Here is a 225,440-nt window from a genome sequence, read left to right as displayed (position 1 = left end):
TCACGCATCCATCGAGATTGAAAAGCCGGATGAGCAGGGCCGCGACAAGATGCGGCTGGCGATGGAGGATTGGGCCGCGCCCCTGGTCGTCACGACCAATGTGCAACTGTTCGAAAGCCTGTTCGCCGCACGGCCCTCGCGCTGCCGCAAGCTGCAGAATATCGCCGGGTCGGTAATTGTGCTGGACGAGGCGCAATGTCTGCCGCGCAAGCTGCTGATCCCGACGCTGCGGATGATCGAGGTCCTCAGCGCGCATTACGGCTGTTCGGTCGTGCTGTGCACCGCGACCCAGCCCGCCTTTGACAGCCGTCAGTTGAAGCAGGGCGGCTTGCCGCTGGAGGGGCGCGAACTGGCGCCCGATCCGGAGGGGTTGGCGCAGCGGTTGCGTCGCGCGAAGGTCGTTCGCGGCGGGCAGATGGATGATACCGCACTGATCGGCGCATTGTCTGCCACGCCGCAAGGCTTCGTCATCGTGAACAGCCGGGCACATGCGCTGGAATTGTTCAAGGCTGGCCAGGCCGCCGGGACCGAAGGGCTGATCCACTTGACCACCCGCCAATATCCCGCCCATCGCCGCGCCATTCTGGAGAATATTCGCCATCGCCTCGCGACGGGGGCCCAGTGCCGTCTGATTGCGACCAGCCTGATCGAGGCTGGGGTCGATCTGGATTTCCCTGTTGGCTGGCGCGCCGAGGCGGGGCTGGATTCCTGTGTGCAGGCTGCGGGGCGAGTGAACCGCAACGGTCTGCGTGATCCCGAGGCCAGCACCCTGACGATCTTTTCACCTGAGGGTCAGGGGGCCCCTGCCGAGGTCCGCGCGCTTGCCGATGCCATGGCGAGGACCGCCAGCCGACACGCTAACCTGCTGTCGCCCGAGGCAATTCGCGACTGGTTCGAAGATGTTTACTGGACCGTGGGTCCCGACCGGTTGGGCAAGCCCATGGCCGACCGCTTTGTCCTTGCGCAAGGTGGCACGGATTTTCCCTTCCGCACGACCGCCGCCGACTATCGGATGATTGACAGCCCGATGGTGCCGGTGATCGTTCCGGGCGATGACAAAGCGGCGGCGGCAGTGGGCCGTCTGGCTATTGCTGATGTCCCCTCAAGCCTCATCGCCCGCGATTTGCAGCCATATACCATCCAGATCCCGGTCAAGTCGCGTGCGAAGCTGGTCGAAAATGGCCATGCGAGTTACCATCATCCCAACCCGCGCGGGGATCAGTTCTGCGTGCTCGATAATCCGTCATTATATCATGAAGATAGCGGTCTGTGGTGGGAGGATGCCGATTATCTTGCCGGGGAATCCTCGCTGATTTGACTGAAAATCGCGCCCTATACGGTGTATAGGGCGCGATACTTTGGCTTTCACTACATGCTTTACACGAGAGTGTTTCTATCCACGGGCTGTTGAGGTGCGACGCCCGACCACTATGGGGGTTCGAGATCCAGCTCAAGAGCGATGCAAAACGAGCCGATCCGCAAACGAAGGGCATATGATTTACGTCTGATATTAGGCCGTCTCTTCATATCCCTTCTCCATTCCCGGGAGGTGTCCGCTCTTTACACTAGAGTGAAGTTAAGCTAGCAGATACGTTGAGAGATGTCAACGATCGCCTGCCGACTCTGATCGACTACCTTGCCTTGTGGGTGTTGCCGGGTAATCTGGCCCGGAAATCTGGAGTATTCATGTCATTTGGTATTCGCTTGCATGTCTGGGGCAGGAATGCGCTGTTCACCCGCCCCGAAATGAAGGTTGAGCGGGTTTCTTATGATGTGATGACGCCTTCGGCCGCGCGCGGAATTCTTGAGGCGATCCACTGGAAGCCTGCAATCCGTTGGGTGATCGACCGCATCCATGTGCTGGAGCCGATCCGCTTTCAGTCGATCCGCCGCAACGAGGTGGGCCACAAGGCGCCTGCGGGGACAATCAAGCGGGCGATGAAACGCGGCGATCTTGAGGGGGTGCAATTGCTTGTCGATGAGGATCGGCAACAGCGGGCTTCGACGGTGCTGGTCGCGCCGGCCTATGTTATCGAGGCCCATTTCCGCATGACGTCGAAGGCCGGGCCGGATGACAGCGACGGCAAGCATCTTGATATCTTCAATCGCCGGGCCGCGCGCGGTCAGTGCTTCGCTCAACCCTGCCTTGGCACGCGGGAATTTGCCGCACATTTCGCGCTGGTTCCGCCCGATTCGCCAATGCCCGCCCGTGATCAAAAGGCACAGACCGCTGATCTTGGCTTTGGCGCGCCGCGCGATCTGGGGTTCATGCTGTGGGATATTGACCACGCGGCGCCGGGGCGTCCCTCGATGTTCTTCCGCGCCAGCCTGCGCGACGGCGTGATGGACGTGCCGCCTCCGGGATCAGAGGAGATCCGGGGATGAGCCTGCTCGCCTCGCTGGTCCGCGCCTACGATCGGCTGAGTGACGCGCCCCCGTTCGGCTTTTCGGTCGAGAAGATCGGTTTCTGTGTGGTGCTGCGCCCTGATGGCGGGGTCGAACATGTCATCGACCTGCGCGCGGATGACAAGAAGCGCAGTCCGAGGATGATGATTGTGCCGCAGGCTGTAAAGCGCACCGTCAGCGTTGCGCCGAACTTCCTGTGGGACAAATCGGCCTATGTTCTGGGCGTGACGGCGGGTGTGGGCAAGCGCACCGCCGATGAACATGCGGCGTTTCGCGCGCGCCATGCCGAATGGTTACAGGGCACGGATGATGCGGGCCTGTCGGCTTTGGCGCAGTTTCTGGAGTCGTGGACGCCTGATGCGTTTCAACCGCCGATCTGGTCCGAGGGTTTGCCTGACCAGAACATCGTCTTTGCGCTGAGCGACGAGTATCGTGACGGCTTTCTGCATGACCGGCCTGCCGCCCGTGAATTGTGGAGCAGGATCAATGCGGAAGGCGCTTCGCAGGCGCAGATCTGCCTTGTGACTGGCAAGTCGGCGCCGGTCGCGCGGCTGCATCCGTCGATCAAGGGCGTTTGGGGCGCCCAATCGTCGGGGGCAAGTCTGGTGTCCTTCAATCTGGATGCCTTTACATCTTACGGTCACGATCAGGGCGACAACGCGCCCGTCTCGGAAGCGGCGACCTTTGCCTATACGACAGTGCTGAACCGTTATCTGGAAAAGGACAGCGGGCATCGGGTCCAGATCGGCGACGCCTCGACTGTGTTCTGGGCGGATAGCGATGATGCGAAGGCTGCCGAGGAGGCCGAGTCCTTCTTTGCGGCGTTCATTGACCCGGCGGCCGAGGACCGGCTTGCGACCTCTGACATTCGCGCGCGTCTGGACGCGATCCGGCAGGGACAGCGGTTGTCGCAGATCGCCCCGAACCTGGCCGACGGCGTCCGCTTTCATGTTCTGGGCCTCGCGCCAAATGCCGCGCGGCTGTCGGTTCGGTTTTACTGGCAGGATGATTTCGGCCAATTGACCGCGAATTATCAGCGATTCCTGTCCGACACCGCCATCGAACCACCCCCGCGCGATGGCTGGCCGCCCCTGTGGCGGTATCTGCTGGAACTGGCCTCGCAGGCTAAGCGCGAGAATGTGCCGCCGCTGGTCGCGGGCGAATGGCTGCGCGCAATACTGGCCGGCACCCCTTATCCGCTGACCCTGCTTTCAACGGCGCTTATGCGCCTGCGCGCCGATGGTCAGATCAATGCCCTGCGCGTCGCGATCCTGAAATCCGTCCTGATCCGCAATTTCAAACTGGAGGTTCCCGTGGCGCTCGACCCCGCCAATACCGACAGGGGCTATGTTCTTGGCCGCCTGTTCGCCGTCTATGAAGAGGTGCAACGTGCCGCGCTTGGCGGGATCAACGCCACCATCAAGGATAAATTCTATGGTGCGGCTTCGGCCTCGCCGCAGAAAGTTTTTCGCACGCTGGATGCAGGCTCGGCCAACCATTTTGCCAAACTGCGCAAGCAAAGCCCGGGACGCGCTGTCAATCTGGAGAAACTGCTGACCTCGATCACCGACCTGATGGAACCCGCTGCCGACCCGATTCCGGCCGCACTCGGGGCCGCCGAGCAGGCGCTGTTCGGGCTTGGCTATTACCATCAGCGCGCCGATTTCTTTCGCAAGCAGGACAAGACCAAAGATTCCGAGGATGCAGCATGACCACGCTTTCCCAACGCCATGATTTCGCGCTGATTTTCGACGTAACCAATGGCAATCCGAACGGCGATCCCGATGCCGGAAACCTGCCGCGTCTGGACCCCGAAACCAATCACGGGCTGGTCAGCGATGTCAGCCTGAAGCGCAAGATCAGGAACTACGTTGAGCTGGCGCGCGAGGGCGAGGCCGGGCATCATATCTATGTGCAGGAAGGCGCGATCCTGAATGAAAAACATCGTCAGGCCTATGTCGCCTTGCGCCCCGATGATGCGAAGGCAGCGAAGGACGCCAAGCTGAACCCCATGGATGATGCCGAGGCGCGGGCCCTGCGCGATTTCATGTGTGCGAATTTCTTCGATGTGCGGACCTTTGGCGCGGTCATGTCCACCGGCATCAATTGCGGGCAGGTCAAAGGCCCGGTGCAGATGACCTTCGCAAGCTCGGTCGAGCCGATCATGCCGGTTGAAGTCTCGATCACGCGCATGGCTGCAACGAACGAGGCCGAGCAGAAGAAGCGCGCCGAGGGTGATGAGGGCGACGTGCGCACCGACAACCGCACCATGGGCCGCAAGCATATCGTGCCTTATGGACTCTACGTCGCGCATGGCTTTATCTCGGCCAAGTTCGCCGAAAGAACCGGCTTTTCCGAGGCCGATCTGGATCTGCTGTTCGAAGCGCTGAAGAACATGTTCGAGCATGACCGCTCGGCCGCGCGGGGTGAGATGACGGCGCGCCGGCTGATCGTGTTTCGGCACGCAAATGCGCTTGGCAACGCCCCCGCCCATGCGCTGTTCGACCGGATCAGCATCGGCCGAAATGTCGATGGCGATTTCCGCCAGATCGACGACCGGGGCCTTGGCAACCTGCCCCCCGCGCGCAAATTCGGGGATTACATCGTGCGGATCGACGACGCGGGGCTGCCCGAGGGGGTCGAAATCCTCGATCTGCTGTGACTGGCGGTGGCGCAGGCGAGTCGATTCCGATCTCGGCCTTGCAGCACGCGGTCTATTGCCTGCGGCAGGCGGCGCTGATCCATCTGGAGCGGGTCTGGGCCGAAAACCGCTTTACCGCCGAAGGTGACGTGCTGCATGCCGTTGCCGACAAGGGCGGCAGCCGCAAGGCGCGCGGGATGCGCCGGGTTCTGTCGCTGCCGCTCGTGTCCGCGCGGCTGAACCTGACCGGCGTCGCCGATCTGGTCGAGTTCGCGCCGGGCCCGGATGGTGAGACCGTCTTTCCTATCGAATACAAGCGCGGCAAGCCCAAGTTGCACCGCGCCGATGAGGTCCAGCTCTGCGCGCAAGCCCTGTGTCTGGAAGAGATGACTGGCCAGCCCGTCAGGCAGGGGGCGTTGTTCTATGCCCAGACCAAACGGCGTCTGACAGTGCCCTTCGACGCCGATCTGCGCGCTTTGACAGAAAGCACGGTGGCCGAATTGGCCCTCGTGCTGGGTAGCGGCGTGACACCTGCGCCCACGCCGCATCGCAGTCGCTGCCGCGCCTGTTCGCTGGCCGAACTGTGTCGCCCGGATATGGTCGGCCGTCCGGTTCGTGCCTGGCGCGACCGGATGCTGGACAGGGCGCTGTCATGAAAAAGCTGCTGAACACGGTTTATGTCACCACCGACGGCACGGCACTTAAGAAGGACGGCGAGAACCTCGTGGCCGAGGTGGAGGGCGCCGAAAAGGCCCGCGTGCCGCTGCACATGCTGGCCTCGGTCATGGCCTTCGGGCCGATCCTGATTTCGCCGGCGCTGATCGGCATATGCGCCGAGCGCGGGATCACCATTACCCTGCTTGATCGCGTCGGCCGCTTTCAGGCGCGGATCGAGGGACCGGTTTCGGGCAATGTGTTGTTGCGGCGGGCACAGTATCGGCTGGCCGATGATGCGACAGAAATTGTCCGCAGCATCGTCCTGGGCAAGATTGCCAATCAGCGCGCCGTGATCCGCCGCAGCCTGCGCGACTATGAAAGCGATATGACCCCGGCCGCCGGCGATGCGCTGAAGGCCGCGGCCGATCGCATGGCGATGATCCTTCGCCGGGTGCAGCACGCCGATAGCAGCGTCGATCTGCTGCGTGGCTCGGAGGGCGAGGCCGCGCTGCAGTATTTCTCCGTGTTCGACCATCTGATCCGGTCACCCGACACAGAATTGCGCTGGTCCGGCCGCTCGCGCCGCCCGCCGCTGGACCCGATGAATGCCCTGTTGTCCTTTCTCTACACCCTGCTGACCCATGACTGTCGCTCCGCCTGCGAGGCGGTTGGTCTGGACCCTGCCGTCGGCTTCCTGCATCGCGACCGCCCCGGACGGCCAAGCCTCGCGCTCGATCTGATGGAGGAGTTGCGCGCGCCTCTGGCCGACCGCCTTGCCCTGTCGCTGGTCAATCGCCGGCAGTTGCGCGCCGCGGATTTCCGGCAGATGGATGGTGGCGCGGTGCTGTTGACCGACGAGGCACGGCGCACCGTCCTGACGGCCTGGCAAGAGCGAAAGAAACAGGAACGCCAGCACCCGTTCCTGCAGGAAAAGGCGCCCTTCGGACTGGTGCCTTATCTTCAGGCGCAGATACTGGCGCGGCATCTGCGCGGCGATATCGACGCCTATCCGCCCTGGTTCTGGAGCTGACATGCTGGTCCTTGTCACCTATGACGTGAACACGCAGGACGCCGCAGGTCGCAAGCGCCTGCGCCATATTGCGAGGGCCTGCAAGGATTTCGGGCAGCGCGTTCAGTTCTCGGTTTTCGAGATCGAGGTCGACCCGTCGCAATGGACCCGCCTCAAGGCGCGACTGGAGGCCATTATCCTTCCCGAGCTGGACAGCCTGCGCTATTACTACCTTGGCGCAAACTGGACCCGCCGCGTCGAGCATGTCGGCGCCAAACCCGCGACCGACCTGAATGGCCCCCTGATCATCTGAACCGCGCTCTCTGCGAACCCCAAGCGTGCCGCATTTCCCCGCAAGGTTCGCAACGCGCCAGCTGTTTGAAATCGCTGTGCTTCCGATAACTTCCCAGGCGAACAGACAGCTGCGCTGGTATATTCCTCCCATGTTCGCAACGACACAACTGTTTCCCGCCTCGAAACAAAGGGTTAGAACAACCCATGTCGCCCCCCTCGCGGGGGCGTGGATCGAAACAGCTTATCCTCGACGATGCCGAAAGCGCGATCATGTCGCCCCCCTCGCGGGGGCGTGGATCGAAACATCGCTATTCGGCGGCCATCGTCAACGAATTCGGCGTCGCCCCCCTCGCGGGGGCGTGGATCGAAACATTCCACGACCTCCATCAGCCGATAGCCCGACCATCGTCGCCCCCCTCGCGGGGGCGTGGATCGAAACATCTACCGCGCCCTCAAGGCCCGGCAGGGCGCCCGTCGCCCCCCTCGCGGGGGCGTGGATCGAAACAACGACATGCACAAATCCGAAGGTTTGCGGGCTGAGTCGCCCCCCTCGCGGGGGCGTGGATCGAAACTTGCCATCCACGGTCGCGCCGCCGTCCAGCACCAGTCGCCCCCCTCGCGGGGGCGTGGATCGAAACGCGCCCCGTCTCTGGAAAGCGCGGCACGGCCATCGTCGCCCCCCTCGCGGGGGCGTGGATCGAAACCTTGGCAATGTTCTCGCGCAGGATCGGCAGAAGCGTCGCCCCCCTCGCGGGGGCGTGGATCGAAACATGGCTGTCCCTCCCGATGTGCCCGGTGCGCCCGGTCGCCCCCCTCGCGGGGGCGTGGATCGAAACGTTCCACGGGTCCACGATGATCAGCTTGCAACCATGTCGCCCCCCTCGCGGGGGCGTGGATCGAAACATGGTTGTCCCACCCGATGTGCCCGGTGCGCCCGAGTCGCCCCCCTCGCGGGGGCGTGGATCGAAACACCAAACCACCACGGCTGAACGATCTGCGGCTTGGTCGCCCCCCTCGCGGGGGCGTGGATCGAAACCAGATTGTGCTGCGCCTCATCAAAGCGGCGATGCAGTCGCCCCCCTCGCGGGGGCGTGGATCGAAACCGTGCGTCAGGTGATCCGCGCTGTTCTCGCCCTTGTCGCCCCCCTCGCGGGGGCGTGGATCGAAACGCAGGTTGTCCCACACCGGGGCCGGCCGGAAAGGTCGTCGCCCCCCTCGCGGGGGCGTGGATCGAAACCGGCCAACCCATCAGCCATTCGACAAACAGCGGTCGCCCCCCTCGCGGGGGCGTGGATCGAAACTGCGCATAGCGAATGCCCTGCTGAGTGGCGACGAGTCGCCCCCCCTCGCGGGGGCGTGGATCGAAACCGCCAGGAAACCATCTGGTCACGGCGCTTTAGCCGTCGCCCCCCTCGCGGGGGCGTGGATCGAAACCGCTGGCCGAGGCGTCCGAGCGTTACCGGGTCGAGTCGCCCCCCTCGCGGGGGCGTGGATCGAAACATCCTGCACCTTGCCGCGCTGGCGCGCAACGCGGGTCTTCGCCATGACGCAGGCTGCTGAACAGGTCATGCAGCACCAGAACCTCAAAAGACAGCCGGTGCTCTCAGTGGCCGCCTACGGCCCGGATCGCCCCGTTGCGTCGAACGAGACACCCGAGGGCCGGGCCACAAATCGCCGGATCGACCTGCGTTTCATCATGGTCACCCGAGCACATCTACGATCATCTGGCTCGCCATCCCGGAATCGACATCCTGGCGACCGAAGAGGTCGCCGCCATGATTCCCGGTATCTCCAGCAGCGGCTTCAGCAACGTCGCGCTCGAAGGGGAGGTGCGTAAAGCCTTTGGCCTACTCCCGGGCGACAAGCTGCCGGAAGAGCTACTGGAAGCAGTCGGTGCCTCCACACTTGTCGCTGCGGCCTTCGCAGCAGGAAAAGCTGTCCGCGCCGGCCATGTCGATCCTCGCGCCCTCAGAGCCGCGATGGGCGACCTCGGCGTCGGTGTGACGACAGCGCTTGCACTCGACGCACTCCTTGGCGGAGCGTAGAGCGGGGATCATCCGTGCTCCACGCCGGTGTTCTTCTCGCACTTGCCAGATGGCACAGGTTACGGCACAAAGGTTGTCTCACTGCGAATTCGGACTGGGGTCGCTCCGGAAAAGTGTCGCAATTTCAGTGCGTTGAGCGATCGGATCCGGACCCTACCGCCGGAGCCAATAGTCCCTGATATCATTGGAGAAATTGGCGCGACACAAATTCCGCCAACAAACCACACACAGACATCCGAAGGTTGGGAAGGCTGTTTGGCTGACTGCGTGATCTTCGCGCGTATCGTAGCTATGCTTCACCATCGAAGATTCACGAAAATTATGCGAAAACAGATGCTTGACGCGCTTCGGAAGCGGCGCGCGCCGGTCGGGCTGAAACTCCACCTACGGCACCGGCACCTTCACAAGCTATTGTGTGGGCACAAGGAAGGCCAACCCACCTTCGGCCAGTTCCGGCAAGTCGGGTATGGCGTAGCGTTCGGCCTGTGTCGGTAGGTCTTCACCGACGTATACCACGTTTTGCCAATGCAACAGGATTTCCGCGCCCGTTCGGGCATAGTTGGTTTTCCTGACCGTTCATTGCCGCGCGTCGGGGTTGGGTTCGTAGCCGTCATTGCCGACGACCCGCGACAGGTAAAGACGCGACCGAACGCTGCTGTTTCATGCGGTCTAACCGCCAGACCCGCCACCGCTTGCTATGCCTGCGACGGACGGGCGCGAAAGCAAAAGCACGGCGCATTCATGCCGTCGTTGAAGTTGCAGTATTCACGCGCCGACAGTTCAGCCAGCAAACCGCACGCAGCCGTGTTTGCGAGGTTACATTCTGCGACCCATCGGCGGTAGCTTGTGCCACTTTCCGGCGGCTTGCGGGATTGCCGCCGAGCGTCAAGACGCCAAACCGACCGCCCGTTTGGAACCGACATCTTGCCGTCAGCGATGCGCCAGATAATCCGCTGAAACATAGCCCGTGACACCAGGCCTGTCTGTCAGCGCAACCCTGCACCAGACCTTGCCGTTATTGGTCATGCAATTCTGCCGGGTCAGGCGCGTACCGTCGGGCAGGCCGATTATGATTTTATGTTCAAGGCCGGGCCCTTCGCGAAGCTTCAGCAGATCGTCCGGGCCTGCGCCCCTGACCACAACACCGGAACCGACCGCGCACCCGGCGGCAACCATGACTGCGAAAAGAACGGCAAAATGAGTTCGCATTATCCAACCTGACTTGTTTTACCATCACTACGACAGCATCAGGCCAAATGACAGCAGGCATTGCCGCCGCCCGGACGCGGTCAGGATTGCGCAATGGCCCGCAGCTTTTCGACCAATGCGCCATCAAGCCGGATCCCGTCTTGCCGTGCATTGTTCAGCGACCGCATTTCCCTTTCGCCCGGCAACATCACCGGCATTTCAGCGTTCACGGGCGGCGTTTCGTGCAGGATCGACGCGAAATCCGTCATGCGATCGGCAAGCCTGGTCGCCGGCATCAGCTTTCTGGTGTCGATCAGGATGAAGGAATGGCCAAGATCCTGCGCTGAACCGGGGGCATCGACCCAGCTTTTCACATGGGTCAGATAGGCCGCATTTGCCAGAACCCCCGCAAGCAGATCCACGCAAAGCGACAGCCCGTAACCCTTGTAGCCGCCCAGAGGCAGAAGAAAGCCCCGCAGTGCCGCCGCCGGATCGGTTGTCGGCAAACCCTGGGAATCGGTCGCCCAACCCTCGGGTATCTGCTGTCCGGCGGCGGCGGCATTGCGGATCCTGGCGCGCGCGGCGACCGACATCGCCATGTCAAGGATCACCGGATCGCCACCGGGCGCCGGGAAGCCAAAGCCCAGGGGGTTATTGCCAAGCCGGGCCTGCTTGCCGCCGGTCGGTGCAATGGTCGTCGTTGCATTTGAACAGATGAAAGAGGCAAACCCCTGCTCCGCCGCCAGCCATGCATAAGGCGCCACCGGCCCAAAATGGTTCGAGCCATGAACCAGAACGCAGGCGATGCCGGTCGTTTCCGCCATGGCCATCGCGCTGTTCAGCGCCTTCATGCCAACCGCAGGACCAAGGCCGTTATCGCCATCCAGAACGGCAAGTGCCGGGGCCATCTCGGTCATATCAAATTGTGCTTTGGCGTTTATTCCGCCAATCTTCAACCGCTCGCCATAGGACAAGACGCGGCCTACGCCATGGGTATGAACGCCCATCATGTCGGCAAGCGTCAGGACCTTGGCCGCGTCACCTGCCTGCTGGTTCTCGACCCCAAGGCGAACCAGCGCGGCAGATGCCAAATTCTGCAATTCGACACCATAAATAATCGTATATTCAGCCGTTTCCATTGATCCACCTTTTGCATTTGCATGGGCACGGATCAGTCGGCAGCAACCAGCAACCACCGATCCGCGAACGAATAGATCAGAGCACTGACGATCAGCCCCATTCTCAAGCGAAGCCTATAGCATCACCAGCATCGAAATCAATTCACATTAGCTTTTTTAATTTTAAAAATGCAATTATTGATCAGCCCGTGCGCGCTGCCATGCTGATGCCATCCATCAGCCCTCTGATTCTTCGGGCCAAGCGGAATCTGGACAAGATTGCACCACGGACAAGGTAGAAAACCTGCCGAATCGGGGCCGAGATGCGCATTTCAGTCGCGGATTGCCCGCTGCTCTTTTACGGTGGAAATGACCGATCTGCGGGCTGCGCACAGCAAGGGGACGCGATGAACACCAGAAAAGCCGGCCGGCAGGGCCGCGGCAAGTCCGACCTGAAATCCAAACTTGCCGCTCAGATCGCGAATCACATCCAGGAAAGGCCGCTTTCGGCCGGCACGCATATGTCGGCCCAGATTCTTGCCGATCAGATGGGCACGTCACGCTCGCCCATTCATGCGGCCTTTCTGATCCTGGCCGAAATGGGCGTGCTGCGCCACGAAACCAATCGCGGCTTTTTCGTGACCGAGGCCGCACATGAGGCCCGGCTGTCGGAACAGTTGCCGTCCCGTGATCATCTGTCGGATGCCTATTTCGCGGTGGCCGATCAGCTGCTTGATGGCGACCTGCCAAGCACCATGTCCGAGGTGGCCTTTCGCGACCGGTTTGGTCTGACCCAGGTCGAGGCGCGGTCGCTTCTCAGCCAGATACAAAAGGAAGGCTGGATCGAGCGGCGGCCGGGATATGGCTGGGAATTTAACGAGATGCTGCGCACCCCCGACGCGCTGGCGCAAACCTATCGCATGCGTCAGGCACTGGAACCGGCCGCCCTGCTGGAACCCGGATTCAGCATCAGTGCCGAGACGCTGGACCGGCTGGCCGCGACCGAGCGGGACTTTCTCAACGGAGAAATCGAGACCGCCTCGGCGGAAAAGCTGTATCAGCGTGGTGTGACGTTCCACGAGACGCTGATGCAAGCCAGCGGCAACCGCTATATGCTGGATGCGCTGCGGCGGGTGAACCAGATCCGGCGGCTGATCGTCTATCGCTCGATGGTCGACCGGAAACGCTATTACAAGCAATCCCAGGAACATCTGGAAATCATTCAGCTGGTTCGCCGTGGCGCGATGAACGAGGCCGCCGTGTTCATGCGCCATCATCTCAGCAACGTCATGCTGAACCATGAAGAGATCGCGCCCCTGCTGCACGGCGCCGGTAACGGCTAGACCATTCTGATCCGGGCCGCCGGCCGGACAGGTCGGCGGCCCGGACCCTGTCAGTCGGCGTCAGACGCGCCCGCAGACATGCCGTTCATCCGGCGCCGCACCATGGCACCCAACAGCAGCGGCGCAAGAAAGCCTGCCAGCGCAATCACCCACAGCACGATCGCCAGGGGGCTGCCGACAAGAACCGACCAGTCACCGTCCGAGATCGTCAGGGCGCGGCGCAAGTTCACCTCCATCTGGTTGCCCAGAAGAATCCCAAGGATAACCGGCACCAGCGGCACCGACAGCTTGCGCAAGACCCAGCCCAGGGCCCCGAATGCCACCATCATCAGCATGTCATAGGTCGAATTGGTGATGCTGTAGATGCCGACGAAGGCGATCATCGCGACGACCGGCATCAATATCCGCGTCGGGATCATCAGCAGGCGGGTGAACATGCCGACCATCGGAATATTCAGCGCCAGAAGCATGAAATTCGCGATGAACAGTGCCGCAACCAGCCCCCAGACGATATCCGGGTTCTTGGCGAACAGCATCGGCCCCGGCGTGATGTTCAACGACAGCAGCACGGCCAGCAGAACCGCCGTCGTCCCCGATCCCGGCACGCCCAGGGACAGCATCGGCACCAGCGCCCCGCCCGCAGCCGCGTTGTTGCCTGCCTCGGGCGCGACCACGCCGCGCGGGTCCCCCTTGCCAAAGGTCCGACCCTGCGGGTCAACCAGCTTCTTCTCGACCGAATAGGCAAGGAATGAACCAAGCGAGGCCCCAGCGCCGGGCAGCACGCCCGCCAGAAACCCGATGGCGGTCGACCGGCCAAGCGTGGGCACACAACGCCTGACCGTTGCCAGATCAGGCACCAGCCGCCCCACCTTGACGCCCCCCGCCCCGACCTGACCGGGCGTGCCGTGATGCTCGATGAAATGGAACACCTCGCTCAGGGCGAACAGCCCGACGATGGCGATCAGGAAGTCGATGCCATCGAACAGATGAACCTCGCCAAAGGTGAACCGCTCGACCCCTGTCTGGGTGTCGATCCCGACCATGGCAAGACCCAGCCCGATACAGGCGGCAAAGACGGACTTGGCCTGATTGCCGGCCGAGATGCCCCCCAATGTCGCAAAGGCCATCGTATACAGAACGAAATATTCGGCCGGCCCGAACAGCAGCGCGATGCCGACAAGCTGCGGGGCCAGGATGACCAGGCCGCAGGTCGCGAAAAACGAACCGACAAAGGAGGCGAGGCCGGACAGGGCCAGCGCCTCGCCCGCGCGGCCGGCCCTGGTCATCGGATAGCCGTCAAGGCAGGTCATCATCGCCGGCTCGTCGCCGGGAATATTCAGCAGGATGGAACTGATCCGCCCGCCATACATCGCCCCGTAATACACCGAGGTCAGAAGGATCAGCGACGGAATGGCCGCCAGCCCCAGCGAAAAGGAAATCGGGATCAGGATCGCCACGCCATTTGACGGCCCCAGGCCGGGCAAGGCACCGATCAGCGTTCCCAGAAAGGCCCCCAGCAGGGCCAGCAACAGGTTTTGCAGCGTCAGCGCCGTCGCAAAGCCGTCGATCAGAAGCAGGGTCGTGTCCATCATGCGGCGCCCTCAAAAGCCGAACGGGCCGGTCGCCAGCGACAGCCCAAGCGCAAGATGAAAGACCGCATAGATGCCCAGTGCGGTGCATATGCCCGTCAGAACCGACATCAGCGGCGCGGTCCCCAGACGCCAGGTCAGATAAGCCGAGGCCAGCGCGGTCGCGATGATGAAGCCCAGTTCCGGCAACAGGCTGGCATAAAGGACCATGACCAGCAGCGCCGCCCCGATATCGACCAGACGCGACACCCCCGGCCATTGAGGCGCCATATCAGGCCGGACGATCATCACGATCGCTGCCAGCCCCATGGCGATGGCGATGATGATGGGAAATGTGGCGGGGCCGATCATATCGGCCATGAAACTTTCAGGGATCAGCAATGCCGCCCAGATATACAGGCCCGACAGGATCAACCCGACGAACCCCATGATGCGATCGCTCATGGCGTGGTCTCCTTGAAGATGCGATGTCCCGGCACCGGCCGGGACAGGTCGGGATGCGGCTGACCCTAGTTCATCAGCCCAAGTTCGCGGGACAGGGCCTGCGTTTCCTCGATATCGCTGGCCACCAGTGCATCGGCATCGGCGTCAAACAGCGACAGCGGCTCGATCCCGGCACTGACCAGAAGATCCCTGAACTCGTCCGAGGCCGTCATCCGCCGCACCGTATCCAGCCAGAACCCATAGGCCTCGTCCGACATGTTCCGGGGCACATAAAGCCCGCGCCAGTTCAGGCCTGTAACGTCATAGCCCTGTTCCTTTGCCGTCGGGAACTGGTCGAACGCCGCCAGCCGTTCGGGCGACAGCACCGCAATGATGCGCACATCACCGGATTCGACAAATCCCATGATCTCGGAAAAATCGCTGGATATCGCCTGCACCGAGCCTGCCAGCAGCTGTGTGATCGCCTCTCCGCCACCAGAGAAGGCGACGTATTTCATTTGCCGCAGATCCTCGATCCCGGCCACCTTGGCCAGCTTGAGGATCTTCAGGTGATCGTTGCCGCCCACCGACGATCCGCCCGAAAATGCGATGCTGCGGGGATCATCCTTCAGGCTGGCCACCAGATCGTCCAGCGTCCGAATGTCCGAGTTCGCGGCAACGGCGATGGCACCATATTCAGCGCCGAACGCGGCCAGCCAGCGCACGTCCTGCATGGTATTGCCGGGATAGGCCCCCTGGGCCAGCCGCATGGACACGCTTTTCGAAGCCGCCACGATCAGGTTGTCATCATCCGCGCGTTCATTGGCCACATGGGCATAGGCCACCCCGCCACCGCCGCCGGTCATGTTCACGACCTGGATCCGCTCCTTGACCAGTCCCAGATCGAACATGACCTTGGCCGTCGTCCGGCAGACGAAATCCCAGCCACCTCCAGGTGCGGCGCCGGCGATGCATTCGGGTTTCTTCGGCGCGAACTGCTGCGCCGAAACCGGCATGGCAAGCATGGACGCGACGGTCAGGCAGCTTAGCCCAAGAACGAAATTGCGCATGGTTTCCTCCCCTTGATCGGCGGTCGAATCGCCGTTTCTTACAAAGGGATTTGTTGCACATTGATATTTATAAATGCAATGTCAGAATTGATCTAATACGCATAAAAATGCAATTCGGCGCCCCTTGCCCCGCAAGACGCATCAGTAAGCCACCGATCTGCATGCAACTCGATCGCCATAAATTGGCGCCCCGCTCGCCCGCCAGGCCCGCCGCACCCATAAGGATTCGCGGAATGGCAGCGGATCGCATTGTTGCATTATAAAATCTGAAAACGCACAGAAACGTGCCAACCCTGCTGGTGCGCCAGGATGCTCAGACCGAGGCGACCTGCGGCAGGAACCAAGGCCCCTTCTCGGGAACGCGCCCGACGGCCAGCCTGCATCCATAGGCATGTGACAGCCGGTCATCGGTCAGCACATCCACGGGTGCGCCCTCGCCCAGCACCTGCCCTTGCCGCAACAGCAGGACGTGATCGGCAAACATCGCCGTCAGGTTCAGGTCATGCATGACCGCCACCACGCCCCCGCCCCGGCGCGCATAATCGGCAGCCAGTCGCATCACCGTCAGCTGATGGGCGATATCCAGGCTGCTGACCGGTTCGTCCAGCAGCAACCAACGGGGGCCGGCGGCCGTCACCGGCTGCCAGACCTGAGCCAGCGCCCGCGCCAGCTGCACGCGCTGCTGCTCGCCGCCCGAAAGTTCCTGATACAGCCGCCCGGCATGGGCGGGCAGGCCTACGGCCGACAGCGCCTTGCGGATCAGCAGATCGCGCGCCGGTTCGGGACCGGGATGCGTCGTCAGGCCGATGCGGATGATCTCGGAGGCGGTGAAGGGAAAGCTCAGCGTGGCCTGCTGCGGCAGAACCGCGCGCCGGGCAGCCAGTTCATGTGCTTGCAGCGTGGTGATGTCGTCGCCATTCAGGCTGACCCGGCCCTCGGCGGGGGCGATCTCGCCGGTCAGGGCGCGCAGCAGCGTGGTCTTGCCCGACCCGTTCGGTCCAATGATCGCGGTCAGCCGTCCCGCCGAGGCTGTCAGGTCCACCCCGCGCAGGATCGGCGACCGGCCAAGGCTGACCGTCATGTTTCTCGCCATCAGGCTCACAGCGCCAGCGCCCTGCGGTTCGACAGCAGCACCCACAGGAAGAACGGCCCGCCGATGATTGCGGTGACGATACCAATGGGCAACTCGGCAGGGGCGACAACGCTGCGGCTGATCATATCGGCCGCCAGCAGGACCGAGGCCCCCAGCAGCCCCGCATTCACCAGCAACCAGCGGTGATCCGGGCCTGCGATCAACCGCAACAGATGCGGCACCACGATGCCCACAAAGCCGATCCCGCCCGAGATCGCGACGGCCGCCCCGGTGGCAGCCGCCGTCACCACGATCGAGGCAAACTTGATCCGCTGCACCCGCAGACCAACATGGGCGGCGGCGGCCTCGCCCAATGCCAGGCCATTCAACCCCCGCGCCAGCCGGGGCGCCACGATCAACGCCAGCGCAATGATCGGCCCTGCCACCGCCAGCTTGGACCAGCTGGACCCGGCCAGCGATCCCAGTGACCAGAATGTCAGGCTGCGCAATTGCTGATCATCGGCGCGATAGATGATCAGCCCCGACGCCGCGCCGATCATTGCCGCCAGCGCGATCCCCGCCAGAAGCATGGTCGCGATCGAGGTCTGCCCCCGCCGCGTCGCAATGGCATAAAGCGTCAGCATGGCGACCCAACTGCCGGCAAAGGCGGCCAGTGACACCAGATGCCAGCCGATCACCGCCGTCACCGCAGCCGGCAACATGCCGCCCAGCACAATGGCCGATATGGCCCCAAGCGAGGCCCCCGCGCTGACGCCCAGCAACCCCGGATCGGCCAGCGGGTTCCGAAACAGCCCCTGCATGATCGCCCCCGACACGGCAAGCGCGGCCCCAACCAGAACGCCCGTCAGCATGCGGGGCAGCCTTATGTCGACCAGCACGACCCTGTCAGTCACCGCAATCTGCCGCCCCGACAGCCAATCCGCCAGAACGGCGGGGGCCGAAATCCCCGATGCCCCATGGCCAAGAGACAGCAGGCACAGGCCCGTCATCAGGGCCAGCAGCCAGACGGCAAGCCGCCGACCCAGATGGCGCCGGTCGCCTGCGATCCGGCCGATGGGCGCATCAACGGCAACCATCAGGGTTCACCATAGACGGCATCGTGCAGATCCAGCCCTGCCTTGCCGGTGCGCGGACCAAAGCCCAGCAGATACAGCCCGTCCATCGTGATGACCTTGCCGGCCTTTCCCGCCGGCGTGGTCGCAATGGCGGGCATGGCCAGCAATTCGGCGGCCTTTGCATCCATATCGTCGCCGGCATCGCCGCGCGTCATCGTCAGGATGATGTCTGGCGCTGCCGCCGTGATCGCCTCATCCGTCAGGGGCTTGTAGCCATCGACATCGCCAATCGCGTTCTCGGCACCGGCCATGCGGATGATCGCGTCAGCTTCGGTTCCCTTGCCCGAGGCGGTGATCCGCCCATCGGTCACGAACAGCACGAACAGGATTTTCTTCTTTGTCGGCCCGGCCTGCGCGGCAAGCGTTGCCAACTGATCCAGATCGGCGCGCAGCGCGGCAATCGGCGCTGCGGCCGCCTCGGGCACGCCAAGCGTATCGGCCACGGCCTGAACCTTGCCGATCAGCCCATCGGCATCCGTGCCACCGGCAATGGTCTCGAATGGAACGCCGGCCTCTTGCAGCACGGCGATGGCTTCGGGCGGACCGGCCCCCTCTTCCGACAGGATCAGGTCCGGCCCCACCGACAGAACGCCTTCCGGCGAGAGGGCGCGCATATAGCCGACATCGGGCAAAGCCTGCGCCTCGGCCGGGTAGCTGGAGGTGGTGTCGCGCGCGATCAGCCGATCCTGCTGCCCAAGCGCATAGATGATTTCGGTGATCGAGCCGCCGATGGCCAGAACACGCGCCGCCTGGGGATGCGGTTCGGCACCGACCGGCAGCGTCGGCAGCAGCGCCGCTACCGCCGCAGCCCAAACAACAGCGCCGCGGATCATGCCGCACCCAGACCAGGCAGATCGGCGGTCATGGTCGCCCAGGCCTTTGGATTGCCGCCCTTTTCCTCCCGCATGCCGAAGCATTGGAAGATCAGATTGCCCATCCCGTCAAAGGCCTCGACGGATATCGCCGGCCCCCGTCTGGTCGGCTTGTCGACCAGCCAGACCTCGGCAATGTGGTCGGCCCGCAGATGCAGGTTGAACCTGTCATCCAGAACGTTCAGCCAGGGGCCCATCGGCTTCAGGCTGCGGATCGGCCCGGAATGGATCTCGATGCAGCCGGCATTGCCGATGAACAGCATCACCTGATGCCCCTCTGCCAGCAGCCATTCCAGCAGGATCGGCACCGTCCCGACCGCCAGTTGCCGCGCCAGCGGTTCGCCGGCCACGCGATAGGCGCCCAGGCGGTTCATCTTCAGCCGCCGCACCAGCGTGTTGAACTGATGCGTATCGGTCATCTGCACCCATTCCTTGCGCAGCATCTCGGCCCGGTCCTCGGCGATGCGGGCGCCCTCGGGTTCGGCCCTTGGCTGAAATGTTGACAACCCCTGCTGATCGGAAAGCGCCAGATCGCGCCGCAGCGCATCCCAGGCCGCCAGATCGGAAGCCTCGCGCAGATGCACCTTGTGGATCGCATCGCCGGCCGCATCGAACACCTGAACGGACCGGCGAACACCCTTTTCGCCCGCTGTTTCCACGGCATAGGCATGAACCCAGTGACGCGGAAACATGCGCAGGTCAATCTCGCGGTCCAGCGTCATCGCGGCATGTTCGCCATCGTGAAAATCGTTATAGGTGCCGATCTTCTCGATCACGCAGGATGCGTTGCGGGTCAGCGCCATCACCTCGCCCAGTTCCGTGATCGCCGGGATCAGCCGGCCGGGCGCAGGGTCGATCCTGACCACGCCCAACCCCAGATCCGCCTCGACCAGCGCGGCCTCGGACAGGCCCAGCTGGGCGGCCAAATCATAGGGGCGCACCGTCGCCTCGCGCTTCAGTTCGCGCAGCCGTGCCGGCGTCAAATCATTCATCACATGCCTCCGTTCTGGGAAAACGACTGGCTGCTTTCACTGGCTCGTCAGTTACTTGACTTTTTTAGTATGAAATATTACCCGGCACAAGATGCCAGCCTCGGGCCAGCGCAAATGTGACATGCGCGATACGAGGTTCCGCCAATGCCCAACAAACTGCCGCTGCTTTCCCTTCTGCTTGGAACGACGATCATTGCCTGCCCGGCGCTGGCACAGGACCAGGCCGAACAGCCAACCTATGCGCTGGATACGATCGTCCTGCGCGCCGGCGTCGAGAAGGTGGCCTCATCCGTGCCGCAATCGGTCAGCGTGGTCGACGAAACCGCGCTGGAGGAGATCGCGCCGGGCAGCATCGGCGATGTGATGGCCACGGTGCCGGGGGTTGCGGGGGTGGGATCGTCCAGCTTCTTCGGGCAGGGCTTCAACATCCGCGGCTTTGGATCGTCAGGTTCCGCCGCGCATGAATCGGGGATCGTGCAATTGATCGACGGCGAAGAGAAATACTTCGAAAGCTACCGTCAGGGTGCGCTTTTCGTGGAACCCGACTTTCTGAAGCGCGTCGAGGTGCTGCGCGGTCCGGGCGCATCGACACTGTATGGATCGGGCGCACTTGGCGGGGTGATCGCGATGGAAACCATCGACGCCAGCGACCTGATCGCGCCGGGCAAGACCAGCGGCGGGCGGGTCAAGCTGGGCTATGCCTCGAACCCCGATACGGTGCTGGGCAGCGTGGCTTGGGGCTGGCGCCCGACCGATGATTTCGAGGCGGTGGCGGCCTTTGCCTATCGCAAGCTGGGCGAAAGCGAGGACAGCGACGGCAATACCATCGTGCGATCCAATTCCGATGCGCCGAACCTGTTGCTGAAGGCGCGCAAGACCCTTGGCGATCACTATGTCGAACTGTCCTATCAGCATCTGGAAGCCGAGGGCGACGATCAGGATTTCAACCAGCTGGAGGGCGCGCAGATCGGCCTGTTCGGCCCGACATTTCCGGGCTGGGGCGTGGGCGACATCCTGACCCGAGATCAGGTCGCGCGGCTTGAATGGGGCTGGGACCCCGCCGACAACCGCTATATCGACGCCAAGGTAACGCTGTCCTACACCAATACGATCAAGGATGTGCAACAGGGCAGCAACCCGGCCGAGCCGATCATGCCGACGCTTCTGGGCCGGCGGGACTATGCGCTGTGGCGGCTGAAGGCCGAGAACGTCGCCGACCTGTCCGGCGCCGGCTACAGCCATTTCCTGACCGTGGGGGCCGAGACCTTCAAGCAGGACCGCTCCAGCACGATGATCTCGTCATCCCACCCCGAAGGGTATACCCGTTCAGCCGCGATCTATGCCTGGTCGGAACTGGAATGGGGCCGCTTCACCGTCAATTCCGGGCTGCGCTATGAAAAGCAGCGGACCGAGCCGAAGGGCAGCGTCACCACCACGGATGAGCGCGTCGACGCGGAATCGGTCGAGCCGCAGATTTCCGTCATGTATCGGCTGACCGACAGCTGGTCGGCCTTTGGATCGCTGGCTTTCGTCAATCGCATGCCGACGGTGGACGAATTGTATGACGGCTTTGCCGGTGGCGCGGCCTCGCCCGATCTTGACGATGAGCAGGGCAAGAATATCGAGATTGGCGTCAGCTACCGGGCCAATGACGTCTTCCGCGCCGGTGACGAAGCGGCGATGAAGCTGACACTGTTCCGCAACCATATCTCGGACATGATCGTGCGCTCGAACCTGCCGGCGCCCTCGCCATCCTTCGTCAATATCGACCGCGCCTATCTGCGGGGCGGCGAGTTGGAGGCCAGCTATCTGACCGGCCCCTGGCAGTTCGGCGCAGCGGTTTCGGTCGTGAACGGCGAGGATCAGGACGGCACGACCCTGGACACGCTGCCCAATAACCGGCTTCAGCTGTCGGCAAGCTGGCAGGCCAGCGACGAATGGAAACTGGGCGCGCGCAGCCTGCTGGCCGACGGGCGCGACAAGCCCGATGGCAGCCATCGCGGCGGCTTCGGCGTCCATGACATCTATGCCATCTGGACCCCGCAGCAGGGGGCCTTGCAGGGCTTGCAGGTGTATATGGGCGTCGACAACGTCACCAATCGCGACTACACGCCCGCGACCTATCTGACGGGGCCTGCACCGGGGCGGAACGTCAAGCTGACGCTCAGCCGGCAGTTCTAGGCCCAGGCCGCCAGTCCCTGCCCGCACCGACCCGCAAGGCCCGGCTGATCATTCGGCCGGGCCTAAGCGTTTGCGGGCGGCGTCAATGAGAAATCGGCCGAATAGTTTTCCTGCATGAAGGTCAGGAAATTGTCCCGGAACTGCCGCGTATGGGCATGGGCCAGCCGGTCGGCGCGGTCGACATCACGGGCACGGATCGCCACTAGCATGTCCTGATGCTCGTCGGTCAGCAGATAGCTGTCCTGGCTGCGTTCGATGAAATCGAAATGCAGATGCAGCATTCGCCGGCCCTGATTCAGCAGCTTGTCATAAAAGGCCGTCAGATAGGGATTCCGCCCGGCCTCGGCGATGGCCATGTGGAACAGCTTGTTGGCCTCGGACATGCGCAGGTGATCGCCCCCCTGCACGGCGCGTTCGAACTCGGCCTGACGGGCAGCCATGGCGGCCAGATCGGCCTCGCTGCGCAATTCCGCCGCCAGCCGGGTGTTCATCCGCTGCACCACATCCAGCGCCTCGACATATTTCGGGAAATTCACCACGTCGATCGGCGCCACGATGGTCGAGCGATTGGACAGCGTCACCACCAGATCATCGCCCGCCAGCCGGATCAGCGCCTCGCGCACCGGGGAACGCGACATGCCGAATCGCTCGGCCAGGCTGGTCTCGTCCAGCAGCGCACCGGGTTCCTGGACCAGCGACAGGATCTCGTCATGCAGCGTCGTATAGACATAGCGCCAGCCAGTGCCCTTGGCGTGCCGCAGTTCAGATTCCTCGGACAATTGCCTGCTCCTGCTCGCAAAAACTGATCCCCCCAGATAGGCAAAGATCCCCCGACTTGTCGACACAAAGTTTTTATTGACGTGTCGTCATTGTGTCGGCATGTTAATTGTCATGTTGACACAGTGTCGCCAGGACCCGGTGTCAGGATGACAGATCACAACTGGGGGGTTGATCTACCAATGTCGAAATTTGTGAAATCGCTGGCCGCCATGGTCATTGCCACGGGTCTTTCCGCCGGTCTTGCCGCCGCGCAGGACAAGGGAAGCTATTGGCAGGATGTTCAGGGCAATGGTGTGCTGCGCTGTGGCGCGGCGGTGGCCCCGCCCTATGTCATGCGCGATCCGGCGACCGGCGAATACAGCGGCTTTTTTGCCGATCTGTGCCGCGAATTTGCCGCCACGCTGGAGGTGAAGCCCGAATTCGTGGACACAACCTGGGATAATATCGTCGCCGGGCTTCAGGCTGGAAAATGGGACATGTCGCTGGCCTTGAACCGCACGCCGGTGCGGGCGATGGCGGTGAACTTTTCGGTGCCGGCGATGGAATACCAGGTCTCGCTGGCCTATAACAAGGACAACCCCAAGATCCCGGCCGATCCGAAATCGGTGGCAGATGTCGATATCGCTGGCGTGACCCTGACCGTCATGTCTGGCACAGCGCATGACAAGGCGCTGTCCGCCGTGATCAAGAACGCCACGATCCTGCGCCTGCCCAGCAATGACGAAACCCGGCTGGCCGTCGTGTCCCGCCGCGCCGACATTCTGGTCGACGCATCCGACACGAACATGCTGTTCACCCAGTCAAACCCCGATTGGGCGGTGTCCTTCAACCCTGAACCCGCGCTGGCCAGGCAGGGGGTGGCCTTTGGCCTGCCGCACGGATTGTCGGCGGCCGATGTCGAGGTCGTCGACATCTTTCTTGAGGAACGCGTGGCAACCGGCGCCATCGACCTGATGATCCAGAAAGCGGTCGATACCGTGCTGGCCCAGGGCGGCAACTGACCACGCCCCTGCCCCAACCAAACTGCAAGGACTGACGGATCGCCGCATACCGGCGGCGATCCGGCCGGCATCCCCTATCCCGGAGATCGGACATGACAGCACCCATCGCGTCGGCACCGCTTCTGTGCATCCGCGACCTGCACAAAAGCTATGGCGAGCATATCAAGGTTCTTCAGGGCCTGAACATCGAGATGAAACCGGGCGAGCGCGTCGTCGTCATCGGCCCCTCGGGCGGGGGCAAGTCGACGCTGCTGCGCGTGGTCATGGGGCTGGAGCAGATCCAGGCCGGCAGCGTCAGCCTGGGCGGCAAACCCTATATCGACGCCAGGGGGCGCAAGACTGTCATCGACACCGAATTGCGCAGGAAGATCGGGATGGTGTTCCAGCATTACACCCTGTTCCCACATCTCAGCATCATGGAAAATCTGGTCCTCGCGCCCCGCAAGGTGAACGCTGAAAGCCGCGCCTCGGCCACCGAACGGGGACGCAAGATCCTTGACCGCTTTGGCCTTGCCGCCAAGGCCGATGCCTATCCCAGCCAGCTGTCGGGCGGTCAGAAACAGCGCGTGGCCATCGCCCGCGCGCTGATGCTGGACCCGCAGCTGATGCTGTTTGACGAGGTGACATCCGCCCTTGACCCCGAACTGGTGGCCGAGGTCGAGGCCGTGATCCTGCAACTGGCCGAACAGGGCATGCCGATGATGATGGTCACGCATGACATGTGGTTTGCCCGCAACGTCGCCAGCCGGGTGATCTTCTGCGCCGGCGGCGTGGTGGTCGAGGACGGCCCACCCGAACAGGTGCTGGGCCACCCGCGCGAGGAACGCACGCGCGAATTCATCAACCGCGTCTTTCACATCAAGACCTGAGGCGCGGCATGGATTACATTCTTGATCTGGGCGCCGTCACCCGCAACATGGACCAGCTGTGGCAGGGCCTCGGCGTCACGCTGCTGCTCACGCTGGCGGCCAATGCCATTGGCATCGTGGCGGGGTTCGGCCTGGCGCTGCTGGTGCTGAACCGGCTGGCCATCATCCGCATCCCGGCGATGCTGTTCGTCGAGTTCTTCCGCTGCACCCCGGCGCTGATCCAGATCGTCTGGTTCTTTTATTGCGTGCCGATGCTGTTCAACGTCTTTCTCGACCCGATCACCATGGGCATCCTTGCGCTTGGCCTGAACCTGACCGCCTTCAATGCCGAGGCCTACCGCGCCGCGATCCAGGGCGTGCCGCGCGAACATCTGGATGCGGGGATCGCGCTTGGTCTGTCGCCGGCACAGCGCATCCTGAACATCGTGCTGCCGCAGGCCTTGCGCAATTCGGTGCCGGTCCTGCTGACCAATGGCATCGGCATCTTCCAGCAAAGCGCGCTGGTCGCCATCGTCGGCGTCGCCGACCTGATGTATCAGGGCAAGACCCTGGCCACCGAAACCTATCGCCCGATCGAGACCTTCACGGTCGTCGCCCTGATCTATCTCGCCATCTCGTTCCCCGTCAGCCAGTTCGTCGGCTGGCTGGAACGCCGGCGCGGCTATGCGGTGAGGTAAGCCACCATGACCATGACGCTAGATTTCGCGATCCTACCGCGCTTTGCCGATGCGCTGGCGCTTGGGCTGTGGACCACGCTGAAACTGACGGCGCTGTGCATCATCCTGGGGGTCGGCCTCGGCTTCCTGATCGGCCTGGCGCGATCGTCGCGCAGCGCCCTGATCCGCGCCATCGCCGGCACCTTCGTCGAGTTTTTCCGCGGCACCCCGGTCCTGATCCAGCTGTTCTGGATCTTCTTCTGCCTGCCCCTGATCCTTGGGGTCGAGCTGTCGAACTTCGTCTCGGCCACCATCGCGCTGACCCTTTACATGGGCGCGATCAGCTCGGAAACCTTCCGGTCCTCGCTGAAGGCCGTGGGGGCCGAGCAGATGGATGCCTGCATTGCCCTTGGCCTGCCGCGCCGGGCGCAGATCCTGAACGTGATCCTGCCGCAGGCGGTTCTGCGCGCCATCCCGACGCTGCTGTCGAACTGCATCAGCCTGTTCAAGGAAAGCGCGCTGGTATCGGCCGTCGGCATGGCCGATCTGATGTTCATCGGCCAGAACATTTCCAACAACACCGCCCGCCCGGTCGAGGTGCTGACAGCCGTGGCGCTGATCTATTTCACCATCGCCTTCCCCCTGACCCGCGCCGTCACGCTGATCGAAAAGCGGATGCTGCGCAAGCTGGCCGCCTGAGGCCACCCGTTCAACGAAAGGAACCTGTCATGAAACTCTCTGGCGTCATGCCCGCCCTCGTCACGCCCTTCGATGCAGCAGGCAAGATCGACTTTGCCGCCTTCACGGCGCATCTGACCAATCTGCGCGCCGCTGGCGTCACGGGCTGGGTGCCCTGCGGATCCTCGGGTGAATACAACTTCATGTCCGATGACGAACGCGATCAGGTGCTGCAATTCGTCCGCGACTTCGCACAACCGGGCGAGCTGCTGATCGCCGGCACCAATGCGCCTTCGACCGCCGGTGTCATCGCCAATACACTGCGCGCCAAGGCCATGGGCTATCACGCGGCACTGCTGGCCACGCCCTTCTATACCAAACCCACACAGGCCGAGCTGATCGCCCATTTCCGCGCCGTCCTGGACGCCACCGACATGCCCATCATCCTTTACAGCTATCCCGACAAGGACGGGGTCGAACTGGGATGGGAGGTGCTGGATGCGCTGGCCGACGATCCACGCATTATCGGCATCAAGGAAAGCTCGGGTTCGCTGCAACGCGCCATCGGCATCGCCACGCGCTATGCGGGGCGCATCCAGCTGGTCTCGGGTTCGGACGATATCGCGCTGGATTTCATGATATGGGGCGCCGATTCCTGGATCTGCGGGCCGGCCAATTGCATGGCGCGCGCGGTCTGCGATCTGGACCGGACCTTCCGCACCGGCGATCTGGCCAAGGCCAAGGCGCAGATGGCCACGCTGTATACGGCGATGAACATTCTGGAATCGGGCAAATTCGTGCAAAAACTGAAATATGGCTGCGAGGTTCAGGGCACGCCGGTCGGTGACTGCCGCGCCCCGCTTGGGCCGCTGACCCAGGCCGAAAAGGCCGAGTTCCGCGCCGCCATGGAACCGATCCTGAACTGGTAGGCCTTCGCGGCCCGGAGAACCGACATGACCACCGTGATCATCGGCGCAGGCATCATCGGCACCGCCATCGCCCATGACCTGCAAAGGCGCGGCCGGCAGGTGACGCTGCTGGACCGCGCCGGCATCGGGCGTGGCGCATCCTATGGCAACATGGCCTCGATCGCGGTGACCGAATTCATGCCAGCCTCGCGCCCCTCGGTCTGGCGGCAAATTCCGGGCTGGATGCTGGACCCCGAAGGCCCGGTTCGCATCCGCCCCGGCTATATGCCCCGGCTGATCCCCTGGTTCGCCCGCTTCGTCGCCGCCTCGCGCCCCTCGCGCCTGCGCAGGCTGGAGGAACAGGGCGCCGCCCTGTGCCAGCGCGCGCTTGGCGATTGGCAGGCGCTGCTGGCGGAAACCGGGCTTCAGGACCAGATGACCGAGGAAGGCTGCCTGTCGCTTTACACCGACAAGGCAGAGTTTCACGCCGACCGCGAGCATATCGAAATCCTCGAACGTTTCGGCTTTCCCCATCAGCGCCTGACAGGGGCCGAGGCGCGCGATCTGGAACCGGAACTGTCCGACCGCATCGGGCTGGCCGTGCTGTTTGCGCAGAACCGGTCGCTGCGCGATCCCTATCGCCTGGTGACCGGCCTCGCGGATCGTTTTGCGGGCCTGGGCGGGCAGATCATCGCGGGCGAGGTCACGGGGTTCGCGCGCGGCGAGCGGATCACGGCGGTCAGGCTGTCCGATGGCCGCAGCATCCCCGCCGATCAGGTGGTGATCTGTGCCGGCGCGTATAGTGGGCGGCTGTCGAAACTGCTGGGCGAACCGATGCCCCTGGAAACGGAACGCGGCTATCACACGCAGATCATGGCGCCGGGCATCTCGATGCGCCATTCGATCATCTGGCCTGCCCGCGCCTTCATGGTCACACCCACCGCAGGCGGCATCCGCGTCGGCGGCACTGTCGAGATGGCGGGCTGGACGCCGCGCCCGACTATCGCCGCAGCAAGATCACGGTAAGGCGTGCGCAGACCGCGCTGCCAAACCTGCGCTGCGAGGATTTCACCGAATGGATGGGCCACCGTCCGGCCCTGCCCGATACGGTGCCGGTCATTTCGGCCTCGGGCCGCGTGCCGGGGGTGTTCTACGCCACCGGGCACGGTCATCTGGGCGTCACCCATGCCGCCACCACCGCGCGGCTGATGGGCGATCTGATCACTGGCGCGCCGCCCGCGCTGGACCTGCGCCCCTATAGCATCACCCGCTTCTGAAAGGACATTCCATGACCGACACGACGCTGCTGCAAGCCGGTGATCGCACCGTCCCGCCGACGGCCGACATGGTCGCCCTGAAAACCGGCCTGTTCATCGACGGCACCTATGGCCCGGCCGTCTCGGGGCTCTGCTTCGAGGTCATCGACCCGGCAAACCGCCAGCCTTTCGCGCAGGTCGCCCGCGGCGGCGCGGCAGACATTGACCGTGCCGTTGCTGCCGCCCGCCGCGCCTTTGACGATGGACCATGGCCGCGCATGACGGGTGCCGAACGCGGCGCGGTGCTGCGCCGGATGGGCGATCTGATCGCCGCGCGCCGCGACGAGTTGGCGCGGATCGAGGTGCGCGACAACGGCAAACCCCTGCCCGAGGCCAATTGGGATATCGACGACACGGCCGGGGTCTTTCACTTCTATGCCGATCTGGCCGAGGGGCTGGACGGCGCTGAACAGCCGATCCCCCTGGCCATGCCGAGCTTTACCGCCAAGGCCGTGCGCGAACCCATTGGCGTGGCGGGCGCCATCATCCCGTGGAACTTCCCCATGCTGATGGCAGCCTGGAAGGTCGCGCCCGCGCTGGCTGCCGGTTGCACCATGGTGCTGAAGCCGTCCGAGCTGACGCCGCTGACCGCGCTGGAACTGGGGGCTATCGCGGCCCAGGCCGGGCTGCCGGCGGGGGTCCTGAACATCGTCAGCGGCTTTGGCCCCGAGGCCGGCCAGCCCCTGACCGAACATCCGGGCGTGGACAAGCTGGCCTTCACCGGCTCGGTCCCGACCGGGGCGCGGATCATGGCCACGGCCGCGCGCGACATCAAGGCCGTCAGCCTGGAACTGGGGGGCAAATCGCCGCTGGTCGTCTTTGCCGATACGCCGCTGGATCAGGCCGTCGAATGGATCATGTTCGGCATCTTCTGGAACCAGGGCGAGGTCTGTTCGGCCACCTCGCGGGTGTTGGTGGAACAGTCGATCTATGAACCGCTGATGGCGCGACTGGCCGACGAGGCACGCAAGATCACCATCGGCAATGGCATGACCGATGGCGTGCTGCTTGGCCCGCTGGTCAGCGCCGAGCAGCAGCAAAAGGTACTGGCCGCCATCGAACGCGGCAAGACCGAGGCGCGGCTGGTCTGTGGCGGCGGCGTGCCCGAGGGGCTGGAGGACGGCTGTTTCGTCCAGCCCACCATCTTCGCCGACATGGCCGAGGATGCCTGGATCTGGCGCGAGGAACTCTTTGGCCCGGTGGTCTGCGTCAAGCCCTTCGCCACCGAGGCCGAGGCGATCCGCCTGGCCAATGACAGCCGCTTTGGCCTGGCCGCCGCCGTCATGTCCGCCGACGCCGCGCGCTGCGATCGCGTGGCGGCCGCCTTTCGCGCCGGCATCGTCTGGATCAATTGCAGCCAGCCCACCTTCACCGAGGCGCCCTGGGGCGGCTACAAGCAATCGGGGATCGGTCGCGAACTGGGCCGGTGGGGTCTGGATAACTATCTGGAAACCAAGCAGATCACCCGGCGCACCGCCACCGAGCCATGGGGGTGGTATCTGAAATGAACTTCACCGACAGTCTCGATATCCTGCTGGTCCATTGCCAGGGCGAAAGCGGCAATGTGCTGATCGGTGGTGCGCCCGAAATTCCGGGCGCGACCATGCTGGAGAAGATGAATCACCTGAACGAGGTCGATCCCTCGCTGCGGCTGTTCTTGACGCGCGAGCCACGCGCGCAGGTGGTCCACACGACCAACCTGCTGGTCCCGCCGACGCGGCCCGATGCGGATGCGGGGTTCATCGTGCTGCAACCGGATCGCGCCCATCCGATGTCGGGATCGAACTGTATCTGCGTGGTGACAGCGCTGCTGGAAAGCGGTCGCGTGCCGATGGTGGAACCGGAAACCGTGGTGCGGCTGGATACGGCGGCGGGGCTGATCGTCGCGCGGGCGCGTTGCGAAAACGGGCGCTGCCTGTCGGTCAGTCTGGACAATGTGCCGGCCTTCGTGGCCCGGCTTGACGCGCTGGTCCAGACACCTGACTGGGGCTCGATCAGGGCCGACATCGCCTTTGGCGGGGTGTTTTACGCCCAGATTGATGTCGATCAGATCGGCCTCGGCATCGTGCCACAACAGGCCCGCGCCCTGGCCGAGGCCGGTATGCGGATCAAGGCGCTGCTGGCCGAACAGATCGCCGTTCAGCACCCCCAGATCGCCAGCCTCAACGACATCGCCTATGTGATGTTTCGCGACTATCGCCCCGATGGCTCGGTCAACACCTGCACCACGCTGAAGCCGGGCCGCGTCGACCGCTCGCCCTGTGGCACCGGCTCGTCGGCCAATCTGGCGGTGCTGCATGCGCGCGGGCAGGTCAGGACCGGCGACAAGCGCCTGTCCCACAGCATCATCGGCGGCACGTTCACCGCCGAAATGCTGGGCGAAACCACCGTGGGCGATCACCCCGCCGTGCTGCCACGCATTACCGGGCAGGGCTATGTCTTTGGCCGCCAGCACCTGCGGCTGGATCCGGGTGACCCCTTTGCGCAGGGCTTTGCCATGTCGGACACCTGGGGTCCGCAGGTGGATCAGCTGTGATGCTGGCCGGGCAGACCATCCTTGTCACCGGCGCAACCGGGGCCATCGGTCAGGCGATCTGCCGCGCGCTGGCGGGAGACGGCGCCCGCGTCGTCATCCACTATGGCCGCAATCGGGACGCGGCTCAGGCGCTGCTGGCCGCGGTCGACGGAAACGGCTGGTGCATTGCCGCCGACCTGTCGGATCGCACCGGGCCGCAGATGCCGTGGGAACAGGCGGTGGCTGCTGCGGGTCATCTGACGGGGCTGGTCAACAATGCGGGCATCCGCCCGGAAATCGGTGTCGACGCGCCGATGACCGATTGGCAGCGGGTCTGGGAACGCGAGATGCGGGTGAATTTCCTCGCTGCCGTCGATCTGTCGAAACTGGCCATCGGGCATTTCCGCAAGGCCGGCGGCGGGCGTATCGTCAATATGGCCAGCCGGGCCGGACAGCGGGGCTATGGCTCGGACGCCATGGCCTATGGCGCCTCGAAAGCGGCGCTGATCAACCTGACCAAATCCATCGCCCAAAGCCACGGGCATGAAGGCATCACCTCGGTCGCGCTGGCGCCGGGCTGGGTGCGCACCGAAATGGCCGAGGCCTTTGTCGCCCAACATGGCGAGGCCGCAGCCCTGGCGGACATCCCCATCGCCCGCATGGCCACGCCCGAGGAAATCGCCGAAATCACCGCCTTTGCCTTCCGTCCCTCGCAAGCCTCGCTGAATGGCGCGGTGCTGGACGTGAACGGCGGCAGCTATCTGAGGTAGACCCATGCATTTGCCCCCGCATCTTCCCCGGCGCTTCATCGACCGAACCGTCGTTGTCGCCGGCGCGGCAGGCGGTATCGGCGCCGCCATTTGCAGCCGTTTCGCCGCCGAGGGCGCGCGGGTCGTCACCACTGATGTGAATGCCAAGGGCGCAGCCGAAACCGTGGCCCGCATTCTGGCGGATGGCGGCAAGGCCCGTGCGCTGGCCAGCGACATCGCCGCGCCAGAAGGATGCGCCGCGATCATCGGCGACGTCATCGCGACCGAGGGCCGCATCGACGTGCTATGCAACAATGCCGGCATCAACCGGCGCGGCGATCTGCTGTCGCTGACGCCCGAGGACTGGCGCCTGTCCTTTGCCGTCAATCTGGATGCGATGTTCCATCTGTGCCGTGCCGCCCTGCCCCATATGATTGCGGCGGGCGGCGGGGCCATCGTCAACACCGCCTCGCAATGGGGGCTGCATCCCGCACCGGGCCATATCGCCTATTATGTGACCCAGGCGGCGGTTGCCAGCTTTACCCAGAACCTCGCCCGCGACCATGCCAGCCAGCAGATCCGCGTGAATGCCGTCTGCCCTGGCGAGATACACACGCCGATGCTGGAGGCGGGCGTGAAACGCGCCGGGCGCAGCATCGCCGATCTGGACCGGCTGGTCCCGCTTGGCCGCATCGGCCGCCCGGGCGAGGTGGCCGCCCTGGTGGCTTTCCTCGCCTCGGAGGAAGCCGCCTTCATCTGCGGTTCTCTGGTTGAAATCACTGGTGCGCGGGCCGTAGCCTAAGCCAAACCCGACATCTTGCAGGAGGCAAGCATGACCCTTGATCTGACACAGAACGACATCTCGGCCGTGGTCGCCGCCGACCGCAACCATGTCTGGCACCATCTCAGCCAGCACAAGCCCTATGAAACCATGGACCCCCGCGTCTTTGTCGAGGGCAAGGGCATGCGCCTGTGGGACGCGACGGGCAAGGAATATCTGGACGGCGTCTCGGGCGGGGTCTGGACGGTCAATGTGGGCTATGGCCGCGAAAGCATCGCCAATGCGGTGCGTGATCAGCTGATCAAGCTGAACTATTACGCCGGTGCGGCGGGCACTGTTCCCGGCGCGGTATTCGCACAGCAGCTGATCGACAAGATGCCGGGGCTGAGCCGGGTCTATTATTCGAACTCGGGGTCCGAGGCGAATGAAAAGGTCTACAAGATGGTCCGCCAGATCGCCGCACGCCAGCATGGCGGACGCAAATGGAAGATCCTCTATCGCGACCGCGACTATCACGGCACCACCATCGGAACGCTGGCGACCTCGGGGCAGGATCAGCGGGCGATGCAATACGGCCCCTATCCCGATGGCTTTGTCCGGGTGCCGCATTGCCTGGAATACCGCGCGCAATGGGATGTGGCGAATTACGGCGAACGCGCTGCCGACGCCATCGAAGAGGTGATCTTGCGCGAAGGCCCCGACACCATCGGCGCGCTGGTGCTGGAACCGGTCACGGCGGGCGGCGGCGTCATCACGCCCCCCGATGGCTATTGGCCGCGCGTGCAGGAAATCTGCCGCAAATACGATATCCTTCTGCATATCGACGAGGTGGTTTGCGGCCTGGGCCGCACCGGCACCTGGTTCGGCTATCAGAATTATGGCATCCAGCCCGATTTCGTGACCATGGCCAAGGGCGTCGCCTCGGGCTATGCCGCGATTTCCTGCACCGTTACGACCGAGCGCGTCTTCGAGATGTTCAAGGATGATGCCGCCGACCCGATGGGCTATTTCCGCGACATCTCGACCTTTGGCGGCTGCACCGCCGGCCCGGTCGCGGCGATCGAGAACATGCGCATCATCGAGGATGAGGGGTTGTTGGAAAACACCCTGGCCATGGGCAACCGGCTGATGGACAACCTGACCACGCTGATGGACCGGCATGCAGTGGTGGGCGATGTGCGTGGCCGGGGCCTGTTCTGCGGCGCCGAACTGGTCGCCGATCGCAAGACCAAGGAACCGGCGGACGAGAAGAAGGTTCAGGCGGTGGTCGCAGATTGCCTGTCGCAGGGCGTGATCATCGGCGCGACCAACCGTTCGCTGCCGGGGCTGAACAACACGCTGTGCCTGTCGCCTGCGCTGATCGCACGGCCCGATGACATCGACCGCATCACCACGGCGATCGACGGGGCGCTGACACGGGTATTCGGCTAGGATCGCGCGCGCCCGCTGGCGGGCGACTTTGCATCGGGCCTTGGCGCCGGCCAAAGAGGCGGCGCCAAGGCCCAAAGGTCATCGCGGCGGGCAGCCCCGCAAGGCCCCCGCGCTAGCTTTCAAACCGGGGCGCCTGGTCTGGCCAGGTCACGGCGCGGCGATACAGGTGCCAGGTCGCGTGGCCCAGAATGGGCAGCACCACGATCAGCCCGGAAAAGAACGGGATCATTCCCAGCACCAGCAGCACAGCAACGACCAGCCCCCATACCATCGTCGCGCCGGGATTGCGCCGCGCAACCGCAAGCGAGGTCGCCAGCGCCACCGGCACGCCCACCGGCCGGTCGATCAGCATCGGAAAGGACACCAGGCTGATGCACAGCACCACGGCGGCAAAGACAAAGCCGACACCAACCCCGACAAGGATCATGGCCCAGCCTGCGCCGGTGGTCAGCGTGGCGTTCAGAAAGGCCATGATGCCATCATAGGTCTGCGGGCCCATCGTGGCCGCCCAGATCGCATGTGCGACAACCAGCCACAGCACGAAGATCGCCGCCAGCAGGCAGGCCAGCAACAGCACCGGCCCAAGCACCCGCCCCGTCAGCGTGCTGAACACCGCGCCCCAATCCGTTTCCAGACCCTGTTCGCGCCGCCGGCTCATCACGTAAAGTCCGACGGCAGCAACCGGCCCGACCAACGGAAAGCCCGCCACCAGCGGAAACAGCAGATGCACCTGCCCGACATTGAACGCCCATACCGCAAGGGCGAAACCGATCACCGGATAAAGCACCATCGCCGTGATCACATCCGAGCGCAGGGCGGCGAAATCCTCGCCCCCCTTGCGCAGCGCCGCGCGGATATCGGCCAGGCCGATCCGGTTGACGCCGGGCATGGTCATTTCATGGCTGACGACCCCGTCAACGGCCGCGCCAACGCCCCGGCCTGCGCCGGCAAGCTTCTGCACGCTCCAACTCAACGGGTTTCCAATGGTCTCTCGGGACATGACTGCATCCTCCCTTTCTGGAGGGCCCGGAGCAAGGCGAGGCATCAGCCGGAGATCCCGGCCCCCACCCGCAGACATGCCGGGCCGAACCGTCCTCTGCCCATATTTTAGCAGATATGGCGGGCGGTTGCACTCTCGGAATGGATGGCCGCGCGAGCCGTTCCAGAACATGAGCCCGTCCCTCATCATCAACCGCCCCGGCCATGCGCCGGCGGGTCTCGCATCTATCGACATCTTTGAAACCAGGGGCAGAACAGCCGGTCGACGGGGCTGGAAAGGTCAGTGAGTATCAATCTGCACAGCCGGCCGGGACAAGCCCGTCATCGCGCCCCGTCCGACGAAGCGGCGGGTGATCTGATTATCCATGCAGATGAATTCACATGCCATAAATCGCGCCTCTTGTTTCCACAAGGCGCCCATATCTCTGGCGTCGAGAGGGCGAAATCGCCTTTCGACATCAAAGGAGACACCGACATGGCCAATGAAACCGAAGCCAGAAACAAGGAAAGTCTGCGCGTCTTGCCGCAAGACGCGATGCCCAACGGGCGCTTCGACGTGATCGAACAACTCGTTACCAAAGACGCCGTCACCCGCCGCGCGGGCCTTGCGAACCTGTTCGTTGCCCGTGGCGCCTCGATCCCGGAAAAGGGCAACTTCCTGCAATGGGTAAGGGCCGGCTGGAAACCCCTTCTGGCGGCATTGAGCGATCAGAAGATGACGGTCGAGGAACTGGTCGGTGACGGCGACACCGTGATGATGCGGTTTCGGATGAACGTGCTGCATTCCGGCGAGTTCGTCGGCATGCCCGCGACGGGCCAGCGCATCGAATGGGAAGAAATCGCGGTGGCGCGTTTCAATGCGGATGGCAGGATCGCCGATCTGTGGTTCATGTGCGAGGAACTGAAGATGGCGCAGGCGCTTGGGCTTGAACTGACCGCGCAATAAGCTGCCTGCGGCTGGCACCCCGATCCTCCGGGGCACCGGACATCTAGGTCGTCTGGAACTGCTGCTGTGCCAGCCAGTCCAGAAAAGCCCGCAGCCGGCCGTTCTGCCGCCGGCTTGGCGGATAGATGGCGTGCATGGTCAGGGCGGGTCTGGTCCAGTCCGGCAGAACCGCCACAAGCTCGCCCCGGTCCAGACAAGGCTGCAAGAAGGCTCGACGACTCTGCCCGATACCCATGCCCGCCCGCATCATCGTGATCATGCTTTCGCCGTCATTGGTCTGATAGGGCCCGGCCTCGGTCTCGACCCTTTCGCCGTCTCTCTCGAAGATCAACGGCTGCGCCCGTTCCGAGGTGGCCGAGAAATAGCCGATGCTCGCATGGCCGTCCCGGCAAGATCGGATGGCTGCTGCGGCATCCCGTGCCGTTCCAGATAGGCCGGCGCGGCACAGGTGACATAGGGAAATTCTGCAAGACGGCGGGCAATCATCGACGGGTCCGTCGGGGGCCTCCGCGGATCGCGCAATGGACCCCTTCCCCGATCATGTTGGCGGTCCTGTCATTGACCCCAAGCGCGATCTGGATATCTGGATAATCGGCGGCAAATCCGGGCAGCATCGGTATCAGCAGACGATCAGCGAATGATCGCGGGGCTTCGATGCGCAGCCGGCCAGCCGGTTTCAGGCCGGATCCCCTGATTGCCCGGTCCGCATCGTCCAAATCGGCAAGAATGCCGGCGATCCGGTCATGATAGGCCAGGCCCTCGGCCGTGACCCCGATCTTGCGCGTCGTCCGCTCGACAAGCCTGACCCCCAGATATCGCTCAAGATCGGCGATCAGCTTGCTGGCCGTCGAACGGGCTATGCACAACTGATCCGCTGTCCGGGTAAAGGACGCGGTCTCGACCAGTCTGACAAAGGTTCGCATCGCCAAAAGCTGATTCATGATGGCCCCATCGTCCATGTTCGTGGAAACCATGACCCCAGGCGAAACCTTTGGCCACACCATCGGTCACCCGGACCGGGCACGGACCGACCACCCAACCCCACCCGTATCTAGCCAAGGTTCACGGCAAAGAAATCAGCCAGCCTGGCGGCCACGGCAGGCACATATTCCGGCTTGCGATGCAGGTCGATATGGCTGGCCCCGTCGATATTGGGCCGCATGCCCGGCCCGGCGGAACGCGAGGCGAAAGAGGCCACGATTTCCGCATAATGCACGGGATAATGCACGGCCATCACCTGCGAGAGCGGCGACACGACAAAGGGGCCAATGGCGGCGGCGGGCGTCAAAGACAGGCGGATATCGCCACAGCCGGGCAGTGCTGCCAGCCCCTCCAGCCGCTCGGCCGTGGTCGCCGCCTGCGGCTTTTCCAGCCAAAGCCACCTGACGACGCTGCCGCGCAAGCAAACCGGGCTGACGCCCTCGGTCTGGGGCAAGACGTTTCGGCAGTAACAGCCATCAGGGGCTGCCAGGGGGAATCCATGGCAGCTGTCCCGGTTAAGCCAACCTGCCCCATCCGTCGACATCCACCCCGACCGGCGCTGCGCAACCCAAGGTTGCTATGGACAGCCTTTCCCGGCTGAGTCACCGTTCCGTTACGCAATGCACGCAGAAAGCACTTCGCCAACAACCGGGAGAATCGCGATGAAACACCTCATGGGTCACAAGGGCTTCCACAAGGCCGGGGGCGTCATATCCGTCGGTCCAATGATCCTTGGAAACAACCGGTCCAATGACCTGTCGGGCGGGGCGGGGCACGACATCATCATCGGCCTGGGCGGCGATGACTGGCTGACGGGCGGTGCCGGGAACGATCTGCTGATCGGTGGGCGCGGCGCGGATACGGCGATCTATCTGGGTGGCATTGACGACTACGGCATCACCCGGATCGGCAATTCGGCAAATGTGGTGGTAAGATCCATGGCCACGGATGAGGGCACCGACTGGCTTCGCGGTGTCGAGGCGATCCATTTCAGCGCCGATGACTATACGCTGCATCTGGACGGCAGGAACAACGCGGTTCTTGCCGCCGACGATCAGGCCACAGCGGCCGAGAACGGCATGACCGTGATTTCCGCCGCCGATCTGCTGGCCAATGACCGCGAATTTGACGGCGATGCGATGACGGTCACGGCCGTCTCGGATGCGGCCTCTGGCGCGGTGGTGTCACTGGTCGACGGTCAGATCAGTTACGACCCCGGCAGCCTGTTCGATCATCTGGCCGAGGGCCAGACGGCCACCGATACATTCACCTATACAGTCGATGACGGCAAAGGCGGCACCGATACGGCAACCGTCACCGTGACGATCACCGGCAGCAACGATGCGCCGGTCCTGACCGCAACCACCAGCATCGAGATGGCCGAGAACGGCACCACCGTCGCCGCCGGTCTGGTGGCAAGTGATGTTGATGGCAGCACCCTGACCTATGCCATTGCGGGCGGCGCCGATGCCGCGCTGTTCCAGATCGACGCCGAAACCGGCGAGCTAAGCTTTGTCACCGCGCCGGATCATGAAAACCCGACCGATGCCGGCGGCGACAATGTCTATGACGTGACCGTCAGCGTCACCGATGATCAGGGCGCCAGCGACAGCGCCGACATCGCGGTAACCGTCACCGACCTTGACGAGGCCCCGCCGCTGGAGGCGCGGATCAACGAGTTCCACTATGACAATGCGGGCACTGACACGGGCGAGTTCATCGAGATCCGCGTGACTGCCGGCGGCGACGCATCCGGCCTGTCGGTCCAGCTGTATAACGGCAATAACGGTGCCACCTACGGCACGCTGTCCATTGCCGATGCGACCATGACCAGCGATGGCGAGTTTGATTATTACGTCTGGGATCTACCCGCGAACGGCTTGCAGAACGGCGCACCCGACGGCATGGCGCTGATCAATGGCGCAGAGGTGGTCGAGTTCCTCAGCTATGAGGGCGAAATGACCGCCACAGGTGGCGCGGCGGCCGGCATGACCTCGACCGATATCGGCGTATCCGAGGGCGGCAGCGACCCTGCCGGCCTGTCCTTGCAGCGCGGCGAAGAAGGCGGTTGGGCTGCCCCCGCCACCGAAACCAAGGGCGCGGCAAATTCCGATGATGGCGGCGGCGGCGAGGCCATGCCGGCGCTGATTTCGGCCATTCAGGGATCAACGGATGTCTCGACCCTGATCGGGCAGCGGGTCGAGGTGACGGCGGTGGTCGTCCATATCGCCGCCAATGGCTTCTATATCCAGGAAGAGGATGCCGATGCCGACCTGGACGCGCTGACATCCGAGGGGATCTTTGTCTATACCGGCGGCGGCACGGCCGTCGCGCTTGGCGATCTGGTGCAGCTTGACGGCACGGTCGATGAATATTTCGGCATGACCCAGCTGACCGGCATTTCCGAGGTGGTGACCGTCTCGACCGGCAATGAGATGCCGACGGCCGCCGTGGTCACACTGTCACCCGAAGGCTTCAATTACGAGGCTGTCGAGGGGATGCGCGTCGCCGTGGTCAGCGGCACCAGCGACCCGCTGACCGTTATCGAGAATTTCAACCTCGACCGCTATGGCGAGATCGTCATCAGCGCCGGCGCCCAATACCAGCCGACACAGCTTTACGACGCCCAGACCCAGGCCGACGAGGTTGCGGCACTGGCCCAGGACAACGCCAATAACCGCCTGATCATCGAGGATGGGATCAGCGCCCAGAACCCAGACGGCTTCCAGTTCATCCCCAATGGCAGCGATGGTGATAACGGCAATGGCTATGTCGATGCCGGCGACACCTTCGGCAATGACGGCGCGACGCTGCGCCTTGGGGCGCAGTTCAACGGCCCGGTCGAAGGGGTGATGACCTATCAGTTCGGCGATTATGCCCTGATCCCGACCGAACAGCTGCCCATCGACGAGACGACGAACAGCGGCGCGCGGCAGGACAGCCCCGATGATGTCGGCGGCGAATTGCAGGTCGCCTCGATCAACGTGCTGAACTATTTCACCACGCTGTCGGGTGGCACCGGGCCGGATGGCACCCTTGATCCACGTGGCGCCACGACCCAGGCCGATCTGCTGCGCCAGACCGAAAAGCTGGTCGCGACGATGACCGGCACCGGCGCCGAGGTCTTTGCCTTGCAGGAAATCGAGAATGGAGGCTTCGGCGAGGGTTCGGCCATCGATGCGCTGGTCGATGCGTTGAATGCCGAGGCGCAGGTGACGGGATCGGGCGCGGTCTATGCCTTTGTCGATCCAACCGGCAATGGCGGCTTTGTCGGCGATGACGCGATCATGACCGGCATCATCTATGACAGCGCGCAAGTGACGCTGATCCATACCGAATATGTCGTCTTTGACGAACCATCGGCCGAGGCCACCTATCAATTGGCCAAGGTGCTGGACGATGCCCTGCCCCAGGGCACCTATCTTGAGGACTATCAGCGCAACCGCCCCTCGGTCGCGGCCACCTTCGAGGATGCGGATGGCAACCAGTTCACGGTCGTGTCGTCGCATTTCAAATCAAAGGGCGACAGCGGCCTTGCCGCACTGGCCGATGCGGCCCAGGCTTATCTGGATTCCAATGGCGAGGCGGCGGGCTTTACGCAGGCCGATATCGACGCGCTGCGGGCCGATCCGAATTTCGATCAGGGCGATGGCCAGGCATACTGGAACGGCGTCCGCACTGACGCCGCCGGCGAATTGGCCGACTGGCTTGGGACCAGCTATGGCGGTGGCGGGATCACCGACTATATCCTGCTGGGCGACATGAATGCCTATGCCCAGGAGGACCCGGTGCAATTGCTGCGTGATCGGGGGCTGACGGATCTGATCGACCAGTTCATCGGGCAGGATCAGGCCTATAGCTATGTCTTCGACGGTCAGCGCGGCACGCTGGATCAGGGGCTTGCCTCGGCCGGTCTGGCCGACAATGTCACCGGCGCGACCGAGTGGCATGTCAATGCCGACGAACCCGATCTGCTGGGCTATAACTCAACATTCACCGATGCCGGCTTCTATAATCCCGGCCCCTATGCATCTTCGGACCATGACCCGCTGATCGTGGGGCTGACACTGGGCGATGATCAGATGGTGTGACGCGGACCCTATCAGCGGGCCGGCGGCGGTCCCTCGGATCGCCGCCCGCCTTGCACACCAGTCGCGCAAACCGCGCAAGCCGCAAGGGCACAGACCACGGGCAGTGGGGATCGCATGGCGTCGGTGATCCGACGCGGACCGAGGAACCGCCCGGCAGACCGATTATCCCAACCGATAATTCGGGCTTTCCCGCGTGATCTGCACGTCATGGACATGGCTTTCCTTCAGCCCCGCGCCGGTGATGCGGACGAACTGGCAGCCGCCGCGCATCCGATCGACCGTGGCATTGCCGGTATAGCCCATCGCCGCGCGCAACCCGCCCACAAGCTGATGGATCACCGCCGAGGCCGGACCCTTATAGGGCACCTGGCCCTCGATCCCTTCGGGAACCAGTTTGTCGGATGCCGCGTCCTTCTGGAAATAGCGGTCGGCCGAGCCGCGTGCCATGGCGCCAAGCGAGCCCATGCCGCGATAGCTTTTGAAGCTGCGGCCCTGATACAGAATCACCTCGCCGGGGGACTCGTCCGTGCCGGCGATGGCGCTGCCAACCATGGCGCAGGACGCGCCCGCGGCGATGGCCTTGGCGAAATCGCCCGAGAACTTGATGCCCCCATCCGCGATGACCGGCGTATCGCCCGCGGCAGATGCCGCATCCATGATCGCCGTCAGCTGCGGCACACCCACGCCCGCCACGATCCGCGTCGTGCAGATCGAGCCGGGGCCGATGCCCACCTTGACCGCATCCGCGCCCGCGTCGATCAGCGCGCGCGTGGCCTCGGCGGTGGCCACGTTGCCCGCGACCACCTGCACCTCGTTGGAAAAATTCTTGACCCGCTGAACCGCCATGGCGACCGAATCCGAATGACCATGTGCCGTGTCGATCACCACCATGTCCACGCCGGCCTCGATCAGTGCCTGGCTGCGTTCAAATCCCTCATTGCCAACGGTCGAGGCCGCAGCCACCCGCAGCCGCCCCAGATCATCCTTGCAGGCCAGCGGGTTCAGCACCGACATCTCGGTATCCTTCAAGGTCAGAAGGCCGGTCAGCTTGCCCTGCCCGTCGGTGATCAGCAGTTTCTCGATCCGGCGGGCTTTCATCAGGCCGATGGCCTCGGCCCGGTCGGCGGGCTCGACCAGCATGGCCAGGTTTTCGGATGACATCATCACCTTGACCGGCGTGCGGTCATCACTGGCGAAACGCATGTCGCGATTGGTCACGATACCGACGACGCGCCCTTGTTCGTCCACAACCGGGAAACCGGTGACATTGAACCGCGCCTGCAATGCCTTGGCATCGGCAAGGGTCTGGTTCGCGGTCAGCGTGATCGGGTTATACACGATGCCGCTTTCGAACCGCTTGACCCGGCGGACCTCGTCGGCCTGCTGTTCGGTGGTCAGGTTGCGGTGGATCACACCAATGCCGCCAGCCTGGGCCATGGCAATGGCCATGCGGCTTTCGGTCACGGTATCCATGGCGCTGGACAGAAGCGGTATATTCATGCGGATCGACCGCGTCGCCCGCGTGGTCACATCCGCCGTCGAGGGCATCACCCCCGAAGCTGCGGGAACCAGAAGAACATCATCGAAGGTCAGGGCCTCACGAATCTGCATGGGAGGGACTCCTTAGCATGGGATCGTTTGGCAGTTTCCCCTTTCACGCGCCGGCAGGATTGTCCAGAGCGGTCGGACAAATTCCGTGCGCCCGGACTGCGGAACCCTGCCGCCAGTCCTTCCGTTGCGCGCGATCCGCCATCGCGGCGGGGATCGCCACGTCCTTTCCACAGCCCGCAAAAGAATCGCCGATCAGACCCGTGGCCGGCCCCGCCTTGGCCCGTGGGGGACGGCATTCAGGTTAACAAATCCCTAACAAATGCTGATCCGTTGCGCCAATGTCACGCTGCCGCAAGGTCACCCGGACAAAACGCAGCGTCATGGCCCGGCCATCGTTGATTCGTGGCGCAGTCACGCTACCGTGACTCCAGATGGTCCGTGGACCGTGAGGGAGGGAATATACATGAAATTCGCAATTGCAGGCGCCGCAGCGCTGTTGATGGGTTCCACGGCCGCAATGGCTGGCGGGATCGAGCGCGCACCCCATTCACTGGGCGCATTGTTCGAGCCGGGCGAAAACTTCGTCGAATTGTCTTTCGGCCATGTCTCGCCGGACGTGACCGGCCGGGACGAGGCCCTTTTTGGCGGCTCGTCCATCGGCAATGTCGCCGATAACTACAACTTCTTCGGCCTGGCCTATAAGCGCCAGTTCAACGAGAACCTGTCGGCCGCGCTGATCATCGAACAGCCTTTTGGCGCCGACATCCTGTATCCGACGCCCGACGGGGCCGGCAATGGTTCGATCGCGCTTGGCGGTACTGCGGCGACGGTCGATTCCACCACCTTCACCGCGCTTGTGCGGTATCGCATGGATAACAATTTCGGCTTCCATGGCGGCCTGCGTGGCAGCCGTGCCGATGGCAGCGTGACGCTGCGCGGTTGCGCCTACAGCCCCGATCCGTCCTGCACCGGCGGCGTCAATGGCTATAACGTCGATCTCGATACCGATACGGCCGTGGGCTGGACCGCCGGCGTCAGCTGGGAAAAGCCGGAAATCGCGGCCCGTGTCTCGCTGACCTACAACTCGCCCATCGAGCACGAGTTCAAGACGACCGAAACCATCGCCGGCTTCCCGATCGACCCGGCCGGCACCTCGACCACCAAGGTCAAGACCCCGCGCAGCTGGAACCTGGAGTTTCAGACCGGCGTGGCCGCCGACACGCTGGTCTTTGGTTCGATCCGTTGGGTGAACTGGTCGGAATTCCGCGTCGATCCGCGCGTGTTCACCACCGCGACCGGCGGCGGGCTGGTGGAACTGGAAGACACCACCACCTATACCCTTGGCGTGGGCCGCAAATTCACCGAGAAATGGTCCGGCTCGGCCTCGTTCACCTTCGAGAAGTCGGGTGATGATCTGGTGTCGCCGCTGGCACCGACCAATGGCAAGAAGGGCATCACCCTGGCCGCGATCTATACCCAGGACAACATCAAGGTCACGACCGGCATCAACTATACGAAGCTGGGCGATGCCAGCCCCGAAACGGGCACGCCTGACACGGCCCGCGCCCAGATGGAAGACAATGACGTGCTGGGCATCGGCGTCCGGGTCGGCTTTACCTTCTGATCGCGACCAATCACGCACAATCCTGGTTCTGGCCCCGCCCTTGCAGGCGGGGCCTTTTCCTTTGCGGCCCGCGCCATTACCTATGCGCCTGCAAGACCCCGAACCGACCGATCCGACAAGAGGCCGATGATGATCTATGCCAGCGCACAGCAATGGCGCGACGCGACACAGCGGCGGGTGGTGCTGTTCGGCATGTCCGGGCTGGGCAAGACCTTTCTGTCGACCATGCTGCGCGACCAGGGGAACTGGTTCCACTACTCGGTCGATTATCGCATCGGCACCCGTTACATGGGCGAATACATCTCGGATAATTTCAAGCGCGAGGCGATGAAGGTGCCGTTCCTGCGGGAACTCTTGCTGTCCGACAGCGTCTGCATTTCCTCGAATATCACCTTTGAAAACCTGACGCCCCTGTCCACCTATCTGGGCAAGCCCGGCAGCCCCAGCCGTGGCGGGCTGCCCTTTGACGAATATTGCCTGCGCCAGAACCAGCACCGCGAAGCCGAGATCGCCGCGCTGCTGGATACGCCCCGCTTTGTCCGCCGGGCGGGCCAGATCTATGGCATCGGCGATTTCGTCTGCGATTCCGGCGGCTCGATCTGCGAGGTCGTGGACCCCGAAAACCCCGACGATCCGGTTCTGTCGGCGCTGGAACGCGACCTGCTGCTGGTCTGGATCAAGGGCAGCGATGCCCATACGGCGGAACTGGTGCGCCGCTTTGATCGGGCACCCAAGCCGATGTATTACCAGCCCGAGTTTCTGGACCGTGCCTGGATCAGCTATCGCGCCGAAAAGGGGCTGACCGAGGACGAGGTGAACCCTAACGATTTCATCCGCTGGACCTATGCCCGCGCGCTGGCCCACCGTCAGCCGCGCTATCAGGCCATGGCCCGGCGCGGTGTCACCATCACCGCGGAAGAGGTGGCGCTGGTGCGCAGCCCCACCGATTTCACCGACCTTATCGCAACCGCCATCGACCGAAAGGCAGACTGATGCCCATCACCCTGCAACCCGACCTGCCCGCCTTCCGCATCCTGTCGGATGAGGGCGTCATGGTCATGTCGCCGGGCCGGGCCGCCACCCAGGACATCCGCCCGATCCGCATTGGGCTGCTGAACCTGATGCCCAAGAAGATCCAGACCGAGAACCAGTTCGCCCGGCTGATCGGCGCCACGCCCTTGCAGATCGACTTTCAGCTGATCCGCATGTCTGATCACGAAAGCCGCAACACCGCCGCCGACCACATGGAAAGCTTCTATCGCAGCTTCCGCGAGGTCGAGGCCTCGGGCGAGAAATTCGACGGGCTGGTCATCACGGGCGCGCCCATCGAACATCTGCCCTTCGAGGACGTGACCTATTGGGACGAATTGCAGCGGGTCTTTCAGTGGACCCAGACGCATGTGCATTCGACCCTGGGCGTCTGCTGGGGCGGCATGGCGATGGCCTGGCATTTTCACGGGCTGGAAAAGCACCTGCTGGACGACAAGGCCTTTGGTTGCTTCCGCCATCACAACATGGCCCCGGCCAGCCCCTATCTGCGCGGTTTTTCCGATGACGTGCTGGTTCCGGTCAGCCGCTGGACCGAGGTGCGCCAGGATGAAATCGACGCCCGCCCCGCCCTGAACACGCTGCTGGCCAGCGAGGATGTCGGCCCCTGCCTGGTCGAGGATCCGTCGCATCGGGCGGTCTATATCTTCAACCATCTCGAATATGACAGCACGACGCTGAAGGACGAATATGACCGCGATGTCGAGGCGGGAAAGGCCATCAACGTGCCCTTGAACTATTACCCCGACGACGATCCCTCGCGCGCTCCCTCGAACCGGTGGCGCAGCCATGCACATCTGCTTTATGGCAACTGGATCAACGAGATCTACCAGACCACCTGGTATGACATGTCCAAGATCGGCAGCTGATAGCGGGCTTGCCGGAAAGGCGGCAGCGCCGCATAATCCGCCTGTTCAAGGTCGAGGTTCAACATGTCGAAGAAACCGGATATCCCCTTTGTCGGCGATATAACGGCCTATCTGAAAAAGGGCGCGCCCGCGACGATCCGCAAGCTGATCGAAACGGCGGGCAAGGATGACATTCTTGACCCCGGCCATCCCTATCCCGACGAAATGCCGGGCAAGGAATATGACGCGCGGATGAAGCAGTTGCAGCTGCAACTGGTCAGGATGATGCATGACGTCATCGACACCGGCAAACGGCTGGTCGTGTTGTTCGAGGGGCGCGATGCCGCCGGCAAGGGCGGCACAATCGAACGGGTGCGCGAAAACCTGAACCCGCGTTCCGCATATATCATCGCCCTGCCCAAGCCGACCGAGCGCGAGGCGGGTCAGTGGTATTTCCAGCGCTATGTCGACAACCTGCCCGCTGCGGGCGAGATCGCGCTGTTCGACCGCAGCTGGTATAACCGCGGCGTGGTCGAAAAGGTCTTTGGCTTTGCCGCCGAAAAGCAGCGCGAACAGTTCTTTCGCCAATTGCCCGATTTCGAACGCATGCTGGTCGATGACGGCGTCATCCTGGTCAAGCTGTGGCTGAATGTCGGCCGGGCCGAACAGCTGCGCCGGTTTCTGGCGCGCGAGAAAGACCCGCTGAAGCAATGGAAGCTCAGCTGGATCGACGTCGAGGGGCTGGCCAAATGGGACGACTATACCGACGCCATCCGCGAAACGCTGTCGCTGTCGCATTCGCCGATCGCGCCCTGGACGGTCATACGGTCTGACGACAAGCGCCGGGCGCGGATCGCCGCGATCCAGACGATCCTGAACGCCGTCCCCTACAAGGGCAAGGATCAGGACGCCATCGGTCGCGTCGATCCCAAGATCGCCGGTGGCCCCGAGATGCTGCTGACGTGATCCGCGCGACCCTGCTTCGCCTGACCCTGACCCTGGCGCTGATGCTGATGCTGGTTCTGGGCCTGCCCGCCACGGCGCAGGATCTGCCCGACTGGCAGGCCACCAGCATCAACGATTTCGCCGGGCTGCTGTCCAATGACGATACCCGCGTCATCGACCAGGCGCTGATCGCCCTGCACCGCGAAACCGGGGCGCAGGGCACCGTCGTCACCCTGACCGACCGGGCGCGCCATGGCGGGACCGATGGGCTGGAACCCTTTGCGACGCGGCTCTTCAACGATTGGGGCGTGGGCGAGGCGGACCGCAATGACGGCTTCATGCTGTTGGTCCTGCGCGACGACCGCGAGGTTCGGATCGAACTGGGCGCGGGCTATCCCCGCATCGCGAATGTCGCGGCGCAGGCCATCATCGACCGGACGATCCTGCCCCGGTTTCGCGCCGGAGAGATGTCGGCCGGCATCCGCGACGGCACGCTGGCCATCATCGACGGCATCGCCCGCCCCCATGCCGCCGGGCAGGGATATGAAGGGCCCTCGGCGCGGCGCGACCTGCTTGATTGGCTGGTGCCGATCGGGGTCTTTGGCCTGTTCGGCTTCGTCGCGATTGGCATGGCCCGGAATATCTGGCGCCGGTTCAGGCTGGGGCGCATGCCCTGCCCCCGCTGCGGCGGCAGCGGGCTGATCCAGGAATCCGAAATCATCCGGCCGTCGGATGACAAAGGCCGTGCCTCTGAGGTCATCTGGACGCGCTGTCCGCGCTGCGACTGGACCAGCCCACGCAGCGAACCCCGCAGCATCCGCAGCAGCAGCCGTTCCGGCCGGGGCGGCGGTTTCGGCGGGGGGCGTTCATCTGGCGGGGGCGCATCAGGGCGCTGGTAGCCGGGCGCCGCATCTGCAAGAACGGCCTCAACAGAAAAAAGGGGAGGATCAGCCATGGAACTGAAAAACAGCCGTGCCATCGTGACGGGCGGCGCATCGGGTCTGGGTCTGGCCACGGCCAGCCATTTCCGCAATCAGGGCGCGCAGGTGATGGTGCTGGATCGCGACGCCGCCGGGGCCGATGCGGCCCGCGCGATCGGCGCCGGTTTCGCGCAGACCGACGTGACCGACGAGGCCAGCGTTCAGGCCGCCATCGACGCGGCCGTCGCGGCCATGGGCGGCATCGACATCTGCGTCAACTGCGCGGGCATCGCCACCGGGGAAAAGACCGTGGGCCGCGACGGGCCGCATGCGCTGGACACGTTTCGCCGCACCATCGAGATCAACCTGATCGGCAGCTTCAACGTGCTGCGTCTGGCCGCCGCGCAGATGGCCGGCAATTCCGGCGCGGAAAAGGGCGTCATCGTCAACACCGCCAGCATCGCCGCCTTTGACGGGCAAAAGGGCCAGGCCGCCTATGCCGCATCCAAGGCGGGGATCGCCGGCATGACGCTGCCCATCGCCCGCGATCTGGCCGGTCAGGGTATCCGCGTCTGCGCCATCGCTCCGGGGATTTTCGGCACGCCCATGCTGCGCGGTCTGCCCCAAGAGGTGCAGGACGCGCTGGCGGCCGAGGTGACCTATCCCAAACGCCTGGGCGACCCCGAGGAATTTGCCCGCCTTGCCGGATTCATCGTCGAAAACGGCTATCTGAACGGCGAGGTGATCCGGCTGGACGGTGCGTTAAGAATGCGCTGATCGCTTGCGTGCGAGGCCGGGCCGCAATAGCGTTTCCCCACCAACAGGAGGTTACGCCCTATGCGTCTTTTCACGACTACGGCCGCCATCGCGCTGGCCGCCCCGGCCTTTGCCGCCGACCCCGAGCTGACCGTCTTTGACTGGGCCGGCTTCGAGGTCCCGGCGATTTTTCAGGGATATATCGACCAGCATGGTGACAGCCCGACCTTTGCCTTTTATGGCGACGATGACGAAGCCTTTCAGAAGCTCGCATCCGGTTTCAAGGCAGATATCGCCCATCCGTGCAGCCAGATGGTGTCGAAATACCGCGATGCCGGTCTGATCGAGCCCTGGGATACCTCGCGCATCCCCGAATTTGAAAATATCGACAAGCGGTTCCTGGAATCAGAGACCTTCGTGGATGATCAGGGCGTTTGGTATATCCCTTCTGATTGGGGTGTGACCGCCATCGCCTATTCGACCGACAAGGTGACGGACGAGGATGTCTCGACCCTTCAGGTGTTTACCGATCCGAAATTCCAGGGCCGCACGTCCCTGCCCGACAGTTCGGATGATGTCTGGGCGCTGGCCTATCTGGCCACCGGCGTAACCGACTGGACCGATGTGACCGACGAACAATTCGCCGCCGCTGCCGAATGGCTGCGCGCCGCGCATCAGAACGTCGCTGCCTATTGGGCCGACCCGGCCGAAATGAGCCAGCTGATGGGATCGGGCGCGGTGGATGTCGCCTGGTCGTGGAACGATGGCGTCGTCTATCTGCGCAATGACGGCTATCCGGTCGGCTTCCAGCGCGAGGCGACCGAGGGCTCGTCCAGCTGGTTCTGCGGTTTTATCAACCTGAAGGACGGTCCGGGGTCGGAAGACAAGGTCTATGACTTTATCAATGCCTGGCTTGCGCCCGGCTCGGCCCAGGGGCTGCTGGACAATATCGGCTATGGCCTCAGCAACACCAAGGGCATGGACCTGATCAGCGAAGAGGCCCGCGTCGAGGCCGGAATCGGCCCGATCAGCGCCCCCATTCTGGCGCAGACCCCCAATGATCCGGCTCAGCGCGAAAAGCAGCTGGCCGAGTTCGAAAAGATCAAGGCCGGCTTCTGACGACCCGAACCGATCCGCGCATTAGCGGATCAGCCGCATTGGAAACGGGGGCCCCATGGCCCCCGTTTTTGACTGTCGACCCTGCCGCCACAGCGACCAAATACATTGCTGCAACCACAGGATTTAACCTTTCTATATCCGGCAGAACGATGTTAAGATTCGTTAATGCAGCTGATCGGCGGTCGTTTTTTGCGTCGAAAAGCCACAAAAAGGCAAACTGCGCCAAGGCATCAGGAACGGCATCCGATAGTAAGGAGTATGTGCGGGAACCATCGAGGCCGATCAGATCGGGAACAACATGACAGCGCCCTCGCCTGGTAAATGGGATAGCGTCGTCAGTCGTAGATCACGCGATTCAGGCGTTTTTTGATTTTAGTTTTTTCGGTTCCGCCACAATCATGCTCGGGGTCACCCTATGTCTGTGGCGGCGGCCAGTTGCGGGTCTTGCCAAGACTGCCCTGTGGTCTTTTGGGGGGGCCAAGAATGACCCCATGGCGAAAGGCGTCTGACGCCATTGGCAAGATCCGCACTGGTCGAACTGAAACCCGGTCCTGTTTCACAACTGCCGCCCGCCACACGCGGCGCTCTGCCCCGCAGGCCGACCGCATGACCCTTGCCCCCCCTGTTTCCGCGACCTATATTGGACCTGTTCGGGGCAACCCGGACTATGGACATAAACGCGCTCGTAATAAGCGGATCGGACCCGGGGGCGGTACCCGGCGGCTCCACCAATCACCCTCGTTGGGGGAACATGGGGCCGAAACAGGATCGACGAACGTCTAAAGGGGTTTTGCTTTGTCTCGGTGAGCTACCACCGATATCGGTGCAAATTGTACAGTTGCCAACGACAACCGTGCTCCGGTCGCTCTGGCTGCGTAAGCAGTTCGAGTAACCGAAAACTAAGCCCTTGCGCCTAGCAGCGTAAGGCGGGGTTCGCAGGCACCTGGCAACAGAAGCCTGCACTTTTCCCGTTTTTCGCCCGTATTCCGATGACCGCTTTCCGCGCCATCGGCAGGACCATTCCGGTCCTGGCCATCACGCCATTCGCCCCCTTTTCTTCGCCGGCCATATCCCTATGCTGATCGCAGCGAGCGAAAGGATAGCGAAGAATGACGCGGAGCCGGATCGACTATGGCAACATGATGCACCGCGCCATGCAGGGGCTGATCGCCGATGTCCTGCGCGAGGTGCGCGATCAGGGCCTGCCGGGCGATCATCATTTCTTCATCACCTTCGACACCCGCGACGAGGGCGTCGAGATGGCCGAATGGCTGCGCGACCGCTATCCCGAGGAAATGACCATCGTTATTCAGCATTGGTTCGACAATCTGACGGTGAACGATGATGATTTCACCATTACGCTGAATTTTGGCAACTCGCCCGAGCCACTGCGCATCCCCTTCGATTCGCTGCGCACCTTTGTCGACCCCTCGGTCGAGTTCGGCCTGCGTTTTGAAACGCAGGACTATGACGACGAGGATGAAGACCAGGACGAGGACGCCGATCAGGACGAGATGTCCGATGACGAGCCGCCATCAGACACCCCAAAGGGCGGTGGCGAGGTCGTCAGCCTGGACAAGTGGCGCAAGTAGCGTCAGCCGGTTTTCCTTGGGTGACTGGACCACGAATGTCGCTGTTTCATGGCCTCTCGGCCTTTCCGATCACGCCGGCAGATGCCGATGGCCGCGTTGATGCCGCCGCATTGGGCCGGGTGCTGGCGCCGCTTGCCGATGCCCAGGTCGACTCGGTCGGGCTGTTGGGCAGCACCGGCAGCTATGCCTATCTGACCCGCGCCGAACGTCAGCGCATTCTTGATCTGGCGGTGGAAAGTCTTGCCGGGCGGGTGCCGCTGATCGTGGGTGTCGGCGCAATGCGCACGGATGATGCGGTGGCGCTGGCCGAACATGCACAGGGCGCGGGCGCCGATGGGCTGCTGCTTGCGCCGGTCAGCTATACGCCGCTGACCGATGACGAGGCGTTTCAGCATTTCGCCGCCGTCGCCGGTGCCTCCAGCCTGCCGCTGTGTATCTATAACAACCCGTCGACCACGCATTTCACCTTTTCCCTGCCGCTGCTGGCGCGCCTGGCGCAACTGCCGACCGTGGCCGCCGTCAAGATGCCGCTGCCGGCGGATGGCGATTATCACGGCGAGATCGCCCGGCTGCGTGCCGCCCTGCCCCAAGGCTTTGCCGTCGGATACAGCGGCGATTGGGGTGCGCTGCCCTCGCTGCTGGCGGGGGCTGATTGTTTTTTCAGCGTCGCAGGTGGCACGCTGCCCGGTCCCTTCCTGGCACTGGTCCGCGCCGCCATGGCCGGCGAGGCCGAGGCAGCCACCCGGATCGACGCGAAATTCGCCCCGCTCTGGGCGCTGTTCCGCGAATATGGCAGCATCCGGGTCGTTCATGCCGCTGCCCGGCTGATGGGGCTGGCCGACAGCGATCCGCAGCTGCCGGTTCTGCCGCTGTCACCGGACCAGACCGCCCGTGTCGCTGCCGCGCTGGCCACGCTTAACGATTGCTGACCGGCACCGCGCCCGCCAGGTCCGCATACCATCGCATACCGATTGCGAATCCCTGCCCCGGCGGCTAAAACGCCCGCAAATCGTGATGGAGGCGCTGCCATGACCAAGACCCGCACCGAGACCGACAGCTTTGGCCCGCTAGAGGTCGATGCCAGCAAATACTGGGGCGCGCAGACGCAGCGTTCGATCTTGAATTTCCCGATTGGCTGGGAACGCCAGCCGGTCGCCATCATCCGCGCGCTTGGCGCGATCAAGCTGGCCGCCGCGCGGATCAACAACCGCGAAGGGCTGTTGGGTGACGACATCGCCGCCGCGATGGAACAGGCCGCGACCGAGGTGTTTCAGGGCAAGTTCGACGACAATTTCCCGCTGGTCGTCTGGCAGACGGGGTCGGGCACGCAGTCGAACATGAACGCGAACGAGGTGATTTCGAACCGCGCGATCGAGATTCTGGGCGGCACCCTTGGCAGCAAGAAGCCGGTGCATCCGAATGACCATGTAAATATGGGGCAGTCCTCGAACGACACCTTCCCGACCGCCATGCATGTGGCCATCGGCATGATGGCACGCGATGTGCTGCTGCCGGGCCTGGACAAGCTGGCCACCGCGCTGGAGGCCAAGCGCGACGAGTTCAAGGACATCATCAAGATCGGCCGCACCCATACGCAGGATGCCACGCCCCTGACGCTTGGCCAGGAATTTTCCGGCTATGCCCATCAGGTCCGCATGGGGATCGAGCGGGTCAAGCTGGCCCTGCCGCAGATCTATGAACTGGCACAGGGCGGCACGGCGGTCGGCACCGGGCTGAACACCAAGAAGGGCTGGGACACGGCGATTGCGGCGGAAATCGCCAAGATCACCGACCTGCCCTTTGTCACCGCGCCGAACAAGTTCGAGGCGCTGGCGGCCCATGACGCCATGGTGTTTTTCTCGGGCGCGCTGAAAACCATCGCCGCCAGCCTGTTCAAGATCGCCAATGACCTGCGTTTGCTGGGTTCCGGCCCGCGCTCGGGTCTGGGCGAGCTGATCCTGCCGGAAAATGAACCGGGCAGCTCGATCATGCCGGGCAAGGTCAACCCGACCCAGGCCGAGGCGCTGACCATGGTTTGCGCGCATGTCATGGGCAATGACGCGGCGGTGACGATTGCCGGGTCGCAGGGGCATTTCGAACTGAACGTCTATAACCCGATGATGTCCTATAACGTGCTGCAATCCATGCAGTTGCTGGGCGATGCGGCGGGATCCTTTACCGACAATATGGTCGTGGGCACGCAGGCCAATACGGCGCGCATTGACAAGCTGATGAAAGAATCGCTGATGCTGGTGACGGCTCTGGCGCCGACCATCGGCTATGACAACGCCACCAAGGTCGCCAAGACCGCGCACAAGAACGGCACCACCCTGCGCGAGGAAGCCATCGCATTGGGCTTTGTCGACGGCGAGACCTTTGACCGCGTCGTGCGCCCGGAACTGATGGTCGGTCCCGAGGACTGATCGCCACATCCGAAAACGAACGGGGGATGCGTCACCACAGTGGCGCATCCCCTTTTTCAGTTCCGGCTCAGATCACTTGCGCAGCAGCTCTGCCAGCAGGCGGTTGGTTTCCTGAGTGTTGCGGAAGATGCCGAAGAACAGATACATCAATCCGCCCATCAGGATGGCATAAAGCCCGCCAAAGACGATCAGGGCCAGCCCGCGCCAGAACCCGCCCGGCATACCCGAGAACATCGACCCGATACCGGAAATGATGACCCCCAGGATCATCAGGATAACAAAGACCGTGATCAGGCGCTCTGCCCAGTCGATAAAGAAATCACGCATGAAATATCCCCTTGAGGTTGAGATGGCGCACGAAACGATGCGCTGTGACAATGCTGTGCAGTCTATGCAATTCTTACAATATAAAACCCATGTTGCAGCCGCCCGATGCCGGCTATGGTGCAGGAATGACCCAGATCACCAACCTCAATCGCTTTCGCAAGCAAAAGGCCCGCGATCAGGCCCGCCAGACCGGCGATGCCAATGCGGCGAAGTTTGGTCGCAGCAAGGCAGAAACGGCATCGCAGAAAGACGATCAGGACCGCGCCGCGCGGCATCTGGATGGTCACAAGCGTGACGATTGATCTGCCCCCGATGCAGGTGCCGGCCAAACGCTCGGTCACCATTGACGGTCACCGCACCAGCGTGTCGCTGGAGGATGCGTTCTGGAGGGCGCTTGGCCAGATCGCCTGCGCACGCGGCGACAAGCGCGCTGCCCTGATCGCCGCCATCGACCATGCCCGCCCGCCCGAGGTCGGCTTGGCCACTGCGCTGCGCCTGTTCGTCCTGCATGAAATCCGCGCCGGGAAGGATACCGGACAGCTTGGCCCGGCGCCGGACAAGGCCTAGGCTGGGCCAGCATCACAGCCCGAAGGTCAGCCATGCCCCGATCCGAACCCCGACATCGCGACGCCTATCCGGTTTTCGAAACCATCCAGACCCGTTGGAACGACAATGATCAATACGGGCATATCTATAACGCCACCTATTACGAGCTGTTCGACAGCGCGATGAACATCTGGATGATGGCGCGCGGCATGCTGGACCCGGCTGGTCCCGACCCGATCGCCGTGGTGGTCGAAAATGGCTGCACCTTTTTTCGCCAGGTCTCGTTTCCCGACACGATCCATATCGGGATGAGGCTGGCGCATCTGGGGAACAGCTCGCTGGAAATTGAAATGGGCATGTTCCGGGGCGAGGATCAGATCGAAAGCGCTCAGGCGCGTTTCGTTCTGGTCAGCGTCGATCCGCAAAACCGCCGGCCCACCCCCTTTCCCGATCATCAGCGCCAGGCGCTTGCAACGCTAAGGCCCTGTTAATTTTGATCAAAGATCCGGCCTCCCGTCAGCTTGACCGGCATTCCCCGCGCGCCTAACCTTCCCCTCGGGCAGGAGGAAACATGGACAGAACAAGTGCGGCGGTCAGCCTGGAACGCGAGGGCGAGATCGCCCTGATCCGCATCGACAACCCACCGGTCAACGCCGCCAGCCATGCGCTGCGCGCCGGGCTGGTCGCGGCCATTCAGGCCATCCAGACCGATCCGGGCATTCGCGCCGCAGGCCTTTATTGCGCTGGCCGCACCTTTGTTGCGGGCGCCGACATCCGCGAATTTGGCCAGCCGCCCCAGCCGCCCAGCCTGCCCGAGGTCTGCAATCTGATCGAGGCCTGCCAGATCCCGATCATCGCCGCGATCCACGGCACCGCCCTTGGTGGCGGCTGCGAAATTGCCTTGGCGGCCCATGCCCGGATCGGCATTCATGATGCCAGGATGGGCCTGCCCGAGGTCACCTTGGGCATCATGCCCGGCGCCGGCGGCACGCAGCGGGCGCCGCGGCTGATCGGCATGGCCGCAACGCTGGATCTGGCCCTGTCCGGCAAACCCGTTGCGGCGCAAAAGGCGCTGGCGCTTGGCCTTCTGGACGAGATCAGCGAAGCCGACACGCCGCGCGCCGTGGCGCTGGACGGGGCGCGGCGCGCGGCCTCGGGCCGGCTGGCGACGCGGCGAACCGGCGACCTGACGGTTCTGACCGACCAGACCGCGCTGGACGCCGCGCGGCGCCGGGTCACGGGCGCGGGCATGGCCCATCTGAACGCCCCCCGCCGCATCGTCGAAGCCGTCGCCGCCAGTCCCCTGCCCCTGACGCAGGGCCTGACGGAAGAACGCCGCCTTTATCTGGAATGCCAGAACGATCCGCAGCGCGCGGCGCTGGTTCACGCCTTTTTCGCGGAACGTGTCGTGGCGAAGTTTCCCGAACAACAGGCCAAAGCCCGGCCCCTTCGCCGGATCGGGGTGATCGGCGGCGGCACCATGGGCAGCGGCATCGCCACCGCCTGCCTGCTGGCCGGGTTTCAGGTCACGCTGGTCGAACAGACCGATCAGGCATTGGACCGCGGGCTTTCAACCGTCAGCGCCAATCTGGACGGCGCGCTGAAACGCGGCAAGCTGCGCCCGCAGGACGAACGCGAAACCCGCGCCGCCCTGACCGGCGCCACTGATCTGAACGCTCTCGCCGCAGCCGATCTGATCGTCGAGGCCGTCTTTGAACAGATCGAGATCAAGCGCGAGCTGTTCGCCCGGCTGGACCAGATTGCAGCGCCGGGTACGGTTCTGGCGACGAATACCTCTTATCTTGACGTGAACCAGATCGCGGCGGCGACATCGCGACCGCAGGACGTGATCGGCCTGCATTTCTTTTCGCCGGCCCATGTGATGCGGCTTCTGGAAATCGTTGTGGCCGACCGAACCGCGCCCGATGTCGTATCGACCGGCTTTGCACTGGCCAAAAGGCTGGGCAAGATCGGCGTGCGAGCCGGAGTTTGCGACGGGTTCATCGGCAATCGCATCATGTCGGCCTATCGCCGCGCGGCCGACAACCTGGTGCTGGACGGGGCCGCCCCCGAACAGGTGGACCATGCCATCCGCGATTTCGGCATGGCCATGGGCCCTTTCGAGATGGGCGACCTGGCCGGTCTGGATATTGGCTGGCAGAACCGCCGCCGGCTGGATCCGATCCGTCCGGCGGATGAACGCTATTCCACGCTGGCCGACCGGATGTATGACCTGGGCTGGCTGGGCCGCAAGACCGGGCGCGGCTATTACGACCACAGCGGCGAACACCCGGTGCCCAATCCCGACCTGTCCCCGCTGATCCGCGATGCGCGCGCCGCAGATGGCCGGCCGCTGCGCGAGCTGACCGACCAGCAGATCCGCGACCGCTATCTGACCGCGATGATCGCCGAGGGCGTCCGCGTCTTGCAGGACGGCATCGCCCGGCGGCCGGTCGACATAGATGCGGTCTTTCTGTTCGGCTACGGTTTTCCGCGCCATCTCGGCGGGCCGATGTGCCATGCCGACACCATCGGCGCAGCCGAACTGACCCGCCGGATCACCGAATACGCCGCCGAGGATCCGCAATTCTGGCGCATCCCGCCCCTGCTGGCCCGTCTGGCGGCCGAGGGCGGACGTCTTGCCGATCTGAACGACAAAGGCTGACCGATGGACCTGAATTTCACCCCCGAAGAACTGGCCTTTCGCGACGAGGTTCGCGCCTTTCTGCGCGAGAGCCTGCCCCTCGACATCAGCGATGCCGTCCGCAGGGGCGGCGAGTTGGGCGCCGATATTCTGTCGCGTTTTCATGCGCTGCTGAACGGGCGCGGCTGGCTGGGCTATGTCTGGCCGCGCGACCATGGCGGCACCGGCTGGAACGCGATCCAGCGCCATATCTTCGAAGAGGAAATGGCCGCCGCCGACTGCCCGCGCATCCTGCCTTTCGGCGTCAACATGCTGGGGCCCGTGCTGATCAAATTCGGGTCCGAGGCACAGAAATCCCATTACCTGCCGCGCATTCTGGACGGCACCGACTGGTGGTGTCAGGGCTATTCCGAACCGGGCGCGGGCTCGGATCTGGCCAGCCTGCGCACGCGCGCGGTTCGTGATGGCGACGATTGGGTGCTGAACGGGCAGAAAACCTGGACCACGCTTGGCCAATACGCCAACCGGATCTTCGTTCTGGCCCGCACCCGCGCTGATGGCAAGCCGCAGGAAGGCATCAGCTTCTTTCTGGTCGATCTGGACAATCCGGGCATCGAGATGCGCCCGATCCGCCTTCTGGAAGGCGGGCATGAGGTGAACGAGGTGTTCTTCACCGATGCCCGCATCCCCGCCGACGCGCTGGTGGGCGAGGAAAATCAGGGCTGGACCATCGCCAAATACCTGCTGACCCATGAGCGCACCAATATCGCCGGGGTCGGCCGCAGCTATCGCGCGCTGGCGCAGTTGAAGGATCTGGCGCGGCAGACGATGCGCGATGGTCGCCCGCTGATCGACGATCCGCTTTTCGCGGCGCGCCTGGCCGAGGTCGAGATTGATCTTGAGGCGATGAATATCCTGAACCTGCGCATGCTGGACCAGGCGCAAAAGCGCGGCCAGCCGGGGGCCGAGACCTCGATGCTGAAAATCAAGGGCAGCGTGATCCGCCAGGAAATCAGCGATCTGGCCCGCCGCGTGCTTGGCCCCGCAGCCGCGCCCTTCCCCGGATCGGCGCCGGACAACCTGGCGCTGCTGCCCGAGGATGCGGTAAATAACGCCGCCGATTATTTCAACATGCGCAAGATGTCGATATATGGTGGGTCGAACGAGATTCAGCGCAATATCCTGACCAAAGCCGTGCTGAGGTTATAGATGGATTTCGAACTTTCCGAAGATCGCCGCATGCTGAGGGAAAGCCTGAGCCGCTGGCTGGCCGACCGCTATCCCCCGGATCACCGGCTGAAGGTGGCCTATGATGCGCCCTTCCATGACCCTGCCCTGTGGTCCGAACTGGCCGATCTGGGCGTGCTGCTGGCGATGGCGACCGAGGATGCGGGCGGCTTTGGCGGGTCTGGCTTCGATATTTCCGTCATATTCGAGGCCCTTGGCGCGGCGCTGTGCCCCGAACCTGTTCTGGGCGCGCTGCTGGTTTCACGCCTGCTGGCCGCAGCCGGTCAGGATCAGTCGGGCCTGCTGGATGGATCTGTCCGGTGGGCGCTGGCCGTGGGCGAACCTGATGCGCCCTGGTCGCTGGATCGTATCGCCACGCAGGCGCGGGGCGGCCGGCTGACCGGGCGCAAGGCCTTGGTCTATGGCGGCAATGACGCGGATCGTTTTCTGGTGGTGGCGCGCGATGGCGATCGGCTGTCGGTGCATGAGATCGCCGCCAGCGATGCCGAGGTCGTGGGTTTTGGCACCATCGACGGCGGCGGCGCGGCGGATGTGATCCTGTCTGACACGCCCGCCCGGCTGGTTCTGGATGACGCCGGCAAGGCGATTCAGTCCGCGCTGGATGCCGGACGGCTGGCGCTTTGCGCCGAGGCCGTGGGCGTGATGGATGCCAGCTTCGCCGCTCTGCTGGACTATCTGCGCCAGCGCAAGCAGTTCGGTCGCGCCATCGGCGAGTTTCAGGCGCTGCAACATCGCGCCGCCGATCTGGCGGTGGAAATCGAACAGGCGCGGTCCATCACCTTGCTGGCGGCCTCGCGTCTGGATGGCGAAGGCGCGGCGCGCATGGTCAGCATGGCCAAGAACCTGATTGGCCGGGTCGGTCGTCAGGTGGCCGAGGAATGCACCCAGATGACCGGCGGCATCGGCGTCACCTGGGACTATCACCCCGCGCATCTGACCAAGCGGCTGGTGATGATCGACCATCAGCTTGGCGATACCGACTGGCATCTGCAACAGGTGATGGCAGGGATACGGGCTTAGGCCGCGGCCTTCATCGCCTCATAGGCGGCGATGGCGCGGGTCAGATCCGGGGCGATGTCAGCGGGTGGGCGAAAGCCAATCGACTTGGCCTGCGCCGATGACATCAGTTTCGCCATCATCCCCTCGGGCTTGGTCCGGTCATGCGTAAATTCGCCCCGCCAGCCCGCCAGGTCGGCAATCATCTGGTAATAGTCATCGACCGAATGATCCTGCCCGGCCCCGACATTCAGCAGCGAAGGCAGCGCCTGAAGGTCCGGCAGCCGCGTCAGGATAAAGCGCGACAGGTGGTCAACGTCCAGAAATTCGCGCCGCGCCTGACCGCTGCCCCAGATTTCCACCCGGTCGAGCCCGGCATCGCGCGCGTCGATGACCTTGGTGATCACGGCCGCGATCAGATGCGAGGCCGCGCTGCCGAAATGATCGCCCGTGCCGAACAGGTTGCAGGGGATCAGCGTGCGATAGGCCCGCCCCGGAACCTGCCGGCTGATATAGTCGCAAAGCCGCGCGCCAGTGATCTTGGACAGGGCATAGCCCTCATTCGTGGGTTCCAGCGGGGCGGCCAGCACATCGCCCTCGACCAGCGGCTGACGGTAATCGCGCGGATACATGCAAGACGACCCAAGGAACACCAGCCGCCCTACCCCCGCCCGATGCGCGCCCATGATGACGGCATCGTTCATCGCAAGGTTTTCCGACAGGAAGCCCACCGGATCGGCGATATTGGCCTGAATGCCGCCCACCCGCGCGGCGGCATGGATCACCGCATCGACGGGATTGGCGGCGAACCAATCCGCCACCGCCGCCGCATCGGTCAGCGGCAATTCCCCGCGTCCAGGGGCCAGCAATTCCAGATCAGGCGCGACCTCGTGCGCCAGCCGCCGCAACGACTGGCCCAGCATTCCCGACCCGCCGGTCAGAAGAACGCGCATCAGTCGCCCGCCCCCATCAGTCGCCGGTCTGCCGGGCGTAAACGTCTTCGTAACGGATGATGTCATCCTCGCCCAGATAGACGCCGGTTTGCACCTCGATCAGCACCATCGGCACCTTGCCGGGATTCTCCATCCGGTGAACGGCGCCGAGGGGCACATAGATCGACTGGTTCTCGGTCACCAGCGTCACCGCATTGTCGACCGTCACCTTGGCGGTGCCGCTGACCACGATCCAATGTTCCGAGCGATGCACATGGCTTTGCAGCGACAAGGCCGCGCCGGGCTTGACCACGATGCGCTTGACCTGAAAGCGGTCGTCGATGGCCAGCGTCTCGAACCAGCCCCAGGGGCGGTGATCGCGGGGGAACAGTTCCGCCTGCTTGCGGCCCTGCGCCTTCAGCGAGGACACCGCCTGTTTCACGTCCTGCGCCCGGTCCATCGGCGCCACCAGCACCGCATCCGAGGTCGCCACCACCATCATGTCGGTCAGCCCGATGCCCACGACCTGCATATCGGCACTGTCCGAGCGCAGCAGCACATTGTCGCAGTCGATGGCAGTGGCATGGCCATCCGTGACCGCGCCGCGATCCGCCGGGGCGCCGTCCTGCATTTCGCGCCAGACGGCATCCCAACCGCCCAGATCGGACCAATGGCCCGAAAAGGCCACCACCGACAGGTTCGTGGCCTTTTCCAGCACCGCATAGTCGATGGATTCGTCGCGCAAGCCCTGCCACGGACCCCGCGCCAGCCTGAGAAAACCCAGATCGGTCATCGCGCCGTCTACGGCGGCCTGAACCGGCTCGACATAATCCGCCGCATGGGCGGCAAAGGCGTCGATCATGGTCTGCGCCGCGAAAAGGAAGATCCCGGCGTTCCACAGATACCCACCCTCGGCCAACATCTCGGTGGCCCGCGCGGCATCGGGCTTTTCAACGAAACGCTTCAGCGGCAGCGGGCCGTCGCCCGTGCCATCGACCTGAAGATAGCCATAGCCGGTTTCGGGGCGGGTCGGCGTGATGCCGAAGGTCACGATCCGGCCCGCGCGGGCGGCAACCGCGCCCGCCTGCACCGCCCGGTCAAAGCCCGCACTGTCAGGGATGACGTGATCCGAGGGCGCGACCAGCAGCAATGCCTGCGGATCGTCCGCCGCCACGCGCAACGCGGCGGCCAGGATCGCAGGGGCGGTGTTGCGGCCCGCAGGCTCGATCACGATGGCGGCGGGGGCGATGCCGATCTGGTCCAGCTGCTCGGCCACGATAAAGCGGAAATCGGCATTGGTCATCACCACCGGCGCGCCGTAACCCGGACCTGACAGCCGCCTTGCGCTGGCCTGAAACAGCGATTCCGGCCCGATCAGCGGCGCGAATTGCTTGGGGAACGCCTTGCGCGAGGCCGGCCACAGCCGCGTGCCGCTGCCCCCTGCCATCAGAACCGGCGTGATCAGGCTCATTCCACTACCCCATAGGCGCGCCGCGCCAAGCGTTCGGTTTCCAGCAGCCGCACATCTTCGGCCACCATCTCGGCTACCAGCGTGGCAAAGGGCGTGGTCGCCGTCCAGCCCAATTTTTCCCGCGCCTTGGTCGGGTTGCCCAGCAACTGCTCGACCTCGGTGGGGCGGAAATAGACGGGGTCAATGCCGACAAGGCAGTGATTGGTGCCGGCCTGAAAGCCCTGTTCATCGACGCCCTCACCACGCCATTCGATCGCGATCCCGACCTCGGCAAAAGCCAGCTCGCAAAATTCGCGGACGGAGTGCATATCGCCAGTGGCCAGCACAAAATCCTCGGGCACATCATGCTGAAGGATGCGCCACATGCCCTCGACATAGTCGCGCGCATGGCCCCAATCGCGCTGCGCGTCCAGATTGCCCAGATACAGCCGCTCTTGCAGGCCCAGCTTGATGGCAGCGACGGCGCGGGTGATCTTGCGGGTCACGAAGGTCTCGCCCCGGATCGGGCTTTCATGGTTGAAGAGGATGCCGTTGCAGGCAAACATCCCATAACCCTCGCGGTAATTCACCGTGATCCAATAGGCGTAAAGCTTGGCCGCCGCATAGGGCGAGCGCGGATAGAAGGGCGTCGTCTCGCTTTGCGGGACTTCCTGCACCTTGCCGTAAAGTTCCGAGGTCGAGGCCTGATAGAAGCGCACGCGATCGGTCATGTTCAGCAGCCGGATGGCTTCCAGCAGGCGCAGCGTGCCGGTGCCGTCGGCATTGGCGGTATATTCCGGCATCTCGAAACTGACCTTGACATGGCTTTGCGCGGCCAGGTTATAGATCTCGTCGGGCTGAACCTCGGCCACGGTGCGGATCAGCGCCGTTGAATCGGTCATGTCGCCGTAATGCAGGTGGAAATTGCTGCCGGAATGTTCGTCGATCTGCAAATGGTCGATGCGGCCGGTGTTGAAGCTGGACGAGCGGCGCTTGACGCCGTGAACCTCGTATCCCTTGGACAGCAGAAGCTCGGCCAGATAGGCGCCATCCTGGCCGGTGATGCCGGTGATCAGGGCACGTTTGGTCATGGTTTGCGTCCTTTCAGAAACGGTCGGCGACGGTCTGGACGACCTCGCGCAGTCGCGCGATCTGGGGCGCGATCGGGTAATGGTGATTGCCGACGAACAGCCCGTCGCGGTCGATCTTTTCAGCCGCGATGATGGGCGAGCCGGTGCTGTGGTCAAGCTTCTCGATCACTGGGTTGTTCAGGAAATTCCCGGTGACGATGGGGCGGCATTCGATTTCGGCGGCTTGCAGGGCGGCGACCAGATCGCTGCGGCGGCCCGCCAGCCGCCCCTTCAGCACCATCGCAAAGCCAAACCACGAGGATTCCCCGGTTTCCTGCTGGATATCGAGGAAATCGAGATCGGCAAATTCGCGCTGGAAGATCTTGCCATTCTCGCGCCGGGCGGCGACGAAGCCGGGCAGTTTTGCCAGCTGAGGACGGCCCAATGCGCCCTCCATCTCTAGCGGGCGCAGGTTATAGCCGGGCAACACGAAACGGAACTGCGCCACGAAGGGATCGGGATCGACCGGCAGATGGGTGTCGGCGGGCAGGCCACGGGTCCAGCCATGGGCGCGCATCGACAGCATCGTGTCGTAAAGCTTGCGGTCATCGGTGATGACCATGCCGCCTTCCATGGTGCAGATGTGATGCGAGAAAAAGCTGCTGAAGGTGCCGAAAAAGCCAAACGCGCCGGCCATTTCGCCGTTCAGGCTGGCGCCCATGGATTCGCAATTATCCTCGATCAGCAGGATGCCGGCATCCTTGCAGATGGCGCGCAGCCGGTCGGCCTGCACCGGATTGCCCAGCAGGTTGACCGCAAAGACGGCGCGGGTGCGCGGCGTGATGGCGGCGGCCACCAGATCGGGGTCGATGTTCAGCGTGGCCTGGTCGATATCGACAAAGCGCAGGCGCATCCCGGTCTGGGTGATCGGGAAATAGGTGGTGGACCAGCTGACCGCCGGCACGATGATTTCGTCCCCCTGCTTCCAGCCGAGGTCCGGGTGCCAAAAGGCCGAGGCCACGGCCAGCAGGTTCGCGGTCGAGCCGGACGAGGCCATGACCCCGTAGCGTTTGCCGAAATGATCGGCAAAGGCCTGCTCATAGGCGCGAACCTCGTCGCCCATGGTGAAACGGCCGGATTTGATGACCCGGTCCAACGCCGCATATTCGGCGTCGTCCCAGGTCGTGCTGGCAAGTGGATAGAACAAGGGGGCACCCGGTAAATGACGTGACCTTCCGGGCATAGACCAAACCCGCGCCCACGCCAAGCCGGCGTGCATTATCCAAGTATCACCAACAGTTTAAGAAACTGTTTCGTTCGCCTTCCCCTTCATCGGGCGGCCGGCCACATAGGTTTGCGCAATCGACCGGTCATCCCCCATGATCTGAAGGATGAACAGTTCCTGCGCCAGCGTCTCGGCGCGTTCCATGCGCAGGGCCATTGCCGGCGTGGCGCGGCTGTCCAGCACCACCAGATCGGCATCGCTGCCGCGTGCCAGGGTGCCGATCTGGTCCACCATGCCAAGCGCGATGGCATTGCCTCGCGTGATCCAGTGGAACCCGGCGAAGGGGGTCAGCTTCTGCCCGTCAAGTTGCAGGATCTTGTAACCTTCGTTCAGCGTTTGCAGCATGGAATAGCTGGTGCCGCCGCCGACATCGGTGGCAATGCCGCTGACAACGCCCGAGGCGCGCAATCCAGCCTCGTCAAACAGGCCCGAGCCGAGGAACAGGTTCGAGGTCGGGCAGAAGATGGCGCGGCTGCCGGTTTCCGCCATGCGGGCGATTTCGCGCGGCTCAAGGTGGACGCAATGGCCCAGCAGCAGGTTTTCGCTGAGCAGCCCGTATTTCTCATAGATATCCAGATAGTCGCGGGCGCTTGGATAAAGCTGTTTCGCCAGCGCGATCTCGTCGCGGTTTTCCGACATATGGGTTTGAACATGACAATCGGGATGTTCCGCCACCAGCGTGCCCGCCGCATGCATCTGTTCGGGCGTCGAGGTGATGGCGAAACGGGGCGAGATGGCGTAACGCTGTCGCCCGCGCCCGTGCCATTTCTCCAGCAGGCGCTTGCTGTCATCATAGCCTTGCTGCGCCGTGTCCAGAACGGCCGGCAGGGCGTTGCGATCCATCATCACCTTGCCGGCGATCATCGCCATGTTGCGCGCCTCTGCCGCCGAAAACAGCGCCTCGGCGCTTTCGGGGTGGACGGAACAGAAGGCGGTCGCGGTGGTGGTGCCATGCGCGGCCAGCAGGTCGAGGAACCGCCCCGCCATCGCCTGCGCATGGGCCGGGTCGGCAAAGCGCGCTTCCTCGGGGAAGGTATAGGTGTTCAGCCAGTCCAGCAGCTGTGCGCCCCAGCTGGCGATCACCTGCACCTGCGGGAAATGGATGTGCGGGTCGATGAAGCCGGGCAGGATCAGGTTCGGGCGGTGGTCGATTTCCGCGAGGCCCGGTTCGCGCAAATCGGTGTAGTCACCGACGGCCCGGATGATGCCATCCTCGATCAGGATGGCGCCGTCTTCCAGATAGCGGTGGTTGTCATCGGTCACGGCCGGGTCGGCGTGAAAATCGAGGACGCGGCCCCGGATCAGCTGTCGCATGGGTATTTTTCCGAGAAAGAAGCCGTCAGTTCGACAAGAAGTTCTGCGGCGGTAAAGGCGGCGATAACGGCGGGGCGCTTGTCGCCCGTGTCATTGACGCCGATGGGGCACACAAGGCGGTCAGGATCGACGTTTTGGATGCGGGCGAAGCGGTGGAATTGCGCGCGTTTCGTGGCGCTGCCGATCATGCCGACATAGGCCAGATCGGTGCGGGTCAGGGCCTCGGCCGCCAGCAGGAAGTCCAGCGCGTGGTCATGGGTCAGGACCACGATGGCGCTGCCCGGAATGGCTGCGCGAATCTCGGCCTCGGGCAGTGGCGTCAGGCGGATCGTGGTGCCGACAGCGGCCTTGGCCAGTTCCGCAGCGCGGCTGTCGATCAGGATGGGGGTCAGCGGCAGGGGTTGCAGCGCCAGCGCAAGGGCGCGGCCGACATGGCCGGCACCGAAGATCAGCACCTGAGGGTGGGTTTCCGCGCGCGGCCCACCCCGGTCGAGTTGCAGGATGACGCGGCCACCGCAGCATTGGCCGATCTCGGGGCCGAGGGGGATGTCCATCCGGGCCTCGGCTTCGTTCTTGGCCAGCATCTGCCGGGCGCGGTCGATGGCCATATATTCCAGCTGCCCGCCGCCGATGGTGCCGGTGACCGAGGCGGGGCCGACGAACATCTCGGCCCCCGCCTCGCGCGGGGTGGAACCGCGCGCCGATATGACCCGGACGCGGATCATCCGCGCAGCCGTTCCACGGCCATCAGAACGCGCTCGGGCGTGGCGGGGGCGTCAAGCCGGGCCGGTTCGCGGTAATCGTTCATGGATGCCACGGCCATGTTGATCGCCTCGAATACGCAGATGCCCAGCATGAAGGGCGGCTCGCCCACGGCTTTGGATCGCTTGATGCTGCGCTCGGCGTTTTCGGACCAGTCGGCGAGGTTCACGTTGAAGATGCGCGGGCGGTCGCTGGCCAGCGGGATCTTGTAGGTGGATGGCGCATGGGTCTTTAGCTCGCCCTTTTCGTTCCACCAGAGTTCCTCGCAGGTCAGCCAGCCGGTGCCTTGGACAAAGGCCCCCTCGACCTGGCCCTTGTCGATAATCGGGTTCAGCGAACGGCCCACATCATGCAGCACATCGGCGCGGTCTATCACATATTCGCCGGTCAGCGTATCGACCGAGACCTCGGCCACCGCCGCGCCATAGGCGAAGTAATAGAAGGGCCGACCGCGCCCCGTGGCGCGATCCCAGTGGATTTCCGGCGTTTTGTAGAACCCCGCCGCCGACAGGTGGATGCGGGCCATATAGGCGGCCTTGATCACCTCGTCGAAGGGGATGGCCGTGTCGCCCGCCATGATATGGCCGGGGACAAAGCGCACGCGGTCGCGCGGCGCCTGCCAGCGTTCAGCGACGAAATCAATCAGCCGATCCTTGATCTGATCCGCCGCGTTCAGCGCCGCCATGCCGTTCAGGTCAGTGCCCGAGGATGCTGCCGTGGCCGAGGTATTCGGCACCTTTTCCGTCGTGGTCTTGGTGATCTTGATCCGGCTGAGGTCGCATTGGAAGGCCTCGGCCACGACCTGGGCCACCTTGGTGTTCAGCCCCTGCCCCATCTCGGTGCCGCCATGGTTCAGCGCGATCGAGCCGTCGCTGTAGATATGGATCAGCGCGCCGGCCTGATTGTACCAGGTGGCGGTGAAGCTGATACCGAACTTCACCGGCGTCAGGGCGATGCCCTTGCGGATGGTTCCGCCCTTGGCGTTCCAGTCCAGCACCGCCTGACGCCGCGCGGCATAATCGCTGCTGGCGGTCAGGTCCTCGAAGATGCGTGGCAGGATCTGGTCGGTGACCTCTTGATGATAGGGGGTCAACTGGCCGTTCTGATAGAGGTTCAACTGCCTGATTTCCAAGGGATCGCGGCCAAGGGCATAGGCGATTTCCTCGATGATGCGTTCGGCCACGATCACACCCTGCGGGCCGCCAAAGCCGCGGAAGGCGGTATTGCTGACGGTATTGGTGCGCATCGGATGGCTGCTGACGCGGACATCAGGGTAGTAATAGGCGTTATCGGCATGAAACAGCGCGCGATCCGTCACCGGGCCCGACAGGTCCGCCGAGAAGCCGCAGCGGGCATACCAATCGCCCTGGACGGCGAGAATGCGGCCCTCATCGTCAAAGCCCACCTCGTAATCGACGACGAAATCATGGCGTTTTCCGGTGGCCGACATGTCGTCATCGCGGTCGGGGCGGATTTTCACCGCGCGGTGCCATTTCTTCGCGGCAACGGCGGCGATGCAGGCGAACAGGTTCATCTGCGTTTCCTTGCCGCCGAAGCCTCCGCCCATGCGGCGGACGTTCACGACAACGGAATGCGAGGGCACGCCCAGCACATGCGCGACCATGTGCTGCACCTCGGACGGGTGCTGGGTCGAAACGTTGATGATCACGTCCTCATCCTCGCCCGGCACGGCCATGGCGATCTGGCCTTCCAGATAGAAGTGATCCTGCCCGCCGATGCCCATGCGGCCCTTGATCCGGTGCGGCGCATTGGCCATGCCCCTATCGGCATCCCCGCGGCGCAGGGTCAGGGGATCGGTGACATAGCCCATATCGGCCAATTTGGCCGCCATCGGGTCCAGCGCATGGGGCAGCGCATCATAGGTGATCTTGGCCAAAGCCGCCGCACGACGGGCCTGATCGCGGGTTTCGGCCACGACGGCAAAGATGGGCTGTCCCCAGAACTTGACCTCTGCGTCCGCGAGGATCGGATCGTCGTGATGGCCTGCGGGCGAGACATCGTTGACGCCCGGCAGGTCGGCGGCGGTCAGCACGTCGATCACCCCCGGCGCGGCGCGCACGGCGTCCAGATCCATCGCCACAATCCTGCCATGGGCGCATTTCGACAGGCCCAGATAGGCGTGGATCAGCCCGAACGGCTCGCTCAGGTCGTCGGTATATTCGGCGCGGCCGGTGACATGCTTGATGGCGCTGTCATGGGCGGTGTCCATATGCGCCAGGCCCTTGATGGTGATTTCGTCCTTCATGGTCATTCCCCCACCGCATAGTTCAGCCGCACCGGCAGCGCGAGTTCGGATTGCTCCAGCCAGAAGCGCCGGATCAGGTTCGCCGCCACCGTGCTGCGGTAATCGGCACTGGCGCGCATATCGGTCAGCGGCGTGAAGTCGGCGCGCACGGCCCGCGCCGCCGCATCGAATGCTGCCTGCCCCCAGGGCTGGCCAATCAGCGCCGCCTCGGCACCGGCGGCGCGTTTCGGCGTGCCCGCCATGCCGCCAAAGGCGATACGGGCATTCGCGATCCGGCCCCCGTCGACGGTCACGCAAATCCCCACCGCGACCGAGGAAATGTCGCTGTCCCGCCGTTTGCTGATCTTGTAGCCCGCGATCTTGGCGCCCCTGTTCAGCGGGATGATGACGCTTTCGACGAACTCGCCGGGCGCGCGATCCTGCTTTCCATAGTCGATGAAATAATCCTGCAAGGCGACCTCGCGCCGCACGTCGCCCCGGCGCAGCACGATCCGCCCGCCAAGCGCGATCAGCAAGGGCGGCGTGTCGCCGATGGGCGAGCCATTGGCGATGTTCCCGCCCACGGTGCCCATGTTGCGCACCTGCCAACCGGCGATCCGCTGCCAGTAATCCAGCGCCTCGGCCAGGTGCTGGGCGATCAGCGGCTCGGCCTCGGAATAGGTCACACCTGCGCCTATTTTCAGTTCGGTGTCAAACACTTCCACGCCCTTCATCAGATGACCGATGAAGATTGTCGGGCTGATATTGCGCAGGAATTTCGTAACCCAAAGGCCAACATCGGTCGCACCCGCCACCAGCGTCGGTTTTTCGTGTTCCAGAAGCAGTGCGGCCAGATCGTCCGTGTCCGCCGGGATGATCGCACGGTTCGCACCGCGTGCGACCTCGACCCGGCCCGCCGGGATCGCCCGCAGCTTGGCCATCACGCCCTCGCGTTCAACCGCCAGCGCATCCATCGCCTGCCCGCCCGCCGCCTGCGCGGCCAGCGCGGCCTTGATGATCGGCGCATAGCCGGTGCAGCGGCAGAGATTGCCTTGCAGCGCCACCTCGATGGCCATGGCATCGGCCTGCGGGTTGCTCATCCACAGACCATAAAGCGCCATGACAAAGCCCGGCGTGCAGAAACCGCATTGGCTGCCGTGATGCTCGACCATCGCCTGCTGCACCGGATGCAAGCCGCCATCCGGCCCGCGCAGATGTTCCACCGTCACGATATGACAGCCGTGGCAGGACGCCAGAAAGCGGATGCAGGCATTCACCGGCTCATAGACCAGACCCGAGGGCGTCAGCCGCCCGGCCAGCACCGTGCAGGCGCCGCAATCGCCCTCGGCGCAGCCTTCCTTGGTGCCGGTCATGCGCCGGTCGATGCGCAGAAAATCCAGCAGCGTGTCCGAGCCGCCGGCCTCGGTCAGCGTGATTTCCCGGTCATTCAGCAGAAAGCGCAATTCGCCCGTCATCTCGTCCTCTCACCCGTTCATGAATTTCAGCCTAGGCCGGAAATTCCCGTTGCGAAATCATCCGAGACGTTGAAGACTTTACACGATCCATTGAAAACGGCCAATCGTCATGTCCTATCTCGAAAGCCTTCGGGTCTTTGTCCGCGTCATCGAGCTTGGCTCGATCACCTCTGGCGGGCGCGATCTGCGGCTGTCGCCCGCTGTTGCCTCGAACCGGATCAAGGATCTGGAAAACCGCTTTGGCGTCAGGCTGTTGAACCGCACCACCCGCAAGCTGACCCCCACGGAAATCGGTCGGGTCTTTTATGAAAACGCCCGCCGCGTGATCGAGACGCTGGACGAGGCCGAGGCCGTGATCGGCAGTTTTTCGGGCACGCCGCAGGGGGTGATCCGGCTGACCGCGCCCTTGGGGCTGGGGCGACGGCTGATCGCACCGCTGATCCCGGTCTTTTGCCGCGACAATCCCGGTGTCGACGTGCAGCTGCGGCTGTCGGATCGCACGGTCAATATCGTCGAGGACGGGATCGACCTGGCGTTTTTTCTGGGCGAACCGCAGGATTCGGCGCTGAAATGGCGCAAGGTGGCCGATTGCCCGCGCCTGCTGGTCGCCTCGCCCGGTTATCTGGAACAGGCCGGCACGCCGCAGGAACCCGACGACCTGAAGAACCACAATTGCCTGCTGCTGCGATACCCGCGCAGCCCGGAATATTTCTGGACCCTGCAAACCGATGAAGGGCCACGCAAGATGATGGTTTCGGGCCGGTTCGACACCGATGACGGCGATGTGCTGACCACATGGGCGCTGGCCGGCGAGGGCATTGCCAACCGCCCCGGATACGAGGTGGCACATCACATCAAGGATGGGCGGTTGGTCGAGGTTCTGGCCGAAAACCGTCCGCTGGCCGCGCAATTCGGATGCCTGACGCCGCATCGTCGGTTGCAGGATCCCAAGGTGCGGATGTTCGCGGATTATGCCGCCAGAGAGTTGAAAAAGGCATTCTGATGGCCGGACATGATCATCATCATCATCACGGCGCAGACCCCGCCCCTCATGCCGAACACCAAGGTCGCCCCGCGCCAGACCCCGCCCAGGTCAACCGGCTGGCGGTGGCCGCGACGCTGCATTGCCTGACCGGCTGTGGCATCGGCGAGGTTCTGGGCATGGTCATCGGCACAGGCCTTGGCTGGGGCAATCTGCAAACGATGGGGCTGGCGATCGTGCTGGCCTTTATCTTCGGCTACGCCCTGACCATGGTGCCACTGTTGCGATCGGGGATGACCATGGGGCAGGCGCTGCGGATCGGGCTGGCCGCCGACACCGCCTCGATCACGGTGATGGAGATCGTGGACAACCTGATCATCCTCGCCGTTCCCGGCGCGATGGATGCGCATCTGGACAGCCCGCTATTCTGGGGCACGCTGGCGGTGGCGCTGATCATCGCGGCCTTTGCCGCCTATCCGGTCAATCGCTGGCTGATCGCACGGGGGCGCGGGCATGCGCTGGCCCATCAACATCACGGCCACTAGGATACCCGACGGCCGCCCCTACCCTGCCGGCGCGCGTTCGACCAGCAGCTTGTCGATGCGCCGGCCGTCCAGATCGACCACCTCGATCCGCCATCCGTCGATCACGATGCGATGGCCCACCTGCGGCAACACCCCGGCCCGGTCCAGCACCAGCCCGGCCACGGTGTCATAGTCACTGGACCGACCCAGATCCATCCCTAGGCGGGCCGCAAATTCATCCGCCGGCATCCAGCCCGCAACCAGAAAAGAGCCGTCCTCGCGTTCGACCATCTTGGGCTCGTCGCCATCGGTTTCGTCAAAGCCGCCGGCAATCGCGCCAAGGATATCCATGGCCGTGATTACCCCCTGAAACTGGCCATATTCGTCATAGACCAGCAGCATATGGCCCGGCGCCTGTTTCAGCCGGTCGATCACCTCCATGGCGGGCAGCGCCTCGGGGATGACGGGGGCAGGCGTGGCCAGATCGCGCAGGTCAAAGCCGCGTCCCGAGGGCAGATTCAGCACATCGCGGCTGTGCAGGACGCCGATGATCTCGTCCGGGGCGCCGTCCCGGACCGGCAGGCGCGACCGGCCCGAGCGACGGAACCGGGCCAGAACCTCGGCCCGGCTTTCGTCTGCCTTCGCGATTTCCAGTTCCGGGGTGGCGGTCATCAGACCGCGCGCCGTGCGGTCAGCGATGCGCATGACACCCTCGATCATCCGGGTCTCTCCGCGCTCGATCACGCCGGCGCCCTCGGCCTCGGCGATGATGGTGCGGATTTCCTCGTCGCTGACGCTGCTGTCACGCCGGCCCGACTGGCCCAGGATCGCCAGCACCACCCGCCCGGACCGGTCCAGCAGCCAGACCAGCGGCGCAGCGATGCGTGACAGCAGCACCATCGCAGGGGCCACGCGGGCGGCAATGGCATCAGCATTGGCAAGCGCGATCTGCTTGGGCACCAACTCGCCCACGATCAGCGACAGATAGGTGATGGCCACCACCACGATGCCCACGCCCAAAGGCTCGGCCAGACTGGCGCGCAGACCAGCATCCGCCAGGAACTGTCCCATCCGCAACCCAAGCGTCGCCCCCGAAAACGCGCCCGACAGCACGCCGACAAGGGTGATCCCGATCTGCACGGTCGACAGGAAGCGCCCCGGCTCCTCGGCCAGCCGCATGGCTGTGGCGGCGCCCCGGTCGCCCCGGCCGGCGCGCAGCCGCAGCCGCGCCGGGCGCGCCGAGACGACCGCCAGTTCGGACATGGCAAGGACGCCGTTCAGCAGTATCAGGCAAAGAAGAATGGCAATTTCAAAAGCCACGGCAGCCCCATCGAGAAAACAGCATTGTCAGGTCAGGCGAATGCCTGGACGATCAGCATGATCGCAGTCTTGACCATCGCATAGGCCACCGCCCCCGACAGCAGCAACGAGGCGATCCCGGCCAGCACCCCGAAAATCGTCCACAGCCCGTCGCGTTCCAGAACGCCAAGGGCGATCAGGCAGATCGCGAACGAAGGCAGCATATTGGCCAGCGGGATCGGCAGCGTCACCACCACGGCAAGAACCAGTGCAAAGGCCCCCAGAACATGTTCTGCCGTGGGGCCGACGACCCAGCCAAGACGCGGCCGCAACAGCCGTTCAACCCGCGTCAGAAATGGCAGCGCGCGCTGCACCATGGCGCGGAAGGCCGGCATGGACACGCCCTGCTGGCCGATCAGCCTGGGCAGCCAGGGAATGCGGCCCAGCATCATCTGCCCGGTCAGATACAGAAGCGGCAGCCCCAAGACGGCGGACAGGCCAGGCGGGGCGGGAAAGACATTGGGAAAGGCGAACAGAAAGATCAGCGCGGCGCGGGCGCGTCCCTCGATCAGGTGCATCAGGTCGTCGATGGTGATGTCGCTGCGCCGATCATCCTGCGCAATGGCGGCCAGAATTTGCGACAGGCGCTTGCGCGGCAATTTGCTGCCGCGCCTGCTTCGCGGGACATCATCCCCCGCCGAGGGATCACTTTCGGTCGATCCGGCGTCGACTGCATCGGTGGAAAGGCCGGGCCTTGCGCCCGCATCGTCCATCATCTGTTTTTCCGCATTTGCGACCGGCCAAAACTAGGGCCGATCGCCGCGCCGATCCAGAGCTGTTTTCAGCCCCCACGGCTTCGTGTCAGTTGGCCGCCAGCGCAGTCCCCCGCGCCGCGCGATACCAGCGGATGATGGCATCGCGTTCCTCGGGCTCCATGAAGCTGACATTGGCGGGGGGCATGGCATCGGTCACCCCGGCTTGCAGATAGATCTCGCGCGCGGCGCGGGCGATGTCGCCGGGCGTTTCCAGGAACAGGCCCTTGGGGGCATGGTAAATCCCCTCATAGAACGGTTCGCGCGAATGGCACATCGAACAGCGCCCAGTGACATAGCCGCTGACCTCGTCAAAACCTTCGGCCTGGGCAAAGCGGGCCTCCAGCGGGGTCAGGGCGCGGGCCTCGGCGGTTTCCAGCGGTTCCTGGCGCAAGCCAAGCGAGGACAGGAACATGATCATGATGAACAGGATCGCCGTCACCAGCCAGGTCCACCACAGCTCGCCCTTGCGGGCATGCATGGTGTTGAAGAAATGCCGGATCGTCACGCCCATCAGAAAGACCAGCGCCGCGATCAGCCAGTTATATTCGCTGGCGAAGGCAAGCGGGTAATGGTTCGACAGCATCAAGAAGATGACCGGCAGCGTCAGATAGTTGTTATGGGTCGACCGCAGCTTGGCGATCTTGCCGTATTTCGGATCGGCCGGACGCCCTGCCTTCAGGTCGTTCACCACGATGCGCTGGTTCGGCATGATGATGAAGAACACATTGGCCGTCATGATCGTGGCGGTGAATGCCCCCAGATGAAGCAGCGCCGCGCGGCCCGAAAACACCTGATCATAGCCCCAGCCCATCACCACCAGCGCCACGAACAGCAGCAGCATCAGCACGGTCGGCTGCTCGCCCAGCTTGGATTTGCACAGCGTGTCATAGATCAGCCAGCCGATCGCCAGCGACCCGGCCGAGATCAGAATCGCCTGAAACTGCGACAATTCCATCTTCGAGGGGTCGATCAGGAACAGCTCGGCCCCCGCCCAATAGGTGACCATCAGCAGCGCCGCACCGCTAAGCCAGGTCGAATAGCTTTCCCATTTGAACCAGGTCAGATGTTCCGGCATCCGTTCCGGCGCGACCAGATATTTGTTGATGTGGTAAAAGCCGCCGCCATGGACCTGCCATTCCTCGCCATGCGCGCCCTTGGGCAGGCCGGGCGCCTTTTGCAGCCCAAGATCCAGCGCGATGAAATAGAACGAGCTGCCGATCCAGGCCACGGCGGTGATGACATGAACCCAGCGGATCGCGAAGGCCATCCATTCCCAGATGATCGTGATGTCAGGAATCATGGATCAGCTTCCCCGATAGGTCGAATAGCCGAAGGGCGAGATCAGCAGCGGAACGTGATAGTGATCGTCCTGCGACATGCCAAAGCGGATCGGGATCACATCCAGAAAGCGCGGGCTTTCGGGCGCCACGCCGGTGGCGTCCATCCAGGCGCCGGCATGAAATTCCAGCTCATAGCTGCCGGTGGTGAAATCGGCCTCGGGCAGGATCTGGCTGTCGGTGCGGCCATCGGCATTCGTCACCAGCCGGGCCAGTTCCGTGCGACCGCCGTTTTCCAGCCGATACAGCACGATTTCCATCCCTTGTGCGGGGGTGCCCCGCGCGGTGTCCAGAACATGTGTGGTCAGATATCCGGGCATCCACTCCTCCGCCAGATTATTGCGCTTTCATTGATAACCGAAATCCCCGCGCGCGCGAGACGGCCCTTCGGCAAGGCAGTCTATAATTTTCGTTGAGAATGGGATTGCAGCAATGGCGGGCAGAGTGCCAGGTAGCACAACCGCATCCTGGCATTGACGTTGGACCGCGAACGCCGCGACGCGCCGCGATTTCCTGCTGCTGCCGGTTTCCGAAAGCTTGCCTCGCCCCCCGACCGGCAGCTACGTCATCATGACACCCCTGACGCCAATAGCCATTCCGATGCAGCTTCGCCCCGCCAGTGACGATGAACGCGACCAGATCGCACGAATCTGGCATTCCAGCGCCAGCCTGCCGGATGTCGGCCCCCCGGTCATGCCGTCATATGATCAGCTGCGCGCCCGCGTCGATGAAGAACTGGCAGGGGGATGGGTTGTAACGGTTGCGGTCGATCAGGGCGAGATCGTCGGCTTTATCGCCATGAAGCCCGACGATCGCAATCTTGCCGAGTTGTTCGTCTCCCCGCGGCAGCTGGGCAATGGCGTGGGAAAACGCCTGCTGGATCACGCCAAGACCGTCATGAGGGACGGGTTCACGCTGTTCACGACCTCCAGGAATGCCAGGGCGCGTCACTTTTATGAACGCGAAGGGCTTGTGGTCGAGCGGCAGGGTTTGCACCCCCGATCAGGCCATTCTGTCACGCATTTCCGCTGGACCCAGGGCCAGGGGCCTGAAACCGCCTGACGGTTCTGGTTTGCCGATGTGAAAATTGCCGATGTGAAAAAGGGCGGCCCCGCGGGACCGCCCTTCTTGCTTGTCATGGCTTGCGGCCTAGTGATCGGCCAGCTTGCCGGCCGCCGCCAGTTCTTCCTCGTCGACCGAGGGCGCACCGTTATAGAACCAGTTCAGGAATACCGCGCTGATCGCCGCCAGCAGGATGCCCGAATGGATCAGCGGGTGGATCCCATGAGGCAGCCACTGCTTGAAATTCGGCGCCACCAGCGGGATCATCGCCATGCCGATGGAAATTGCCACCACGAACATATTGTTGCGGTTGCCGGCGAAATCGACGCGGGACAGGATGCGCACCCCGGTTGCGGCAACCATGCCGAACATCACCAGCCCGGCCCCGCCCAGAACGGTCGTTGGCAGGCTTTCGACCAGCGCGCCCATTTTCGGGATCAGCCCCAGAACGATCATGATGATGCCCCCCGCCACGCAGACAAAGCGCGAGCGGATGCCCGTCACGCCGACAAGCCCGACATTCTGGCTGAACGAGGTATAGGGGAAGGTGTTGAAAATCCCGCCCAGCATCGTTCCCAGGCCATCGGCACGCAGGCCGGCGGCCAGCGATTGCTGGGTGATCTGACGTTTGCACATCTCGCCCAGGGCCAGGAACATCCCGGTGGATTCGATCATCACGACGATCATCACCAGCACCATGGTCAGCACCATGATCGGATCGAATGTCGGCATCCCGAAATGCAGGGGCTTGATCAGCGCGAACCAGCTTGCCTCGCCAACCTTGTCGAAATTCATCATCCCCAGCATCGCCGCGACGATCCCGCCGACGACGATCCCGACCAGGACCGAGATATTGGCCAGAAACCCGGTGGCAAGACGCGAAACCGCAAGGATCGTGCCCAGCACCAGCACCGCGATCAGGATATTGCTGCCGCTGGCATAGACCGGGTTCGGCATGCTGGCGGCCAGCTTGACCCCCTCGGGCACGCCACCTGCCGCAATGGCACCGTCCAGCCAGGCCTGCTGTGCGGGATCGACCAGCATCGGTGCGGTCGGGCCGACCTGAAGGCCGAAGATCCAGTTGATGCCGATGGGCATCAGGCTGATGCCGATGGCAAGGATGACAGTGCCCGTCACCACCGGCGGAAAAAAGCGCAGCATCCGGCTGATCGCCGGCGCCAGCAGGATGGCGATCAGCCCTGCCGCGATGATTGCGCCGAACAGGGCGCGGGCGCCCTCCTGTCCCGGCGTCTGCCCGGCAATTGCCACCATCGGGCCGACAGCGGCGAAAGTCACGCCCATCATCACCGGCAGCTTGATGCCGAAATATTGCGTCATCCCAAGGCTTTGGATCAGCGTCGCCACGCCGCAGACGAACAGGTCGGCGGAAATCAGGAACGCCACCTCTTCGGGCGACAATTGCAGTGCCCGGCCCACGATCAGCGGCACGGCGATCGCACCGGCATACATGACCAGCACATGCTGGAAGCCCAGGGTTATCAATTTGCCCGTGGGCAGCCGTTCATCCACCGGATGAACCGCTGCCCCCGCGGGCTGGTATGTGGTATCAGACATTGCGGACCTCCCTTTCCACCGATGTCACGGGGATTCTATCAGATTTCGACCTTTTGGGCCTTTCCTTCGCGGCGCGCCAGATCAACCGCAGCGGCAGCGACCGCAAGGTCCTGCAACCCGACGCCTGTGCCGTCGAAAATCGTGATCTCTGCATTCCCGCGCCCTTCGTGATCGCCGGTGATGACCCGGCCTATCGCGGTGATGTCGCTGTCGGAAATGCTTTTTGCGCCAAAGGCATGCTGAAATTCGCCAATGCTGACGGATTGGGCAATCTCGTCAGTGAACAGGCGGGCGCGGGCAACCAGCGCCGGGTCAAGTTCCTGCTTGCCCTTCGTGTCGGTGCCCATGGCCGCGATATGGGTCGGGCCCTTGACATGGCCATCCAGCAGCAGCGGCGAAAAGGCCGAGGTGATCGAGATGATCACATCAGCTTCCGCGCCAAGCCGGTCCAGCTCGACCGCCTCGAAAGGCAGGCCCAGTTCAGCCGCCGTCCCGGCCAGCCGTTCCAGCATCTCGGGATGCGGGTTCCAGCCCAGAACACGGGTGAAACGGCCGCTGGCCGCCGCCGCACGCAGCTGGAACTGCGCTTGATGGCCGGCGCCGACCATGCCCAGCACCTGCGCCCCCTCGGGAGCCAGATACTTGATCGAGATCGCGCTGGCCGCCGCCGTGCGCAGCGCCGTCAGCAGGTTCCCCCCCACGGCCGCGGCGACCCGCCCGGTATCGGCGTCGAACAGAAACACCGTCGACTGATGGTTGATCAGCCCATGCTTCTGGTTATGCGGCCAATAGCCGCCGGCCTTCAGCCCCAGATTCAGCCCGCCCCGATCAAACCCGCCCTTGAAGCCATACAGCGCCTCCTCATGCCCGATGGCCTCGCGGATGACCGGAAAATTATAGGCCTGATCCCTGGCCATCGAGGCAAAGACCGCCTCGACCGCCTGAAACGCTGCCTCGGGCGTCATCAGCCCGGCGATTTCACTTTCAGGGACGACCCACATCAATAGGCCTTCCCGCGCGCGCTGACCGGCCACAGGGTTTCGACCTTGCCGTTCCTCACGCCGACATACCAGTCATGAACATTGCAGGTCGGGTCACAATGGCCCGGCACCAGCCGCAGCTTGTCATTCACTTTCAGCGCGCCGTTCGGATCCTCGATCACGCCATGTTCATCGCTGCATTTGATGTATTTCACATCATCGCGGCCATGGATCACCGGCAGCCCGCTATCGACAGATTGCGCCTTCAGACCGGCATCGCAGATCGCCTTGTCGGCCTTGGCATGGCTCATCACGCTGGTCAGGATGAACAGCGAGTTTTCCCATTCGCCCCGGTCGATGCGCTGGCCATTCTGGTCCAGGATGCGGCCATAATCGGCATCCATGAAGGCATAGGAACCGCACTGAAGCTCGTTATAAACGCCCGAGCCGCTTTCGAAATAATAGCTGCCGGTGCCGCCACCCGAGACCAGTTCCGGGGTGATCCCCACGGCCTTCAGCGCCGCAACGGCCTCTTTCACCTGGGCAATCGCCAGATCCAGCTTGGCCTGGCGATCGGCATAGTTGTCCATGTGCTGCATCGCGCCCTGATAGGCCTGAATGCCGACGAATTTCAGGTTCGGCGCGGCCTCGACCGCCTGCGCGATATCGACCACCGCCTGCGCGGTCGTGACCCCGCAACGCCCCGCGCCGCAGTCGATTTCGACGAAAACGCCCAGATCAGAGCCGTGCTTTTGCGCAGCAGCCGACAGGTCGGCCACATTCGCCAGATCATCGACGCAGACGATGATGTTCGCACCATATTTCGGCAACCGCGCCAGACGGTCGATCTTGGCCGCGTCGCGAACCTGGTTGCTGACCAGAATGTCCTTGATGCCGCCACGGGCAAAGACCTCGGCCTCGCTGACCTTCTGGCAGCAGACGCCCACGGCACCACCCAGACGTTCCTGAAGCTTCTGCACGTCGACCGATTTGTGCATCTTGCCATGGCTGCGATGGCGCATGCCGTGCGAGGCCGCGTAATCGCCCATTTTCTTGATGTTACGCTCCAGCGCATCCAGATCGAGGATCAGACAGGGCGTCTGGATATCCTTCTCGTCCATGCCCGGCAGGGCCGGCACGTCATAGCCGACTTCCAGCCCTTCGAAATTGACGGGTGCGTTCATCGGTTCTCTCCTCAGATCCAGGGCAGCTTGTCGAGATCGACATTGCCGCCGGTGATGATGATGCCGACGCGCTTGCCGGCGAAAAACTGGGGGTTCTTCAGGATGCAGGCCAAGGGGACCGAGCTTGACGGCTCGGCCACCACGCGCAGGTGCTTCCAGATCAGCTTCATCGCATCGACGATCTCGGTTTCGGATGCGGTGAATATCTCGGTCACGTTGTTCGACACGAAATGCCAGGTCAGGTCCTTCAGCGGCACCAGAAGGCCATCGGCGATGGATTTCGGCGCGTCATCGGCGATGATGTGGCCGGCCTTGAAGCTGCGATAGGCGTCGTCCGCCGTTTCCGGTTCCGCCGCGATCACCTGCACCTCGGGCGCAAGGGTCGACAGCGTCAGGCAGGTGCCCGAGATCATCCCGCCGCCGCCAATCGGCGCCACGACCATATCCAGACCGTCCACCTGCTCGACCAGTTCCTTGGCGCAGGTGCCCTGCCCCGCAATCACGCGCGGGTCGTTATAGGGATGGACGAAATCGCCCCCCGTCGCGGCCTGCACCTTGGCAAAAGTTTCCTCGCGCGAGGTGGTCGAGGGCTCGCATTCGGTGATCACGCCGCCATAGCGGCGCACGGTGTCCTTCTTGGCCTGCGGCGCGGTGCGCGGCATGACGACGTTGCAGGGGATGCCCCGCAGCATCGCCGCATAGGACAGGCAGGATGCATGGTTACCCGAGGAATGCGTGGCCACGCCTTTCGCGGCCTGCGCCACGTCCAGACCAAAGACCGCGTTGCTGGCGCCGCGGACCTTGAAGGCCCCCGGCTCCTGAAAATTCTCGCATTTGAAGAACAGCTGCGCGCCGCTGAGATCGTTCAGGTAATCCGAAGCGCGAACCGGCGTCAGGCGGATATGCGGCTTGATGCGCTCGTGCGCGGCCAGCATGTCGTCATAGCTTGGGATAGACATGGGTGCGTCCTTCATCAGGCAGCGGCCTTCTGGGCGGTGGCGGCGCTTTGGCGGTAATGTTCCTGCGCGGCTGCGACGCCGCTGCCCAGTTTCACCGGCAGGCCCAGATCGGCCATGACCATTTCCGCCGTGGCAATGCCCGACAGCGCCATAACGTCAGTCAGGCTGCCCAGATGGCCGATGCGGAAAACCTTGCCCGCGACATCGCCCAGACCCGTGCCGAAGGCCACGCCATAGGCATTCAGCGCGTGGCTGACGATCTTGTTGGCGTCAAAACCCTCGGGCGTGCGGATGGCGCTAACGCTGTCCGAGTAGAGTTCCGGCCGCTTGGCGCAAAGCTGCATCCCCCAGGCGGCGACGGCCTGACGCACGCCCTCGGCGATGCGGTGGTGGCGGGCAAAGACATTCTCCAACCCCTCGTCCAGCAGCATGTCGCAGGCCATGTTCAGCCCGTTCAGCAGCCCGACCGGCGGGGTATAGGGGAAACCATTGGCGGCATAGCCCTTGGCCATGTCGCGAATGTCAAAGAAGGTGCGCGGAAGGCGCGCGGTCTCGACCGCAGCCAGCGCCTTGGGCGAGAAGCCGATAATGGCCAGACCGGGCGGCAGCATGAATCCCTTCTGGCTGCCGGTGACGGCGATATCGACGCCCCATTCATCCATGCGGAAATCATAGCAGCCAATCGAGCTGACCCCGTCGACCAGCAGCAGCGCCGGGTGGCCGGCCGCATCCAGCGCGCGGCGTACGGCGGCGATGTCGCTGCGGACGCCGGTGGCGGTCTCGTTATGGGTGGCCAGCACGGCCTTGATCTCGTGGCCCTTGTCGGCGGTCAGGATTTCTTCGAACTTGTCCGCCGGGACGCCCTCGCCCCATTCCTGCGTCACAACCGTCATGTCCAACCCGTGCCGCTGGCACATGTCGATCCAGCGATGGCTGAACATGCCGTTGCGAGTGGCCAGAACCTTGTCGCCCGCTGTCAGGGTATTGGTGATGGCGGTTTCCCAGCCACCCGTGCCGGTCGAGGGGAACACAAAGACCGACCCTTGGGTGGTCTTCAGCACCTTTTTCACGCCGTCCAGCGCGGGGTGCAGGATGCGGCCAAAGATCGGGCTGCGGTGGTCGATCGTGGGCATGTCCACGGCCTTGCGCAGCACCTCGGGGATATTGGTCGGGCCGGGAATGAAAACGGGATTCTGCGTGCTCATGGCGATCCTCCTTCGCGTTGAAAACAGGATAGGACGACGCAGCACAGGGTTGCAATTTTTCTGAAAAAGCTTTTCGACAGCCGGAAAATGATCCATTATCCAATATATTACAACATGTTACCGTTTTCCACTTGCCGCCCCCCATTTTCCCCATAATTTTGAGGCTGTTTCGCCGGAACGGAAGATGATGTCCCAAGCAACACGAAAACGCGGCCGCCCCAAGGGCGCGGCACAGGCCCCCGCAACCGTTCAGGCGCTGGATCGCGCGCTGGACATGCTGGATCTGCTGGCCAGGTCCAACGGCCTGACCCTGTCCGAGATCGCCGAGGCGATGGACCAGTCGCCCTCGACCGTGCATCGGCTGCTGACGACGCTGGCCGGGCGCGGCATGGCCGAAAGCGACATGGCCACGCAGGCCTGGCATATCGGGCCGGCGACCTTCCGGCTTGGCTCGGCCTTCATGCGGCGATCGGGCATCGTGGAGCGCGCCCGACCGATTCTGCGCGCGCTGATGGAAGATACCGGCGAGACGGCCAATCTGGGCATCCTGAACGGCGATGCCGTGCTGTTCGTCAGCCAGGTCGAGACGCAGGAAACCATCCGCGCCTATTTTCCGCCCGGCACTCGATCGCCTCTGCATGCCAGCGGCATCGGCAAGGCGCTGCTGGCCTTTGGCCGGCCTGCGGCCCTGCGCGCCCTGCTGGACGGGCCAGCCTTGCAGGGCTTTACCGACAGGACGCTGGTGACGCCCGATGCCCTGCGCGAGGATCTGAACCGCATCCGCCATCGCGGCTTTTCGGTGGATGACGAGGAACGCAGCCGTGGGATGCGCTGCGTGGCGGCGCCGGTCTTTGACCTGACGGGCGAGGCCGTGGCCGGCATCAGCGTCAGCGGCCCCGCCCATCGCGTCGGCGCCGAGCATATCAAGACCCTCGGCGCGGCCGTCATGGCGGCAGCCGCCGATCTGACGCAGGCATTGGGCGGCGAGCCGCCGGCCTGACGGCAAGGGGCGCTTATTCCGGCTGATTCAGGCTTTGACGCGCCAGTGCCGAAATCAGGTCTGTGCGGGTGACGATACCGACGATCCGCGCGCCATCCAGCACAGGGACGGCATCGGTGCTGCCCTCGGCCATCATCGGCAGCAGCGCCGCAACCGGCGTTTCCGGGGTGGCATGGGGGCCATTGGTCGCCATGATGTCGCGTGCCTGAACCGGGGTATCGCGGCGCAGCAACCGGTCCAGCGCGGTTCCAAAGCCGCGTTGCAGGCCAAAGGCGTCGCGATGGGCGCGGCGGATCAGGTGCAACTGAAAGATCACCCCAAGGAAGCGGTCATTGCCCTCGACCACGGGCAGCGAGGTAAAGCCGTGTTGCCGGAACTGGTCGGCCACCTGCCCCAGCCCCGCCTCGGGACCAACGGTGACCAGATCGCGCGACATGATGTCGGCGGCGACCAGCGGCCCGGTGCGGTGGCTTGCGGCCTGGATCTCGGCGGCGGCGATCAATCGGGCCAGATCCTCGACCCCAAGGTTCAGCGACTGGCGATACTGGGTCAGAATGCCGGTCAGTTCTGCCTCGCTGAGGCCAAGTCGTTCCGGCGGAGGCGCGTCGCTGGTGCCATGGGTGTTCGGCTCGTCGAACTGGCGCTGCGGATAGCGCCGCCCGGTCAGCCGGGCATAGACCACCGACACCGCCACCAGCAGCAGCGTGCCCACAGCCACCGGCGACAGCGCGAACCAGAAGCCCAACCGCTCGATCGCATCGGGGGCAAGCGCCGCCGTCATCGCCACCGCCCCCCCCGGCGGGTGCAGCGCGCGCAAGAGGATCATCACCGTGATCGCCAGCCCGACCGCAAGCGCCACCCGCAGCCCCGGCTCGTCGACCAGCGCGCAGATCGCGACGGCCACCACGGCCGAAACCGTGTTGCCGACAACCGCAGACCAGGGTTGCGCCAGGGGGCTGCTGGGCACCGCAAAGACCAGCACGGCCGTCGCCCCGAAGGGTGCGATCAGATACAGCCCCAGTTGCAGATCGACCGCAGGTGACAGCAGCGTCAGCCCGGCCACGGCCAAGCCGATCAGGGCGCCCAGCCCGGCGCGGATGGCCTCGGCCGGGTTCACCGGAGGAATGGCAGGGCCGAAGGCCCGCAGCGCCCGTTTGGCAGGCAGGATCATGGGCGCGCGCCCTTTGCATCGTCAGTTTCGCTGTTTGCCGCTTACGACGCAGGCAGCCGGGCTGGCAAGAGCCGCCGCCCGACAGCCAAAGACGCAATGGCCCGCCGGCTTGCAAACCGACGGGCCATCATCGCGGGATGACGCGCGGATTGCGCCTCAGCCTTCGGGGAAGAAGGCGAATTTCAGCACGAACAGCCCGGCCACCAGCCAGGTCGCCGGATGCACCTCGCGGGCACGGCCGGTCAGCAGCTTCAGCAACGCATAGCTGACGAAACCGAAGGCCAGACCGTTGGCGATGGAATAGGTGAAGGGCATGGTGATCGCGGTCAGCACGGCCGGCGCGCTTTCGGTCACGTCCTTGAAGTCGATCTCGGTCAGTTCGCGCATCATCAGCCCTGCAACATACAGCAGCGCCGGCGCCGTGGCATAGACCGGAACAGACCCGGCAAGCGGCGCAAAGAACATCGCCAGCAGAAACAGCCCCGCAACGATCAGCGCCGTCAGCCCGGTGCGCCCGCCCGCCGCCACGCCCGAGGCGCTTTCGACATAGGCCGTGGTGGATGAGGTGCCCAGCACCGAACCCGCAAGGATCGCCGTCGAATCCGCCATCAGCGCGCGGCTGAGGCCCTTGTTCTGATGCGCCGGCCCCTCGGTCAGCAGGCCCGCGCGCTTGGCCACGCCGATCAGCGTGCCGGTGGCGTCGAACACCTCGACCAGGACCATGACCAGCACGACATGGAAGATGCCAAAGCTCAGCGCGCCCATGACGTCCAGTTGCAGGAAGGTCGGCGCGATCGAGGGCGGGGCCGACATGATGCCGCCGAACTCGGTCACGCCCAGCAGGATCGAGGCGAAGGTGATGATCAGGATGCCGATCAGGATTGCACCCTTGACCTTCAACGCGTCAAGCGAGGCGATGATGAAGAACCCGGCGATGGTCAGCAATGTGCCGGTCGCGGTCAGATCGCCAAGCGTCACGAAGGTCGCCGGGCTGGCCACGATCAGACCCGAGGATTTCATGGCAATAATCGCAAGGAACAGCCCGATACCGGCTGCAATGGCACTGCGCATCGAGGCCGGGATGCCCGCGATCAGCCAGCGCCGGATGCCCGTGACCGACAGGAACAGGAAGATCAGGCCCGAGATGAACACCGCGCCAAGCGCCTGTTGCCAGCTGAACCCCATGGCGCCAACCACGGTAAAGGCGAAAAAGGCGTTCAGCCCCATGCCGGGCGCCATGCCGATCGGCCAGTTCGCCCAAAGCCCCATGATCGCGGACCCAAGCGCCGCCGCCAGGCAGGTCGCCACGAACACCGCATCCCGGTCCATTCCCGTGGTCGACAGGATGTCAGGGTTGACGAAGATGATATAGGCCATGGTCAGGAACGTCGTCACCCCGGCGATCACCTCGGTCCTGACGCTGGTGCCATGATCGGCCAGCTTGAAGAATCTTTCCACGTTTCTCTCTCCCTCCCGGCCCTGAAATGGCCGATGTCCTGAGATCAGGATACGGGTGGCATGCCGGGCTGAACAACGCGGCGCGCACCGGAAGTCTTTCAATGCTGCATTGAAACCGAAGGGGTGATTAGGTCGATTTTCGGGCGGACAGGACCAAGTCGACCGCCACCGCGACTGCCTTATCAATAGCCAGATCGCTGGTATCAAGCAAGATCGCGTCTGCGGCCGGTTTCAGCGGCGCGGCCTCGCGCTGGCTGTCGCGGGCATCGCGTTCCCGCAGCTGGGCCAGCATTTCGGCGGGATCGGCGCCCAGTTCCGCCGCCCGGCGGGCCGCCCGCACCTGATCCGAGGCGGTGACGAACAGCTTCAGCTGGGCATCAGGGCAGATAACCGTGCCGATATCGCGCCCGTCCAGCACCGCGCCCGGTTCACGCCGGGCGAAATCGCGCTGAAACGCGACCAGTGCCGCGCGCACCTCGGGGATGGCGGCGACCTTGCTGGCGGCCTGCCCGGCCTCGGCGCTGCGCAGGTCGTCGCGGGCCATGTCCTCGGGCGTCAGGCTGCGTGCGGCGGCAATCGGATCGCCGCCCTTTGCCCCGGTGGCGCGATACAGCAGCCCGGTATCCAGATGGTGAAAGCCAAAGCGGGCGGCCAGGGCCCGTGCAATGGTGCCCTTGCCCGAAGCGGCAGGTCCGTCGATGGCGATGGTAAAGGGCATGGCAGTCCTGTCGGGTTTGATCGGCGCGTTTGATCGCGCGGGTTGATCGGGGGTGGGGGCGCGAAAGCCCCCTTTTGCCTGCTGGCGCGGCGAAGGTCCAGCGCCCTGGCGGGGGGATGGTCGCCATGCCCGAACCGTTGCATCGGCGCAAAGCCGCGCAGATTTCGCAGCACAACTCTTGCATGAAGGGGCGGCCAGTGATTTAGCGTCGCAGATTACCTGTATTCGGGGCGCGAAACGCATGAACCGCCGAGATTTCCTGACCTCAGCGACCGCCATTTCCAGCATGGTCGCGCTGGCCCGTCCCGCATCCGCCCAGGACGGGCAGTCCGCGGATGCACCCGCCAATGCGCAGACCGATGCGCCGGCGCCGGCCGCCCCCGCGCCCTTTGGTTTCGACCATCTCGTGCAGCTTGCCCAGGACGCCGCCGGCCAGCCCTACGAGGCCCCGGCCTCGACCCTGACGGGCAGCTTCGCGGATCTGAACTATGACCAGTATCGCGGCATCCGCTTCCGCCGCGACCGCGACCCCTGGGTCGGTCATCCCGAATTTGCGCTGGACCTGCTGCCGCCGGGGCTGATCTTTCACGAACCCGTCGCGCTGCATCTGGTCGAGGACGGGCTGGCCCGCCCCCTGCCCTTCGATGCCCGCATGTTCGAGTTCGAACCGAACCTGTTCCCCGACGGTGTCGATTACGAGACGATCGGCGATATGGGCTGGTCGGGCTTTCGCGTGCGCACGCCGCTGAACCGGCCCGATGTGATGGACGAGGTCGCCGTCTTTCAGGGCGCCAGCTATTTCCGCGCCGTCGCGCGTGGCACGCAATACGGTTTGTCGGCGCGCGGGCTGGCCATCGGCACCGGCAGCCAGAAGGGCGAAGAGTTTCCGATCTTCCGCAGCTTCTGGATCGTGCGCCCCGAACCGAATGACCGGGCCATCACCGTCTATGCCCATCTGGACAGCCGTTCCATCTCGGCCGCGTTCGAATTTATCATCGAGCCGGGCGCCGAGACGGTGTTCCGCACCCGCACGGCCATGTTCCCCCGCGCCGAGATCACCGAGATCGGCATCGCGCCGCTGACCTCGATGTATTGGTTCGGCCCGGCCGACCGGGCCCAGATCGACGACTATCGCCCCGCCGTCCATGACAGCGACGGATTGCAGATGTTGACCGGCGCCGATCAGCGGATCTGGCGGGTGCTGTCGGCCCATGACCGCTTGCAGATCTCGGCCTTTCAGGACCGTGATCCCGGCGGCTTTGGCCTGGTGCAGCGGGCGCGCAACTTTGCCGAATATCAGGATTCCGAGGCACGCTATGACCTGCGCCCCTCGGCCTGGATCGAACCGAACGGGGTCTGGGGCCAGGGTGCCGTCACGCTGGTGGAAATCCCGGTCGAGAACGAGTTCAACGACAATATCGTCAGCTTCTGGCGCCCGACCGAGCCGCTGCAACCCGGTCAGCGCCACGATTTCGCCTATGACCTGGTGTTTTCCGATCTGCCGCCTGACAATGCGCCCTTGGCGCGGGTGATGGCCACGCGGTCGGGCAAGTCGATCAACGACCCCAATGCGCGCACCTATGTGGTCGACTACTCGCTGGACCTGTTCACTACCGGCGATCCCCAGCCCGAGGTTCGCGCCACCACCGGCGAGGTCCGCAATGTGCACTGGTTGCGCCTGCCCTATCAAAACCGGCTGCGGCTGGCCTTTGAATTTCTGCCCGATGGTGATCAGTTGGCCGACATCTCTGCCCGGCTGAACGGCCCCGATGGCGCGCTGTCCGAGACCTGGATCATGCGCTGGACGCAGGACTGACCGCGATGACCGCGCGCCTGGCACCCGATAGCGCCGCCGTGCCGCCGCTGGCGCCTCTGCCCATGCCGGTGCAGGATCTGCGTCGCCTGCCACAGGGCGGGCCGGGGCCGCGCCGTATGGGCGGCTGGCAGGTCGGCGCGGCGCGGATCGTGGCCTTTGGCGGTGGAGCGCTGATCGGCGTGGTCGGCGGGTTGCAGATGCGGCTGGTCTTTGGCGATCACACGACATTCCTGCAAGCCTGCCTGCTGACGCTGTTCACCATCACCTTCACCTGGGTCGGCTTTTCCTTCACCTCGATGCTGTCGGGGATCTTTGCGCGGCCGCTGACCACGCCCTCGGGCGCCAATACCGCGCGCATCGCCGTGGTCATGCCGGTCTATCACGAAGACCCGGCTGAAACCGCCGGCCGGCTGGTGGCGCTGGCGCGCGACCTGTATCGCGTGGGTCTGGGCGATCGCAGCGAGATTTTCGTGCTGTCAGACAGCCGCCGTCCCGAATCGCATCTGGCCGAGACCATGGCCATCAGCCGCCTGCGCGACCTGTCGCCGGTCCCGGTCTGGTATCGCCGCCGGACCGACAATACCGGGCGCAAGGCGGGAAACGTGGCCCAGTTCCTGCGCAACTGGGGCGGGCGCTATGATCAGATGCTGGTGCTGGACGCCGACAGTCTGGTCGGCGCCGAGACCATCGCCATCATGTCCGCCCGCATGACCGCCGACCCGAAGCTGGGGCTGATCCAGACCATGCCCATGCTGCTGGGCGGCCAGACGATCTTTGCCCGGCTGACCCAGTTCGCCGGCCGCATCTATGGCCCCGCCATCGCCCGCGGCGTCGCCGCATGGTCGGGCGATGACGGCAATTTCTGGGGCCATAACGCGCTGATCCGGGTTCAGGCCTTTGCCGAATCCTGCGGCCTGCCCGAACTGCCCGGCCGCCCGCCCTTTGGCGGCCATATCCTCAGCCATGACTTTGTCGAGGCCGCGCTGATGCGCCGCGCCGGGTGGAAGGTGCGGCTGGATCACGACCTGCGGCAAAGCTATGAGGGCTCGCCCCCTTCGCTGGTCGACAATGCCGTGCGCGAAAGGCGGTGGGCGCAGGGTAATCTGCAACATCTGAAGGTGATCTGGGCGCGGGGGCTGTCGCTGGTCAGCCGGGCGCATTTCACCATTGGCATCATGGGCTTTCTGATGTCGCCCATATGGCTGGGCATGATCCTGGTCGGGCTGGCCCTGTCGGCCAATGTGCTGCTGTCGCGGCCGGAATATTTCCCCAATTCCTATCAGCTGTTCCCCAACTGGCCGGTCTTTGATCCCCAGCGGATGCTGTGGCTGTTCGCCTGCGCCATGGGTTTCCTGCTGCTGCCGAAATTCATCGCCATCGCCCGCGCCTGCCTGCGCCCGCTTGCCGCCGAATCGGGCGGGCCGCTGCGGCTGATCATCTCGGCCCTGTTCGAGATCCTGCTGTCGGCCCTGATCGCGCCGGTGCAGATGCTGATCCAGACCCGGCAGATCTTTGACATCCTGCGCGGCCGCGACAGCGGATGGGAGGCGCAGGTCCGCGCCGGGACCATGCCGCCCTGGCATGTGGTGCTGGCCCATCACTGGATGCATATGGTCCTGGGCCTGACCACATTGGTGGTGCTGGCCTTCATGTCGCCGGGGCAATTGATCTGGCTGTCGCCGATCCTGGCCGGGCTGATCCTGTCGCCTGCCATCAGCCGCTGGTCGGCCAGCCCGGTCTTTGGCCGCATTGCCCGGATGCGCGGCCTGCTGGCCACGCCCGAGGAACTGTCGACCCCGCCGCTGATCTCGGCCGCGAATTTCCAGACCGCGCGGATCAAGCCCGAGACGGCCGATGCGCTGAGCCGCCTTGGCAGCGACGGGGCGCTGATGTCGCGCCATCTGGCCCTGCTGCCCGAGCCCAATCCCCAACGCCCCGCAGCCGAGCGCCTGCACGAAATTTCGGCCGCCGCCAAGATCGCTGCGGCGCAAAACCGCAACGAAGCGCTGACATTTTTGTCAGTATCGGAACTTGACGCCCTTATCGGTTCTTCTGTTCTGTTGAAACAATGGGCGGCGCTGTCACCATGAACCGGATCAATTGGCTGGATATGCTGCGCGGCTATGCGCTGGTCTGCATCATGCTGGATCATATGCCGGTATCGGTGCTCAGCAAGGCCACGCTGACGAATTTCGCGCTGTTCGATGCGGCCGAGCTGTTCGTTCTGCTGTCGGGCTTTCTGGTCGGGCTGGTCTGGACGCAGGTGGCGCGGCGCGATGGCGTGCGGGTGGCGCAGAAGCGGTTTCTGTGGCGGTCCTTCCAGGTCTGGCGGGCGATGGTGCTGGGCGCGGTCATCATGGCGCTGCTGTCGGCGCTGCTGCTGCATCTGGGGCTGCGGCACACGGCCATCTGGAACGAATATGCCAATATGGTGACCGAGGCGCCCGCCGTCTTTGCCGCCGCCGTTGGCGTCATGTGGATGCAGCCCAACCTGCTGGACGTGCTGGCGCTGTATGTCGTGCTGATCGCGACCGTGCCGCTGACCATGCCGGTGCTGTCACGCTGGCCGGTGCTGTTCGCGCTGGCCTCGGCCCTGCTGTGGACCGTGGCCGAGCCGCTGAACGCGATGCTGCCCAATCAGCGTCGCGAAGGCGGCTTCCTTTTCAACCCCTTCGGCTGGCAGGTTCTGTTCTTTGCCGGCGCGGCGATCGGGATGTTCCGCCAGCAGATCAGCCAGCGCCTTGCGCCCTATGCCCGCTGGATCACCGTGGCCAGCGTGATCGTGCTGGCCTATGGCCTGGCCTATGACATGCTGGCCCGGTTCGGCGCCCCCGCAAAACCCCTGCGCGACGCCATGGGCGGTCTGCTGGGCCCGATCGACAAATGGTCGCTGGATGAGGCGCGCTTCATCTCGATCATGGCGGCAAGCTGGCTGGCGGCAACGGTGCTGTCACAACCGCTGGAACGGCTGGCCGACACCACCGGCGGCCGGGCGCTGGCGCTGATCGGGCGCGGCGGGCTGTGGTCCTTTGCGGTCTGCGTCTGGCTTTCGGTTCTGGGCGATGCCGCACAAATGCTGATCCCGAACGAGGCAGCGGCAATGCGCTTCTTCGTCGATGTCGTGGTCATCCTGGCATTGTGGGCAGCTGCAGCCCTGTGGATGAACCGCGAAAGCTGGATCATCCACCTGACACGCCGGCAACGCGCCAGCTAGGCACCGCCAACCGGCCCGATCTGCCACCGCGCCCGGACCATCATCGACCCGGCTTGCCCATGCAGGCCGGGTCAATTCGTCATACCCGACCGATTTCCTTCAAATTCGACTTTTCCGCCCCGCACATTCGTGCATATCATACATAAATGGATGCGATACCTGGCCGAATAGAACTCGATATCGACTTGCTGCTGATCCCAGGCAATGCCGACGGGGTCTGGGACCAGTTCGTCACTATCATGGGCAGGCTGGGCTATCCCCATCTTTGCTATCGGCCGCGCGCGATTGCTGCCAGCCCGCAAGAGGCGCCGACCGCGGACGCCGAATGCCGGTCGAATTTTCCGGCGGTGGTGCTGGACCGGCTGCGCGGCAGGCCGGCATTGCTGGACGCCTCGCCCTGGGGCAATTGGGCCAGAGGCCAACGCGGTGCCTTGCCGTTTTCCTGGATCCAGACCGCCGAGGCCGCGCCCTATCTGACGCCGGATGGCATGGGGTTTGGGCAGTTGCTGGCCCAGCATGGGCTATTGGCGGGCCATGTCGTCAGCCTGCTGGGCGTGTCCTCGCGGATGACCGGCACGGTGGCCCTGTCGACCGGGCCGGGAACCGATCAGCGTCATGCCGATGCACTGTGGCGGCAGATGGGCACAGACATCACCAGACTGTGCGACATCATGCATCTTCGCATCGGCGCCCTGCCCCAGATGACAGGGCGCAGCGTCCTGACCCCCCGTCAGCGCGAGGTTGTCGAATGGGCGGCCTGTGGCAAAACGGTCGCCGAAATCGCAGCAATTCTTGGGGTAGAGTCCACGACGGTCGAAAAGCACCTGCGCTTGGCGCGCGAGGCGCTTGGCGCGCGCACGACGGCACAGGCGATTCTGCATGCGCATCAGCGCAACCAGATCTTCGTGACGCCGATGGGAAAAAGCGCAACCGGGTAAGGTTTGCCGCAGTTTTCAAGCAGACGCCGTTCCTGCACTATTCCCCTGTTCCGTGAGTGGTGGCGTGTTCAGACGCGCCAGGAACCGCCCGACTGGCGCGATTTTTTCCGCCTGGGCGATCCGGTGAAACCGGGGAAAGACCCGCCGTGAACGCGATTTCGATCGCGGCGGGTCCGACCGGCCCGCGCAGCGTCACATGACGACAGCCCGAATGAAAAACGCCGGCCCTCGGGACCGGCGCTTTCCAGAACATCCGAAAGGATCAGGGGATCAGTTGCCGCCCAGGGTCTTGGCGACCTCGGCTGCGAAATCCTCTTCCTTCTTCTCGATGCCGTCGCCAACCATCACGCGGGCATAGCCGGTGATCTCGACGCCGGCCTCTTTCGCGGCCTGCTCGACGGTCAGGTCGGGATTGATCACGAAGGCCTGACCCAGCAGCGTGTTCTCGGCCACGAATTTCTTCATCCGGCCGGGAATGATGTTGTTCTGGATGACGGCCTCGGGCTTCGGCTTGGCCGAGCTGGCGTTTTCTTCCAGCGCCTTGGCAGTCTGCACCTGCAATTCACGCTCCAGCGCGGCCGGGTCCATGGTGGCTTCCGACAGCGAGACCGGGTTGGTCGCGGCGATGTGCATGGCGAACTGCTTGCCGATGGCCTGGGCCTTGTCGGCGGGGCCGTTCAGCGCGACCAGCACGCCGATCTTGCCCATGCCCTCGGTTGCGGCGTTATGCACATAGGACACGACGGTGTCGCCTTCCAGAACGTGCATCCGGCGCAGGGTCATGTTCTCGCCGATGCGGGCGATGGCGTCGGTCAGCACTTCCGAGACGGGCTTGCCGTTCAGATGCGTGGCGCGCAGCACTTCGACATCGGTAGCGGTTTCCAGCGCAACTTCCGTGATATCGCGGACGAGCTGCTGGAAATCGGCGTTCTTGGCGACGAAATCGGTTTCCGAGTTGATCTCGATGGCAACACCCTTGCCACCCGAGACCTGCACGCCAACCAGCCCTTCGGCGGCGACGCGGTCGGCTTTCTTCGCGGCTTTCGCCAGGCCCTTGGTGCGCAGCCAGTCAACGGCGGCTTCCATGTCGCCATCGGTCTCGGTCAGCGCCTTCTTGGCGTCCATCATGCCTGCGCCGGTCGATTCGCGCAGCTCTTTCACCATCGCAGCGGTGATAGCCATTCTTCATCTCCTTCGGATCAATGCGTCAGGCGGGGCATATCCCCGCCTGATGTCATTTCGGTAAATCTGGCCACGCCCGGCGCGGCCCTGCCGGTTGCCCGGAAAGATCAGGCGTCGGCGTCAGCCTGCGCGTCGGCGGCGACGGCGGCTTCGTCTTCGTCCAGATCCTCGGCCGGCACATCGGCCAGCGCACCCAGGTCGACACCTGCGGCGCCCATCTGGGCCGACATGCCATCCAGAGCAGCGCGGCTGGCCAGATCGGTATACAGCGCGATGGCGCGGGCCGCGTCGTCATTGCCGGGGATGATGTAGTCCACACCATCGGGCGAGCAGTTGGTATCGACCACGGCAACGACCGGAATGCCCAGTTTCTTGGCTTCCAGAATGGCCAGATCTTCCTTGTTCACGTCGATGACGAACAGCAGGTCCGGCAGACCGCCCATTTCGCGGATCCCGCCAAGCGAGGCCTGCAATTTGGCCTGCTCGCGTTCCATCCCAAGGCGTTCTTTCTTGGTCAGGCCTTCGGCGCCCGATTCCATCGTTTCGTCGATGGCCTTCAGGCGGTTGATCGACTGGCTGACCGTTTTCCAGTTGGTCAGCGTGCCGCCCAGCCAGCGATGGTTCATGTAGAACTGGGCCGATTTCTCGGCGGCTTCGGCGACGGCCTTCTGGGCCTGACGCTTGGTGCCGACGAACAGCACGCGGCCGCCCTTGGCGACGGTGTCGCGAACGACCTGCAAGGCCTGGTCCAGCATCGGAACGGTCTGCGTCAGGTCGAGAATGTGAATGCCGTTACGCTCGCCATAGATATATTGACCCATGCGGGGGTTCCACCGCTGAGTCTGGTGACCGTAGTGAACGCCAGCTTCCAAAAGCTGACGCATGGTGAAATCGGGAAGCGCCATTCCATGTTCCTTTCCGGTTTGCGCCTTGGCAGAGGTTCTCAGGGCATGCGCCCCAACCGGTGGACCTTTTGCGGATTTCTCCCGCAAGGGCCCGCCCCTGCCTGTGAAGTGCGCTGCACATAGTCCGGGTGCAGCGCGGATGCAAGCCCTTTATGGGCTGATCGGATGGGGGACGCACATGCGCCACCCCAAGCCGGTTTCACATGAAGCTGTCGGCTTCCGCCGCCTTCTTGCGGGCCACATATTCGGCCAGTTCCTCGGCCTTGGCCGGGTCCAGATCAGGAGCCTGATATTCGCCCAGCATCTTCTTGACCTTGACGTTGGCCAGCATCGCCGTATCGCGGGCACCCTCTTCGTCCCAGGTCTCGAACGGTTTGTAGTCGAACACGCCGGTGCGCCAGAAGGCTTCCTTGAAATTGGCCTGGGTATGGGCGCTGCCCAGATAATGCCCGCCCGGACCGACCTCGCGGATCGCATCCATGGCCTGACCGTTTTCCGACATGTCCACACCCGCCGCCAGACGGTGCAGAATGCCCAGCTGATCGGCATCCATCACGTATTTCTCATAGCTGCTGACCAGCCCGCCTTCCAGCCAGCCACAGGCATGCAGCATGAAGTTCACGCCCGCCATCAGGCCGATATTCAGCGTATTCGCGGTTTCATATGCCGCCTGCGCATCGGGCAGCTTGGACCCGCAGAACGACCCGGCGCTGCGATAGGGCAGCCCCATCCGCCGCGCCAATTGCCCCGCGCCAAGCGTGATCTGCGCCGCCTCGGGCGTGCCAAAGGTGGGTGCGCCGCTGTTCATGTCGATGCTGGTCACGAAGGCGCCAAAAATCACCGGCGCGCCCTTGCGGACCAACTGGCTATAGGCCACGCCCGCCATCACCTCGGCCAGAACCTGCGTCAGCGTGCCGGCCACGCTGACCGGCGCCATGGCACCGCCAACGATGAAGGGGCTGATGATCGAGGCCTGACCGGCACGGGCGTATTCCTCTAGCGCGCCCATCATCACCCCGTCAAAGGTCAGCGGGCTGTTGATGTTGATCAGGCTGGTCATGACCGTGTTCTGATCAACGAAATCCGATCCGAACAGGATCCGCGACATCTCGACCGAATCCGCCGCCCGTTCGGGCAGCGTGACCGAGCCCATATAGGGCTTGTCCGAAAGGGTCATATGGGCGTGCAGCATGTCCAGGTGGCGCTTGTTCACCGCCACATCGGTCGGCTCGCAGACGGTGCCGCCGCTGTGATGGACCCATTTCGACATCTGGCCCAGCTTCACGAAATTGCGGAAATCGGCGATGGTGGCATAACGCCTGCCGCCATCCTGATCGCGGACGAAGGGCGGGCCATAGACCGGGGCCAGAACCAGGTTCCTGCCGCCGATTTCCACGTTCCGCTCGGGGTTGCGGGCGTGCTGCGTGAACTGGCCGGGTGCGGTCTTGCACAATTGCCGCGCAAGGCCGCGCGGGATGCGGACCCGCTCGCCATCGACATCGGCACCGGCTTCCTTCCACAGGCGCAGCGCCTCGGGGTTGTCGACGAAATTGACGCCGATTTCCTGCAAGACCGTGTCGGCATTGGCCTCGATGATCTCGATGGCCTCGTCGTTCAGGATCTCCAGATTTGGGATGTTGCGGGTGATAAAGCGCGAAAATTCGGTCCGCGTTGCGGTGCGCTCGGCCCGGCGGGCCGCCCCGCCTCCGCCCCGGCGGCTGCCGGCGCGTGCGCTTTGTTCCGTTGCATCATTCATCGCCCGGTCTCCTTCTGGTCTTGGCATCCTGTTAGGTCCAGCCTCGATCGGGCAGCCGCGCATTTGCGTCAGAAACTGGTCTCAAAACGACATGGCGCTGCAATGACCGACACATCCGGTCACGCAACCGCGCCTGTTGCGATTCCGCCAAGCGCCATGTTAGCGTTCACATATTACCTTTCACACCCTTGCATCGCCGGTACAGCGGATGCAGTTTGCCGCTGGACCCCATGCGAAAGGTGCTGCCATGACCCCGCAAGAGCAATCGCAGAAATCCCGCGCCCTGTGCGAGATCGCCCCGGTCATCCCGGTGATCGTCATCAAGGACGCGGCCAAGGCCGCTGATCTGGCCGGTGCGCTGGTCGCTGGCGGCACCCCGGTGCTGGAAATCACGCTGCGCACCTCTGCTGCGCTGGACGCCATCCGCGCCATGAGCAGCGTGAAGGGCGGCCATGTCGGTGCCGGCACCGTGCTGACCCCCGATGATGCCAGGCGCGCCAAGGATGCCGGCGCGACCTTCGCCGTCTCGCCCGGCCTGACCGACCGGCTGATCCAGGCGTGCAGCGATCTGGATCTGCCATTGCTGCCGGGCTGCGCCACCGCGTCCGAGGTGATGGCGGCGATGGATGCCGGTTACGACATGCTGAAGTTCTTCCCCGCCGAAGCCATTGGCGGGGCACCGGCGCTGAAATCGCTGGCCGGGCCCCTGCCCCGCGCCAGCTTCTGCCCCACGGGCGGCGTCTCGCCCGCCAATGCGCCGACCTATCTGGGCCTGCCCAATGTCGTCTGCGTCGGCGGCAGCTGGATCGTCACCGATGCCGATGTCGAGGCAGGAAACTGGGCCGCGATCGAGGCAAGGTCGCGTGATGCCGCCAGCCTGACGCGAAGCTGAGCGGATGGATCGCGCCCGCCGGAATGTCGCCGTCCTTGTCGCCGCGCAAGCCGTTCTGGGCGCGCAGTTGCCGGTCAATTTCATCATCGGCGGGCTGGCCGGGCAGATGCTGGCCCCCAACCCCTGCATTGCCACGCTGCCGATCTCGATGATCATTCTGGGGTCGGCACTGGCGGCGCGGCCCTTGTCGGGCTTCATGCAGCGACATGGCCGGCGCGCGGGCTTTCTGCTGGCCGTCCTTGCCGCCGCATTGGGCGCGACGATCCAGGCGGCGGGGCTGTGGGTCGGTTCGTTCTGGCTGTTCATGTCCGGCGCGCTGCTGACCGGGGTTTACATGTCGGCGCAGGGGTTCTTTCGCTTTGCCGCTACCGATACGGCGACACCCGATTTCGCCCCTCGGGCGATCAGCTGGGTCATGGCCGGGGGCCTGATCGCCGCCATAACCGGGCCGGCGCTGGTGCGCTGGACCAATGACATCACGGCAGTGCCCTTCCTGGCGACCTATGCCGCCGTGATCGGGCTGAACCTGCTGGGGCCGATCCTGTTTGCCTTTCTGGACATCCCGCGTCCCACGGCACCCGATGCCGGCGCCCCGCAGGGTCGGCCCCTGTCCGAGATCCTGCGCACGCCCACGATCATCGTGGCGATGATCTGCGCCATGGTGTCCTATGCGCTGATGAATCTGGTGATGACCTCGACCCCGCTGGCCGTGGTCGGCTGCGGTTTCACCCCGTCCAATGCCGCCGATATTGTCAGCGCGCATGTGCTGGCCATGTATGCGCCATCCTTCTTTACCGGCCCACTGATCAATCGTTTCGGGCCGGAACGGATCGTGGGCATCGGCCTTGCGATCCTTGCGGTTGCGGGTGGCGTGGCTTTGTCGGGCGTCGAGCTTGGCCATTTCTTCGCCACGCTGATCCTTTTGGGACTGGGCTGGAACTTTGGTTATATCGGCGCCACGGCCATGCTGACCCGCGCCCATAGCCCCGCCGAGCGCGGCCGGGTGCAGGGGTTCAACGACTTTTTCGTCTTTGGCGGGGTGTTTCTGGCCTCGTTGTCATCGGGCGGGTTGATGAACTGTCTGGGCGGGTCGGCGCAGGCCGGGTGGAATGCGGTGAACCTGGCGATGGCGCCGTTCTTGGTGCTGGCCGCCTGTTCGCTGATCTGGCTGGCAATGCGCAATCGGCGGGCGTGACCGCGAGGGGATGTCTGCGGGGGCTGTCTGCCCCCACACCCCCGAGGATATTTGCATGAAGAAGAAAGATCAGAGCAGCGAGCCCTGTTCGGGCTCGTCGAGTGCCTTGCGTGGTTTCGGGGCATTGTCCGGGCGCGCCGTGACGCGGCCATCGGCGAACTGGATGTCGAAACGCGGCGTCTGCGCAGCGGCTTCGGCCGAGGTGATCAGGCCCTTGGGGCCGTGGATCACGGCGAAGCCACGTTTCAGCGTTTCGGTATAGCCAAGCGTCAGACGGGTGCGGTCGAGGCGGGCCAGCGCCTCGCGCCGGGTGGCGATGGCGCGTTGCGGGGCGATGGTCAGGCGACGGGTCAGCGCCGCCAGCCGTTCGGTCTGGGTGGTGATGGCGCGGCGGGTGCTGGCGGTGATGCGGGCCAGCGAGGCATCGAGCCGTTCGCCCATCTGCACGATACGGTCGCCGCGCCGTTCCAGCCGGCGGGTGGCGGCGGTGGTCAACCGGGTTTCCAGCCGGTCGAGGCCATGGCGCTTCGCGCCCATGAAGGCGCGCAGCGTGGCGGCCGGCATGGGGCGCGATTGCAGTTGCTGGCGGCGGTGGCGGACAAGACCGCGCAGCGCCGGTTCCAGCCGGCCGGACCAGATGTCGAGGCGTTGACGCGCCGGTTCCGTCAGGGCCGAGGGTCGGCCAAGCGCGCGGGCCAGGTCTCGCAGGCGCTGACGCGGTCGGTCGATGCGCTGTCTGCTGGCGCGGGCCATGCGAGCGCCGGCTTCGGCCAGGCGCGCCGCCAGATCGGCGCGCACCGGCACCGCCATTTCTGCGGCGGCGGTCGGCGTCGGTGCGCGTTGATCCGCAGCAAAGTCGATCAGCGTGGTGTCGGTTTCATGTCCGACCGCCGAGACCAGCGGGATGGTGCTTTCAGCGGCAGCGCGAACAACGATTTCCTCGTTGAAGCCCCAGAGATCCTCAAGGCTGCCGCCACCGCGCGCCACGATCAGAAGATCGGGGCGCGGGATCGGGCCGCCTTCCGGCAGGGCGTTGAAGCCACGGATGGCGTTGGCCACCTGTGATGCCGAGGCTTCGCCCTGCACCGCGACGGGCCAGATCAGCACATGGGTCGGAAAACGGTCGCGCAGCCGGTGCAGGATGTCGCGGATCACCGCGCCCGAGGGCGAAGTGACGACGCCGATCACCCGCGGCAGGAAAGGCAGCGGTCGTTTGCGATCCGCGTCAAACAGCCCCTCGGCCGCCAGCGCCTTGCGCCGCTTTTCCAGCATGGCCATCAGCGCGCCGGCGCCCGCAGGCTCGATCTGGTCGACGATCATCTGGTATTTCGACTGGCCGGGGAAGGTGGTCAGCCGACCGGTGGCGATCACCTCCATCCCTTCTTCGGGGCGTTGGGTCAGCCGCGCGGCCTGGCCCTTCCAGGTGACGGCTGCCAGCACGGAACGGTCATCCTTCAGGTCGAAATACAGGTGGCCCGAACCGGGACGCGAGACGCGGCCGATCTCGCCGCGCACGCGGACACGGCCGAACTGGTCCTCGATGCTGCGTTTGACCGCGCCCGAGATCTCGGAAACCGTGAATTCATGGGCATTGCTGCCCGGTTCGTCTTCCAGCAGGTCCATGCGGCTTGTTCCCCTTCGCGCGCCAGACTAGAACGCCGCGAGACGATGCGAAAGGGCGGCAGATGAATATCCTGATCCTCGGTGGCGGCGGGCGTGAACATGCGCTGGCCTGGGCGGTGCGGCAGAACCCGAAATGCGACCGGCTGATCGTGGCACCGGGGAATGCCGGGATCGCCGCCATCGCGGAATGCGCCGCCATTGATCCGCTGTCGCGCGCCGAGGTGCTGGAGCTGGCACAGGAAAATGCCGTTGATCTGGTGATCGTCGGCCCCGAGGCGCCCTTGGCCGCCGGTGTATCGGACGCGCTGCGGGATGCCGGCTTTCTGGTCTTTGGCCCAAGCCAGGCCGCCGCGCAGTTGGAGGCCAGCAAGACATTCACCAAAGAGGTCTGTGATGCCTGCGGGGCGCCGACCGCTGCCTGGGCGCGCTTTACCGAGGCAGGGCCGGCACGGGATTATGTGACCGCACAGGGCGCGCCGATCGTGGTCAAGGCCGATGGTCTGGCCGCCGGCAAGGGCGTGACCGTGGCCGAGACCGTGCAACAGGCGCATCAGGCCATCGACCAGATTTTCAGTGGCGAGTTCGGCGATACCTCGGTGGTGATCGAAGAGTTCATGGCCGGCGAAGAGGCCAGTTTCTTCGTGCTGTGCGACGGCAGCGATTGCCTGCCCATCGGCACCGCGCAGGACCACAAGCGCGTGGGCGATGGCGATACCGGGCCGAATACCGGCGGCATGGGTGCATACAGCCCCGCCCCGGTGATGGACGAGACGATTCAGGCGCAGGTAATGGACCGGATCGTGCAGCCCAGCATGGCCGAGATGGCGCGGCGCGGCACGCCCTTTCAGGGGGTGCTGTTCGTCGGGTTGATGATCGCGGACGGGCAGGCGCGGCTGGTGGAATACAATGTGCGCTTTGGCGACCCGGAATGTCAGGTCTTGATGATGCGGCTTGGCGCGCAGGCGATGGACCTGATCCATGCCTGTGCCGAAGGGCGGCTGAAGGACATGACCGTCAACTGGGCCGATGATCATGCGCTGACCGTGGTGCTTGCCGCCAGGGGTTATCCTGATGACTATCAAAAAGGCAGCCAGATCAACGGGTTGGATAACCTTCCCGAGGACAGTTTCAACATGGTCTTTCATGCCGGAACCGTCGAGAAGGACGGCAAAATTCTTGCCAATGGCGGGCGGGTTCTGGCGGCCACGGGACGCGGCGCGACACTGCCCGAGGCGCATCAGCGCGCCTATGCGCTGGCCGATGCGATCGACTGGCCCGAAGGCTTTTGCCGGCGGGATATCGGCTGGCGGGCTTTGCCCAAGGCCTGACCTAGCCCATTTCCGACAGCGCATGCAGGATGCGGGCGGCCTCGCGATTGGCCCGCCGGGCCTGCAATGTCCAACCGAACAAGCGGCGCGGCAGCGTCACGGCAAGGTCAAAGGGCGCGACCAAGGCGCCTGATGCCAGGTGCGGGGCGACCAGCGCGCGATGCGCCATCAGCACGCCCGCACCGTTCAAAGCCTCGGTCACGGCCAGCGAGTAAAGCGAAAAAACCGGCCCGCGCGGGGCAAAGCCGCCGCCGGGCATCGCGCGGTCGGACCAGCGCGCCCAATCCTCGGCCCAGGCCGTGTCGGTCAGGCAGTTCACGGCACGCAGATCCTCGGGTCGGGACAGCTGCCGGGCAAGGTCAGGGGTGCAGACCGGCAGGATCTCGTCGCTGGCCAGCGCCACGGAACCCGGTGGGGCGGTATCGGCGTAGAACAGGCACAGATCGAAGGGCACCCGCTTCAGGTTCGGGGGGACCTCCATCGCGGTGACGGACAGGTCCAGGTCAGGCAGCGCCGCACGCAGGGCCGGCAGGCGCGGCCCCAGCCACAGCTGCGCCACAGCCGGCAGGGCGGCGACATGGGCGCGGCGGGGGGCGGCGTCGCGCCTCAGGTCACGCACGGCAAGACCCAAGGCGTCGAAGGCCGCGACAAATCCGGGCAGCGCCCGCTGACCCAGTGCCGTCAACCGCACCCCACGCGCGTGGCGCTGGAACAGCGGGGCGCCCAGTTCATCCTCCAGCGCCTTGATCTGGGCCGTCACCGCGCCGGAGGTGACGCGCAATTCCTCGGCAGCGGGCGCAAAGCCGCCAAGCCGGGCTGCGGCCTCGAAGGCGCGAAGCGCGTTCAGCGAGGGAAGGCGCGGGAATGGGGGGTGGACAGACACTGGAAGCCTCAGATTTTCTGACCCTAGTATTCCTGAATTCTGATTTGCCGAAAAGCCCCTGACCGCCGATCATGGGCCATCAGCAAAGAGGATTTGCCATGACCGCCCATCAGACCCGCCCCTGGCTGCCCGACGCGGCGGCGGCGCGCATCGACACCATCGCCCCCGTGCGCGAACAGGCCTCGGCCCAGGTCGCCGCCCGGATCGAGGCATTGGCCGAAACAAATCGCGATATTCACGAACGTCGCGCCTTCAACCTGAACCCGGCCACCAATGTGATGAACCCGCGGGCCGAGGCGCTGCTGGCCAGCGGTCTGGGGTCGCGCCCCTCGCTTGGCTATCCGGGCGACAAATACGAAATGGGCCTGCAAGCCATCGAGGAAATCGAGGTGATCGCCGCCGATCTGGCGGCCCAGGTCTTTGGCGCGAAACATGCCGAGATCCGCGTGGGGTCGGGGGCGTTGGCGAACCTTTATGCCTTTATGGCGACGACGAAGCCGGGCGATGCGATCATCGCGCCGCCGCCCTCCGTCGGCGGGCATGTGACCCATCATGCGGCCGGCTGCGCCGGGCTTTACGGGCTGGTCACCCATGCCGCGCCGGTCGATGCGGATGGCTATACCGTCGATCTTGAGGCGCTGCGGGCGCTGGCCCATCAGGTGCGCCCCAGGCTGATCACCATCGGCATGAGCCTGAACCTGTTCCCCCACCCCGTCCGCGAGATCAGGGCCATCGCCGATGAGGTCGGCGCGCTGGTCCTGTTCGACGCCGCCCATCAATGCGGGATGATCGCAGGTAGGGTCTTTGCCGATCCGCTGGCCGAGGGCGCACATCTGATGACGATGAGCACATATAAAAGCCTCGGCGGGCCGGCCGGCGGGCTGATCGTCACCAATGACGACGCGCTGGCCGAACGGCTGGAGGCCATCGCCTTTCCCGGTCTGACCGCGAATTTCGACGTGGCGAAATCGGCGGCGCTGGCCGTGGGCCTGCTGGACTGGCGCGATCACGGCGCGGCTTACGCGCAGGCCATGGCCGACACCGCGCTGGCGCTGGCCGAGGGGCTGGAAGCGCGCGGCCTGCCGGTGTTTCGGACGCGCAGAGGCATCACTGCCTCGCATCAGTTCGCGGTTCGGGCGGCGAATTTCGGCGGTGGTCAGGCGGCCTCGCGGCATCTGGAACGGGCGGGCTTTCTGGCCTGCGGGATCGGGCTGCCCATTGCGCCCGTGGCGGGTGATGTGAACGGGTTGCGGATCGGCACGCCGGAACTGGTGCGTTGGGGGATGACGGTGACCGATATGGACCGGCTGGCCGATCTGATCGCCCGTGCCCTGACCAGCGCCGCGCCCGAAGGGCTGGCCCCCGAGGTTGCCGCCTGGCGGCGCAGCTTTGACCGGCTGCATTACATCAACGGATGACTGACAAGCGTCTGCCCGGCAATCGGGCAGGCTGCGGCCGCATGTCGCAAGACACCCTTTTGCCCCAGCGTCGCGATTGACAGCAGGGACCCGAAACCGGGATTCTTGCCCCGCGCCACACTGTCGGCGGCGTGGAAAGGCAGGGACGGTCCCGTGCGAATTCTGAGGCCACAGGCGCATGACGATGCGCGCCCCCTGCGCGGGCTGGGGTTGCTGACCCGGCATCCGGGGCAATTGCGGCTGCGCGGTCTGGGCCGGCGCGATGCCGCCCAACTGGCCGCGCATCTGCTGCGGCTGCCGCCCGAGGATCGCCGCGCGCGTTTTCACGGCGGCATGAACGATTTCGCGGTAAACGGCTATGTCAACCGGATCGACTGGCCGCATGTCTATATCTTCGGTGCCTTCGTTGCGGGCGATCTGCGCGCCGTGGCCGAACTGGTGCCGCTATCGGGCGAAACCGCAGGCGAGGTCGCAGTCTCGGTCGAGCCGCAATATCAGCATGCAGGACTGGGAAAGCTGCTGGTTCTGGCCACCATGCTGGCCGCCCGGCGCATCGGGCTGGCCCGGATCGTGCTGGCCTATCTGTCGCGCAACACGGCCATGCAGGCACTGGCGCGCGATATGGGCGCAAGGACAATGACGCGCGGCCCGGTGATCGAGGCGACCATCACCCTGCCCGGACCGACCACGGCGAAAGCCTAATCCGCCTCTCGCGCAAAATGGCCATCACGCAGGAATGCGACGATCTGCGTCAGCACCGCCGGATTGTTCATCATGAAGGTATGGGTAACCGGCAGCACGATGTGATCGGTCATCCCCGCAACACCCGAGGCGCCGACCCCAACCTTGCCGTCATCGGGACCGGGGATCAGCGCCGAAGCCAGCGGATTGGCGGTCGCATCACCGGCGATGACGCCCAATGGAAAATCCACCGGCCCAAGGGCCAGTGGCAGCGAATCGGCGCCGGTTCCCAATTGCGCGCCCGCCGGACCGTTCAGCAGGCCATAGCCGGGAATGTCGCGCAGCCAGTCAACCAGCGGCGAGCCCTGATTTGGCGGCGCCAGCATCACCACCCGGCCCAGATTGGCGGGCCGGTGATCGCGCAGCCACAGCCGGACCAGAATGCCGCCCATGGAATGCGTGACGATATGGGCGGTCTGGCCTTCCGGGCATCGGGCCAGCCCCTGCCCGACCTCGGCCGCCAGATCCTGAACGGGCGCGCTGGTCGAGGCATAGCCGTGATTGACGATCTGATATCCCTGCCGCGACAGCGCCAGTTCCGGCACCAGCATCGACGGGCTGTGCCGCGCCAGCCCATGCAGCAACAGCACACAATCCGCCGCCGCCGCCGGCAGCGGCGCGGCCAGCAGGCCCAGCATGGCCCCCAGCCAGATTGCTGCCCTAGTGATCGGAATAAAGCCCTTCATAGATCGGGCCAAGGGTGTCGGTTTCGAACAGCGAGCTGACCGAGGTGCCGTTCCAGATGTTCAGAATCGCTTGGGCAAACATCGGCGCGGTCGGCACGATGCGAATATTGGGCGCGCTGCGAACCGCTTCGGTCGGCTGGATCGAATCGGTGATGACCAGCGATTTCATCACCGATTTCGCCACACGCTCGACCGCCGGGCCGGACAGCACGCCATGGGTGATATAGGCGTGAACCTCGGTCGCGCCATTATCCATCAGAACCTGCGCGGCCTTGACCAGCGTGCCCGCCGTATCGCAGATGTCGTCAACGATGATGCAGGCCTTGCCCGCCACATCGCCGATGATGGTCATTTCCGCCACTTCGCCGGCCTTCTCGCGGCGCTTGTCCACGATCGACAAGGGCGCACCGATCCGGGTGGCCAGTTCGCGCGCACGCGCCACGCCGCCGACATCGGGCGAGACCACCATCAGATTGTCCATCCGGCCCTTGAAATTATGCTGGATATCCAGCGCAAAAACCGGCGCGGCGTAAAGGTTATCAACCGGAATGTCGAAAAAGCCCTGAATCTGGGCGGCGTGAAGATCCATCGTCAGCACCCGGTCCACGCCCGCCTCGGTCAGCATATTGGCGACCAGCTTGGCGGTGATGGGCGTGCGGGCCTTGGCGCGGCGATCCTGCCGCGCATAGCCGAAATAGGGAATGACGGCGGTGATCCGGGCGGCCGAACTGCGCTTCAGCGCGTCGGTCATGATCAGCAGCTCCATCAGGTTGTCATTGGCCGGGTTCGAGGTCGGCTGGATGATATACATATCCTCGCCGCGGACGTTCTCGAACACTTCGACAAAGATTTCCTGATCGTTGAAGCGTTCCACCCGCGCATCGCACAGGCCCACATTCATCCCGCGATGCATCGACATGCGCCGGGCGATCGCTGTGGCCAGAGGCGGGTTGGCATTGCCGGAAATCAGCTTCGGTTCGGTCATGGCGGGCATCAGCAAGGGCCTTTTTTCGGGATTCGCGCGATTGCGAAGCCCTTAACACCCGGATAGCCTGCCCGCAAACCAAACGGAGCGGATCATGCCCCATATCGACTATTACCTCGGGACCATCAGCCCCTGGTGCTATCTCGCCGGCGACCGGTTGGAGCGGATCGCCGAGAAACACGGCGCCACGATCACCTACAAGCCCGTCGATCTGATGCAGCTGTTCGACCGCACGGGCGGCACCAAACCCGCCGACCGCCATCCCTCGCGCATGGAAATGCGGGGGCAGGAACTAACCCGCTGGTCGGCGCATCTTGACCTGCCCTTCAATCTGAAGCCGGCGCATTGGCCGGTGAACATGGCGCCCTCGTCCTATGCCGTGATTGCCGCGCAGGCCGCGGGCGGCGATGTCGGCGCGCTGGTGCAGGGCTTTCTGCGCGCGGTCTGGGCCGAGGAACGCGACATCAGCGATGATCAGGTGATCCGCGATGTGCTGGCAGCCGCCGGTTTCGATCCGGCACTGGCCGACAAGGGGCTGTTCGTCGGCGCGGAAACCTATGGCCGCAATCTGGAACAGGCGGTCGAGGCCGGGGCCTTTGGCGCGCCCTTCTATGTCGTGCGCGAGACTGATCAGCGGTTCTGGGGACAGGATCGACTGGATTTTCTGGATCGGCATCTGGCCAGCCTGTGACGGATCAATCAGTCGAGGGCCGGGCAGTGGCAGGCCATATCCATGAACGGCACTGGTCGGGCGATCCCGATCGGCCGGCGCTGGCCTTGCATTGCATGATGGGCAGCGGTCGCTATTGGGGACCGATCGCCAGGGATCTGGACGGGCGCATCGACCTGCGCGGCTTTGACATGCCGGGTCACGGGCGCAGCGATGACTGGGCCCCACAGCCGGGCGATTCCGATCTGCATACCGCCGTCACCCGCATCGCCGCTTCCATGATCGACCGCCCGCTGGACCTGATCGGCCATAGCTTCGGTGCCACCGTCGCCCTGCGCATCGCCGTGGCCGCGCCCGAGGCGATCCGCACCCTGACCCTGATCGAGCCGGTGCTTTTCGCCGCCGCCCCCATCCCCGAGGAAACCCAGCTGGGCGACCTGCTGCGCGGATTGGTGGCACAGGGCCAGACCGAACAGGCCGCCCGCGCCTTTCTGTCGATCTGGGGCGATCAGCCCTTTGACGCGCTGCCCGCCCCGATCCGACAGCAGATGACACGGCAGATCGAGCTTGTGGCCGGAACCCACGACACCTTGTTGCAGGATGGCGCGAATATCCTGCGCGAGGGCGGGCTGGAGGCGGTGGATGCGCCAGTGATGCTGATCTCGGGCGCGAAATCGCCGCCGGTCATCGCCGCAATCGCCGAGGCCCTGGCCGCCCGCTTGCCCGATGTCGGCCGCGCCACTGTGCCCGATGCGGGCCATATGCTGCCGATCACCCACCCGGCGCAGGTTGCCGGGCTGATCGGCATAAATCTGGATCGGGGCTAGGGCAGCGCAGCGGCGGCTCGGCTGTGCCTAGATGTCGACGAAATCGTCGTTATGCCGGACCGGCCCGATGGCCAGCCATTCGGCACGCACCCGCGCCACCTTGGTATCGCCCCAGGTCCGAAACACGATCCGAAAGCCTTCGGCCGTGACTTCCTCGGCAGAAATATCGGCGCGCGCGTTCTGCGAGGCGCCCATATCCCACATGTTCATGCTGACATGCACGACCGGCTCGGCCAGGAATGGCTCGTCAAAGCGGACGGTATAGCTGGCCAGCCTGGGCCCCTCGCCCGTCCACATCTCGCCATTGCTTTCAAAGGCAGAAAACACAAGGGTCGCGCCCTTGCATATCCCGACCGCCATTCCGCTGATCTTTTTCATCCCAAAACACGAATATTTCAGCACCCCCAGGACGGATTTTATGTCTTGCGGGCAAAGCATGTCCACCGCCTTTTCCGCCATCTATCCCAAAATACAGGGAAAATATGAAAATAGTCTTGCTTTGATAATATCCTCTACCACCGATCGGATATTCCAGATCCTGCCAAAGCTTATTTCCAGCCACAGGGCACGGTTCACTTCATCAGATTGGCGTTCTCGATCAGGCGGCGATGCTTGTGGGCCTGGGTCTGGACATCCTCGAACCGTTCGATCCCCTTGGCGACCAGAGCCGGGACCAGACGCAGAAAGGCCCGCGCGGTGGCCTCGGTGTCGCCCATCGCGGTGTGGCGCCGTTCGGGTGGAATGACGATCTGCAATCTTTCGCAGATCGCATCCAGTGTATGCGGCACCGATTGCCCCCAAAGCATGACCGACAGCAGCACCGTATCAAGGATCTGATTGTCGAAATGCGCGCCGGTCTCGGGCGCGGCGCGGCGCAGGAAAGCCATGTCGAAGGGCGCATTATGGGCGATCAGCGTGGCGTCCTCGGTGAAATGGCGAAAGGCCGTCAGCGCCGCCGCCGTGCCGGGCGCATCAGTGACCATGGCGTCAGTGATGCCGTGGATCTGGGTCGATCCGGGCGGAATCGGGCGGCCGGGATTGACCAGAGTGTCAAAACGCTCGCCCGTCAGCCGGCCGCCGGCGATCCGCAGCCCGGCGATCTGCACGATGCGATCGCTGGACGGGTCCAGCCCGGTGGTTTCGGTATCAAAGACCACGCAGGTCAGGTCGGTCAGCCGCGATGATGCCGCCGCCCGGCCCGCCAGTGCGAAATCATAGGTCAGCCCGCTGTCCAAGCCCGCCGCCTCGGCCGCACGCGGCAGCGGCAGAACCAGCCGGGCCGCGCCGTCCCTGCCCGGCTCGGCCCAGATGCCTGTGCCATGGCCGGCCAGAACATCGGCGCCGGAAAGCTCGGGCTGGTCGGGATCGGGGGCATGCGCCAGCCAGCTTTCCAGCAGATCCATGGGCAGGACATCGCCCTGCCAGGTCAGGATCAGCCGCAATTCGGCCGGGTCGTCGCTGCCCTCGATCACCACCCGCGGATGCTGTCCTAACTGGCGCAGCCGTGTATCCAGCAGACGCAGCAGCGCATTCACCGGCCCGGCCTCTGCCTGCATGCGGATGCGCGGCAAGCTGGCGATGCTGCCATCGTCGTCGCCATCCGGCGCCGCATCTGGCGCAAGCTTCAACCCGGTCAGCAGTTCGCTCAGCAGCGCCTGCGCGGCAGGAAGGGCCTGGGCGCTGGCCTCGGACAGGGCGCGGGTGGCAGTGGCAAGGCCATGGCCCTCGGCGCGGATCGCCTGCGCCAATGCCGGCGGGATGGGGCCGTCCAGCGCCTCTAGCATGGGCACCAGCGTAGCGGCGTGGCGGCGCAGGGATTCGATGGCAGCACGAGGCTGCGGACTGTCGGCGGGCCGATCGCGCAGGATCAGCAGGGTGCCATGTTCCACCAGCCGCATCCGCCCCGAAAGCCGTGCCCCGCCACTGGTCAGCGCGGTCAGGTCGGTCGCCTCGACCCCGCCGCCCGCCAGTCTCGCCCGCGCCGCATCCAGCGCGCCGGCGCGCAGCTGGCGATCCAGCGGCCGGTCAAGACCCAGGCCCGGCAACATGCGCGCGGCGGCGGCGTTGTAAAACACCACCCGCCCGCGATCATCGCTGATCACCGCACCGGCACCGAAATCGGACAGGATGGATTCCAGCGTCGCCTTTTCCCGCGCCTGTTCGGCCGCGTGGTCCTGCACCGCCTCGGCCAGCGCCTCGGCCGACCGCGCCCGCGCCTCGGCCGCATCCCGCGCAGCCGGGCCAAGATCGGCCAGATAGCGCGCCTGGCCCAGATCCGGCGATTGCCCGGTGCGCAGCCCCCCGGCCAATGTCTCGATCGGCCGTGCGACGTTGCGATCAAACAGGAACCAGACCCCGACAATCGCCAGCAAGGCACCAAGCCCCGCGACGAACCCTGCCAGGATCATGGGTGAAAAGGCGCGCTCGATGGTCACGCCGGCCTCGGCCAGGCGCGCGGCCTCGACCCACAGGGCGAAGGCAATCACTGACAGAACAGCGGCGGCCAGCCCCGCGAATACCAGCAGGACCCGCAGCCGGAGGGAAAGCTGCGTCAGCACGGTGCCTGCAACAGCCGCGCCATTTCAGCGCGCAGTTCCGACAGCTCGAACGGCTTGGCGATGAAGCCGTCGGCCCCAAGCGCCAGCCCCTTGCGTCGCTCCACCACCGATCCGCGCGCCGTCATCAGCAGCACCCGCGTATCCGACAGGGCCGGATCGGCCCGCATCTCCTGCACGATCTGATAGCCGGACACTTCGGGCAGCATGACATCCAGCAAAACCAGATCGGGCCGCGCTGCCCGAATTGCGGCCACCGCCCCTGCGCCGGTCGCCATGCGCGAATGGTCATGACCATCGCGCGACAACAGATAGTCCAGCGCCAATGCGATATTGTCCTCGTCCTCGATCACCATGATACGCGCCATCATCCCCCTCCTTCACAAACGAACGCATAGGCAGGATCGTCGGGGGCCGCGGCCTGCCAGTCGCCGCGGCCGGGCCGGATGCGCCGGTTCGAGCAGTCAAATTCCTGCCCCACCACCAGCATCGGGCCGCGCCGCTCGACCAGGGTGATCTGCGCCTGCGCCATGTCGCCCTCGCCTTCGCCTTCGCGGATGCTGGCAGGATCCAGCGCGGCAAAGCGCGTGGTGATCGGGAACAGATAGGTCCAGGGCGCCCAGGGCTGGCTTTCGGTGCCGGTCAGCAGGATCTGCGCGCCTTCGGGCAGCCGATCGGTCGCGCGGCCATACCAGGCATAGTCGTTCCAGATCGAATAGGTCACCATGGCCAGCCCGATCCCCGCCGGCAGCAGCCAGCGCGGCAGCACCAGCCCGGCCTTGCGCGCCGCGTGCATGGCCGCATAAAGCAGCGCCGCAGCGCCAATGCCGACGGCGATCACCCCGAGCAATTCGATTCCGATACCGCTCATCCCAGCATTCCCTTTCCCTGGCCGATGGCCGATTGCATCCCGCGCACCACGACAAAGGCATCGCGCAGATGGCTGCGCTCGAAATCGGGCAGATCCGAGGGCGACAGATAATTGTCGGGCACCCGGCCCGAGCGGATCAGATGCGCCTGATTTTCCAGCCGCAGCGTCTGGATCAGGTCATAGGCGGCGATCAGATCGCGCGCACCGCTGCCCGAGATGACGCCATTGTCCTCGGCCTCCAGCAGGCGGGCGCGGGTGTTCACCGCCGTCACCCGCCCCTGCAAGGCATAGACGCGGGCCAGATCGGCCACGGGCACCACGCCGTTATGCTTCATGTCGATATGGTGGCGATGCTCGCCCGAGCGGATGGTGGCGAAACCGCCGATCATCCCAAGCGGTGGCCGGTGTTTCAACGAGTTCGAGATCATATGCGCCACAAAGATCGAGTTCTTCGAGGCCATGTCCAGCGTCTCGGCCTGCAAGCCCTGCAACAGCGCGTCATCGCCGCCGATGGCACGCAGGTCGAACATCACCGAGGCCAGCATCTGCGCCTCGGGGCTGGGCCGTTCGATCCAGCCGCGGAAATAGCTGCGCCACACCGGGACGGGCTGCCGCCAGCGCGGGTTGGTCGCCATCATGTCGCCGGGGCAATAGACAAAGCCCGCCGTGTTCAACCCGTCGCTGACGAAGCGGGCCAATGCCTTGAACCAGGGATCGGCCGGATTGGCGCCCTCTTCCAGGATCAGGCAATTGTCCTGATCGCTGATGCCGGTCTGTTCCTGCCGGCCCTGGCTGCCGCAGGCCGCCCACAGCCAGCGCGCCGGCGCGGGGCCCAGCTGCGCCTCGGCCAGGATCAGCAGGCGTCGGGTCACGGCATCGGTGATGTCGGTGATCATGCGGGTGATCACCTCGTGGCGCTGATGCGCGGCCACCAGACTGACCAGCAGTTCCGGCACGCGAGCGGTGATGCGGGCCATGTCCTCGGCAGTTTCGGCATCGACCAGATCGCGGATCAGCACCGAGGCGCTGATCGCCTGCACGCGGGTCAGGTCGGTCTGGCTGATCATGCCGACGAAACGGCCCCGATCCACCACCGGCAAATGCCCCACGCGGCGTTCCAGCATCACGTTCAGCACGTCATAGCCCAAAGCCTGCGGCGGCAGCGTATAGGGATCGGCCGTCATCACCTGACTGACCGGCTGTCCATGATCCAACCCCGCCGCGACGACGCGATTGGACATGTCGCGAATGGTAACCAGGCCCAGCAGCCGGTCGCCCTGGGTCACGCCGATGCTGCTGACGCGGGCGTCGCGCATGATCCGCGCGGCCTCGGCCACAGAGGTTTCGGGCGGGCAGGAAATCGGCTTGCGCGTCAGCAGGTCGGATACCTTCAGCGTCGCGATCTCGGCGCCACGCGGCCGCGCGGCACGCCCCCGGTCGAAGAACCGGGCAACAGCGCGGTTCTGCGCGATCAGACCCAGCAGCGTTTCACGCGGCAGCATCCACAGGGTCGCGTCCTCGGTCACCCGCGCCGTCGTCACCGCCGATCCGCCACGCAGCAGGCCGCGTTCGCCAAAGCTGTTGCGCGGCCCCAGTTCCGATACCGAATCCCCGTTGCGATCTGTCACCGCGATCCGGCCCTGTTCGATCAGCCAGATGCCGGGCAGCGGATCGCCATATTCATAGACGACCTCGCCGGCCGGCACCTGCCTGCGGCTGAAGAAGTCGGCGACCTGCGCCAACTCGTCCCGCGACAGGCTGTCATAGGGATGGACAGAAGCGATGAAGTCGATGACGTCCGACATGTTGCCCGGATCCCGAATAAGGAAACCGCGCCCCCCTTTGCCGGGGGGCGCGGCATTGTCATCAGATCAGTGGTCGATCGCACCGCCCGCACCGCGCGGAACGCGGATGGATTCGACCAGCTCGATCACCTCGACCGGCGGCTCCTCGGTCGCGTTCGAGACGACATAGGCCACGGCGAAGTTGATCAGCGCGCCGATGGTCCCGAACGAGGCCGGCGAAATGCCGAACAGCCAGTTCGCGGCGGTATCTTCCAGCATGTTGGTGCCCGAGATGAAGAACCAGCCCTTGTAGGTGAAGATATAGATCAGCGTCGACAGGATGCCCGCCAGCATGCCCCAGATCGCGCCCTGCTTGTTGATGCGCTTGCTGAAGATGCCCATCATCAGAACCGGGAAGATCGAGCTGGCGGCAAGACCAAAGGCCAGCGCCACGGTCTGCGCCGCAAACCCTGGCGGGTTCAGGCCCAGGATCGTCGCCACAAGGATCGACACCGCCATCGAGACGCGGGCCGCGAACAGCTCGCCCTTTTCGCTGATGCCGGGGTTGATTGCGCCCTTGATCAGGTCGTGCGACACCGCCCCCGAGATGGCCAGCAACAGGCCCGCCGCCGTGGACAGCGCAGCCGCAAGACCACCCGCCGCGACGACCGCGATGACCCAGCCCGGCAGGTTGGCGATTTCCGGGTTGGCCAGCACCATGATGTCATTGTTCACGGTGGTCAGTTCGTTCCCTTGCAGGTTCTGCGCGGTGATCTGTTCCGCGATCGGTGCGCCTTCGGCACCGGCCTCGTTGTAATACTGGATCAGACCGTCGCCGTTCTTGTCCTCCCAGCCCAAGAGGCCGGTGGTCTGCCAGTTCCGCATCCATTGCAGTTCGGGCGCGTTTTCGATCTGTTCCAGCGAGACGGCAGGTTCCGAGAAGGTCGAGCCGGCCTCGGTTCCGGTCACGGCACCCGGCCACATCGTCGCGGTCAGGTTGAAGCGCGCCATCGAACCCACGGCAGGCGCAACGGTGTAGAGCAGCGCGATAAAGACCAGCGCCCAACCGGCCGAGGCCCGCGCATCCGACACTTTCGGCACGGTGAAGAAGCGGATGATGACATGGGGCAGACCCGCCGTGCCGATCATCAGCGCCAGGGTGAACAGAACCATGTCCAGCGTGGATTTGTGGTGGCCGGTATAGTTGGCAAAGCCCAGATCGGTGACGACCTGATCCAGCTTGGCCAGGAACTTGGCGCCCGATGCGTCATGGGTGCCAAACAGCCCGGTCTGCGGCAGAACATGGCCGGTCAGCTGCATCGCGATGAACATCGCCGGGATCGTATAGGCGATGATCAGCACGACATATTGGGCCACCTGCGTATAGGTGATGCCCTTCATCCCGCCCAGAACCGCATAGCAGAACACCAGCGCCGCACCGATCCACAGCCCGGTCGAGTTCGACACTTCCAGATAGCGCGAGAAGGTCACGCCCACGCCGGTCATCTGGCCAATCACATAGGTGATCGAGATGACCAGAAGGCAGATCACGCCGATGATCCGCGCGGTCTGCGAATAGAAGCGGTCGCCGATGAATTCCGGAACGGTGAACTTGCCGAATTTGCGCAGATAGGGCGCCAGCAGCAGCGCCAGCAGCACATAGCCGCCGGTCCAGCCCATCAGGTAGGTCGAGTTGTCATAGCCGGTAAAGGCGATCAGGCCGGCCATCGAAATGAAAGACGCGGCCGACATCCAATCGGCCGCGGTCGCCATGCCGTTCATGACCGGGCTGACACCCCGGTTCGCGGCATAGAACTCGGACGTCGATCCGGCGCGGGTATAAATGGCGATACCGATATACAGCGCGAAGCTGAGACCGATGACGATAAGGTTTAGCGTAAACTGATCCATCTTCGCCCCCTACTCGTCGACGCCATGTTCGCGGTCCAGGCGGTTCATCCGCGCCGCGTACCAGAAGATCAGCACGATAAAGACCAGGATCGAGCCTTGCTGGGCGAACCAGAAGCCCAGATCCGTGCCGCCGACCTTGATGCCCGATACCAGCGGCCGCAGGATGATCCCGAAGCCATAGGACACCAGCGCCCAGATGGCGAGGCAGATCCAGATGATCCGTAGATTGGCCTGCCAATAGGCATTTGATGATTGTCTGTCACTCATGTCCTAGGTTCCTCCCTGTTCAGACATGTCCCTCGCTCCGCCCTTGCATTTGTTTCGCGTCCCGGTTCCCGGCGGATGGGCCGGGACGCGATGGCCGGGGCGCGGGTCAGCCCCGGTTCATGCGATTTGCGATCAACTCGTCGACCACCTCTGGCTCGGCCAGGGTCGAGGTGTCGCCCAAGGCGCCAAAGTCATTTTCGGCAATCTTGCGCAGGATGCGGCGCATGATCTTGCCGGACCGCGTCTTGGGCATACCCGGCGCCCATTGGATCAGGTCTGGCTTGGCGATGGGCCCGATTTCCGTGCGGACCCATTTTTCCAGCTCGGCGCGCAGTTCCTCGGTCGGCTCGACACCGTTCATCAGCGTGACATAGGCATAGATGCCCTGCCCCTTGACCGGATGCGGATAGCCCACGACGGCAGCCTCGGCGACCATTTCATGCGCAACCAGCGCGCTTTCGACCTCGGCCGTGCCCATGCGGTGCCCCGAAACGTTGATCACGTCATCGACGCGGCCGGTGATCCAGTAATAGCCGTCCTCGTCCCGGCGGCAGCCGTCGCCGGTGAAGTAATAGCCGGGATATTGCTGAAAATAGGTCTCCATGAAGCGCTGATGATCGCCCCAGACGGTGCGCATCTGGCCGGGCCAGCTGTCGGCGATGCACAAGACCCCCTCGGCGGGGTTGCCGGTGACGACCTTGGCGCTTTCGGCCTCCAGCACCTCGGGCTTGACGCCAAAGAAGGGCACGGTGGCCGAACCGGCCTTGGTCTCGATGGCGCCCGGCAGGGGTGTAATCAGATGACCGCCGGTTTCGGTCTGCCACCAGGTGTCGACGATCGGGCAGCGCCCCTTGCCGACATGTTCGTTATACCAGTTCCAGGCCTCGGGGTTGATCGGCTCGCCCACGGTGCCCAGCAGGCGCAGGCTGGACAGGTCGTGCTTGTCGACAAATTCCGGTCCCTTGCCCATCAGCGCCCGGATTGCGGTGGGCGCAGTATAGAACTGGTTGACCTTGTGCTTGGCGCAGACTTCCCAGAAGCGGCCGGCATCGGGCCAGGTCGGCACGCCCTCGAACATCAGCGTGGTCGCGCCATTGGCCAGCGGCCCATAGACGATATAGCTGTGGCCCGTGACCCAGCCCACATCGGCCGTGCACCAGTAGATGTCGCCTTCCTGATAGTCGAAGGTGTATTGATGCGTCATCGCGGCAAAGACCAGATAGCCGCCGGTCGTATGGACTACGCCCTTGGGCTTGCCGGTCGAACCGCTGGTGTAAAGGATGAACAGCGGATCCTCGGCATTCATCGCCTCGGGCGCGCATTGATCGCTGGCATCGGCCATCAGTGCCTTCAGGTCGATGTCGCGGCCCTCGGTCCAGGTGGTCTGGCCGCCCGTATGCTTGACCACCAGGCACTTCACCCTGTCACTGCAATGCAAAAGCGCCGCATCGGCATTGGATTTCAGCCCGGTCTTGCGCCCGCCACGGGGCGCCTCGTCTGCGGTGATCACGATATTGGCGCCCGAATCGTTGATCCGGTTGGCCAATGCATCGGGACTGAACCCGGCGAAAACGATGGAATGGATCGCACCGATCCGGGTGCAGGCCAGCATGGCATAGGCCGCCTCGGGGATCATCGGCAGATACAGCACCACCCGGTCGCCGCGCTTGACGCCCAGATCGCGCAGCACATTGGCCATCTTGTTCACCTGCCGCGACAATTCGCGATAGGTGATGTGCTGAGCCGGATCGGCGGGATTATCGGGTTCGAAGATGATGGCGGTCTGATCGCCCCGCGTCGCCAGATGCCGGTCGATGCAATTGGCCGAGACGTTCAGCTGCCCGTCCTCGAACCATTTGATGCTGACATTGCCAAAGGTGAAATCAGTGTCCTTCACCCTGGTATAGGGCCTGATCCAGTCCAGCCGCTTGCCCTCGCGACCCCAGAACCCGCTCGGGTCGTCAATCGATTCGGCGTAAAGCCGGCGATAATCCTCCGGCCCGGCATGGGCATTCTCAAATCCTGCCGGAATAGCATGCTTTTCAATGGCTTCCGCACTCATGACATCCCCCTCCTCATGGTCTGCGCGCCGGATCCGATCCCCCGCCGGCTGGCCCGGCGGACGAACCCGGATCACGGGTTTCGAAGAATGTTAATCACAAACCACCCATTCGCGTAAATCATTTTTTTATAAGGAAAGTTTTGTAAATTTATTCACCAAGATTAGAAGATAATTGTAAATCATTCACAAGAATGAGAGCAGTACTTTGGTCCAGATACCGAAACGCCGCCGCAGTCAGACTGCGGCGGCGCGGGCCGGCGGACCGGCAGCAGGGACTGACCGGAACCTGTCAGTCGGGGTTATCCATACGCAATTGCAGCGACACCCGCCCCTTGACGGCGGTTCCCCAGTTCAGCCGGACCTGCCGCTTGGTTGCGCCAAGCGAGGTCTGAAGCCAGGGCATCTCATAGACCTGCGCCCCGCTATCCTGGGTCAGCGCCGCGGTCAGGACCACCGATTGCACCACCTTTGCCCAGCCCAGGAAGGGCAGCCCCTCGATGGCCGGCAAGGTCCAGCTGCGGCTGGCCGTGTTCTGGGTGTGGGTGACGGTCACCGGGTTTTCAACATAGGTCTTTACCCCGATCAGGCTGTTACCGGAAAAGCGGATATTCCGCATCCGGGTATAGTCCAGATCCGCGTGGGTGGTGTCGACCCGCTCGATCCGGTCGACCTTTGTATAAAGCGATTTGAACACATTGCCCGACACGTTCATCCCGTGAACGAACTGACCCGATCCGAAAGGCTTGATCACCAGCCAGGAAAACCAGGCGACGGTCTTGTCGCACAGGAAGGTGTTGTTCGAAATGGTCAGCCCGCCAAAGCTGTGGCCACCACCGACAAAGGCCGGGTCGACCGAATGTTCGTTGGTCCACTCGATCGAGGCATTGTCGACATAGTTGCCGCTGATGGTGATCATCGGGTTCACCTGGGTCAGCACCAGCCCGGCCGTGCGCAGCCCGTCCTCGGAAGCATCGCCCTGGAACCAGTGATTGCCGGTGATGATATGGCCGCCGCCATAGGTCACCATGAAATGCGCGAACCGGACAAAGCGGTTGTGGCGGATCTTGGCATCGTTGGCGTTCACATTGATCGCGATCGACTTGCGCTCATGGGCCAGCAGCGCGGTTTCGCTGGACCTGAAATCACACTGATCGACCAGCAGCCCCTGACATCCGCGCCCGATCGAGGTGATCCCGCGATCCTTGGGCGCCTCGAACATGCAGTCGCGGAACGAGAACAGCCCCCCTGTGCCCGGCAACATGACCGCGCTGCCGATGCTGTCGCAGTTGAAGACGATGCCGGAAAAACCGAACCGCTGAATCTGATTCACATCCGAGAAATCCAGCGCATAGCGATAGCGGTGGAAGGTATAGCTGCGCGTTCCAGACCCGCCATGAAGCGGCGCAGACAGGGTCAGCGTCCGCTGCGCCACATCGCGCCCGCTGACATAGACCTCGCGGCCGACGCCATTGCCCTCGATGCGGCTGCCGACCTCGATGGCGGCGACGTTGATGACATTGCTCAGCGTCTGGGAATCCGCGGTGTCATAGGTAGCCTGGCTGGTCACGATGCGGGTATTCCAGGCAGGGCCCTCGACCAGACGGATCTCGCCATTGATGATGTTGCGGCGGTTGAAAAAGTTCTGCACCCCCGGCGCGACTTCGCTGACGACGACCGGTTCGGTCAGGTCGACCCGTCGACCGCGCAGGTCCAGCGAGACATGGTCCGTAAAACCAAGCAGGGCCTGGATGGCCTTCTTCAGCCCCAATGTCTCATCCGCGAAAGCATCGGCATAGGTCGGAAAATCAAAGCTTTGCAGAAAGGAAATGCGGGCATCGGTTGGCGCGGTCAAGCGACCGACAAAGCGGATCGGCGCGTTGATCGACAGCGTGCTTCCGATGCGGAACACGCCTTCCGGCACCAGGATTTCGCGCCCCTGGCTGGCACTATCGGCGGCCAGAAACGCCGCCCGATCATCGGCAACGCCATTGCCGACGGCACCGAAATCACGCACATCGACCCAGTCGATCAGCTCGGGCAGGAAGGCCGAGGTGACATCCTCGATGCGGATGGATTCGATGCGCACCGCGCCGCCGTTCGAGCCGGTCAGATCCAGCCCGAAATGGCCATAGACCGGCTGTGCCCCCCAACTAAGATCGACGCCGTTGCGGGCACCCACGCCGACGATGGCGCTGACCTCGATGATCTGGCCATAGCCGGGCAGCGCCACTGCCTGCCCGGTTTCCGGCAGGCCGTCCACATGATTGCGCTGCCCGTCGCCTGCCCAACCGGCAATGCGCACACTGGGCCGCGCACCAGCCATCGCCTTCAGCCGGGCCGAGATGCGCAGATAGACGCCGGGGATCATCGGCGTCTCGCCCTTGAAGCGGATGCGTGTGGTGGTACTGGTCTTGATGATTTCCAGGCAGGTGCCGAAATCCTGATCGGCCGGCACGATCGCCGCGTTCGACGCACTCGCCCATGTCGCGCTGCCCGGCGTGCCGTCCCCGCTGGACCAGACTGAAAGCCCCGCCCGAAAAGCCGGAGGCATCAGTTGCAGCCCGTCCGTGATCGCAATATTCATCAACCATCTCCCGAATTCATGCCCGCCGGTGGCAGGCCGCATGACCGGGTAAAGAAATAGTTGAGAAAGTGTTAACGCCCGGTAACCCCTGCGCGCGCCGCAACATGGCGACGCGCAACAGGTGATGGCGGCAGGATCAGGCTTCGGTCTTGGCGATCAGCTCGCCCGCCAGCGCCCGCTCGATCAGGGTGCGGGTTTCGTCAATGCCATAAAGCGCGATGAAACCACCGAAACGCGGCCCCTGATCGGCACCCAGCAGCACCTGATAAAGCGCGCCGAACCAATCCCGCAACGGCTCGAACCCGTGATCCTTGCCGACGGCAAAGACCATGGATTGCAGCGCCTCGGGGTCCGCGGGCTGAGCCCATGCGGCCAGCCGGCCGGCCAGATCCTCGATGGCGCGACGCTCGATCTCGGTCGGCGCGCGGAACACCCGCTCGGGTGCGACGAAATCGTTGAAATAGCGCACGGCAAAGCCCGCCGCCTGATCCAGACCGGGATGCGTCTCGGGGCTGGCCTCGGGGGCATAGCGGCGGATAAAGCCCCACAGCCCATCCTTGTCCTTGGCCCCGGCCACCGAGGCGAGGTTCAGCAGCATCTGGAACGGCACCACCATATCCGAGGCCGGCACGTCGCCGCCATGAATGTGCCAGACCGGGTTCGCGGCCTGCTGATCGGGCGTCTGGTCGGGATAGGCGCGCAGCTGCTGGTGATATTCATCCACCGCCTTGGGGATGACATCGAAATACATCCGCTTGGCCGTCTTGGGCTTCTGATACATGAAGTAGGACAGGCTTTCGGTCGCAGCATAGGTCAGCCATTCGTCGATGGAAAGCCCGTTACCCTTTGATTTGCTGATCTTTTGCCCGTGCTGATCCAGGAACAGCTCATAGGTGAAATGTTCAGGCTTGCGCCCGCCCAGGATCTCGCAAATGCCGTCATAGATCGGCGTATTGGTGCTGTGATCCTTGCCATACATCTCGAAATCGACATCCAGCGCGGCCCAACGCGCACCGAAATCGGGCTTCCATTGCAGCTTCACATTGCCGCCGGTGACGGGCAGCGTGGTTTCCACGCCCTCCTCGTCGTCATAGGTGATGGTGCCGTTCTTGGCGTCCACATGCTTGATCGGCACATAAAGGACCCGGCCCGTCTTGGGGCTGATCGGCAGGAAGCAGCTATAGGTCTGCTGACGTTCCTCGCGCAGGGATGCCAGCATCACCTCCATGATCGCGTCATAGCGTTCGGCGGCCAGCAGCAGCGTGTCGTCGAACTGGCCGCTGCGATAGAACTCGGTCGCGCTGACGAATTCATACTGGAAGCCAAAGGTATCCAGGAACCGGCGCAGCATGGCGTTGTTATGGTCGCCAAAGCTGGGGAATTCACCGAACGGATCGGGCACCGTGGTCAGCGGCTCTTGCAAATGCTGCTTCAGCATATCCGTGTTCGGCACGTTTTCCGGCACCTTGCGCATCCCGTCCAGATCGTCCGAGAAGCAGATCAGCCGGGTCGGAATGTCGCTGATCACCTCAAAGGCGCGGCGGATCATCGTCGTCCGCGCCACCTCGCCAAAGGTGCCGATATGGGGCAGGCCCGAGGGGCCATAGCCTGTCTCGAACAGCACATACCCCTTTTCCGGCGGCGCCTTTTCATAGCGTTTCAACACCCGGCGCGCCTCTTCAAAGGGCCAGGCCTTGGAGGTCATTGCGGCATCGCGCAGGGTGGTCATGGGAAATCTCCGTCAGATCAGGTGCGGCGGGCTTATTGAAACCCCGGCGGATCGTCAATAATTTGCCCTCAAAGAACGGAGATTTCCATGACGACCGACCTGCCCTCTTTCTCGCCCTGCGATGCGCTGGTTGCCGTTATGGTCGCCACCTCTGCCTCGGATGAAACCATGCGCACATCCGAACTGGTCGCCATTCAACGGATGGTCGATCACATGCCGATCTTCGCCGAATACGATACCGACCGCATTCGCCCGGTCAGCCAGACCGTGATCAGCCTGTTCGAGGAAGAGGACGGGCTGGACGCACTGTTTGGTCTGGTGCGCGAGGCGCTGCCCGAACGGCTGTATGAAACCGCCTATGCCATGGCCTGCGATGTCGGCGCCGCCGATGGCCGGCTGTATGAAGGCGAGATCGCCATGCTGGCCGAAATCCGGCACGAGTTGAACATCTCGCGCCTGCATGCGGCGGCTATTGAACTGTCAGCGCAGGTTCGACACCGCCAGCTATAGCCGCGGGTGCGCGGCCAGGGGCAACCCAACCTTCGATAAGCTGTCTTTGCAACGATTTTGCGCGCCTGGTCCAGGTCGAGACGCCGGCGGGCAGTTCCTGCCCCTCGGTCTGCGCGCGACGTGGCAGATCGGCGCAGAGGATCGCAAAGGCAATATCCTTGCCCTCCGGCCCCGCCGCATAGCCCGCCAGATTCGAGACAAAGTTCAGCGTCCCGGTCTTGGCCTCGACCCGCGCCCGCTGGCCCGGCTGGCGCCCCAGATCATTGACCAGTGGGGCGTCCTTCATCAGCTCGCGCAGCCCGCTGCGCCCGCCATAACCGGCCATCAACATCGCCAGCCCGCGCGCGGTCACGCGGCTTTCGGCCGACAGGCCCGAGTGATCGGCAAAACGGACTTCGCCCTCGATCCCGGCAGCCTGCCACCACTCCTGCATCGCCACTGCCGAACCCGCCACCGTCGCCGCCCCGCTGGCCCGCAGCCCGGCAACCTCGGCCGTCAGATTGGTGGAATAGCGCATCATCCCCAACAGTATCTGGCGCAGCGGCGGGCTGTCGATCGCGGCAATCTCGGCGCCTTCGGGCAGGGTGTCGATCACCTCGGGCGTGGGCAGAACCAGACCCTTGGCCCGGCACAGCGTCTGGAAAACATCGCCGGCGTACAATTCGGGTCGGCGCACCGGCAACCAGCGGCTGCCCTGCCGCCCCATGGCCGCGCGCGAGATCACCCAGTTTTCTTTCCGCTCATCGGTGGAATAGGTGAAAAGCTGCGACTGCGCGCCCGCACGGGCCGTAATGGTATAGGCGCGCGGGGAATGCGCATCCGCCCGTGCCTCCAGCGACAGCTGATACTCGCCCGCCTTTTGCCGCCAGCCCAGATGGACCCTGTTGAAATTCAGGATCATCCCCGAAATCGCCGGATTATAGGACAGATGCACGGCCTGCCCCGGCTCTAACTCGTCGATGCGGGGCAAGGCCCCACCCCAGACGGCAAAGCGCGCCGGGCTTTTCTGGCCGCTGGCTGCCGTTGCCTCGGCCAGGCGCGCCAGATCATCGGTCGTCAGCACCGGATCCCCCCCGCCGGCAAGGATCAGCAGATCGCCCGACCGGATCACCCGCGTTCGAAAACGGAAATCGCCCCCCAGGCGGTCCAGCGCATAAAGCGCCGTTACCGCCTTCAACGTGCTGGCCGGCGGCAGCGGCAGATCGGCATTGCCTGTCTCGACCAGCCGGCCCGTGGCCATGTCCGCCGCCGCATATCCAACCACGCCCCGCAGATCCGAACCGGCAATCATCGCCTCGGTCGAGGGGACCGGGCGCCGGGGCGGCCGCGCGGGCAGGCCTTGCCCGGCCAGATCCTGTGCCAGCGCACCTGCGCCACGCAATCCAAGCAGGCCGGCTGACGCCGCCAGAAACTTCCGCCTGTTCAAAGCCTGCATCACGGCATGCCTCCGTCGTCTTGTATTGCTGGCGTTATAGCCCTTGGCCAGAAGGCGAAAAGCCGCAATCGCCGGATGGACCGCGCGCTGTCGCAGATATGATCAGCCTTCTCTCATTCCCCCAAGGCGTCAGCCTCGGACGGCCTGGCGGGCGGCCTTGGCCCGCAGCGCCGTCGATGACAGGTTCGACATGGGCACATTGATCATCACCCAGGCCGGCGGCTGCGCCAGCGCCAGTTCACGTGCCCGATATTCTGGCAACCGGCTGGACCACAGGATACGCGCCGCGACCGAGTTTCTTGCCGCAAGCCGCGCGCCAGGCCGGGCCAAGACGCCGATCGGCACGCGCATCGCAATCTCGCGCCAACGATCCCACTGATTGAACTGCGCCATATTGTCGGCGCCCATCAGCCAGACAAAGCGCACCAGCGGATACTGCCGCTGCAAGGCGGCAATGGTATCGGCGGTCATCCGCGTCTCAAGCACCGCTTCGATACCCGTTACCACAACGCGCGGATCCTGCATCAAGGTGCTGCCGGCGGCGATGCGGTCGGCCAAAGGTGCCGGCCCGTGCGCCTTCAGCGGGTTGCCAGGGCTGACCAGCCACCAGACGCGGTCAAGCTCGAACCGGCGCAAAGCCTCTTCTGTGATGTTGACATGCCCCTCATGCGGCGGATCAAAGGACCCGCCCAGCAACCCGATCCGCATACCGGGCTCGGCCCTGGGGAAATGATGTCTCATGACCGCCCTTTAGCCGCTATAGCCGGATGTTCCAAGCGGGGCATCTGCCGGCCCGCGGCCCCAAACCGTACCGCCAATCAACTGAAATCCGGACAGACCGCCGATGACACCCACGGCTGATCCTGCGCGGGCAGCGCAACCTTCGACCAGCCCCGGAACCCCGCCCTTGCCCGCGACATGGCGGCGACCGCGCTGGAACGGCAGCCTAAGTATCCCGCGCGCTTCCGCTGCCAGCGTCACTCTGATGCAAGCTCGCCCGCGCACGCCCGCCATTTTTCGAACGGTACAGCGCCGCATCCGCATCGGCCAGCATCTGTTCGGCCTGAGGGGTCTCGTACAAGGATGACATGGTGATGCCGATACTGGCCGAAATGCCGCATTCGGCATTATCCACGATGATGGGCCGTTCGATTTCGGCAATGATCCGTTCCGACAACCGCTCCAGCGCGGGGGCGCTGGTCATACCCGGCAGGATCAGCACGAATTCATCCCCCCCGACCCGTGCGACCGTGTCATTGTTGCGGGTTTCACTGCTGAGAACCCGCGCGACACGGCACAAAACCTGATCGCCAGCGGCGTGACCATGCTGATCATTCACCTCTTTGAAACGATCAAGATCCAAATGGGCCAAGGCAAAGCCGGCAGCCCCCGCCCCGGCAGCCCCACCCACCGGCGGATTGCCTGAATTGGCTGCTCGCAGCGCCATCGCCAGCGCCAATTCCAGCCCGCGCCGATTGTAAAGACCGGTCAGCGGATCGGAAAACGCCTGGGTTTCGGCAACTTCGCGCGCCTCTTCCAGGCGCAGGTTGAAGCGGGACAATTCGCCCATGACAGCCCGGTTCGCCTCGTGCAGGAACAGCAACTCGATCGCCAGTTCGGCGGGGGCAAAATCGCTGTCCTTCAACTCCAACTCGCGAACGGCATCGGCCAGCCCGATGCCGAAACCAAGGTTCAGCAGCAGCCGGCCCGAACCCAGGGCGACAGCGTGACCGCGCAGGGTCAGATGGGGCGGCTCGATCATTCGCAGGAATACCCGCTCGGCGGATTGTGCCGCCTGCAACAAGGTCTGGTGCTCATCCTCCTGCGCGACGGGGCGGGTAAGGACAAAGGCATCGGACATTCGCACCGCCCCGGTCCGCAATATCTTGCGCAATGTCGGCCCGGCCGAGTCAATTCCACCATCGGGTGCCACGATCAGATGCATCGGCAACAACGCGTTCAACATCGCGGGCGTCACCGAAACACTGTCGATCTGCGCCATCTCAACGGAATCGGACAGTCGGTTCAGGCGCGTGCCGGACCTGTTCACTGCACCCCTCCGCCGACTCGCTCCAATCCGCCACCCAGTTCGAATCCCCGCCCCTCGCTGAACGCCTCGTGCGAGATCTTGACCACCACCGCATTGCCATCGACCGCGATAAGCCCAAGTGCGCCATAGTCATCGGCCATGCTGCGGATGACGCCGGCGATGACGCTGCGCCATTCGCGGAAGCAATCGGGCATGACCACGCTAACCTCATCATCGGCCGGGGAATCGACCCTGATCTTCGGCATGCCCAGATCAGGGATCACCATATGTGCGCGTCCTTGCAGTTCGTCCAATGTATGCAGGAAATCTATGAAATCGCTTCCAGAAAAGCGCAGCAGCCGACGGACCGGTTCGAACCGTGCCAACCAGGCACCCAGATCTTCAAGCAGTTCCGATTCCGGCTTGTCCAGACGCAAGGCCGCATGATTGATCAGCGCATAGCTGACCGTGTCGGGATAGTGCCGCACAGTTTGAAAACCACGGGCGTCGATGCCGGAAGCATCGGCAATGTCTGCCCAGAACGCATCACCATAGGTGTCGCGCAAGAAACCTTCGATCGAACGATTGATCAGACCGTGCATCTTTCCCTCACCGGAACTGACCTTATCCCAGAAATATTAACAAATCGAAAAGAAGGGCGAGACCTGCCAAAATCGTCAGGCCTCGTCACGACCCGACGGGCGATTGACCTTAATCCTCATACGCACCAGGCCGTCCACCATGGGTCAGCAGATCGCGCGCATGCAGCACAGATTCTGGCCGAACCCCCTGACTGGCCGCGAAAGCAAGAACACGCTGATCGTCCTGAAGGATGAAATCCAGCAGGAATATGCCGAAATCCGGTCCCTCGGCAGCCTTGCGCAGATCACCGACCTGCAACCCCGAGACCGCCAGCATGGCCGCCGTCATTTCGCCATCCGCGGCGATGAAACTCAGCGCATCGGCGGCAATCGCCTGCGCCCTGGATTCCGTCAGCATATCTCTGTCCCGATCCCTACGGCCACGGTTACCTGATGATTTCGCGCATGGCGCAAAATTGCAATCATATCAGTAATTTTTGACGTTTTTTTCCAGACGCATTCATGCCTTCCAGTCAGAAATTCACGCCGGTTTGAAGATGAATCCGCTTTCCGTGAGCCCGTGGAAACCCTTTGTTAAACATTCTTTGCGATTGTCTGACGAAAGCAGAGCAAGCAGGAAACGACCCCCAAAATGACCGGACGCATCCTTATCGCAGACGGGTTGGCCACCAACAGAATCACGTTGAAGGTCAGACTTTCCGCCGCTTGCTACGACGTGCTGACGGCGACTTCGCCCCAGCAGGTCCTGGTTCTAGCCGCACAGCAGCAGCCCGATCTTGTCATCCTTGGTTCTTCGCTTTGCGGCGAGGATCCCGTGGCGCTGTGCCGAATGCTGGCCCAAAATCCTGCAACAGCGCAGATCCCGCTGTTGCTGCAATGCGAATCGAACCGCCTGATCGACGCGCTTGGCGCAGGGGCCGCCGCAGTGCTGGAACCCAGGGTCGACGAACATCTGTTGCTGGCCCGGATTCGCGGCCTGTTGCGGCAGAATGACATGCTGGCCTCGGTGGTTGGCATGGCCGAGGCGCCGGCCACCTTTGACGGCCCGATTCGCGGCGATGTCACGCTGGTTGCCGATACGCCGGGCCGGGCGCTTGGCTGGAAGCACCTTCTGTCGCAACATCTTCCCTGCCGTTTTACGGTGAACGACGCCGAACAGGCGCTGGCAGCCGTCGCACGCGAAAACGCGGCAGAGCTTTACGTCATCGCCACCGATCTCGAACATCCGGGTGAGGGGTTGCGCCTGCTGGCCGAACTCCGCTCGCGCAATGCGTCCCGTGATTCATCCTTCATCATCGCGGTGCCCGAGGGGCGCTCGGATCTTGTCACCATCGCCCTGGATCTGGGGGCGGGCGAAACCATTCCGGTATCCCTGCAATCTGAAACCATGGTCGAGGCGACGGCAATGTTGATCAAGGCGCAGATCCGGCGCAAACGACTGGCCGACCGCCGCCGCGCCGAGGCCGAGCGGCACCGTCTGTGGGCGATGACCGATCCGCTGACCGGCCTTTACAACCGGCGCTATGCCCTGCCGCGGCTGACCGCCATCGCGCAGGACGCGCAGGATCAGGGGCGAGCGTTTTCGGTTCTGGCGATGGATCTGGACCGGTTCAAGCTGATCAACGACCATTTTGGCCATGCTGCGGGCGACGCCGTCCTTGTCGAGGTCGCAACGCGGATCGGAAGGGCCGTCGCAGATCGTGGCATGACCGCCCGCGTCGGCGGCGAGGAATTTGTCGCGGTGCTGCCAATGACCGACGCGGATCAGGCGGCGCAGCTTGCCGAAATCGTCCGGCAAGAGGTCATGAGCCGGCCGATCGCCCTGCCAATGCGGGTCGGGGGCGGAGAATTGGCTGTCACGCTGTCCATCGGCATTGCCTCGGGCGGGGTGACCGGTCAGCGAATCGACCCGGCGCGCCTGGCCGAGGATGCGCTGGATCGCGCCGACCACGCCATGCTGGCTGCGAAATCACTGGGCCGGAACAGGGTGATGCGGGCCCCGGCGGTGCAGGCGGCCTAGACCCGCAGCAGGCATGAAAGGCCGATGGCCACACGCCCCGGTCCGCCGGCGGAAAGCCCGGTAAGGGCGGTAAGGACGGTTCTGGAAACGGCTTTGTTTGCTGGCGGATTGTCAGGTTCATCTTGGCATCGGAACCAGTCCGCCAAAGGCAGCCTGTCTCGGCCCTTGCCGGAACCTGACCGGCATCATGCGACAGGCACTGATCCGTCAGATCGCGGGCGGCATGTTCTGCGGCCAGCCCGTCGCCCGGTCCCAGGCCTGCCCCATGGCCAGAACCAGTGCATCCGCGCCGACAGGCCCGGCCAGCTGCATTCCCATGGGCAGCCCGGCCGCGCCAAAGCCAACCGGAACCGAAAGGCAGGGCAGGCCGGCAAGGCTGACCGGCACCACGACTTCCATCCAACGATGATAGGTGTCCAGCGCCCTGCCCCCGGCGGTAACGGGCCGGCGCAAGGTCTTGTCAAAGGGCCAGACCTGCGCCGAGGGAAGCGCGATCAGGTCTACCTGTCCGAACAGCCCTGCAAGCCGCCGATACCAGGCCGAGCGCTGTTCGCTGGCGGCATAAAGCCGGTCGGTGGTCACCTGGCGGCCGGTTTCGATTTCCCAGATCGCCTCGGGGCTAAGTTGCGCCCGTCGGGTCGGGTCGTCATAAAGCCGCCGCTTGGCGCCGGCATTCAGCACGGAACGGATCGTGACCCAGGCGTCCCAAAGCCGGTCGGCTGGAAAGGGCGCGGGCAGATCGACAATCTCTGCGCCCAGATCCTGCATTTGGTCCAGCGCGGCGCGGCAGATCTGCTGAATACCCGGCTCGCAGGGATAGGCGCCGCCCCAATCACCCAGCCAACCGATCCGCAACCCCTTCACCGGGCGGTCCAGCATGTCGGCAAAGGGCTGGTTCGGGCGGTCGAACGGCATGTCCGGGTTCGGGCCGGCGATGGTCTGCAACAGGCGGGCCAGATCCTCGACATTGCGCGCCATGGGGCCTGATGTCGCCATCGTCGCCATGAAACCGTCGCCCAGGGCCTCTCCCGGAACCAGACCCCAGCTTGGACGAAAGCCATAGACATTGCAGAATGCCGCCGGGTTGCGCAGGCTGCCCATCATATCCGAGCCGTCGCAGACCCATTGCATCCGCGCCGCAAGCGCCGCCGCAGCCCCGCCCGAGGACCCGCCTGCCGACAGCGCGGGATCATAGGGATTACCGGTGACCCCGAAGACCGGATTGAAACTATGTGAGCCAAGCCCCCATTCCGGCGTGTTGGTCTTGCCGACAAAGATCGCCCCGGCCGCCCGCATCCGCGCGGGCACCAGATCGTCCTGCTCGGCCACGAAATCCGCGAACAGGGGCGAACCCCAGGTCGTGCGCAGACCGGCGACCTGCGCCAGATCCTTGACCGCGATGGGGATGCCGTGCAGCCAGCCCCGGCGCGGGGCGCTTTCTGCGGCGCGTGCCTCGGCCAACAGTTCCTCGCGCGGGCGCAGGCTGACGATCGCGTTCAGCGCGGGGTTCGCCGCCTCGATCCGGTCGAGACAGGCGGTCATCACCTCGACGGGCGAAATATCCCGCGCCTCGATCAGCGTGGACAGGCGGGTTGCGGTCAGCTGGGTCAGGTCGGTCATGTTTGCCAGACTAACCGGCGCCGGAACCGGTGCAAGGGCTATACCGCCCCTGCCCCCTGCACGTTCTCAACGTACCACCATGACCGACACCGGCGAGTGGCGCACCACCGCATTGGCATGGCTGCTGATCAGCATCGAGCGCAGCTCGTCCGGCTTGTGGCTGCCCATGACGATCAGGTCAACGCCCAGTTTCTTGGCGCTTTTCAGAATCGTCTCGGCCACATGGCCATGACCCACATGGGTCTGTACCTTGACGCCTTTCAGCTGCTCATGGGCAAATTCGTTCAGGCTGGCCTTCATCTTTTCCAGCACCTTCTTTTCATAGCCCTTGGGCAGGAAGGTCGCGACCATCGAGCTGCCGAAATCCTGCACGATGCCAAGCAGATGGATGGTTCCGCCCTCACCCGCCTGCCGGATTGCGGCAGGCAGGGCCTTTTGCCAGCTGGCCTTCTGGTTCAGGTCGATGGGCAGCAGGACGTTCTCATGCATGGCTCAGCCCTTTCTGTTCGCGGCCGCTTGGCGCAGCACCGCCCGGCCCGATGCGCCGGCGCTGTGACCAGACCACCAATGCCAGCAGCAGCGCGACGGGAATATACAGCCAGTATTTCGACGGCGCCGAGACGGGCGAGCGGACATTCAGAATCTCCTGGTCCCAATCCAGCCCGGCCTTTTGGGCTGCGCTGTCAAAGGCCACATCGTCGATATAGACCTTGTCGCCCTCGGTCCGCAGCGCCGTGATGCCGGTATTGGTCAGCCGCTCGACCCCATCGACGCCTTCGGGGACGACAAGCAGCGCGCCGAACTCGACCGGATCGCCGACGGCGTTCAGGCCGGCCAAGCGCAATTGCAGCTCGCCACCCACGGGTGCCTCGGCCATGGCCTGTTCCAGCTGTGTTGGCGCCAGTTCTTCATAGGGCGGATAGATCATGTCCATCCAGAAACCCGGTCGGAAGATCGAAAAGGCGATCAGCAGCAGCAGCGCCGATTCCCATATCCTGCTGCGGGTCAGGAACCAGCCCTGCGTGGCTGCGGCGAACAGCAGCATCGCAAGGGTCGCTGTGATAAAGACAAAGATGCCATGTATCCAGTCGACATTGATCAGCAGCAGATCCGTGTTGAAGATGAACAGGAAAGGCAGCGCCGCCGTCCGCAGGCTGTAGAAGAAGGCCACGATCCCGGTGCGGATCGGATCGCCCCCGGACACAGCCGCAGCCGCGAACGAGGCCAGCCCGACCGGCGGCGTCACATCGGCCATGATCCCGAAATAGAACACGAACAGATGCACCGCGATCAGCGGCACGAACAGCCCGTTCTGCTGGCCAAGCGTGACGATCACCGGGGCCAGCAGCGCCGAGACGACGATATAGTTCGCCGTGGTCGGCAGCCCCATGCCCAGGATCAGCGACAGGATCGCGGTCAGGAACAGGATGGCCAGCAGATTGCCGCCCGACAGAACCTCGACCACATCGGCCAGGGCCGAGCCAACCCCGGTCTGGCTGACGGCGCCGACGATGATGCCGGCCGTCGCCGTGGCGATGCCGATGCCGATCATATTGCGCGCACCCGAGATCAGGCCGTCGATCAGATCGCCCACACCGTCGCGGAAGGCCTCGCTTGTGCTGGCACTGCCGCTGCCTGCCGCGCCGCGCAGCATCAGCATGATCGGCCGTTGGGTCAGCAGGATGAAGATCATGAAGGCCGTTGCCCAGAAGGCCGACAGACCCGGCGACAGGCGGTCGACCATCAGCGCCCAGACCAGCACCACGACCGGCAGGATGAAATGCAGCCCCGAGCGCACCGTCGGCCCCGGCAGCGGCAATGCCGTCACCGGCGCGTTGGGATCGTCCAGTGCCAGCGGCTCCTCGCGCGAGGCGATCCAAAGCAGCCCGACATAAACCACCGTCAGCAGCGCAAAGACAACCCAGATCGCGGCGCTGCCAAAGGCCGGCCGGATCCAGCCCATCAGGTAATAGGTCAGCAGCGACAGCCCGCAGATGCCCGCGATGATAAAGGCGGTCATCATCAGCCGGCGCAGCAGCGGCGGCGGTTCATAGGCGCGGGGCAGGCCCTGCATATTGGCCTTCATCGCCTCAAGATGGACGATATAGACCAGCGCGATATAGCTGATCGTCGCCGGCAGGAAGGCGTGCTTGACCACATCGAAATAGGGGATGCCCACATATTCGACCATCAGAAAGGCCGCGGCCCCCATGACCGGCGGCATGATCTGGCCGTTGACCGATGACGCGACCTCGACCGCGCCGGCCTTTTCGGAACTGAAGCCCACCCGCTTCATCAGCGGGATGGTGAAGGTGCCGGTGGTCACCACATTGGCGATCGAAGAGCCCGAGATCAGCCCGGTCATGGCGCTGCTGACAACGGCCGCCTTGGCCGGCCCGCCGCGCATATGGCCCATCAGGCTGAACGCCACCTGAATGAAGTAGTTGCCGGCGCCGGCCTTGTCCAACAGCGCGCCGAACAGCACGAACAGAAAGACGAAACTGGTCGACACGCCAAGCGCGATGCCAAAGACACCCTCGGTCGTGATCCACTGATGGTTCACCACCTCGGACAGGGTATTGCCCTTGTGCGAGATGATGCCGGGCATCATCGGGCCAAGGAAGGTGTAGGCCAGAAAGATCGTGGCCACGATCATCAGCGCCGGACCAAGGCTGCGGCGCGTCGCCTCAAGCAGCAGCATCAGCCCGATGACGGCGACAACGAAATCCTGAAGGATCGGCGCACCGATACGCGTGCTGATCGAGCTGTAGAACAGGAAGATATACAACGAGGACAGCGATGCGATGATTGCCAGCGCCCATTCCCAGGGCGGCACCCAGCTTTTCGGGCTGCCCAGCAGGATCGCGGCGATCAGCGCCAGCGCGATGATCGGGATCCACCAGCTGGGTATTCCCGGCTTCATCCCATACATGAACAGAACGGCCAGCAGCACCGGAACCGCGATGCCCAGGCCCAGTTGGAAGGGCGAGCGTTCCGCCGGATAGGCCATGAAGGCCAGGAACAGGGCGAACGCCAGGTGGATCGAGCGTGTCTCGGTGCTGTCCAGAACGCCGAAACCGAACATGAATGGCAGGGGCGAGGCGATCCACAGCTGAAACAGCGACCAGCACAGCGCGGTGATCAGGATCAGCTTGCCGACCCAGCCCGCAGGCGTTCGTGCACCGGTGTCAGAGGATGCGACAAGATCGTCCAGTTCGGATTGGGAAAGCCCGCCCGCGCCGGATGCCTCCATCTCGACTGCGGTGGCCTCGAACTGGTCATTGTCGCGCTTTGGGCTGTTATTGTTCTGATCGCTCATCTGTCCCCCCCGCTGTTGGAACCGGGAAATGAAAGGGCGGCCCCCTTAGGGACCGCCCGCGAAGATGCCGAATTACTGGATCCAGCCCTGTTCGCGATAGTATTTCTCGGCGCCCGGATGCAGCGGCGCGCTGTTGCCCTCGCCCACCATCGACTCGGGGGTCAGATTGGCGAATGCGGGGTGCAGGCCCTTGAAGCGGTCAAAATTGTCGAACACCGCCTTGACGACCTCATAGACCATGTCCTCGGGCACATCGGCCGAGGTCACGAAGGTCGCCTTGACGCCGAAGGTATTGGTATCGGCATCACTTCCGGCATACATCCCACTAGGAATGACGGCCTTGGCGTAATAGGGGTTTTCCTCGACCAGCGCATCAATCTCGGGGCCTTCGACCGGCACCAGATTGGCCTCGACCGTCGAGGTGGCTTCCTGGATCGAGCCGTTGGGATGACCGACGGTATAAATGATCGCGTCAACAGTGTTGTCGCCCAGGGCGGCGGCCTGCTCGGCCGGCTTCAACTGCGAGGCCAGGGCGAAATCACCCATGGTCCAGCCCTTCGCGCCCAGAACGACCTCCATCGTGGCCAGCTGGCCCGAACCGGGGTTACCGACATTCACGCGCTTGCCCTTCAGATCGTCGAAGGTCGCGATGTTCGCATCCTTGCGCGCCACCACGGTGAACGGCTCGGGATGGACCGAGAAGACCGCGCGCAGGTTCTCGAATTTCTTGTCGCCCTCGAATTCGGGCGAGCTGCCGTTATAGGCGTGATACTGGATGTCGGACTGAGCGACGCCCATGGTCATGTCACCCGCCTTGATGGCGTTGACATTGGCGACCGAACCGCCGGTCGATGGCGCCGTGCATTTGATGCCGGTCGTCGCGGTGTCACGGTTCACGAGGCGGCAGATCGACTGACCGACAACGTAATACACGCCCGTCTGACCGCCGGTGCCGATGGTCATGAAGCGTTCTTCCTGGGCCGAGGCCGCCGTCGCACCAAGCGCAAAGGCCGCAGTCAGAAGAACTGGTTTAAAGATCGTCATAAGCTTCTCCCACTTCTGTCGTTTATATCCCGCTGGTTCACATGCGGGTTGCCACCCACGGTAACGCAGTCGCCGAGTTTGGCAATCAGTAACAATGCCTATCAGCAATCTACGCGCCAATTCAACACACTGCATCGCGTATCTAATCTGTTTGCCGATTCGCGGCGCTGAAAAGTGGCGCGGGACGATCAGCCCAGAACCGCGCCAATCGCGCGTTCCAGCCGATCGACCAGCATGCCCATTTCGGCATCCGAAATGATGAAGGGCGGCGCCAGCAGAATGTGATCACCCTGCCTGCCGTCGATGGTTCCCGCCATCGGATAGCAGATCAGGCCCTCGGCAAAGGCCGCCGCCTTGATCTTGCCCGCCACGCCGCGCGACGGATCGAAGGGTGCCTTGCTGTCCCGATCCGCGACCAGCTCGATCCCCCGGAACAGGCCGCGCCCACGGATATCGCCCACATGGGGATGCTGCCCGAACCGGGCCTGCAAGGCGGCCTGCAAAGCCTCTCCCTTTGCCTGCACCTGCGGCAGCAACCCGCGATCCAGAATGGCACTGACAACCGCCAGCCCCGCCGCCGTGGCCACAGGATGCCCGATATAGGTGTGTCCATGCTGGAAAAACCCGCTGCCCGCCGCGATGGTGTCATAGATCGCCTTGCTGCAAAGCATCGCACCTATTGGTTGATATCCGGCCCCCAATCCCTTGGCGATGCACAAAATATCCGGGTCGACGCCGTCCTGCTCGCAGGCAAACAGCGTGCCTGTGCGCCCCATGCCGCACATCACTTCGTCCAGGATCAGCAGAATGCCGTATTCATCGCAAATCTCGCGGATCCGGCGAAAATATCCCGGCGCAGGGGGCAGCGCGCCGGCGGTCGCACCCACCACCGGCTCGGCCATGAAGGCCATGACGGTTTCGGGGCCGACCCGCTCGATCTCGTCGCGCAGGGCATTGGCGGCGCGCAGCCCGTATTCCTCGGGGCTTTCGCCATCGCGCCGGTCGCGATAGTCATAGCAGGGCGCGATATGGCTGACATCCAGCAGCAGCGGGCCGAATTGCTGGCGGCGCCATTCATTGCCGCCCGCCGACAGCGCGCCGATGGTATTGCCATGATAGCTTTGCCGCCGCGCGATCAGGCGGGCGCGCTGTGGCTGGCCCTTTTCGACCCAATATTGCCGCGCCAGCTTGATCGCGGCCTCGGTCGCCTCGGACCCGCCACTGACGAAATAGACCCGGTCCAGATCGCCCGGCGCATGGGCGATCAGCAGATCGGCCAGCGCCTCGGCCGGTTCGCTGGTCAGAAAACCGGTATGGGCAAAGGCCAGCTTGTCCAGCTGATCCTTGATCGCCTGGGTGATCTGCGGATCGCCATGGCCAAGGCAGGACACCGCAGCCCCGCCCGAGCCGTCAAGATAGCGCTTGCCATTGCTGTCGAACAGCCAGACGCCCTCGCCGCCGATGGCGGTGGGCAGATGGGCCTTGCTGTGGCGGGGAAAGACATGGGACATGGCTGGCTCTGACTGATAGGTTCGGGCCGAAAGGATGCGACGATGGCTGAAAAATTCCAACCCCTGACCGACGCGGACTGGCCCGAAGACCTGGCCGATCTGGCGGGCGGCTTTGCCACCCGGCTGAACGTCTATCGCGTGATGGCCCATCACCCTGCCCTGCTGCGGGCCTGGGCGCCGCTGCGGCAGCATGTGGTGCTTGACCGCGCGCTCAGCGATCAGCAAAGCGAGGTGGTCATCCTGCGCACCGGCCATAATCTGCGCGCGCCCTATGAATGGGGCCATCACGTCGCGCGCGGCCGGGCGGTCGGGATGGATGACGCGCGGATCGCCTCGCTTGCCGGCCCGCTGGAGGGCATCGAGGACGACGACCGCATCCTTGCACGCGCCGTGGACGAGTTGATGGATCAGGCGCGGCTGCTGCCCTCGACGCGGGCGGAACTGCTGGCTGCGGTTGGGGCCGGCGGGATGTTCGATCTGATGGCAACGGTGGGTTTCTATTCGGTGCTGGGCTTCATCGTGAACAGCACCGAGACCCCGTTGGATGCCGATATCGCGGCAGGCCTTGCCGCGCAGCCATTAAAGCACGGGTGCAGCTAGGCCAGCACCACGACAGGGCGACCGCGCAGATCCTCGACGATGATGTCGGATTCGAACAGCGCGCTCAGCCCTTCGCTGGTCATCACATCGCTGCGCGGCGCGTTGCCGACCAGGCGCCCGTCCTTCAGGCTGATGACCCAATCGGCATAGCGCGCGGCCATGGCCAGATCGTGCAGCACGACGATGATGCCACGGGCGTCCGGGCCGGGACGCGACAGGCCGTGCAGGCGGTCCATGATGTCGCGGGCATATTTCGGGTCCAGCGCGGCAAGCGGCTCGTCCAGCAGCATCCAGGGGGTCGATTGGGCATGGGCCATGGCGACAAAGGCGCGCTGACGCTGGCCGCCCGACAGCGTATCCACCCGCCGCCCCGCCAGCCCGGCCAGGTCAAAGGCATCCATCGACTGCGCCACGATCTCGCGATCGGCACGGGTTGGACGCCCCCGGTGATGCGGCCAGCGGCCAAAGGCCACCAGCTCGGCCACGGTCAGCCGCGGCAGGGCCGGCGTGCTTTGGGTCAGCAGCGCCACCATGCGGGCCCGGTCGGCGGGCCTGGCCTTGGCGATGTCGGCATTGCCCACCTGCACCGCGCCCTGATCGGGCGCCGTCAACCCGGCAAGGCAATGCAGCAGGCTGGATTTTCCCGCCCCGTTCGGCCCGATCACAGCGGTCAGCCCTGTGGCCGGGATATTCGCGTCGATTCCGTGCAGGATCGGCTGGCCGTCGCGATGCAGATGCAGATCGGTGATGCGGATCATATCGGCCGCCTTTTCAGAACCAGAGCAAGAAAGACAAGGCCGCCCAGAAATTCAACAATGACGGCCAGGGTCGATTGCAGGCCCAACAGTCGCTCGAACACGAACTGGCCCGCGACAAGGATCAGCGCGCCTGTCAGCGCCGCCACCGGGATCAGCAGCGCGTGGCGCCAGTTGGGCAGCATGGCACCGCCAAGACTGGCCGCCAGCAGGCCCAGAAAGGTGATCGGCCCGGCCAGCGCGGTCGAAATGGCGACCAGCGAGGCGACCAGCGCCAGCGCCAGCAGTACCAGGCGATCATGGTCGACGCCAAGCGCGCGCGCATGGGTGCGGCCCAGTGCCGCCACGTCCAGAACCGGCGCCAACCGCAGGCAGAACACCAGCGCCACCGCGAAAAGCGGCGCGGCAATGGCCAGTTGCACCGGATCAATCGCGTTGAAACTGGCCACGCTGCTGGCCTGGGCGATGGCAAATTCCGACGGATCCAGGATTCGCTGCATGAACCCGGTCAGCCCGCGCAGCAGGATGCCCAGAATCACCCCCGTCAGCACCAGCCGCGTCATGTCCGCCGCACCGGCCCGCAGCACTGCGCCGAACAGGATCATCGCCGCGCCCGCCAGGCATCCGGCCTCGATCAGGAATTTCGGCAGGGCCGGCAGGGCGGTATAGCCGATGCCGCCAAGCGTCAGGATCAGCGTCGTCTGGATCAGCACGAACATCGCGTCGACGCCGACGATGCCGGGCGTCAGCAGCCGGTTGCCCACGATGGTCTGGAACACCACCGTCGCCGCCCCGACCGAGGCCCCGACCAGCGCCAGCGCCGCCAGCCGCGTGCCGCGCAGCGACAGGATGAAGCCATAGGGCTGGCGCAGCCCCCAGGCCAGATACAGGGCAGAGGCCAGCAGCAGGGCCAGCAGCAACCAGATCGCTCTGCGATTAGCCATGGCTACCTGCCGTATTCGTGACTGCGGCAGCTTTCGCAGGCTTTTCCAGCCGTGGTCTGGCGTAAAGCAGCCACAGGAAAATTCCCGCGCCGATCACCGCAAAGATGGTGCCGGCCGGGATCTCATAGGGCCAACGGATCACCCGGCCGATCAGGTCCGACGCCAGAACCGCCATCGCCCCTGACAGCGCGATCACCGGCAGATTGGCGCGCAGATTGTCGCCCCGCCAGCGCGAGACGATATTGGGCACCACCAGCCCGACAAAGGGCAGCATCCCGACCGTCACCACCACCACCGCGACCGTCGCGGCGACAATTCCCAGCCCCAGCAGCAGCGTCTGCCGCAGGTTCAGCCCAAGACTGCGGGCGCGGTCCTCGCCCAGCCCCAGCAATGTGATCCGGTCCGCGCCCAGAAACAGCAGCCCCACCATCACCGCAATCAGCCACAGCAATTCATACCTGCCGCGCAGCACGCCCGAGAACTCGCCCGCCTGCCACGTGCCCAGATATTGCATCAGATCCGTGTTCCAGGCGAACCAGGTCACGCCCGCACCCAGAATGCCGGCATAGATCAACCCGACCAGCGGCAGCAGCATCGGGTCGCGCCGGGGCACCTGACGGGCCAGGATCATGAAGCCCGCGGTGCCGATCAGTGCCGCGATCGTTGCCGCGATCATCTTGGTCATCAGCGCGGCGCCCGGTGCCAGCAGCGTCACCGCCAGCAACCCCGCCATCGCCGATTCCGGCGTGCCTGTCAGGCTTGGCTCGACCAGCCGGTTCTGCACCGCAAGCTGAACCACCGCACCCGCCAGCGCCAGCCCGGCCCCCGCCAGAAGGGCGGCGGCGGTGCGCGGGATGCGGCTGACAATCAGCAGAAAGGCCGCACCATTGTCGTTCGTTCCAAGATCGGCCGCGCCGATTGCAAGGCTGGCGACGATCAGCCCGATCAGGCCGACCGCCGTGGCTATGCGAAACATGTCAGCTTTTTGCGCCCGAGAAGGCCTGATCCAGCTGATCCAGCGTCAGCATCAGCGCCTGGTAGCCGCCCCCCGCCAGATACATCGCCGCAGGGTCCAGATAGACGATCTGTCCCTTCTGGCCGGCCGTGGTCCCCGCGATCAGCGGATTGTCCAGCGTCGCCGCACCGGCCTCGCCGCCCTGCCCGACCGCAGCGCCCCGGTCGATGACAAGGATCCAGTCGGGATTGGCCTCGGCCACGAACTCGAAGGACACGGCCTCGCCATGGCTTTCGACCTCCAGCCCCGGATAGGCCTCTGGCAGGGCCAGCACCTGATGCAGCCAGCCGAAACGCGAACTGGCGCCATAGGCCGCGATCTTGCCGCCATTGGTCATCAGGATCAGCGCATCACCCTTGCCCTGCGCCGCATCGCTGGCGGCGACGATGGCGTCGTCAAGCTGGACGTTCAGGGCATCGGCCTGCTCGACCCGGTCGAAAAGCGCGCCATAGGCGCTGATCCGGGCCTTTGCATCGGGGATCATTTGCGCGCCGTCGATCGTCATGTCCAGCGTCGGCGCCAGTTTCGACAGTTGCGGCACCTGCGATTGCGACCGCCCACCGGCGATGATCAGATCCGGCGCCATGGCGGCAAGCGCTTCGTAATCAGGCTCGAACAGCGTTCCCACCGTCGGCAGACCGTCCAGCGCGCCCGCCAGATAGGCCGGCGGCGTGAAATCCGGGCGTGCCGCCAGCGCCACATCCAGCGCGCTCAGCGTGTCGATTGCCGCGAAATCCAGGGCCACCGTCGCGCCGGGCCGGGCCTCGGCCTCAACCTCGCCGGTCGCCGTCTGGATCGTCACTGTCTCGGCATGCAATGCAGCCGGCAACATCACGGCCAATGCGCAAATTATAGCCTTCATCCTGTGCTTCCTCTTTCAGAACAATCCCGGTCGGTTGTTGACAGGCGACGGGTCGCGGTGCCAATCAGATTCTGACGACTAAAAAACTCAGGATTAAGACAGATGCAAGACCAGTTCGAAAGTATCGGCCGTTTCGAGACCCCGAATGCACAGAAATACCTTGTCCAGCTGTGCAAGCATTTCGCCCACAAGATCCCGGCCGAGGTCGAGGGCGATCAGGGCCACATCACCTTTGCGATGGGCACCGCGCGGCTTTCCGCCACGGACGCCTCGCTTGACGTCGTGGTCACTGGCGCCGACGACCAAGCCGTCAACCGGTTGCAGCAGGTCATCGAGGACCATCTGAAACGCTTTGCCTTCCGCGAGGCCGAAACCAGCATGATCTGGGCGCCCGCAACCGCAGCGCAGGCGTAAGGCATGACGTCGCGCGCATGACTGTGCCAGGGCGGCCTGATAGTCAACTAAATAACTCAACAATACATCGAAAACACGAACACTGTGCCGGCGCCGCTGATCAAACATTCCTCGAATCATTCAAGAAATTCATTATATTTACATGTTTTTGAATAATTTTATTGCAACGGATGGAATTGTCTTGACCACCAGAGACAGCCGATCTGGCGCATATCAGTCACAGTTCATCCGGCCCTCAAAAAATCCTGAGTAAATTACTTGAGAATCGAAAACGCTGCGGCAATGCAGCGGAATACTGATCACTTCGAAGGTAAGACAATGCGCATTTCCGCCTCTTCCACCCTTGCCGGTGTCTCGCTTCTGGCCCTCAGCACCGCGCTTCACGCCCAGGATACGACGATCTCGCAGAACCCGGGAACCATCGTTCTGCCGGCGATCACGCTGGTTGCCGATGGGCAGGAAAACGTCGAGGCGACCGGGGGCGTCGTCGTCTCGGAAGAGGATATCGAGCTGCTGCAACCCGCCAACGTGTCGGAACTGTTCGCCCGCGATTCCTCGATCAGCGTGTCGGCTGGCGGCGGTCAGGCAAAGCGCATCCACGTGTTTGGCCTGGAACAGTCCAGCCTTGCCGTGTCCATCGACGGGGTGCCGCAGTTCAAGGATAACTGGCATCACAGCGGATCAAACGTCATTGACCCCGCCTTCCTGAAGCGGGTCGAGGTCGAGGCCGGTGCCGCCGCCGCCGATGCGGGTTTTGCCGCAGGCGCAGGTGCCGTCCGCTATGAGACCGTGGGCGCGCGCGATCTGCTGCGCGATGGCAAAACCCAGGGCGGCCGGCTTGGCCTGTCCTATGGATCGAACGGGCGCGGCCTGTCGGCCAGCGTTGCCGGCTATGGCGTGTACGAAGGCTTTGACTGGTTCGTCATGCTGCACAGCGCCACGGGCGACAATTACGAGAACGGCTCGGGCTATGAGGTCGTGGGCAGCGAGCCGGCCACCAAAGGCGCGCTGGTCAAGGCCGGCTATGAATTCGAGGGCCACCGCATCGAGGTGTCCTATGAACACAACAAGGACGATGCCGACCGCGTGACGCGGATGAACATGGACCAGAGCCTGACCAAAGAGGTCTTTCCGCTGAAGGTGACGCGCGACACGCTGACGCTGAAATATACCGAGGTCACGCCCACCGCGCTGTGGGATCCCGAGGCGCTGTTCTATGTCAGCCGCAACGAATACTGGCGCCCCAACTTCATCGTCGGCGGCTTTGGCGGCGATATGGAAATGGAGGCGCAGACCGTCGGTGGCGTGCTGAAAAACCGGTTCCAGGCCGGCCCCGGCACGATCACCGCAGGCGTCGACTTTGCCAACAGCGATTACCGCATCGACAATTACGGTGACACCGATTTCCCCGTCCACACCATCGAGACCACGCAGGTCGGCGCCTTTGTTCAGGGCCGGTTCGAATTTGCCAATGGCATCGACCTGTCCACCGGCATGCGGCTGGATCACCACCGCTTCACCGACTGGAACGGCGAACGCAAAACCGATTCCGGTGCCAGCGCCAATGCGACGATTTCCTACGAGGTCGCACCGGGCTATGAACTGTTCGCAGGTGCCTCGCATACCTGGATGGGCTATGACGTGGGCGAATACGGCTATCTGCATGCCCGCGACAGCAGCCTGACCACGGCCGAGGATTTCAAACCCGCGACCGCGCGCAATTACAAGCTGGGCGTCAACGTCACCCAGGACAACTGGACCGGCAACCTGACACTGTTTGACACCACGCTCAGCAATCTGGCCAATGCCTATTACCCGGCGCTGGACAACGCGGAAGAGTTCCGCAGCCGTGGCTTTACCATTCAGGGCAATTACAGCTGGGGCAGCGGCCGCATCGGCGCCAGCTTCACCAAGGCCAAGGTCACGGCCGATGGCGAACTGGCCCTGCCGACGGGTGGTGATGTCATGCCGATCGGCGAGGTCGCCTCGATCTATTTCGATCAGGACATCCCGCAATACGACCTGCGCGTCGGCGCCACGCTGGAAATGGCCACCCGGCTGGAAGGCGACTATATCACCGACGCCAATCTGGGCGAACATCCCGGCTATGGCGTCGTCAATGCCTATGCCGAATGGCGGCCGCAAAGCTATGACAATGTCGTGCTGCGTCTTGGCGTCGACAATTTGCTGGACAAGACCTATTATGAACGCACCAGCTATGTCCGCAACTTCGACCGCGATACCTATCCGGTTTATGCGCCGGGCCGCACCGTGACCGTCGGGCTGAACCTGGACTTCTGATGAACTGACTTTTGGCCAGTGCTGATCCCTCTGGCCTCTCGGCCCGCCCCGTCCCAGACGGGGCGGGCTTCGTTTTTTCCGGCCCCGCCATGTCTGCGACAGCAGGCCGCATGTCGCGGCGCAAGGCGGCCATTGCCCGACACCGGCTTGCCGGAAATTCACAGCCCAGACAGCCTGGATCACTGTCACTCATGAAAGGTAGGGACTTTTATGAGTGCGAATATCCATCTTCTTAGACCGCGCGACCAGCTTGACTATTATGACTAGCGCTCGGTTCTTCTGCCCGTCGCCATCTCGCCGCTAGAGGGTTGGACTCTTGCCATGGCCGGGCCGCAGCCGATCTTGCGGCCGGCCTTTCGGGTCAGGGACGCGATATAGGCCTGTTTTGGCGTGAAGAAGATCGGCGGCTTTTCTGCTGTGCCACGAAGCTCGATCCAGGTCGGAGAGCACCTGGATTTCTTCCTTGTCGAGCATGTGGCACCTGACATCCTGGTTCTTACCGAACGGGATCGGCATCTTGATGTCATGACCTGCATTTCTACCCTGGGCAACAGCGTGACGATCACCTCATCCGTCGTGACGCATAATGCGTTCGGCCGGGCCTATATGGTGCCGGTCGGTCCCGCCCACAGGTTGATCGTCAACCGAATGCTGCGCCGGATCAGGCGACGGCTGCAAAAGGCGGCGGGCCACCGGCGGCAGGCCCGCGCTGCAAACGGCGACGGGTCGTCGCGCTGTCGCGCCTGCCCGAAGGCTTGCGCTTACCCGCACATGTCCGATTTTTCCGGCAAGGCGGCTAGAACGCATTCCGTTCGTGATAGGTGCGCAAGAAGGACTGGATCCGCAAATCCTGCGGCTGGTGCAGGATCCTGTCTGGTGCGTCGACGGCGACCAGTTCGCCTGCCTCCATGAAGGCTACCTGATCGGCGACATGGGCGGCAAAGCCCATCTCATGCGTGACGACAACCATGGTCATGCCCTCGCCGGCCAGTGTTTTCATGACGGTCAGCACCTCGCCCACCAGTTCCGGGTCCAGCGCGCTGGTGGGTTCGTCAAACAGCATCAGCCGGGGCTCCATCGCGATGGCGCGGGCGATGGCGACACGCTGTTGCTGGCCGCCCGACAGGCGCGCGGGGTGGTTGGCCATCTTGTCACCCAAGCCCACTTTGCGCAGCGCATCGGCCGCCCGCGCCGAGGCGTCGGCCTTGGGCAACCCGCGCACGCGGATCAGCCCTTCGGCCACGTTTTCCTGCGCGGTCATATGCGGCCACAGGTTGAACTGCTGAAAGACCATGCCGATCCCGCGCCGCATCTCGCGCAGTTTCCGGCCCGAGCTTTTCTTGCCCGGTGCGTCATAGCCGATCAGCTGCCCGTCGATGCGGATCTCTCCGCTGTCATATTCCTCAAGGAAATTGATGCAGCGCAGCAGCGTTGACTTGCCCGAGCCGGACGGCCCGATCAGGCAGGTCACCTTGCCCGGCGGAATGGTCAGGTCGATATTCTTCAGCGCCTGAAACGGCCCGTAGAACTTGTTGACCTTGCGGATGTCGACGGCGGATGCCTGATCCATTCTCAGACCCTTTCGATCAGGTGGCGGGTGATGCGCGCCTCTAGCCGGCGGCCGACGCGCGAAATCGTCTCGACCAGCCCCCAGAAGAACAGTGCCAGCACCAGGTTGGCTTCGAGATAGCGGAAGGTTTCGGTCGACATGCGGCTGACCTGATACATCAGTTCAGGGACGGTGATGATCGACAGGATTACCGTTTCCTTGGTCAGGATGATCGAGAAATTGACCAGCGCCGGCAGGGCCGAGACCAGCCCCAAGGGCAGCAATATGCGCCGGATGATATTGGTTTCTGACATGCCGATGGCGCGCGCGGCCTCTAGCTGCCCCACCGGCACGGCGTTGAAGCCCGAGCGGAAGATTTCCGCGAAATAGGGGCTGCCATAGATGGTCAGGCCCAACAGACCCGCAGGCAGTGCGTCCAGCCGCAGCCCGACCAGCGGGCCGCCGTAATAAAGGACGAACAGTTGCACCAGAAAGGGGGTGCCCCGGATCACCTCGATATAGACCTGCAACAGCCAGCGCAGCGGACGCGGCCCGTAACGCTGCATCAGCGCGATGATCAGGCCCAGGCCCATGGCCAGAACCGTGCCCATGAGCCAACAGAAGATGGTGACGCCAAAGCCGCGCAGCAGCATCGGGCCATATTGCTGAAAGACGCTCCATTCCATCAGACGGCCGCCCTGTGTTCCAGCCAGCGGCCTATACCCGCAAGGCAGAGGTTGATGGCAAGGTAAATACAGGCGGCGGCCAGATAGACCTCTAGCGGGCGGAAGGTGGTGGCGGCCTGCGCCTGACTGGCGCGCGTGACCTCCATGATGCCGACGACCGAGACGAGGGACGAGGCTTTGACCAAGAGGATCAGTTCATTGACAAGCGCGGGCAGCGACATGACCACGGCCTGAGGCAGCACGATGCGAGTCCAGATCGTGGTGGGGGCTATGCCGATGGCGGCGGCGGCCTCGGTCTGGCCGGGGGGCAGCGCGCCGATGGCGCCGCGCCAGATCTCGGCGATATAGGCGCTGGCGCAGATGCCGACAGTGATGACGGCGGCGGCCAATGCGGGAACGTTGATACCCACGACCGGCAGCAGATAGAACATCAGCAGAAGTTGCACCAGCAGCGGCACCCCGCGCAGGAAGCTGACCCAGATCGCCGCGAACCGGCGCAGGGCGCGCGATTTCGACAGCGCGGCGGCGCAGATCAGCGCGCCGATCACCAGCCCAAGCGCGATGCCAAGGCCCGAAACCAGCAGCGTGTACCGCGCGGCCATGGCCAAGGGGCCAAAGGCGTCAAGAAAAGTCTGGATGGAAAACATGCGGACCCCGTCAGGAAGATGCGGGCGGGGCCTTCACCCCGCCCGCAACCGGATCATTCAGTGGGGACTTCGCGCGGCAGATCGGTCGCCGTTCCCAGCCATTTTTCCTGAATGGCGGCCATGCGGCCATCGTCATGCATCTTCAGGATCGCGGCATTCACGGCCTCGACCAGCGAGGCCGAATCCTCGTCCTTCTGCATGGCCCATGCGAAATATTTCGGCTCGCCAAAGGTTGCCGGATCGGTCAGGGCAAAGGTCTCGGCCCGGTTCTTCACCAGATAGGCGAGGTTGGGCGAGGAACCCGCCACCGCGTCCAGACGACCGGCGGCCAGATCGGCATAGGCTTCATCCGTGGTGCCGTATTCCTTGATGGTGATGCCGCCGATGCTGGCGCCATAAGCTTCAAGCTGCTTGAACTGGGCGGTGCCCTGCTGGACGCCGACGGTCTTGCCGGCGATATCCTCGGGCTTCATCACCGCCTCGCTGGCGGCGGCGCGGACAAGGCCCACGGTGGCGTCAGCGATGGGCAGGCCAAAGGCGTAACGCTCGATCCGTTCGGGGGTGACGGTCACGGGGGCGATGATGATGTCGAACTTGCCGACCTCCAGCCCCGGCAGCTCGGCCGGCCAGGGAATGTCCTGATAGACCGGCTCGACGCCCAATTCCTTGGCGACCTCGTCAAACAGGTCCTTGGTGATGCCCTCATAGGTGCCGTTGGTCAGCATGTCGAAGGGGGCGTAATGCATGTCGGTCGCGGTGACGATCTTGCCTGCGGCCTTGATGTCGGCAAGCTGGTCGGCAAGGACCGGCGTGGCAAGGCCCAGAATGGTCATGCCCAGAAGCGCGCCTTTCAGCGTGGTGGTCAGTTTCATCTTCTTCTCCTCGTTGGTCATTATACCGGCGTTACAGGATGCCGGGCAGGTTCAACTGGTTCTCGCGGGCGCAATCGAGGGCGATCTGATAGCCCGCATCGGCATGGCGCATGACGCCAGTGGCCGGGTCGTTCCACAAGACGCGGGCGATCCGCCGATCGGCATCTTCGGTTCCGTCACAGCAGATGACCATACCCGAATGCTGCGAAAAGCCCATGCCTACGCCGCCGCCGTGATGCAAGCTGACCCAAGTGGCACCTGACGCCGTATTCAGCAGCGCGTTCAGCAGCGGCCAGTCGCTGACCGCGTCGCTGCCATCGGCCATGGCCTCGGTCTCGCGGTTGGGGCTGGCGACGGAACCGCTGTCCAGATGGTCGCGGCCAATGACGATGGGGGCGGAAAGCTCGCCATTGCGCACCATTTCATTGAAGGCCAGACCCAGCTTGTGACGCAGGCCCAGACCCACCCAGCAGATGCGCGCAGGCAGGCCCTGAAAGCTGATGCGATCGCGCGCCATGTCCAGCCAGTTGTGCAGATGCGGATCGTCGATCAGCTCTTTCACCTTGGCATCGGTCTTGTAGATATCTTCCGGGTCGCCTGACAAAGCCGCCCAACGGAAGGGCCCGACACCCCGGCAGAACAGCGGGCGGATATAGGCGGGCACGAAACCGGGGAAGGCAAAGGCGTTTTCAAGCCCCTCTTCCAGCGCGACCTGACGGATATTGTTGCCGTAATCCAGCGTCGGCACACCCGCATTCCAGAAATCGACCATGGCGGCGACATGGTCCTTCATGCTGGCGCGGGCTGCGGCCTCGACCGCCTTGGGCTCGCTTTCCTGCTTGGCGCGCCATTCGGCCACGGTCCAGCCGATCGGCAGATATCCGTGGATCGGGTCATGGGCGCTGGTCTGGTCGGTGACGATATCGGGACGCGGACCGCCCGCCTTCATCCGGCGCACGAGTTCGGGAAAGACCTCGGCGGCATTGCCGATCAGGGCTACGGATTTCGCCTCTCCCGCCTTGGTCCAGCGCTCGATCAGCGCCAGCGCCTCGTCCAGATCATGCGTCTTTTCATCGACATAGCGGGTGCGCAGGCGGAAATCGGCGCTGGCCTCGTTGCATTCGACGGCCAGACAGCAGGCTCCGGCCATGACGGCAGCCAGGGGCTGCGCGCCACCCATGCCGCCAAGCCCGCCGGTCAGGATCCATTTGCCTTTCAGGCTGCCGCCATAATGCTGCCGCCCGGCTTCGACAAAGGTTTCATAGGTGCCCTGAACGATGCCCTGGCTGCCGATATAGATCCACGATCCGGCGGTCATCTGGCCATACATGGCCAGCCCCTTCTTATCCAATTCGTTGAAATGGTCCCAGGTCGCCCAATGCGGCACCAGGTTCGAGTTCGCGATCAGCACGCGCGGCGCGTCCTTATGGGTCTTGAACACGCCAACCGGCTTGCCCGATTGCACCAGAAGGGTCTCGTCTTCCTCCAGATCGGTCAGGCTTTTGACGATCAGGTCGTAATCCTTCCAGGTCCGCGCCGCCCGGCCGATGCCGCCATAGACCACCAGTTCATGCGGGTTCTCGGCCACGTCGGGATGCAGGTTGTTCATCAGCATCCGCATCGGCGCCTCGGTCAGCCAGCTTTTGGCCGTCAGCTTGTTGCCGGTGGCGGGATAGACGTCGCGGGTGTTCAGGCGGGGATTGTTCATCGGGATCAAACCTTCAGTTCGGCGGACAACGCCGCGAGATCGTTCAGGATGCGGGCCAGCGTAACGCGCAATTCGCGCGCCTTGGCCTCGTCATAGGCGAAAGGCGGGGTCTCGGTGGTCAGATGGCTGGATTGCGCCAGTTCCATCTGGATCACATGGACGCCCTGCCCCGGCTGGCCGTAATGCCGCGTGGTCCAGCCGCCCTTGAAGCGGCCATTCAGCACATGGCTTCGGCCCGAGGCGGCACAGGCATCAAAGGTGGCGGCCTCGATGCGCGGATCGCAGGAGGCGCCGGAATTGGTGCCGATGTTGAAATCGGGCAGGATGCCGTCAAAGAGGAACGGAATATGGCTGCGGATCGAGTGGCAATCATACAGGATCGCCACCCCATGCCGCGCCCTGACCCGGTCGATCTGCGCCTGAAGCGCCGCGTGATAGGGCGCGTAGAAGCGTGCCTTGCGCTCGGCAATGTCATCCGCGTCGGGTTCGGTGATCCAGATCGGCTGACCATCGAAATCGGTCACGGGCACCAACCCGGTGGTGTTCTGGCCGGGATAGAGGCTGGCATCGTCCAGCCCCCGGTTCGCGTCGATGACATAGCGGTGGAACGTCGCCCTGACCGTCGTAGCGCCGGGCAGCAGCCCGTCATAAAGCCGGTGGATATGCCAATCCGTATCGGCCAGCACCTGCCCGCGCGGGTTCAGCCGGGCCATGATTTCATCGGGCAGAAAGGTGCCGGTATGGGGCAGGCCCAGAATAACGGGGCTGTCGCCTTCGTGGATTTCAACCGGGCTCATGCGTGGATTTCCTGAAGCAGATCGGCGGGAACGGCGCCGGTCAGCACATCCTCGCGCACCAGCCGCGCGGCCTCGGCCAGATCGGGGGCGAGGTAACGGTCCTGCACCACCGGCGGGATCGTCTGACGCAGCTTTGTCAGCGCGGCCTGCAAGGGGGGCGAGGTCAGCAGCGGCGCGCGGAACTCGATCCCGGCACCGGCGCACATCGCCTCGATCCCGATGATCTGGGCAAGGTTCGCGTTCATCCGCAGCAAGCGCCGCGCGCCATGGGCGGCCATGCTGACATGGTCCTCCTGATTGGCGCTGGTGGGGGTGGAATCGGTCGAACAAGGATTGGCCAGATGCTTGTTTTCGCTCATCAAAGCCGCGCTGGTGACCTCGGCGATCATCAGCCCGCTATTCAGCCCCGGTTCGGGCGTCAGGAAGGGCGGCAGGTCGTGGCTCAGCGTCGGATCGACCATCAGCGCGATGCGGCGCTGCGAGATGGCGCCGATCTCGGCAATCGCCAAGGCGATCTGGTCGGCGGCGAAGGCCACCGGCTCGGCATGGAAATTCCCGCCCGAGACAATGCCGCCCTCGCCCGTCAGCACCAGCGGGTTGTCGGTGGCGGCGTTCGATTCAATCTCCAGCGTCCGCGCGGCCTGCCACAACAGGTCGATGCAGGCCCCCGTCACCTGCGGCTGGCAGCGGATGCAATAAGGGTCCTGCACGCGGCTGTCGCCCTCGCGATGGCTGTCGCGTATGGCGCTGCCCTCCATCAGCCCGCGAATGGCGCGGGCGGCGGTGATCTGGCCGCGATGGCCGCGCAACTGGTGGATCTCGTCGAAGAAAGGCGCGGTCGACCCCATGATCGCATCGGTGGACATCGACGACACGACCAGCGCAGCACGGGCCGAAGCAAAGGCCTGCCACAGCCCCACCAGCGCAAAGGCGGTGGAAACCTGCGTGCCGTTGATCAGCGCCAGCCCCTCTTTCGCGGCCAGCACAACGGGCGAAAGCCCGGCAGCGGTCAGCGCCTGAGCGGCGGGCATCTCGACGCCCTCAAAGGTCGCGCGACCCTCGCCCAGCATCGCCGCCGCCATATGCGCCAAGGGCGCCAGATCGCCCGAGGCCCCGACCGAGCCCTGCGAGGGGATCACTGGCAGAACGCCGCGCGCCAGCATCGATTCAATCAGCGCGATCACCTCGGGGCGGATGCCCGAGGCGCCACGGCCAAGTGACAGCAGTTTCAGCACCATGATCAGGCGGACGGTTTCGGGCTCCACCGGCTCGCCCACGCCGCAGCAATGGGACAGGATCAGGTTGCGTTGCAGCGTCGCTGTGTCCTTGGACGCGATCTTGATCGAGGCCAGTTTGCCGAAGCCGGTATTGACGCCATAGACCGGTTGATCGCCATTGGCGGCGGCCTCGATCCGGGCGGCGGAGGCGGCGATGCCGGGGCGGGCGCTGTCGGCCAGGCGCACGGGGCGGCCTGTCCGCCAGACGGTTTCAAGCTGCGCCAGCGTGGTGTCGCCGGGGGTAAGGATCAGTTCAGACAAATTCGCCTCCGACGATGCGGGCATGAAGGGGGTTGAAGCCGATGCGATAGGAAAGCTCGGCCAGTTCATTGATGTTCCAGATGGCCAGATCGGCGCGCTGACCCACGGCCAGCGTGCCGCGATCGGCCAGCCCAAGCGCGCGGGCGGCATGGGTGGTTACGCCCGCCAGACATTCGGCGGGCGTCATGCGAAACAGCGTCGCCCCCATGTTCATGGTCAGCAGGATCGAGGTCAGCGGCGAGGTGCCGGGGTTGCAATCTGTCGCCAGCGCCATCGGCACGCCGGCATCGCGCAGGCCCTGGATCGGGGGCAGCTTAGTCTCGCGCAGCGTATAGAAGGCGCCGGGCAGCATCACCGCAACCGTGCCCGATGCCGCCATCGCGTCGATGCCATCCTGACCCAACCATTCCAGATGATCGGCCGAGATCGCGCCATGCTGCGCCGCCATCGCCGCCCCGCCCAGATCCGACAGTTGCTCGGCATGCAGCTTGACCGGCAGGCCCAAAGTCGCGGCGTGGTCGAACACCATCGCCATCTCGTCGCGCGAAAAGGCGATGCCCTCGCAAAAGCCGTCAACTGCGTCGATCAGATCCTCGGCATGGCCCTGATCCATCCCGGCAATGACCACATCGCGCAGGTATCCGGCGCGGTCCCCTTCATATTCAGGCGGCAGCGCATGGGCGGCCAGCCAGGTGGTCTTGACCGTCACATCGCGCCGCGCCTCGATCAGGCGGGCGACGCGCAGCATCTTCAGTTCCGATGCAATATCAAGACCATAGCCAGATTTGATCTCGATCGTCGTGACACCCTCGGCCAGCAGAGCATCAACGCGGGTCAGCGCATTGGCCAGCAGCCGCGATTCGTCCGCCTCGCGCGTGGCCCGCACGCTGGAAACGATGCCGCCCCCTGCCCGCGAAATCTCTTCATAGCTGGCGCCTTCCAGCCGCATCTCGAATTCGCGGGCGCGGTCGCCGCCGAAAACGATATGGGTGTGGCAGTCGATCAGGCCCGGCGTGACCACGCGCCCCTCAAGATCCAGTTCATCGGCATGGGCGTATTGTGCCGGCACGGACCCGTCACCGATCCAGGCGATGCTGTCACCGTCCAGCACCATGCCTATGGGCGCGCTCAGGCTGAATTGCCCGGTCGCCGCGTCGAATATCGCCAGTCTGGCATTGCTGAGAAGATGCATCGCCCTTCGCTTTCTATGTCTAGACTTATTGAAGTCTTATGTATAAACTTATTCCCAGTCAACCAGCTTGTGCAGATCGAGGAACCGGATGAGCATTCTTTGGGCGGAACGGGCATTGCTGCCCGAAGGATGGGCGGATCATGTGCGGGTCGAGATCGCTGCCGATGGCCGCATCGCCAGTGCCACCCCCAACGCCACGCCCAAGGGCAGGCGCGTCCAGATGTTGCTGCCCGCCATGGCCAACGTGCATTCCCATGCCTTCCAGCGCGCCATGGCCGGCCTTTCCGAGGCACGCGGCCCCCATCCGCGCGACACGTTCTGGACCTGGCGGCAGATCATGTATCGCTTTCTCGACCATCTGACGCCCGACGACGTTCAGGCCATCGCAGCACTGGTTCAGATGGAGATGCTGGAGGCAGGCTTCGCCACCAATGTCGAATTCCACTACCTGCACCACCGGCCCGACGGCGCGGCCTATGCCAATCTGGCCGAGATGTCTGAACGCATCGCGGCGGCGGCCTCGCAGACCGGGATCGGGCTGACGCTGCTGCCGGTGCATTACCAGTTTGGCGGCGTCGACCGGCGCCCGCTTGGCCCCGGCCAGGTGCGGTTCGGCACCGATCCCGACAGCTTTGTCGGGCTGCTGGATGCCGCCGAGGCCACGTTGCGCGCCCTGCCCGCTGACGCCGCCATCGGCGTCGCGCCCCATTCCCTGCGCGCCGTCAGCCCCGAGGGTCTGGCGCTGTGCACCACCCTGCGCCCCGACCGCCCGCTGCATATGCACCTGGCCGAGCAGATCCCCGAGATCGAGGAAATCAGCGCCGCCTATGGCCGCCGTCCGGTCGAATGGCTGCTGGACAACCACGCCCCCGATGCGCGCTGGACGCTGATCCACCTGACCCATATGACCGAGGATGAAACCCGCCGCCTTGCCACCACCGGCGCTGTGGCGGGCCTGTGCCCGCTGACCGAATCGAGCCTTGGCGACGGCATTTTCAACGGCACCATCTGGCGCGATGCCGGCGGCGCGCTCGGCTTCGGCTCGGACAGCAATATCCGCATCTCGCTGATCGAGGAGCTGCGCACCCTGGAATACAGCCAGCGCCTGCGCGACACCGCCCGCGCCATTCTGGCGACGCCGGAACGCTCGACCGGGCGGGTGCTTTACGAGGCAGGTCTGCAAGGCGGTGCCGCGGCGGCGGGGCGCGATACCGGGGCGATCCGCGCAGGCCTCTGGGCCGATCTCAGCGCCGTCTCGCTGGCCAATCCGGTCATGGCCGGGCGCAAGGGCGATGAACTGTTGGACAGCCTGATCTTTGCCGGCGGTGACGGGCTTGTGCGCGATGTCTGGGCCGCCGGGCGCCATGTCGTCCAAGGTGGCCGCCACGTCGCGCGCGATGCCATTACGGCGGCCTACCTGACCTGCATCACCACACTTCAGGCGCGGATATGACCGTCCCGCCCGCCAGCCAGCCGCCCAAGGCGCAACTGATCGCAACCGAGGTCCGCCGCCGGATCATGGACCGCGAATGGCGGCAGGGCGACCGCATCCCGGACGAGGCCGATCTGGCCGTCGAGTTCGGCGTGGCGCGGGCCACGGTCAACAAGGCGCTGCAAATGCTGGCGGATGAAGGGCTGCTGGACCGCAAGCGCCGCGCCGGCACGCATGTGACCATCAACCCGGTCCGCAAGACGACATTTTCCATCCCCATCGTCAGGGAACAGGTCGAGGCCGCCGGCATGACCTATAGCCACCGGCTGATCGCCCGGCGCGACGGCCCGATCCCGCCGCAGATCGCGCTGCGCATGGGCCTGCCGCCGGGACAGGTGCTGATCCACCTGCGCGCCGTGCATTACGGCGATGGCAAGCCGTTCCAGTTCGAGGATCGCTGGATCAACCGCACCACCGTGCCGCAGGTCGAGGGTGCCGATTTCCATCACCTGAACGCGAATGAATGGCTGGTGCGTAATGCCCCCTATCTGCGTGCCGACGTGGATTTTTCGGCCGCCAATGCCGATGCCCGCGACGCGCGGATGCTTCAGGTGCGGCGCGGGCAGGCATTGCTGATCCTGCATCGCACCAGCTGGAACGATCAGGGGCCGATCACCTCGGTCAGGCTGGCATGTCATCCGGGATTCGTGATCAGCGCCGCCAATTAGGCAGGCTGATTCCCGCGCAGGTCATCGACCGGTGGCCGAAGCCATGGCACTCGGTTACCCGCAACCGGGCAAAGACAGCCATGCGACGCATCATCGTCAATACGTTCCTGACCATGGACGGGGTCATGCAGGCACCGGGCGGGCAGAACGAGGACCGCTCGGGCGAGTTTGGTTTTGGCGGCTGACTGCCACCTCTTTTCGACAAGACCGTCAGTGCCTTCATGGCCGAGGTCTTTGCCGGACCGTTCGATCTGCTTCTGAGACGGCGGACCTATGACATCTTCCCCGCACATTGACCCCGTGTTGCCGCCAATCCGCCATCGGGGATGGACGAGGCCGAGATCGCCATGGCCCGGACATTCGACACCGTGACCAAATATGTGGCCACGCACCGGCCGCAGGATCTGGGCTGGCGCGGCAGCGAATGGCTGGGCCGCGACACGGTAGAGGGCCTTGCGAAGATCAAGGCTGGGATGGTCCTGACCTGATCGTTCCGGGCAGCAGCGACTTTATCCAGACGCTGCTGACCTATGACCTGTTCGATCAGTTCAAGCTGGTCATCTGCCCGGTTGTTCTGGGCAAGGGCAACCGCCTGTTCGGTTCCGGCACGATCCCCACAACGCTGACGATACGCCAGTCGTCCCGTTCGGCAAAAGGCGTCACCTGCCTTGTGCTCGACAGTTCCGGCGGGGTCAGAGTCGGGGATTTCTCGCCGCCCGCATAAGCCCGATGGCACCTGATCCGCGGACGATGACGGATCGGTGCCAAGCCATCACCTTCAGCCAGCACCGGCGTAGCCAGCTTGATTTCGCGCTGGATGCCGGGGTGTCGCAGCGGCATCTGTCCCTTCTGGAAACCGCGCGGGCACGGCCAGGCCCTCGACGCGCCGCCGCGGGAACGCAACCTGATGCTGGTCGCCGCCGGTTCCGCGCCAGCATCCTGGCCGGGGCTGGCGGGCCGACCGGATCGCCGCTCAGGCGACCTTGGTGCTGCGCTGATCGCGGCTGCACGCGATTGCCGCCTGTTCATCCAGCCAATCGGCCAGTTCGGGCCACAGCACCGCCATCTGGCGGCTGCGGAAAAAACCCATATGGCCGACCGGCCCCAGCCCCCGCGCGACGGGATCAACCTGCCGGCGCCGGATCTGCGCGCCGGGCAGAAATTCCAGCAAGCGCCCGATGGCTTCCGGCGTGGCCCAGGGGTCATCGTCAAAGCCGCAGGCCAGGACCGGGATGCGAACGCGGGCAAACCGCGCCTCGGCCTGCAACGAGGCATCATCGAAGAAATAGCGCGGCATCGCCATCCAGCTGGACCATTCGCGCATGGCGCAGGTTGGCATATCCTCGCCCACCCCCAGCAGCCGGGCCGGAAAATAGCCGGCGATGGCGCTGGCAATCGGGGCCACCAGCCGCGACATCGCACGGATCCGCCAACGCTCGATCCGGCTTGGCACCAGCCGGTCCGCACCAAGATGCGAGGCGATCAGCGCCGCCGCACTGACCCTGTCATCGCCGCCATTCAGCCCGACCGCATGACCGCCAAGACTGTGCCCGACGATCAGGATCGGCAGATCGGGAAAGCGTTCTGCCAGCCAGTCCAGCACCAGCCGGGCATCGGTCAGCGCCCAGTCCCGCATGCCCAGATCGCGCAGCGCCGGGTCGCGCGCATCAGGGCCGACCCCCCGATAATTATAGGTCGCGACCAGAAAATCCCGCTGCGCAAGATAGCTGGCAAAGGGCCAATACATCCGCTCGGTGATCGCCGTTGCCGGCTGGATCACCACAATCGCCTTGCGCTTCGACCGCCGCCCAAACAGCGTCAGCGGAATCCGCCCGCCAGTCGCAACCGAAATCACACATCTTTCCATCCGCGCCATCCGAGATCGCTTCACAGGTCATTTCGTATGCGAATTATTTACTTTGCATACGAAATGACGTCAAGCGAGAAGGGATAGGCAACGGTCCCTCCGCCCCAGTTTCAGGCTGAACGCAGCGGATGGGCGACGCCCTCCCAGATCGCGCCGACGGGGCCGAGATCGGCCCCCAGCAACAGCAGGTCCGCCCGGCGACCGGGGGCAATGGCACCATATTCGCCCGCCGCCCCGACCACAGCCGCCGGGACCGAACTGGCCATGGCCAGCGCACGCTCGACCGGGATTCCGACCTGTTCGACCAGCACCTGCACGGCGCGAGGCAGGGTCAGATCGGCGCCGGCCAGCGTGCCATCGGGCAGGACCAGCCGTCCCCCCTCGCGCCGGATCCTGCGGCCATGCAGCTGGATTTCCTGCTGATCGGTCCCGGCCAGCGCCATGCAGTCCGAGACAAGAAAGACACCCTGCCCCCGTGCCGCCAGCGACAGCCGCATCGTTGCGGGATGCACATGGAACCCATCGGCGATCAGCCCGACCGCACAATCCGAGGCCAGCGCCGCACCCGCAAGGCCCGGTGTACGATGGCCGATCTGGCTCATGGCGTTGAACAGATGGGTCACGCAACGCGCCCCGGCCCGCATCGCCGCAATCGCCTGTTCATAGCTGCAATCGCTATGCCCCAGACTGACAACCGCACCCGCCTGTGACAGCGCGGCGATCTGCTCGGGCTGCGCGGCCTCGGGTGCCAGCGTCACCATCAGCGCGGGCAAGGCACGGGCAGCGACGCAAAGCCGGTCCAGATCCTCGGGGCCCATCGGCCGGATCAGCGCCGGATCATGGGCGCCCTGCCGGCGCGGGTCCAGATGCGGCCCCTCGATATGCAGCCCCATGAAGCCGGGGAAGCCGCGACGCGCCGCCTCGACCCCGGCTGCCAGGACCGAGGCCGTCACCTCGGGCGTGTCAGTGATCAGCGTGGGCAGGCACCCGGCGCTGCCCAGGCTGCGATGGGTGGCGCAGATCCGGGCCAGCGCAGCAGCGTCGGTCCCTGCACCGACGGCAAGACCGCCCCCGCCATTGACCTGAAGATCGACAAAACCCGGCGTGATCACACCCTCATGCCGCTGTGCGCCCGCCGGCGCGCTGGCTGCCGGGATCAGCGCCTCGATCCGCCCGTCGCGGATCACCACGCCTGTCTCGGGCCACAGGCGCGCGCCATCAAAGACCGCGCGGCCAACCAGAACGCCCTGCGTCATCACACCGTCTCCGTCACCTTGCGCAGATGCGGCGGCGTGTCGGGATCAAAGCCGCGCCGCCGGGCAAGCGCCTCGATACAGTGGTAGAAGCTGGCGATGATCAGCAGCGGATCGACCAGAGGATGCAGCGCCGGGGCGGATGACAGCCGCACCGCGCCAGCCACATCAGCCCCGGTCACGAACACATCCGCCCCCTGCGCCGCCAGCCGCTCGGCGGTTGCCGACAGCTGTGGCAAGGCGGCATCCTCGACCCCAAGGGCCAGCACCGGGAAATGCGCCTGCACAATCGCCGCAGGTCCGTGCAACACCTCGGCCGCGCTGTAGGATTCTGCATGCAAACCACTGGTTTCCTTCAGTTTAAGCGCCGCCTCATTGGCCATGGCCAGGGCCGGACCGCGCCCCAGCACAAAAACCGAGTTCGCCCGCGCCAGCCGCGCCATCAGCGGTTCCCAATCCTGTTCCAAGGCAATGGAAAGCGCGTCGGGCATGGCCGCCAACGCGTTGCGCAGGGCCTGATCCTCTTGCCATTCGGCCAGCATCGCCAACCCGGCCAGCGCCGATGTCAGGAAGGTTTTCGTCGCGGCCACGCTTTTCTCTTCGCCCGCGCCAAGGGGCAGCCGATGGGCCGCCGCCTGTGCCATGGGGCTGTCCTCGAAATTGGTGATCGCCACGGTTTCGGCGCCACCCGCCCGCGCGCCCACCATTGCCTCGACAATATCCGGGCTGCGCCCCGATTGCGAAATTCCGATGCAGGCCGCGCCGTCAAGCCGCAGCAGACGCCGATAGATCGACGAAACCGACGGCCCGATCGAGGCAACGGGCAGGCCGGCATTGATCTCGATCGCGTATTTCAGAAAGGTTGCGGCATGATCCGAGGATCCGCGCGCCAGCGTCACCACCAGGTCGATGCGCCGGGCGCGGAAGGCGCGGCCGATCTCGGACAGGGCGGGGCCGGACTCGGCCAGGAACCGGCCGGCGACGGCGGGAATTTCGGCGATCTCTCGCGCCATGTGGCTTTCGTTCATGTCGTGGTCCTTCCTTCGGGCTCCGCCCATTTCAGTTCAACGGCGAAATCATAGGCATCGCCGCGATAGATCGAGCGCGTCAGTTCCACCGCCTTGCCCGATGGCAGATGCGCCACCCGCACGATACGCAGCACCGCCGCGCCTTCGGGTATCTGCAACAGCGCCGCATCCGCACGCGAGACATTGGCGGCCGAGATGCGCTGCACTGCCCGCACCGGGCGCTTGCCCCGCGCCGCCAGCACGTCATAGAGCGAGGCCTCGACCGATTCCGGGTCAGGCAGCAGCGAGGCCGGGATCGAGGCCCGCTCGATCGCCAGCGGCACCCCTTCGACGCTGCGCACCCGTTCCAGCCGCGACACCCGCTCATCCGCGCCCAAAGCCAGCGCCATGGTTTCGTCCGGCGAGGGCGTCTCGACCCGGCGCAGGATCCACCGGCTTTCCGCGGACTGGCCGCGCCGGGCCATATCCTCGGTGAACGAGGTCAGCATCGACAGCGCCTGTTCCATCCGCCCGACCGGCGCCGACACAAAGGTGCCAGAGCCGCGGCGCTGGACCAGATAGCCGGCCCGAACCAGTTCATCTATCGCGCGACGCACGGTGACGCGCGACACCCCGCTGCGCGCGGCCAGTTCGCGTTCAGGCAGGATCGTGTCCCCAGGCTTCAGCCGGCCGCCGCCAATCGCATCGGCGATATGACGGTAAAGGCGCAGATACAGCGGCCCGACCCCGTCCGAATCGAAATCCGCCCATTCGTCGAGCCCCTCGCCTGCCGGCCGATTTTCCATCCCCACCCCACTGTCACTGCAAGATCGCAGGCCGAAATCGACCCCTGGACACAAAGATACCAAATCAATTCCAATATTGGAAGGCGCATCAGTTGCAATCAGGATTTATCCCGAATTTGTCCATTTTTCAATCGGCGCTTTACTATTGGTTCTTTTTTGGTATTGTCTAACCAAGGGAGACAGCACGAATGCCAGAATCAACCGAAACGCTGCATGCACAGGCGGTCGGCCTGCACCGCCTGCCGGGCCAGCAGGCGCTGTCGCGGCTGATCGAGGCGCAGATTGCCTCGATGGGGGCGCTGCGCCCGGCCCTGCCGCAGATCGAGGCGGCCGCGGAACGCTGTGCCGCCGCGCTGACGGCGGGCGGCAGGCTGGGCTTTGCCGGCGCCGGCTCGTCCGGGCTGATGGCGCTGGCCGAACGGATGGAAATGGGGGCGACCTTCGGCATTTCGCCAGACCGCACCGCGCTGTGTTATGCCGGCGGGGCCGAAGCGCTGTGGCAGATGCGCGGCGGGGCCGAGGATGATACGGCGCTGGCCATAACAGACCTTGAGGCGGCAGACCTGGCGGCGGGCGATGCGCTGATCGCCGTTTCGGCCTCGGGCAGCACCCCCTATACCGTCGCGATTGCGGATACGGCGCGGGACCGGGGCATCGCCGTGATCGGCATCGCCAATGTCGCAGGATCGCCGCTGCTCGACCGGTCGGACCACCCCGTCTTGCTGGAAACCGGCGCCGAAGTTCTTGCCGGCTCGACCCGGATGGCGGCGGCAACCGCGCAGAAGGTCGCGCTGAACGCAATTTCGGTTCTGATCGGCATTCGGCTTGGCCATGTCCATGATGGCCATATGGTCAATCTGGTGGCCGAGAATGCGAAACTGATGCGCCGCGCCGCCGGCATTGTCGCGACCATCGCCGGGACGGGCGCCGACGCGGCAAGCGCCGCACTGACGGCCGCGGATGGCGAGGTCAAGACCGCGATCCTGGTCGCGCGCGGCCTGACGCCACCCGATGCGCGGCGGGCCATTCTGAAGAATGGCGGGCATCTTGAAGGGCTGCTTGACGAGAACAACAACCGGACCAGCAGGTCCAGCAGAGGAGGAAGACCATGAAGAACACCGCATCACTGGGCATTTTGGCCTGGGCGGCGCTTTCAGGCGCGACCATGGCGCAGGATGTCACGCTGACCATCGAAAGCTGGCGCAATGATGACCTGACGCTGTGGCAGGACACGATCATCCCCGCCTTCGAGGCCGCCAATCCCGGCATCAAGATCCAGTTCACCCCATCCGCCCCGGCGGAATATAACGCGGTGCTGAATTCGAAACTGGATGCAGGCAGCGCGGGCGACCTGATCACCTGCCGCCCCTTCGATGCATCGCTGGCACTGTTCCAGGGCGGCAAACTGGCCGATCTGACCGATCTTGAGGCGATGGCGAATTTCTCGGACGTGGCGAAATCCGCCTGGCAGACCGATGACGGTGCCGCCACCTTCTGCGTGCCGATGGCGTCGGTGATCCACGGCTTCCTCTACAACAAGGATGCCTTCGCCGAACTGGGGCTGGAGGTCCCGGTTACCGAGGATCAGTTCTTTGCCGTTCTGGACAAGATCAAGGAAGACGGCACCTATATCCCGATGGCGATGGGCACCAATGACCAATGGGAAGCCGCGACCATGGGCTATCAGAATATCGGCCCGACCTACTGGAAGGGCGAGGAAGGCCGCCTGGCACTGATCAAGGGCGAACAGAAGCTGACCGATCCGCAATGGACGGAACCCTATGCCACCCTGGCGAAATGGGCGCCCTATCTGGGCGACGGCTACGAGGCGCAGACCTATCCCGACAGCCAGAACCTGTTCACCCTTGGCCGCGCCGCGATCTATCCGACCGGCAGCTGGGAAATCAGCGGCTTCAACACCCTGGCCGAGTTCGAGATGGGCGTATTCGCCCCGCCGGTCAAAGCAGAGGGTGACACCTGCTATATCTCGGACCATACCGACATCGCCATCGGCCTGAACGCCGCCTCGCCCAATGCCGAGGCCGGCCGGACCTTCCTGAACTGGGTCGGCTCGGAAGAGTTCGCGACGCTTTATGCCAATGCCCTGCCCGGCTTCTTCTCGCTGTCCAGTTTCGACGTCCCGATGGAAGATCCGGTGGCGCAGGAATTTGTCAGCTGGCGCGGCAAATGCGAATCGACCATCCGCTCGACCTATCAGATCCTGTCGCGCGGCACGCCCAACCTGGAAAACGAGACCTGGGGCGCATCGGTCGCCGCGATCAAGGGCAGCGAGACGCCCGAGGCGATCGGCCAGCGCCTGCAAACCGGGCTGGACAGCTGGTACAAGCCGCAGCCGTAACCGGCGGTCACGATCCTGGGCGGCGCAGCCCGCCCAGGCTTCCGACAGGAGAGCAAGATGACCAAGCCACGCATCCGATGGCATATCGGCCTGTTTCTGGCACCCGCCGTCGCCGTCTATACGGCAGTGATGATCTTTCCGCTGTTCAACACCCTGCGTCTGGCGCTGTTCAGCCGGGTCGATCAGGAACGGGTTTTCGTCGGGCTGGACAACTTCCGCACGCTGTTCCTTGACCCGCTGTGGTCGGATCAGTTCTGGAACGCCCTGGGCAATAACTTCTGGTTCTTCCTGGTTCACATGCTGGTGCAGAACCCGATCGGCATCGCGCTGGCGGCGATCCTCAGCCATCCACGGCTGCGCTTTGCGGCGCTGTATCGTTCGGCTATCTTCATTCCGACGATCCTCAGCTTCGTCATCGTCGGCTTTGCCTGGAAGCTGATCCTGTCGCCCATCTGGGGCATCGCGCCCGGCATGCTGGACGCGGTCGGGCTGAAATCGCTGTTCCAACCCTGGCTGGGTAAGGAAGAATATGCCCTGACCACGCTGGCGCTGATCTCGGTCTGGCAATTCGTGGGCATCCCGATGATGCTGATCTATGCGGCGCTGCTGTCCATCCCCGAAGAGGTGATCGAGGCCGGCGAGATCGACGGCGTCACCGGCATGGCCGCTTTCTGGAAGATCAAGCTGCCCTTGATCCTGCCTTCGATCGGGATCATCTCGATCCTGACCTTCGTTGGCAATTTCAATGCCTTCGATCTGATCTATGCATCGCAGGGCGCCTTGGCGGGGCCGAATTTCTCGACCGATATTCTGGGCACCTTCATGTATCGCACCTTCTTCGGCTTCCAGCTGCAACTGGGCGATCCGCATATGGGCTCGGCCATTGCCAGCGCGATGTTCGCGGTCATTCTGCTGGGGGTCTGCGTCTATCTGTTCGGCATTCAGACCCGCATCCGGCGCTATCAGCTTTGAAAGGGGCCGCCATGAACATCGCCCGCCACAGCCGGCTGAACACCCTTGCGATGCACGGGGCGCTGATCGTCTATACCCTGATCGCGCTGTTTCCGGTCTTTGTCATCCTGATCAACAGCTTCAAGTCCCGCCGCGCCATCTTCCGCGAGCCGTTGGCCCTGCCCGACGCCGAAAGCTTTTCGATGATCGGCTATCAGACGGTGATGAAGCAGGGCGATTTCCTGCTGTATTTCCAGAACTCGCTGATCGTCACGGTCGTGTCGCTGTTCTTCGTGCTGCTGTTTGGCGCCATGGCCGCCTTTGCGCTTTCGGAATACCGCTTCCGGGGCAATACGCTGATGGGGTTGTATCTGGCGCTTGGGATCATGATCCCGATCCGCATCGGAACAGTCGCGATCCTCGACATGATGGTCGCCACGGGGCTGGTCAACACGCTATGGGCGCTGATCCTTGTCTATACCGCGCAGGGTCTGCCGCTAGCGGTGTTCATCCTGACCGAGTTCATGCGCCAGGTGTCCGACGATCTGAAGAATGCCGGGCGCATCGACGGGCTGAGCGAGTTCACCATCTTCTTCCGGCTGGTCCTGCCGCTGGTCCGGCCGGCCATGGCGACGGTGGCCGTGTTCAACATGATCCCGATCTGGAACGACCTTTGGTTCCCGCTGATTCTGGCCCCGGCCGAGGCGACCAAGACGCTGACCCTGGGCAGCCAGGTCTTTATCGGCCAGTTCGTCACCGACTGGAACGCGGTCCTGTCGGCGCTGTCACTGGCGATCCTGCCGGTGCTGGTCCTTTACGTCATCTTCTCGCGGCAACTGATCCGCGGCATCACGTCGGGGGCGGTGAAATGACCAGGGTTCTGATCGTGGGCCTGGGAAATATGGGCATCTCGCATGCGCTGGCCCATCACAAATCGCCCCATTCCGACATCGTCGGGCTGGTCAACCGCTCGGCCGTGGATCTGCCGGATGCGTTGCGGGCCTATGATCTGTTCACCAGTTTCGAGGACGGGATGCAGACCCGCCCCGATCTGGTCGTCATCGCCACCTATAGCGACAGCCATGCCGATCTGGCGATCCGGGCGATGCGGGCCGGCGCGCATGTCTTTGTCGAAAAGCCGCTGGCCTCGAACTTGCAGGATGCACAGCGGGTCATTACCACGGCCGAGGAAACGGGGCGCAAGCTGATGGTCGGCTATATCCTGCGCCATCATCCGTCCTGGCAGCGCCTGATCGCCGAGGCCCGCGCCCTGGGGGGCCCCTATGTCTTTCGCATGAACCTGAACCAGCAAAGCACCGGGGCGGAATGGAAAACGCATAAATCGCTGATGCGCTCGACCAGTCCGCTGGTGGATTGCGGGGTCCATTATGTCGACGTGATGTGCCAGATCACCGATGCGGCGCCGATCCGCGTGAATGGCATCGGCCTGCGCCTCAGCGACGAGATCGCCCCCGACATGTATAATTACGGCCAGCTTCAGGTCAGCTTTCAGGATGGCAGCATCGGCTGGTATGAGGCAGGCTGGGGGCCGATGATGTCGGAAACCGCGCATTTCGTGAAGGATGTCGTCTCGCCCAATGGCGCCGTTTCGATCACCGATCAGGGGCCCGGTGGCTCGGCCGAGGTCGAGGGCCACACCCGCGTCGGCGGGCTGCTGGTGCACCGCCCCGGCAATGACCGCCTGATCGACCTGCCGGACGAGCCTGATCACCAGGCGCTGTGCGATGCCGAACAGGCTGCCATTCTGGATGCGATCCGAGACGATGCCGACCTGAACCGCCATATGCGCGACGCGCTGCAATCGCTGCGCATCTGCCTTGCCGCGGATGACAGCATCCGCAACCGCCGCGCGATTGATCTTTAGGAGTTGCCGATGACCGCCCTGACCCTGACCCAGATCTGCAAATCCTTCGGACCGGTCGATGTGCTGAAGAATATCGACCTTAGCGTCGAAGAAGGCGAGTTCGTCGTCTTTGTCGGCCCCTCGGGCTGCGGCAAATCCACGCTGCTGCGGGTGATCGCCGGGCTGGAGGACGCGACCTCTGGCGAGGTGCGCATCGGCGGCCAGCGGGTCAACACCACCCCGCCGGCCAAACGGGGCATCGCCATGGTGTTTCAATCCTATGCGCTTTATCCGCACCTGACCGTGCGCGGGAACATGGCGCTGGCGCTGAAACAGGAAGGCCAGTCGCGCGCCACCATCGACGCCCGCATCGCCGAGGCCAGCCGGATGTTGAACCTTGAACCCTATCTGGACCGGCGCCCGTCGGAACTGTCAGGCGGCCAGCGCCAGCGTGTCGCCATTGGCCGCGCCATCGTGCGCCAGCCGCAGCTGTTCCTGTTCGACGAGCCGCTGTCAAATCTGGATGCGGCGCTGCGCATCAATACACGGCTGGAAATCGCCAATCTGCACCGGACGCTGAAGGGGGCGATGATCTATGTCACCCATGACCAGACCGAGGCGATGACGCTGGCCGACAAGATCGTGGTGCTGCGCGATGGCCGGGTCGAACAGGTCGGCAGCCCGATGGATCTGTATAACAATCCCGCCAACCGCTTTGTCGCGGGTTTCCTGGGCGCGCCGGCGATGAATTTCATCGACGCCGCCACCGTTGGCGGCCCTGCGGGGCACAGTCTGGGTATCCGCCCCGAACATCTGCACATCGGCGCAGACGGCCCGCTTTCGGGCCAGGTCACACATGTCGAGCGCCTTGGCGGCGACACCAATGTCTTTGTCGAGGCCGGCACCGACCAGCCGCTGACCATCCGTCTGTTCGGCCAGCATGACATCGCCATCGGCAGCAGCATCGGGTTGGGCTATGACCCCCGGCAAGCGCTGCTGTTCGACGCCGAGGGCCAGCGCCGCCCGCACTAACGGGGCAGTCGGCCAATCGGGCAGTCGGACAGTCGCGGGCCGGGGTTATTTCCCCAGCACCTGCTTCATGAACCCCAGTGCCGCCGACAGGCCATCGGGCGAAATCCCGTGGCCCGTGCCCTTCATGACATGGCCATAAACCTCGAATCCGGCGGCGTTCAGCGCATCGGCGGCCAGCCCCATATCGGCAAAGGGCACCATCGGGTCCTGATCGCCATGCATCAGCAGAACGGGCGGCTTCACGCGCAGCTCGGCCGCCAGCAGCTCGGGTGCCAGCAGCCGTCCTGAACAGCCGATGATGCCGGCAACGGCGCTGTCGCGGCGCGGCAGCACATGCAGCGCCATCATGGTCCCCTGCGAAAAGCCGAACACGACCATGCGATCCGGCGCAACGCCCTCATCCGCCAGCACCTTGTCGAGGAAAGCGTTGATATCGTCGATCGACAGCGCCATCGAGGATTTCGCCTGCGCCTCGGTCGAGCCGTCCAGCCAGGGGATCGGAAACCACTGATAGCCCATCGGATTGTTCAGGCAGCGTTCGGGCGCATCGGGGGCATAGAAGGCCGTGCCGGGCAGATGCGGCGCCAGCGGATCGGCCAGACCCAGCAGATCCGTGCCGTCGGCGCCATAGCCATGCAGAAAGACCACGACCGCATCGGCCTTTTGCGGGCCGCGCCGCTGCGATTTCAATTCCCGAACCATTGCCCCTCCGGCCTGTCTAGCGGACGCCCTCGCGCCCCTTTGCCTGCCGGTAATAGGCCCACAGCCCCCGCGCCGCAACCGCACGCCAGGGCCGCCAGGCTTCGGCCAGCTCGGTCAACCGGGCGGGATTGGGGCGATCCGGCAGGTCGTAAAGCAGCCGCGCGGCCTCTTGCAGGGCCAGATCGCCGGCGGCAAAGGCATCGGCGCGGCCAAGGGCGAATTTCAGATAGATCTCGGCGGTCCAGCGACCGATGCCCGGCAGGGCGACCAGCGCCGCGATCACCTGATCGTCGGGCAGGTCGCGCAAGCCGTCCCAATCGACAGCTGCTTCGGCGATGCCGCGCAGATAGCGGATCTTGGGGCGCGACAAACCGCTGGCGCGCAACGCCTCGTCATCGGCAGCGGCAATGGCTTCTGCCCCTGTCAGCCCCGCATCCGCCATCCGTGCCGAGATCGCCGCAGCCGCATGAACCGAGATCTGCTGCGAGACAACGGCATCGCAGATCGCCGTGAAACCGTCATCCCGCCGGCGCAGGGGCAACGGCCCCAGATCCGGCAGCACACGCGCCCAGACAGGACAGAGGCTGGCCAGAAAGGCCGCCCCCTCGGCCAGATCATCCGCGGTCTCGATCAGCCTCATTCGGCAAAGCGACCTGCGCGGCCACCACGGCGGCGCGGCTGGTCAGCGGATGGCTGCCGCGCCCCTTCGACCAGGATTTGCAGCATTGGATGCGCCGATTCGCCGGCAGTCGCCACCTTGGGCGCATATTGATCCAGCAGCAGCCGCGCGGCATCGGCGGGCTGCACGCCGACGGGCAGCGACAGCGCCCAATCGACAAAGATCGAGCGGCATTCATCCGGCGTGATGCCAGGAATGCGAAGGCTTTCGTAGATCAGCCGCTTGGGGTCGGCGCCGTCAAGCGTCAGTGTCGTGTCAGTCATCACCACCCGCTTCCTGTTTCAGCCGGGTCTCCCATGCCGTCGAGATATGCCTTCGCAGCGCCTTGTCAGCCCGCAAGGCATCGCCATCGCCGATGGCATCGACGATTTCCTGATGTTCGTCCAGGGCCACCGCGCCCCGCCCCTCGGCCGACAGCGAGGTCCGCGCCATCAGCGCCATGCTGCGATGCACCAGGTCAAGCTGCTGCACCAGATAGCGGTTATGCGAGGCCAGATGAATCTGGTGATGAAACCGGCGGTTGGTGCGCGCCAGCACGCGCGGGTTGTCCAGGTTCTTGCGATCCTCGGCGACCATCTGGCCCATCACGCGCACCTCTTCGGGGGTGGCGTGGCGGGCGGCCAGCCGGGCGGCCAGCGCCTCCAGCTCGGCGCGCACGGTGTAAAGCTCGGCCAGTTGGTTGTGATCCAGCGTGGCCACGATCAGGCTGCGCCCGTCGCGGGACAGCATGGCCTGCGTTTCCAGCCGTTGCAGCGCCTCGCGGATGGGCGTGCGCGACACGCCGAATCGCTCGGCCAGTTCGGATTCGACCAGGCGATCGCCCGGCATGTAGATGCCGGCATCTATGGCCGACAGGATCATCGAGTAAGCGTCCTTCATATGCGCAGTTTCGCCGCAGCGACCGGAATTGCAAGCGCCCGTCGCGCGGGCTATGGCATGGTCATGGATTTCACCGATGTCGATGTCTGGATCTTCGATCTGGACAATACGCTTTACGATCCCTCGGCCGCGCTGTTTTCGCAGATCGAACGGCGGATGACGGATTATGTCTCGCGCCAGCTTGCCGTGACGCCGGCAGAGGCCAACCGCCTGCGCGACGATTACTGGCGGCGCTATGGCACCACGCTGGCCGGGCTGATGGCCGAGCACGGGATCGACCCGGCGCCCTATCTGGCCGATGTGCATGATATCGACTTTTCGGTTCTGCGCCCCGATCCGGCGCTGGCGCAGGCCATCCGCGCCCTGCCCGGCCGCAAGATCGTGCATACCAATGCCGATGCGCTTTACGCCAGCCGCGTGCTGGACCACCGGCAATTGCCGGTATTCGAGGCGATCTATGGCATCGAAGAAGTGGGCTTCCACCCCAAACCCGATGCCCGCGCCTATGACAGCGTGATCAAGGCCCATGCCATCGACCCGACCCGCGCCGCCTTTTTCGAGGATGACCCCCGCAATCTGGCGGTGCCGCATGATCTGGGCATGCGCACGGTGCTGGTCGGGCGTGGGCGCCATGGCCCGGACGAGCTGGCCGAGGATCATGACCACGGCCCTCATGTCCATCACCGCACCGATGATCTGACGGCGTTTCTGCGGGAACTGACATGACGGACACGGCCCATGATGTCGACATCCTGATCTCGGGCGGCGGCCCGGCGGGGCTGATCGCTGCGGCGGGTTTCGGCGCCGCAGGCCGCCGCGTGCTGTGCGTCGATCCGACCCCGCCCGTCACCGAGGAAGCAGGCGCAGGCGCAGATCTGCGCAGCACCGCCTTTCTGGGACCGTCGGCCGATTTCCTGAACCGGATCGGGCTGTGGCCGATGCTGGCGCCGCATGCCGCGCCGCTGGCCGTCATGCGCATCGTCGATGCCGGCGGCGCGCAGCCCGTGGCGCGACTGGTGCGCGATTTCGACGCCAGCGATCTGGGCGATGGCCCCTTTGGCTGGAACCTGCCCAACTGGCTGATCCGGCGCGAGGTGATGGCGCGACTGGCTGCCTTGCCCAATGTCGAGTTTCGCGCCGGCATTGGCACCGCCGGGCTGATCGCCCGCGACGATGCCGCCTTTGTCCGGCTAAGCGATGGCCAGCAGATACGCGCCCGGCTGGTCGTTGCCGCCGATGGCCGCGCCAGCCCCGTGCGCCACGCGCTTGGCATCGGCGTGCGCACCTTCCGCTATGGCCAGAAGGCACTGGCCTTTGCGGTGACGCACGAACTGCCGCATGAAAACGTCTCGACTGAGGTGCATCGCAGCGGCGGCCCCTTCACGCTGGTGCCCCTGCCGGACCGCGAGGGGCAACCCTGTTCCGCCGTGGTCTGGATGGATCGCAGTGCCGAGATTGCCCGGCTGGCCGCCCTGCCCCCCGCCGATTTCAGACACGCGCTGAACGACCGTTCCGCCGGCATTCTGGGGCATCTGACCCCGGTGACGCGGCTGACCACCTGGCCGATCATCAGCCAGATCGCCGACCGGTTCAGCGGCCCGCGCACCGCCCTTGTGGCCGAGGCCGCTCATGTCGTCCCGCCCATCGGCGCGCAGGGGTTGAACATGAGCCTTGCCGATCTGTCAGCCCTGATCGACCTGTCCGCCGACGACCCCGGCAATCGCGATGCGCTGACCGCATATGACCGCGCGCGCCGGCCCGAAGCGATGACCCGGCTGCTGGGCATCGACGCGCTGAACCGCGCCAGCATGGCCGAGGCCCGCCCGCTGCGCGACCTGCGCGCCGCAGGGCTGGGCGTGCTGCACGGCATGGCACCGCTGCGCCGCCTGCTGATGCGCAAGGGCATGGGCGGGCGCTAGTCCAGACCAAAAGGCCGCAGGAAACGCGCCCTCACGTCGATGATACAACGCTGCCGCGATGACAGCGCAACCTCATGCGGGGCAAAATCCGATTCGACGCGATCCAGCAGCGCCACGACCTGCGCCAGCAAGGCGCGGTCATCTGGCGACAGCGCCTGAGGATCGCCCGAGGTCATCGCCTCGATGAACATGACGCCGGCCTGCTTCAGAAAGATCGTCTCGGGCTGGCCGTCACGGGTGCAGACGCCATAGAAGCCCTGAAGGAAATAGTCCCAGGTCGCCTCGTCGCGCGCCGCATCGAAGGCAGCGGGCACCTGTGGCGCGGCACGCGTCAGACGTTGCCACAGATCGCCCGACAGAAACGCATCGCGCGCAGCGCCATAACGGACCTGAAAATGCCGGCGGGCACCGATCTCCTTCGTGATCCCCAGCAGCTGTATCTGACGCAGCCAATGCTGGTGATCCCTCAGGTGAAAGCGGTAGGTCCGAGGTTCCGAATGCGTCGCGACAAAGGATTGCGCCTGCCAATTGGCCTCGACCTGGTAAGAAGCATCCGGGCACAGTCGCCTGGCGATGTGAGTGTGCAGTTCAGGCACCGACATCCCCGCATGGGCGGCAAAGACGGGCTCGTCATGGAAATTGGCATATAGATAGGTCATCAGCATGACCCCTGCCTAGCATCTGCGGGCCGGATGTTGCTTCGATGTCGGTCGAACCATCAGCGCGGCCGCGATTTTTCCCCCTGGGTGATCAACCGGGCGGAATTATGGCCGGTCACAAAGCTCCACAGCCAGCTCAGTGCGACGGCCAGGCGCGACCTGGTGCCGATCAGGAAATAGATATGGGCGATGCCCCAGGCCCACCAGGCTGGCCAGCCCCTCAGCCGCAGCCTGCCATATTCGATCACCGCCGCATTGCGCCCGATGGTCGCCAGATTGCCCATCGAACGATAACGGAAGGACGCAAGCGCCGCCTTGCCCTGCAACCGCGCCTTGATCACCCGCGCAACATATTTGCCCTGTTGCTTGGCCGCAGGCGCCACGCCCGGCACCATCTGGCCTTCGCTGACCACATGGGCCGTATCGCCCAGAACGAAAATATCGGGATGGCCGGGCGCCGTCAGATCGGGGCCGACCATTGCACGGCCCGCGCGATCTGCCGCGACCCCCAGCCATTCGGCGGCGGGCGAGGCCTGCACCCCGGCGGCCCAGATCACCGTGCGTGCAGGGATGGTCTTGCCGTCCAGAACGATGCCCTCGGCGGTGATTTCGGTAACGGGCTTGCCGGTCAGCACCTGAACCCGGCCCTTTTCCAGCGCCTTGGCGGCATAGTCCGACAGCGGCTGGCTGAAACTGGGCAGGATACGCGGCCCGGCCTCGATCAGCAGGATGCGGGCCTTATTGGTGTCGATGCGGCGAAATTCGGGCGGCAGGATGCGATGGGCCAGTTCGGCCAGAATGCCGACCAACTCTACCCCCGTCGGACCGGCGCCGATGACGGCAAAGGTCAGATAGGCCTCGCGGGTGGCGGGGTCGCCGGTCAGTTCGGCACGTTCAAAGGCCAGCAGCATCCGACGACGGATGGTCGTCGCATCCTCCAGCGTTTTCAGGCCGGGCGCGTGATCGGCCCATTCATCATGCCCGAAATAGGCGTGCCGCGCCCCGGTGGCGATGATCAGAACATCATAGGGCACCCGCGCGCCGTCTTGCAGCAGAACCTCGTGCGCGTCGGCATCAATTCCGGTGACACGCGACAGAACCGTGGTCACATCCTTGCGGTCGCGGAACAGGCGGCGGATCGGCCAGGCAATTTCCGAGGTCGCCAATAGCGTGGTGGCAACCTGATATAGCAGCGGCTGGAACAGGTGGTGATTGCGCTGATCAATCAGTGTGATCCGGCAACCGGCGCCCCGCAGGTCCTTGACCAGTTGAATCCCGTCGAACACGGCACCGATAACAACGACCCTCTGATTGCTGGCTGGCTGACTATCCATCATGCATCTCCTTGCGCCAATGTTTGGGCGGGACGAGATCAGTTCAACACCAGCCGGACATTGCCCCGACGGCACTGCAACGAAAAACGGCCCCGCATCGCTGCGAGGCCGTTTCGGATTTTGTCATCTGCCTGTCAGACCGGATCAATGCGCGTGGCGGCGATCCCAGTCCGACTGCTTCGGCAGCTGCTCGAACGTGTGTTCCGGCGGCGGCGAAGGCAGGGTCCATTCCAGCGTGTCGGCATATTCGTTCCAGTAGTTGTTCTGGGTCACGCGCTTTCCGTAGAACAGCGTGTAGAAAACGATGCCGATGAAGAACAGGAACGAGCTGAACGAGATATAGGCACCGATCGAGCTGATGTTGTTCCAATACGCAAACTCGACCGGATAGTCGATATAGCGGCGCGGCATGCCCTGGCGGCCCAGGAAGTGCTGCGGGAAGAAGATCAGGTTCGAACCGATGAACATCATCCAGAAGTGAATCTTGCCGGCCCATTCGGGATATTGCCGGCCAGACATCTTGCCGATCCAGAAATAGACCCCGGCAAAGATCGCGAAGACCGCGCCAAGCGACATCACATAGTGGAAGTGCGCCACGACGTAATAGGTGTCGTGATAGACCCGGTCCAGCGGCGCCTGCGACAGCACCACGCCGGTCACGCCGCCGACGGTGAACAGGAACAGGAAGCCAAAGGCCCAAAGCATCGGGGTCTTGAACTCGACCGAGCCGCCCCACATCGTCGCGATCCAGCTGAACACCTTGATGCCGGTGGGCACTGCGATGGTCATCGTGGCCAGCATGAAATAGCTTTGCTGGGTCAGCGACATGCCCACGGTATACATGTGGTGCGCCCAGACAACGAAGCCCAGAACACCGATCGCGGCCATGGCCAGCACCATCGGCAGATAGCCGAAGATGGGCTTTTTCGAGAAGGTCGCGATGACATGGCTGATGATGCCAAAGCCCGGCAGGATGATGATGTACACTTCCGGGTGGCCAAAGAACCACAGGATATGCTGATACAGGATCGGATCGCCGCCACCCGAGGGATCAAAGAAGGTGGTGCCGAAATTGCGGTCCATCAGCAGCATGGTGATCGCGCCGGCCAGAACGGGCAGCGACAGAAGGATCAGCCAGGCGGTGATAAAGACCGACCAGGCGAACAGCGGCACCTTGAACAGGGTCATCCCCGGCGCGCGCATGTTCAGGAAGGTGGTGATGATGTTGATCGCACCCAGGATCGACGAGGCACCCGAGACGTGGACGGCGAAGATCGCCAGATCCATCGAATAGCCGCCCTCGGTCGTCGACAGCGGCGGATACAGCACCCAGCCCACGCCAGAGCCCATCTGCTGGTTGCCGCCCGGCGCCAGAAGCGAGGCCACGCCAAGGCAGACACCGACGACATACATCCAGTAGCTGAGGTTGTTCAACCGCGGGAAGCTCATGTCCGGGGCGCCGATCTGCAACGGCATGAAATAGTTGCCGAAGCCGCCGAACAGCGCCGGAATGACGACGAAGAACATCATCAGGACGCCGTGATAGGTGATCATGACGTTCCACAGATGGCCGTTGGGCGTGCAGGGCTCGGCCGCGTTCGCGATGAAGCGCGCGCCTTCCATGCACATGTACTGGACGCCGGGATGCTGCAACTCCATCCGCATATAGACGGTGAAGCTGACCGAAATCAGACCCACCAGACCGGCGGTGAACAGATACAGGATGCCGATGTCCTTGTGATTGGTGGACATGAACCAGCGGGTAAAGAACCCGCGTGTGTCGTGATGGTCGTCGTGGCCATGAGCGGCTGCGTCTGCCATGCGCGATCTCCCTCGTAAGTCGTGCGACCGGCCTTGCGGCCGGCAATATTGGGCGCCTTTGTAGACGACGCCACGAAACCCGGCAATGCGTCCTTTGCCCTAAAACGCAACGCCCCCACCAAAATATCACATTTGGCGGGGGCGATGGCAGATCTGTCAGCGACCCTTTGTCGCAGGCTGGCCACGCCGCACCAACGGTGCGCCCCTGCCGATTCGCCTCGGTGACCTATTCAGCCGGCGCGTCGGGCGAGACCGAGGCCAGATAGGCGGCCACGTCCTCTTGCCCCTTGTTCAGCTTGAAGGTCATCTTGGTCTTGGCTGCGGCATCGCCGGTCTTTGCCTCCAGCCAGTCATTCGGATTGGTGATATAGGCCACCAGATCTTCCTGGGTCCAGACCAGGTCCGGGTTCATTTCGGCGGCCTCAAGGATCCCCGCGCCATAGCTATAGCCTTCCTGCGAGGCGATCTTGCGGCCGACGACATTCCACAGGTTCGGGCCGACGCCACCACCCTTGACGATGTCGGTGCCCTCGGCGTCCTGGATCATGTGGCAGGCCTTGCACTTGCGGAATTCTTTCTCGCCATTTGCGACATCCTGCGCAAAGGCGGGGGTCGCGACGGCAAAGGCGGCCGCGATGCTGATGATGATTGGCTTCATTGCATCTCCTCGAACTGCAAACTGGCTTTTCCCCTTATAGGCCCGCAGAAACGGCAGTGCCAATGCTTTCATGGTCGAATACGGCGACCACCGCCCGGTGGCGAACTCACCTCACGGCTGGCATGTCAGAATTTCATCCGATTACCGGGTGCGATGTCGTGTAACAGGCACCGTTGCGACACGCCCGGCCAAATCATGCGCCAGGCCGGGCAGCCGTCGGGCACCAGAGACTGAGGAGACGGCACCAATCGCATTGAGGCTCGGGGGGGGGGGGCCGAAAGGCGCTGCCGACGACGCAAGCGCATGTCCAATGCGTTGGCGCCGTCTCTGACTGCAAGGTGCCCATAGGGAAAGGTGCGACCCGACCAGCCGGCCCCGGCCGACGATCGTGGCAAACGCGTTGAAAAAGCACACGAAATGCGCAATAATCGGTTGATGCTTCCCCCCCAGGATCGCAGGGGTCGCTTCATGGTTCCATGAGTGTTCTACAGGTATTCGGCGCGAAACTGCGCCGGTTGACAGCGCTACGCGGCCCCCAAACCGTCGTGGCCGGGCAGTTGGGCATTGGTCGGATCCAATTCCAGCGCTACCTGCGTTCAGAATCTTTTCCAAAGCCGAATGTGCTGCGGCGCATCTGCATTTTCTTCGGTGTCGATGCCCGTATCCTGACCGATCCCCTGACCGATGATCAGTTACATATGATCAGGCAGGCTGGAGCATTGCCGGCGCGGCGTCATCTTCCGACAAGGGAATGCAGGAAGCGGTGCGCTATGCCTGTCCCGATCAGGACTATTTTCAACCCGGCAGCGAATTGCCCGACGGGATTTATCAACGCTGGCGCGGCTCAGCCGAAGGCGCGGTCAAATCCCCGGCGCAGCGCCAGATCCAGATCGCCCATCCCGACCGGCAGGCCCAGATCGACAAGGCTGGTTACGCCATGACCGCTGATGCCGCAGGGCACGATACCGCCGTAATGGCTGAGGTCCGGTTCGACATTGATGGCGATGCCATGGAAGCTGACCCATTTGCGCAGCTTGACCCCGATGGCCGCGATCTTGTCCTCGCGCGGGGTGCCATCGAACAGGGCGGGCTTGTCGGGCCGGGCGATCCAGACGCCCACCCTGCCCTCGCGAATCTCGCCCTTCAGACCGAACTCGGCCAGCGCCGCGATCACCCAGTCTTCCAGCTTCTGCACAAAGGCACGCACGTCGCGCCCGCGCCGGTTCAGATCCAGCATGACATAGACGACCCGCTGCCCCGGCCCGTGATAGGTATATTGCCCGCCCCGCCCTACCGCATGAACCGGAAAGCGCGCCTGAAGCAGGTCTTCAGGCTTGGCACTGGTGCCCGCAGTGTAAAGCGGCGGATGCTCAACCAGCCAGACCAACTCGTCCGCCTCGCCCGAATGGATCGCTGCGACGCGCGCCTCCATGAAGGTCAGAGCCTCGTCATAATCGGTAAGTCCGGGGGCGGTGATCCAGTCGGTCATGGGGGTGATGTGGCATTGGGCGCGGCGGCGCGCAAGGTGGGAGTTGGGGCTGGGTGCAGCGGAGGGCCAGCGGCCTGCCGTGGATGGCCGCTGAGGCGCTGCGTGGGCGTGCTTTATGGTGCCAGGTGCATCTGAGGGCTGCTCGGCATCGGTGGCACCAAAGCGGCCAGCCGCCCGGACGGCAGGCCACTCGATACAGGGCGACGTAGAACGACTCTCGTGCTATGACGAAGCTTCCGAATATAGGACGACCACGGATGCCGACTCCACCACGGCAGAATCGGCACCGGTGCAGTCTGGCGCAACTGGAAATCAATGGAAGGTTGATATTGATGGAAGCGCCCTTGATGATCGCAAGGACGTTTATCTTCGGGTCACCAGCGATGAAGCGGATGCAACGGGATACGGCAACACAAGTTATGCCACACTCTTCGTCCGTTGCATGAAGAACTCGACCAACGCCTTCATTTCCTTCGACAGCTATACTTCAGATAGCCGGTCGGTGAAATATCGTTTGGACGACGAACCGATCCGAACGATATGGATGGAGCCGGTGAATGGTGGGGATGGCATAGGCATCTGGTCTGGGGCACGCGCAATACCTTTCATCAAAGATCTGCTGGACAGGCAAAAATTGGCGGTTGCGTACGAGTCTTACAGCAATGCCAACTTGGAGTTCACCTTCGACGTTTCAGGATTGCGCGCGAAGATTGGTCCGCTGACTGAAAGTTGCGAGTGGAACTCCTGATCGTTCTTGGAACTGATTACTCGTTTGATGCCGCAGGGTAAATTAGCTACTCGGCGCCCCTCAGACCTGCCCCTATATCCGTGACCAAGGTTTCCCAAAAAGAAAGAAAACGGGGGACCCGAAGGCCCCCCGTAAATCATCGCGGTGACACGGATCAGTTCCGCGCCTTATCCACCATCTTGCCCTTGGAAATCCAGGGCATCATCTCGCGCAGCTTGGCGCCGACCTGCTCGATCTGGTGCTCGTCATTGATGCGACGGGTCGCCTTGAAGCTGGGCTGACCAACAGCGTTTTCCTGCATGAAGTCGCGCACGAACTTGCCGGTCTGGATGTCGCGCAGAACCGCCTTCATCCGGGCCTTCGTCTCGTCGTAAGGCAGGATGCGCGGGCCGGAGACATATTCACCATATTCAGCGGTGTTCGAGATCGAATAGTTCATGTTGGCGATGCCGCCTTCATAGATCAGGTCGACGATCAGCTTCACCTCGTGCAGGCATTCGAAATAGGCCATTTCCGGCTCATAGCCGGCCTCGACCAGGGTTTCAAAGCCCATGCGGATCAACTCGACCAGACCGCCGCACAGAACGGCCTGCTCACCGAACAGGTCGGTCTCGCATTCCTCGCGGAAGTTCGTCTCGATGATGCCCGAGCGGCCGCCGCCGATGGCCGAACAATAGGACAGACCCAGATCCATCGCCTTGCCCGACGCATCCTGATGCACCGCCACAAGGCAGGGCACGCCGCCACCCTTGACATATTCGCCGCGCACGGTGTGGCCGGGGCCCTTGGGGGCCATCATGATCACGTCGACGCCGGGCTTGGGCTCGATCAGGCCGAAATGCACGTTCAACCCGTGGGCGAAGGCAATCGCCGCGCCTTCGCGCAGGTTGTCATGGACGTATTTCTTGTAGGTCTCGGCCTGCAATTCATCCGGCATGGTGAACATGATCAGGTCGGCCCATTTGGCGGCCTCGGCGATCTCCATCACCTTCAGGCCTTCGCCTTCGGCTTTCGCGGCCGAGGGGCTGCCCGGACGCAGCGCGACGACGACATTCTTGGCACCCGAATCGCGCAGGTTCAGCGCATGGGCATGGCCTTGGCTGCCATAGCCCAGAATGGCGACTTTCTTGTCCTTGATCAGGTTCACATCGCAATCGCGATCGTAATAGACACGCATCTCGTGGTCCTTTGCTATTCGATGAAGGGGTTCTAGCCGCCAGTCGCAATGCTGTCCTGTTCAATCGTCACGGTTTCTGGCAGAATATCGAAAAGATCATGCTGACAAGAAACATAGACCGAAAAAATCATGCCGGACCCCACGGATCGCCGAATCCTGCGCCAGCTTCTTGCCGACCCAGAGGCCCCCGCTGCCGAACTGGCGGCCCGTGCGGGCGTCACCCCGGCAAGCCTGTGGCGGCGGCTGGAAAAGCTGCGCGCAAGTGGCGTGCTGAAAGCCATCGAACAGCGCATCGACTGGCGCGCCCTTGGATGGGAGGTAGAGGTCAGTCTGCGCTTCACGCTGGACAAGACCGAACCGCGCGCCTTTGACGAATTCCTCGCCGCCGCGCGCCGCGTGCCCGAGGTAACCGAGATCCAGACCTTTCTGGGCAGCGTCGACCTGCGCCTGTCGGTCATCGCGCGGGACATGGCGCATTGGCAAAGCGTCTATCGCGAGCGCATCCTGACCCTGCCCCATGTTGCCGACAGCGACGCGCTGATGCTGGTCTCGACAATCAAGGACAGCACAGAGGTGTCGCTGTGACCCAGATCGACGAGACCGATCAGGCGATACTGCGCCATCTGGCCCGCGACGCGACGCTAAGCGCCGCCGCAATCGGGCGCAGCCTTGGCATTGCCCAACCCGCCATCTGGCGCCGCATCCGGCGGCTGACGGATGCGGGCGTGCTGGCGGGGCGGCGGGTGGTGCTGGACAATGCCGCGCTTGGCTTTGGCGTGACCGTATTTCTTGGCATCCGTCTTGCCACCAAGGGCCGCACCAGTCTGGAAGATTTCGAGCGCGCCGTGACCGCCATCCCCGAGGTTCAGGTGGTCCAGCATGTGCTGGGCCAGTTCGATTACCGCCTGCGCATCACCGCCCGCGACATATCCGATTTCGAACGCATCCTGCGCCGGCGGATCATGACGCTGCCCGGCGTGGGCCAGGTCGAGGCCAATGTCATGCTGTCCGAAGAACGAAGGCCTGGCCCGCTTGGTCAGGACAAGGCAGGCTGACCAAAACCTAACCGTTGCCTAAAGTCGCGCGGAACGGCAGAAATCGCCTATGCCCTATGACTGGCGAAATCACGACGATGGATCGGCCCAGCTTGTGCTGTGGCCCTTTCGGTCATTGCCGCGCAAGGGTTTCGTCTGGTTCATCGGCATCACCGCCACGCTGTTGCTGATGCCACTGATCGCAGTGCTGGGCAGCGCGGTGATGTGGGGCATCCTGCCTTTCATGGCGCTGGTGATCTGGGGCATCTGGCACGCGCTTCAGCGCAGCTATCGCAGCGGCGAAACGCGCGAGGTCCTGCGGATGGATCGCAACATGCTGGCGCTGACCCGCAGCGATCCGGGCAAGCCCGACCGGCATTGGAACACCAACCCCTATTGGGTCCGCCCAGTCCTGCGCAAAGGCCCGGTCGAGGATTATCTGACCCTGACCGATGGTGCGCGCGAGGTCGAGCTTGGCGCCTTCCTGACCCCCGAGGAACGCCGCATGCTGCATGACCAGCTGCTGCGGCGGCTGGCCGACCTGCGCTAGACAAGCGTAAAGCCACCCGCCACAGGCGCGATACCGATACCCTTGGCGAAACCCAAATCCGTTGACAGGGAAAGGACGCTCTTTCATAACCTTGGAATGAACCCGAACCTGTCCTTTCTCATGACCTATTACCTCGCCACATCCAGGCGCGGTGCATGAATTTGACCATTGTGCCGCCGTATGGCGGCGCAGATTTCGGCTCCTACGGCGAAAAAAGGAGCCTGACATGCAACAAGACACATTTCCGCTGACCACCGATTTCGGAACGATCCGATGCGCCCGGCCTGCGGATTCAGCGCGGATCGTCCAGATGATCGGGCAATTGGCCCTTCATCACGGCGATTCCCCGACACTGACGGTTGCGGATCTTCAACGGGATCTTTTCGCCGAAACGCCATGGATCCATGTCCTCGTCGCCGAAACCCAAGACAGGCTGATCGGCTATGCGGCGATGTGCGGATTGATCCAGCTTCACTTCGGTCTGCGCGGCATGGACCTGCACCATCTGTTCACCGATCGGGCGCATCGTGGCGGCGGTGTGGGTCGCAGCCTTGTCGATGCCTGCAAGATCAAGGCGGCCGCCCTGTCATGCCGCTATCTGACCGTCGGAACCCATCCCGACAATCACCGGGCGCAGGCCTTCTACGAATCACTGGGATTTATGCGAAGAGATGCCCACCCACCGCGATTCTCGATCCGGCTCGACCCAGAGTTCCCGGCGACGGCATGAAAAAGCGGCGCCCGGTTATCGCCGGGCGCCGCCTGTCACTGTCACATGTGATCCGCCGCCCCGATCAGGCCAGCAGCTTTTCCTTGACCAGCGGGCCGACCGCGCCGAAATCCATCTGCCCGGCATGCCGGCTGCGCAACTCGGCCATCACGCGGCCCATGTCGCGCACCGAATCCGCCCCCAGATCCTGAATCGCCTTCTGCACCGCCGCCGCCGATTCCTCGGTAGACAGCTGTTTGGGCAGAAACTCCTGGATCACGCGGATCTCGTTATGTTCCTTTTCGGCCAGTTCCATCCGGCAACCCTCTTCATAGGCGCGAGCGGATTCCTGGCGCTGCTTGACCATCTTGGACAGGATGGCGATCAGATCGGCCTCGGTCAGAACGGCCTCGTCGCCCGAGCCGGTGCGCGCGGCGATCTCGCGGTCCTTGATGGCCGCACCGATCAGTCGCAACGTCGACAGACGCTCGGAATCGCGGGCCTTCATCGCCTCTTTCGTCTCGGCCTGAAGTCGGACACGCAAATCCATGATCTTATCCTTGTTGATGCCCCGCCTGACTGGCGGAAAGACAGGCATTTAGTGAATCCGGCGCCGCAAATCAAGTTTCGCCCGCTTGACCCCAAGGCCAGCCCCCCCTATTGACGGGCGGATTTCAAGACAGGGGTGCCGCGATGGCCGACAAACCAACAGCCTGCCTGGCGCTTGCCGATGGCACCGTCTTTTATGGCCAGGGCTTCGGCGCGACCGGCGAAGTGGTCGCCGAACTGGTCTTCAACACCGCCATGACCGGCTATCAAGAGATCATGACCGATCCCTCTTATGCCAGCCAGATCGTCACCTTCACCTTCCCCCATATCGGCAATACCGGCGTCACCCCCGAGGATGACGAGGCCGCCGACCCGGTCGCCAATGGCATCGTGGTGAAATGGGACCCGACCGAGCCCTCGAACTGGCGCGCGACCAGCGATCTGGTCGACTGGATGGAACGCCGTGGCCGCATCGGCATCGGCGGCGTCGATACCCGGCGGCTGACCCGTGCGATCCGGTTGCAAGGGGCGCCGCATGTGGTGCTGGCCCATGATCCGGACGGTAATTTCGACCTGGCCCGGCTGGTGGCGCGGGCGCGCGACTGGCAGGGGCTGGTCGGGCTGGACCTGGCCAAGGGCGTCAGCTGCACGCAAAGCTATCGGTGGGATCAGGGGCTGTGGGCCTGGGGCAAGGGCTTTGACGACACGCCGCCCCCGCCGCCCGGTGGCAAGCCCTTCCGCGTCGTGGCGCTGGATTACGGCGCGAAACGCAACATCCTGCGCTCGCTGGCCTCGACCGGGGCCGAGGTGACGGTGCTGCCTGCCACGGCGACGGCAGATGAGGTGCTGGCCCATGACCCCGAGGGCGTGTTCCTGTCGAATGGCCCCGGCGATCCGGCGGCGACTGGCGAATATGCCGTGCCGATGATCCAGGCTTTGCTGGCGCGCGACCTGCCCATCTTTGGCATCTGCCTGGGTCATCAGATGCTGGCGCTGGCGCTTGGCGCAAAGACCATCAAGATGAACCACGGCCATCACGGCGCCAACCACCCGGTCAAGGATATCGAGACCGGCAAGGTCGAGATCACCTCGATGAACCACGGTTTCGCGGTGGACAGTCAGACCCTGCCCGCAGGCGTCAAGGAAACGCATGTCAGCCTGTTCGATGGCAGCAATTGCGGGCTGCGGGTCGAGGACAAGCCGATCTTTTCGGTGCAATACCACCCCGAGGCCGCACCCGGCCCGCAGGACAGTTTCTACCTGTTCGAACGCTTTGCCGAGGCGATGTCGCAGCGGCGGAAACGTTAAATTCCTGTCTTAACAGGTTTTTAACACCTGGCATGCAAGCAATGGGCGAAGCACGGGGATTCGCTCATGTCGCAACCAGTTTCCATTCCGTCCGATATGCCGGCCTCGGGGCCGGCCCAGCAGCGGCTGCCTGACAATGTCCTGCCGCTGCCGGGCATGGGACAGGCGCCTGCGGCGGATGCTGCTGGACAAGCCCCGGCACCCAATGCGATGCCGGTCCGCAATCTGCGTCCGCTTGGCCAGATCCTGCTGGAAGACGGGGCGATCACGGCAGATCTGCTGCTGAAGGCCAGTATCCTGCGCAAGCGCCAGGATGTCCGTCTGGGCGAGATTTTGCTGGCTCATGGCTGGGTCGACGAGGATGCGCTGACCCGCGCTTTGTCCCGCCAATGGCGCGCCAACACCGTCGACCTGCGGCAAACGCCGCCTGATCCGCGCCTGATCGACCTTGCCGGCGCGGAATTTTGCCTGACCAACGCCATCGTGCCCTGGCGCAGTGCCGGCGGCCTGACCTGGATCGCCACCGCGCGACCCGAGAATTTCGCCGAACTGGCGGCGCGGCTGCCAGCGACGTTCGGCCATGTGCGGATGCTGCTCTGCTCCGAGGTTCAGGCGCAAGAGGCGATTCTGGCGACCCGGCGCACCAGCCTGATTCGCGCGGCCGAACTGCGCGTGCCGGCGCGGGAAAGCTGCCGCGAACGCAGCGAGACGCGCTCGACCCTGCTGGCCATTACCGTTATCGGGCTGCTGGTTGCCGGGCTGACATTCACGCCGTTGCTGACTTTTTCGATCCTCGCGGGCTGGGCGGTCCTGACGCTGATCACCGCCATGGCGCTGAAATTCCTGTGCTTCCGGGCCGCCCTGCACGAAACGCGCGAGCAGGCGCGGGAACAGGCCGAACTGACCGCCCGGCGCACGACGCCACCCGAGATGACAGATCCGCTGCCGGTGATATCGGTGATGGTGCCACTGTTTGCGGAAAGCGACATTGCCGACAAGCTGGTGGGGCGCCTGGCGCGGCTGACCTATCCGCGCGAACTGACGGATATCCTGCTGGTGGTCGAGGAAACCGATCAGGTCACCCGCGCGGCGCTGGTCGGCGCTGGTCTGCCGCGCTGGATCCGGGTGGTGACGGTTCCCGACGGCCCGATCCGCACCAAGCCGCGGGCGCTGAACTATGCGCTGAACTTCTGCCGGGGCCGGATTGTCGGGGTCTGGGATGCCGAGGACCGGCCCGAACCGGACCAACTGCACAAGGTCGCGCGGCGCTTTCATTTCGCGCCTGATGAAGTGGCCTGCTTGCAGGGCCGGCTGGATTTCTACAATCCCCGCACCAATTGGCTGGCCCGCTGCTTCACCGTCGAATATGCCACATGGTTCCGCGCCGTTCTGCCCGGCGTCGCCCGCATGGGGCTGGTCGTGCCCCTGGGCGGCACCACCTTGTTCTTCCGTCGTGACGCGCTGGAACATGTCGGGGCCTGGGATGCCTGGAACGTGACCGAGGATGCCGATCTGGGCGTGCGCCTTGCCCGCCGGGGTTACCGGACCGAAATCATCGACACCATCACCGATGAAGAGGCGAATTGCCGCACGCTGCCCTGGATCAAGCAGCGATCGCGCTGGCTGAAAGGCTATGCCATGACATGGGGGGTGCATATGCGCGACCCGATCCGGCTTTGGGCCGAGCTGGGGCCGAAGCGTTTTATCGGCTTTCAGGTGCAGTTCCTGGGCACTTTGTCCCAATATCTGCTGGCGCCGATTCTGATCAGCTTCTGGCTGATCACCCTTGGCCTGCCGCATCCACTTTATGCGCCGCTGTCGCAGCTGTGGTCAGGCCATGCCTTCACCGTACTGGTCGTTCTGTTTGTCGGCGCAGAGCTGCTGAATATCGTCATGGGCCTGTGGGCGGTTCGTTCCGACAAGCATCGCCACCTTCGATTTTGGGTTCCCACATTGCATTTCTACCATCCGCTTGGCTGCCTGGCCGGCTGGAAGGCAATCTATGAGGTCGTGGTCAAGCCTTTCTACTGGGACAAGACCGCGCATGGCCTGTTCGACGCAACCCAGACTGCGGCAGGCACAGAAAAGGCTGCGCCCACCGCCGAGATAACGACCGGCCTGCCAGCCCCGACCCCGGCGGCATTGCTGCCAGGCAGCGTGCAGATCCCTCTGCTTGGGCAATTGGGCGAGCGTCGTTCTGGCCCCGAGGCGACGCAATCCGCCCCCATCGACGGGTCGCCACCAGCAACCGGCGCCACGGTTGACGACGCTGCCGAGCCGGATGCCGAAACCCACGTCCTCGACGCGCGGACGAACCCCACCCCTCAGCCTGCCCTGCCGTTGCACCTGAATGTCTCCTTCATTCGCAAACGCCGCGAGGCCAGCTAACCGGGACTACTGGTGGCTGTCACGGCCACAGCACCGGCAACAACGCCGATGGGCCATCGCACAGGGGCGGTCAGTCCGCCGTCAGTCAGCCGTCAGTCCGCGTCAGTCAGCCGTCTCTGATGCGCCAATCAGGGCATTGATGATCTGTTCGGCCTCGGCACTGCGTTCCGCAAGCTGGCTCGACAGTTGATCCAGGGTGGCGCATCCCGTTTCGCGCAACAACAACTCTTGCCCGCCCTCGCCGATTTCCGACATGTCCAACGATCTGTCGGTCAACAATCGTCCCGCGGCGTGAAGCCGCCACAGGAAGCGATGCGCCGAGAGAAGCCGGTCGGCCTGAGCCGGCGGGATCAGCCCTGCGCGCTTTCCAGCGCGGATCTGGGCGGCCGCCCCTCGTGCCGCATCACCCGCACGCAGCGCGAAGGACTGGGCCAGCAGCTCGATATCCTGAATCCGGCCGGGACCGATCTTGGCCTCCCATTGGCCATCGGGGGCCTTGGCCCGAAAGATCCGGTCGCGCATATCGGCCAGATCGGTCATCACCCCAGGTTGACCACCGCGATCCCGCAAAATCCGATGGCGCAGCCCTTCGACTTCGTCGGCCAGTGCGGCGCCCTCGGACCCGGATGCCGCCACCGGGCGCGCGCGGGTAAGGGCAAGGTGTTCCCAGGTCCAGGCCTCGGTCAGCTGATAATTTTCAAAGCTTTGCAGCGAGGTCGCCACCGGCCCTTGCCGCCCCGAGGGACGCAGCCGCATATCGACCTCGTACAGCCGGCCCTCTGCCGTGGGGGCCGAGACGGCGGTGATCATCGCCTGTGTCAGCCGTGCGTAATAGGCGCGGGTGGCCAGCGGTCGCGGCCCGTCCGACTGTTCGACCCCGGCCGCATCATAGATGACGATCAGGTCAAGGTCCGATCCGGTGTTCAGCTGTCGCGCGCCAAGCGATCCCATGCCCAGCACCACCGCACCGCGACCAGGCGGCGGGCCGTGGCGCCGCGAAAACTCATCTGCGGTCACCGGAAAAAGCGCGGCGATCGCGGCATCGGCCAGATCGGCATATTGGACCGCCGCCTCATCGGCGTCGATCAGCCCGCGCAGCAGATGTACCCCGATGCGGAAATGCCATTCATGCGCCCATCGCCGGGCCGCATCCAGCGCCTGTTCATAGCCGCCGCCCGGCGCGTCCAGCGCGGCGCGCAATATGCCGGCCAAGCCATCGCGCAGCCCCTCGGCACGCGGCCATGGCGCGAAGAAGCTGCCGGCAAGCACCGCATCCAGCACCGCCGGATGCCGGGTCAGATAGGTCGCAAGCCCCGGCGCCGTGCCGCAGATGTCGACGATCAGCTCGATCAGTTGTGGATTGGCCTCGAACAGCGAGAACAGCTGCACCCCGGCAGGCAGGCCCGCCAGAAAGCCGTCGAACCGGGCAAGCGCCTCGTCGGGATGGGCAGCGCGGGCCATGCGTGACAGGATCTCGGGCTGCACCCGGCGAAAGATCGCCCGCGCCCGGTCAGTGCGCAGGGCGGGATAGTCCAGCCATCGCGCGATGATCTTCTGCGCCTCTTCCGACAGGTCGGGCAGTTCGCCCGCCTCGCCAGGCGCAAAGAAGGATTCTGTCAGCTCATGCACCCGTTCCAGCCGCGCTTTCAGCCGGGCAGACCAGGCCGGCAGGTCGGCATCGCCCATCATCTGCGCAATCACCGTCAGCCCTTCGCCATCCTTGGGCAGGGTGTGGGTCTGGGCGTCGTTGACCATCTGGATGCGATGTTCGATGTCGCGATGCTGGCGGTAGTGGTCGGTCAGCTCCATTGCGACCTCGGGCGGGATCCAGCCCTTTGCGGCCAGCGCGGCCAGCCCGCCGACGGTGTCGCGCACCCGCAGATCGGGGTCGCGACCACCGGCGATCAATTGCCGGGTCTGGGTGAAAAACTCGATCTCGCGGATACCGCCGCGCCCCAGCTTCATGTTGTGGCCCGGCACCTCAAGCCGACCACCCAGCCCCTTGTGGTCGCGGATGCGCAGCCGCATGTCATGGGCATCCTGGATGGCCGCGAAATCCAGATGCTTGCGCCAGACAAAGGGCCGCAGCTCGTCCAGAAAACGTTGCCCCGCAGCCAGATCGCCGGCACAGGGCCGCGCCTTGATATAGGCGGCGCGTTCCCAGGTGCGGCCCTCGGCCTCGTAATAGGCCAGTGCCGCCGAGCCGGAAATGCAGACCGGCGTGACCGAGGCATCGGGGCGCAGCCGTAAGTCGGTGCGAAAGACATAGCCGTGTTCGGTATTGTCCGACAGCGTCGCCGCAGCCTTGCGGGTGGCGCGGATCAGGGCGGCACGGGCCTCGTGTTGGTCATCGGCGGCATAGGCATCGTCATCGTAAAGAACGATCAGGTCGATATCCGAGGAATAATTCAGTTCGCGCGCACCGCCCTTGCCCATGGCCAGCGCAAAGATGCCGCCCGCCTCGGCCCTGGCGCCGTCGCGCATCTGCGGCAGCTTGCCGCGTGCCATCTCGGCTGCGACATGGACGCGCAAGGCAAGGTCGCTGGCGCGGTCGGCCAAGTCCGACAGCGCGCCTGTCACCTGTTCCAGCCGCCAGACCCCGCCCAGATCGGCCAGCGCCGTATAAAGCGCAACCCGCCGCTTGGCCCGGCGCAACGCCACGCCCAGATCCTCGGCGCCCAGTTCCTCGAAACCGGCGGTCTCGGCGGTTACCACGTCGGGCCCGTCCAGCGCGCCGGCCAGCCATTCGGCCTCGTGCTGGATCAGGCCGGCAAGAAAGGGGCTGCATCCCGCCGCGCCCGAGGCCAGGTCGACGACAGCGCCGGGCAGGCCGGACAGCAATTGGCGCACGGAATCGGCGCGCGCCGAATCATGGGCAATGGGCAGGCGGGTGATCGAAGCAGCAAAATCCATGTCCGCAAGACTAGCCATCGCCCCAATCGCGTCAACGCCGTGCGGTTAACTGCGACAATGCTTGGCGCATCGCAGAAAGGTTGCTAGGGTTTCTTGCATGGCGTGAATCTGAGGGAAGCCGGGCGGACTCTGGCAGGGTGCATGACGAATAATCATCTCTTGTTTCATGCGGCGGGCTGCTGATGCGCCATACCCTGCCGCATGCGCCGCAGTTTTATGTGACGGCACCGCAACCCTGCCCCTATCTGCATGGCCGCGCGGAACGCAAACTGTTCACCGCCCTGCATGGCGAAAACGCGGCCGAGCTGAACAACGCCTTGTCACGCCAGGGTTTCCGCCGGTCGCAGAACGTGCTGTATCGGCCCAGCTGCGAAAGCTGCACCGCCTGCATGTCGGCACGCATCCGCGTGGCCGATTTCCGGCCCTCGCGCACGCAGCGCAAGCTGATGCGGCGCAATGCCCTGCTGCGGCGCCTGTCCACAAGTGCCTGGGCGACCGAGGAACAGTATGAACTGTTCCGCGCCTATCTGGATCAGCGCCATGCCGATGGCGGCATGGCCGATATGGATATCTTCGAATTCGCCGCGATGATCGAGGAAACCCCGGTGAAAAGCCGGGTGATGGAATATCGCGGTCCCGTTGGCGATGGCCAGCCTGGGCAGGCCGATGGCAGCGATCACCTTGCCGCCGTTTGCCTGACTGATGTGCTGGATGACGGGCTTAGCCTTGTCTACAGTTTCTACGACCCGGCCATGGCGGATGCCAGCCTTGGCAGCCATATCATCCTTGACCATATCGAACTGGCCCGCACATCGGGCCTGCCCTATGTCTATCTTGGCTATTGGGTGCCGGGCAGCCGCAAGATGGATTACAAGGCCCGGTTTTCCGCGCTGGAGATCTATAAGGGCGGGGTCTGGCAGAATATCGGCGACCCCGACAGCCACAATAACGAAACCCATCCCCTGTCCGTCGACCCCATTGTCGAACAGGTCGCGCGGATCGCACTGCCACAGTCGGAACGATAGTTGCGGACAGGCGCCGATGGGCGAAATATAGTTACAAAAAATCGTGCTCGCGCGTCATTTTCTCCAGCACGGGGCATTGACCCTGCCCGCCCTCACCAATAGTTTGCGGCAGCGCGGCGAAAATCCGCGCCTTATTTTTCACTATGGGAGTTACGGACATGTCCCGAGTCATGACGGGTGCGAAAATGGTGGTTGAAGCTCTGCGCGATCAGGGCGTCGACACTGTATTCGGCTATCCGGGCGGGGCCGTATTGCCCATCTATGACGAGCTGTTTCAGCAAAACGACATCACGCATGTGCTGGTCCGCCATGAACAGGGCGCCGTGCATATGGCCGAGGGCTATGCGCGGTCGACCGGCAAGCCGGGGGTGGTTCTGGTGACCTCGGGGCCGGGGGCGACGAATGCCGTCACCGGGCTGACGGACGCGCTGCTGGATTCGATTCCGCTGGTGGTCATCTCGGGCCAGGTGCCGACCTTCCTGATCGGGACCGATGGCTTCCAGGAGGCCGATACGGTCGGCATCACCCGCCCCTGCACCAAGCATAACTGGCTGGTGCGCGATACCGCGCAGCTGAGCCAGACGATTCACAAGGGGTTCCATGTCGCCACTTCGGGTCGCCCCGGTCCGGTGCTGATCGACATCCCCAAGGATGTGCAATTCGCCGAGGCCGAATATGTCGGCCCCAAGCAGATCGAGCCGGCGACCTATCAGCCGGTCCGCAAGGGCGACATCAACATCATCACCCAACTGGTCGAGCTGATGGAAAAGGCCGAGCGGCCGATCATCTATACCGGCGGCGGTGTGATCAACTCTGGCACCGGCGCCAGCCAGTTGCTGCGCGAACTTGTCGATGGCACGGGCTTCCCGGTCACCTCTACACTGATGGGACTGGGCGCCTATCCGGCCAGCGGCCGGAACTGGCTGGGCATGTTGGGCATGCATGGTCTGTACGAGGCCAATCTGGCGATGCATGGCTGCGATCTGATGATCAATATGGGCGCACGTTTCGACGACCGGATCACCGGGCGCGTTGCCGATTTCAGCCCCGGCTCGATCAAGGCGCATGTCGATATCGACCCCTCCAGCATCAACAAGGTGATCCATGTCGATCTGCCGATCGTCGGCGATGTCGGACATGTGCTGGAAGACATGCTGAAGGTCTGGAAGTCGCGCGGCCGCAAGGTCAACAGCGCGGCACTGGGCAAGTGGTGGGAAAAGATCGAGGGCTGGAGGTCGAAGAACTGCCTGGCCTATCGGGGCAGCGATACGATCATCAAGCCGCAGCACGCGCTGGAACGGCTGGAGGCGCTGACCAAGGGCCGCGACCGTTACATCACCACCGAAGTGGGCCAGCATCAGATGTGGGCCGCGCAATATCTGCATTTCGATCAGCCGAACCGCTGGATGACCTCGGGCGGGCTGGGCACGATGGGCTATGGCCTGCCGGCCAGCATCGGCGTGCAGATGGCCCATCCCGACGCGCTGGTGATCAACGTGGCGGGCGATGCCAGCTGGTTGATGAACATGCAGGAAATGGGTACGGCCGTGCAGTTCCGCCTGCCGGTCAAGCAGTTCATCCTGAACAATGAACGGCTTGGCATGGTGCGGCAGTGGCAGCAATTGCTGCATGGCGAGCGTTACAGCCAAAGCTGGTCGGACAGCCTGCCCGATTTCGTCAAGCTGGCCGAGGCCTTTGGCTGCGCCGGTGCTGTGGTGCGCGATCCCGCGGATCTGGATGCGGCGATCCAGCAGATGCTGGATTATGACGGGCCGTTCATTCTGGATGTGTTGGTCGAGAAGCATGAAAACTGTTTCCCGATGATCCCGTCGGGCAAGCCGCATAACGAAATGCTGCTGGGCGAGGCCGATACGGACGGGGCGATCCAGTCCGGCGGCGCGGTTCTGGTTTGAGAGTTGGGAAGCGGGGGCCTTGCCCCCGCACCCCCAGGATATTTCTGCACAGATGATAGGGGCAGAGCGATGAATGCATTGAACATCCAGAAGGGCGCGACCAGCCATTCGGCCTATGACCTGCGCGATCCTCATTCGCAGGTCGAGGAAAGCCACACGCTGGCCGTGCTGGTCGAGAACGAGCCGGGCGTCCTTGCCCGCGTGATCGGGCTGTTTGCCGGCCGCGGTTATAACATCGACAGCCTGACCGTGGCCGAGGTCGACCATACCGGGCACCGGTCACGGATCACCGTGGTCACGCGCGGCACGCCCGCCGTGATCGAACAGATCAAGGCGCAATTGGGCCGCATCGTGCCGGTGCATGAAGTTCATGACCTGACGGTCGAAGGCCCCTCGGTCGAGCGTGAACTGGGCCTTTTCAAGGTGTCAGGCAAGGGTGACAAGCGCGTCGAGGCCTTGCGGATTGCCGAGATCTTTCGCGCAAATGTCGTGGATTCGACTTTGGAAAGCTTTGTCTTCGAGATGACGGGAACGCCGGCCAAGCTGGATGCCTTTGCCGAGTTGATGCAGCCTTTGGGGTTGATCGACCTGGCGCGGACAGGCGTGGCGGCACTGGCACGCGGCGTCTGATTGGAACTTGTAACGGATGGGATCAGGCAGCCGCGCGCGTGTCGTGCGCTGCCAGCCCCTGCGCTTGTCTGCAATGAAGTCGGCCAGTGTGGATCGGTCAGTGTGGATCGGTCAGCGGCAAGCTGCCAGTCTGTGCCGGTGGCTTTGGCGGGTTTCGCTGGCGTCGCCCTGATGGTCATCGCCGATCCGCTCGCCATTTGATGTCACCAGCCGCAACGGAGGCTCCTCTGCCACGGCGGCGCGCTGTTTCAGCATCAGCGGCAGATCGACGCAATGTTCGCTGTTCAGCATCGAGACCGCACGGGCGTGGCGCAGATCACCAACCGTTTCGCATTCCAGTTCCAGCAGGTCGCCGGCGGCAGGCCAATCCGCGCCCTGAGCAAGATGCTGCGAACCGTGCAGATAGGCCAGCGCGCCCTGATCTTCACACCAGATAACGGCCTTTTGCCGTTCCGCGCTACTCCACACCACCACGCCGATCATCCGGCACTCCTATACTGGACCAGGACATGCGATGGATGCAGCGCCTGGTCATATCAAGCCTGCACAAATCATATGGACCAAAATGTATGGAAGAAAGCAGAATCTGCCCCGAGAATTACAGTTTCGTCGCGGAATCGGCCAACTGAGGCAAGAATGACGCCTGATTCAGGGTAACGAAGTCAACGCGGCGGCGGGACTTTGGTTCCCAGGTTAATTCGCGGACGTGGCAGCGCCGATCACCCGAAAGCCTGAACGCGGCAGTCACGCGCCGTCCCTAGCGCACGCGACCGCTGGTATAGTCATCGACCGCACGTTCGACCTGCGCGATGCGCGCCGCGCGCGACGGATGAGACCCCAGGATACGATCACCCGGATCCGGGATCCGCTCGAAGAAGCGGGCGCCATTGCGCGGATCATAGCCGGCATTCAACGTGATGATCGCACCCAGGTAGTCCGATTGCAGTTCCCATTCCTTCGAGAAGCTGCGGGTCGAAATCGAGGCACCGATCTGCTGGGCTGTGCGGATCACCGCGCCATCGCCGGTATAGGCACCAAGGATGCTGCCCAGAACCGCGCCGGCCGTTGCTGCGCGGCTTTTCTGGTCGAGATGGCCCAGAATGTGATGGCTGGCCTCGTGGCCGACAACAAAGGCCAGTTCGTCCGCATTGCGCGCTGCGGCGATCAGCGACAGGGTGAAACCGATGATCGGCCGCCCCGTCGCATCGACGGTCTGGAAGGCGTTGGGTTCCAGGCCCGCGCGATCGTCGACGACGAACTGGAAGTCGCAGTTGATGGGTTGGGTGCGACGCTGAAGGCATTCACGCTCGACTGCGGGTTCCATCTTGCGCATGACCGCGACAAAGGACCGCGCAGCTTCGGTCGCCGAAGCGCCGCGATCGGGCGACGGTGCCGCAACGACCGGCTTGCCAGCATCACCCGCAGGCACCGTGGTGACACCCGCATCTGGCAAGGGCGCACAAGAGGCCACCCCCAATGCCGCGCCCAGCAACGCGCATGTTAGTTTCTCGATCCGCATCGCTCTGCCCTCGTGCGTATTCCGACCAGCCGTCTCGGCGGCTTTTCGCTTACTCTAACCGCTGTGGCGGGGCAGGCAAAGCCCCCGGTTGCATCGAATTTCCCCAGTTCACGCAATTGTCGGCCCCGGTTGCGCCGGCGCCCTGAACCGGGTCAGATGCGGGCAAGGGCCAGACCACCCCCCGCGCCAAAGGAAAGGAGCGCCGCGATGTTCACCATCGAGCATGATTTCGACGCCACCGTCATCACCCTGATCGACGAGGCCGATGCCGGCACGCGGCCTTTGAACGAGGACGTCGTCATCCTTGGATTCGACGACCGCGTCGTGGTCGAGCAGATGAACCCCGAAGGAACCGAGGTTGTTCGCATCACCTTCACCATCGAGCAGTTGGAAGAATTGCGGGTTGCGCTGGACCTGCCGGAAGGGAATTACCGGCTGAGCCGCTGATCGGGCCGGCGCTTGACATGTGCACAGGAATGCACATATTGGCGATATGAGTGATATCAACGCCCCTGCCCCTGACTGCTGCCCGATCCGCGCCGAAGCCGCGCGGCGGCTGTCGGACATATTCGACGCGGATTTCTTTCGCGCCCTTTGCGAGCCGGTTCGATTGCAGCTGATCGTCAATCTGGTTCGCATGGGCCGGTCTGACGTGACCGGGTTGGCCGCCGTGATGCCTCAGGATCGCTCGGTCATTTCGCGGCATCTGAAGATGCTTGAACGCGCCGGCATCGCCAGCAGCGAACAACAGGGCCGCCATGTCTTCTACCAGGTCGACGGCCATGCAACGGTCAGCCATTTCGAAGCGATCCTGACCGAATTGCGGGGCATGGTCGCGCTGGAGGAAGCCGAGGCAAATAGCTGACCCCCTTTTTTACCTAAATACATGCACAAGGACGCAAACATGCACATGAAAGCCAAATCCCCCGCCCTTCTTGCCTTGCTTGCCGCCGCGCTTCTGGCGGCCTGTACGCCCATCGCCTCGGACCAGCAGCTGGATGGTCAGGCCTATCTGGTTCAGCCCGACGACTCTCCGCGCCTGGGTTTCAACGGCTTTACACCGGCGAATTTCTAGCGCCGTTCAGTCCAGGCGAAACTGCTTGTCGCGCGAGGCCTGCCCACGAACCAGGCTAAGCCGCGATTTCGCGATACCAAGCGCCTTGGCCAGCAGTTTCTGCACCTCGGCATTGGCTTTCCCGCCCTCGGGCGCGGCGGTGACCAGCACACGGATCGCCGCGCCATCGACAAGCACGGCATTGCGCCCCGCACGCGGCGTTACCCTGACTGCGATCACGGTTCCTGGCACGGCAAGATGGCTGAGCTCGCTCATGCATGCCATTGAACCTTGAAGGATCGGCGCCGCAACCCCTGTTCAACAGCGGCAACCACCCTTACATCTGCCGCGACTGATCAGGAGACGCGCATGGAATTTCGCAACGACCCCGCGCTGGAGTTTCTGGCCTCGCGCCGGTCGCACCCGCCCAGATTGCTGCGCCAGCCCGCGCCCAACCGCGACCAGATTACCCAGATGCTGACACTGGCCGCCCGCGCGCCAGATCATGGCAAGCTGGAACCATGGCGTTTTCTGGTGATGGAACGTGCCGCGCTGGACCATCTGGCCCCGATTCTTCGGCAAGAGGTTCTGGCGGCGGGGCAGGACGACGCGGCCGCCGAAAAGGCGGTTTCCGCCCTGGCATCGCCGGTTGTCGTGGCGGTGATCTCGGCCCCGGTCGACAGTGACAAGGTGCCGGAATGGGAACAGTTCCTGTCGGCTGGTGCCGTCTGTCTGGGGCTGGTCAATGCGGCGCTGGCATCGGGGTGGGGCGCGGCCTGGCTGACCGGGTTCGCGGCAATGAACCAGGGCTTTGCCCAGGCACATCTGGGGCTGGCAAAGGGTGAACGCATCGCCGGGCTGGTCCATATCGGCACACGCGGCGAGGTTCCCCCCGAACGCCCGCGCCCCGACATTGCCGCCAAGACCACCTATCTGGGCGACCCGGCCTGATGATGGGCTGGCGCGCGCTTGCCCTGGGCTGGGGTGATCTGTTCCGGCCCCGCATCCTGATGCTGCTGCTGGCCGGCATCGCACTGACCCTGCTGCTGTTCCTGGCGCTTCAGGCGGGGGTTTTTGCGCTGATCCGCCTGTTCACGCCGGGCAGCCTGACCCTGCCCTGGGTCGGCTGGACCATAGACATCGGAAACACGCTGTCCTGGGGATCGCTGGCATTGTTTCCGCTGATGGGATTTTTCCTGATGGCCCCGGTTGCCGCGGCCTTCGCCGGGCTATTCGCCGAACGCGTATCCCAGCAAGTCGAGACCATCCATTACCCGAATAATATCGGGCAATCATCTGATTTCATGGATGGATTGCTAGAGGCCATGGCAATTGCCGCGGCCGTGGTCGGGATTGCACTGCTGTCGCTGATCGCGACGCCCATCCTTGGGCCCTTTGCGCCACTTCTGTTTTTTGGCCTGAACGGCTGGCTGCTGGGCCGGGAGTTCTTCCAGATGGCCGCAGGCCGGCACCTGCACCGCCCGCAGGCGCGGCAACTACGCCACGAAAACGGGTTTCAGATCACCATGACCGGCGTGGTCATCGCGGTCTTGCTGACGGTTCCGGTGCTGAACATCATCGTGCCGGTTCTGGCGGCGGCGGTGTTCACGCACCTGTTCCATCTCATCCGCCAGACATCCCGCCCCATGCCTCCAGATCCTCGCGGGTGATCACGCCGCCAAGGATGATATAGGCGCAGATGGCCCACAACACGCCGGCGATCAGCGTCGCCCACAGCGCCTTGCGCCCCAGCCTTGGATTGGCTGGCGCGCCGGCATGGGTGCCCGGCACGATCCTGCCCTCGTCGGCCTGACTGCGCTGGCCGATCGGCAACAGAACGAACAGCACCAGAAACCACAAGACCGCATAAAGCACGATTCCGCCGGTCAGGTTCATCAGACCTGCTCCAACTCGATCAGGGTGCCGTTGAAATCCTTTGGATGCAGGAACAGCACGGGCTTGCCATGGGCGCCGATCTTGGGTTCGCCGGTGCCCAGCACGCGCGCGCCCTCGGCCTTCAACCGGTCGCGAGCGGTGATGATGTCATCGACCTCGAAGCACAGATGATGAATTCCGCCCGAGGGGTTCTTGTCCAGAAACCCCTGAATCGGGCTGTTCTCGCCCAGAGGATACAGCAGCTCGATCTTGGTATTGGGCAGTTCGATGAACACCACCGTCACGCCGTGATCGGGTTCGTCCTGGGGCGCGCCAACCTTGGCGCCCAGTGTGTTTTCGTATTGCGCGGCCGCCGCCTTCAGGTCGGGAACGGCGATGGCGACGTGGTTCAGGCGTCCGATCATGGTGACCTCCGGGTTTGGGCAGGTTCTAGGACGGGCAGGCCGGGATGGAAAGGGCCACAAGGTCGCAGTTAACCGGATGTTAGCGATTCGGGCCTTATCTGGTCTTGTCTGAGGAATCGGAACGGAGTCGAGGCGATGCTGACAGAAGTCGGGAATGGAACCGCGGTGATGGGCATGCAGCTATGGGCTGCCAGCCTGCCCAACAGGCCCTTGAACGGGCTGACCGTTCTGGTGGTCGAGGATTCGCGTTTTGCAAGCGAGGCCGTGCGCCTGCTGTGCCTGCGATCGGGCGCAAGGATCAGACGCGCCGATTGCCTGAAATCGGCGGCGCGGCATTTGCAGACCTATCGCCCCTCGGTGGTGATCGTCGATCTGGGCCTGCCCGATGGCGACGGGGCCGAGTTGATCGCCCGGATCGCCGCGACCCAGCCCCGCGTGCCGGTCATTCTGGGCATGTCGGGCGATCCCGACAATGAAACGCCGGCGATGGATGCGGGCGCCGATGGTTTTCTGGCCAAACCGGTGGAAAGCCTGGCGGCTTTTCAGCAGACCATTTTGGGCCACCTGCCCCCAGAAGCCCGGACCGGCGGGCTGCGCCTGCTGCCCGATGACGTGATCGCGCCTGATGCATCCGCCCTGCGCGACGATCTGGCCCATATCGCCGAGGTCATGTCGGCGGCCGAGGACACCACAGCGATCGAGTATATCGCCGGCTTCCTTGCCGGTCTGGGCCGGTCGTCGCATGACCGCGCGCTAGAGGATGCAGCCAATGCACTGGCGCGTGACCATGCCGACGGCCGGGCGCTGGCCTCGGATCTGACGCGGATCAGCGGCCTGGTACACGAGCGGCTGGCAGCCGCCGGCGGGCTGTAACAGCCGCAAGATAAACAGCGCGCGGGTCAGGCCGCGCCCCTCAGCCATCTTTGCGCCCCGGCAAGGCGGCGGCGGTCATCTGGCTAAGGCTTTGGCGCTGCTGGCCGTCAGCATCGAAATTCTGCGGCGCCAGCCAGTTCTGATAAACCTTGTCAAGCGCCGGCCATTCGCTGTCGATGATTGAGAACCAGGCCGTATCGCGGTTGCGGCCCTTGGTGATCATGTGCTGGCGAAAGACGCCCTCGAAGGTAAAGCCAAGCCGCAGGGCCGCGCGGCGCGATGGGGTGTTCAGGGCGTTGCATTTCCATTCGACGCGGCGATACCCGGCCTGAAACGCCCAGGCAATCATCAGCATCAGGGCCTCGCTGGCGGCGGCGCTGCGCTGCAAGGGCGGTGACAGCTGGATATGCCCGATCTCGATCACGCCATTTTCCGGGTCGATCCGCAGATACGAGGCAATGCCACGAATGGCATCGGCGGTCAGATCGCGGATCGCATAGAACAGCGGATCGGCCGATTGCGCCATCTTGGCCTGCCACGCACGATACGGCTCGACCTCGGCAAAGGGGCCATAGCCCAGATAGTCCCAGACCTCATCGCCGCCCTGATTCGCCTGAAACAGATCCTCGGCATGCCGGGCCGCATCAAGCCGTTCCAGCCGGACGAACCTGCCGTCGATTTCACCGGGTCCCGGCGCGGGCGGGGGGACAAAGGCGACAAGGGCATCGCCCAGGGGGCGCGATCCGGCGGTCATGGCAGAGGATCCTTTGCTACGGTGGCTCAGGCCAGCATCCCCGGATCATCGCCCATGTCCAGCCCCGGAAAGATCGTCGTTTCCAGGCTGTCGCGCCCGGTGCCGAACATCCCGCGCATGGCCCATGCGGCATAGGCCCGCACGTCGCGCGTGGGCATCAGGTCGCGTCCGGCATACAGATCCCCCTCGCCCAGCCCCGGCCAATCGCCGATGATCCGCCCGCCCCGGATCGCGCCGCCCGCCATCAGCATGGCGCCGCCGGTGCCATGATCGGTCCCCCCCGAGCCATTCTGCCGCGCGGTGCGGCCAAATTCGGTCATCGCCAGAACCGTCGTCTTGGCCCAGTTCGGCCCCAGCCCCTCGCGCAGGGTAAGGATTGCTTGCGCCAGCCGGTCCAGCGCCTTGCCGATGATCAAGGGCTGATTGGCATGGCTGTCCCAGCCCGCGATCGAGAAGCTGGCGATGCGGGTGTCGGCATTCAGCCGGCTGGCGGCAAAGCGTGCCAGCCCCGCGGCATCTGCGGCGCTGCGATCGCCCATCGCCTCGGTCGCGATCTCGGTGGCTTCGGCGGCCGCTTCGCGGAACATGGCATCGTCGTGATAGACATGATCCAGCAACAACTGCGCCTGCGCCGACAAGCGCAGCTGCGCATCGGGCGCCCAACTGCGCGCCGGCGCCTTGCCGGTCAGGATCAGCATCTCCTCGGCGCCCACCGAATAGGCCGTCTGCGATGTGACACCCGGCATGTCCTGCAACAGCCGGTTCAGCCAGCCGCCCTGTTGCAGGCGGATCGGCAGGTCGTTTCCGGTCCCGGCCTCCAGCAGATCCTGCCCGTCGAAATGGCTGCGCTTGTCGCGATAGGGGGTCGAGACGGCGGGTACGAAGCCCAGTTGACCCGCCTGCCACAGCGGAAACAGCGGCGCCAGCGCCGGATGCAGCGCAAAGAACCCGTCCAGATCCAGCGCGCCATGATCCGGCCCCACCGACAGCGTCGGCCGCAGTGCCGCCAGATCGCGGTCGCCATAGGGTTGCAGCACATCCAACCCGTCCATCGCCCCGCGCAGGATGATGACCACCAGCCGGTTCTCGCCGGGCGCCGAGGCAAAGCTGATCGTGTTCAGCAAAGGATGCGCAGCGGCCGAACAGCCGATCAGCGCAGTGGATTTCAGAAACAACCGGCGGCTTAACATCATGCGCCCCTATCGTCTGTTGAATTCATTCGATGCCAGCACGATCGCCACCCCTTCCAGCACCGATTCCGCCTTGGGCACTGCCCAGGTCAGCGCCTCGCCCGCCGTATCGCCAAGCGCCACAGCCAGAAAACCGCGCGGATCGGGCAAGGGATCGGCCAGCCGCGCCGGCATTTTCAGCGCCCATTCGATCCGTGCGGCCAGCCCCTGCGGCGTGATCCAGTCCGAGGCCGGTTCGGGCCAGCCATCCGGGCCGGTGGGCCGGTTCCAGGGCTGCCCCATCCGGGCCATGGCGCGGTGCATGTCGTTGCGGATTCTTTTCGGCTCGATCGCCAGGATCTGCTGGCCGGTCACGCCAAGCGCGCGCATCGCGGCAACCAGATAGTCAAAGGGCTGCCGCACCTTTTGCCGGAAGGTCGCGGCCAGTTCCTGATGCCCGATCAGCGCGGCATAGACGCTTGGCAGATCGCCCCGCGTCTCGCGCCACACCGCCGTCAGATCGTCGATCACAGCCTTGCGCGGCTGATCCGCCAGAAAATGTTGCGCCAGCTTGAAGGACAGATGCCGCGCCGTTGCCGGATAGCGCGCCAGATCAGTCAGGGCGGCGTGAATATCCTCGATCCGCGCCGGCCCGTCGCCGCCATAGCTGCGGCCCAGAACCACCTCGGCCCCCGGCTCGGCCTGGTTGCCGTTGAACACGCCCTCGTGCCTGCGGCGAAAGGTGAGGCCGGTCATCAGCTCGGCCAGTTGGCGCACATCGGTCTGGTCGTAATCGGCATTGACGCCCAGGGTGTGCAATTCGATCGTCTCGCGCGCCAGGTTCTCGTTCAGGCCCAGCTGACGCTGCGGATTGTTGCGCGCAACCCGCGACCCCGGCCCGACAGAGGTATCCTGATTCAGATAGCGCAGCATCATCGGATGGGTGTTGGCGGCGATCAGCATATCCTCGAACCGGCCGTTCAGATGCGGACGGATCGCCTCATCGACAAAGGCCATGGCCATCATCTGCGCCCCGCTGCCATCGGCGCGAACGGTGAAATGATCGGCCCAGAACTGCACTAGCCTTTCGCCGAACCCCGCCGGGGCGTCCAGCGCACGGGCCATCCGGCGGCGCAGGTCAACCATCGGCAAAAAGCTGAGTTCAGTCGTATATGCGCGATGCCGTTCCGTCGCGGCGGCCCCGCCTTCGGCGCGTGCCTTGGTCAGCCCGGCCAGCTTTTCGGCGCTTTCCCTGACCTGTTGCAGCGTCACCGCATCATCCGTCGTCAGCGACAGGGCGACGCTACCCAGCACCTCGGCCGCCGATTGCGGGGGTGCCATCAAGGGCGACAGGCCATAGCCCAGGCGGATTGCCGCGAGTTCCGGGAAAGACACCGACATGCAGCACCATCAACTACCAAAAACGCCGGGGAACTGGCCCCCGGCGTCTTTATGACATGGCCCCAAGGGTGAAGTCAGATCACTCTTTCGGCAGAACCCGCAGGCGCAATTCGCGCAGCTGTTCGTTGGTGGGTTCGGACGGCGCGCCCATCATCAGATCCTCGGCCCGCTGGTTCATCGGGAACATGATGACCTCGCGGATGTTCTGCTCATCGGCCAGCAGCATCACGATGCGGTCGATCCCGGCAGCGCAGCCCCCGTGCGGCGGCGCGCCATAGCGGAAGGCCTTGACCATGCCGCCAAAGCGCTTTTCGACCTCAGATGCCGGATAGCCGGCAAGTTCAAAGGCCTTGAACATGATTTCCGGCTTGTGGTTGCGGATCGCACCCGAGATCAGTTCATAGCCGTTGCAGGCCAGATCGTATTGATAGCCCTTGACCGCCAGCGGATCGCCGTTCAGCGCATCCAGGCCCCCCTGGGGCATGCTGAACGGGTTGTGGCTGAAGTCGATCTTGCCCTCATCGGTCTTCTCATACATCGGGAAATCGACGATCCAGGCGAATTTGAACTGGTTCTCGTCTGTCAGCCCAAGCTCGCGGCCGATCTCGTTGCGGGCGCGGCCGGCGACGGCTTCGAACTGCTCGGGCTTGCCGCCCAGGAAGAAGGCCGCGTCGCCCTCACCCAGACCAAGTTGCCGGCGGATCGCTTCCGTCCTCACTGCGCCGATGTTTTTAGCAATTGGACCAGCTGCCTCGAACTCCCCGAAATAGGCGTCAATCAGAAAGTTCGCACTTTTTAGATCACCATCTTTTAGCAATTTCGTGATTAGGACCAGCGCGTCATTTTCGCTCGCTTCGAGGTTTGCCTCAAGCATCTCGAGTCCTTGATCTAGGGGTATTTCCTTTCCGCCGCGAAAAATCGCCTTTGGCACAACGCCATCTAAGTATCTTTCTATCCTTGTTGCCTCGGGCTGACGCTTTCGCCAGAAGATATAGCCCATGCCCGGTAGGCCCTCGCGCTGCGCGAAGGCGTTCATGCGGTCGGCGAATTTGCGGCTGCCGCCAGTGGGCGCTGGAATGGCGCGGACCTCGGTGCCGTCCTGTTCCAGCAGTTTCGCGAAGATGCCGAAACCGCCACCACGGAAATGGTCGCTGACCACCTGCATCTCGATCGGGTTGCGCAGGTCGGGCTTGTCGCTGCCATATTTCAGCATCGACTCTGCATAGGGGATGCGCGGCCAGTTGGCATCGACCGGACGACCGCCGCCGAATTCCTCGAACAGACCCTGGATGACCGGCTGGATGGTCGAGAACACATCCTCTTGCTCGACAAAGGACATTTCCACGTCAAGCTGGTAGAAATCGGTGGGGCTGCGATCAGCGCGCGGATCCTCGTCGCGGAAACAGGGCGCGATCTGGAAATAGCGGTCGAAACCGGCAACCATGATCAGCTGCTTGAACTGCTGCGGGGCCTGCGGCAGGGCATAGAACTTGCCCGGATGCAGGCGCGAGGGCACCAGAAAGTCGCGCGCGCCCTCGGGGCTGGAGGCGGTGATGATCGGGGTCTGGAATTCGGTAAAGCCGCTGTCCCACATGCGGTTGCGCAAGCTGCGGATCACCTTGGAGCGCAGCATGATGTTATTGTGCAGCGACTCGCGCCGCAGGTCGAGGAAGCGGTAAGCCAGCCGGGTTTCCTCGGGGTAATCCAGATCGCCGAAGACCGGCAGCGGCAATTCATCGGCGGGGCCAAGCACCTCAAGATCGGTGGCATAGACCTCGATCTCGCCGGTGGGCAGCTTGGGGTTGATCAGTGATGCATCGCGCAGCTTCACCCGGCCGTCGATACGGATCACGGTTTCGGCGCGCAGCTTTTCCATCGCCTTGAAAGCGGGGCTGTCGCTGTCGGCCAGCACCTGCGTCATGCCGTAATGGTCGCGCAGATCGACGAACAGCACGCCCCCGTGGTCGCGGACCCGGTGGACCCAGCCCGACAGGCGGACGGTTTCCCCGGCATTGGCGGCGGTCAGATCGGCGCAGGTATGGCTGCGATAGGCGTGCATGGCGGACCTCTTTCGTTCAGCCCCCGCATGAACAGCGGGACGGGGGCGAAGTCAACCTGTCAGAAGGGTCGCACCACGTTGCCGGACCAGAAATAATAGCCCATGCCCACGGCAAACAGCGCATTGCCCGCCAACCCGTGCAACAGCAGGGCCGAGGGAAAGCCGTCGCGGCGATAGGCAAGCGCAAAGACCACCCCGCCCACAAAGGTCAGGACGCTGACGACAACGCTCCAATACATCAGATGCGCGAAGCTGAAGATGGCGGCATTGACGATCAGGGCCGTGCGTTCATCGGGGAACAGACTGCCGAAACGGTGAAAGAACAGCGGCCGGAAGATCAGTTCCTGTGGCAGCGCCGACAGCAGCGGATACAGCACCCAGATCACCAACAGAAAACGCAGGCGCGGGCCGGTCAGGTTCAGGATATAGTCGGGCTGGGTGGCCTGCATGATCAGCCAGCCCACCAGCGCCACCCCAAGGGTAAAGACCGCCGCAAAGCCCCATCGGATGCGGCGCCAGCCCCGAAACAGCGAATGCCAGTCAAAGCCCCCGGTGCAATACAGCAGGATCAACCCTGCCACGGTAAAGGCGAACAGCGCCGGAAACAGCATCCGCGGCGGCAGGCACAGCGCGATGGCCAGCGGCGCCCCGATATAGAGCGCCGCAAATTCGACCCACAGCCAGCGCCGTGGCCTTACCGAGACAGACGTGTCTGCAACCATCGCGCCCAATCCGCCTTTGTGCCCGCAAATGCGTTCAGATCCACATCGCCGCGAATCCCCGGAACGATGCCGGTGCCGGTATATTGCCAGAAGCTCCAGCGTTGACCGGGATAGCGTGCGCGGGGGTGATCGGCAACCGAGCGCAGCCAGAATTCAGCCTGCATCGTGCCCAGCTGGTTGTCGCGATAGAAGTCGACCGTCGTATAGATGATCGGCCGCTGACCGTAATACTGGCCCACGATCTGCATGAAGATCTCGGCCTCGCGCTTGACCTCGGCGGCGGGGGGCCGGCGCGGGCAGGTGCGCGAATTGGTCCATTCCAGGTCGATCACCGGCGGCAGCGCGCCCCGTTCGCGCGGAACGTTGCGGATGAACCAGCGGGCCTGCTCTGCCCCGGTGCGGCAGAAATAGAAATAGTGATAGGCCCCGCGCGGGATGCGGGCCGCGCCGGCCTCGCGCCAGTAACGAAGGAAATTCGGATCGCTGTGATCGCCACCCTCGGTCGCCTTGATGAAGGCAAAGCTGATGCCGGCGCCGCGCACCTGGTCCCAGTTGATGTCGCCCTGCCAGCGCGAGATGTCGATGCCATGGACCTGATGTCCATAGGGATGCCCGCTGCGCCACAGATGCGGATCGCTATCGCCCAGCTGCGGCGTATTGCCGCCCACATAGACGGCCCCGCCCCCGCCACGCGGCGGTGTGCGGCCACAGCTGACGACCATCGTCACCAGCATCATGGCCATGATCAGTTTCGCGATAAACTTCATCCCTGCCCCAAAAATCTGACTGCTCGGTTATTTTGAGTTCGTTATCGCAAAAGCGTGAGGGAAAGTCACCGTGCCGCGTTGGTCACGAGTGCGTCAGTTTGGAATCACGCTGGACTCTAAGTGCCGCAGGTCTGACCCGTCAGCAACGTATACGAAAAGCTTCCATCAGCGTTCCGGTCAGAACGATATTTCTTTGAAAAGTCAGGTCCTTCCGTCCAGATTCTGAAATAGGCCTGCGCGGTAGACATATCCGTTCTTTCAACGATCGCCTCATAAATCTGGCTCTCGCTTGCACTGCAAGCATTGGTCTCCAGGATCCAATCTACAACGGCGGGCAGATTCATTGGATCGGGTTCAGCCGTCTGAGCGAATACGGGCGATGCAGAGATGATGATGGCGGCGGCCAGATGGTATTTTGGCAGCATGTCGACAACCCTTCACAGATGATCGACTGAAGCGAGCATACCACAACATCGCCAGCTGAAAAGGCGCCTTTAGTTCCGGTCCGGCACCAGCTTGCCGGGGTTGAGGATGTTGTTGGGGTCCAGCGCCGCCTTGATCACGCCCATCACCGCCCAGGCTTCGCCATGCTGCTCGGCCATCAGCCCGCGCTTGCCGATGCCCACACCATGTTCGCCGCTGATCGTCCCGCCCACGGCCAGCGCGCGTTCCGCCATGCGCCGGGCCAGCGCCTTGGCGCGTTTCAGTTCCTCTTCATTGCCCGGCTCGACCAGCAGGGCGGAATGGAAATTGCCGTCCCCCACATGGCCAAGGATCGGCCCGACCATGCCATCGGCGGCAATATCGGCATGGGCGGCGGCAACAGCGCCGGGCAGCTCCGACATGGGCACGCAGATATCGGTGACCACCGCCGTGCTGCCCGGCCGCACCGACAGTTGCGCCGGGAAGGCCTGATGGCGCATCTTCCACAGGGCATTTCGATCCTCGGCCGTGGCGGCCCATTCGAAACCCTCGCCGCCGAAATCGTTGACCAGTTCGCCAAAGCGTTGGGCATCGCTGGCGACCGATTCCTCGCTGCCGTGGAATTCGATCATCAGATGCGGCTTTTCGGTCATGTTACGCCCGGCGTAACCGTTGAAGGCACGGACCGAGACCTCGTCGATGAACTCGATCCGGGCCATGGGAATGCCCGACTGGATCGTCGCGGTGACGCATTCGACCGCGCCGTCCAGGGTCGGAAAGGCGCAGATGGCGGCCGCGATCTTTTCAGGCTGGCCATGCAGGCGCAGCGTCAGCTCGGTGATGATCCCCAGCGTGCCCTCGGACCCGACGATCAGCGCCGTCAGGTCATAGCCGGCGCTGCTTTTGGCCGCCCGCGTGCCGGTGCGGATGATACGGCCGTCCGCCAGAACCACCTCTAGCGCCAGAACGTTGTCGCGCATGGTGCCATAGCGCACCGCCGTGGTGCCGCTGGCCCGCGTCGCGGCCATGCCGCCAAGGCTGGCATTGGCGCCGGGATCGACCGGAAAGAACAGCCCCGTGGCCCGCAATTCGGTGTTCAGCTCTTCCCGCGTCAGGCCGGGCTGGATGGTGGCCTGCATATCGCCTGCCCTGACCTCCAGCACCTTGTTCATCCGGCTCATGTCCAGTGTCAGCCCACCCTGAACCGCCAGCGCATGCCCTTCCAGCGAGGTGCCCGTGCCCCAACCGATCACCGGCACCCGATGCGCATTGCACAGCCGCAGGATGGCCGAGACCTCGGCCGTGGTTTCGGGCCATGCCACCGCATCGGGCGGCGGCGCCTGATGATAGCTTTCGGACGCGCCGTGATGATCACGGTCGGCCTGGCCAAGCGACAGGCGCTGGTCCAGCAGGGATGACAGTTCGGACAGCAGGGATTCGGGGATAGCCATGGCACAACCTCTGATAGGTGGATAACAGCTTATCCGGCCCGGCGGGGCTGGGAAAGCACCCAACCCGCTGACATAATTCCGCCACACAAGCGTCATCGGGGCGTCATCTGCGGGAACTAGCTTCCGGTCAGGCTCGTTTCAGGCCGGTGAGGCAAAGGATTGGTCGGAAATGACATCTGAACGCATTAGCCAGTTCTCGCATCCGACCGAACGGCGCAGCGGCTATCGCATCGCGCCGGGGTTGCGAGCCGAGTTGCCGGCAAGGGCCGAACGGGCCTTTGTCACCCTGGTCACCAATGCCGATTACCTGCCCGGCGCCGAGGCGCTGGTCAGATCGCTGCGCCTGTCGGGAACGGGTGCCGATATCGCCGTGATGCACCGCCATCTGCCGGCCGAGGGTCTGGCCAGGCTGCGCGCCCTTGGCGCCCGCCTGATCGAGGCCGATCTGCTGCCGACCAGCCAGGGGTTCGACATGACCCATGCCCGCGATGCGCTGCATGCCCGTGCGGCCTTTACCCGCGGCACCAAGCCCGATTTCCACACGCCACTGGACAATTTCGTCAAGCTTCGACTGTGGCAGCTTGACTATGCGCGCTGCGTCTTTATCGACGCCGATGCGATCGTGCTGCGCCCCATCGACAAGCTGTTCGACTTTCCCGAATTTTGCGCCGCCCCCAATGTCTATGAGGGGCTGGACGGCTTTCACCGCATGAACTCGGGCGTGTTCACCGCCCGCCCCGACCCGGAAACCTTTCGCCGCATGCTGGCACGGCTGGACCGGCCCGGCATGTTCTGGCCCCGCACCGACCAGACATTCCTGCAAGATTATTTCCCCGATTGGTATGGGCTGCCGATCCAGTACAACCTGCTGCAATATGTCTGGATCAACATGCCGCAGCTGTGGAACTGGGACGATATTCACGTGCTGCATTATCAATATGAAAAGCCTTGGGACGACCACGCCAAGGCCCAGGAACTCGGCCCCCTGATCGAGCTGTGGCGCCAGATCGCCGCCGGCGGCCCAGTGCCCGATCTGGCCAGTCAGCGCCGCCCCGCCGCGTGAACCGCCGCACGACATTTCCGCCGGCACGATGAAAATCGCACTGACCGGCGCCACCGGCATTCTTGGCAGTTTCATCGCCGAGACGATCACACGGTCCGGGCACAAGTTGAACCGGCTGCCGGGCTATCGGCTTGGCGACAGCCCGGATCTTGCGGGCCATGATGCGCTGATCCATGCCGCCTTTGCCCATGTCCCCGGGCGCTATCGCGGGGGCGAGGGCGATGATCCGCAGGGCTTTCGCCAGTTGAACGTGAACGGCACGGCAAAGCTGTTCCGGGCGGCCGCGGATGCCGGTGTCGGGCGCGTGGTGTTCCTGTCATCGCGCGCGGTGCATGATGGCCACCCGCCGGCCATGCGTCTGGCCGACGACCTGCCGGCCAACCCGACAACGCTTTACGGCCAGGTCAAGGCCGAAGCCGAGGCCACGCTGGCCGCCCTGCCCCTTGCCGGAACTTCGCTGCGCGCAACGGGTGTCTATGGGCCGGGCCGGGCGCATAAGTGGCGCGGGCTGTTTGCCGATTACCTTGCCGGCCGCCCCATCCCCCCACGCGTCGCGACCGAAGTGCATGTGGCCGACCTGTCGGCCGCCGTGATGCTGGCCCTGCGGCCCGATGCGCCTGCCACGCTGAATGTCAGCGACCTGGTCCTTGACCGTCGTGATCTGCTGGCTGAACTGGCCCGGCTGACTGGCAGCAGCCACCCCCTGCCCATGCGTGCCGATGCCACCACGCTGCGCGTTCCCGATTGCGCCCGGCTGCTGGCGCTTGGCTGGCGGCCCGGCGGGATGGCGCGGCTGCAAGCCAGCCTGCCAAGCATGCTGGACCCGAACGGCGATTTGTGATTCGCTGGTGCCATCAAGGGGATGGCGGCATGATCTTTGAAAGGCTGGGCTGGATCGGCAAGGGGTGGCGCTATGCCAAGGGGCGTTGCGCCCATGCGATGCAGGTGATGCGCGATCGCGGCCCCACCAATATCCAGTTCTGGCTGCTGGCGCTGCTGATCGGGATCGGCGCGGGCTTTGCCGCACTTGGTTTTCGCCTGGGGATCAGCGCGCTGCAACGCGCCATCTATGGCGCCGATGATCTGACCCTGGCCAGCGCCGGCGCGCATCTGCCCTGGTATTGGGTGCTGGTCGTGCCGATCATCGGCGGCTTTGTCGTCGGCGTGATCCTTGACCGTTTCACCCCTGACGGGCGCTGCCGCGCGGTGTCGGACGTGATCGAGGGCGCCGCGCTGGATGGCGGACGGGTCGAGGTGAAAGAGGGGCTGGCCTCGGCCGCCGCCTCGCTGATCACGCTTGGCACCGGGGGCAGTTCCGGGCGCGAGGGGCCGGTGGTGCATCTGGCCGGTGTCATCTCGACCATGGTGGCCAACCGAATCAAGGCCAGCCCGATGACGGGCCGCGACCTGTTGGGATGCGCGGTGGCAGGCGCGGTCGCGGCCAGCTTCAACGCCCCCATCGCCGGCGCGCTGTTCGCGCACGAGGTCGTGCTGCGCCATTTTGCCTTGCATGCCTTTGCCCCCATCGCCATTGCGGCAGTCGCCGGCACCGTCATCAACCGGCTGGAATTTGGCAATGTCACCGAATTCGACCTGCCCACCGGCAGCGATCTGGCTTTCTATATCGAGCTGCCGGCATTCATGCTGCTGGGCCTGCTTTGCGCGCTGGTCGCCGCCGCGCTGATGAAGGCGGTGTTCAGCGCCGATGATTTCGCCGCGCATGTCATGGGGCGGACCGGCTGGCCGCGCTGGCTGCGGCCCACCATCGCCGGCGCGGTTCTGGGACTGATCGCCATCCCCTTCCCCCATATCATCGGCGTCGGCTATGAAACCACATCGGCCGCGCTGACCGGCCGTATCGGCCTGGTCGAGGCGATGACCTTTGCCGCCGTCAAGGCCGCGGCCGTCGCCATCACCCTTGGCGGGCGCATGGGCGGCGGGATCTTTTCGCCCTCGCTGGTCATGGGCGCGCTGACCGGGCTGGCCTTCGGCATCGTCGCCACGAATTTCCTGCCCGATCTGTCTGGCGCGGAAACGCTGTATGCGCTGGCGGGCATGGGCGCAGTGGCGGCGGCGGTGCTGGGGGCGCCGATCTCGACCGCGCTGATCGTGTTCGAGATGACCGGCGACTGGCAGACCGGGATCGCGGTGATGACGGCGGTGTCGCTGTCCTCGGCCCTGGCCTCGCGGCTGGTGCATCGGTCCTTCTTCCTGACCCAGCTTGAAAATCGCGGCGTCCGCATCGCCGAGGGGCCACAGGTCTGGCTGCCTCAGAAGATGCGCATCAGCACCATCCTGCGTCCCCTGGACGCGGATAACAGCCCGCCCGTGGACCTGATCCGCAATATCGTCGCCTCGGGGCGGGCGCTGACCGAAGGGATGCGGCTGTTTCAGGCGCTGGCCGAGTTCGAACGAACCGGCGCCGCCTTCCTGCCGGTGATCCGCCCGCCAAAGGAAGCTCAGCCCGGAACCGATCCGGCCGAGCTGCCCGAGCCAGAGATCGTCGGCGTCATCTACCATGTCGATGCGTTGCGGGCGCTGAACCAGGCCCTGACCGAGGCAGCGGCCGAAGAACACAGCTAGGCACCGCCCGGCGCAGACCGGCAATGGAAAACCCCGGCCATTGCGGGCCGGGGTCAGTTCACTGTCCTGTTCTGTCTTTTCTGACGGCTCAGTTCAGCCGACGCGCCACTTCGTCGATGGCGTCGTCGATACCGGCAGAGCGCTGGCCCGATGCGACCTGCTTGCCCAGAATTTCCGAAGCGGCAGCCACGGCGGCCTGAACGGCGCGGTCGCGCACGGCACGCACCGCATCGCTTTCTGCGCCGGCGATCTGGTCCTCGGCGGCCTTCAGCCGGCGGGCGATCGACAGTTTCAGATCCTCGCGCGCCTTGGCGGCTTGGCCTTCGGCTTCGCGCTTGGCATTGGCCACGATCTCATCCGCCTGGGTTTTCACCTCGCGCTGGCGCCGCTCATAGCTGGCATAGATCTCCTGCGCCTCTTCGCGCAGGCGACGGGCCTCGTCCAGATCGGCACGGATGCCTTCGGCCCGCTTGTCCAGCATGCCGCCGATGATCGAGGGGATCTTGAAATAGATCAGGATGCCGACGAAAACCAGAAAGGCGATGGTGACGATGAAATCGGTGTTCCGCAGCGAAAAGAACGAACCCGAAGCGGCAAAAGCCGGGCTGGCCGACAAAGCCAGCGCGAATGCGGTCAGTTTCTTCATTGCTGAACCCCTTTCAGCCGGCTGTCGACGGCCCCGTCGATCTGCCCCTGGTCGGCATTGCCACCAAAGACGCGCACCAGCTCGGCCGTGACATCGCGTGCCACCGACTGAGAATCGGCCAGCGCCGATGCACGGATCTCGCCAATGCGCTTTTCCGATTCCACCGTGCGGGCGGCAATCTCGGCATCGGCATCGGCAATCGCGGCATCCAGCTGTTTCTGGATCTCGGCGCGGTTGGCGGCGACGATCTTCTGCGCCTCGCTGCGGGCCTCGGCCAGTGCCGCGTCATAGGCGGCCTCGGCATCCTTGGCCTTCTGCTTGAATTCCTCGGCCGCCATCAGATCGCCGGTGATCGCGCCCTGGCGATCCGACAGAACGGCGGCAATGCGCGGCAGCGCCACGCGCGACAGCACCCAGTACAGGACCAGCATCGTGACCACGAGCCAGAAGATCTGGTTCGGGAAGGTGCTGAAATCCAGCTGCGGCATGCCCGCACCCGAGGCGGCTTCCGCCCCATGCGCAGCTGCGTCGACAGCTTGCCCGGCGGCCTCGGCCCCGTGCTCGGCGACTTCCTCGCTATGTTCGACCGCAGTTGTGGCGGCCTCTTGCAACAGGCTGAACATGTCCTATCCCCTTGGCCTTTCAGGTCACGAAGGGGTGGTTGCGCATCCGCGCCCCCACCCCGCCGCAAGGATGGGGCTGGATCAGACCGCGAACATCAGCAGAAGCGCGACGAGGAACGCGAAGATCCCCAGAGCTTCCGCGAAGGCGATGCCGATGAACAGCGTCGCGGTCTGGCCAGCGGCGGCCGACGGGTTGCGCAGCGCGCCCGACAGGAAGTTGCCGGCGACGTGGCCCACACCGATGGCAGCAGCGCCCGAACCGATAGCGGCCAGACCGGCACCGATGTATTGACCCAGTTCTGCGATATTCCCTTCCATGAGTGTCTCTCCTTGCGGTTGGAATGGTGAATTGGTTGAAATCCCGGCTGCGGGCGGGCCTTAGTGGCCCGGATGCAGCGCGTCCTTCAGATAGACGCAGGTCAGGATGGTAAAGACATAGGCCTGGATAAAGGCGACCAGCACCTCAAGCCCATACATGGCGACCACGGCAGCGATCGACAGCGGCGAAACCAGCGCGATGGCGGCGAAACCGGCGAAAACCTTGATCACGGCGTGACCGGCCATCAGGTTGCCGGCAAGTCGGATCGAGTGGCTGACGGGGCGCACGAAATAGCTGATCACCTCGATGATGGCCAGGATCGGGCGCAGCGCCAGCGGCGCCGAAGTGACCCAGAACAGCCCCAGAAAATGGGTGCCGTTCTTGACGAAACCGATCACGGTCACGCTGATGAATACGGCCAGCGCCAGAACGCCGGTCACGGCGATATGCGAGGTGACGGTAAAGGCCTTGGGCAGCAGACCCAGCATGTTGGCAAACGCGATGAACAGGAACAGGCACATGATATACGGGAAGTATTTCAGCCCGTCCTTGCCGGTCACGTCCTCGACCATCTTGTGAACCATGCCATAGCCCAGTTCGGCGATGGACTGCACGCGGTTCGGCACGATCGCGCGGCCGCGGGTGCCGAATACGAACAACCCGACCACGCAAAGCAGGATGATGCCCATCCACAGGGTCACGTTCGTCGGCGTATACCACTGGACCGGACCGTCGCCGAACAGCGGCTTGACGATGAACTGATTCATCGGGTGGAATTCCAGGCCCGTGCCTTCTGCTTCCGTCGCCACAGTCAGTCCCTTTCGTCCTCGTCGTCATCGGCCAGATCGGCCGGCGGATTACCCGTGCCGGGCGCGCTGCCCGACTTTCGCTGCAATTCGGCCGCGGTGCGCATCATGGTTTTGACGCCGGCCGCGAGGCCGAGAAATAAGAATATGACCAGCAGGAACGGCGTGGTGCCGAACAGCTTGTCCAACCCGAAACCGACCCCGAAACCGATTCCCAGCCCCGCCACCAGCTCGATCACCATACGCCAGGCCAGATGCGCCTGATCATGGGAAGCCATTGGCTTTGGCCCGTCATCGGTCTTGGTCAGGCGTGACAGCCGCGTCTCAAGATCGCGCAACCGGGCCGCATCTTCCGCCCTTTCCGCATCACTCAAGGGCCCCTCGGCCATGTCTCACGCCCCCGTTACAGGTTGAGGGGGGTGATAGGGGCTGCACAGCCCCGAGTCAAGCAGTCCGGCAAATCATTCAATACATTGAAATCATGGCACATTATGAAAAGCGCCATATCGGAGACTGCGGCTTGCAATCGCCGGCGGCCCCGGCGATATTCAACCGCCCGGTTGACTATCATCGCTGCCATGACCCTTGAAAACGACCGCCTCGACCAGATTTTCGCCGCCCTCGCCGATCCGACACGGCGGCGGGTGCTGTCGATGCTGCTGGAAGATGACATGGCCGTCAGCGACGTGGCGGAACCCTTTCAAATGAGCCTTGCCGCCATCTCGAAACACCTCGCCACGCTTGCCGCCGCCGGTCTGATCCGGCAGGAACGCCGCGGCCGGATCACCTGGTGCAAGCTGGAGCCGGCGGGCATGCGGGCGGCCTCGGTCTGGATGCAGGGCTTCGGGCAGTTCGATCCGGTGGACCTGGACGATTTCGAACGCTTCCTTCAGGCCGAGATGTCCGATTGGAACAACAAGGGTGATGATGATGACCAACCAGCCTGACATCCTGTGCATCGGGGCGATGCTGTGGGACGTGATCGGCCGGGCGCCGCGCGCCATGCGGGCCGGCCATGATGTGCCGGGCCGCATCGCCCATATTCCCGGCGGCGTTGCGCTGAACGTGGCCGTGGCTCTGGCCCGGCGGGGGCTGCGGCCTGCCGTCCTGTCCGCCGTCGGCACCGAACCCGAGGGCGATGCACTGGTGGCCCAAAGCATCCGCCTTGGCGTGATGACCGATCATCTTCTGCGCGATCCCGAGCTGCCGACCGACTGCTATATGGCCGTCGAGGACAATGCCGGCCTGGTCGCCGCCATTGCCGACGCCCATTCGCTTGAGGCCGCGGGCGAGCGGATCCTGACACCTTTGGATGGCACGCTTGCGGGCTGGGCCGGGCCGGTGGTGCTGGACGGCAACCTGACGGAACGCCTGCTGGCCCGCATTGCCGCCGACCCGCGCCTGGCCCGCGCCGATCTGCGCGTCGTGCCCGCCAGCCCCGGCAAGGCCGAGCGTCTGACCCCGCTGATCGCCACCGGGCGCGGCTGCTTCTATCTGAACCGGCTGGAGGGCGAGATCATCGCCGGCATCCCCTGCGCCGATGCCGTCACCGCGGCCGAGGCCGTGGTGGCCCGTGGCGCGCGCCGCGTCATCGTCACCGATGGCGGCGAGCGGGTCGCCGATGCCATGGCGGGCCAGCCCACCCTGACCGCCACGCCCCCCGCCGTCCGCATCGCCCGGATCACCGGCGCGGGCGATTGCTTTCTGGCCGCGCATCTGGTGGCCGAACAGACCGGCGCCGACCGCGAGACCGCCTTGCAGGCCGCGACCCAGGCGGCTGCGGCGCATGTGGCCGGCAAGGACCTGCCCTGACACCAACACGCGATTGCCTTTCCCGCGCATGGGGCCTATCAGCCCCGCCCATACCGGTCGCAGCCTACCCGGTCATCAAAACAAGGACTGACATCATGAAAACCCTCGTCGTCTGCTCTGGCGGACTGGATTCCGTATCGCTGGCCCATATCACCGCCGCTGACGGCGCGCTAAGCCGGCTGGTCTCCTTCGATTATGGCCAGCGCCACCGCAAGGAACTGGATTTCGCCGCGCATTGCGCCCGCAGGCTGGCCGTGCCCCATCATATCATCGACATGCGCGGCATTGGGGCGGCGCTGACGGGGTCGGCGCTGACCGACGATCTGGACGTGCCCGACGGCCATTACGCCGAGGATACGATGCGCATCACCGTGGTGCCGAACCGCAATGCGATCATGCTGACCATCGCCTATGGCATCGCCGCCGCGCAGGGCGACGGCGCCGTGGCCGCCGCCGTGCATGGCGGCGACCATTTCATCTATCCCGATTGCCGCCCCGGCTTTACCGAGGCCTTCGACCGCATGCAGCGCGCGGCACTGGACGGATATGCCGAAGTGGCGCTGCTGACCCCCTTCGTGCGGCAAAGCAAGGCCGAGATCGTGCGGGCAGGCGCTGCCGTGGCCACGCCCTTTGCCCTGACCTGGTCCTGCTACAAGGGCGGCGCGCAGCATTGCGGCCGCTGCGGCACCTGCGTCGAGCGGCGCGAGGCCTTCGACCTGGCCGGCATCCCCGACCCGACCGAATATGCAGACCCGGATTTCTGGCGTCAGGCCATCGCGGCAAAGGCGCAGGCCTGATGTATCGGATCAGCAAGGAATTTCACTTCTCGGCCTCACACCGGCTGGATCACCTGCCCGAGGATCACCAATGCGCGCGGCTGCATGGCCATAACTATGTGGTGGTCGTGGAACTGGCCGCCAGCGATCTGAACGCCGATGGCTTTGTGCGGGACTATCACGAATTGTCGGCGCTGAAGGCCTATATCGACGATCATTTTGACCACCGGCACCTGAATGACGTGTTGGCCGGCCCGTCGACCGCCGAAAACCTCGCCCGGCATTTCTTTGACTGGTGCCACGCCCGCTGGCCCGAAACGGCCGCCATCCGCGTTTCGGAAACCCCAAAGACCTGGGCGGAATACCGGCCGTGACGACCCTGCGCATCGCCGAAATCTTTGGCCCGACCGTGCAGGGCGAAGGCGCACTGATTGGCCAGCCGACCGTATTCATCCGCGCAGGCGGCTGCGACTATCGCTGTTCCTGGTGCGACTCGATGCACGCCGTGGACAGCGCCTTTCGCGCCACCTGGGCACCGATGAGCCCCGCGGCGATCTGGGACCGGGTCGAGGCGCTGTCGGGCGGGCGCCCCCTGACGGTGTCGATCTCGGGCGGCAATCCGGCCATTCAGGATTTTGCGCCGGTGATCGGGCTGGGTCGGGCGCGGGGATATGGCTTTGCCTGCGAAACCCAAGGGTCCGTGGCAAGGCCTTGGTTCGCGGCGCTTGACATGCTTGTCCTCAGCCCCAAACCGCCCTCAAGCGGTGAAACCGTCGATTGGGATGCCTTCGCGGATTGCCTCAGGGCGGCGGACGGCGCGCGGGCGATCATGAAGATCGTGATCTTCGACGAGGCCGATTACACATGGGCAAGGGCGGCAGCGGCGCGGCACCCGGACCTTCCGCTTTATCTGCAACCCGGCAATCCCCAGGTCGATCCCGACCAGCCGGTCGATCTGGCCGCCGCCACCGCGCGCCTGCGCTGGCTGATCGGCAAGGTGACCGACGATGGCTGGTTCACCGCCCGCGTGCTGCCGCAGCTGCATGTGCTGGTCTGGGGCAATGAACGCGGCGTCTGAAGCCCTTGCCAGACGATGCCGGTCATGCGACCAGCCGGCAAACGCAAACGGAGCCGCATCATGACCACCGCCCCCCTCACCTTCTCGCCCGAGGTTCGCGCAGCACTGGATGCGGGCCATCCGGTCGTGGCGTTGGAATCGACGATCATCACCCATGGGATGCCCTTTCCCCAAAACCTGGACATGGCGCGCAATGTCGAGGCCACGATCCGCGAAAACGGCGCCACGCCCGCCACGATCGCCGTCATGGGCGGGCAGATCCATATCGGCCTGGACGATGCGGCTTTGCAGGCGCTGGCCCAGACCGATCCGGCGCAGGTGATGAAGCTGTCCCGCGCCGATCTGGCCGTCTGCGTCGCCAATGGCCGCACCGGCGCCACCACCGTGGCCGCAACGATGATCTGCGCCGCGCTGGCCGGCATCCGGGTCTTTGCCACCGGCGGCATCGGCGGGGTGCATCGCGGGGCCGAGACCAGCTTTGACATCAGCGCCGACTTGCAGGAACTGGCCCACAGCCCGGTGACGGTGATCGCCGCCGGGGCCAAAGCCATCCTGGACCTGCCCAAAACGCTGGAGGTGCTGGAAACACTGGGCGTTCCCGTCATCGCCTATGGGCAAGACGCCTTCCCGGCCTTCTGGTCGCGCGATTCCGGTCTGGCCGCGCCGCTGCGCATGGACAGCCCGGCCCAGATTGCCGCCGCCGCCGCCATGCGCGCCACCCTTGGCCTGCCCGGCGGTCAACTGGTCGCCAACCCGATCCCTGCGGCTGACGAAATCGCGGCCGGGATCATCAATCCGGTGATCGAACAGGCGCTGGCCGAGGCCGCGACCCAGGGCATCGCCGCCAAATCGGTGACGCCGTTTCTGCTGGGCCGCATCTTCGAGCTGACGAATGGCCGCTCGCTGGCCTCGAACATCGCCCTGGTGCTGAACAATGCGCGACTTGGCGCGCGGATCGCCGTGGCCATGGCCGAAGAACCGGCGGTTTGATGAAATTTTGATGACCGGTGCCCGCCACGCTTGACGCAGGGGGCGGGCATCCCCGAAACCTTGCGCCATGGCCAGACGCAAACGACCCGACCCGCTGAACCTGCAACCGCAGCCGCACCGCAAGCCGGGGCTGATGGCGGGGCTGCGCGCCTCGTTCCTGACCGGGCTGGTGGTGATCCTGCCCATCGCAGTGACCTTCTGGCTGATCTGGACGCTGATGGGCTGGATCGACAGCTGGGTGCTGCCGATGGTGCCGGCAGGGTGGCGGCCGGAACATTACATCGGCATCAACCTGCGCGGCGTGGGCGTCATCTTCTTCTTCGTCTTTACCGTGCTGATCGGCTGGATCGCCAAGGGCTTTCTGGGCCGCTCGCTGCTGCGCTTTGGCGAAAGGGTGGTCGACCGCATGCCCATCGTCCGCAGCGTCTATGGCGGCGTCAAGCAGATCGCCGAAACCATCGTCGCCCAGAACGAATCCCGCTTTGACCATGCCTGCCTGGTCGAATATCCGCGCAAGGGCATGTGGGGCATCGGATTTGTCGCCGGCCCCGCCAAGGGTGAGATCGCCCATGGCAGCGAACGCCCCCTGCTGGCCGTCTTTGTGCCGACCACGCCCAACCCGACCTCGGGTTTTCTGCTGTATGTGCCCGAAGATGACGTCGAATTCCTGGACATGAGCATCGAGGACGCGGCCAAGCTGATCATCTCTGCCGGCCTGGTCTATCCCTCTGCGCGCAAGGCCATCACACCCGAGAACAGCCCCGCCAAATCGACCGAATCGTGATGGTTCAGCGCATCGGCATGATCGTCCAGAAAGGCACTGGCGGCGGCCTGCCCGGCCTGTTTCATCCGGTGCAACATCCCCGGCGCCGGCATCAGCTTTGACCGCGCATTCAGGTCGTTCATCAGCACGTCATCCATGATCATGTGAACCAGCACATTCTTCATCGGGCGGTCATGCAGCCGCTCCTCGGCATAAAGGCGTTTAACGAAATTGATCGCGCGCAACTCGCTCATCAGCGAGGCGTTGAAGCTGATCTCGTTGATGCGGTCCTGGATGTCGGCGGGCGTCCGCGGAATGGCGTCGCGCATCATCGGATTGATGTTGACGATCACGATGTCACGCGGCAGCGACGCATCATACAGCGGAAACAGCGCCGGGTTGCCGGTATAGCCGCCATCCCAATAGGCCTCGCTTTTGCCGGTCGCCGGATCCTCGATCTCGACGGCGCGAAACAGCGTCGGCAGGCAGGCCGAGGCGGTCACCGCAGCAACGGACAACTGCTGCCCGCCAAAAACCCGGATCCGCCCGGTCCGCACATTGGTGGCCGACACGTAAAGCCGAGGCCCCTTGTCCGACCAGAAAACCGGGTGCGGCATCTCGGTCAGGATCGGGCGCAGCGGGTTGCTGTAGAACGGGCCGGAATCATAGGGGCTGATGATCCGGGTCAGGTTCTCCAGCCAGGCGGCGGGGGTGAACATCTCGGTCCAGCGCTGCATGCCATGCGGCATCGGCAGGACCGAGCTGATCCAGCGCACGACCCGGTTATCGCTGACATCGCTGACCTGGTTCCACAGATAGGTCAGGTTCTGCTTGGCCGCCCTGCGCCCGGCCGCCCCGCCAAGCGCCAGCCCGGCCTTCAGCGCGGCGCCATTCAAGGCCCCGGCCGAGGTGCCGCTGACCCCCTCGATCACCAGCCAGTCCTCATCCAACAGGCGATCCAGAACCCCCCAGGCAAAGGCGCCATGCGCGCCACCGCCCTGAAGGGCAAGGTTGATCCGTTTCGTCTTCAATCCAATTCCCCACGCGTTCCGGCCGATGCCGTCCAACCTGAAATCACCGCCCTGCCCTCGCTTTGATGTAAATATCCTGGGGGGAGGTCGCCTGCGACCGGGGGGCAAAGCCCCCCTCTTTCTTCAGCAATAGTCCTCGGGACCGCGCGCCTGCTCGGGACTGTAACGCGCACCATGGGCGAAGCCGGCGGGCAGGATCCGTTCGATCTCGGTCAGATCGGTGGCCGTCAACTCCAGCACGGCGCCGCGAGCATTGGCCTCCATATGCGCCGCGCTGCGCGAACCGGGCAGCGCGATCACATGGGGGGCACGGCTCAGCAACCAGGCGATGGCCAGGGCCTCGGGGCTGCGACCGGTCTCGCGGGCATAGTCGACGAACAGGCTGATCCGCGCCAGGTTGCGCGGATAGTTCACGGCGTCGAAACGCGGCATGGTTCGGCGCAGATCGCCCTTGTCGAACGCCGCCGGATCGGGCGGCGTCTTGGTCAGCATCCCGCGCCCAAGCGCCGAAAACGCCACCAGCGCGGCGCCATGCCGCGCGCAGGCCTGAACCATCCCCAGCTCCGGCAGCCGCGTCCACAGCGAATATTCCGACTGCACCGCCGCAATGGGCGCTACCGCCGCCGCGCGATCCAGCGTTGCGGGCGAGACCTCGGACAGACCGATCGCGCGGATCTTGCCCTGCTCGCGGAACCGCGCCATCTGGCCGATGACATCCTCGACCGGAACCGAGGGGTCGCGCCGGTGGATATAGTACAGATCCAGATGATCGACCTTCAGCCGCTGCAAAGATTCATCAAGACATTGCGCCAGATAGGCCGGTTCATTGTTGAAGGGCCGATCAGATTGACGGGTGATGCCCGCCTTGCTGGCCAGCACGACCTGATCGCGCCGCCCCGCCAGAAAGCGCGACAACAATTCCTCGGACCTGCCCATGCCATAGACATTCGACGTGTCGAAATGGTTCATCCCCAGATCGACGCAGCGCGCCATGCAGCGCATCGCCTCGTCGGGATCGCCCGGCGCATAGGCCCCCACGAAGTTCATCGTGCCAAGCGCCACGGCGCCGATCTGCGGGCCGTCGCGACCCAGCTGGCGTTTCTGCATCATCTGCTCTCCGTCATTGCCGCGCGATCCTGCCCGCCCGGCAGCGGAATGAAAACCCCGACCCGAACGCAGAGCCGGCCATTCACATCGTTGCCGCCATATCAGGCCGCGACGACAGGCCTAGTCCTCGGCATTGGCCTCGGCGCGGCTTTTTCCAGCGACATCCAGCGCCAGTGTGGCGGCCATGAAGGCATCCAGATCACCATCCAGAACGCCCTGAGTGTCGCTGGTTTCCTCGCCGGTGCGCAGGTCCTTCACCATCTGATAGGGTTGCAGCACATAGGACCGGATCTGGTTGCCCCAGCCCGCATCGCCCTTGGCATCATGCTGGGCGTTGATGGCGGCGTTGCGGCGGTCCAACTCGGCCTGATACAGCCGCGATTTCAGCGCAGCCATGGCGTTCGCACGGTTCTGGTGCTGCGATTTTTCCGAACTGGTCACGACAATCCCGGTCGGCAGGTGGGTGATGCGCACGGCCGAATCGGTGGTGTTCACGTGCTGCCCACCGGCCCCGGACGAACGATAGGTGTCGATGCGGATCTCGTTATCGGGAATGGTGATCTCGATATTGTCGTCCACCACCGGATAGACCCAGACCGATGAAAACGAGGTATGCCTCCGCGCCGCGCTGTCATAGGGGCTGATGCGGACCAGCCGGTGCACGCCGCTTTCCGATTTCAGCCAGCCATAGGCATTATGGCCGCTGATCTTGTAGGCCGCCGACCGGATGCCGGCCTCTTCGCCGGCGCTTTCGCTCATCAACTCGACGTCATAGCCCTTCTTCTCGGCCCAACGCACATACATCCGCGCCAGCATGCTGGCCCAGTCACAGCTTTCGGTGCCGCCCGCGCCCGCGTTGATTTCAAGGAAGGTGTCATTGCCATCGGCCTCGCCGTTCAGCAGCGCCTCCAACTCTTTCTGGGCGGCGTCGGCGGCCAGCGCCTTCAGGTTGGTCTCGGCCTCGGCCACCAGATCGGCATCGCCTTCCTCGCCGGCCAGTTCAACCATCTCGGCATTGGCATCCAGATCGGCGCTGATCCGGCGATAGGTCTCGACCGCCTCGGACAGGGCCTGACGTTCGCGCATCAGCTTTTGCGCGCGTTCGGGATCGGACCACAGATCGCCATCCTCGATCATGGCGTTCATCTCTTCCAGGCGGTGCGGTGCGGTGTCCCAATCCATCCGCTGCCCCAGCAGGGTCAGCGATTTGCGGATGGCGTCAATGGTGGCCTGGGTTTCTGCGCGCATCGGACTTCCTCGGGTATCGTCAAGGCAGCACAGATAACGCGCGCGGACGCCACGAACAAGGGTGGCACTGACTGCGCCAACCGCTGATGCACCCCGCCCCGCATTGCAGATCGGACGGCAGCGACGTCGCAAGACGATTTTCCCGCCAATTCCGCATCCATTCTATATAAAGAGATTTCGTCAGATTTCATATTGCATCGACGGGAAGTTACTGCCGCATGAATTGCACCAAACTATTGCAGATCAGCCCGTGGTGGTGCTAGCCATGGCATAACCGCTTTGCCTTGCAAGAGGAGAACGTTAATGACCAAGAACGAATATATTGCGAATATCACCGCACTCAATCGGACCTTGGCGACTTTAGAGGCCGCAACCGGGGATCTTGTCCCTCGCACCGCAGGGGCTGCCAATTGCGTGGAAGTCGAGGTCGGATTTTCTTTGGCCAGACGTGTAAAGCTGATGATCCAATACGGTGATCTTTACATTCAGGGATTCAGAAACAAGGACGGTGAATTATTCCTGTTTGCCGGATCTAAATATAATGGCAGCGGCGCCGTTGCATCCCAGTTCAACGGCAAAACCGATTACGGCAGCCTGGGTTGGTCACGACATAGCGGGAAAACCGTGACGCTTGATGATCTGGATAATGCGCTGACGACGTTCTACAATGCCAAGGCTGGCACGACGACCTTCGCCAATGTCCAGAATGCAATGCTGTGCTGCGCCCTTGGCTTTGCCGAGGCGCTGCGTTTTCAGGACGTCAGCATGGCCGTCATGAACGGCACCGAAATCGCCAGCGCCGATGTCGACTGGAGCGCGCGCACCAAGGCCAATGACTACAAGGTGCGGGTAAAGCACCGCTGACCTTGCCGCATACCTGCTGCGCGCCGAGGCTGGCAGCGACCCGACCTTATCAGAAAGAAGGCCCGATGAAGATCGTCATTCCCATCGCCCTCGCATCCCTGGTTGCGGCCTGCGTCTCGGCCACGCTGCGCCCTGCCGGCGGTGGCTGGGGCGACGCGCCTGCGGTGACCGCCGATGATTACAGCCTGCAAGACGCGGCGCAGTTCGGCCTGACCGGGCAGGAATCGCTGGACGAGGCCGCCGCGATCATCCAGTCGAGGCTGCAAAACCCGCCGAACGAGCCGGTTGAAGGCAACTACAAGGAAACCATCAACGTCTATTCGGGCGAGATCATCGGCCTGCCGCGCGGCGCGGTGGTGATGACGCGCGAGAACCTGTCGGATGACGCCGCGCGCAGCGTTCAGGATGTCATCGAGTTCAACGTCTCGAAGGAAACCCAGGCCGCCAGCGTCACAGCCTATGGCACCCGGTATCAATGCTGGCGGGTGTCCAATCCTGATCGCTGGACCAACCGCCCCTGCCCCTGAGACAGGTCGCGGCCGCTGTCCGGCCCTAGTTAATACAGCCCGCCCGAACTCAGCGTGCCGAAATCGGCCTTTTTCGGGATGACCCGCTGCTGCCCGGTCGAGGTGGTGATCGCGGTTGCTGCACCGCTGTCGGCGCTGGCCTGCCAGGGCAGCACCACGTCGCCATCGCCAAAGCCCGACACGATCAGCGGCGCGCCCCAGTTCGGATCGGCGCCCTCGCGGAAATATTCGGCGATCACGTCGGCGCCGGTGGCGTCGTCAGGCAGGCGCTGGCCGGTGATGCGGTTGATCTTGACCCAATAGCCGCCCGGAGGCACCCGGAAGTCCGACCCGCCATATTTCTTGACCGCCTCGCGCATGAAGGCGTTGAACACCGGCACGCACAGCGTCCCGCCATAGGCATCACTGCCCAGGGTGCGTGGCTGGTCATAGCCCAGATAGCAGCCGGCAACGATATTGCTGGAAAAGCCGATGAACCACACGTCCTTGGCGTCGTTGGTGGTGCCGGTCTTGCCCGCGATCGGCACCGGCAGGTTCACGCCCTTGCCCGAGCCGCGCTTGACCACGCCTTCCATCATCGAGGTCAACTGATAGGCGGTCACCGCATCCATCACCCGCTCGCGGTTATTGTCGATGACCGGGGCCTGACCGGCGGGCAGGGCCTGCTGGCCGCAGGTTTCGCAGACCCGCTTGTCGTGACGATAGATGGTGCGCCCGCGCCGGTCCTGCACGCGGTCGACCAGCGTGGGTTCGACCCGCTCGCCGCCATTGGCGAACATGGCATAGGCCGCGACCATCTTGAACAGCGTGGTTTCCTGCGCGCCAAGGCTGTTGGCCAGGAACGGATCAAGATGGTCATAGACGCCGAAACGTTCGGCATATTCGGCCACCCGGTCCATCCCGATATCCTGGGCGATGCGGATGGTCATCAGGTTTCTGGACTGTTCGATCCCGGTGCGCAGCGGCGTCGGGCCATAGAAACGCCCACCCGCATTCTTGGGCGTCCACAGCCCCTGCGGGGTGTTCACCTTGATCGCCTCGTCCACGACGATGGTGGCAGGGGTATAGTTATTGTCCAAGGCTGCGGCATAGACGAAGGGCTTGAAGCTGGACCCCGGCTGACGCATCGCCTGCGTGGCGCGGTTGAAGACCGAGGACTGATAGCTGAACCCACCCTGCATCGCCACGACGCGGCCGGTATTGACGTCCATCGCCATGAAGCCGCCCTGAACCTCGGGCACCTGCCGCAGGGTCCAGCGGATGAAGCTGCCGTCATTGTCATCGGTCATGGCGCGCACCAGCACCACATCGCCCACATCCAGCAGATCCGAGGCGACCCGTGCACGCGGCCCCAGCCCGCCCTCGGCCAGACGCTTGCGCGCCCATTGCACATCCTTGGCCGGGATCCAGTGGCCGTCTGCATCTTCCTGAATGCCCTCGATGCCGATGCGAGCATCGCTTTGGCCCAGTTCCAGCACCACGGCGGGCATCCAGTCGGGAATGTCGCGCGGCACCTCGGCTTCGAACAGCGCACCGCGCCATGCGGCCTCGTCCGCCAGCTGCTCGGCCGGGATGGTCTGGCCGGTGCCGCGCCAGACACCACGGCCACGGTCATACTGTTCCAGCGCATCGCGCAAGGCCTTGCCGGCGACGGTCTGCATCTCGGGCTCGACCGTGGCGCGGATGGCCAGGCCACCGCCGAAAAACTCCTCTTGCCCAAACTCGCGGCTCAGCTGGCGGCGGATCTCGTCGGTGAAGTAATCGCGCGGCGGCAATTGCTGCTGGAACGAGGGGAAATCGCCGTTCTGGACACTGCGCAGGGGCAGCTCGGCCTCGGCTTCATAGGTCGCCTGGTCGATATAGCCGTTCTGCCACATCTCGCGCAGGACATAGTTGCGCCGCTCGGTCACACGGTCCTTGGCGCGAACTGGGTGATAGCGACCCGGCGCCTGCGGCATGGCGGCCAGGGTCGCGGCCTCGTGCGGGGACAGTTCGGACAGGGTCTTGTTGAAATAGGTCTGGGCGGCTGCCGCGACGCCAAAGCTGTTTTGGCCCAGGAAGATCTCGTTCAGATACAGTTCAAGGATCTGGTCCTTGGTCAGCGTGTGTTCCAGCCGGGTGGCCAGGATCAGTTCCTTGACCTTGCGTTCGACGCTGCGATCGCTGGACAGCAGGAAGTTCTTCATCACCTGCTGGGTGATGGTCGAGGCCCCCCGCACGCTTTCCCCGCGCGACTGCACCGCCTGCACCGCAGCACCGATGATGCCACGGATGTCATAGCCAGGATGGTTATAGAAATTCTTGTCCTCGGCGCTGATGAAGGCCTGCTTGACCAGATCGGGGATTTCCTCGATCGGCACGAACAGGCGCCGTTCCTCGGCAAATTCGTCGATCAGGCGGCCTTCGCCGGAATAGATGCGGCTGATCGTCTTGGGCGTATACTGGGCCAGCGTTTCGTGACTGGGCAGGTCGCGCGAATAGATCCAGAAGATCCCGCCAACGGTCAGCGCCCCGAAGACAAGGGCCGTCACGACCCAAGAGAAGATGCCACCGAAGAAAGAGAGAATACCGCGGATCAAGGGCCGGACCTTTCGTGAATCGCCTGCCTCTATAGTCTGCGGGGGTTGGCGCGTCAAAACAACCTTGGGTTATCGCGGCGCGGCGCTTTCAGACACGGCCTGCCTGCTTTTCCTGCGACATCAGCGCCGCGATGGTCGCATCGGGAATGGCGGCCTCGGCATAGGTGAAGGTGCCGGTCGACAGCACCTCTGTCGCGGCGCGCATCACCGCGCCCAGGGCGGCACGCGCGAAGGAACCGCCGACGCTGACGCGGCGCACGCCCGCATCTGCCAGATCCCGCAGCGAATGGGTGGACGCTGCCAACCCCATGACGACATTGACCGGCTTGCCCACCTCGCGGCAGACGGTGCGGATCGCATCCAGATCAGGCAGGCCCGGCGCATAAAGCACGTCGGCGCCTGCCTCGGAAAAGGCTTGCAGCCGCCGGATCGTATCGGCCAGATCGGGCCGGCCGCAGATGAAATTGTCGGCCCGCGCCGTCAGCAGGATGGGGCGCCCCCTCGTGGCCTCGGCGGCGGCGGCGACCCGGTCGACCGCCAGCGCGAAATCGTGGATGGGCGCCGCGGCCTGCCCGGTCGCATCCTCGATCGAGCCGCCGACCAGCCCGGCATCGCAGGCCAGTTGCATGGTCAGGGCGCAGGTTTCGGGCGCGCGGCCAAAGCCATCCTCAAGATCGGCCGATACAGGCAGGCTGGTCGCCGCGACGATCTCGGCCGCGTTGGTCAGGATCTCGTCACGCGACAGGCCGGCGAAGGAATCCCGCCGCCCCCTGGAAAAGGCATAGCCCGCGCTGGTCGTCCCCAATGCCGCGAAGCCAAGCGAAGCCAGAAGCCGGGCCGAACCGGCATCCCACGGGTTCGGCATCACAAAGGCCGTCGCGCCCTGATGCAGCGCCCTGAAGCTTTCATATTTCGCCCATTGATCCATCACCGCCACCCGGTTCCCCCATGGTGGCGACAGGTTAGCAGATCGAAACAAAAAGGGAACGAATATCGACGGCAACGCGGCTATTGCCGCAGCAGCGCCGCCCGTGCGCCTTCGTCACGGGCCCATCCGCTGATCGCGGCGACCAGCGCGCCGACCATCTGCGATTGCCAGGCCGGATCGGTCAGATGGCTGCGGTCGGTCGGATCGGTCAGAAAGCCCAGCTCCAGCAGGACCGAGGGAATATCGGGCGATTTCAGCACCGAAAAGCGCGCCCCCTGAACCGGGCGACGATGCATGTCGATCCCCGAAAGCGCCATGCGCGAGGCCAGGAACTTGGCGAAATTCACTGACCGGGGCTGGGTTTCGGTGCGCACCATATCCATCAGCACACCCGCCAGCCCGTCATCGGTGCCCGTCAGGTCCAGCCCGGCCAGCAGGTCATCGCGGTCATGACGCTCGGCCAGAATGCGGGTGGCGGCGTCATTGGCGGCGGGATCCCACAGATAGATCGTCGCACCTGCGGCCTCGCCCGCAGGCAGGGCGTCGGCGTGAAGCGAGATGAACAGGTCAGCCCCTGCCTCGCGCGCGGCGGTCATCCGCGCCTCCAGCCCCAGAAAGCGATCATCGGCGCGGGTCAGCACCACGCCGATCCCGGCGCGTTCCAGCGCATCGCGCGCGGCAAGCGCGAAGGACAGCACGATCTTTGCCTCGGATTCCCCATCGGCCAGGGCGCCGGGGTCGATGCCGCCATGGCCGGGGTCCAGCGCCACCAGCAACCGGTCCGCCACAAGGCCATCCGGCTTGGCCGCATCGGCAGCCCCAACGCCAAGCTTCGCCGGATCGGGCAGGTTTCGCAGGGCGGCGGCGGCACTGGCGCGGGGGCGGAAATCCTCGGGCGGGACCGGCTTCAGCGCGATGGTCAGCCGGGGCTGCATCGCACGGGTCGACAGGCTGCTTTGGGTGATCGCATAGGGGCCGGGCAGTTCCGCCACGATCCGCGACCAGCCACGCTGGAATCGCCCCCACCGGATCGCGGGCACCAGGCCCGCGCCGAACAGCTGCGCGGGCTGTGCCGTGCCGAAATCCAGCCCCTTCAGGTCGACCACCAGCCGGGGCGGGCCATCCAGCAGAAAGACGCGGTAAGGCACCGGCTGATCAAGCGTCAGAACCAGTTCCATGGGCCGCGGGCGGCCACGGTCGCGCCCCTCGGCCGTCAATGCCGAGGCGCCCAGGTCCAGCCGCGCGGCATCCTGCGCCGCCGCGCCCTGCCCCGCCAGCATCGCCACCAGCAGCAGAAGCGAGGCGACCAGCCTCATCGCGCCGCCATGAAGGTTTGCAGCCGGGCCAGACCCTCGGCGATCTCGGGCGTCGAGCGGGCATAGGAAAAGCGCAGCATCCGACGGCCGCGATCGGCATCGAAATCGACACCAGGCGTGACGGCCACGCCGGCGCGGTCCAGGATCTCGGCGGCGAAGGCCACGCTGTCATCGGTATGGGCCGAGACATCAGCATAGATATAGAACGCGCCATCGGGCGGTGCGATGCGGTCGAAGCCGGCCTTGGGCAGGCCGTCCAGCATCAGCCGGCGGTTTTCGGCATAGGTGGCAAGATTGGCCTGTGCCTCGTCATGGCAATCCAGCGCGGCAAGCGCCGCGACCTGACTGGCATGGGGCGGGCAGATGAACAGGTTCTGCGCCAGCCGTTCCACCGTGCGCAGATGGGATTGCGGCACCACCATCCAGCCGACGCGCCAGCCGGTCATGCTGAAATACTTGCTGAAGGAATTGATGATGAACACGTCATCACTGATTTCCAGCGCTGAATGGGCGCGTTCCCCATAGCTGAGGCCGTGATATATCTCGTCAGAGATGACGGCCGTGCCCTGCGCCTGCGCGTGCTGGATCA

215 protein-coding genes, 1 other RNA gene, 1 pseudogene and 1 CRISPR repeat array (2 of these 218 running past the window's edge) are annotated in these 225,440 nt (G+C 64.3%); of the genes and pseudogenes, 101 read left to right on the top strand and 116 right to left on the bottom strand.

From position 1 onward, the window contains the following. The 8 genes from FNJ84_RS10295 to FNJ84_RS10260 form a co-directional block, all read left to right on the top strand. On the top strand, window positions 1-1,318 hold the 3' portion of the coding sequence (locus tag FNJ84_RS10295) for a CRISPR-associated endonuclease Cas3'' (protein ID WP_143792997.1). Its footprint begins 905 nt before the window's first position; the window shows 1,318 of its 2,223 coding nt (coding positions 906-2,223); its start codon lies off the left edge, out of view; its stop codon occupies window positions 1,316-1,318. Between the two features lie 368 nt (window positions 1,319-1,686). Further along, entirely contained in the window at window positions 1,687-2,385 is a 699-nt protein-coding gene (gene cas5c / locus FNJ84_RS10290; RefSeq protein WP_143792996.1) for a type I-C CRISPR-associated protein Cas5c, read from the top strand. Beyond that, window positions 2,382-4,118: a type I-C CRISPR-associated protein Cas8c/Csd1 gene (gene cas8c / locus FNJ84_RS10285; RefSeq protein WP_143792995.1), complete on the top strand. Its 1,737-nt coding sequence runs from the start codon at window positions 2,382-2,384 to the stop codon at window positions 4,116-4,118. The genes cas5c and cas8c overlap by 4 nt, the downstream gene beginning before the upstream one ends. Further along, window positions 4,115-5,068: a type I-C CRISPR-associated protein Cas7/Csd2 gene (cas7c, locus tag FNJ84_RS10280; protein ID WP_143792994.1), complete on the top strand. Its 954-nt coding sequence runs from the start codon at window positions 4,115-4,117 to the stop codon at window positions 5,066-5,068. Before cas8c ends, cas7c begins: the two co-directional genes overlap by 4 nt. Next, a complete protein-coding gene (cas4, locus tag FNJ84_RS10275) occupies window positions 5,065-5,703 on the top strand; it encodes a CRISPR-associated protein Cas4 (RefSeq protein WP_255471156.1) in 639 nt (212 codons plus the stop codon). The genes cas7c and cas4 overlap by 4 nt, the downstream gene beginning before the upstream one ends. After that, window positions 5,700-6,734: a type I-C CRISPR-associated endonuclease Cas1c gene (gene cas1c, locus FNJ84_RS10270; protein ID WP_143792993.1), complete on the top strand. Its 1,035-nt coding sequence runs from the start codon at window positions 5,700-5,702 to the stop codon at window positions 6,732-6,734. Before cas4 ends, cas1c begins: the two co-directional genes overlap by 4 nt. 1 nt (window position 6,735) lies before the next feature. Continuing rightward, a complete protein-coding gene (gene cas2, locus FNJ84_RS10265) occupies window positions 6,736-7,026 on the top strand; it encodes a CRISPR-associated endonuclease Cas2 (RefSeq protein WP_143792992.1) in 291 nt (96 codons plus the stop codon). 187 nt (window positions 7,027-7,213) lie between these two features. Further along, window positions 7,214-8,507: a CRISPR direct-repeat array (repeat unit 32 nt; unit sequence GTCGCCCCCCTCGCGGGGGCGTGGATCGAAAC). 275 nt (window positions 8,508-8,782) lie between these two features. After that, the gene (locus FNJ84_RS10260; RefSeq protein WP_143792991.1) at window positions 8,783-9,052 is read left to right on the top strand and encodes a hypothetical protein; all 270 of its coding nucleotides are present in this window, start codon (window positions 8,783-8,785) and stop codon (window positions 9,050-9,052) included. A 930-nt stretch (window positions 9,053-9,982) separates the two neighbouring features. Here the strand turns inward: FNJ84_RS10260 and FNJ84_RS10255 are convergent. Together FNJ84_RS10255 and FNJ84_RS10250 are read right to left on the bottom strand one after the other, a co-directional pair. Beyond that, window positions 9,983-10,261: an SH3 domain-containing protein gene (locus FNJ84_RS10255; protein WP_143792990.1), complete on the bottom strand. Its 279-nt coding sequence runs from the start codon at window positions 10,259-10,261 to the stop codon at window positions 9,983-9,985. Window positions 10,262-10,341: 80 nt separating this feature from the next. Further along, complete coding sequence (locus FNJ84_RS10250) at window positions 10,342-11,379, bottom strand: Ldh family oxidoreductase (protein ID WP_143792989.1); 1,038 nt, start codon at window positions 11,377-11,379, stop codon at window positions 10,342-10,344. A gap of 386 nt (window positions 11,380-11,765) precedes the next feature. On the opposite strand from FNJ84_RS10250, the gene FNJ84_RS10245 reads away from it, so the two are divergent. Next, window positions 11,766-12,701 carry a GntR family transcriptional regulator gene (locus tag FNJ84_RS10245; protein ID WP_185968483.1) on the top strand — a complete coding sequence of 312 codons (936 nt, stop codon included), beginning with the start codon at window positions 11,766-11,768 and terminating at the stop codon, window positions 12,699-12,701. A gap of 50 nt (window positions 12,702-12,751) precedes the next feature. Here the strand turns inward: FNJ84_RS10245 and FNJ84_RS10240 are convergent, their stop codons facing one another. From FNJ84_RS10240 to FNJ84_RS10210, 7 genes are all read right to left on the bottom strand, one after another. Then, window positions 12,752-14,290 carry a tripartite tricarboxylate transporter permease gene (locus FNJ84_RS10240; RefSeq protein ID WP_143793062.1) on the bottom strand — a complete coding sequence of 513 codons (1,539 nt, stop codon included), beginning with the start codon at window positions 14,288-14,290 and terminating at the stop codon, window positions 12,752-12,754. 12 nt (window positions 14,291-14,302) lie between these two features. Next, the gene (locus FNJ84_RS10235; RefSeq protein WP_143792987.1) at window positions 14,303-14,734 is read right to left on the bottom strand and encodes a tripartite tricarboxylate transporter TctB family protein; all 432 of its coding nucleotides are present in this window, start codon (window positions 14,732-14,734) and stop codon (window positions 14,303-14,305) included. Between the two features lie 65 nt (window positions 14,735-14,799). Continuing rightward, entirely contained in the window at window positions 14,800-15,783 is a 984-nt protein-coding gene (locus FNJ84_RS10230) for a tripartite tricarboxylate transporter substrate binding protein (RefSeq protein ID WP_143792986.1), read from the bottom strand. A gap of 313 nt (window positions 15,784-16,096) precedes the next feature. Beyond that, window positions 16,097-16,876 (bottom strand): heme ABC transporter ATP-binding protein, encoded by a 780-nt coding sequence (locus tag FNJ84_RS10225; protein WP_143792985.1) that lies wholly within the window; start codon window positions 16,874-16,876, stop codon window positions 16,097-16,099. A 5-nt stretch (window positions 16,877-16,881) separates the two neighbouring features. Continuing rightward, the gene (locus FNJ84_RS10220; protein WP_143792984.1) at window positions 16,882-17,952 is read right to left on the bottom strand and encodes an iron ABC transporter permease; all 1,071 of its coding nucleotides are present in this window, start codon (window positions 17,950-17,952) and stop codon (window positions 16,882-16,884) included. Next, window positions 17,952-18,824 carry a hemin ABC transporter substrate-binding protein gene (locus tag FNJ84_RS10215; RefSeq protein ID WP_143792983.1) on the bottom strand — a complete coding sequence of 291 codons (873 nt, stop codon included), beginning with the start codon at window positions 18,822-18,824 and terminating at the stop codon, window positions 17,952-17,954. Before FNJ84_RS10215 ends, FNJ84_RS10220 begins: the two co-directional genes overlap by 1 nt. Next, window positions 18,821-19,855: a hemin-degrading factor gene (locus FNJ84_RS10210; RefSeq protein WP_143792982.1), complete on the bottom strand. Its 1,035-nt coding sequence runs from the start codon at window positions 19,853-19,855 to the stop codon at window positions 18,821-18,823. The genes FNJ84_RS10215 and FNJ84_RS10210 overlap by 4 nt, the downstream gene beginning before the upstream one ends. Before the next feature lie 144 nt (window positions 19,856-19,999). On the opposite strand from FNJ84_RS10210, the gene FNJ84_RS10205 reads away from it, so the two are divergent. Continuing rightward, window positions 20,000-22,036 (top strand): TonB-dependent receptor domain-containing protein, encoded by a 2,037-nt coding sequence (locus tag FNJ84_RS10205; protein WP_143792981.1) that lies wholly within the window; start codon window positions 20,000-20,002, stop codon window positions 22,034-22,036. A 62-nt stretch (window positions 22,037-22,098) separates the two neighbouring features. On the opposite strand, the gene FNJ84_RS10200 is transcribed toward FNJ84_RS10205, so the two are convergent. Beyond that, the gene (locus FNJ84_RS10200; RefSeq protein WP_143792980.1) at window positions 22,099-22,815 is read right to left on the bottom strand and encodes a GntR family transcriptional regulator; all 717 of its coding nucleotides are present in this window, start codon (window positions 22,813-22,815) and stop codon (window positions 22,099-22,101) included. Window positions 22,816-22,995: 180 nt separating this feature from the next. Between FNJ84_RS10200 and FNJ84_RS10195 the strand changes: the two genes are divergently transcribed. The 11 genes and pseudogenes from FNJ84_RS10195 (at window position 22,996) to tpa (ending at window position 33,720) form a co-directional block, all read left to right on the top strand. After that, the gene (locus FNJ84_RS10195; protein WP_143792979.1) at window positions 22,996-23,817 is read left to right on the top strand and encodes an ABC transporter substrate-binding protein; all 822 of its coding nucleotides are present in this window, start codon (window positions 22,996-22,998) and stop codon (window positions 23,815-23,817) included. Window positions 23,818-23,909: 92 nt separating this feature from the next. After that, complete coding sequence (locus FNJ84_RS10190; RefSeq protein WP_143792978.1) at window positions 23,910-24,686, top strand: amino acid ABC transporter ATP-binding protein; 777 nt, start codon at window positions 23,910-23,912, stop codon at window positions 24,684-24,686. Between the two features lie 8 nt (window positions 24,687-24,694). Then, window positions 24,695-25,363 (top strand): amino acid ABC transporter permease, encoded by a 669-nt coding sequence (locus tag FNJ84_RS10185; RefSeq protein WP_143792977.1) that lies wholly within the window; start codon window positions 24,695-24,697, stop codon window positions 25,361-25,363. Between the two features lie 6 nt (window positions 25,364-25,369). Then, window positions 25,370-26,041, top strand: a complete 672-nt coding sequence (locus FNJ84_RS10180) for an amino acid ABC transporter permease (RefSeq protein ID WP_221931955.1) — start codon at window positions 25,370-25,372, stop codon at window positions 26,039-26,041. Window positions 26,042-26,070: 29 nt separating this feature from the next. Next, entirely contained in the window at window positions 26,071-26,949 is an 879-nt protein-coding gene (locus FNJ84_RS10175; RefSeq protein ID WP_143792976.1) for a dihydrodipicolinate synthase family protein, read from the top strand. 24 nt (window positions 26,950-26,973) lie between these two features. Further along, a pseudogene (locus FNJ84_RS10170) lies at window positions 26,974-28,205 on the top strand (NAD(P)/FAD-dependent oxidoreductase). 11 nt (window positions 28,206-28,216) lie between these two features. Continuing rightward, window positions 28,217-29,752 carry an aldehyde dehydrogenase family protein gene (locus FNJ84_RS10165; RefSeq protein WP_255471155.1) on the top strand — a complete coding sequence of 512 codons (1,536 nt, stop codon included), beginning with the start codon at window positions 28,217-28,219 and terminating at the stop codon, window positions 29,750-29,752. After that, on the top strand, window positions 29,749-30,780 hold the full coding sequence (locus FNJ84_RS10160; RefSeq protein WP_143792975.1) for a proline racemase family protein: 1,032 nt from the start codon (window positions 29,749-29,751) through the stop codon (window positions 30,778-30,780). Before FNJ84_RS10165 ends, FNJ84_RS10160 begins: the two co-directional genes overlap by 4 nt. Then, a complete protein-coding gene (locus FNJ84_RS10155) occupies window positions 30,780-31,529 on the top strand; it encodes an SDR family NAD(P)-dependent oxidoreductase (protein WP_221931953.1) in 750 nt (249 codons plus the stop codon). Before FNJ84_RS10160 ends, FNJ84_RS10155 begins: the two co-directional genes overlap by 1 nt. A 4-nt stretch (window positions 31,530-31,533) precedes the next feature. Then, window positions 31,534-32,310 carry an SDR family NAD(P)-dependent oxidoreductase gene (locus FNJ84_RS10150; protein ID WP_143792973.1) on the top strand — a complete coding sequence of 259 codons (777 nt, stop codon included), beginning with the start codon at window positions 31,534-31,536 and terminating at the stop codon, window positions 32,308-32,310. Between the two features lie 30 nt (window positions 32,311-32,340). Further along, window positions 32,341-33,720: a hypotaurine--pyruvate aminotransferase Tpa gene (tpa, locus tag FNJ84_RS10145; RefSeq protein ID WP_143792972.1), complete on the top strand. Its 1,380-nt coding sequence runs from the start codon at window positions 32,341-32,343 to the stop codon at window positions 33,718-33,720. Between the two features lie 112 nt (window positions 33,721-33,832). Here the strand turns inward: tpa and FNJ84_RS10140 are convergent, their stop codons facing one another. Continuing rightward, window positions 33,833-34,720, bottom strand: coding sequence for a DUF2189 domain-containing protein (locus FNJ84_RS10140; protein ID WP_143792971.1), 888 nt, complete (start codon window positions 34,718-34,720; stop codon window positions 33,833-33,835). Window positions 34,721-35,194: 474 nt separating this feature from the next. On the opposite strand from FNJ84_RS10140, the gene FNJ84_RS10135 reads away from it, so the two are divergent. Continuing rightward, window positions 35,195-35,665 carry an ester cyclase gene (locus tag FNJ84_RS10135; protein WP_143792970.1) on the top strand — a complete coding sequence of 157 codons (471 nt, stop codon included), beginning with the start codon at window positions 35,195-35,197 and terminating at the stop codon, window positions 35,663-35,665. A gap of 43 nt (window positions 35,666-35,708) precedes the next feature. Here FNJ84_RS10135 and FNJ84_RS22195 read toward each other — a convergent pair whose 3' ends face one another. The 3 genes from FNJ84_RS22195 to FNJ84_RS22550 form a co-directional block, all read right to left on the bottom strand. Next, the gene (locus FNJ84_RS22195) at window positions 35,709-35,996 is read right to left on the bottom strand and encodes a LysR substrate-binding domain-containing protein (protein ID WP_221931952.1); all 288 of its coding nucleotides are present in this window, start codon (window positions 35,994-35,996) and stop codon (window positions 35,709-35,711) included. A gap of 151 nt (window positions 35,997-36,147) precedes the next feature. Continuing rightward, on the bottom strand, window positions 36,148-36,639 hold the full coding sequence (locus FNJ84_RS22190; RefSeq protein WP_221931951.1) for a LysR family transcriptional regulator: 492 nt from the start codon (window positions 36,637-36,639) through the stop codon (window positions 36,148-36,150). Between the two features lie 77 nt (window positions 36,640-36,716). After that, the gene (locus FNJ84_RS22550; protein WP_300040221.1) at window positions 36,717-37,100 is read right to left on the bottom strand and encodes a hypothetical protein; all 384 of its coding nucleotides are present in this window, start codon (window positions 37,098-37,100) and stop codon (window positions 36,717-36,719) included. A 271-nt stretch (window positions 37,101-37,371) separates the two neighbouring features. Here FNJ84_RS22550 and FNJ84_RS10120 point away from each other — a divergent pair, with 271 nt between their 5' ends. Continuing rightward, the gene (locus FNJ84_RS10120; RefSeq protein WP_304611157.1) at window positions 37,372-40,737 is read left to right on the top strand and encodes an ExeM/NucH family extracellular endonuclease; all 3,366 of its coding nucleotides are present in this window, start codon (window positions 37,372-37,374) and stop codon (window positions 40,735-40,737) included. Window positions 40,738-40,899: 162 nt separating this feature from the next. Here the strand turns inward: FNJ84_RS10120 and guaB are convergent, their stop codons facing one another. After that, window positions 40,900-42,348: an IMP dehydrogenase gene (gene guaB / locus FNJ84_RS10115; protein ID WP_143792967.1), complete on the bottom strand. Its 1,449-nt coding sequence runs from the start codon at window positions 42,346-42,348 to the stop codon at window positions 40,900-40,902. Between the two features lie 403 nt (window positions 42,349-42,751). Here guaB and FNJ84_RS10110 point away from each other — a divergent pair, with 403 nt between their 5' ends. From FNJ84_RS10110 to fumC, 11 genes are all read left to right on the top strand, one after another. After that, window positions 42,752-43,912, top strand: a complete 1,161-nt coding sequence (locus FNJ84_RS10110; RefSeq protein ID WP_143792966.1) for an OmpP1/FadL family transporter — start codon at window positions 42,752-42,754, stop codon at window positions 43,910-43,912. A 129-nt stretch (window positions 43,913-44,041) separates the two neighbouring features. Then, entirely contained in the window at window positions 44,042-44,905 is an 864-nt protein-coding gene (locus FNJ84_RS10105; protein ID WP_143792965.1) for an ATPase, read from the top strand. Further along, window positions 44,905-45,828 carry a homoserine O-succinyltransferase gene (gene metA / locus FNJ84_RS10100; RefSeq protein ID WP_143792964.1) on the top strand — a complete coding sequence of 308 codons (924 nt, stop codon included), beginning with the start codon at window positions 44,905-44,907 and terminating at the stop codon, window positions 45,826-45,828. Before FNJ84_RS10105 ends, metA begins: the two co-directional genes overlap by 1 nt. Before the next feature lie 63 nt (window positions 45,829-45,891). Continuing rightward, window positions 45,892-46,773 carry a polyphosphate kinase 2 gene (ppk2, locus tag FNJ84_RS10095; protein ID WP_143792963.1) on the top strand — a complete coding sequence of 294 codons (882 nt, stop codon included), beginning with the start codon at window positions 45,892-45,894 and terminating at the stop codon, window positions 46,771-46,773. Continuing rightward, window positions 46,770-47,651: a YgcG family protein gene (locus tag FNJ84_RS10090; protein WP_255471154.1), complete on the top strand. Its 882-nt coding sequence runs from the start codon at window positions 46,770-46,772 to the stop codon at window positions 47,649-47,651. Before ppk2 ends, FNJ84_RS10090 begins: the two co-directional genes overlap by 4 nt. Before the next feature lie 54 nt (window positions 47,652-47,705). Beyond that, a complete protein-coding gene (locus tag FNJ84_RS10085) occupies window positions 47,706-48,449 on the top strand; it encodes an SDR family NAD(P)-dependent oxidoreductase (RefSeq protein ID WP_143792962.1) in 744 nt (247 codons plus the stop codon). A 60-nt stretch (window positions 48,450-48,509) separates the two neighbouring features. Further along, window positions 48,510-49,547, top strand: coding sequence for a PotD/PotF family extracellular solute-binding protein (locus tag FNJ84_RS10080; RefSeq protein ID WP_143792961.1), 1,038 nt, complete (start codon window positions 48,510-48,512; stop codon window positions 49,545-49,547). Between the two features lie 609 nt (window positions 49,548-50,156). Continuing rightward, window positions 50,157-50,511, top strand: a transfer-messenger RNA (tmRNA) gene (gene ssrA, locus FNJ84_RS10075). Between the two features lie 145 nt (window positions 50,512-50,656). Beyond that, window positions 50,657-51,139 carry an SspB family protein gene (locus tag FNJ84_RS10070; protein ID WP_143792960.1) on the top strand — a complete coding sequence of 161 codons (483 nt, stop codon included), beginning with the start codon at window positions 50,657-50,659 and terminating at the stop codon, window positions 51,137-51,139. A gap of 35 nt (window positions 51,140-51,174) precedes the next feature. Then, window positions 51,175-52,068, top strand: a complete 894-nt coding sequence (locus FNJ84_RS10065) for a dihydrodipicolinate synthase family protein (RefSeq protein ID WP_143792959.1) — start codon at window positions 51,175-51,177, stop codon at window positions 52,066-52,068. A gap of 99 nt (window positions 52,069-52,167) precedes the next feature. Next, the gene (gene fumC / locus FNJ84_RS10060) at window positions 52,168-53,562 is read left to right on the top strand and encodes a class II fumarate hydratase (protein WP_143792958.1); all 1,395 of its coding nucleotides are present in this window, start codon (window positions 52,168-52,170) and stop codon (window positions 53,560-53,562) included. Between the two features lie 72 nt (window positions 53,563-53,634). Here the strand turns inward: fumC and FNJ84_RS10055 are convergent, their stop codons facing one another. Then, a complete protein-coding gene (locus FNJ84_RS10055) occupies window positions 53,635-53,889 on the bottom strand; it encodes a hypothetical protein (RefSeq protein ID WP_143792957.1) in 255 nt (84 codons plus the stop codon). Between the two features lie 89 nt (window positions 53,890-53,978). On the opposite strand from FNJ84_RS10055, the gene FNJ84_RS10050 reads away from it, so the two are divergent. From FNJ84_RS10050 to FNJ84_RS10025, 6 genes are all read left to right on the top strand, one after another. Continuing rightward, window positions 53,979-54,191 (top strand): DUF4169 family protein, encoded by a 213-nt coding sequence (locus FNJ84_RS10050; protein WP_255471153.1) that lies wholly within the window; start codon window positions 53,979-53,981, stop codon window positions 54,189-54,191. 10 nt (window positions 54,192-54,201) lie between these two features. Next, a complete protein-coding gene (locus FNJ84_RS10045) occupies window positions 54,202-54,456 on the top strand; it encodes a ribbon-helix-helix domain-containing protein (RefSeq protein ID WP_185968490.1) in 255 nt (84 codons plus the stop codon). A gap of 32 nt (window positions 54,457-54,488) precedes the next feature. Continuing rightward, window positions 54,489-54,926, top strand: coding sequence for a thioesterase family protein (locus FNJ84_RS10040; protein ID WP_143792954.1), 438 nt, complete (start codon window positions 54,489-54,491; stop codon window positions 54,924-54,926). Between the two features lie 80 nt (window positions 54,927-55,006). Beyond that, entirely contained in the window at window positions 55,007-57,100 is a 2,094-nt protein-coding gene (locus tag FNJ84_RS10035) for a 3-hydroxyacyl-CoA dehydrogenase NAD-binding domain-containing protein (protein WP_143792953.1), read from the top strand. Between the two features lie 3 nt (window positions 57,101-57,103). After that, window positions 57,104-58,288, top strand: a complete 1,185-nt coding sequence (locus FNJ84_RS10030) for an acyl-CoA dehydrogenase family protein (protein WP_143792952.1) — start codon at window positions 57,104-57,106, stop codon at window positions 58,286-58,288. After that, window positions 58,289-59,347 carry an acyl-CoA dehydrogenase family protein gene (locus FNJ84_RS10025; RefSeq protein ID WP_143792951.1) on the top strand — a complete coding sequence of 353 codons (1,059 nt, stop codon included), beginning with the start codon at window positions 58,289-58,291 and terminating at the stop codon, window positions 59,345-59,347. Here the strand turns inward: FNJ84_RS10025 and FNJ84_RS10020 are convergent. The 8 genes from FNJ84_RS10020 to xdhA form a co-directional block, all read right to left on the bottom strand. Then, on the bottom strand, window positions 59,344-60,276 hold the full coding sequence (locus FNJ84_RS10020; protein ID WP_143792950.1) for an NAD-dependent epimerase/dehydratase family protein: 933 nt from the start codon (window positions 60,274-60,276) through the stop codon (window positions 59,344-59,346). The two genes, FNJ84_RS10025 and FNJ84_RS10020, sit on opposite strands and share 4 nt — an antisense overlap. A gap of 16 nt (window positions 60,277-60,292) precedes the next feature. Beyond that, entirely contained in the window at window positions 60,293-61,726 is a 1,434-nt protein-coding gene (locus tag FNJ84_RS10015; protein ID WP_143792949.1) for a mannose-1-phosphate guanylyltransferase/mannose-6-phosphate isomerase, read from the bottom strand. Continuing rightward, entirely contained in the window at window positions 61,723-62,796 is a 1,074-nt protein-coding gene (gene gmd, locus FNJ84_RS10010; protein ID WP_143792948.1) for a GDP-mannose 4,6-dehydratase, read from the bottom strand. The genes FNJ84_RS10015 and gmd overlap by 4 nt, the downstream gene beginning before the upstream one ends. A 13-nt stretch (window positions 62,797-62,809) precedes the next feature. After that, complete coding sequence (locus FNJ84_RS10005; protein ID WP_255471152.1) at window positions 62,810-63,982, bottom strand: DegT/DnrJ/EryC1/StrS aminotransferase family protein; 1,173 nt, start codon at window positions 63,980-63,982, stop codon at window positions 62,810-62,812. Between the two features lie 93 nt (window positions 63,983-64,075). Then, window positions 64,076-65,374, bottom strand: a complete 1,299-nt coding sequence (gene guaD / locus FNJ84_RS10000; RefSeq protein ID WP_143792946.1) for a guanine deaminase — start codon at window positions 65,372-65,374, stop codon at window positions 64,076-64,078. Next, window positions 65,362-66,099, bottom strand: a complete 738-nt coding sequence (xdhC, locus tag FNJ84_RS09995) for a xanthine dehydrogenase accessory protein XdhC (RefSeq protein ID WP_143792945.1) — start codon at window positions 66,097-66,099, stop codon at window positions 65,362-65,364. The genes guaD and xdhC overlap by 13 nt, the downstream gene beginning before the upstream one ends. After that, window positions 66,096-68,402 carry a xanthine dehydrogenase molybdopterin binding subunit gene (gene xdhB, locus FNJ84_RS09990; protein ID WP_143792944.1) on the bottom strand — a complete coding sequence of 769 codons (2,307 nt, stop codon included), beginning with the start codon at window positions 68,400-68,402 and terminating at the stop codon, window positions 66,096-66,098. Before xdhB ends, xdhC begins: the two co-directional genes overlap by 4 nt. Before the next feature lie 2 nt (window positions 68,403-68,404). Then, a complete protein-coding gene (xdhA, locus tag FNJ84_RS09985) occupies window positions 68,405-69,856 on the bottom strand; it encodes a xanthine dehydrogenase small subunit (RefSeq protein ID WP_143792943.1) in 1,452 nt (483 codons plus the stop codon). Window positions 69,857-69,965: 109 nt separating this feature from the next. Between xdhA and FNJ84_RS09980 the strand changes: the two genes are divergently transcribed. Further along, complete coding sequence (locus tag FNJ84_RS09980) at window positions 69,966-70,859, top strand: LysR family transcriptional regulator (protein ID WP_143792942.1); 894 nt, start codon at window positions 69,966-69,968, stop codon at window positions 70,857-70,859. Next, entirely contained in the window at window positions 70,859-71,383 is a 525-nt protein-coding gene (locus FNJ84_RS09975) for a DUF4396 domain-containing protein (protein ID WP_143792941.1), read from the top strand. The genes FNJ84_RS09980 and FNJ84_RS09975 overlap by 1 nt, the downstream gene beginning before the upstream one ends. A gap of 18 nt (window positions 71,384-71,401) precedes the next feature. On the opposite strand, the gene FNJ84_RS09970 is transcribed toward FNJ84_RS09975, so the two are convergent. The 4 genes from FNJ84_RS09970 to uraH form a co-directional block, all read right to left on the bottom strand. Continuing rightward, on the bottom strand, window positions 71,402-72,682 hold the full coding sequence (locus FNJ84_RS09970) for a hemolysin family protein (protein ID WP_143792940.1): 1,281 nt from the start codon (window positions 72,680-72,682) through the stop codon (window positions 71,402-71,404). A gap of 32 nt (window positions 72,683-72,714) precedes the next feature. Continuing rightward, on the bottom strand, window positions 72,715-73,437 hold the full coding sequence (locus tag FNJ84_RS09965) for an exopolysaccharide biosynthesis protein (protein WP_143792939.1): 723 nt from the start codon (window positions 73,435-73,437) through the stop codon (window positions 72,715-72,717). 85 nt (window positions 73,438-73,522) lie between these two features. Next, window positions 73,523-74,776, bottom strand: a complete 1,254-nt coding sequence (locus FNJ84_RS09960) for a urate hydroxylase PuuD (protein WP_185968481.1) — start codon at window positions 74,774-74,776, stop codon at window positions 73,523-73,525. A gap of 3 nt (window positions 74,777-74,779) precedes the next feature. After that, window positions 74,780-75,133 (bottom strand): hydroxyisourate hydrolase, encoded by a 354-nt coding sequence (uraH, locus tag FNJ84_RS09955; protein ID WP_143792938.1) that lies wholly within the window; start codon window positions 75,131-75,133, stop codon window positions 74,780-74,782. 280 nt (window positions 75,134-75,413) lie between these two features. On the opposite strand from uraH, the gene FNJ84_RS09950 reads away from it, so the two are divergent. Next, window positions 75,414-75,875 (top strand): GNAT family N-acetyltransferase, encoded by a 462-nt coding sequence (locus tag FNJ84_RS09950; RefSeq protein WP_185968480.1) that lies wholly within the window; start codon window positions 75,414-75,416, stop codon window positions 75,873-75,875. An 87-nt stretch (window positions 75,876-75,962) separates the two neighbouring features. Here the strand turns inward: FNJ84_RS09950 and FNJ84_RS09945 are convergent, their stop codons facing one another. Genes FNJ84_RS09945 through bhcA form a run of 5 tightly spaced genes read right to left on the bottom strand, consistent with a single transcriptional unit; the run spans window position 75,963 to window position 81,778 of the window. After that, window positions 75,963-77,450 (bottom strand): nucleobase:cation symporter-2 family protein, encoded by a 1,488-nt coding sequence (locus tag FNJ84_RS09945; protein WP_143792936.1) that lies wholly within the window; start codon window positions 77,448-77,450, stop codon window positions 75,963-75,965. Window positions 77,451-77,488: 38 nt separating this feature from the next. Then, window positions 77,489-78,451 carry an iminosuccinate reductase BhcD gene (bhcD, locus tag FNJ84_RS09940; protein WP_143792935.1) on the bottom strand — a complete coding sequence of 321 codons (963 nt, stop codon included), beginning with the start codon at window positions 78,449-78,451 and terminating at the stop codon, window positions 77,489-77,491. Then, the gene (bhcC, locus tag FNJ84_RS09935; protein ID WP_143792934.1) at window positions 78,451-79,614 is read right to left on the bottom strand and encodes a 3-hydroxy-D-aspartate aldolase BhcC; all 1,164 of its coding nucleotides are present in this window, start codon (window positions 79,612-79,614) and stop codon (window positions 78,451-78,453) included. Before bhcC ends, bhcD begins: the two co-directional genes overlap by 1 nt. An 11-nt stretch (window positions 79,615-79,625) precedes the next feature. Continuing rightward, window positions 79,626-80,588, bottom strand: coding sequence for a beta-hydroxyaspartate dehydratase BhcB (gene bhcB, locus FNJ84_RS09930; protein WP_143792933.1), 963 nt, complete (start codon window positions 80,586-80,588; stop codon window positions 79,626-79,628). After that, on the bottom strand, window positions 80,588-81,778 hold the full coding sequence (bhcA, locus tag FNJ84_RS09925; protein WP_143792932.1) for an L-aspartate--glyoxylate aminotransferase BhcA: 1,191 nt from the start codon (window positions 81,776-81,778) through the stop codon (window positions 80,588-80,590). The genes bhcB and bhcA overlap by 1 nt, the downstream gene beginning before the upstream one ends. A gap of 187 nt (window positions 81,779-81,965) precedes the next feature. Between bhcA and bhcR the strand changes: the two genes are divergently transcribed. Further along, window positions 81,966-82,778 carry an HTH-type transcriptional regulator BhcR gene (bhcR, locus tag FNJ84_RS09920; RefSeq protein ID WP_143792931.1) on the top strand — a complete coding sequence of 271 codons (813 nt, stop codon included), beginning with the start codon at window positions 81,966-81,968 and terminating at the stop codon, window positions 82,776-82,778. Between the two features lie 13 nt (window positions 82,779-82,791). Here bhcR and FNJ84_RS09915 read toward each other — a convergent pair whose 3' ends face one another. The 3 genes from FNJ84_RS09915 to FNJ84_RS09905 form a co-directional block, all read right to left on the bottom strand. After that, complete coding sequence (locus FNJ84_RS09915; RefSeq protein WP_143792930.1) at window positions 82,792-83,949, bottom strand: HPP family protein; 1,158 nt, start codon at window positions 83,947-83,949, stop codon at window positions 82,792-82,794. Between the two features lie 156 nt (window positions 83,950-84,105). Further along, window positions 84,106-85,407, bottom strand: a complete 1,302-nt coding sequence (locus FNJ84_RS09910; RefSeq protein ID WP_185968479.1) for an NCS2 family permease — start codon at window positions 85,405-85,407, stop codon at window positions 84,106-84,108. Window positions 85,408-85,534: 127 nt separating this feature from the next. Next, on the bottom strand, window positions 85,535-86,125 hold the full coding sequence (locus FNJ84_RS09905; RefSeq protein ID WP_143792929.1) for a d(CMP) kinase: 591 nt from the start codon (window positions 86,123-86,125) through the stop codon (window positions 85,535-85,537). A gap of 241 nt (window positions 86,126-86,366) precedes the next feature. On the opposite strand from FNJ84_RS09905, the gene FNJ84_RS09900 reads away from it, so the two are divergent. The 4 genes from FNJ84_RS09900 (at window position 86,367) to FNJ84_RS09885 (ending at window position 92,093) form a co-directional block, all read left to right on the top strand. After that, a complete protein-coding gene (locus FNJ84_RS09900; protein WP_143792928.1) occupies window positions 86,367-87,941 on the top strand; it encodes a glucan biosynthesis protein in 1,575 nt (524 codons plus the stop codon). Window positions 87,942-87,946: 5 nt separating this feature from the next. Next, window positions 87,947-90,031, top strand: a complete 2,085-nt coding sequence (gene mdoH / locus FNJ84_RS09895) for a glucans biosynthesis glucosyltransferase MdoH (RefSeq protein WP_143792927.1) — start codon at window positions 87,947-87,949, stop codon at window positions 90,029-90,031. Next, the gene (opgC, locus tag FNJ84_RS09890; protein ID WP_143792926.1) at window positions 90,028-91,155 is read left to right on the top strand and encodes an OpgC domain-containing protein; all 1,128 of its coding nucleotides are present in this window, start codon (window positions 90,028-90,030) and stop codon (window positions 91,153-91,155) included. Before mdoH ends, opgC begins: the two co-directional genes overlap by 4 nt. 146 nt (window positions 91,156-91,301) lie before the next feature. Continuing rightward, complete coding sequence (locus FNJ84_RS09885) at window positions 91,302-92,093, top strand: helix-turn-helix transcriptional regulator (protein ID WP_143792925.1); 792 nt, start codon at window positions 91,302-91,304, stop codon at window positions 92,091-92,093. Window positions 92,094-92,363: 270 nt separating this feature from the next. On the opposite strand, the gene tsf is transcribed toward FNJ84_RS09885, so the two are convergent. The 3 genes from tsf to FNJ84_RS09870 form a co-directional block, all read right to left on the bottom strand. Further along, window positions 92,364-93,275 (bottom strand): translation elongation factor Ts, encoded by a 912-nt coding sequence (gene tsf / locus FNJ84_RS09880; RefSeq protein WP_143792924.1) that lies wholly within the window; start codon window positions 93,273-93,275, stop codon window positions 92,364-92,366. Between the two features lie 107 nt (window positions 93,276-93,382). Next, a complete protein-coding gene (gene rpsB / locus FNJ84_RS09875) occupies window positions 93,383-94,180 on the bottom strand; it encodes a 30S ribosomal protein S2 (protein ID WP_143792923.1) in 798 nt (265 codons plus the stop codon). Window positions 94,181-94,379: 199 nt separating this feature from the next. Further along, window positions 94,380-95,936 (bottom strand): trimethylamine methyltransferase family protein, encoded by a 1,557-nt coding sequence (locus FNJ84_RS09870; protein ID WP_143792922.1) that lies wholly within the window; start codon window positions 95,934-95,936, stop codon window positions 94,380-94,382. Window positions 95,937-96,183: 247 nt separating this feature from the next. Between FNJ84_RS09870 and eda the strand changes: the two genes are divergently transcribed. Both eda and FNJ84_RS09860 read left to right on the top strand, forming a co-directional pair. Beyond that, window positions 96,184-96,828, top strand: coding sequence for a bifunctional 4-hydroxy-2-oxoglutarate aldolase/2-dehydro-3-deoxy-phosphogluconate aldolase (gene eda / locus FNJ84_RS09865; protein ID WP_143792921.1), 645 nt, complete (start codon window positions 96,184-96,186; stop codon window positions 96,826-96,828). A gap of 4 nt (window positions 96,829-96,832) precedes the next feature. Then, on the top strand, window positions 96,833-98,023 hold the full coding sequence (locus FNJ84_RS09860) for an MFS transporter (RefSeq protein ID WP_143792920.1): 1,191 nt from the start codon (window positions 96,833-96,835) through the stop codon (window positions 98,021-98,023). Between the two features lie 69 nt (window positions 98,024-98,092). Here the strand turns inward: FNJ84_RS09860 and xseA are convergent, their stop codons facing one another. Then, a complete protein-coding gene (gene xseA / locus FNJ84_RS09855; protein WP_143792919.1) occupies window positions 98,093-99,646 on the bottom strand; it encodes an exodeoxyribonuclease VII large subunit in 1,554 nt (517 codons plus the stop codon). 62 nt (window positions 99,647-99,708) lie between these two features. Between xseA and purD the strand changes: the two genes are divergently transcribed. Then, window positions 99,709-100,974 carry a phosphoribosylamine--glycine ligase gene (purD, locus tag FNJ84_RS09850; RefSeq protein ID WP_143792918.1) on the top strand — a complete coding sequence of 422 codons (1,266 nt, stop codon included), beginning with the start codon at window positions 99,709-99,711 and terminating at the stop codon, window positions 100,972-100,974. A gap of 1 nt (window position 100,975) precedes the next feature. Here purD and FNJ84_RS09845 read toward each other — a convergent pair whose 3' ends face one another. Next, window positions 100,976-101,857, bottom strand: a complete 882-nt coding sequence (locus FNJ84_RS09845) for a LysR family transcriptional regulator (protein WP_143792917.1) — start codon at window positions 101,855-101,857, stop codon at window positions 100,976-100,978. A gap of 98 nt (window positions 101,858-101,955) precedes the next feature. On the opposite strand from FNJ84_RS09845, the gene glyA reads away from it, so the two are divergent. Together glyA and FNJ84_RS09835 are read left to right on the top strand one after the other, a co-directional pair. Then, window positions 101,956-103,275 carry a serine hydroxymethyltransferase gene (gene glyA / locus FNJ84_RS09840; protein ID WP_143792916.1) on the top strand — a complete coding sequence of 440 codons (1,320 nt, stop codon included), beginning with the start codon at window positions 101,956-101,958 and terminating at the stop codon, window positions 103,273-103,275. A 153-nt stretch (window positions 103,276-103,428) separates the two neighbouring features. Continuing rightward, the gene (locus FNJ84_RS09835; protein WP_143792915.1) at window positions 103,429-103,977 is read left to right on the top strand and encodes a GNAT family N-acetyltransferase; all 549 of its coding nucleotides are present in this window, start codon (window positions 103,429-103,431) and stop codon (window positions 103,975-103,977) included. On the opposite strand, the gene FNJ84_RS09830 is transcribed toward FNJ84_RS09835, so the two are convergent. Beyond that, entirely contained in the window at window positions 103,974-104,654 is a 681-nt protein-coding gene (locus tag FNJ84_RS09830) for an alpha/beta hydrolase (RefSeq protein WP_143792914.1), read from the bottom strand. The two genes, FNJ84_RS09835 and FNJ84_RS09830, sit on opposite strands and share 4 nt — an antisense overlap. 22 nt (window positions 104,655-104,676) lie before the next feature. Next, window positions 104,677-105,696 (bottom strand): ribose-phosphate pyrophosphokinase, encoded by a 1,020-nt coding sequence (locus FNJ84_RS09825; protein ID WP_143792913.1) that lies wholly within the window; start codon window positions 105,694-105,696, stop codon window positions 104,677-104,679. Between the two features lie 85 nt (window positions 105,697-105,781). On the opposite strand from FNJ84_RS09825, the gene FNJ84_RS09820 reads away from it, so the two are divergent. Beyond that, window positions 105,782-106,378, top strand: a complete 597-nt coding sequence (locus FNJ84_RS09820; RefSeq protein WP_143792912.1) for a 2-hydroxychromene-2-carboxylate isomerase — start codon at window positions 105,782-105,784, stop codon at window positions 106,376-106,378. Continuing rightward, window positions 106,375-107,184, top strand: a complete 810-nt coding sequence (locus tag FNJ84_RS09815) for an alpha/beta fold hydrolase (protein WP_255471150.1) — start codon at window positions 106,375-106,377, stop codon at window positions 107,182-107,184. The genes FNJ84_RS09820 and FNJ84_RS09815 overlap by 4 nt, the downstream gene beginning before the upstream one ends. 27 nt (window positions 107,185-107,211) lie before the next feature. Here FNJ84_RS09815 and FNJ84_RS09810 read toward each other — a convergent pair whose 3' ends face one another. The 10 genes from FNJ84_RS09810 to FNJ84_RS09765 all read right to left on the bottom strand — a co-directional run bounded on the left by FNJ84_RS09810 (window position 107,212) and on the right by FNJ84_RS09765 (window position 120,947). Then, the gene (locus FNJ84_RS09810; RefSeq protein ID WP_363323800.1) at window positions 107,212-107,544 is read right to left on the bottom strand and encodes an H-type lectin domain-containing protein; all 333 of its coding nucleotides are present in this window, start codon (window positions 107,542-107,544) and stop codon (window positions 107,212-107,214) included. A gap of 212 nt (window positions 107,545-107,756) precedes the next feature. Beyond that, window positions 107,757-109,742, bottom strand: coding sequence for a 3'-5' exonuclease (locus tag FNJ84_RS09805; protein WP_143792910.1), 1,986 nt, complete (start codon window positions 109,740-109,742; stop codon window positions 107,757-107,759). Continuing rightward, the gene (locus FNJ84_RS09800; RefSeq protein WP_143793055.1) at window positions 109,736-110,107 is read right to left on the bottom strand and encodes a response regulator transcription factor; all 372 of its coding nucleotides are present in this window, start codon (window positions 110,105-110,107) and stop codon (window positions 109,736-109,738) included. Before FNJ84_RS09800 ends, FNJ84_RS09805 begins: the two co-directional genes overlap by 7 nt. Further along, the gene (locus tag FNJ84_RS09795) at window positions 110,107-110,610 is read right to left on the bottom strand and encodes a hypothetical protein (RefSeq protein ID WP_143792909.1); all 504 of its coding nucleotides are present in this window, start codon (window positions 110,608-110,610) and stop codon (window positions 110,107-110,109) included. Before FNJ84_RS09795 ends, FNJ84_RS09800 begins: the two co-directional genes overlap by 1 nt. Continuing rightward, complete coding sequence (locus tag FNJ84_RS09790) at window positions 110,607-112,415, bottom strand: putative nucleotidyltransferase substrate binding domain-containing protein (RefSeq protein WP_143792908.1); 1,809 nt, start codon at window positions 112,413-112,415, stop codon at window positions 110,607-110,609. Before FNJ84_RS09790 ends, FNJ84_RS09795 begins: the two co-directional genes overlap by 4 nt. 66 nt (window positions 112,416-112,481) lie before the next feature. Beyond that, entirely contained in the window at window positions 112,482-114,305 is a 1,824-nt protein-coding gene (locus tag FNJ84_RS09785) for a sodium:solute symporter family protein (RefSeq protein WP_143792907.1), read from the bottom strand. 9 nt (window positions 114,306-114,314) lie between these two features. Next, entirely contained in the window at window positions 114,315-114,572 is a 258-nt protein-coding gene (locus FNJ84_RS09780; RefSeq protein WP_143792906.1) for a DUF4212 domain-containing protein, read from the bottom strand. Between the two features lie 106 nt (window positions 114,573-114,678). Then, entirely contained in the window at window positions 114,679-116,634 is a 1,956-nt protein-coding gene (gene acs / locus FNJ84_RS09775; protein WP_143792905.1) for an acetate--CoA ligase, read from the bottom strand. Window positions 116,635-116,923: 289 nt separating this feature from the next. Beyond that, entirely contained in the window at window positions 116,924-119,218 is a 2,295-nt protein-coding gene (locus tag FNJ84_RS09770; protein WP_143792904.1) for a glycosyl hydrolase family 28-related protein, read from the bottom strand. Window positions 119,219-119,354: 136 nt separating this feature from the next. Then, a complete protein-coding gene (locus FNJ84_RS09765; protein WP_143792903.1) occupies window positions 119,355-120,947 on the bottom strand; it encodes a lysine--tRNA ligase in 1,593 nt (530 codons plus the stop codon). An 87-nt stretch (window positions 120,948-121,034) separates the two neighbouring features. Between FNJ84_RS09765 and FNJ84_RS09760 the strand changes: the two genes are divergently transcribed. Further along, a complete protein-coding gene (locus tag FNJ84_RS09760) occupies window positions 121,035-121,457 on the top strand; it encodes a tellurite resistance TerB family protein (RefSeq protein ID WP_143792902.1) in 423 nt (140 codons plus the stop codon). On the opposite strand, the gene dacB is transcribed toward FNJ84_RS09760, so the two are convergent. The 5 genes from dacB to FNJ84_RS09735 form a co-directional block, all read right to left on the bottom strand. After that, entirely contained in the window at window positions 121,417-122,892 is a 1,476-nt protein-coding gene (gene dacB / locus FNJ84_RS09755; protein ID WP_143792901.1) for a D-alanyl-D-alanine carboxypeptidase/D-alanyl-D-alanine-endopeptidase, read from the bottom strand. The genes FNJ84_RS09760 and dacB overlap by 41 nt on opposite strands. Before the next feature lie 129 nt (window positions 122,893-123,021). Then, window positions 123,022-123,633, bottom strand: coding sequence for a nicotinate-nucleotide adenylyltransferase (locus FNJ84_RS09750; RefSeq protein ID WP_143792900.1), 612 nt, complete (start codon window positions 123,631-123,633; stop codon window positions 123,022-123,024). A gap of 205 nt (window positions 123,634-123,838) precedes the next feature. Continuing rightward, window positions 123,839-124,894 carry a diguanylate cyclase gene (locus FNJ84_RS09745; protein ID WP_143793054.1) on the bottom strand — a complete coding sequence of 352 codons (1,056 nt, stop codon included), beginning with the start codon at window positions 124,892-124,894 and terminating at the stop codon, window positions 123,839-123,841. Between the two features lie 44 nt (window positions 124,895-124,938). After that, window positions 124,939-125,523: a heme NO-binding domain-containing protein gene (locus FNJ84_RS09740; RefSeq protein ID WP_143792899.1), complete on the bottom strand. Its 585-nt coding sequence runs from the start codon at window positions 125,521-125,523 to the stop codon at window positions 124,939-124,941. A 109-nt stretch (window positions 125,524-125,632) separates the two neighbouring features. After that, the gene (locus FNJ84_RS09735; RefSeq protein ID WP_143792898.1) at window positions 125,633-125,920 is read right to left on the bottom strand and encodes a DUF3572 family protein; all 288 of its coding nucleotides are present in this window, start codon (window positions 125,918-125,920) and stop codon (window positions 125,633-125,635) included. Window positions 125,921-126,154: 234 nt separating this feature from the next. Here FNJ84_RS09735 and FNJ84_RS09730 point away from each other — a divergent pair, with 234 nt between their 5' ends. After that, the gene (locus FNJ84_RS09730; RefSeq protein WP_143792897.1) at window positions 126,155-127,543 is read left to right on the top strand and encodes a diguanylate cyclase domain-containing protein; all 1,389 of its coding nucleotides are present in this window, start codon (window positions 126,155-126,157) and stop codon (window positions 127,541-127,543) included. 207 nt (window positions 127,544-127,750) lie between these two features. Here the strand turns inward: FNJ84_RS09730 and FNJ84_RS09725 are convergent, their stop codons facing one another. The 5 genes from FNJ84_RS09725 to FNJ84_RS09705 all read right to left on the bottom strand — a co-directional run bounded on the left by FNJ84_RS09725 (window position 127,751) and on the right by FNJ84_RS09705 (window position 135,037). Beyond that, window positions 127,751-129,163: an amidase gene (locus FNJ84_RS09725; RefSeq protein ID WP_143792896.1), complete on the bottom strand. Its 1,413-nt coding sequence runs from the start codon at window positions 129,161-129,163 to the stop codon at window positions 127,751-127,753. A gap of 66 nt (window positions 129,164-129,229) precedes the next feature. Next, entirely contained in the window at window positions 129,230-129,652 is a 423-nt protein-coding gene (locus FNJ84_RS09720) for a universal stress protein (protein WP_143792895.1), read from the bottom strand. After that, window positions 129,645-132,482 (bottom strand): TRAP transporter permease, encoded by a 2,838-nt coding sequence (locus FNJ84_RS09715; protein WP_221931950.1) that lies wholly within the window; start codon window positions 132,480-132,482, stop codon window positions 129,645-129,647. Before FNJ84_RS09715 ends, FNJ84_RS09720 begins: the two co-directional genes overlap by 8 nt. A 72-nt stretch (window positions 132,483-132,554) precedes the next feature. Next, window positions 132,555-133,526, bottom strand: coding sequence for a TAXI family TRAP transporter solute-binding subunit (locus tag FNJ84_RS09710; protein ID WP_143792894.1), 972 nt, complete (start codon window positions 133,524-133,526; stop codon window positions 132,555-132,557). A gap of 188 nt (window positions 133,527-133,714) precedes the next feature. Beyond that, the gene (locus FNJ84_RS09705; RefSeq protein WP_143792893.1) at window positions 133,715-135,037 is read right to left on the bottom strand and encodes an aspartate aminotransferase family protein; all 1,323 of its coding nucleotides are present in this window, start codon (window positions 135,035-135,037) and stop codon (window positions 133,715-133,717) included. Window positions 135,038-135,079: 42 nt separating this feature from the next. On the opposite strand from FNJ84_RS09705, the gene FNJ84_RS09700 reads away from it, so the two are divergent. Continuing rightward, window positions 135,080-135,637: a carboxymuconolactone decarboxylase family protein gene (locus FNJ84_RS09700; protein WP_143792892.1), complete on the top strand. Its 558-nt coding sequence runs from the start codon at window positions 135,080-135,082 to the stop codon at window positions 135,635-135,637. Here the strand turns inward: FNJ84_RS09700 and FNJ84_RS09695 are convergent. From FNJ84_RS09695 to FNJ84_RS09680, 4 genes are read right to left on the bottom strand one after another with little or no spacing between them, the layout of a single operon-like run. Further along, window positions 135,634-136,395 carry an ABC transporter ATP-binding protein gene (locus FNJ84_RS09695; protein WP_143792891.1) on the bottom strand — a complete coding sequence of 254 codons (762 nt, stop codon included), beginning with the start codon at window positions 136,393-136,395 and terminating at the stop codon, window positions 135,634-135,636. The genes FNJ84_RS09700 and FNJ84_RS09695 overlap by 4 nt on opposite strands. Further along, window positions 136,392-137,336, bottom strand: a complete 945-nt coding sequence (locus FNJ84_RS09690) for an iron chelate uptake ABC transporter family permease subunit (RefSeq protein WP_143792890.1) — start codon at window positions 137,334-137,336, stop codon at window positions 136,392-136,394. The genes FNJ84_RS09695 and FNJ84_RS09690 overlap by 4 nt, the downstream gene beginning before the upstream one ends. Further along, window positions 137,329-138,312: an ABC transporter permease gene (locus FNJ84_RS09685; RefSeq protein ID WP_143792889.1), complete on the bottom strand. Its 984-nt coding sequence runs from the start codon at window positions 138,310-138,312 to the stop codon at window positions 137,329-137,331. Before FNJ84_RS09685 ends, FNJ84_RS09690 begins: the two co-directional genes overlap by 8 nt. Before the next feature lies 1 nt (window position 138,313). Beyond that, a complete protein-coding gene (locus tag FNJ84_RS09680; protein ID WP_143792888.1) occupies window positions 138,314-139,213 on the bottom strand; it encodes a siderophore ABC transporter substrate-binding protein in 900 nt (299 codons plus the stop codon). 102 nt (window positions 139,214-139,315) lie between these two features. Between FNJ84_RS09680 and FNJ84_RS09675 the strand changes: the two genes are divergently transcribed. The 3 genes from FNJ84_RS09675 to FNJ84_RS09665 all read left to right on the top strand — a co-directional run bounded on the left by FNJ84_RS09675 (window position 139,316) and on the right by FNJ84_RS09665 (window position 142,840). Beyond that, a complete protein-coding gene (locus FNJ84_RS09675; protein WP_143792887.1) occupies window positions 139,316-139,627 on the top strand; it encodes a DUF2218 domain-containing protein in 312 nt (103 codons plus the stop codon). Between the two features lie 318 nt (window positions 139,628-139,945). After that, window positions 139,946-141,928 (top strand): TonB-dependent receptor domain-containing protein, encoded by a 1,983-nt coding sequence (locus FNJ84_RS09670; RefSeq protein ID WP_143792886.1) that lies wholly within the window; start codon window positions 139,946-139,948, stop codon window positions 141,926-141,928. A 390-nt stretch (window positions 141,929-142,318) separates the two neighbouring features. Further along, the gene (locus FNJ84_RS09665) at window positions 142,319-142,840 is read left to right on the top strand and encodes a DUF2867 domain-containing protein (protein WP_255471145.1); all 522 of its coding nucleotides are present in this window, start codon (window positions 142,319-142,321) and stop codon (window positions 142,838-142,840) included. Here FNJ84_RS09665 and FNJ84_RS09660 read toward each other — a convergent pair. From FNJ84_RS09660 to hutI, 8 genes are read right to left on the bottom strand one after another with little or no spacing between them, the layout of a single operon-like run. Further along, the gene (locus FNJ84_RS09660; RefSeq protein ID WP_143792885.1) at window positions 142,725-143,498 is read right to left on the bottom strand and encodes an amino acid ABC transporter ATP-binding protein; all 774 of its coding nucleotides are present in this window, start codon (window positions 143,496-143,498) and stop codon (window positions 142,725-142,727) included. The genes FNJ84_RS09665 and FNJ84_RS09660 overlap by 116 nt on opposite strands. Before the next feature lie 2 nt (window positions 143,499-143,500). Beyond that, window positions 143,501-144,163, bottom strand: a complete 663-nt coding sequence (locus FNJ84_RS09655) for an amino acid ABC transporter permease (protein ID WP_143792884.1) — start codon at window positions 144,161-144,163, stop codon at window positions 143,501-143,503. Continuing rightward, the gene (locus FNJ84_RS09650; protein WP_143792883.1) at window positions 144,163-144,810 is read right to left on the bottom strand and encodes an amino acid ABC transporter permease; all 648 of its coding nucleotides are present in this window, start codon (window positions 144,808-144,810) and stop codon (window positions 144,163-144,165) included. Before FNJ84_RS09650 ends, FNJ84_RS09655 begins: the two co-directional genes overlap by 1 nt. Before the next feature lie 53 nt (window positions 144,811-144,863). After that, a complete protein-coding gene (locus FNJ84_RS09645) occupies window positions 144,864-145,682 on the bottom strand; it encodes a transporter substrate-binding domain-containing protein (RefSeq protein ID WP_143792882.1) in 819 nt (272 codons plus the stop codon). Between the two features lie 31 nt (window positions 145,683-145,713). Next, window positions 145,714-147,390, bottom strand: coding sequence for a urocanate hydratase (hutU, locus tag FNJ84_RS09640; RefSeq protein ID WP_143792881.1), 1,677 nt, complete (start codon window positions 147,388-147,390; stop codon window positions 145,714-145,716). A 5-nt stretch (window positions 147,391-147,395) separates the two neighbouring features. After that, a complete protein-coding gene (gene hutG, locus FNJ84_RS09635; RefSeq protein ID WP_143792880.1) occupies window positions 147,396-148,187 on the bottom strand; it encodes an N-formylglutamate deformylase in 792 nt (263 codons plus the stop codon). After that, on the bottom strand, window positions 148,184-149,749 hold the full coding sequence (gene hutH / locus FNJ84_RS09630; RefSeq protein WP_185968477.1) for a histidine ammonia-lyase: 1,566 nt from the start codon (window positions 149,747-149,749) through the stop codon (window positions 148,184-148,186). Before hutH ends, hutG begins: the two co-directional genes overlap by 4 nt. Next, window positions 149,718-150,917 (bottom strand): imidazolonepropionase, encoded by a 1,200-nt coding sequence (gene hutI / locus FNJ84_RS09625; protein WP_143792878.1) that lies wholly within the window; start codon window positions 150,915-150,917, stop codon window positions 149,718-149,720. Before hutI ends, hutH begins: the two co-directional genes overlap by 32 nt. 88 nt (window positions 150,918-151,005) lie before the next feature. Between hutI and FNJ84_RS09620 the strand changes: the two genes are divergently transcribed. From FNJ84_RS09620 to FNJ84_RS09610, 4 genes are all read left to right on the top strand, one after another. After that, window positions 151,006-152,370 (top strand): formimidoylglutamate deiminase, encoded by a 1,365-nt coding sequence (locus FNJ84_RS09620; RefSeq protein WP_143792877.1) that lies wholly within the window; start codon window positions 151,006-151,008, stop codon window positions 152,368-152,370. Then, window positions 152,367-153,077 (top strand): GntR family transcriptional regulator, encoded by a 711-nt coding sequence (locus FNJ84_RS09615; protein ID WP_143792876.1) that lies wholly within the window; start codon window positions 152,367-152,369, stop codon window positions 153,075-153,077. The genes FNJ84_RS09620 and FNJ84_RS09615 overlap by 4 nt, the downstream gene beginning before the upstream one ends. A gap of 326 nt (window positions 153,078-153,403) precedes the next feature. Beyond that, window positions 153,404-153,565: a hypothetical protein gene (locus tag FNJ84_RS21960; protein ID WP_185968476.1), complete on the top strand. Its 162-nt coding sequence runs from the start codon at window positions 153,404-153,406 to the stop codon at window positions 153,563-153,565. Next, complete coding sequence (locus FNJ84_RS09610) at window positions 153,502-153,801, top strand: dihydrofolate reductase family protein (protein ID WP_143792875.1); 300 nt, start codon at window positions 153,502-153,504, stop codon at window positions 153,799-153,801. The genes FNJ84_RS21960 and FNJ84_RS09610 overlap by 64 nt, the downstream gene beginning before the upstream one ends. 249 nt (window positions 153,802-154,050) lie before the next feature. On the opposite strand, the gene FNJ84_RS09605 is transcribed toward FNJ84_RS09610, so the two are convergent. From FNJ84_RS09605 to FNJ84_RS09590, 4 genes are all read right to left on the bottom strand, one after another. Beyond that, entirely contained in the window at window positions 154,051-154,944 is an 894-nt protein-coding gene (locus tag FNJ84_RS09605) for an alpha/beta fold hydrolase (protein WP_185968475.1), read from the bottom strand. Between the two features lie 110 nt (window positions 154,945-155,054). Then, on the bottom strand, window positions 155,055-156,200 hold the full coding sequence (nagA, locus tag FNJ84_RS09600) for an N-acetylglucosamine-6-phosphate deacetylase (protein ID WP_143792873.1): 1,146 nt from the start codon (window positions 156,198-156,200) through the stop codon (window positions 155,055-155,057). Further along, window positions 156,200-157,225, bottom strand: a complete 1,026-nt coding sequence (locus FNJ84_RS09595; protein WP_143792872.1) for an SIS domain-containing protein — start codon at window positions 157,223-157,225, stop codon at window positions 156,200-156,202. Before FNJ84_RS09595 ends, nagA begins: the two co-directional genes overlap by 1 nt. Then, a complete protein-coding gene (locus FNJ84_RS09590; protein ID WP_143792871.1) occupies window positions 157,222-158,010 on the bottom strand; it encodes a GntR family transcriptional regulator in 789 nt (262 codons plus the stop codon). The genes FNJ84_RS09595 and FNJ84_RS09590 overlap by 4 nt, the downstream gene beginning before the upstream one ends. 188 nt (window positions 158,011-158,198) lie before the next feature. Here FNJ84_RS09590 and FNJ84_RS09585 point away from each other — a divergent pair, with 188 nt between their 5' ends. The 6 genes from FNJ84_RS09585 to FNJ84_RS09560 are packed head-to-tail and all read left to right on the top strand — an operon-like array spanning window position 158,199 to window position 164,216. Beyond that, window positions 158,199-159,122, top strand: a complete 924-nt coding sequence (locus FNJ84_RS09585) for an N-acetylmuramic acid 6-phosphate etherase (RefSeq protein WP_143792870.1) — start codon at window positions 158,199-158,201, stop codon at window positions 159,120-159,122. Beyond that, the gene (locus FNJ84_RS09580) at window positions 159,119-160,369 is read left to right on the top strand and encodes an ABC transporter substrate-binding protein (RefSeq protein WP_143792869.1); all 1,251 of its coding nucleotides are present in this window, start codon (window positions 159,119-159,121) and stop codon (window positions 160,367-160,369) included. The genes FNJ84_RS09585 and FNJ84_RS09580 overlap by 4 nt, the downstream gene beginning before the upstream one ends. Window positions 160,370-160,426: 57 nt before the next feature. After that, entirely contained in the window at window positions 160,427-161,341 is a 915-nt protein-coding gene (locus tag FNJ84_RS09575) for a carbohydrate ABC transporter permease (protein ID WP_143792868.1), read from the top strand. An 11-nt stretch (window positions 161,342-161,352) separates the two neighbouring features. Beyond that, the gene (locus tag FNJ84_RS09570; protein WP_143792867.1) at window positions 161,353-162,192 is read left to right on the top strand and encodes a carbohydrate ABC transporter permease; all 840 of its coding nucleotides are present in this window, start codon (window positions 161,353-161,355) and stop codon (window positions 162,190-162,192) included. Then, window positions 162,189-163,205 (top strand): Gfo/Idh/MocA family protein, encoded by a 1,017-nt coding sequence (locus FNJ84_RS09565; protein ID WP_143792866.1) that lies wholly within the window; start codon window positions 162,189-162,191, stop codon window positions 163,203-163,205. The genes FNJ84_RS09570 and FNJ84_RS09565 overlap by 4 nt, the downstream gene beginning before the upstream one ends. Before the next feature lie 9 nt (window positions 163,206-163,214). Further along, window positions 163,215-164,216 (top strand): ABC transporter ATP-binding protein, encoded by a 1,002-nt coding sequence (locus FNJ84_RS09560; RefSeq protein WP_143792865.1) that lies wholly within the window; start codon window positions 163,215-163,217, stop codon window positions 164,214-164,216. 45 nt (window positions 164,217-164,261) lie between these two features. Here the strand turns inward: FNJ84_RS09560 and FNJ84_RS09555 are convergent, their stop codons facing one another. From FNJ84_RS09555 to FNJ84_RS09540, 4 genes are read right to left on the bottom strand one after another with little or no spacing between them, the layout of a single operon-like run. Further along, on the bottom strand, window positions 164,262-164,918 hold the full coding sequence (locus FNJ84_RS09555) for an alpha/beta hydrolase (RefSeq protein ID WP_143792864.1): 657 nt from the start codon (window positions 164,916-164,918) through the stop codon (window positions 164,262-164,264). Window positions 164,919-164,934: 16 nt separating this feature from the next. Further along, complete coding sequence (locus tag FNJ84_RS09550; protein ID WP_143792863.1) at window positions 164,935-165,558, bottom strand: DNA-3-methyladenine glycosylase; 624 nt, start codon at window positions 165,556-165,558, stop codon at window positions 164,935-164,937. Further along, complete coding sequence (locus tag FNJ84_RS09545; RefSeq protein ID WP_143792862.1) at window positions 165,555-165,860, bottom strand: hypothetical protein; 306 nt, start codon at window positions 165,858-165,860, stop codon at window positions 165,555-165,557. Before FNJ84_RS09545 ends, FNJ84_RS09550 begins: the two co-directional genes overlap by 4 nt. Next, entirely contained in the window at window positions 165,853-166,476 is a 624-nt protein-coding gene (locus tag FNJ84_RS09540; protein ID WP_143792861.1) for a GntR family transcriptional regulator, read from the bottom strand. The genes FNJ84_RS09545 and FNJ84_RS09540 overlap by 8 nt, the downstream gene beginning before the upstream one ends. A 63-nt stretch (window positions 166,477-166,539) precedes the next feature. Here FNJ84_RS09540 and FNJ84_RS09535 point away from each other — a divergent pair, with 63 nt between their 5' ends. Both FNJ84_RS09535 and FNJ84_RS09530 read left to right on the top strand, forming a co-directional pair. Then, complete coding sequence (locus tag FNJ84_RS09535) at window positions 166,540-167,202, top strand: pyrimidine 5'-nucleotidase (RefSeq protein WP_370454592.1); 663 nt, start codon at window positions 166,540-166,542, stop codon at window positions 167,200-167,202. Next, on the top strand, window positions 167,199-168,395 hold the full coding sequence (locus tag FNJ84_RS09530) for a UbiH/UbiF family hydroxylase (protein ID WP_143792860.1): 1,197 nt from the start codon (window positions 167,199-167,201) through the stop codon (window positions 168,393-168,395). The genes FNJ84_RS09535 and FNJ84_RS09530 overlap by 4 nt, the downstream gene beginning before the upstream one ends. Here FNJ84_RS09530 and FNJ84_RS09525 read toward each other — a convergent pair. The 5 genes from FNJ84_RS09525 to lipB form a co-directional block, all read right to left on the bottom strand. Then, entirely contained in the window at window positions 168,392-169,054 is a 663-nt protein-coding gene (locus tag FNJ84_RS09525) for a DUF6058 family natural product biosynthesis protein (RefSeq protein ID WP_143792859.1), read from the bottom strand. The two genes, FNJ84_RS09530 and FNJ84_RS09525, sit on opposite strands and share 4 nt — an antisense overlap. A 59-nt stretch (window positions 169,055-169,113) precedes the next feature. Continuing rightward, window positions 169,114-170,388 carry an NAD(P)/FAD-dependent oxidoreductase gene (locus FNJ84_RS09520; protein WP_143792858.1) on the bottom strand — a complete coding sequence of 425 codons (1,275 nt, stop codon included), beginning with the start codon at window positions 170,386-170,388 and terminating at the stop codon, window positions 169,114-169,116. 144 nt (window positions 170,389-170,532) lie between these two features. After that, window positions 170,533-172,209, bottom strand: a complete 1,677-nt coding sequence (locus tag FNJ84_RS09515) for a cytochrome c oxidase subunit 1 (RefSeq protein WP_143792857.1) — start codon at window positions 172,207-172,209, stop codon at window positions 170,533-170,535. 226 nt (window positions 172,210-172,435) lie between these two features. Then, complete coding sequence (locus tag FNJ84_RS09510) at window positions 172,436-172,867, bottom strand: cytochrome c family protein (protein WP_143792856.1); 432 nt, start codon at window positions 172,865-172,867, stop codon at window positions 172,436-172,438. Window positions 172,868-173,711: 844 nt separating this feature from the next. Next, on the bottom strand, window positions 173,712-174,365 hold the full coding sequence (gene lipB, locus FNJ84_RS09505; RefSeq protein ID WP_255471162.1) for a lipoyl(octanoyl) transferase LipB: 654 nt from the start codon (window positions 174,363-174,365) through the stop codon (window positions 173,712-173,714). Window positions 174,366-174,507: 142 nt separating this feature from the next. Between lipB and FNJ84_RS09500 the strand changes: the two genes are divergently transcribed. Further along, a complete protein-coding gene (locus FNJ84_RS09500; protein ID WP_185968474.1) occupies window positions 174,508-175,104 on the top strand; it encodes a type VI secretion system-associated protein TagO in 597 nt (198 codons plus the stop codon). A gap of 154 nt (window positions 175,105-175,258) precedes the next feature. Here FNJ84_RS09500 and ilvC read toward each other — a convergent pair whose 3' ends face one another. Further along, window positions 175,259-176,299, bottom strand: coding sequence for a ketol-acid reductoisomerase (gene ilvC, locus FNJ84_RS09495; RefSeq protein ID WP_255471161.1), 1,041 nt, complete (start codon window positions 176,297-176,299; stop codon window positions 175,259-175,261). A gap of 111 nt (window positions 176,300-176,410) precedes the next feature. Between ilvC and FNJ84_RS09490 the strand changes: the two genes are divergently transcribed. From FNJ84_RS09490 to FNJ84_RS09475, 4 genes are all read left to right on the top strand, one after another. Beyond that, window positions 176,411-176,866 (top strand): Lrp/AsnC family transcriptional regulator, encoded by a 456-nt coding sequence (locus tag FNJ84_RS09490; protein WP_143792852.1) that lies wholly within the window; start codon window positions 176,411-176,413, stop codon window positions 176,864-176,866. Next, a complete protein-coding gene (locus FNJ84_RS09485; RefSeq protein WP_143792851.1) occupies window positions 176,863-177,336 on the top strand; it encodes an Lrp/AsnC family transcriptional regulator in 474 nt (157 codons plus the stop codon). Before FNJ84_RS09490 ends, FNJ84_RS09485 begins: the two co-directional genes overlap by 4 nt. Window positions 177,337-177,385: 49 nt before the next feature. Next, window positions 177,386-177,865 (top strand): DUF2244 domain-containing protein, encoded by a 480-nt coding sequence (locus FNJ84_RS09480; protein ID WP_143792850.1) that lies wholly within the window; start codon window positions 177,386-177,388, stop codon window positions 177,863-177,865. A 226-nt stretch (window positions 177,866-178,091) separates the two neighbouring features. Then, on the top strand, window positions 178,092-178,595 hold the full coding sequence (locus tag FNJ84_RS09475) for a GNAT family N-acetyltransferase (RefSeq protein ID WP_143792849.1): 504 nt from the start codon (window positions 178,092-178,094) through the stop codon (window positions 178,593-178,595). A 64-nt stretch (window positions 178,596-178,659) separates the two neighbouring features. Here FNJ84_RS09475 and FNJ84_RS09470 read toward each other — a convergent pair whose 3' ends face one another. Further along, complete coding sequence (locus tag FNJ84_RS09470) at window positions 178,660-179,124, bottom strand: GatB/YqeY domain-containing protein (RefSeq protein ID WP_143792848.1); 465 nt, start codon at window positions 179,122-179,124, stop codon at window positions 178,660-178,662. 143 nt (window positions 179,125-179,267) lie between these two features. On the opposite strand from FNJ84_RS09470, the gene carA reads away from it, so the two are divergent. Further along, the gene (gene carA / locus FNJ84_RS09465) at window positions 179,268-180,431 is read left to right on the top strand and encodes a glutamine-hydrolyzing carbamoyl-phosphate synthase small subunit (protein ID WP_143792847.1); all 1,164 of its coding nucleotides are present in this window, start codon (window positions 179,268-179,270) and stop codon (window positions 180,429-180,431) included. A gap of 66 nt (window positions 180,432-180,497) precedes the next feature. Beyond that, window positions 180,498-182,819, top strand: a complete 2,322-nt coding sequence (locus tag FNJ84_RS09460; RefSeq protein WP_255471142.1) for a glycosyltransferase — start codon at window positions 180,498-180,500, stop codon at window positions 182,817-182,819. A 102-nt stretch (window positions 182,820-182,921) separates the two neighbouring features. Here the strand turns inward: FNJ84_RS09460 and FNJ84_RS09455 are convergent, their stop codons facing one another. Continuing rightward, window positions 182,922-185,732 (bottom strand): glutamine-synthetase adenylyltransferase, encoded by a 2,811-nt coding sequence (locus FNJ84_RS09455; RefSeq protein WP_143792846.1) that lies wholly within the window; start codon window positions 185,730-185,732, stop codon window positions 182,922-182,924. A 182-nt stretch (window positions 185,733-185,914) separates the two neighbouring features. On the opposite strand from FNJ84_RS09455, the gene FNJ84_RS09450 reads away from it, so the two are divergent. From FNJ84_RS09450 to ilvN, 3 genes are all read left to right on the top strand, one after another. Beyond that, entirely contained in the window at window positions 185,915-186,757 is an 843-nt protein-coding gene (locus FNJ84_RS09450; RefSeq protein ID WP_143792845.1) for an arginyltransferase, read from the top strand. A 158-nt stretch (window positions 186,758-186,915) separates the two neighbouring features. Further along, on the top strand, window positions 186,916-188,670 hold the full coding sequence (locus tag FNJ84_RS09445; protein WP_143792844.1) for an acetolactate synthase 3 large subunit: 1,755 nt from the start codon (window positions 186,916-186,918) through the stop codon (window positions 188,668-188,670). Between the two features lie 69 nt (window positions 188,671-188,739). After that, a complete protein-coding gene (gene ilvN / locus FNJ84_RS09440; protein WP_143792843.1) occupies window positions 188,740-189,300 on the top strand; it encodes an acetolactate synthase small subunit in 561 nt (186 codons plus the stop codon). Between the two features lie 111 nt (window positions 189,301-189,411). Here the strand turns inward: ilvN and FNJ84_RS09435 are convergent, their stop codons facing one another. Together FNJ84_RS09435 and FNJ84_RS09430 are read right to left on the bottom strand one after the other, a co-directional pair. Beyond that, complete coding sequence (locus tag FNJ84_RS09435; protein ID WP_185968473.1) at window positions 189,412-189,783, bottom strand: hypothetical protein; 372 nt, start codon at window positions 189,781-189,783, stop codon at window positions 189,412-189,414. 274 nt (window positions 189,784-190,057) lie between these two features. Next, on the bottom strand, window positions 190,058-190,819 hold the full coding sequence (locus FNJ84_RS09430; RefSeq protein ID WP_143792842.1) for a M48 family metalloprotease: 762 nt from the start codon (window positions 190,817-190,819) through the stop codon (window positions 190,058-190,060). Between the two features lie 207 nt (window positions 190,820-191,026). On the opposite strand from FNJ84_RS09430, the gene FNJ84_RS09425 reads away from it, so the two are divergent. The 3 genes from FNJ84_RS09425 to FNJ84_RS21955 are packed head-to-tail and all read left to right on the top strand — an operon-like array spanning window position 191,027 to window position 191,894. Continuing rightward, window positions 191,027-191,266 carry a hypothetical protein gene (locus tag FNJ84_RS09425; RefSeq protein ID WP_143792841.1) on the top strand — a complete coding sequence of 80 codons (240 nt, stop codon included), beginning with the start codon at window positions 191,027-191,029 and terminating at the stop codon, window positions 191,264-191,266. A 46-nt stretch (window positions 191,267-191,312) separates the two neighbouring features. Then, window positions 191,313-191,684 (top strand): helix-turn-helix transcriptional regulator, encoded by a 372-nt coding sequence (locus FNJ84_RS09420; protein ID WP_143792840.1) that lies wholly within the window; start codon window positions 191,313-191,315, stop codon window positions 191,682-191,684. Window positions 191,685-191,729: 45 nt separating this feature from the next. Next, window positions 191,730-191,894: a hypothetical protein gene (locus FNJ84_RS21955; RefSeq protein ID WP_185968472.1), complete on the top strand. Its 165-nt coding sequence runs from the start codon at window positions 191,730-191,732 to the stop codon at window positions 191,892-191,894. A gap of 6 nt (window positions 191,895-191,900) precedes the next feature. Here the strand turns inward: FNJ84_RS21955 and FNJ84_RS09415 are convergent, their stop codons facing one another. Then, entirely contained in the window at window positions 191,901-192,149 is a 249-nt protein-coding gene (locus FNJ84_RS09415) for a DUF167 domain-containing protein (RefSeq protein WP_143792839.1), read from the bottom strand. Between the two features lie 93 nt (window positions 192,150-192,242). Here FNJ84_RS09415 and FNJ84_RS09410 point away from each other — a divergent pair, with 93 nt between their 5' ends. Together FNJ84_RS09410 and FNJ84_RS09405 are read left to right on the top strand one after the other, a co-directional pair. Continuing rightward, window positions 192,243-192,824, top strand: a complete 582-nt coding sequence (locus FNJ84_RS09410; protein WP_143792838.1) for a nitroreductase — start codon at window positions 192,243-192,245, stop codon at window positions 192,822-192,824. Beyond that, a complete protein-coding gene (locus FNJ84_RS09405; RefSeq protein ID WP_255471134.1) occupies window positions 192,824-193,543 on the top strand; it encodes an EI24 domain-containing protein in 720 nt (239 codons plus the stop codon). Before FNJ84_RS09410 ends, FNJ84_RS09405 begins: the two co-directional genes overlap by 1 nt. Here the strand turns inward: FNJ84_RS09405 and FNJ84_RS09400 are convergent. Together FNJ84_RS09400 and mce are read right to left on the bottom strand one after the other, a co-directional pair. Next, window positions 193,497-193,769: a DUF1467 family protein gene (locus FNJ84_RS09400; protein ID WP_143792837.1), complete on the bottom strand. Its 273-nt coding sequence runs from the start codon at window positions 193,767-193,769 to the stop codon at window positions 193,497-193,499. The two genes, FNJ84_RS09405 and FNJ84_RS09400, sit on opposite strands and share 47 nt — an antisense overlap. Beyond that, a complete protein-coding gene (gene mce / locus FNJ84_RS09395; protein WP_143792836.1) occupies window positions 193,769-194,173 on the bottom strand; it encodes a methylmalonyl-CoA epimerase in 405 nt (134 codons plus the stop codon). Before mce ends, FNJ84_RS09400 begins: the two co-directional genes overlap by 1 nt. 135 nt (window positions 194,174-194,308) lie before the next feature. On the opposite strand from mce, the gene FNJ84_RS09390 reads away from it, so the two are divergent. Further along, window positions 194,309-195,046, top strand: a complete 738-nt coding sequence (locus FNJ84_RS09390) for a response regulator (protein WP_255471133.1) — start codon at window positions 194,309-194,311, stop codon at window positions 195,044-195,046. A gap of 40 nt (window positions 195,047-195,086) precedes the next feature. On the opposite strand, the gene FNJ84_RS09385 is transcribed toward FNJ84_RS09390, so the two are convergent. From FNJ84_RS09385 to FNJ84_RS09350, 8 genes are all read right to left on the bottom strand, one after another. Then, window positions 195,087-195,800, bottom strand: coding sequence for a GNAT family N-acetyltransferase (locus FNJ84_RS09385; RefSeq protein WP_143792835.1), 714 nt, complete (start codon window positions 195,798-195,800; stop codon window positions 195,087-195,089). 26 nt (window positions 195,801-195,826) lie between these two features. Next, on the bottom strand, window positions 195,827-196,993 hold the full coding sequence (locus FNJ84_RS09380; RefSeq protein WP_255471132.1) for a DUF1501 domain-containing protein: 1,167 nt from the start codon (window positions 196,991-196,993) through the stop codon (window positions 195,827-195,829). Between the two features lie 6 nt (window positions 196,994-196,999). Beyond that, entirely contained in the window at window positions 197,000-198,370 is a 1,371-nt protein-coding gene (locus FNJ84_RS09375; RefSeq protein WP_143792834.1) for a DUF1800 family protein, read from the bottom strand. 79 nt (window positions 198,371-198,449) lie between these two features. Further along, complete coding sequence (gene aspS, locus FNJ84_RS09370; protein WP_143792833.1) at window positions 198,450-200,429, bottom strand: aspartate--tRNA ligase; 1,980 nt, start codon at window positions 200,427-200,429, stop codon at window positions 198,450-198,452. 59 nt (window positions 200,430-200,488) lie between these two features. Beyond that, complete coding sequence (locus FNJ84_RS09365; protein ID WP_143792832.1) at window positions 200,489-201,151, bottom strand: CPBP family intramembrane glutamic endopeptidase; 663 nt, start codon at window positions 201,149-201,151, stop codon at window positions 200,489-200,491. Then, window positions 201,124-201,918: a glycoside hydrolase family 25 protein gene (locus FNJ84_RS09360; RefSeq protein WP_255471131.1), complete on the bottom strand. Its 795-nt coding sequence runs from the start codon at window positions 201,916-201,918 to the stop codon at window positions 201,124-201,126. Before FNJ84_RS09360 ends, FNJ84_RS09365 begins: the two co-directional genes overlap by 28 nt. A 116-nt stretch (window positions 201,919-202,034) precedes the next feature. Then, window positions 202,035-202,343 (bottom strand): hypothetical protein, encoded by a 309-nt coding sequence (locus FNJ84_RS09355; protein WP_143792831.1) that lies wholly within the window; start codon window positions 202,341-202,343, stop codon window positions 202,035-202,037. Window positions 202,344-202,412: 69 nt separating this feature from the next. Further along, window positions 202,413-203,792, bottom strand: a complete 1,380-nt coding sequence (locus FNJ84_RS09350) for an FAD-binding oxidoreductase (RefSeq protein WP_143792830.1) — start codon at window positions 203,790-203,792, stop codon at window positions 202,413-202,415. Window positions 203,793-203,961: 169 nt separating this feature from the next. On the opposite strand from FNJ84_RS09350, the gene FNJ84_RS09345 reads away from it, so the two are divergent. From FNJ84_RS09345 to FNJ84_RS09335, 3 genes are read left to right on the top strand one after another with little or no spacing between them, the layout of a single operon-like run. Beyond that, a complete protein-coding gene (locus FNJ84_RS09345) occupies window positions 203,962-204,855 on the top strand; it encodes a glycosyltransferase family 8 protein (protein ID WP_143792829.1) in 894 nt (297 codons plus the stop codon). Window positions 204,856-204,883: 28 nt separating this feature from the next. Beyond that, on the top strand, window positions 204,884-205,696 hold the full coding sequence (locus FNJ84_RS09340; protein ID WP_143792828.1) for an NAD(P)-dependent oxidoreductase: 813 nt from the start codon (window positions 204,884-204,886) through the stop codon (window positions 205,694-205,696). Window positions 205,697-205,725: 29 nt separating this feature from the next. Further along, window positions 205,726-207,438: a chloride channel protein gene (locus FNJ84_RS09335; protein WP_143792827.1), complete on the top strand. Its 1,713-nt coding sequence runs from the start codon at window positions 205,726-205,728 to the stop codon at window positions 207,436-207,438. 88 nt (window positions 207,439-207,526) lie between these two features. On the opposite strand, the gene FNJ84_RS09330 is transcribed toward FNJ84_RS09335, so the two are convergent. The 5 genes from FNJ84_RS09330 to FNJ84_RS09310 all read right to left on the bottom strand — a co-directional run bounded on the left by FNJ84_RS09330 (window position 207,527) and on the right by FNJ84_RS09310 (window position 210,206). Next, window positions 207,527-208,084 carry a F0F1 ATP synthase subunit B gene (locus FNJ84_RS09330; RefSeq protein ID WP_143792826.1) on the bottom strand — a complete coding sequence of 186 codons (558 nt, stop codon included), beginning with the start codon at window positions 208,082-208,084 and terminating at the stop codon, window positions 207,527-207,529. After that, window positions 208,081-208,707, bottom strand: a complete 627-nt coding sequence (locus tag FNJ84_RS09325; protein WP_143792825.1) for a F0F1 ATP synthase subunit B' — start codon at window positions 208,705-208,707, stop codon at window positions 208,081-208,083. Before FNJ84_RS09325 ends, FNJ84_RS09330 begins: the two co-directional genes overlap by 4 nt. An 81-nt stretch (window positions 208,708-208,788) precedes the next feature. Then, on the bottom strand, window positions 208,789-209,025 hold the full coding sequence (locus FNJ84_RS09320; RefSeq protein ID WP_143792824.1) for a F0F1 ATP synthase subunit C: 237 nt from the start codon (window positions 209,023-209,025) through the stop codon (window positions 208,789-208,791). Between the two features lie 60 nt (window positions 209,026-209,085). Further along, window positions 209,086-209,835: a F0F1 ATP synthase subunit A gene (locus FNJ84_RS09315; protein WP_255471126.1), complete on the bottom strand. Its 750-nt coding sequence runs from the start codon at window positions 209,833-209,835 to the stop codon at window positions 209,086-209,088. Between the two features lie 2 nt (window positions 209,836-209,837). Then, window positions 209,838-210,206, bottom strand: a complete 369-nt coding sequence (locus FNJ84_RS09310; protein ID WP_143793045.1) for an AtpZ/AtpI family protein — start codon at window positions 210,204-210,206, stop codon at window positions 209,838-209,840. Between the two features lie 204 nt (window positions 210,207-210,410). On the opposite strand from FNJ84_RS09310, the gene FNJ84_RS09305 reads away from it, so the two are divergent. The 7 genes from FNJ84_RS09305 (at window position 210,411) to FNJ84_RS09275 (ending at window position 215,272) form a co-directional block, all read left to right on the top strand. Next, a complete protein-coding gene (locus tag FNJ84_RS09305) occupies window positions 210,411-210,779 on the top strand; it encodes a helix-turn-helix transcriptional regulator (RefSeq protein WP_143792823.1) in 369 nt (122 codons plus the stop codon). Beyond that, window positions 210,763-211,644 carry a PfkB family carbohydrate kinase gene (locus FNJ84_RS09300; RefSeq protein WP_143792822.1) on the top strand — a complete coding sequence of 294 codons (882 nt, stop codon included), beginning with the start codon at window positions 210,763-210,765 and terminating at the stop codon, window positions 211,642-211,644. The genes FNJ84_RS09305 and FNJ84_RS09300 overlap by 17 nt, the downstream gene beginning before the upstream one ends. 95 nt (window positions 211,645-211,739) lie before the next feature. Next, window positions 211,740-212,441: a 7-cyano-7-deazaguanine synthase QueC gene (gene queC / locus FNJ84_RS09295; RefSeq protein WP_143792821.1), complete on the top strand. Its 702-nt coding sequence runs from the start codon at window positions 211,740-211,742 to the stop codon at window positions 212,439-212,441. After that, window positions 212,441-212,794 (top strand): 6-carboxytetrahydropterin synthase QueD, encoded by a 354-nt coding sequence (gene queD / locus FNJ84_RS09290; RefSeq protein ID WP_143792820.1) that lies wholly within the window; start codon window positions 212,441-212,443, stop codon window positions 212,792-212,794. Before queC ends, queD begins: the two co-directional genes overlap by 1 nt. Then, window positions 212,791-213,498: a 7-carboxy-7-deazaguanine synthase QueE gene (gene queE, locus FNJ84_RS09285; RefSeq protein WP_143792819.1), complete on the top strand. Its 708-nt coding sequence runs from the start codon at window positions 212,791-212,793 to the stop codon at window positions 213,496-213,498. Before queD ends, queE begins: the two co-directional genes overlap by 4 nt. A gap of 60 nt (window positions 213,499-213,558) precedes the next feature. Then, window positions 213,559-214,488: a pseudouridine-5'-phosphate glycosidase gene (locus FNJ84_RS09280; protein WP_143792818.1), complete on the top strand. Its 930-nt coding sequence runs from the start codon at window positions 213,559-213,561 to the stop codon at window positions 214,486-214,488. Window positions 214,489-214,555: 67 nt separating this feature from the next. Further along, window positions 214,556-215,272 (top strand): DUF502 domain-containing protein, encoded by a 717-nt coding sequence (locus tag FNJ84_RS09275; protein WP_143792817.1) that lies wholly within the window; start codon window positions 214,556-214,558, stop codon window positions 215,270-215,272. On the opposite strand, the gene FNJ84_RS09270 is transcribed toward FNJ84_RS09275, so the two are convergent. The 3 genes from FNJ84_RS09270 to prfB form a co-directional block, all read right to left on the bottom strand. Continuing rightward, window positions 215,209-216,282, bottom strand: coding sequence for a patatin-like phospholipase family protein (locus FNJ84_RS09270; RefSeq protein WP_143792816.1), 1,074 nt, complete (start codon window positions 216,280-216,282; stop codon window positions 215,209-215,211). The genes FNJ84_RS09275 and FNJ84_RS09270 overlap by 64 nt on opposite strands. A gap of 123 nt (window positions 216,283-216,405) precedes the next feature. Then, a complete protein-coding gene (locus FNJ84_RS09265) occupies window positions 216,406-217,392 on the bottom strand; it encodes an aldo/keto reductase (protein WP_255471124.1) in 987 nt (328 codons plus the stop codon). 117 nt (window positions 217,393-217,509) lie between these two features. Further along, window positions 217,510-218,637, bottom strand: a complete 1,128-nt coding sequence (prfB, locus tag FNJ84_RS09260; RefSeq protein ID WP_143792815.1) for a peptide chain release factor 2 — start codon at window positions 218,635-218,637, stop codon at window positions 217,510-217,512. Window positions 218,638-218,940: 303 nt separating this feature from the next. Here prfB and FNJ84_RS09255 point away from each other — a divergent pair, with 303 nt between their 5' ends. Both FNJ84_RS09255 and FNJ84_RS09250 read left to right on the top strand, forming a co-directional pair. Then, the gene (locus FNJ84_RS09255) at window positions 218,941-219,501 is read left to right on the top strand and encodes a ribosome-inactivating family protein (protein ID WP_143792814.1); all 561 of its coding nucleotides are present in this window, start codon (window positions 218,941-218,943) and stop codon (window positions 219,499-219,501) included. A 65-nt stretch (window positions 219,502-219,566) separates the two neighbouring features. After that, window positions 219,567-220,028, top strand: a complete 462-nt coding sequence (locus FNJ84_RS09250) for a hypothetical protein (protein WP_143792813.1) — start codon at window positions 219,567-219,569, stop codon at window positions 220,026-220,028. 29 nt (window positions 220,029-220,057) lie between these two features. Here FNJ84_RS09250 and FNJ84_RS09245 read toward each other — a convergent pair whose 3' ends face one another. The 4 genes from FNJ84_RS09245 to FNJ84_RS09230 all read right to left on the bottom strand — a co-directional run. Beyond that, complete coding sequence (locus tag FNJ84_RS09245; protein ID WP_143792812.1) at window positions 220,058-222,607, bottom strand: penicillin-binding protein 1A; 2,550 nt, start codon at window positions 222,605-222,607, stop codon at window positions 220,058-220,060. An 88-nt stretch (window positions 222,608-222,695) separates the two neighbouring features. After that, window positions 222,696-223,535, bottom strand: a complete 840-nt coding sequence (locus FNJ84_RS09240; RefSeq protein ID WP_143793043.1) for an oxaloacetate decarboxylase — start codon at window positions 223,533-223,535, stop codon at window positions 222,696-222,698. Between the two features lie 80 nt (window positions 223,536-223,615). Next, entirely contained in the window at window positions 223,616-224,851 is a 1,236-nt protein-coding gene (locus tag FNJ84_RS09235) for an N-acetylmuramoyl-L-alanine amidase (protein WP_143792811.1), read from the bottom strand. Further along, on the bottom strand, window positions 224,848-225,440 hold the 3' portion of the coding sequence (locus tag FNJ84_RS09230; protein ID WP_143792810.1) for a pyridoxal phosphate-dependent aminotransferase. Its footprint extends 544 nt past the window's final position; 593 of the gene's 1,137 nt are visible here — the last part of the coding sequence; its start codon lies beyond the right edge, outside the window — the gene reads right to left on this strand; its stop codon occupies window positions 224,848-224,850. The genes FNJ84_RS09235 and FNJ84_RS09230 overlap by 4 nt, the downstream gene beginning before the upstream one ends.

It is taken from the genome of Paracoccus sp. M683, from assembly GCF_007096355.1.
Classification (GTDB): Bacteria; Pseudomonadota; Alphaproteobacteria; order Rhodobacterales; family Rhodobacteraceae; genus Paracoccus.
Note: the sequence above shows the minus strand (reverse complement) of the source record. Positions and strands in the feature narration are given on the sequence as shown.

What these genes read in the sequence shown, in the direction of transcription:
- cas5c (WP_143792996.1), top strand. Translation starts at nt 1,687, where the DNA reads ATGTCATTTGGTATTCGCTTGCATGTCTGGGGCAGGAATGCGCTGTTC.
- cas8c (WP_143792995.1), top strand. Translation starts at nt 2,382, where the DNA reads ATGAGCCTGCTCGCCTCGCTGGTCCGCGCCTACGATCGGCTGAGTGAC.
- cas7c (WP_143792994.1), top strand. Translation starts at nt 4,115, where the DNA reads ATGACCACGCTTTCCCAACGCCATGATTTCGCGCTGATTTTCGACGTA.
- cas1c (WP_143792993.1), top strand. Translation starts at nt 5,700, where the DNA reads ATGAAAAAGCTGCTGAACACGGTTTATGTCACCACCGACGGCACGGCA.
- cas2 (WP_143792992.1), top strand. Translation starts at nt 6,736, where the DNA reads ATGCTGGTCCTTGTCACCTATGACGTGAACACGCAGGACGCCGCAGGT.
- FNJ84_RS10260 (WP_143792991.1), top strand. Translation starts at nt 8,783, where the DNA reads ATGATTCCCGGTATCTCCAGCAGCGGCTTCAGCAACGTCGCGCTCGAA.
- FNJ84_RS10255 (WP_143792990.1), bottom strand. Translation starts at nt 10,261, where the DNA reads ATGCGAACTCATTTTGCCGTTCTTTTCGCAGTCATGGTTGCCGCCGGG.
- FNJ84_RS10250 (WP_143792989.1), bottom strand. Translation starts at nt 11,379, where the DNA reads ATGGAAACGGCTGAATATACGATTATTTATGGTGTCGAATTGCAGAAT.
- FNJ84_RS10245 (WP_185968483.1), top strand. Translation starts at nt 11,766, where the DNA reads ATGAACACCAGAAAAGCCGGCCGGCAGGGCCGCGGCAAGTCCGACCTG.
- FNJ84_RS10240 (WP_143793062.1), bottom strand. Translation starts at nt 14,290, where the DNA reads ATGGACACGACCCTGCTTCTGATCGACGGCTTTGCGACGGCGCTGACG.
- FNJ84_RS10235 (WP_143792987.1), bottom strand. Translation starts at nt 14,734, where the DNA reads ATGAGCGATCGCATCATGGGGTTCGTCGGGTTGATCCTGTCGGGCCTG.
- FNJ84_RS10230 (WP_143792986.1), bottom strand. Translation starts at nt 15,783, where the DNA reads ATGCGCAATTTCGTTCTTGGGCTAAGCTGCCTGACCGTCGCGTCCATG.
- FNJ84_RS10225 (WP_143792985.1), bottom strand. Translation starts at nt 16,876, where the DNA reads ATGGCGAGAAACATGACGGTCAGCCTTGGCCGGTCGCCGATCCTGCGC.
- FNJ84_RS10220 (WP_143792984.1), bottom strand. Translation starts at nt 17,952, where the DNA reads ATGGTTGCCGTTGATGCGCCCATCGGCCGGATCGCAGGCGACCGGCGC.
- FNJ84_RS10215 (WP_143792983.1), bottom strand. Translation starts at nt 18,824, where the DNA reads ATGATCCGCGGCGCTGTTGTTTGGGCTGCGGCGGTAGCGGCGCTGCTG.
- FNJ84_RS10210 (WP_143792982.1), bottom strand. Translation starts at nt 19,855, where the DNA reads ATGAATGATTTGACGCCGGCACGGCTGCGCGAACTGAAGCGCGAGGCG.
- FNJ84_RS10205 (WP_143792981.1), top strand. Translation starts at nt 20,000, where the DNA reads ATGCCCAACAAACTGCCGCTGCTTTCCCTTCTGCTTGGAACGACGATC.
- FNJ84_RS10195 (WP_143792979.1), top strand. Translation starts at nt 22,996, where the DNA reads ATGTCGAAATTTGTGAAATCGCTGGCCGCCATGGTCATTGCCACGGGT.
- FNJ84_RS10190 (WP_143792978.1), top strand. Translation starts at nt 23,910, where the DNA reads ATGACAGCACCCATCGCGTCGGCACCGCTTCTGTGCATCCGCGACCTG.
- FNJ84_RS10185 (WP_143792977.1), top strand. Translation starts at nt 24,695, where the DNA reads ATGGATTACATTCTTGATCTGGGCGCCGTCACCCGCAACATGGACCAG.
- FNJ84_RS10180 (WP_221931955.1), top strand. Translation starts at nt 25,370, where the DNA reads ATGACCATGACGCTAGATTTCGCGATCCTACCGCGCTTTGCCGATGCG.
- FNJ84_RS10175 (WP_143792976.1), top strand. Translation starts at nt 26,071, where the DNA reads ATGAAACTCTCTGGCGTCATGCCCGCCCTCGTCACGCCCTTCGATGCA.
- FNJ84_RS10165 (WP_255471155.1), top strand. Translation starts at nt 28,217, where the DNA reads ATGACCGACACGACGCTGCTGCAAGCCGGTGATCGCACCGTCCCGCCG.
- FNJ84_RS10160 (WP_143792975.1), top strand. Translation starts at nt 29,749, where the DNA reads ATGAACTTCACCGACAGTCTCGATATCCTGCTGGTCCATTGCCAGGGC.
- FNJ84_RS10155 (WP_221931953.1), top strand. Translation starts at nt 30,780, where the DNA reads ATGCTGGCCGGGCAGACCATCCTTGTCACCGGCGCAACCGGGGCCATC.
- FNJ84_RS10150 (WP_143792973.1), top strand. Translation starts at nt 31,534, where the DNA reads ATGCATTTGCCCCCGCATCTTCCCCGGCGCTTCATCGACCGAACCGTC.
- tpa (WP_143792972.1), top strand. Translation starts at nt 32,341, where the DNA reads ATGACCCTTGATCTGACACAGAACGACATCTCGGCCGTGGTCGCCGCC.
- FNJ84_RS10140 (WP_143792971.1), bottom strand. Translation starts at nt 34,720, where the DNA reads ATGTCCCGAGAGACCATTGGAAACCCGTTGAGTTGGAGCGTGCAGAAG.
- FNJ84_RS10135 (WP_143792970.1), top strand. Translation starts at nt 35,195, where the DNA reads ATGGCCAATGAAACCGAAGCCAGAAACAAGGAAAGTCTGCGCGTCTTG.
- FNJ84_RS22190 (WP_221931951.1), bottom strand. Translation starts at nt 36,639, where the DNA reads ATGGTTTCCACGAACATGGACGATGGGGCCATCATGAATCAGCTTTTG.
- FNJ84_RS10120 (WP_304611157.1), top strand. Translation starts at nt 37,372, where the DNA reads ATGATCCTTGGAAACAACCGGTCCAATGACCTGTCGGGCGGGGCGGGG.
- guaB (WP_143792967.1), bottom strand. Translation starts at nt 42,348, where the DNA reads ATGCAGATTCGTGAGGCCCTGACCTTCGATGATGTTCTTCTGGTTCCC.
- FNJ84_RS10110 (WP_143792966.1), top strand. Translation starts at nt 42,752, where the DNA reads ATGAAATTCGCAATTGCAGGCGCCGCAGCGCTGTTGATGGGTTCCACG.
- FNJ84_RS10105 (WP_143792965.1), top strand. Translation starts at nt 44,042, where the DNA reads ATGATCTATGCCAGCGCACAGCAATGGCGCGACGCGACACAGCGGCGG.
- metA (WP_143792964.1), top strand. Translation starts at nt 44,905, where the DNA reads ATGCCCATCACCCTGCAACCCGACCTGCCCGCCTTCCGCATCCTGTCG.
- ppk2 (WP_143792963.1), top strand. Translation starts at nt 45,892, where the DNA reads ATGTCGAAGAAACCGGATATCCCCTTTGTCGGCGATATAACGGCCTAT.
- FNJ84_RS10085 (WP_143792962.1), top strand. Translation starts at nt 47,706, where the DNA reads ATGGAACTGAAAAACAGCCGTGCCATCGTGACGGGCGGCGCATCGGGT.
- FNJ84_RS10080 (WP_143792961.1), top strand. Translation starts at nt 48,510, where the DNA reads ATGCGTCTTTTCACGACTACGGCCGCCATCGCGCTGGCCGCCCCGGCC.
- FNJ84_RS10070 (WP_143792960.1), top strand. Translation starts at nt 50,657, where the DNA reads ATGACGCGGAGCCGGATCGACTATGGCAACATGATGCACCGCGCCATG.
- FNJ84_RS10065 (WP_143792959.1), top strand. Translation starts at nt 51,175, where the DNA reads ATGTCGCTGTTTCATGGCCTCTCGGCCTTTCCGATCACGCCGGCAGAT.
- fumC (WP_143792958.1), top strand. Translation starts at nt 52,168, where the DNA reads ATGACCAAGACCCGCACCGAGACCGACAGCTTTGGCCCGCTAGAGGTC.
- FNJ84_RS10055 (WP_143792957.1), bottom strand. Translation starts at nt 53,889, where the DNA reads ATGCGTGATTTCTTTATCGACTGGGCAGAGCGCCTGATCACGGTCTTT.
- FNJ84_RS10050 (WP_255471153.1), top strand. Translation starts at nt 53,979, where the DNA reads ATGTTGCAGCCGCCCGATGCCGGCTATGGTGCAGGAATGACCCAGATC.
- FNJ84_RS10045 (WP_185968490.1), top strand. Translation starts at nt 54,202, where the DNA reads ATGCAGGTGCCGGCCAAACGCTCGGTCACCATTGACGGTCACCGCACC.
- FNJ84_RS10040 (WP_143792954.1), top strand. Translation starts at nt 54,489, where the DNA reads ATGCCCCGATCCGAACCCCGACATCGCGACGCCTATCCGGTTTTCGAA.
- FNJ84_RS10035 (WP_143792953.1), top strand. Translation starts at nt 55,007, where the DNA reads ATGGACAGAACAAGTGCGGCGGTCAGCCTGGAACGCGAGGGCGAGATC.
- FNJ84_RS10030 (WP_143792952.1), top strand. Translation starts at nt 57,104, where the DNA reads ATGGACCTGAATTTCACCCCCGAAGAACTGGCCTTTCGCGACGAGGTT.
- FNJ84_RS10025 (WP_143792951.1), top strand. Translation starts at nt 58,289, where the DNA reads ATGGATTTCGAACTTTCCGAAGATCGCCGCATGCTGAGGGAAAGCCTG.
- FNJ84_RS10020 (WP_143792950.1), bottom strand. Translation starts at nt 60,276, where the DNA reads ATGCGCGTTCTTCTGACCGGCGGGTCGGGAATGCTGGGCCAGTCGTTG.
- FNJ84_RS10015 (WP_143792949.1), bottom strand. Translation starts at nt 61,726, where the DNA reads ATGAGCCTGATCACGCCGGTTCTGATGGCAGGGGGCAGCGGCACGCGG.
- gmd (WP_143792948.1), bottom strand. Translation starts at nt 62,796, where the DNA reads ATGACCAAACGTGCCCTGATCACCGGCATCACCGGCCAGGATGGCGCC.
- guaD (WP_143792946.1), bottom strand. Translation starts at nt 65,374, where the DNA reads ATGCGACAGCTGATCCGGGGCCGCGTCCTCGATTTTCACGCCGACCCG.
- xdhC (WP_143792945.1), bottom strand. Translation starts at nt 66,099, where the DNA reads ATGATCCGCGTCCGGGTCATATCGGCGCGCGGTTCCACCCCGCGCGAG.
- xdhB (WP_143792944.1), bottom strand. Translation starts at nt 68,402, where the DNA reads ATGAAGGACGAAATCACCATCAAGGGCCTGGCGCATATGGACACCGCC.
- xdhA (WP_143792943.1), bottom strand. Translation starts at nt 69,856, where the DNA reads ATGACGGGCGAATTGCGCTTTCTGCTGAATGACCGGGAAATCACGCTG.
- FNJ84_RS09980 (WP_143792942.1), top strand. Translation starts at nt 69,966, where the DNA reads ATGTCCTATCTCGAAAGCCTTCGGGTCTTTGTCCGCGTCATCGAGCTT.
- FNJ84_RS09975 (WP_143792941.1), top strand. Translation starts at nt 70,859, where the DNA reads ATGGCCGGACATGATCATCATCATCATCACGGCGCAGACCCCGCCCCT.
- FNJ84_RS09965 (WP_143792939.1), bottom strand. Translation starts at nt 73,437, where the DNA reads ATGATGGACGATGCGGGCGCAAGGCCCGGCCTTTCCACCGATGCAGTC.
- FNJ84_RS09960 (WP_185968481.1), bottom strand. Translation starts at nt 74,776, where the DNA reads ATGATTCCTGACATCACGATCATCTGGGAATGGATGGCCTTCGCGATC.
- uraH (WP_143792938.1), bottom strand. Translation starts at nt 75,133, where the DNA reads ATGCCCGGATATCTGACCACACATGTTCTGGACACCGCGCGGGGCACC.
- FNJ84_RS09950 (WP_185968480.1), top strand. Translation starts at nt 75,414, where the DNA reads ATGCAGCTTCGCCCCGCCAGTGACGATGAACGCGACCAGATCGCACGA.
- FNJ84_RS09945 (WP_143792936.1), bottom strand. Translation starts at nt 77,450, where the DNA reads ATGTCTGATACCACATACCAGCCCGCGGGGGCAGCGGTTCATCCGGTG.
- bhcD (WP_143792935.1), bottom strand. Translation starts at nt 78,451, where the DNA reads ATGTGGGTCGTCCCTGAAAGTGAAATCGCCGGGCTGATGACGCCCGAG.
- bhcC (WP_143792934.1), bottom strand. Translation starts at nt 79,614, where the DNA reads ATGAACGCACCCGTCAATTTCGAAGGGCTGGAAGTCGGCTATGACGTG.
- bhcB (WP_143792933.1), bottom strand. Translation starts at nt 80,588, where the DNA reads ATGAAGGACGCACCCATGTCTATCCCAAGCTATGACGACATGCTGGCC.
- bhcA (WP_143792932.1), bottom strand. Translation starts at nt 81,778, where the DNA reads ATGAGCACGCAGAATCCCGTTTTCATTCCCGGCCCGACCAATATCCCC.
- bhcR (WP_143792931.1), top strand. Translation starts at nt 81,966, where the DNA reads ATGTCCCAAGCAACACGAAAACGCGGCCGCCCCAAGGGCGCGGCACAG.
- FNJ84_RS09915 (WP_143792930.1), bottom strand. Translation starts at nt 83,949, where the DNA reads ATGATCCTGCCTGCCAAACGGGCGCTGCGGGCCTTCGGCCCTGCCATT.
- FNJ84_RS09905 (WP_143792929.1), bottom strand. Translation starts at nt 86,125, where the DNA reads ATGCCCTTTACCATCGCCATCGACGGACCTGCCGCTTCGGGCAAGGGC.
- FNJ84_RS09900 (WP_143792928.1), top strand. Translation starts at nt 86,367, where the DNA reads ATGAACCGCCGAGATTTCCTGACCTCAGCGACCGCCATTTCCAGCATG.
- mdoH (WP_143792927.1), top strand. Translation starts at nt 87,947, where the DNA reads ATGACCGCGCGCCTGGCACCCGATAGCGCCGCCGTGCCGCCGCTGGCG.
- opgC (WP_143792926.1), top strand. Translation starts at nt 90,028, where the DNA reads ATGAACCGGATCAATTGGCTGGATATGCTGCGCGGCTATGCGCTGGTC.
- FNJ84_RS09885 (WP_143792925.1), top strand. Translation starts at nt 91,302, where the DNA reads ATGGATGCGATACCTGGCCGAATAGAACTCGATATCGACTTGCTGCTG.
- tsf (WP_143792924.1), bottom strand. Translation starts at nt 93,275, where the DNA reads ATGGCTATCACCGCTGCGATGGTGAAAGAGCTGCGCGAATCGACCGGC.
- rpsB (WP_143792923.1), bottom strand. Translation starts at nt 94,180, where the DNA reads ATGGCGCTTCCCGATTTCACCATGCGTCAGCTTTTGGAAGCTGGCGTT.
- FNJ84_RS09870 (WP_143792922.1), bottom strand. Translation starts at nt 95,936, where the DNA reads ATGAATGATGCAACGGAACAAAGCGCACGCGCCGGCAGCCGCCGGGGC.
- eda (WP_143792921.1), top strand. Translation starts at nt 96,184, where the DNA reads ATGACCCCGCAAGAGCAATCGCAGAAATCCCGCGCCCTGTGCGAGATC.
- FNJ84_RS09860 (WP_143792920.1), top strand. Translation starts at nt 96,833, where the DNA reads ATGGATCGCGCCCGCCGGAATGTCGCCGTCCTTGTCGCCGCGCAAGCC.
- xseA (WP_143792919.1), bottom strand. Translation starts at nt 99,646, where the DNA reads ATGGACCTGCTGGAAGACGAACCGGGCAGCAATGCCCATGAATTCACG.
- purD (WP_143792918.1), top strand. Translation starts at nt 99,709, where the DNA reads ATGAATATCCTGATCCTCGGTGGCGGCGGGCGTGAACATGCGCTGGCC.
- glyA (WP_143792916.1), top strand. Translation starts at nt 101,956, where the DNA reads ATGACCGCCCATCAGACCCGCCCCTGGCTGCCCGACGCGGCGGCGGCG.
- FNJ84_RS09830 (WP_143792914.1), bottom strand. Translation starts at nt 104,654, where the DNA reads ATGCTGGGCCTGCTGGCCGCGCCGCTGCCGGCGGCGGCGGCGGATTGT.
- FNJ84_RS09825 (WP_143792913.1), bottom strand. Translation starts at nt 105,696, where the DNA reads ATGCCCGCCATGACCGAACCGAAGCTGATTTCCGGCAATGCCAACCCG.
- FNJ84_RS09820 (WP_143792912.1), top strand. Translation starts at nt 105,782, where the DNA reads ATGCCCCATATCGACTATTACCTCGGGACCATCAGCCCCTGGTGCTAT.
- FNJ84_RS09810 (WP_363323800.1), bottom strand. Translation starts at nt 107,544, where the DNA reads ATGGCGGTCGGGATATGCAAGGGCGCGACCCTTGTGTTTTCTGCCTTT.
- FNJ84_RS09800 (WP_143793055.1), bottom strand. Translation starts at nt 110,107, where the DNA reads ATGGCGCGTATCATGGTGATCGAGGACGAGGACAATATCGCATTGGCG.
- FNJ84_RS09795 (WP_143792909.1), bottom strand. Translation starts at nt 110,610, where the DNA reads ATGAGCGGTATCGGAATCGAATTGCTCGGGGTGATCGCCGTCGGCATT.
- FNJ84_RS09790 (WP_143792908.1), bottom strand. Translation starts at nt 112,415, where the DNA reads ATGTCGGACGTCATCGACTTCATCGCTTCTGTCCATCCCTATGACAGC.
- FNJ84_RS09785 (WP_143792907.1), bottom strand. Translation starts at nt 114,305, where the DNA reads ATGGATCAGTTTACGCTAAACCTTATCGTCATCGGTCTCAGCTTCGCG.
- FNJ84_RS09780 (WP_143792906.1), bottom strand. Translation starts at nt 114,572, where the DNA reads ATGAGTGACAGACAATCATCAAATGCCTATTGGCAGGCCAATCTACGG.
- acs (WP_143792905.1), bottom strand. Translation starts at nt 116,634, where the DNA reads ATGAGTGCGGAAGCCATTGAAAAGCATGCTATTCCGGCAGGATTTGAG.
- FNJ84_RS09770 (WP_143792904.1), bottom strand. Translation starts at nt 119,218, where the DNA reads ATGAATATTGCGATCACGGACGGGCTGCAACTGATGCCTCCGGCTTTT.
- FNJ84_RS09765 (WP_143792903.1), bottom strand. Translation starts at nt 120,947, where the DNA reads ATGACCACCCTGCGCGATGCCGCAATGACCTCCAAGGCCTGGCCCTTT.
- FNJ84_RS09760 (WP_143792902.1), top strand. Translation starts at nt 121,035, where the DNA reads ATGACGACCGACCTGCCCTCTTTCTCGCCCTGCGATGCGCTGGTTGCC.
- dacB (WP_143792901.1), bottom strand. Translation starts at nt 122,892, where the DNA reads ATGCAGGCTTTGAACAGGCGGAAGTTTCTGGCGGCGTCAGCCGGCCTG.
- FNJ84_RS09750 (WP_143792900.1), bottom strand. Translation starts at nt 123,633, where the DNA reads ATGAGACATCATTTCCCCAGGGCCGAGCCCGGTATGCGGATCGGGTTG.
- FNJ84_RS09745 (WP_143793054.1), bottom strand. Translation starts at nt 124,894, where the DNA reads ATGGCGCAGATCGACAGTGTTTCGGTGACGCCCGCGATGTTGAACGCG.
- FNJ84_RS09740 (WP_143792899.1), bottom strand. Translation starts at nt 125,523, where the DNA reads ATGCACGGTCTGATCAATCGTTCGATCGAAGGTTTCTTGCGCGACACC.
- FNJ84_RS09735 (WP_143792898.1), bottom strand. Translation starts at nt 125,920, where the DNA reads ATGCTGACGGAATCCAGGGCGCAGGCGATTGCCGCCGATGCGCTGAGT.
- FNJ84_RS09730 (WP_143792897.1), top strand. Translation starts at nt 126,155, where the DNA reads ATGACCGGACGCATCCTTATCGCAGACGGGTTGGCCACCAACAGAATC.
- FNJ84_RS09725 (WP_143792896.1), bottom strand. Translation starts at nt 129,163, where the DNA reads ATGACCGACCTGACCCAGCTGACCGCAACCCGCCTGTCCACGCTGATC.
- FNJ84_RS09720 (WP_143792895.1), bottom strand. Translation starts at nt 129,652, where the DNA reads ATGCATGAGAACGTCCTGCTGCCCATCGACCTGAACCAGAAGGCCAGC.
- FNJ84_RS09715 (WP_221931950.1), bottom strand. Translation starts at nt 132,482, where the DNA reads ATGAGCGATCAGAACAATAACAGCCCAAAGCGCGACAATGACCAGTTC.
- FNJ84_RS09710 (WP_143792894.1), bottom strand. Translation starts at nt 133,526, where the DNA reads ATGACGATCTTTAAACCAGTTCTTCTGACTGCGGCCTTTGCGCTTGGT.
- FNJ84_RS09705 (WP_143792893.1), bottom strand. Translation starts at nt 135,037, where the DNA reads ATGTCCCATGTCTTTCCCCGCCACAGCAAGGCCCATCTGCCCACCGCC.
- FNJ84_RS09700 (WP_143792892.1), top strand. Translation starts at nt 135,080, where the DNA reads ATGGCTGAAAAATTCCAACCCCTGACCGACGCGGACTGGCCCGAAGAC.
- FNJ84_RS09695 (WP_143792891.1), bottom strand. Translation starts at nt 136,395, where the DNA reads ATGATCCGCATCACCGATCTGCATCTGCATCGCGACGGCCAGCCGATC.
- FNJ84_RS09690 (WP_143792890.1), bottom strand. Translation starts at nt 137,336, where the DNA reads ATGGCTAATCGCAGAGCGATCTGGTTGCTGCTGGCCCTGCTGCTGGCC.
- FNJ84_RS09685 (WP_143792889.1), bottom strand. Translation starts at nt 138,312, where the DNA reads ATGTTTCGCATAGCCACGGCGGTCGGCCTGATCGGGCTGATCGTCGCC.
- FNJ84_RS09680 (WP_143792888.1), bottom strand. Translation starts at nt 139,213, where the DNA reads ATGAAGGCTATAATTTGCGCATTGGCCGTGATGTTGCCGGCTGCATTG.
- FNJ84_RS09675 (WP_143792887.1), top strand. Translation starts at nt 139,316, where the DNA reads ATGCAAGACCAGTTCGAAAGTATCGGCCGTTTCGAGACCCCGAATGCA.
- FNJ84_RS09670 (WP_143792886.1), top strand. Translation starts at nt 139,946, where the DNA reads ATGCGCATTTCCGCCTCTTCCACCCTTGCCGGTGTCTCGCTTCTGGCC.
- FNJ84_RS09660 (WP_143792885.1), bottom strand. Translation starts at nt 143,498, where the DNA reads ATGGATCAGGCATCCGCCGTCGACATCCGCAAGGTCAACAAGTTCTAC.
- FNJ84_RS09655 (WP_143792884.1), bottom strand. Translation starts at nt 144,163, where the DNA reads ATGGAATGGAGCGTCTTTCAGCAATATGGCCCGATGCTGCTGCGCGGC.
- FNJ84_RS09650 (WP_143792883.1), bottom strand. Translation starts at nt 144,810, where the DNA reads ATGTTTTCCATCCAGACTTTTCTTGACGCCTTTGGCCCCTTGGCCATG.
- FNJ84_RS09645 (WP_143792882.1), bottom strand. Translation starts at nt 145,682, where the DNA reads ATGAAACTGACCACCACGCTGAAAGGCGCGCTTCTGGGCATGACCATT.
- hutU (WP_143792881.1), bottom strand. Translation starts at nt 147,390, where the DNA reads ATGAACAATCCCCGCCTGAACACCCGCGACGTCTATCCCGCCACCGGC.
- hutG (WP_143792880.1), bottom strand. Translation starts at nt 148,187, where the DNA reads ATGAGCCCGGTTGAAATCCACGAAGGCGACAGCCCCGTTATTCTGGGC.
- hutH (WP_185968477.1), bottom strand. Translation starts at nt 149,749, where the DNA reads ATGCCCGCATCGTCGGAGGCGAATTTGTCTGAACTGATCCTTACCCCC.
- hutI (WP_143792878.1), bottom strand. Translation starts at nt 150,917, where the DNA reads ATGCATCTTCTCAGCAATGCCAGACTGGCGATATTCGACGCGGCGACC.
- FNJ84_RS09620 (WP_143792877.1), top strand. Translation starts at nt 151,006, where the DNA reads ATGAGCATTCTTTGGGCGGAACGGGCATTGCTGCCCGAAGGATGGGCG.
- FNJ84_RS09615 (WP_143792876.1), top strand. Translation starts at nt 152,367, where the DNA reads ATGACCGTCCCGCCCGCCAGCCAGCCGCCCAAGGCGCAACTGATCGCA.
- FNJ84_RS21960 (WP_185968476.1), top strand. Translation starts at nt 153,404, where the DNA reads ATGGACGAGGCCGAGATCGCCATGGCCCGGACATTCGACACCGTGACC.
- FNJ84_RS09610 (WP_143792875.1), top strand. Translation starts at nt 153,502, where the DNA reads ATGGCTGGGCCGCGACACGGTAGAGGGCCTTGCGAAGATCAAGGCTGG.
- FNJ84_RS09605 (WP_185968475.1), bottom strand. Translation starts at nt 154,944, where the DNA reads ATGGAAAGATGTGTGATTTCGGTTGCGACTGGCGGGCGGATTCCGCTG.
- nagA (WP_143792873.1), bottom strand. Translation starts at nt 156,200, where the DNA reads ATGACGCAGGGCGTTCTGGTTGGCCGCGCGGTCTTTGATGGCGCGCGC.
- FNJ84_RS09595 (WP_143792872.1), bottom strand. Translation starts at nt 157,225, where the DNA reads ATGAACGAAAGCCACATGGCGCGAGAGATCGCCGAAATTCCCGCCGTC.
- FNJ84_RS09590 (WP_143792871.1), bottom strand. Translation starts at nt 158,010, where the DNA reads ATGGAAAATCGGCCGGCAGGCGAGGGGCTCGACGAATGGGCGGATTTC.
- FNJ84_RS09585 (WP_143792870.1), top strand. Translation starts at nt 158,199, where the DNA reads ATGCCAGAATCAACCGAAACGCTGCATGCACAGGCGGTCGGCCTGCAC.
- FNJ84_RS09580 (WP_143792869.1), top strand. Translation starts at nt 159,119, where the DNA reads ATGAAGAACACCGCATCACTGGGCATTTTGGCCTGGGCGGCGCTTTCA.
- FNJ84_RS09575 (WP_143792868.1), top strand. Translation starts at nt 160,427, where the DNA reads ATGACCAAGCCACGCATCCGATGGCATATCGGCCTGTTTCTGGCACCC.
- FNJ84_RS09570 (WP_143792867.1), top strand. Translation starts at nt 161,353, where the DNA reads ATGAACATCGCCCGCCACAGCCGGCTGAACACCCTTGCGATGCACGGG.
- FNJ84_RS09565 (WP_143792866.1), top strand. Translation starts at nt 162,189, where the DNA reads ATGACCAGGGTTCTGATCGTGGGCCTGGGAAATATGGGCATCTCGCAT.
- FNJ84_RS09560 (WP_143792865.1), top strand. Translation starts at nt 163,215, where the DNA reads ATGACCGCCCTGACCCTGACCCAGATCTGCAAATCCTTCGGACCGGTC.
- FNJ84_RS09555 (WP_143792864.1), bottom strand. Translation starts at nt 164,918, where the DNA reads ATGGTTCGGGAATTGAAATCGCAGCGGCGCGGCCCGCAAAAGGCCGAT.
- FNJ84_RS09550 (WP_143792863.1), bottom strand. Translation starts at nt 165,558, where the DNA reads ATGAGGCTGATCGAGACCGCGGATGATCTGGCCGAGGGGGCGGCCTTT.
- FNJ84_RS09545 (WP_143792862.1), bottom strand. Translation starts at nt 165,860, where the DNA reads ATGACTGACACGACACTGACGCTTGACGGCGCCGACCCCAAGCGGCTG.
- FNJ84_RS09540 (WP_143792861.1), bottom strand. Translation starts at nt 166,476, where the DNA reads ATGAAGGACGCTTACTCGATGATCCTGTCGGCCATAGATGCCGGCATC.
- FNJ84_RS09535 (WP_370454592.1), top strand. Translation starts at nt 166,540, where the DNA reads ATGGATTTCACCGATGTCGATGTCTGGATCTTCGATCTGGACAATACG.
- FNJ84_RS09530 (WP_143792860.1), top strand. Translation starts at nt 167,199, where the DNA reads ATGACGGACACGGCCCATGATGTCGACATCCTGATCTCGGGCGGCGGC.
- FNJ84_RS09525 (WP_143792859.1), bottom strand. Translation starts at nt 169,054, where the DNA reads ATGACCTATCTATATGCCAATTTCCATGACGAGCCCGTCTTTGCCGCC.
- FNJ84_RS09520 (WP_143792858.1), bottom strand. Translation starts at nt 170,388, where the DNA reads ATGGATAGTCAGCCAGCCAGCAATCAGAGGGTCGTTGTTATCGGTGCC.
- FNJ84_RS09515 (WP_143792857.1), bottom strand. Translation starts at nt 172,209, where the DNA reads ATGGCAGACGCAGCCGCTCATGGCCACGACGACCATCACGACACACGC.
- FNJ84_RS09510 (WP_143792856.1), bottom strand. Translation starts at nt 172,867, where the DNA reads ATGAAGCCAATCATCATCAGCATCGCGGCCGCCTTTGCCGTCGCGACC.
- FNJ84_RS09490 (WP_143792852.1), top strand. Translation starts at nt 176,411, where the DNA reads ATGCCGGACCCCACGGATCGCCGAATCCTGCGCCAGCTTCTTGCCGAC.
- FNJ84_RS09480 (WP_143792850.1), top strand. Translation starts at nt 177,386, where the DNA reads ATGCCCTATGACTGGCGAAATCACGACGATGGATCGGCCCAGCTTGTG.
- FNJ84_RS09475 (WP_143792849.1), top strand. Translation starts at nt 178,092, where the DNA reads ATGCAACAAGACACATTTCCGCTGACCACCGATTTCGGAACGATCCGA.
- FNJ84_RS09470 (WP_143792848.1), bottom strand. Translation starts at nt 179,124, where the DNA reads ATGGATTTGCGTGTCCGACTTCAGGCCGAGACGAAAGAGGCGATGAAG.
- carA (WP_143792847.1), top strand. Translation starts at nt 179,268, where the DNA reads ATGGCCGACAAACCAACAGCCTGCCTGGCGCTTGCCGATGGCACCGTC.
- FNJ84_RS09460 (WP_255471142.1), top strand. Translation starts at nt 180,498, where the DNA reads ATGTCGCAACCAGTTTCCATTCCGTCCGATATGCCGGCCTCGGGGCCG.
- FNJ84_RS09455 (WP_143792846.1), bottom strand. Translation starts at nt 185,732, where the DNA reads ATGGATTTTGCTGCTTCGATCACCCGCCTGCCCATTGCCCATGATTCG.
- FNJ84_RS09450 (WP_143792845.1), top strand. Translation starts at nt 185,915, where the DNA reads ATGCGCCATACCCTGCCGCATGCGCCGCAGTTTTATGTGACGGCACCG.
- FNJ84_RS09445 (WP_143792844.1), top strand. Translation starts at nt 186,916, where the DNA reads ATGTCCCGAGTCATGACGGGTGCGAAAATGGTGGTTGAAGCTCTGCGC.
- ilvN (WP_143792843.1), top strand. Translation starts at nt 188,740, where the DNA reads ATGAATGCATTGAACATCCAGAAGGGCGCGACCAGCCATTCGGCCTAT.
- FNJ84_RS09435 (WP_185968473.1), bottom strand. Translation starts at nt 189,783, where the DNA reads ATGATCGGCGTGGTGGTGTGGAGTAGCGCGGAACGGCAAAAGGCCGTT.
- FNJ84_RS09430 (WP_143792842.1), bottom strand. Translation starts at nt 190,819, where the DNA reads ATGCGGATCGAGAAACTAACATGCGCGTTGCTGGGCGCGGCATTGGGG.
- FNJ84_RS09425 (WP_143792841.1), top strand. Translation starts at nt 191,027, where the DNA reads ATGTTCACCATCGAGCATGATTTCGACGCCACCGTCATCACCCTGATC.
- FNJ84_RS09420 (WP_143792840.1), top strand. Translation starts at nt 191,313, where the DNA reads ATGAGTGATATCAACGCCCCTGCCCCTGACTGCTGCCCGATCCGCGCC.
- FNJ84_RS21955 (WP_185968472.1), top strand. Translation starts at nt 191,730, where the DNA reads ATGAAAGCCAAATCCCCCGCCCTTCTTGCCTTGCTTGCCGCCGCGCTT.
- FNJ84_RS09415 (WP_143792839.1), bottom strand. Translation starts at nt 192,149, where the DNA reads ATGAGCGAGCTCAGCCATCTTGCCGTGCCAGGAACCGTGATCGCAGTC.
- FNJ84_RS09410 (WP_143792838.1), top strand. Translation starts at nt 192,243, where the DNA reads ATGGAATTTCGCAACGACCCCGCGCTGGAGTTTCTGGCCTCGCGCCGG.
- FNJ84_RS09405 (WP_255471134.1), top strand. Translation starts at nt 192,824, where the DNA reads ATGATGGGCTGGCGCGCGCTTGCCCTGGGCTGGGGTGATCTGTTCCGG.
- FNJ84_RS09400 (WP_143792837.1), bottom strand. Translation starts at nt 193,769, where the DNA reads ATGAACCTGACCGGCGGAATCGTGCTTTATGCGGTCTTGTGGTTTCTG.
- mce (WP_143792836.1), bottom strand. Translation starts at nt 194,173, where the DNA reads ATGATCGGACGCCTGAACCACGTCGCCATCGCCGTTCCCGACCTGAAG.
- FNJ84_RS09390 (WP_255471133.1), top strand. Translation starts at nt 194,309, where the DNA reads ATGCTGACAGAAGTCGGGAATGGAACCGCGGTGATGGGCATGCAGCTA.
- FNJ84_RS09385 (WP_143792835.1), bottom strand. Translation starts at nt 195,800, where the DNA reads ATGACCGCCGGATCGCGCCCCCTGGGCGATGCCCTTGTCGCCTTTGTC.
- FNJ84_RS09380 (WP_255471132.1), bottom strand. Translation starts at nt 196,993, where the DNA reads ATGATGTTAAGCCGCCGGTTGTTTCTGAAATCCACTGCGCTGATCGGC.
- FNJ84_RS09375 (WP_143792834.1), bottom strand. Translation starts at nt 198,370, where the DNA reads ATGTCGGTGTCTTTCCCGGAACTCGCGGCAATCCGCCTGGGCTATGGC.
- aspS (WP_143792833.1), bottom strand. Translation starts at nt 200,429, where the DNA reads ATGCACGCCTATCGCAGCCATACCTGCGCCGATCTGACCGCCGCCAAT.
- FNJ84_RS09365 (WP_143792832.1), bottom strand. Translation starts at nt 201,151, where the DNA reads ATGGTTGCAGACACGTCTGTCTCGGTAAGGCCACGGCGCTGGCTGTGG.
- FNJ84_RS09360 (WP_255471131.1), bottom strand. Translation starts at nt 201,918, where the DNA reads ATGAAGTTTATCGCGAAACTGATCATGGCCATGATGCTGGTGACGATG.
- FNJ84_RS09355 (WP_143792831.1), bottom strand. Translation starts at nt 202,343, where the DNA reads ATGCTGCCAAAATACCATCTGGCCGCCGCCATCATCATCTCTGCATCG.
- FNJ84_RS09350 (WP_143792830.1), bottom strand. Translation starts at nt 203,792, where the DNA reads ATGGCTATCCCCGAATCCCTGCTGTCCGAACTGTCATCCCTGCTGGAC.
- FNJ84_RS09345 (WP_143792829.1), top strand. Translation starts at nt 203,962, where the DNA reads ATGACATCTGAACGCATTAGCCAGTTCTCGCATCCGACCGAACGGCGC.
- FNJ84_RS09340 (WP_143792828.1), top strand. Translation starts at nt 204,884, where the DNA reads ATGAAAATCGCACTGACCGGCGCCACCGGCATTCTTGGCAGTTTCATC.
- FNJ84_RS09335 (WP_143792827.1), top strand. Translation starts at nt 205,726, where the DNA reads ATGATCTTTGAAAGGCTGGGCTGGATCGGCAAGGGGTGGCGCTATGCC.
- FNJ84_RS09330 (WP_143792826.1), bottom strand. Translation starts at nt 208,084, where the DNA reads ATGAAGAAACTGACCGCATTCGCGCTGGCTTTGTCGGCCAGCCCGGCT.
- FNJ84_RS09325 (WP_143792825.1), bottom strand. Translation starts at nt 208,707, where the DNA reads ATGTTCAGCCTGTTGCAAGAGGCCGCCACAACTGCGGTCGAACATAGC.
- FNJ84_RS09320 (WP_143792824.1), bottom strand. Translation starts at nt 209,025, where the DNA reads ATGGAAGGGAATATCGCAGAACTGGGTCAATACATCGGTGCCGGTCTG.
- FNJ84_RS09305 (WP_143792823.1), top strand. Translation starts at nt 210,411, where the DNA reads ATGACCCTTGAAAACGACCGCCTCGACCAGATTTTCGCCGCCCTCGCC.
- FNJ84_RS09300 (WP_143792822.1), top strand. Translation starts at nt 210,763, where the DNA reads ATGACCAACCAGCCTGACATCCTGTGCATCGGGGCGATGCTGTGGGAC.
- queC (WP_143792821.1), top strand. Translation starts at nt 211,740, where the DNA reads ATGAAAACCCTCGTCGTCTGCTCTGGCGGACTGGATTCCGTATCGCTG.
- queD (WP_143792820.1), top strand. Translation starts at nt 212,441, where the DNA reads ATGTATCGGATCAGCAAGGAATTTCACTTCTCGGCCTCACACCGGCTG.
- FNJ84_RS09280 (WP_143792818.1), top strand. Translation starts at nt 213,559, where the DNA reads ATGACCACCGCCCCCCTCACCTTCTCGCCCGAGGTTCGCGCAGCACTG.
- FNJ84_RS09275 (WP_143792817.1), top strand. Translation starts at nt 214,556, where the DNA reads ATGGCCAGACGCAAACGACCCGACCCGCTGAACCTGCAACCGCAGCCG.
- FNJ84_RS09265 (WP_255471124.1), bottom strand. Translation starts at nt 217,392, where the DNA reads ATGATGCAGAAACGCCAGCTGGGTCGCGACGGCCCGCAGATCGGCGCC.
- prfB (WP_143792815.1), bottom strand. Translation starts at nt 218,637, where the DNA reads ATGCGCGCAGAAACCCAGGCCACCATTGACGCCATCCGCAAATCGCTG.
- FNJ84_RS09255 (WP_143792814.1), top strand. Translation starts at nt 218,941, where the DNA reads ATGACCAAGAACGAATATATTGCGAATATCACCGCACTCAATCGGACC.
- FNJ84_RS09250 (WP_143792813.1), top strand. Translation starts at nt 219,567, where the DNA reads ATGAAGATCGTCATTCCCATCGCCCTCGCATCCCTGGTTGCGGCCTGC.
- FNJ84_RS09240 (WP_143793043.1), bottom strand. Translation starts at nt 223,535, where the DNA reads ATGGATCAATGGGCGAAATATGAAAGCTTCAGGGCGCTGCATCAGGGC.
- FNJ84_RS09235 (WP_143792811.1), bottom strand. Translation starts at nt 224,851, where the DNA reads ATGAGGCTGGTCGCCTCGCTTCTGCTGCTGGTGGCGATGCTGGCGGGG.